Below are 230686 nucleotides of genomic sequence, written 5' to 3'. Positions count from 1 at the left end.
GCCTCGTGCGCGTCGGCGCCCGGTGAGCGGTCGAGCACCCCGTCGAGCACCGTGCGGGCGGGGTCGAGCACGTCGAGGCGCTGCGGCAGCAGCGCCGTCGGCACGTACGTCGACACCGCGCCGGCGGCGGGCGGCAGCAGCCCGGCCACGGTGTGCAGCAGGGTGGTCTTGCCGGCTCCGTTGGGCCCCACCACCGCGACCCGGTCGGGGCCGTGCACGGCGAGGTCGACCGCGGCGCCGGTGCGCAGCACCAGCCCGGCGGTGGCGAGCACGCGCCGCCCCCGCGGGACCGCGGTGGCGGGCAGGTCGACCCTGACCGCGGTGTCGTCGTGGACCCGGCGCGCGGCCTCCTCGAGCCGGGCACGGGCGTCCTCGAGGCGCCCCTCGTGGACCGTGCGGTAGCCCGCGGCCGAGCGCTCCGAGCGGTTCTGCTTGTAGTCGATCTCGGCGCGTCCCATGCCGCCGGCACGTGCGGCGCGCACGCCCTGGCGCCGGCGCTGGGCGATCACGCGCTCGGCCTCGACCCGGTCGGCCCGCTGGCGCCGCACCTCGGAGCGGGCCGAGGTGACGGCGGCCGCGGCGGCCTCCTGCTCGGCGCGCAGCTGCGCGGCGTAGGCCGACCAGCCGCCGCCGTACCACCGCACCCGCCCCGCGCGGAGGTCGCCGACGCGGTCGACCTGCTCGAGCAGCGCGCGGTCGTGGCTGACCACGACCAGGGTCCGGGTCCACGACGCCAGCACCTCGCCGAGACGTCGCCGCGCGGCGGCGTCGAGGTTGTTGGTGGGCTCGTCGAGCAGCAGCACGTCGGGTCGGCGCAGCAGCAGCCGCGCCAGCCCGAGCCGCACCACCTCGCCGCCCGAGAGCTCGCCGAGGCGGCGCCCGAGCACCCCGGCGGGCAGCCCGAGGCGGTCGAGCTCGGCCTCGGCGCGGTCGGGCAGGTCCCAGTCGTCGCCGACCTCGGTCACCAGCCGGGTCGCCCGCTCGTCGGAGGCGCCGGCCTCCAGCTCGCGCAGCGCTCGGCGCACCGACCCGACGCCGAGCACGTCGGCGACGGCCGCGCCGACGTCGAGGGTGAGGTCCTGCGGCAGCAGCCCGACCTCCCCGCGCACCGCGACGTGACCGGAGGTGGGCGTCAGCTCACCGGCCACCAGCCGCAGCAGGGTGGACTTGCCCGAGCCGTTGGCCCCGACCAGGCCGGAGCGGCCGGGGGGCACCGCGAGGTCGAGCGGCTCGCCGCCGCCGAGGGCGGGGGTGCCGTCGGCCCAGGTGTGGACGACCCCCGCCAGCCTGATCGCGGGCGCCGGGTCCGGGGGCGGGGAGGGGGTACGAGGGGTGGGTGCGGGCATGGGGCCTCCTGAGGACGTGACGGATCGCGGGCGAGCGGGGCTCGCCGACGCGGGGACGTGGGCCTCAGAGGAGCAACCGGACCTGCCGTGGGGGAGGGGATGGGACGGGTCCACGGTAAGTCGCCGCGTAGGCGCGGTGCCACCGCTTTCCCGTCGCCCGCGGCCGGTAGGGTGCGGGCCGCACAGCGTCGTGCACCGTCCCGTCCCCGCCGTCGTCCCGCGACCGCGCCGCGCACCGCCCCGGCGGCCCGCGTCTCTCGCGGCCACGCCCCGGGGAGCCCCGTCGAGGACCAGCGAGGTCACCGCTCGTGAGCAAGCCCGTCGTCCTGATCTGCGAGCCGCTGAGCCCGGCCACCCTCGAGGCCCTCGGCCCCGACGTCGAGGTCCGCACCTGCGACGGCACCGACCGCGCCCGCCTGCTCCGCGAGGTCGCCGACGCCTCCGCGCTCGTCGTGCGCTCCGCGACGCGGGTCGACGCCGAGGTCCTGGCGGCCGCGCCCCGCCTGCGGGTCGTCGCCCGGGCCGGGGTCGCCCTCGACACCATCGACGTGCGCGCCGCCACCCACGCGGGCGTGGTCGTCGTCAACGCGCCCACCTCCAACGCGGTCTCGGTGGCCGAGCTGGCCGTGGGCCTGCTGCTGGCCGCCGCCCGGTGCGTCGTACCGGCCCAGGAGGCGCTGCGGGAGGGGCGGTGGGAGCGGGAGAGCTTCACCGGCACCGAGCTCTACGACAAGACCGTCGGCGTGGTGGGGCTGGGCCGCATCGGCGTGCTCGTCGCGCAGCGCCTCGCGGCCTTCGGCATGAAGGTGCTGGCCTACGACCCCTACGTCCAGCCCGGCCGCGCCGCCCAGGTCGGCGTGCGCCTGGTCGACCTCGCCACCCTGCTGCGCGACTCCGACGTCGTCTCGGTGCACCTGCCCCGCACCCCCGAGACCACCGGGCTGATCGGGGAGGCCGAGCTGCGGCTGGTGCGGCCCTCGGTCATCGTCGTCAACGCCGCACGCAGCGGCGTCGTCGACGAGGCCGCGCTCCACGACGCCCTCGTCGAGGGCAGGGTGGCCGCCGCGGCCCTCGACGTCTTCGAGCACGAGCCGGCCACGGGCAGCCCGCTGCTGGGGCTGCCGGGTGTCGTGGCCACGCCGCACCTCGGCGCCTCCACCCACGAGGCCCAGGAGAAGGCGGGGCTGGCGGTCGCCCGGTCGGTGCGCCTGGCGCTGGCCGGCGAGCTGGTGCCCGACGCCGTCAACGTGCAGGGCGGCGTCATCGCCCACGACGTGCGCCCCGGCATCCCGCTGACCGAGCGGCTGGGCCGGATCTTCAGCGCGCTGGCCGGCGAGGCCGCCGCCAGCCTCGACGTGGAGGTGCGCGGCGAGATCACCGACCACGACGTCACCGTGCTCGAGCTCGCCGCCCTCAAGGGCGTGCTGGCCGACATCGCCGAGGAGACCGTCTCCTACGTCAACGCCCCGCTGCTGGCCGCCGAGCGCGGCACCGCCGTGCGCCTCGTGGTCGACCCCGAGAGCCCCGACCACCGCAACCTCGTCACCCTGCGCGGCACCCTCGCGGGCGGCGACACGGTCTCGGTCAGCGGCACCCTGGTCGGCATCGGCCAGCGCGAGCGGCTCGTGGAGGTCAACGGCTACGCCCTCGACATCGAGCCCACCGACCACCTGGCCTTCCTCACCTACGCCGACCGCCCCGGCGTCGTCGGCACCGTCGGGCGGGTGCTCGGCGACGCGGGCGTCAACATCGGCGGCATGCAGGTCTCCCGCGACGCCCCCGGGGGCCTGGCCCTCGTCGCCCTCTCGGTCGACTCCGCCGTGCCCGCCGACGTGCTCGCCGCCATGGGGCGCGCCATCGACGCGGTCTCCGTGCGCGCCGTCGACCTCACCTGAGGACGCCCGGGCGAGGTGGGTCTCAGGCGACGGTGACGCGGTCGCGGGCGGTGTGGGAGCGGCCGCGGCCGCGGGCGACGACGTCCCAGGCCTCGGCCAGGCGGGCCACGGCGTCGTCGAGCTCAGCGGCCGGGCGCGACCAGGGCAGCCGCACGAAGCGGTCGAGACCGCCGTCGGCGGCGAAGACCGGGCCGGGCGCGACGAGCACGCCGCGTCGCTCGGCCTCGTCGGCCAGGGCGCTGGCCCGCGCCGCCGGCAGCTCGCACCACAGCGCCAGCCCGCCGCCGGGCAGGCGGAAGCGCCACCCGGGCAGGCGCGAGCGCACCGACGCCGCGAGCGCGTCGCGCTGCGTGCGCAGCCGGGTGACGTGCTCGGGCAGCACCGGCCCGCCGGCCAGCAGCCGCGTCAGCACCAGCTGCTCCATGACCGGGGAGCCGAGGTCGAGCACGAGGCGGGCCTGGGTGAGGGCCTCCACGCGGTGGTGCGGTGCCCTGACCCAGCCCAGCCGCAACCCGCCCCAGAAGGACTTGCTGGCGCTGCCGAGCGTGATCGTGTCGGGGGAGTGCAGGGCGAAGGGCGCGGGCATCGCCTGGCCGTCGAGGGCCAGGGCCTGGTGGGCCTCGTCGACCACCGCGACCGTGCCCGCGGCGCGCAGGTAGGAGGCGTAGCGCTCGCGCTCCTCGTCGGCCATGAGCAGGCCGGTCGGGTTCTGGAAGTCGGGCACGAGGTAGGCCAGGGCCGGGCGGCTGCGCCGCAGGGTGCTCGCGACGGCGTCGAGGTCCCACCCGTCGGGGTCCACCGGGCAGGGCACCAGCCGGGCGCCGGCGTTGCGGATGGCGCCGGTCGCGTTGGGGTAGACCGGCGACTCCACCAGCACCCGTGAGCCCGGCCCGGCGAAGGCCCGGGCCACGATCGCGGCCGCGGAGAGCGCACCCGGGGTGACCAGCACCTGCGCGGGGTCGGTGGGCAGGCCCCGTGCGGCGTACGACGCGGCGATCGCGGCCTGCAGCGCCGGCATGCCGGCCGGGAAGTAGCCGTGACCGCCGAGGTGGGCCGGCAGCAGTGCTGCGGCCTCGGCGAAGGCGGCGGCCAGGCCCGGCGGCGCGCTGGCCGCGGCGCAGTTGAGGTCGATGGCCTCGGCGTCGTCGGGGCCGGGCAGCAGGGCGCGGTCGTGGGCCCGGCCGCGCCCGCCCGGCAGCCGGGCGAAGGTGCCGGCGCCCTGCCGGGCCTCGGCGAAGCCGGTCTCGCGCAGCGCGGCGTAGGCGCGGGTGACGGTGGTGCGCGAGACGGCCAGCGCCTCGGTGAGGTCTCGCTCGCTGGGCAGCCGGGTGCCGTAGCCGATGCGGCCGTCGCCGATGAGCAGGGTGAGGGCGTCGGCGAGGCCGAGGTAGGCCGGGGAGCGGTCGAAGCCGCCCACGAGCGCGGCCAGGCGCGGGGCCGACACCGTCGTGGCGCTCAGCGGCAGCGGGCCCGGGTCGGAGCGCCGCGCCCCGGCCGGGCGGTGGGGCGCGCTGCGGGCGGAGGTGGCCTGGGTCATGCAGACCACTGTCCCACGATTGGCTATTTGTTCCCAGGCCAATCGGGCGCAGGCTGGTGTGGTGCCCACGACCACCGCCACCCGACGCCCCCGACCCGCCCTGGCCGACCTCGGACCCGTCGCCCAGCTGCGGGCGGGGCGCCTGGGCCGCCGGCTGCCCCAGCTCGCCGTCGGCCTGGTGCTCTACGGCGTGTCGCTGGCCATGATGGTCCGCGGCGACCTGGGTCTGGCCCCCTGGGACGTGCTGCACTCGGGGCTGGCGGGCCTGGTGCCGCTCACCCTCGGCCAGGTGATCGTGGCGGTGAGCTTCCTGCTGCTGCTCGCCTGGGTGCCGCTGCGCGAGGTGCCGGGCCTCGCCACCGTCGCCAACGCCGTCGTGGTGGGCCTCTCCGCCGACGCCACGCTGGCCCTGCTCGAGGCGCCGCAGGGCTGGGCCGCCCGCGCCGCCCTCATGGTCGGCGGCGTCCTGCTGTGCGGCTTCGCCAGCGCGCTCTACATCGGCGCCCAGCTGGGTCGCGGCCCCCGCGACGGGCTGATGACCGGGCTGAGCCGGCGCACGGGGCTGTCGCTGCGGCTGGTGCGCACCGGGCTCGAGGTGAGCGTCGTGCTGCTCGGCCTGGCCCTCGGCGGGGTGCTCGGGCTCGGCACGGTGCTCTACGCGCTCGCGATCGGCCCGCTGACCCAGGCGATGCTGCCGTCCCTCACGGTCGACCTGCGCCTCGACCCCGCCCGCGGACCCGCCGCCGGCGGCTCCTGAGGTCCGGCGGGCCGGAGCCTCAGCGCCGGGTGGCGATGAGGGTGGAGGCGTCGGAGGCCACCATCACCTCGACGGTGGTGAAGCGGGGGTCGGTGAGCCACTGCTCGCGCAGGGTGTCGACGCGGCCGTAGCTGATCGGCGGCCAGACCTCGCAGGGGGTGAAGTCGTCGAGGACGACGATGCCGCCGGCCTCGACCAGGTCGGCCACGGCGTCGACACCGACCTCGGTGGGCTCCCCGGAGTCGAGGAAGAGCAGCGAGAAGGGGCCCTTGTCGAGCAGGGTCGACCAGTCGGCGGCCAGCACCTCGACCTGACCGTCGTCGACGAAGATCTCGGAGGCGGCGCCGGCCAGGCGGGGGTCGAGCTCGGCGGTGACGATCCGGGTGGCGTCGTCGCGCACCCCCGAGCGCAGCCAGGCCGTGCCCACCCCGCAGCCGGTCCCGAACTCCGCCATGGTGCCGGAGCGGGTGGCGGCGAGCGTCGCCAGCAGCCGGCCGGTCTCGTTGCGGCAGAACGACACGTACCCCGCGCGCCGTGAGACCGCGAACGCGCGGGCGACCACGTCGGGAAGGTCGGGAGGGGCGCTCATGCGCCGAGTCTCCCACTGCGGGACGGTCGTCTCGGATCGCGGACGGATTCCGGAAAGCGGTGGCCGGCGTCCGGAATGCGGGGCTACCGTGGTCGCACCATGCGGAGCATCCTCGTACTCATCGAGCGCCGCGGCGGGGCCCAGCAGTAGATCTGCTCAGAGAGGCCACCTCGCCGCGGTGGTCGTCGTACGTGGTCTCTTGGCACTGCTGGATCGATGACGTCCCTACCGGTCGGCCCGTGCGCCACGCGCGACCCGCCCCCCGCACGGCCCGTCCCTCGTGCGATCCGCGAGCCGACCCGCCCGCCCGTGTGGGGTGTCGTCGTTCCAGCCGTGCCGCGAGCCGCACGGCGCCACCGCCGTCGGCCGGCGCCCCGCCGGTCGGCGCGACCGACCGGGTCACGACCCGGGAACGAGCCCGGGAACGAACCCAGGACCGAAGGAGAGACCGATGTACGACATGTACCCCGAGTGGGGACCGGCCAGCCACGACCCCGAGAACCCCCGCAGCCGCGAGGCCCTCCAGCGCTCGCTCGACCAGCGGGACGACGGGGGCGAGCGGCCCGACGACAACTAGCCTTCCGCGCATGACCGACCCGAACGCCGCCCCCACCTCCGGAGCACCCTCCGGGCCCGCCACCGGCACCGTGCGCCTCGCCGTCATCCCCGGCGACGGCATCGGGCCGGAGGTGACCGCCGAGGCCCTCAAGGTCCTCGACGTGGTCGCCCCCGCGGGAGTGACGTTCGAGCAGACCCACTACGACCTCGGCGCCGAGCGCTACCTCGCCACCGGCGAGGTGCTGCCCGACTCCGTGCTCGGCGAGATCCGCCAGCACGACGCCATCCTCCTCGGCGCGGTCGGCGGCAAGCCCAACGACCCGAACCTGCCCCCGGGCATCCTGGAGCGCGGCCTGCTGCTGCGGCTGCGCTTCGAGCTCGACCACTACGTCAACCTGCGACCCTCCCGGATCTTCCCGGGCGTGACGTCGCCCCTCGCACACCCCGGCGAGGTCGACTTCGTGGTGGTCCGCGAGGGCACCGAGGGCCCCTACACCGGCAACGGCGGCGCCCTGCGCGTCGGCACCCCGGCGGAGGTCGCCACCGAGGTCTCGGTCAACACCGCCTTCGGCGTGGAGCGCGTCGTGCGCGACGCCTTCGCCCGCGCCCAGCGCCGGCCCCGCAAGAAGCTCACCCTGGTCCACAAGACCAACGTCCTCGTGCACGCGGGCGCGGTGTGGTGGCGCCTGACCCAGCAGGTCGCCCGGGAGTTCCCCGAGGTCACCGTCGACTACATGCACGTCGACGCGGCCATGATCTTCCTGACCACCGACCCCGCGCGCTTCGACGTGATCGTCACCGACAACCTCTTCGGCGACATCGTCACCGACCTGGCCGCCGCCATCACCGGTGGCATCGGCCTCGCGGCCTCCGGCAACGTCAACCCCGACCGGACCGCCCCCAGCATGTTCGAGCCCGTGCACGGCTCCGCGCCCGACATCGCGGGCCAGCAGAAGGCCGACCCCACCGCGGCGATCCTCTCCGCCTCGCTCCTGCTCGACCACCTCGGGCACCCGCAGGCGGCCGCCGTCATCGAGGCGGCGGTGATCGCCGACCTGGCCGAGCGCGCCGGCTCGCGCCCGACCGCCGAGGTCGGCGACGCGATCGCCGCACGCGTCGGCGGCTGACCGGCCCCACCGCTCACGGACGCCTCCTCCCGACCGGGGGGAGGCGTCCGCGCGTCACGGGGGCCGCACGACCGCGTCGTACGCCGCTCCGCCCCAGCCCGTCCCAGCCCAGCCCGTCCCAGCCCGCCCGCCCGCGGCCGCCCACACCGCGCCGGGCCCCACCACCGAGGTCGACTACCGTGAGCCCCATGCAGATCAGCACCACCCTGACGTCCACCCCCGTCGACGACGCGCGCCTCGCGGGCATCCTGGGCGACCCCGGGTTCGGCAACTTCTTCACCGACCACATGCTCACCGTGGAGTGGACCCCCGAGGCCGGCTGGCACGACGCCCGCATCGAGCCCTACGCGCCGCTGAGCATCGACCCGGCCTCGGCGGTGCTGCACTACGCGCAGGAGACCTTCGAGGGGATGAAGGCCTACCGTCACGCCGACGGCTCGGTCTGGTCCTTCCGCCCCGAGGAGAACGCGAAGCGCATGGCGCGCTCCAGCCACCGCCTCGCGCTGCCGGTGCTCGACCCCGCCGACTTCGTGCAGGCCGTCGACGCCCTCGTCGAGGTCGACCAGCGCTGGGTGCCCGACACCACCGCGCCCGGCGCGGGGGAGAAGAGCCTCTACCTGCGACCGTTCATGTTCGCCTCCGAGGTGTTCCTGGGCGTGCGCCCGGCCCAGCACGTCACCTTCATGGTCATCGCCAGCCCCGCCGGGGCCTACTTCAAGGGCGGCGTGAAGCCGGTCAGCCTGTGGCTGACCGAGGAGTACACCCGCGCCGGTCGCGGCGGCATGGGCGCGGCCAAGACCGGGGGCAACTACGCCAGCTCGCTGGTCGCCCAGCAGGAGGCGATCGCCCAGGGCTGCGACCAGGTCGTCTTCCTCGACGCCCAGGAGGGTCGCTACGTCGAGGAGCTCGGCGGCATGAACCTCTACTTCGTGCACCGCGACGGGCGCATCGTCACCCCCGCGACCGGCACGATCCTCGAGGGCATCACCCGCGCCAGCATCATCGAGCTGGCCCGGGAGATGGGCCACGTCGTGGAGGAGCGCAGGTTCTCCATCGACGAGTGGCGCGAGGGCGTCGCCAGCGGCGAGATCACCGAGATCTTCGCCTGCGGCACCGCCGCCGTGGTCACCCCCGTCGGAGCCCTGAAGTGGGACGGCGGGGAGGTGCCCTGCGCCGCCGAGGCCGGCGAGGTCACCACCGCCGTGCGGCAGGCCCTCGTCGACGTCCAGTTCGGTCGCGCCGAGGACACCTTCGGCTGGATGCACCGCATCGTCTGACGACCGGCCGACCGGCCGACCGGCCGACCGGCCGACCGCCGGCCGGCGGGCGACGCCGGGTGCGGCGTCCGCGACGCGGGCACCGCCCTGGCCGCGCGCTGCCGAGTGAGGTTACCCTTACCTAAGTCGCTCGCGCAGACGGTGCGGGCACCGGCGGAGGGTCGAGCCATCAGCGTCGTCGCGGAGACCGGCACAGCGCCCCACGCCCCCCAGGGACCGCCGCAGGGTCGAGGTGGCGGAGGCCGTCGCGAGGATGGCCCGCGGGCGCCTCGCACGACCCTGCGCGGCGTCGTGGCGCTGCTCGTCCTGCTGCTCCTGGTGGCCGTCGTGGCCCTCGCCAGCCTGGTGTGGGGCGCGCGCGACGTGGCCCCGGGCCAGGTGTGGCGCGCGCTGGTCGACCCGGTGACCGGCGACAACGACCACCTCGTCGTGCGCGACCTGCGGGTGCCGCGCACCCTGATCGGCCTCGCCGCCGGCGCCGCGCTCGGCGCGGCGGGAGCGCTCATGCAGGGCGTCACCCGCAACCCCATCGCCGACCCCGGCCTCCTCGGCATCAACGCCGGCGCCTCGCTCGCCGTGGTCGCGGCCATCGCCGGACTCGGGGTGGCCTCGACCGCCGCCTACCTCCCCTTCGCCTTCGGCGGTGCCGCCGTCGCCGCGCTCGTCGTCTACGGCGCCGCCTCGCTCGGCTGGGAGGGCGTCACCCCGGTCAAGCTCGCGCTGGTGGGCGCCGCCTTCACCGCCACGGCCACCTCGGTCATCACCGTCGTGCTGCTCACCGACCGCCGCACCCTCGACGAGTACCGCTTCTGGCAGGTCGGCTCGCTGGCCAACCGCCCGCTCGACGTGCTCACCACCGTCCTGCCCTTCGTGCTCGTCGGGCTCGCCCTGGCGCTGGCCGCCGGTCGGGTGCTCAACGCGCTCGCGCTCGGCGACGACGTGGCCCGCGGGCTGGGCCAGGACGTCACCCGGGGCCGCCTGCTGGTGGTCACCGCGGTCGTGCTGCTGTGCGGGTCCGCGGTCTCCCTGGTGGGCCCGATCGCCTTCGTGGGGCTCGTCGTGCCCCACGTCGCGCGCGCGGTGGTCGGTCCCGACTACCGGTGGATCGTGGTGCTCTCCACCGTGCTGGGCCCGGTCGTGCTGCTCCTCGCCGACGTGGTCGGCCGTCTCGTCGCCCGCCCCGGCGAGGTCGAGGCCGGTCTGGTCGTCGCGGTCATCGGCGCCCCCGTGCTCGTCGCGCTCGTGCGCCGCTCGAAGGCGGTGGCGGCATGAGCGCCCCGTCCTCCACCCGCCCCGGCCCCGCCTCCGCGTGCCGGCAGCAGGGCCCGTCCGGGGCTGCCGCGGGCCAGGTCGCGCCCGACGGGTCGACGCCGGGCCCGGTGGAGGTCGCGCGCCGCGGGCTGGCCGCGAGCCGTCGCCGTCGCCTGCGCCGTCGCGCCGTCGTGACCGTGGCCCTGGCCGCCGTCGCGCTCACCCTGTCGGCGCTCGCCCTCATGCTCGGCGACTTCCGCCTCTCGGTGGGCCAGGTCGTGGGCGCCCTCGTCGGCAGCGACGACGACCTCGCCGCCCGCTTCGTCGTGGTCGACCTGCGCGCCCCCCGCCTCGTGCTCGGGGTGCTGGTCGGGCTGGCCTTCGGCCTGGCCGGGGCGCTCTTCCAGTCGGTGCTGCGCAACCCGCTGGCCAGCCCCGACGTCATCGGCATCTCCCAGGGCGCCAGCGCCGGCGCCGTGGCCGCGCTGCTGCTCGGTGGAGCCACCGGCGCCGCGGTCTCCGCCTCCGCGCTGGTGGGCGGTGCCCTCGTCGGCCTCCTGCTCTACGCCGTGGCGTGGCGGCAGGGCATGACCGGCCACCGCTTCGTGCTCGCCGGCATCGGCGTGGCCTACGTCTGCAGCAGCGTGGTGGGCTACCTGCTGACGCGCAGCGAGGTCAACGAGGCGCAGGCCGCGCTGCTGTGGATGACCGGCAGCCTGGCCCAGGCCACCTGGGGCCTCGTCGTGACCCTGGGGGTGGCGCTCGCGGTGCTGGTGCCGCTCGTCGTGCTGGTGGCCCGGGGCCTCGACCTGCTGCTGCTCGGCGACGAGCAGGCCGCCGGGCTCGGCATCCGCCCCGAGGTGGTGCGCGCCCTGGTCATCGCCCTGGGGGTGGCCCTGGCCTGCGTGGCGACCGCCGCCGCCGGCCCCGTGGCCTTCGTCGCCTTCACCGCCGCCCCCGTCGCGCGTCGCCTCCTCGGCGATGGCTCGCTGGCCCTGCTCCAGGCGGCCCTCGTCGGGGTCGTGCTCGTCGTCGGCGCCGACGTCGTGGCCCAGCACCTCCTGCCCGCCGACCTCGCCGTCCCCGTCGGTGTCGTCACCGGCGCCGTCGGCGGCCCCTACCTGATCTGGCTGATGGCCAGCGGACGCACCCGGACCGCGTGAGCCGGACGTCGTGAGAAGGAGATCCCGCATGACCGCCACCACCGCATCCCCCCTCGACCGCCCGCTCGGCGGTGGTCCCGCGGGTCCCGCCCGACCCGACGAGGCCTCCGACGCCGGCCCGGGCCCGGCGAGCGGTGCCTTCCACGCGCCGGTCCGGCTCGTGGCCCGCGGGCTCGAGCTGGCCTACGACCAGCGCACGGTGGTGCACGGCGTCGACCTCGCCGTGCCGCCCGGCCGGGTCACCGTGATCGTCGGGGCCAACGGCTGCGGCAAGTCGACCCTGCTGCGCGGCCTCGGCCGGCTGCTGACCCCCGCGGCCGGCCGGGTCGAGCTCGACGGGCGCGACCTGCGCTCGGTGCGCCCGCGCGAGGTCGCCGCCGTGCTGGGGCTGCTGCCGCAGCAGCCCCTGGCACCGGAGGGGATCACGGTCGCCGACCTCGTCGGCCGCGGTCGCCACCCCCACCAGGGCGCCTTCCGACGCTGGAGCGCCGCCGACTCCGACGCGGTGGCCGAGGCGCTCGCCCTCACCGACACCCACGAGCTGGCCGCCCGCCGGGTCGAGGAGCTCTCGGGCGGGCAGCGCCAGCGCGTGTGGGTGGCGATGATGCTGGCCCAGGACCCCCGCATCATGCTGCTCGACGAGCCCACGACCTACCTCGACATCGCCCACCAGGTCGACGTGCTCGACCTGCTCGCCGAGCTCAACGAGCAGCGCGGCACGACGGTCGTCATGGTGCTGCACGAGCTCAACCTCGCGGCCCGCTACGCCGATCACCTCGTGGTCATGCACGAGGGGCGGCTGCTGTGCGAGGGGAGCCCCGCCGAGGTGCTCGACGCCGACTGCGTCGAGCAAGCCTTCGGGCTGCGCGCGCAGGTGGTGCCCGACCCGATCACGGGCTCGCCGATGGTCGTGCCGGTCGGTCGGCGCGCGGCCGCGCGGGCCGCGCGCCCCGCGATCCACCCGGGCGAGCGGTCCGAGGTCCGGGCCGCGGACCGGGCGTGACGCACCGCAGCTCCGATCATGTAAGGTGAGCCTTACCTAACTCAACGACCGGGCTCGGCCGGTCCCGCACACCTGAGGAGCGGACGTGACGTCCCTTCGTCCCCTGAACCGCCGCGGCTCCCGCCGGGGCCTGGCCCGCCGGGTCGCCCTGCCGCTCGGCGCCCTCCTGCTGGCCCTCCCGCTCGCGGCCTGCGGCGCCGAGGAGTCCGGCGGCAGCGCCTCCGACAGCGAGTCGACCGGTGGCGAGAGCTTCGAGCCCGTCACCATCGAGCACGCCTTCGGCGAGACCGAGATCGACGAGCAGCCCCAGCGCGTCGTCACCTGGGGCTGGGGCAGCTCCGACGCCGCCATCGCCCTGGGCACGATCCCGGTCGCCATGCCCAAGAACTCCTACGGCGCGACCGAGGAGGGCCTCATGCCGTGGCAGGAGGAGGCCCTCACGGCCGCCGGCGCCGAGACGCCGACCCTGCTGACCGAGGGCACCGAGGTGCCCTTCGAGGAGATCGCCGCCGCCGGCCCCGACCTGATCCTGGCCAACTACTCCGGCATCACCGAGGCCGACTACGAGAAGCTCTCGCAGATCGCCGACACCGTCGCCTACCCCGACGAGCCGTGGACCACCCCGTGGCGCGACGTCATCACCACCGTCGGCGAGGCCCTCGGCCAGTCCGACGAGGCCGAGCAGCTGCTCGAGGACATCGACGACGAGGTGGCCACCGCCGCCGAGGAGCACCCCGAGTTCGAGGGCAAGACCATCGCCGCGGTCGCCATCGACCCGACCGCCTTCTACGTCTACAAGGGCGCCGACCCGCGCGTGCAGTTCCTCGAGGACCTCGGCTTCGAGCTCGCGCCCAGCGTCGACGAGCTGAGCACCGACGAGTCGTCGTTCTACTACACGATCAGCACCGAGGAGGTCGACAAGCTCACCTCCGACGTCCTGCTGTCCTACGTCGCCGACGAGGCGACGCGCGACGAGCTCGCCGCCGACCCGGCCTACCAGGCCATGGAGCAGTTCCAGGACGACACCGTCGCCTCGGTGGTGGGGGAGTCCTACATCTCGGCGGTCTCGCCGCCGACCGCGCTGTCGCTCACCTGGGGTCTCGACGAGTTCGTCGCCTCCCTCGAGCCGGCCGTCCAGGCCGCGGGCTGACCGCCCGACCCCGCACCCCGGCCGCGGCCGGTCCCCCCGCTCCGGCGGGGCGACCGGCCGCGGCTGTCGCGGTTCCGGCGGCTCGCGACGGTAGATTGCCACGGTGACGACCTTCTCCCACGGGCGCTCCGGCGAGCACGCGACCTCGCCCCGCCCGCCCCAGCAGGCGGTCACGGTCGGCCCCTACACGCTGCTGACCAAGATCGGCGAGGGCGGCATGGGCGTGGTCCACCTCGCCCGTGCGCCCCACGGCGAGCGGGTCGCGCTCAAGGTGCTGCGCCCCCACATCGTGGGCGACGACGAGGCCCGCGCCCGGCTGGCCCGCGAGGTCGGGTCGCTCTCGCGCATCCGCAGCCGCTGGGTCGCCGAGATCAAGGACGCCGACCCGTGGGCCGTCGTGCCCTACGTCGCCACCCGCTACGTGCCCGGCCTCTCGCTGCACGACCACGTCGTGGAGGAGGGACGCATCGAGGGCGAGGACCTCGTGTGGTTCGCCGCCTGCCTGGCCGAGGGGCTCGACTCGGTCCACGCCGTGGGAGTCCTCCACCGCGACGTCAAGCCGTCCAACGTGCTGATGGAGGGGCGCACCCCGATCCTCATCGACTTCGGTCTGGCGCGCGTGGCCGACGACCCCAAGCTCACCCACACCGGGTGGCTGCTCGGCACCCCCGGCTACCTCGCCCCCGAGATCCTCTACGGCGACGACGCCACCACGGCCTCCGACGTGCACAGCTGGGGCGCCACCGTGGCCTACGCCGGGCTGGGCCGCGCGCCCTTCGGTCGCGGCCCGTCGATGGCGATCATGGACCGCGTGCGCCGCGGCGAGCACGACCTGTCGGGGCTGGACGGCGACCTCGCCCAGGTCGTGGCCGCGGCCCTCCACCCCGACCCGGCGCGCCGGCCCACCCTGGCCGAGCTGCTGGCGTGGCTGCGCCCGCAGACCACCCGACCCGAGGCCGCGCCCGCCCCGCTGCCGGCCCCCGCCCGCGAGGACCCGTTCACGCTGCCGCTGGCGCTGGCCGCCGAGGCCGTCGCCCAGCGCCTCGGCCACCCCGCCGGGCCGGGCGCCGACGCCGGTGCCGACCGCGCTGCCGACGCCGACGCCGCTGCCGACCCGGCCACCGACGTGCTCGCCGACCCCGCGTCCGTGCGCGACGACCCGGCCGCGGCCGACCCCTGGGCCGACCCCTGGGCCGGCCCCCCGGGCGACCGGCAGGGTGCGGCGTACGACGGGCGGGGACCCGACGGCACGCTCGTCGAGCGCGACCACCCGCCGACCCGCGTCTACGAGGAGGACCCCACCCGCCGCCTCGGCGACCCCGACCCCTGGTCGGCCCCCCGGCCCGAGGCCGGTCCCGGTGAGCCTCCGGGCGGACATCCCGGCGTGCGCCCGGAGGGGCACGACCCCGACGGTCCTGAGGGCTCCGGGGACCCCTGGGTCCACGAGCCCTGGGGCGCACCGGTCGAGGTGGCCCGGGCCCCGCTGGCCGAGCGGGCGCGACGGGCGACGCTGCTGCTCGCCGCGGCGGGCGCGGTCGGCACCGCGACGGCCGCCGCGCCGTGGGTGACCCTCGCCGTGCTGCTGGTCCTCGTCACCGTCCTGCGGGGCGGGTCGCTGGCCGGCAGCGTCGCCGCCGACCGGCGACGGGCCCGCGGGCCGAAGTGGTACGACGGCCCCCGCCTGCTGCTGGCCGCCCCCTGGACGCTGACCCGCTCGTTGCCGGCCACGGCGGTGCTCACCCTCTGGAGCGTCGGCCTCGGCCTGGCCGTGGCGCTGCTGTGCTACGCCGTCGCCGCCACCACCCCGACCATCCTCCTCGTCTCGGGCGCCACCGTCGCGGTGTCGCTGTGGGCCGGGCCGGGCGGCTCGCGGGTCCGCAGCCCCCTGGCCCGCGTGGTCGAGCCGGCCGCACGCTCGGGCGCGCGCTGGGTGGTGTCGCTCGTCGTGCTGGTCCTCCTCGCGGCCGCCGGCGCCTTCGCCCAGGCCCAGGGTGGCACCCGCTGGACCCCCGACGACAGCCCGCCCCTGGCCGACGTCAGCCTGCCCTCCTGGTGGGCGGCCGGCTGAGCGACGGGCGCCCGGAGCGGCCTGTCCGCACCGCGCGGCCGCCCGACCCCACGGTTCTGAGGACCCGAGACGTGCCGGCCCCGGTGGCGCGGCCGCGGTCCGCGACGGTGCCGTCGGGCCGCTGCCGGGCCATCGCCGGACCACCGCCCGCCGCTGCTAGGGGGAGGGGCACGACCGTGCCCCTCCCCCTAGCAGCCGCGAGGTGGATCCTCCTGGGCCGCCGCCCGGCACCGTACGGTCGCCGGGGCCTCTCGCCGGGCCGCATCGTGGGACTCCCTGTCGGGGGCCGGCCGCGCGTGGCAGCATGAGCGGCATGCAGCACCACGTCATCATTCGCTAGCGCGTCGAGCGCCCACTCGGGCCCCCGACGCGCCACCTCTCGCACGCGAGAGGTTTTTTTGTGCCCGGACCACGACGGAGACCACCGAGACCATGGACCTGCACGGCGACTTCCACGTCTACGACACCACCATGCGCGACGGCGCCCAGCAGGAGGGGCTCAACCTCTCCGTCGCCGACAAGCTGACCATCGCCACGCTCCTCGACGGCCTCGGCGTCGGCTACATCGAGGGCGGCTGGCCGGGAGCCAACCCCAAGGACACCGAGTTCTTCCGTCGTGCCGCCACCGAGCTCGACCTGCGCCACGCCCGGCTCGCGGCGTTCGGGGCGACCCGCCGGGCCGGCGTGCGTGCCGCCGACGACCCGGGCACGGCCGCCCTGCGCGACAGCGGCGCCGGCACCGTGACCCTGGTGGCCAAGGCGCACACCCGCCACGTGGAGCTGGCGCTGCGCACCACGCTGGAGGAGAACCTCGCGATGGTGCGCGACACCGTCACCCACCTGCGCGAGGAGGGCCAGCAGGTCTTCGTCGACGCCGAGCACTTCTTCGACGGCTACCGCCTCGACCGCGCCTACGCCCTCGAGGTCCTGCGCACCGCGGCCGAGGCCGGGGCCGAGGTCGTCGCGCTGTGCGACACCAACGGCGGGATGCTGCCGCCCTGGGTGGCCGACACCGTGCACGACGTCGTGGAGTCCCTCGGCGCCCGCGGGTCCGGCGCTGGGTCGGGCGGTCTCCACGTGGGCATCCACGCCCACAACGACACCGGCTGCGCGGTGGCCAGCTCGCTGGCGGCCGTCGAGGCCGGGGCGACCCACGTGCAGGGCTGCATCAACGGCTACGGCGAGCGCACCGGCAACGCCGACCTGGTCACCGTCGTGGCCAACCTCGAGCTCAAGACCGGTCGCGCCCTGCTGCCCGAGGGACGCCTGCGCGAGGCCACCCGCATCGCCCACGCGGTCGCCGAGGTGACCAACGTCCCGCCCGCCTCCCGCCAGCCCTACGTGGGCACCTCCGCCTTCGCCCACAAGGCGGGGCTGCACGCCAGCGCGATCAAGGTCGACCCGAACCTCTACCAGCACATGGACCCCGTCGGCGTCGGCAACGACATGCGGCTGCTGGTCTCCGACATGGCCGGTCGCGCCTCGATCGAGCTCAAGGGCCGCGAGCTGGGCTTCGACCTCTCCGGGGAGTCGCGCAAGGAGCTCGTGGGCCGCATCACCGAACGGGTCAAGGTGCTGGAGTCGCGCGGCTACACCTTCGAGGCCGCCGACGCCTCCTTCGAGCTGCTGCTCGTCGAGGAGGTCGAGGGCCGCCGCCCGTCGTACTTCGACGTCGAGTCCTGGCGCGTCATCACCGAGACCCGCGCGGGGGCGCCCGTGGGGGTGGAGGCGCTGTCGGAGGCCACGGTGAAGCTGCGTGCCGCCGACGTGCGCTACGTCGTGACCGGCGAGGGCAACGGTCCCGTCAACGCCCTCGACCAGGCCCTGCGCGCCGCCATCGGGCAGGCCTATCCCGAGGTCGCCCGCTTCGAGCTGATCGACTACAAGGTGCGCATCCTCGACCAGGGGCACGGCACCGACGCCATCACCCGGGTGCTCATCGAGACCACCGACGGGGAGTCGTCGTGGGTCACCGTCGGGGTCGGCGCCAACGTCATCGAGGCCTCCTGGGGCGCCCTCGTCGACGGCGTCACCTTCGGCCTGCGCCGCCACGCGGGCTGAGCCCGGGGCCGGCCGCTCCGGCCACGACGCGGTGGACCAGGTCGGCCCAGGCGGCGTAGACCCGCTCGACAGCGAAGCCCTCCACGCGCACCTGCTGCTCCAGCACCGGCACCTCGAGCGGGGCGAGCAGGGCGGTGGCCAGCAGGGGCAGGTCGCCGCTCACCCCGAGCTCGGTGAGCAGGTGGCGCACGTGCATGGCGACGAAGGAGTACGCCGCGTAGGACCGCGTGCCCGCCCGCCCGGCGGCGCGGATGAGGTCTGCGCTGAGCAGGGTGGCCTCGATCCGCGAGCGGCCGAAGGCCAGCAGCCGGTCGAGCGGGGGAGCGCCGGGCCCGAGGGGCGGCGGGCCGGAGATGACCGAGGCCTGCCAGGCGGTCTCGGAGTGGTCGAGCAGGGCCGCCATCAGACCCTCGCGGGAGTCGAAGCGGCGGAAGACGGTGCCCTTGCCGACGCCCGCCTCGGCGGCGACCGCCTCCATCGTGACCCGCTCCAGTCCGCCGCACCGCCCGATCAGCCGGCCCGCGGCCTCCAGCAGGGCCGCGCGGTTGCGGGCCGCGTCGGCGCGCTCGACCGGGGCGTCGTGGAGGAGGGGGAGGAGGGGCCGCTCGGTCATGGTGCGCCCAGTGTAGGGAGCCGGACCAGCCGGGTGACCGGTTCCACAGCAGTGCGGGAATGGAAACGGACTGTGGTCCGTTTAAGATCGCGACCGTCCGGTACCACCGGACCGCAGACCCGCCGGCCCGCCGCCGGCACCCCATGACCCGCCCGACGGCGGGACCGGCCGTCCTCCGAGGAGCACCCCATGTCTGAGACCACCACCGTCGAGACCACCACCACCGTCGCCGTCCTGGTCGGCAGCCTGCGCGCCGACTCCCTCAACCGTCGCCTCGCCGAGGTCCTGCGCGACCAGGCCCCCGAGGGCGTCGTGCTCGACATCGTCGACGGCCTCGCCGACCTGCCGTTCTACAACGAGGACCTCGACGCCGGCGACGCCCCCGCCGCCGCGGTCGCCCTGCGCGAGCGCGTCGCCGCGGCCGACCGGGTCCTGGCCGTGACCCCCGAGTACAACGGCACGATGCCGGCCGTGCTCAACAACGCCATCGACTGGCTCTCGCGCCCCTACGGCGCCGGCGCCATCGTGGGCAAGCCCTTCGGCGTCGTCGGTGCCACCCCCACCCCCTACGGCGGCAAGTGGGCCCACGCCGACACCGTGCGCTCCGCGGGCATCGCCGGCGCCACCGTCGTCGAGGACGTCCTCGTCTCGCAGTCGGCCCTCGAGGTCGACGTGCTCACCGACGCCGAGGTGCTCGGCCGCCTCACCGGCGCCGTGCAGACCCTCGCCGCCTACCAGCCCGCCACCTCCGCGGCCTGATACACGCGGGGGGACACGTCTTACTGACCGTTGAGACCACTGGCTGACCGTCGTGACGGTCAGGTAGTGGTCGCAACGGTCAGTAACATGCGGTGCGTGAGCGACCCCCGGCCCGACCCCGCCCCGCCGGTGCCCTACGCGCCGTACGGGCCGGCGGTGCCGCCGCCGGTGCGCCCTCCGGCGCCGCGCTCGCGCCCGCTCGACGTCACCGTGACGATCCTCGAGCTGCTGGTGCTGGCCATGGGCGCGCTCGTCGCGTCGTTCTTCGGCCTCTTCCTCGGGATGGTCTCCGACGGGTGCGGCGGCTCGGTGCAGTGCGACACCGGCCGCATCGGCGCCGGGGTCCTCGTCGCCGCCGGCTCGCCGTGGGTCGTGCTGCTCATCGCGGCCTGCTGGTCCACCGTGCGGATGGTCCGGCGGCGCGTGGCCTTCTGGGTGCCGCTGCTGGCGGTCCCGGTCTGGGCCGGTCTCCTCGCGCTGGGTGTCGCCCTGGCCGTCAGCGGCGTGCCGTCCTGAGGACGACCCCGAGGCGCTAGCGTCGGCGCATGGTCGACCTGCACGACATCCACGAGCTCACCGCCCTCGAGCAGGGCGACCTGGTCCGTCGCGGGGAGGTCTCCCCGCTGGAGCTCACCGAGCACTACCTCGACCGCGTGGCGCGCCTCGACGACGTCGGGGCCTTCGTCACCGTGACCGCCGAGCGCGCCCTCGAGCGCGCCGCCTCCCTGGGCCGGTGCGCCCCGGGGGAGGCGGGGCCGTCGGGGTCGGTCTCGCGGCTGTGGGGGGTGCCGACGGCGATCAAGGACCTCAACCTCACCGCCGGCGTCCCCACGACCTTCGGCTCGGCCGCCTTCGACGACTTCGTGCCCGAGGTCTCCGACGCGGTCGCCCTGGCCGTGGACGACGGTGGCCTGGTCAGCCTGGGCAAGACCAGCACCCCGGAGTTCGGGTCGCCCTGCTACACCGAGCCCGAGGGTCGACCGGCGGCCGTCACCCCGTGGGACCGCACCCGCATGGCCGGCGGCTCCTCCGGCGGCGCGGGCGCGGCCGTCGCGGCCGGTCTGGTGCCGGTGGCGCAGGGCTCCGACGGCGGTGGCTCGATCCGCATCCCGGCCTCCTGCTGCGGCCTGGTGGGCCTCAAGCCCTCGCGGGGTCGCGTGAGCGGCTTCCCGATGTACGGCGACCCCGTGGGCCTCGCGGTGGCCGGCCCGCTGGCGCGCACGGTGCGCGACGCCGCCGCGCTGCTCGACGTGCTCGAGGGGCACCGGGTGGGCGACCCCTTCTGGGCGGCGCCCCCGCAGACGACCTTCCTGGAGGCTTGCGACCGTCAGCCGGGGCGGCTGCGCATCGCCCGCTTCGTGGCGCCGGTGATCGCCGACGTGCCGGTCGTCGCCTCCAGCGTGAGCGCCTGGGAGGACGCCTCGCGGCTGCTGGAGTCACTGGGCCACGACGTCGTCGACGTGCCCGTGCCGCTGCCTCCCGAGGCGGTGCCGGTCTTCGAGACCTGCTGGGCCGTGCTCACCGCGCTGTCGGCCGCACCGGCCGGCCGCGAGGCGCTGCTGCGTCCGCTGACCCGGTGGCTCACCGAGCGCGGCCACGCGGTCAGCGGCCCCCAGCTCGGCCTGGCGATCGGCGCGATGCGCCGCTACGCCGCCAACGCCCTCGCCGCCCTGGCCCCCTACGACGCCGTGCTCACCCCGACGCTGGCGAGCCCGCCGCTGGCGGTCGGCGCGATCCGCGACGACGCCGACCCCGCCGCCGACTTCGCCGCGCAGAAGGCGTTCACGCCCTGGACCTCGGCGTGGAACGTCACCGGCATGCCGGCGGTCTCGCTGCCGCTGCACTGGACCGCCGAGGGTCTCCCGGTCGGCGTCATGCTGGCCGGGCGCCCGGCCGAGGACGAGCTGCTGCTGTCGCTGGCCGCGCAGGTCGAGGCGGCCGCACCGTGGCACCACCGGCGCCCGCCGGGCTGGTGAGACAGGAGCGGATGGGTCGGGCAGGTCGGGCCGGGTTCAGACCGCCCGCTCGTCGACGCCCCACTGCTCGCGGAACTCCTCGGGGCTGAGCTCGGCGAGCTCCGTGCGCAGGTGGTGCAGGGTGTGGCTGGCGACCTCGGGGTTCTCCACGTCGATGGCCAGCACCCGGCGCCCGGTGTGTCGCTCGTGCACCTCCACCGTGCCGGCCGAGGAGCACTCCAGGGTGCCGCCGCTCAGGGCGAACCAGACGTCGAGCGCCACCACGAGGGCCCGCCGCAGCGGCGGGCGCCGGTCGCCGGCCAGCGCGACGCGGTAGACCTCGTCGGCGGTCTGCGGGTCGAGGGTCAGCACCCCCCGATCCTACGGCGCCGCCGCGCACCGCCCGGCTCAGTCGTCGCCGAGCCCGCGGGCCGCGAGCGCGTCACCGGTCTCGTGGGCGCGGGCCACCACCCGCACCACGAAGGGCGTGAGGTAGGCGCGGGGGTGCCGGCCCAGGCCGCGGGCGCGGGCGGCGTCACGGGTCTCCAGCGCCAGGGCGACGGTGCCGGGCAGGGCCTGCACGGCCAGGCCGACGGTGAGGGCGACCCGCTCGGGCGGCACCCCGACGTGGCGCAGCGGGCCCGACCAGCGCACGAGCGCGTCGAGCATGGCGTTGACCGGCGTCGTGGCGGTGACCACGACCGCGGCGAGGGTGAGGGCGAGGAGGTCGACGAAGGTCTCGACGGCCTTGCCGGCGCCGTAGAAGAGGCCCTGCACGAGGGAGGCGACCAGCGCGATGAGCAGCACGCCGCGCGCGGCGGTGAGCAGCAGTGGCAGCCGCACCCGCGCGAGCAGGGCCAGGCCGAGCGCCACGGCGAGGAACAGCAGCGAGGCGGGGGCGCTGCGCACCAGCACGATGGTGAGGCTGAGCGCGCCGAGGCCGGCCAGCTTGGGGCCCACGGGCAGACGGTGCAGCAGCGTGTCGCCGGGCTGGTGGATCGCCACCATCGACGGCTGGCTCACGAGCGCTCCGCCACCGAGGCGACGTAGTCGGCGACCCCGGCCGCGGCCGGCCCGTCGTAGCGCACGCGGGCGTCCTCCACGACGAGCACGCGGTCGCAGCGGGCGGCCAGGTCGAGGTCGTGGGTCACGAGCACCAGCTGCTGGTCGAGGCCGAGGAGCAGGTCGCCGACGCGGCGGGTGTTGGCCAGGTCGAGCAGGGTCGTCGGCTCGTCGGCCACCAGCACGGCCGGCTCCGCGGCCAGCACCCCGGCCAGGGCCAGCAGCTGCTTCTGGCCCCCCGACAGGGCGTGGACCGACACATCGGCGTGCTGGCCGAGGCCGTAGCGCTCGAGCACCTCCAGGGCCCGGGCGCGGCGCCGTGCGCCGTTGCGCTCGTGGCGGCGCAGCGACAGCTCGACGTCCTCGACGCAGGTCGGCATCACCAGCTGGGCGGCGGGGTCGGTGAAGCAGAAGCCGACCCTGCGGCGCACGGCCCCGGCCTCGCGGGCCACGTCGAGACCGTCGACGACCACGCGGCCGGAGGTGGGCTCGACGAGGCCGTTGAAGAGCCGGGCCAGGGTCGACTTGCCGGAGCCGTTGGCGCCGATCACGGCCACGCGGCGCTCGGTCAGCCGCAGGGTCGTGGGGTGCAGCACCACGCGCTCGCCGTCGGTGGTGTCGACGGTGACCGCGGCGGCGTGGAGGTCGAGGACGGGCACGGGGCGGGGCGGCGCGAGGTCAGCGACGGCCGTGCAGCAGCTGGGGGAAGGCGCGGTGCACCTCGGCGGCCACCAGGGCGACCAGCGAGGTCTTGACGACGTCGCCGATCCAGAAGGGGGCGTCGTAGCTGATCGCCTCGCGCCACGACACGTCGAAGTAGAGCTTCATGCCGACGATGCCGGCGGTGTGCAGCACGAGCGCGCTCGCGACGAAGGAGCAGGCGAAGACGACGAGGGCGCGGGTCTTGCCGCGGCGCCCGGCGACGTACTTGACCAGCACGCCGGCGGCGAGCGCGGCGAGCGGGAAGCCGACGAGGTAGCCGGCGCTGGGGCCGGTGAAGACGCCGAGCCCCGAGGAGTGCTCGGCGAAGACGGGCAGGCCCACGGCGCCGAGCACGAGGTAGAGGGTGACGGCCAGGAAGCCGCGCACCGGTCCGAGCAGGCAACCGGCCAGCATCACGCCGAAGGTCTGCAGCGTGATCGGCACGCTGGCGCCGCCCACGGGGATCGCCCCGACGTAGGCGCAGGCCGAGATGAGCGCCGCGAAGGCGGCGACCAGCGCGATGCCGGTGGTCGTCGAGCGCAGCCGCGAGGAGGTCGAGCCGCCGCGTCCGTCGTACGCCGGGTCGGCGCCGGGGTGGTCGGCCGGGTGGCCGGTGGTGGTGTGGTCGGAGGCGGGAGCCGGCTGCTGCGTCGTCATGGGGTCCTCGTCGTGCGGGTGGGCCACGCCGGACGGTCGCCGGCTGAACGGCGTTCAGGTTAGGGTGGTGCGGCGTCCGTGGTCAACGCGTGCGCCGGCCGACCGAGGAGTGAGATGTCCTACCGCCGCCCCGACATCGTGGCCCGTGCCGTCGAGGTGCTCGACACCTACGGCCTCGCCGACCTCACGATGCGCCGGCTCGGCGGCGAGCTCGGGGTGCGCCCCAGCGCGCTCTACCACCACTTCGCCAGCAAGCAGACCCTGCTCGCCGCCGTGGCCGACGAGGTGCTCGCCCGCGGACGGGCCCCGCGCGACACCCCGCCTGACACCGTGCGCGACGGCTCCTGGGACGACCGTGTCGTCGCGGTCTGCACCGAGCTGCGCGAGGCGATGCTGGCCTACCGCGACGGGGCCGAGCTCGTGGCCACCGTGCACGCCTTCGGCCTCGGCGCCGCCGCCCCCGGGCGCGACCTGGCCGCCGCGCTGGCCGACAGCGGCCTCGACCCGGCCCTGGCCGGCACGGCGACGCGGACCCTGCTGCACTTCGTCTTCGGCCACACCCTCGACGAGCAGACCCACCTGCAGGCCGGCAGCGCCGGCGCCATCGAGGACCAGCCGCGGGAGCGCTCCGACTTCGCTGCGGGCCTGGGCATCGTCCTCGACGGCATCCGGCTGCGCTGTCGCGTCGCACCGCCCCCGCGGGGCTGAGGCGCCGGCTCGGGCGCCGGGCTCGGTCCGCCCTAGGGTGATCGCATGGCGGCGACGGCGGAGCACTACGCGGAGGTCCTCGAGGAGGTCGGGCTCGACACGGAGGCCACGTTCGTCGTGGTGACCGGCGCGACGCGCGAGGAGGTGGCCGAGGTGCTGGGGGTCGACCTGGGGCGCCGGGTCGCGCTGGGTGACGCCTTCGAGGAGGACCACTCCGCCTACGCCCTCCTCGAGGTCGCCGGTGGCGTGCTGGCCGCCGAGCCCACCGGCTACGCCGACCCGAGCCTCGAGGCGCTGCGACGGCTCTCGGCCGGAGGGCGCACCGCCGCGGTCGCGCGCTCCAACGTGCAGGCCCACGACCGCTTCGGCTTCGCCCGCGACGGGAGGGTGGTCTTCGACGCCGACGAGTACGTCTTCCTCGACGACCCCACCCAGGTGCCCGACGACCTCCGCCCGCTCTTCGACCGGGCCTGGATCGACCTCGACGCCGAGGACCCCGTCCCGGCGCCCGCGCCGGTCGCCCCCGCCGATGTCGCCGACGGGGAGGAGCCGACCGGTCCGCCCGACGCGCTGGCCGTGGCCCTGGCCATGGTCGAGCACGTCACCGGGGTCGAGCTGACCGTCGAGGACCTCGACCGGCTCCAGGACGTCGAGCGCTTCTGGGTGGCCTCGCTCACCTACGAGCCGGCGCAGCAGCCGGCGGACTGACCCGGTCCCCGGCGGGCCGAGGGGTCCGCCGCGACGCGGGCCGCGCGGGGCCCGGGTGCGGACTCTGGCGCGGGCCCGGGTGCGGGCCCGGGTGCACGGTTCCGCAGTGCGCCGTGTCGGCAGAACCAGGCACGTCCGTGGTGGGACAGGGCCTCGACGCGGAGCAAACAGTAGTAACTTGGTCGAGTTAAGTCTGTTTGCGGGTCGGTCCTCGGGCGACCACCGCACCGACCAGGAAGGCCCGTCATGAGCGCTCCCACCCACACCACCGCCCCGGCCGCCACCGGCCCGACGAGCACGCGTCGCGGCCCCGCCGTACGCCCCGGGTCGCCCGAGCTGCGCGACCTCCTCGACCGCATCCGGGCCGGCGCGGCCGAGCGCGAGCTCGAGGTCGACCCGCCCCACGAGCCGCTGGCGTGGTTCAAGGAGGCCGGCCTCGGCGGGCTGCGGGTGCCGGTCGCCGAGGGCGGCGGCGGCGCCACGATGCGGGAGTTCTTCGCCACGCTCATCGCGCTGGCCGAGGCCGACTCCAACCTGGCCCACATCGTGCGGGCCCACTACTGGTTCGTGGAGCAGCAGCTCCAGACCGACGACGCCGCCGCGCGGGAGCACGGCATCGACCTCATCACGTCCGGGGCGCTCGTCGGCAACGGCTTCAGCGAGCAGAGCGCCAAGCCGGTGGGGCTGCACTTCGACACCACGATCACCCCCGACCCCTCCGGTGACGGCGGCTTCCGGCTCGACGGCACCAAGTTCTACTCCACCGGGAGCATCTACTCCGACTACACCCAGATCTGGGCCGCGGCGCCCGAGGGCCGCATCGCCGGCGCCGTCATCCCGGTCGACCGCGCCGGGGTGACGATCGCCGACGACTGGGACGGCTTCGGCCAGCGCATGACCGGCACCGGCACCACCATCCTCGACGACGTGCGGGTCGAGCCCGGTGAGTTCTTCGACCTCGGCGAGCCCGACGGGCCCCAGGCCCCCAGCTACCAGGGCGCCTTCCTCCAGCTCTACCTGCAGGCCGTCACCGCCGGCGTGCTCCGCAGCGTGCGCAACGACGCGGTAGAGCGGGTGCGCAGCCGCACCCGCGGCTTCAGCCACGCCCACGTGCCCCAGCAGCCCCGCCACGACGCCCAGGTGCTGCAGGTGGTGGGGGAGATCTCGGCCGACGTGTTCGCCGCGGAGGCCATCGTGCTCGCCGCCGCCGACCGGCTCCAGGACGCGGTCGACTCGGTCGTCGACGGGCTGCCGACCCCCGAGGCCGCCGAGGCCGCGCAGCTGGCCGCCGCCCAGGCCAAGGTCGCCGTCGACCGGTTCTCCTACGCCACCGCCGCCCGCATCTTCGACGTCGGCGGCGCCTCGGCGACCCAGCGGGTGCACAACCTCGACCGCCACTGGCGCAACGTGCGCACCATCGCGACCCACAACCCGACCTACCTCAAGGCCTCCGCGATCGGCGACCACGAGGTCAACGGCAGCGGCTTCCCGGGCAACGCCTACTTCTGACCCGACCGACCCCGGCGCCGGACCCGGCACCGGACCCCGCACCGGACCCCGCACCGTCCTCCTCAGGACACCCCTCGAGAAAGGCCCCGCCATGTCCTCGGTCGGACTGACCTTCGTCGGCGCCGCCCTCTTCGTCAACGGCCTGCTGCTCCTCGGCAGGATCGACGCGAAGGGCGCCGGCGTCTTCAACCTCTTCGTGGGAGCGCTGCAGACGGCGATCCCGTTCTTCCTCATCGCCACCGCCGACACCCCCGACGAGATCCTCGGCGCCGCCGGGATCTTCCTGTTCGGGTTCACCTACCTCTACGTCGGCATCTGCAACCTGGCCGGCTACGCCAGCACCGGCGTCGGGTGGTACTCGCTGTGGGTCGCCGTCATGGCCCTCGGCTTCGGCGTCGTCAACATCGTCCGCTTCGACGACACCCCGACCGGCCTGCTCTGGCTGCAGTGGTCGGTGCTGTGGACGCTGTTCTTCCTCGTCCTGGCCCTCGGCCGCGAGCGGCTCACCGCCCTCACGGGTTGGTTCACCCTCATCCTGGCCTTCACCACCTGCACGGTGCCGGGCTTCCTGCTCCTGCTCGGCGAGTGGGGGCGGGTGCCGACCTGGGCCGTGCTCGCCTCGATCGCCGTCACGGCGCTCGCGCTCGTGCCGCTCTCGCGGGTCGACCTGGCCGACACGGCGGCGTCCACCTCGCAGCCCTCGGAACTCGCAGAGCTCGCAGAGGCCTCGGTGGAGCCCGGCACGGACACCACGGGTGGGACCCCGGGGCGCCGTCGCGCGGAGCCGGCCGCGGTCTGAGGAGTCGGCGGCGACCACCGTCCGCCTAGGTTCGGGGCACACGGTCGCCGCCGGCGGCCGCCGAGGGACGACCGGGAGACGCCGTGGCCAAGCAGGACCGAGACATCGAGCAGATCTACGCCACCGACGAGGTGGTCGCCAAGCTGCGCCGGCTCGCCGACGCGCTGGAGAAGGGCGAGTCGTTCCGGATCCAGATCGCCGGGGAGCGCTTCCGGGTGCCGCAGCGCGCGCAGTTCTCCATCGAGCACGAGCGCGGTGACGGCGAGGAGGAGATCGAGTTTCAGCTGACCTGGTCGGTCGACGACGCGCCGTCGTCGGACGAGGGCGACGAGGCCGGCGGCGACGTGGTCTGACCCGTCGGCGGCGCTCCGGTGCGGGTGCTCGCGGCGCCCGCCGGGGCCCCGACTCGACCACCGCTCGCCGGGTCGCCTCAGCCGGCGGTCTCGGGTCGGCCGACGTCGACGGTGGCGCCGTGCTGCTCGGCGAGCAGCACGGCGCCGGCGAGGTCGAGGCGCGTGCCGTCGAGTCTCGCCGAGGCCAGGTCGACGCCCGCGAGGTCGGCCCCGCGCAGGTCGGCGCCCGCGAGGTCGGCCTCGCGCAGGCTCGCCCCGCCCAGCCGCGCCTCGCGCAGGACCGTGCCGGTGAGGTCGGCCAGCGCGAGGTCGCTCTCGCGCAGGTCGAGCCCGGTGAGGTCGAGCCCGGCGAGCCGGGCGCCGCGCAGACCGACGGCGCGCCACTGCCCGCCGACGACCCGCATCGGCCGGGTCGTGCAGGAGGCGAAGGTCGAGCCCGTCGTCTTGCAGCCCTCGAAGGTCGCGTCGAAGAGGTTGCAGCCGCGCAGCTCGCAGCCCACGAAGGCCGTGGCCACGTGCACCGAGGAGTTGAGTCGGCAGGAGTCGAAGCGGCAGCGCTCGAACAGCGCGCCCCTCGTCGTGACCTCGGAGAGGTCGACGCCGACGAAGGCGCAGTCGACGAAGCGGGCGGCGGCGAGGTCCTCGGCGTACCAGTCCTCGCCGCGGAAGGTCCGCCCCTCCGCGCCGTCGGGCGCCTCACCCACGAGAGGTCCCGGGTGGCTGGGTGACCGGGGTCACCGGGGTCACGGGGCTCACCGGGCTCACCGTAGCCAGGGGCGCCGACGGCGGCCCCCTCGGCAGGGTCAGCCGAGCGGCCACCAGGTCAGCCGCCGGGTCGCGCCCTGCTCCCACCACGCGAGGTCGACCCGCTCGGCGCGGCAGCGGGCGGGCAGCAGGTCGCCGAGGTCGCGGCGCAGCGAGTCCTCGTCGACGCCGGGGCCGGCTAGGTCGAGGGTGAGGTGCGGGTGCAGCTCGGCGTACCGCCCCTCGTAGGGCGGGCACTGCGGGAAGGCCGCGGCCAGTCGCGCGGTGAGCTCGCGGAAGGGCCCGTCGGGCTCCGGCACGAGGTGGAGCGTGCCGTCGGGGAAGCGCGCCACCTGCTCCAGCACCACGTCGAAGGCCGCCACCGAGGCCACCACGCGCCGCACCCGCTCGGTCTCGGCGGCGTCGGGGGAGGCCAGGAACGGCCCGAGCACGGTGACGTGGGCGTGGGTGAAGCCGGGGTCGCGCGACAGGTACGCCGCGTCCTGGCGGCCGGTGAGCCCCCGCACGAACCCGTCCAGCGGCGCCACCGGCACCTGCAGCACGCTGTGACCCGGCCACCCCACGCCACCATCCTCCCCGCCCGCGCCGGACCCGCCCTCAGCGGGCCACGGGGTTGACCAGCTCCCCGGCGTAGAGCAGCGAGGAGGCCTGGTCGGCGAGGTCGACCATCTGCAGCGTGTTGCGCAGCTGGAGCCGGTTGAGGCAGGAGTGCCGGAAGGCGGGGCGACGCAGGTCGTAGGCAGCGACGGCGTCGGCGAGCTCCGGGTGCTCCTCGGCGTGCTGGTCGAGGCAGCGCGCGACCTCGGCCCAGAAGTCGTCCTGGTCGAGCACGCCGTCGACGTGCAGGATCGCGGCGAGGTGGCGCAGCACGCCGTCGAGGACGTCGGTGTGCAGCGCGAGCGCCTTGACGTCGGGCTCGACGTCGGCGCGCACCCGCTCCACCTCGGCCGGCAGCGGACGGTCGGGGTGCATGACCGCGACCTCCTCGCCGACGTCCTTCATCAGCGCCCGCACCGGCACGTGGTCGCGCAGCACGAGCACGAGGTTCTCCCCGTGCGGCATGAAGGCCAGGTCGTGGGCGAGCAGGCAGTGCACGAGCGGGCGCACGTAGGCGTGCAGGTAGCTGCGCAGCCACTCGCGCGCGTCCAGCGACGAGGCCTCGACCATCGCGGTGGCCAGCGCCCGCCCCTCGGCGTCGCGGTGCAGCAGCGAGGCCATGGTGGCCAGCCGCTCGCCGGGACCGGTCCGCGGCAGCGGGCTCTCGCGCCACAGCGCCGCGAGCATCTTGCGGTAGGGCGAGGTGGCGGTGTGGCGGTGGAAGGCGTCGCCGGTGTAGCCGACCGCCGCGCGCTCGCGCAGCACCGTGAAGCCGCAGCCGGCCAGCGTCGGGTCGCCGGCGACGAGGTCGGCCACCCAGTCGTTGACGGCGGGGGTGACGGCCATGTAGCCGGGGGAGAGCCCCCGCACGAAGCCCATGTTCTGGATGGCCAGGGCGGTCTTGACGTAGTGCCGCTCGGGGCGGTCGGTGTTGAAGAACGTGCGGATCGACTGCTGGGCCCGGTAGGTGTCGGGCCCCTCGCCGAGGTGCACGAGGTCGCGCCGGGCGAGGTCGGGGGCGAAGGTGACCGCGACCTTGCTGCGCCACTGCCAGGGGTGCAGCGGCAGGTAGGTGTAGTCGTCGGGGTCCAGGCCCAGCGCGAGCAGCCGCGCGGCGAAGCCCGCCCGCACCTCGGGGTCGAGCTCGCCGGCCCACAGCCGCTCCTCGCTGAGCCCGGCGCCCAGCGAGAGCCGGGTGGCGCTGCGCCGGGCGGCCAGCCACACCAGCCGCACCGCTCGCCCGGCCTCGGGGGCGTAGGCGGTGTAGTCGTCGAGGTCGAAGCCGATGCGCCCGTTGTTGGCCACGAAGCCGGGGTGGCCCTCGGTCATCGCCGCCTCGACCTCCTGGTAGTCGGCCCCGAGCAGCTCGGCCACCGGCACCCGGCGGTGCGCGAGCTTCCAGCAGGCCGCGGCCAGGGTGCTGGCGACCTCCTCGAGGTAGGTCGGCACCAGCGCGTCGGGGATGCCGAGCTCGGGGGCGAGCTCGACCACGAGCTCCTGGGCGTCGAGGGGCGCGGGCTCGCCGTCGACGCGCCGCTCGAGGCTCTCCTCCTCGATCGCCCAGTGCTCCAGGGCCAGCCGCCGCGCCCGGAAGCGGTACGCCGCCCCGCGCCCGGTCTCCAGCAGCCAGGCCGCCGGGTCGGACGCCGCGGCCGCGTCCGGCGCGACGCCGGGCCCGGCCCCGGGGTCGGGCACGGGGGCGATGATCCGCTCGTGGGCGTACTCCGCGATCGCCTTGGCCACCAGGTGTCGCTGCGCGACGGCGAGGTGCTCCGGGGCGAGGTGGTCGGCGGGGTCGACGGCCCGCGGGGCCGGGCCCGTCGGGTCGGCGGCGTGCCCGGTGGGGTGCTCGCTCGGACGCTCGGACGGGTGCTCGGTGGGGTGGGTCAGCGTCATCGGGTGGTCTCCAGTCGGGAGAGGCGGGAGGCGGCGTGGGCCTCGCGGGTGCAGAAGGACAGGGCGGCGGTCTTGCCGGGCAGGGCGACGTGGCGGGCCACGACGAAGCCGGCCTCGGCGTTGAGCGCGGCGATGGCGTCGTTGCGCACGTCGGGCTCCACCACGACGCGGCGCACCGCGGGGTCGGCGAGGCAGTGGGCCATCACCGCGGCGAGGACCGCGCGCGTCAGCCCGGGGCGCGGTGACCCGGTGGGCGGGGCGACGAGCACGTGCATGCCCAGGTCGCCGGGCTCGAGCTCGGGCAGGTCGCGCAGGTGCGGGTCGGCGGCGGGGTCGTAGGTCTCGGCGAGGAAGGTCGGCTCCCCGTCGACGCGGCCCAGCCAGGCGTCGTGGGTGGGGGAGGCGGCGATGCCGACGTACTCGACGGCCACGTCGTCGTAGGTGGCGCCCTGCATCTGCCAGAAGGCCGAGCGCGGGTGGGTGACCCAGGCGTGGAGGAGCCGCAGGGTGGCGGGGTCGAGGGGCAGCGGGCCCAGGGTCGCCCTCACCGCGTCGCCCCCTGCCCGGCGGGGGCCCGGCGCAGGTGCTCGGGCACGCCGAAGCTCTGCACGGCCACCCGCTTCTCCAGGGGGTAGACCTCGCGGCCGGTGACGGCGGCGAGGATCGCGGAGCTGCGGTAGGCGCCCATGCCGAGGTCGGGGGCGACGAACCCGTGGGTGTGCTCCTCGCCGTTCTGCACGAAGACCTCGCGGCCGGTCCGGTCGACGGCGTAGCGGGAGTCGGCGAGGTAGCGGCCGCGCTCGTCGAGACGCAGCCGGTGGCGCACGGGGTCGAGGAAGTCCGGCACCGAGGCCTCGTAGCCGGTGGCGAGCACGAGGCCCTCGGTGCGCAGCCCGAAGTCCTCGCCGGTCTCGTCGTGGTGCAGGTCGAGGTCGTAGGCCTCGCCGTCCCAGCGGGCGCCGGTGAGGGTGGTGGCGCTCACCAGCGTGGTCCGCGGTCCGGCGCCCTGCACCCGCAGCCGGTAGTGAAGGTCGGAGATCTCGTCGACCAGGTCGCCGCTGATGCCCTTGTAGAGCGAGCGCTGCTCGCGCAGCAGCCGCTCGCGGGTGCCGGCGTCGAGGCCCTGGAAGTAGGCGGAGTACTCCGGCGAGGTCAGCTCGAGGGTGAGCTTGGTGTACTCCATGGGGAAGAAGCGCGGGCTGCGGGTCAGCCAGGTCAGCTCGTAGTCGTGCTCCGGCGACTCGGCCAGCAGGTCGCGGTAGATCTCGGCCGCGCTCTGCCCGCTCCCCACGATCGTGATCGAGCGCTGCTGCTGCAGCCGCCGCTTGTGCGGCAGGTAGTCGGCGGAGTGCAGGGCGGGCCCGCCGGCCGCGCGCACGCTGTCGGGCACGCGCGGGCGGGTGCCGACCCCGAGCACGAGGCGGCGCCCCAGCACGGTCTCGCCCGAGGCCGTCGTCACGACGTACGCCGCGCCCGCGGCCCCGTGGGGGTCGAGCCCCTCGTGCAGCCGGTCCCTCAGCCCCGGGTGGGCGTCGAGGTCGAGGTCGTCGGTGTGCTCGACGCGCACGACGGGGCAGCCGAAGCGCACCGAGGCGAGACCCTCGGCGGCCCAGCGGCAGTAGTCGTCGTACTCGCGGCGCAGCGGGTAGAACGACTCGCGCACGTAGAAGGGGTAGAGGTGCCGCGTCTGCTTGAGGAAGTTGAGGAAGGACCACCGCGACGTCGGGTCGGCCATGGTGACCAGGTCGGCCAGGAACGGCACCTGGAGGGTCGCGTCGTCGAGCATCATGCCCGGGTGCCAGGCCAGCTCGTCGCGGGCCTCGAGGAAGACCGCGTCGAGGTCGTCGAGGGGGTCGGCGAGGCAGGCGAGGCCGAGGTTGAAGGGGCCCAGGCCGATGCCGACCAGGTCGTGCACCCGGCCGGTCGAGGGGGCGGCGGCGGTGGCGGAGGTGGAGGTGGAGGTGGAGGCGCTCACGCGGCGACCTCCCCGAGCAGCTCCTCGGCCAGGGCGACGCAGTGGTCCACGACGCCGAGCAGGTCCTCGGTGGTGGCCATCGGGTTGAGCAGGGTCAGCTTGAGCCAGCGCCGGCCCTCCAGGGTGGTGGCCGCGACCATGCCGAGGCCGCGCTCGTAGAGCGCCGAGCGCACCAGCGGCACCAGCCGGTCGGCGGAGTCCTCGCCGAGCCCCGGCGGGCGGTAGCGGAAGACCACCGTGCTCAGCTCCGGCACGGCCGCGAGCTCGACGCGGCGGTCGGCGGCCAGGTGCTCACCGACCTCGAGGGCCAGGCGGGTGACGGTGTCGACGTACTCCCCGATCACCTCCGGGCCCATCACGCGCAGCGTCAGCCACAGCTTGAGCGCGTCGAAGCGCCGGGTGGTCTGCAGGCTCTTGTCGACCTGGTTCGGGCTCGCCGCGCCGCCGGGGTCGCGGGGGTTGAGGTAGTCGGCGTGCCACGCGACGTGGCCCAGCGTGCGCGCGTCGCGCACGAGCACGGCGCTGGAGGAGACGGGCTGGAACCACGTCTTGTGGAAGTCGACGGTCACCGAGTCGGCCCGCTCGATCCCGTCGAGGCGCTCGCGCTGGGTGGGGGAGACCAGCAGCCCCCCGCCGTACGCCGCGTCCACGTGCAGCCAGCAGCCGTGCCGCTCGGTCAGGTCGGCCACCTGCGCCAGCGGGTCGATGGCGCCGAAGTCGGTCGTGCCGGCGGTGGCGACGACCGCCATCGCGGTGCGGCCCTCGGCCGCGACGGCGTCGAGGGCGTCCGCCAGGCGGGCGGGGTCGAGCCGGCGCCGGGCGTCGACCCCGACGGCCACGACCGCCTCGGCGGGCAGGCCGAGCAGACGGGCCGACTTCTGCACGCTGAAGTGCGCGTCGACCGAGGCCAGGACCCGCAGGTCGGCGAGCGCCGCCCCGGCGGCGAGGGCGCGGTCGCGGGCCAGGTGGAGGGCCTGGAGGTTGGACTGCGAGCCGCCGCTGGTGAAGATCCCGTCGGCGACCGTGCCGGCGCCGGGGCCGGCGTCGGGGCCGGTGGCCCAGCCGATGCGCCCCGCGGTCCACGCCACCAGGTGGCGCTCGACGAAGGTGCCGGCGACGCTCTGGTCGAAGGTGTCGAGACTGGCGTTGACCCCGGAGACGAAGACCTCGGCCAGCAGGGCGGGGATCACGACGGGGCAGTTGAGGTGGGCGGCGTAGGTCGGCTCGTGGAACCACACCGTGTCGTCGAGCCACAGCCGGCCCATCTCCTCCAGCGCCGCCGCCGGGTCCTCGAGGGGGGCGTCGAGGTCGACGTCGAGCACCGGCTTGGCCGCCTGCGCCGGGCCGACCCCGGTCGCCGGGCCGGACACCCGGGTCAGGGCGTCGGCGAGGTGGTCGACGCCGAGGCGCATCGAGGCGACGTAGGCGTCGGCGTGGTCGGGGTGGAACAGGTGCGCCAGGGCGCGAGGGGAGGGGGGCACCGGAGATCCTTCCGAGATCAGGTCAGGTAAGGCTCACCTTAGTTAGGTTTGCCTAAGTCTGCATCCGTGGTCTCGGAGGACGAACGTCACACCGTGGCCCGGTGGTGGGAAGGGGCCCTTCGAGACGTCGCTGCGCTCGCTCCCAGGGACCACGCCGGCGACCGACGCCCCTGCGTGCCGTCACGGTGGTTGAGGAGGGAGCGCCTCGAGACGCTCGCTCCGCAGGAGCCACGCCAGCGACCCGTCACGGTGGTTGAGGAGGGAGCGCCAGCGACCGTCTCGAAACCACCCACCCGCGCGGTGGTCGAGGAGGGAGGCCCTCGAGACGCTCGCTCCGCAGGAGCCACGCCAGCGACCCGTCACGGTGGTTGAGGAGGGAGCGCCAGCGACCGTCTCGAAACCACCCACGCACGCGGTGGTCGAGGAGGGAGGCCCTCGAGACGCCTGCTCCGCAGGAACCACGTCAGCGACCGTGTCGACAGCAGCCGCAGGTGTCGTCTCCCGCCACTCCCATGGTCGGTCACCGCGAGCGCTGCCGACCCCACCATGCGGGGGCGCTTCGCGTCGCCGGCCGGGTCGCCCGAGAAGTGGCGGCGAACGACCGGTCGAGGACCGCCGCAGGTGTCGTCTCCCGCCACTCACCGACACCGACCGCCGGGCCGACCCACGCGGCGGTCACCGGGCCGGTCACCGGGCCGGTCGCAGGGTCGGGGACCCCGGTGCACCGGGGCCGTGCACCGCCTCCCGCGCGAGACGGTGGTCGCTGACGCTCGTCCCTGCTCGACCACCGCCGCCCACGCCCACCCGGCGACCGTCGGAGACCTCAGTCCCCGACGGCCAGGAGTCGCTCGACCTCGCCGAGCAGTCGCGCCCGCAGCGGCGCACCGCGCTCGCTGAAGCTGCGCTGCGCGGCGACGTAGGCGGCCTTGCCCTCGGCGGTCTCGATGCGCACGGGCTCGAAGCCGAGGTCGGCCAGGTCGTAGGGCGCGGCCCGCATGTCGAGCTCGCGGATGTCGCGGGCCAGCTCGAAGCAGTCGGCGACGAGGTCGGAGCAGATCATCGGCGTGAGCCGGAAGGCGTGCTTGTAGAGGTCCATCCCGGCGTGCAGGCAGCCGGGCTGCTCGAAGTCGGGCCGGTCGGCGGCGCTCGGCGCGAGGGTGTTGAGCGGGGCCGCGGTGGGGGTGAAGAAGCGGAAGGCGTCGAAGTGGGTGCAGGTGATGCGGTGCGACTCCACCACCGCGTCGGTGCCCTCGCGGCCCAGCCGCAGCGGCCAGTCGTGGCGGGTCTCGTCGGCGCGGTGCACCATCGCCCACTCGTGCAGCCCGAAGCAGCCGAAGGCGGCCGGCCGCGCCGCGGTCGCGGCCAGCAGGCGGCGCAGCGCCTCGAGCAGCGGGCGCTGGGCCGCCACGTGCTCCACGCCGACGGCCGGCGGGTCCCCGGCGTACCCCTTGAGCCCGGCGTACGCCGTGGCGTCGCCCCCGAGCGAGGCTCCGAAGCCGGGGTGCCAGCGGCGCAGCTGGGCCGGGCGCTGGGAGTAGTAGGTGAAGAGGAAGTCGTGCACGGGGTGCTTGACGCTGGCCCCGCGCCGCGCGAGGTGAGGGGCGAGGAAGGCGTCGACCCGCTCGGCGTGGGCGGCGGCCCGTGCGCGCCAGGTGTCCTCGTCGAGCACGAGCGGCTGCGCGGTCGGGGTCACCGTGCCGATTATCCGCGGCTCGTCGTCGAGGGCCCAGTCGAGGAGGCCGGTCGAGGGGGCCAGTCGAGGAGGCCGGTCGAAGGGGCGCCTCGGGTTCGGCCCCGCACGGCCCGCCTCGCTAGGGTCGAGGGGTGCGCATCGCGAGATTCACCACCGGCGAAGACCCTCTCTACGGCGTCGTGACGGGGGAGGTGGACGAGTTCGGTCAGCCCGACGAGGACAGCGTCGTCGTGGCCCTCGCCGGCGACCCGCTCTACGTCGGCGTCAAGCTGCTCGACCAGGAGCACAGGCTCTCCGACGTGCGCCTGCTCGCGCCGGTGCTGCCGCGCAGCAAGGTCGTCGGCATCGGGCGCAACTACGCCGCCCACGCCGCCGAGCTGGGCCACGACCTGCCCGAGGAGCCGCTGATGTTCCTCAAGCCCAACACCAGCGTGGTGGGCCCGGGCGACCCGATCTTCTACCCCCGCCAGACCCGTGAGCTGCACTACGAGGGCGAGCTGGCCGTGGTCATCGGCCGCATCTGCCGCGACGTGCCGCCCGAGCAGGCCACCGACGTCATCCACGGCTACACCATCGCCAACGACGTGACCGCGCGCGACCTGCAGCGCTCCGACGTGCAGTTCACCCGCGCGAAGGGCTTCGACTCCTTCTGCCCGCTGGGGCCGTGGATCGAGACCGACCTCGACCCGCAGCACTTCAAGGACGGGGTGTCGGTGCAGACCTTCCTCAACGGCGAGACCGTCCAGGACGGCTCGACCGCCGACATGATCTTCGACATCCCCGCGCTGGTGGCCCACGTCTCCAGCGTCATGACGCTGCTCCCGGGCGACGTCATCCTCACCGGCACCCCCGAGGGCGTCGGTCCGATGGAGGTGGGCGACGAGGTGGAGATCTCGATCGCCGGCCTCGGCACCCTCACGAACAAGGTGGCACAGCGTTGAGCACCACGACCCCCGGCACCGACCGTCCCGTCCGCGTGCGGATGGCCCCGAGCCCCACCGGCAGCCCGCACGTCGGCCTGGTCCGCACCGCGCTCTACAACTGGGCCTTCGCGCGCCACCACGGCGGCACGTTCGTCTTCCGCATCGAGGACACCGACACCGCCCGCAACACCCAGGAGTCCTACGACGCCCTCGTGGACCTCTTCCACTGGCTCGGCCTGGGCTGGGACGAGGGGCCCGAGGTCGGCGGCGACCACGGGCCCTACCTGCAGTCGCAGCGCGGTCACCTCTACGTCGACGCCCTGGCCCGCCTGGCCGAGGCCGGGCACACCTACCGCTGCTTCTGCACCACCGAGGAGATCGACGCGCGCCGCAAGGCGTCGGGCTCGAAGATCCTGGGCTACGACCGCTTCTGCCGCGACCTGACCGCCGAGCAGGTCGCGGCCTTCGAGGCCGAGGGCCGCTCGGCCGTCGTGCGCTTCAAGATGCCCGACGGCGAGATCGCCTTCGACGACCTCGTGCGCGGCACGATCACCTTCCACTCCGACCACGTGCCCGACTACGCGCTGGCCCGCGCCAACGGCGACCCGCTCTACACGCTGGTCAACCCCGTCGACGACGCGCTCATGGAGATCACCCACGTGCTGCGCGGCGAGGACCTGCTCTCCAGCACCCCGCGCCAGATCGCGCTCTACGCCGCCCTGGCCGACGTCGGCATCGGCACGGGCGCGCCGTACTTCGGCCACCTGCCCTACGTCATGGGCCAGGGCAACAAGAAGCTCAGCAAGCGCGACCCCGAGGCCAACGCCCTGGGCTACCGCGAGGCCGGGTTCCTGCCCGAGGGCCTGCTCAACTACGTCGCCCTCCTCGGCTGGGCGATCGCCGCCGACCGTGACGTCTTCACGCTGGAGGAGATGGTCGAGGCCTTCGAGATCGGCGACGTCAACCCCAATCCCGCCCGCTTCGACCTCAAGAAGGCCGACGCGATCAACAGCTCCCACATGCGGCTGCTCTCCACCGAGGACATCGCCCACCGCGCGCTGCCCTTCCTCAAGGCCGCCGGCGTCGTGTCCGACCCGGTGGGCGACGCCGACGCGCAGCTGCTCGAGCTGGCGATGCCGCTGGTCGCCGAGCGGATCAACAAGCTCACCGAGGCCGTCGACATGCTCGGCTTCCTCTTCGTCGAGGAGGCCGAGTTCACCCGCGACCCCGCCGACGTCGAGAAGCTGGTGGCCACCGACGACGGCCGCGCGGTCGTGCAGGCCTCCCACGACGCCCTGGCCGGTCTGGAGCAGTGGTCGACGGCCGCCATCCAGGAGGCGCTGCAGACGCGCCTGGTCGACCAGATGGGCCTCAAGCCCCGCCACGCCTTCGGGCCGGTGCGCGTCGCGGTGACCGGCCGCAGGGTCTCCCCGCCGCTCTTCGAGAGCCTCGAGCTGCTCGGTCGCGAGCGCGGCCTGGCCCGCCTGGAGGGGGCGCTGGGCGCGTGAGCGACCACGCCCCCGCCCGTACGCCGGAGCCGTTGGAGTACCAGCGGCTGCTGCGCGCCGGCCGGCCGGGGGCGTGGCGCCCCCTCGTCGGCGTGGTGGCCCTGGTGGCCCTCGTGCTGCTGGCCCAGGTGGTCGTCGTCTCGGTGCTCAGCGTCTACCTGCTGCTCACCGGCGTCGACGGCGCCGAGGCCTCGCGACGGCTGTCGGGCGCCGACGAGGTCACCCCGGTCTTCCTCGCCGTGGTCAACCTCGGGTGGGCCGCGGCGATCCCCGCGGCCTGGCTGGTGCTGTGGAGCGTGCACCGGCTGCGGCCGGGCTGGCTGGCCTCGGTGCGACCGCGCATCCGGTGGCGCTGGTTCGCCACCTGCCTGGGGCTGGCGCTGCTGGCACTGGTGGCGACCCTGGTGGTCTCGGCCGTGCTGCCCGCCCAGGGCGAGAGCACGCAGGTCAGCGGGCAGGTCAACGACTTCTCGCGCACCACCCGCGACTTCCTGCTGGTGATCGTGCTGCTGACCCCGCTGCAGGCGGCGGGGGAGGAGTACGCGTTCCGCGGCTACCTCACCCAGGTCTGCGGCGGGCTCGTGCGCCAGCGCTGGGTCGCCGTCGTCGTGCCGGCGCTGCTGTTCGCCCTGGCCCACGGGCTGGGCCAGGACCTGCCGATCTTCTTCGACCGCTTCGCCTTCGGCCTGGTCGCGGGCGCCCTGGTGGTGCTCACCGGCGGGCTCGAGGCGGGCATCGCGATGCACGTGCTCAACAACTTCTTCGCCTACGGCCTGGCCCTGGCCTTCGGTGACATGACCTCCGCGCTCAACCCCACCGGTGGGAGCTGGTGGAGCATCCCCGTGACGCTCACGCAGTCGCTGGTCTTCCTCGCGCTGACCCTCGCCGCGGCCCGCCGGCAGGGCGTCGAGCGGGTCTCCGCGCGCCTCGACTTGGTCGGCTCCAGACGTCCCGTGTAATGTTTTGTCCGGCCCGGAGACGGGCCGAGCAGCAGGTCCGACGAGCTCGGGTCGACTGCGATTGGGATATGGTGTAATTGGCAACACGACTGGTTCTGGTCCAGTTATTCTAGGTTCGAGTCCTAGTATCCCAGCTGACAACCGGCAGGATCGCGGCCGCGAGGCCGCGATTTTGTGCGAGACGGGAGCTTCGGCTAACGTTCCGCGAGTTGTCAGGGAGACGCCGCGAGGCAGATCCCAGCAGCACCGCAAGGCCCCCGTTGTGTAGCGGCCTAGCACGCCGCCCTCTCACGGCGGTAGCGCCGGTTCGAATCCGGTCGGGGGTACAAGCAGACGAAGGCCCGGCTCCTCGGAGCTGGGCCTTCGTCGTTCTCGGACGGGTCCGTCCGAGGTGCCCTCAGGCGCAGAGCCCGGCGGCCGCGGCCTCCTCGGCGTCCTGCTCCGAGCCCCCGCCGCCGTCGACCGGGTCGGCGGCGGAGATGGCGCCTCCGCGGAACTCGCGGCCCAGCGACTCGTCGGCCTTGATCCGCTTCCACAGCGCGTCGGCCTCCGCGGTCCAGACCAGACGGTTGGGATCGGGCTCGTAGGCCTCGAACGGCACGCTGATGAAGCGGATCTTGGTCAGGCCGGTGTCGCGGAACTGGCGGGCCAGCTGGGTCAGGTCGCGCAGGCTGTCGATCTGGTCGTCGACCTCGATGGAGTCGGTGGCGGCCTTGAGGAACTGGTAGACCCGGTCGACGCGGGTGAGGGTGCCGGCGGAGAAGACCTTGTTGACCATGGAGGCGATGAAAGCCTGCTGCCGCTTCATCCGGCCGATGTCGCCGGTCGACGACAGCACCGTGCGCTCACGCACGTAGTTGAGGGCCTGCTGGCCCTCGAGCTCCTGGACGCCGGCGTCGAAGTAGATGTCGTGCTCGGGGTCGTCGACGTCCTTGGGGATGCAGACCTCCACCCCGTCGACGGCGTCGACCATGTCCTTGAAGCCGTTGAAGTCGAGGACCACGAAGTGGTCGACGTAGATGCCCGTGAGCTGCTCGACGGTCTGCACGGTGCACAGCGGGCCGCCCACGGCGAAGGCGGTGTTGAACATCGCCGCCTCGGCGCCGGGGATCTCCTCGCCGTCGACGCGGCACGCGGGGCGGTCCACGATCGCGTCGCGGGGCAGGCTCACGCCGTAGGCCTCCTGGCGGTCGGCCGAGACGTGCACCAGGATCGTGGTGTCGGCGCGCTGGCCGCCGCCGGTGAGCCCGTCGATGTCGTTGCCCTCGCCGTCGCGGTTGTCGGAGCCCATCACCAGGATGTTGAGCGGCTCCAGCGGGGCGTCGTCGGCGACGTCCTCCTTCTCCACGACGTGGGGGATGGCGCTGCCGGCCGCGATGTTGTCGTCGAGGCGCTGGTAGGCCAGGGTCACCGCGGCGGCGGTCAGCAGGGCCAGGCACAGCTGGGTGGTCAGCACGACCCGCAGGACCGTGCGCCGGTGGCGACGCGCCATCGTGCGGTGGCCCCCTCCAGCGGCTGCGGCGCCGGTGCGGGTGCGGCCCGGGCGGCGACGCCGCCCGCGACGCGGCGCCGTCTGGGAGGGCGCCTCGGCCGCGGGGTCGGAGCCCGCGGGCGGTGTCGTGTCGTGATTCACCCCACCATCGTCGCAGGCCCATGCACGGGCGGGCTCCCGCCGTGTCCGATTCCCGCCGGTCCGGCCACCGGGCATCGGCCATGATGAGCACGTGACCCCGCCCAGCGACCTCGACCCCGCGTCCTGCTACGGCGCGGTGAAGTCACGCGACCGCCGCTTCGACGGGATGTTCTGGACCGCGGTGCGCACCACCGGCATCTACTGCCGTCCCTCCTGCCCCGCCCGCACCCCGGCGCCGGGCAACGTCACCTTCCACCGCAGTGCGGCCTCGGCCCAGGCCGCCGGCTACCGCGCCTGCAAGCGGTGCCTGCCCGACGCGGTGCCGGGCAGCCCGCAGTGGGACGTCGCCGCCGACGTCGCCGGGCGGGCCATGCGGCTGATCTCCGACGGCGTCGTCGACAGGGAGGGCGTCGAGGGTCTCGCCGCCCGCCTGGGCTACACCCCGCGCCACCTGACCCGTCTGCTCACCGCCGAGCTCGGCGCCGGCCCGCTGGCCCTCGCCCGGGCACGGCGGGCGCAGACCGCGCGGGTGCTGGTGGAGACCACCGACCTCGGGCTGGCCGACGTCGCCTTCGCCGCCGGCTTCTCCAGCGTGCGGCAGTTCAACGACACGGTGCGCGCGGTCTACGCCGCGACCCCGTCGCAGCTGCGCGGTGCGGGCCGGCGTGCCGGCGGCGCGGGCGGTGCGGGCGGTGCGGGGGACACGGGAGACGTGGGCGGGGCGGGCGGCGTGGAGGGCGGGGACCCGTCCGGCTCGCGGGGCGCGGAGGACCCGGTGGCCCTCGCGGTGGTGGGGCTGCGGCTCGCCGTACGCACGCCCTTCGCGGGCCAGGCGCTGCTGGCCTTCCTGGCCTACCACCTCGTGCCGGGCGTCGAGGTCTCCGGGCCGGGGTGGTACGCCCGCACGCTCGACCTGCCCCACGGGCACGGCACGCTGCGCCTCGACCTCGACCCGGCCCTCGACGCCGCGCCGGCGGGGGAGACCGTGCTCGTGCCGGTGACCCTCGCCCTCAGCGACCTGCGCGACACGACCGCCGCCCTCGAGCGGGCCCGCCGGCTCGTCGACGCCGACTGCGACCCGCTGCCGGTCGCCGAGCACCTGGCCGAGGACCCCGTGCTGGGCCCCCTGGTGCGGGCCACGCCGGGTCTGCGGGTGCCCGGGCAGGTGGACGGCCCGGAGACCGCGATCCGCACCGTGATCGGCCAGCAGGTCAGCGTGACCGGCGCGCGCACCGTCACCGGCCGTGTCGTGGCCGAGCACGGACGCGTCGTGCGCACCTCGACCCCGGGGCTGACCCACCTCTTCCCCAGCTCCGCGGCGCTCGCCGCCGCCGACCCCGAGACGCTCCCGATGCCGCGCGCCCGCGGCCGGGCCCTCGTCGCCCTCGCCGGCGCCCTGGCCTCGGGCCACCTCGCGCTCGACCGCGGCACCGCGCGGGCCGAGGTCTGGAAGGCGATGGTGGCGCTGCCCGGCATCGGTCCCTGGACCGCCGACTACGTCGCCATGCGCGCCCTGGGCGACCCCGACGTCTTCCTGCCCACCGACCTCGGCGTCCGCAACGCGCTGCGGCGTCTGGGCCACGACCCGGTCGCCACGATCGAGGCGGCCGAGCGGTGGCGGCCCTGGCGCTCCTACGCGCTGATGTACCTGTGGGACACCCTCATGCCGCCGGCCGCATCCGCCCCTCCGGCGGACGCCCGCGCCGCCGCCGTCACCACGGGCGCCGCGAGCCGGGCCGCGAGCCCCGCCGCGAGCCCCGCCGCGAGTCCGGCCGCGAGTCCGGCCGCGAGTCCGGCCGCGAGCCCGGCCGCGAGCGAGGCCGCGAGTCGCGCCAGGAGCGCCGCCGCGACCACCCCCACGACCACCCCCACGAGCACCGCCACGAGCACCGCCACGAGCACCGCCACGAGCACCGCCACGAGCACCGCCACGACCACCGAGGAGCCCTGAGATGTGGACCGAGACCGACACCCCGGTCGGGCCGCTGCGCCTGGTCGAGACCGGGGGCGCGCTGAGCGCGATCGAGTTCGCCCCGTGGAGCGACGCCACCGGTCACGACCGCGGGGAGCGCGACGACGACCACCCGGTCCTCGCCGCGACCGTCGCGCAGCTCTCGGCGTACTTCGCCGGCCGGCTGACCGCCTTCGACCTCCCGCTCGCCCCGGTGGGCAGCGACTTCCAGCAGCGGGTGTGGGCCGCGCTGCGCGAGATCGGCTTCGGCGAGACCGCGTCGTACGGTCAGGTCGCCCACCGGCTGGGCATGACGAACGCCGCCTCGCGCGCCGTCGGACTGGCCAACGGGCGCAACCCGATCCCGATCGTCATCCCGTGCCACCGCGTGATCGGCGCCGACGGCAGCCTCACCGGCTACGCCGGCGGCCTCGAGCGCAAGCAGCTCCTCCTGGGCCTCGAGCGGCCCGGCCTGTTCTGAGCCGCTCGCGCCCGTCCCGCACGCCCCACCCGTCACACCGGTCGGCCCGGACCCGCACTCATCGGCCCACGCGCGGGCCGACAGGTGCGGGTTTCGCCAGCCGGCCGGTGAAACCCGCGAGCGGCGTGGGGAGCGGCGCGGCACGCCCCGCGTACCCCATGCGTCACACCGGTCGGCCCGGACCCGCACTTGTCGGCCGACGCGTGGGCCGACAGGTGCGGGTTTCGCCAGCCGGCTGGCGAAACCCGCAGCGGGTCAGGCCGACTCGGCCGCAGCCCGCCGCAGCGACTCGGAGAGCCGCTCGGCGGCGGCGAGGACGGCGGGGGCGTGCATGCGGCCGGGCTGGCGGGAGAGCCGCTCGAGGGGGCCGGAGACGGAGACGGCGGCGATGATCTTGCCGCTGGGGGAGCGCACCGGCGCGGAGACCGAGGCGACGCCCTGCTCGCGCTCGCCGACCGACTGGGCCCAGCCGCGGCGGCGGATGCCGGAGAGGGCGGCGGCGGAGTAGGCGGCGTTCTGCAGGCCGCGGTGCATCCGCTCGGGGTCCTCCCAGGCCAGCAGCACCTGGGCGGCCGAGCCGGCGCGCATCGTGAGCTGCGAGCCGACGGGGATGGTGTCGCGCAGGCCGGAGGGTCGCTCGGCGGCGGCCACGCACACGCGGTGCTCGCCCTGCCGGCGCCACAGCTGGGCCGACTCCCCGGTGATGTCGCGCAGCCGCGCGAGCACGGGGCCCGCGGTGGCCAGCAGGCGGTCCTCGCCGGCGGCGGCCGAGAGCTCGGCCAGACGCGGTCCCAGCACGAAGCGGCCCTGCATGTCGCGGGCCACCAGCCGGTGGTGCTCGAGCGCCACGGCGAGGCGGTGCGCCGTGGGCCGGGCCAGTCCTGTGGCCGTGACGAGGCCGGCCAGGGTGGCCGGCCCGGCCTCGAGAGCGGTCAGGACGATGGCGGCCTTGTCGAGCACGCCCACTCCGCTGGTGTCCATATGGCAATACTCGCGTCTCAGATCATGGGATGCAACCTCCCGGCACCAAGTCGGCGCTGTGACCTGGCCGACACCGTGGGTGGGCGTGTCGCGCCCCGGCGGACCCGACGCCGCCTGTGCCTCGCATGCCAAGACCCGAGTCTCACACAATGGGACGAGCGTCGTACGCTGGTCCTCCCGCCGGCGACGCCTGTCGCCGTGCCGCACCGCACTGCAGTCGTCACGAGGGAGTGAGCCATGGGTGCCACCCGCACCGCCAGGACGTTGGCCGAGAAGGTCTGGGACGAGCACGTCGTCCGCTCGACCGAGGGGGAGCCCGACCTCCTCTTCATCGACCTCCACCTCATCCACGAGGTGACCTCCCCGCAGGCCTTCGACGGGCTCCGCCTCGCCGGTCGCCAGGTGCGTCGCCCCGACCTGACCCTGGCCACCGAGGACCACAACGTCCCGACCGTCGACTGGGACAAGCCGATCGCCGACCCGGTCTCCAAGACCCAGGTCGACACGCTGCGCCGCAACGCCGAGGAGTTCGGGGTGCGGCTGCACCCCCTCGGTGACATCGAGCAGGGCATCGTGCACGTCGTGGGCCCGCAGCTGGGCCTGACCCAGCCCGGCATGACCATCGTGTGCGGCGACTCCCACACCAGCACCCACGGCGCCTTCGGAGCGATCGCCTTCGGCATCGGCACCTCGGAGGTCGAGCACGTGCTGGCCACCCAGACGCTCATGCAGGCCAAGCCCAAGACCATGGCGGTCACGATCAACGGCAGCCTCCCCGCGGGCGTCACCGCCAAGGACATGGTGCTGACCCTCATCGCGCACACCGGCACCGGCGGCGGCCAGGGCTACATCGTGGAGTACCGCGGCCAGGCCATCGAGGAGCTCTCGATGGAGGGCCGGATGACGGTGTGCAACATGAGCATCGAGTGGGGCGCCAAGGCCGGTCTCATCGCACCCGACCAGACCACGTTCGACTACATCGAGGGCCGTCCCGAGGCGCCGAAGGGCGAGGACTGGGACGCCGCGGTCGCCCACTGGAAGACCCTCGTCACCGACGACGACGCGGAGTACGACAAGGAGATCGTCCTCGACGCCGCGGAGATGACGCCCTTCGTCACCTGGGGGACCAACCCCGGCCAGGGCGTCCCGCTGGGCTCGGCGGTGCCCGACCCGGCGTCCTACGACGACGAGTCCGACCGCGTCGCGGCCCAGAAGGCCCTGGAGTACATGGGCCTCGTGGCCGGCACCCCGATGCGCGAGGTCAAGGTGGACACCGTCTTCGTCGGCTCCTGCACCAACGGCCGCATCGAGGACCTGCGCCTGGCCGCCGAGATCATCAAGGGCCGCACGGTCGACCCCGACACCCGGCTGCTGGTCGTGCCGGGCTCGGTGCGGGTGCGCCTGCAGGCCGAGCAGGAGGGCCTCGACGTCGTCTTCAAGGACGCCGGCGCCGAGTGGCGCGGCGCAGGCTGCTCGATGTGCCTGGGCATGAACCCCGACACCCTGCAGCCCGGCGAGCGCAGCGCGTCGACCTCCAACCGCAACTTCGAGGGCCGGCAGGGCAAGGGCGGGCGCACCCACCTGGTGTCGGTCCCCGTCGCCGCCGCGACCGCGGTGCGCGGCACCCTGTCCTCGCCCGCCGACCTCGCCTGACGCCGACCTCGCCCGACCTGAAAGGCCTCCGATGGACAAGTTCACCCAGCACACCGGCGTCGGCGTGCCGCTGCGCCGCAGCAACGTCGACACCGACCAGATCATCCCCGCGGTCTACCTCAAGCGCGTGACGCGCTCGGGCTTCGAGGACGGGCTGTTCTCCGCGTGGCGCAACGACCCCGACTTCGTGCTCAACGACCCGGCCTACGCCGGCTGCTCGGTGCTCGTCGCCGGCCCCGACTTCGGCACCGGCTCCTCGCGCGAGCACGCCGTCTGGGCGCTGCAGAACTACGGCTTCAAGGCCGTGGTCTCCTCCCGTTTCGCCGACATCTTCCGCGGCAACTCCGGCAAGGCGGGCCTGCTGGCCGCCCAGGTCGACGAGAAGGTCGTCCAGAAGCTCTGGGACCTGCTCGAGGCCCAGCCCGGCGCCACCGTCACCGTCGACCTCGAGTCGCGCACCGTGCGCGCCGGCGAGGGGCCCGACGCGATCGAGGACTCCTTCGACATCGACGACTACACCCGCTGGCGCCTGCTCGAGGGCCTCGACGACATCGGCATCACCCTCGGGCACGCCGACGACATCACGGCCTACGAGCAGACCCGCCCACGCTGGAAGCCCGCCACCCTCCACGCCTGAGCCCGACCGGGCACCACCCGGGCACCACCCAGGCACCACCGCCGCGACCCCGTCCGCACCCGCGGGCGGGGTCGCGCGCGTCAGGGGCGTACGGCGACCTGCGCGCACCAGGTCTCGAAGCCGATCCGGCGGGCCGTCGCCAGCGAGGCGGCGTTGTCGTCGCGGCTGCTCCACCGGGCGTGGCCGTGGTGGCGCACCGCCCACGACGCCGCGTGGCGCCCGACCCGCTCGGCGAGACCGCGCCCGCGGTGCGCCGGCGCCACCAGCACGCCGACGTCGAGCGGTGCGCCGTCCACGGGCCGGAGGTTGGCCGCGGCGACGACCCGGCCCTCGACGACGAGACCCCACGCCAGGGCGGGGCGGTCGGCCCAGCCGGCCTCCTCCCAGTCGGCGGCCGGCACCGTGGTGCGCAGCTGCTCGCGCTGCGCGGCGTCCAGCGCCACGACCCCGTCCCCGTCCCCGTCTCCAGCCCCGTCCCCGTCCGCCGGTCCGTCGCCGACCCGCCCACCCCGGGCGAGGGGGTCGGCGTCGAGGTAGGTGTGGGTCGCGGGCCCCACCAGCCGCAGACCACGCTCGTCGGCGAAGCAACGCCAGAAGGCGACGTCCTGCAGCTCGGGGATCTCGCAGCCGGCGAGCATGCCGGCGTCGACCGCCGGGGCGTCGACGGGGGAGGAGACGTGGACGCCCTCGCCGCGCCAGGCGACGTACCAGCCCGGGTAGTCGCCGAGCCGGCGGTGGGTGCGCACCGTGAGGTCGCACCACAGGTCCTCCTCGTCGACGCCGAAGACGCGGGCGTAGGAGCGGTCGACGGCGGCGGCGGTGGCGGGGTGCACCCGCCTCACCCTAGGCAGCGGTCACTCACCCCAGTGAGCGGGACCATTCGTCCGGGTCGCGACGAACCATGGAGGGGAGACAGACGTCACCCACGAAAGGCACACGTCGTGACCACGATCCCCAGCAACGGCATCACCCTCGAGTACACCGACACCGGCGGCACCGGCCGCCCGGTCGTCCTCATCCACGGGTGGCCCCTCAGCGGCGCCTCGTGGTCGGAGCAGCTGCCCGCGCTCACCGACGCGGGTTACCGCGTCGTCACCTACGACCGGCGCGGCTTCGGCGACTCCGACAAGCCCGGCGAGGGCTACGACTACGACACCTTCGCCGCCGACCTCAAGGGCCTGCTCGACGGTCTCGACCTCTCCGACGTCACCCTCGTCGGCTTCTCGATGGGCGGCGGCGAGATCGCCCGCTACCTCGGCACCTACGGCGACGAGCGCGTCCACTCGGCCGTCTTCGCCGCCGCGGTCCCGCCCTACCTGCTCAAGACCGACGACAACCCCGACGGCGGCCTGCCCGAGGAGGCCGTGCAGGAGATGCAGCAGGGGGCCCGCGACGACCGGGAGAGCTTCCTCGACGGCTTCACCACCGACTTCTTCTCCGTCGACGGCACCCTCAAGGTGACCGAGGAGCAGCGCCAGGAGGCGCTCGCCCTCGAGACCAAGGCCGAGGACAAGGCGCTGGTCGACTGCATCGGCGCCTTCGGCCGCACCGACTTCCGCGCCGACCTGGCCAAGGTGAAGGTGCCGACCCTGGTCATCCACGGCTCCGGTGACGCCACCGTGCCCTTCGAGGTCTCCGGCAAGCGCACCGCCGAGGCCGTCGACGGCGCCGAGCTGGTCGTCGTCGACGACGCCCCGCACGGCTTCAACGTCAGCCACGCCGCCGAGTTCAACAAGGCCGTGCTGGACTTCCTGGCCCGCTGAGCCTGCCCGCACCACGACGGCCCTCCCGCAGCTGCGGGAGGGCCGTCGTCGCGTGCGCCGACGGCGGCCGCGCGGCTCAGCCGGCGGCGAGGCCCCACCGGTGGGCCGCGACCGAGGTCGCCGGGCCGACGCCGAGGCCGAGCGCGACGGCGAGGTCGTCGAGGTCGTCGACGTCGCGGCGCAGGGTGGGCAGGTCGCCGCGCACCTCCAGCGCGCCTGCCGCGAGGTGGGCCTCGCGCGACCCCTCGCCGTAGGACGGGGAGAAGTCGGCGTGGGGGGCGGTGTAGAGGGTGGTGCCGACGCCGTCGGCGTCGGCCACGAACGACGCCCCGCCGGGCACGAGCGCTCCCAGCGCGGCGTCGAGGTCGCCGGGTCGCAGGGCGGGCAGGTCGGCGCACAGCGCCACGGGCTCGAGGGCTGGCCAGCGACGGCGCGCCTCGGCCGCCGTGAGGCGCAGCGTGGCGTTGAGGTCGCTGGTGGTGCCGTCGGGGATCGCCGCGCAGCCCAACCGCGCCAGCGCGTGGGAGAGCCGGACGTCGTCGGTGGCCACGAGCACCCTCGCGACCCGCGCCGCCGCCACGCACGCGCGGGCGGTGTCGAGCGCGAAGGCCTCCGCCAGCTCGCGGCGGCCCTCGTCGCCCACGCCGAGCAGGCGCGACTTGCCCACGGCCGGGGGCTTCACGGGCAGCAGGACGGCGTGGACCGCAGGAGGGACGGACATCGCCCCCATCCTCCCAGCAGCCGCGGCGCGTCCGGGGCGCACCTGCGGTGTGGCCGAGGTCACCGGCGAGTAATGTGCGCCTGTGAGTGTCGTCCGCAAGCACGCCCGTCCGCCGGGGGGAGCCTGGAGGTTCGCGGTGGCCGTCGTGAAGCCGGCCCTGCTCGCCACGACCCGCCGCGACTGGCGCGGCGGTGAGCGGATCCCCGCCGAGGGCGGCTGCCTGCTGGTGCTCAACCACATCTCCCACGTCGACCCGCTGACCGCGGCCCACCTGGTGCACGACCACGGCCGGGTCCCGCGCTACCTCGCCAAGTCGGGCCTCTTCCGGGCCCGCTTCGTCGGCCGGATCATGCGGGCCACGGGCCAGATCCCCGTCGAGCGGCTCAGCCGGGAGGCCGTCGGCGCCTACGCCGCGGCCGTCCGCGCGGTCGAGCAGGGCGAGGTCGTGGTCGTCTACCCCGAGGGCACGATCACCCGCGACCCCGGGCTGTGGCCGATGACCGGCAAGACCGGCGCGGCCCGGATCGCGCTGGCCACCGGGTGCCCGGTCGTGCCCGTGGGCCAGTGGGGGGCCCAGGAGATCCTGGCGCCCTACTCCCACCGGCCGCACCTCGTGCCGCGCAAGCAGGTCACCATGCTCGTCGGGGAGCCGGTCGACCTCGCCGACCTCGTCGCCCAGGGCCCCACCCCCGAGGCCGTCGCCCGCGCGACCGAGCGGATCATGGACGCCCTCACCCACCTCGTGGAGGAGGTCCGCGGCGAGCGGGCCCCCGACGTACGGTTCGACCTGCGCCGCGCCCGCGCGGACCACCCCCACCGGAAGGACTCCGCATGACCCTCGGCTCCAGCTCCGGCAAGGTCGCCGTGCTCGGCGCCGGCTCGTGGGGCACGTCGTTCTCCATCGTCCTCGCCGACGCCGGCAACGACGTCACGGTGTGGGCGCGTCGCGAGGAGGTCGCGGAGTCGATCAACGAGAGCCGGGAGAACGTCGACTACCTCCCCGGCGTGGAGCTGCCCGCGGGCATCGGCGCGACCCACGACGTCGAGAAGGCGCTCCACGGCGCCGACGTCGTCGTGCTGGCCACGCCCTCGCAGACCCTGCGGGCCAACCTCGCGACCTGGGCTCCCTACGTCGAGGACGACGCGGTGCTGGTGTCGCTGATGAAGGGCGTCGAGCTCGGCACCCTCAACCGGATGAGCGAGGTGATCGCGCAGGAGACCGGCGCCGGCCCCGAGCGGATCGCGGTGATCAGCGGGCCCAACCTGGCCAAGGAGATCGCGCGGCGCGAGCCGGCCGCCTCCGTGGTGGCCTGCGCCGACGAGTCGGTGGCCAAGCGGCTGCAGCAGCGCTGCCACTCACCGGCCTTCCGCCCCTACACCTCCGTCGACGTCGTCGGGTGCGAGCTGGGCGGGGCCTACAAGAACGTGATCGGCCTGGCCGTCGGGATGGCGGTCGGCCTCGGCTTCGGCGACAACACCACGGCCTCCCTCATCACCCGCGGGCTGGCCGAGACCGCGCGCCTGGCCACGCGCCTGGGCGCCAACCCGCTCACGCTCATGGGGCTGGCCGGCCTGGGCGACCTCGTCGCCACCTGCTCCTCGCCGCTCTCGCGCAACCGCACCTTCGGGGAGAAGCTCGGCCAGGGCATGACGGTGGAGGAGATCTACGCCTCCACCCGCCAGGTCGCCGAGGGCGCGAAGTCCTGCTCCTCGCTGCGCGCGCTGGCGGCCAGCCACGGCGTCGACGCCCCGATCGCCGAGCACGTCGACGACGTCGTGGCCGGCCGGCTGACCACGCAGGAGATGATGAACTCCTTCATCGCCCGCGACACCAAGGCCGAGACCGACTGACCCGCCCGGCGCGGGCGGTCCTGGCCCGGTCCCCGGCCCTGGCCTGGTCTCAGCCCAGGTCGTCCAGGGCCCGGCGCAGGTCGGCCCAGAGGTCCTCGACGTCCTCGATGCCGACGGAGAGCCGCACCAGGGCGTCGGGCACGCTGGCGGGCTCCGACTTCCAGCGACGACGGCGCTCGAAGGTCGACTCCACACCGCCGAGGCTGGTGGTGTGGACCCACAGCGAGGTCTTGCGGGTCAGCAGGTCGGCGGCGAGGGCTCCCTGGGCGAGCACGATGGACACGATGCCGCCGAAGCCGGGGTAGCGCACCTCGCCGACCGCGGGGTGCTCGCGCAGCCGTCGAGCCAGCTCCCCGGCGTTGGCCTGGGCCCGCTCCACGCGCAGGTGCAGGGTGCGCAGGCCGCGCAGGGCGAGGTAGGCCTCGAGGGTGCCGGGCACGGCGCCGAGCAGGTCGCGACGGCCCTTGAGCACGCCGAGGAGCTCGTCGTCGGCGGTGACGATCGCCCCCATGAGCGCGTCGCTGTGCCCGGCGAGGTACTTGGTCGCCGAGTGGACCACCAGGTCGGCGCCCAGGCTCAGCGGCCGCTGCAGCAGAGGAGTGGCGAAGGTGTTGTCGACCACGACGTAGGCGCCGGCCTCGTGGGCCGCTGCGGCGATCGTCTCGATGTCGGCGACCTCGAGCGAGGGGTTGGTCGGCGACTCCAGCCACACCAGTGCCGCGTCGTCGCAGGCGGCCACGCAGGCCGCGGTGTCGGTGACGTCGACCAGGTCGGTGACCACGCGACCGCGCGCCTCGAGGTCGGCCAGCTGGAGGATCGTGCCGTTGTAGGCGGTGCGGGGGGCCACGACCTTCGCGCCCTGCCCGACCAGGTCGAGCACGGTGGCGACGGCGGCCAGGCCCGAGGAGAACGACAGCGCCCGGCCGCCCTCGAGCGCGCCCAGGGCCTCCTCGAAGGCCTGCCAGGTCGGGTTGCCCCAGCGGCCGTACTCCCGGTCCCCGCCGGCGACGAAGGTCGACGCCATCGTGATCGGGGTGTTGAGCGGCTGGTCGGCCTCCCGCGGCGGGCGACCGGCCGTCACGGCGACGGTGGAGGGGCGGAGCTCGGCGGGCTGGGGGTGGTCGGCCATGACGTCCAGACTAGGGTCACGCGACATGACGTCGAAGGTCGGGACCGCGCCCGGAGCAGCCCTGTGATCGCCCTGTCGCTGGCCGAGGTGGCCGCGGTGGTCGGCGGGGAGGTCGTGCTCCCCGCCGGCGCCGGCGGCACGACCGGCGCCGAGCCGGGGGCGGTGGCCGGGGCGGGGACCACCGTGACCGGCCCCGTGGTCATCGACGGGCGCGAGGCCGGTCCGGGCAGCCTCTTCGTCGCCTTCGTGGGCGAGCGCTCCGACGGCCACGACCACGCCGCGCAGGCCGGCGAGGCCGGCGCCGTGGCGGTGCTGGGCAGCCGTCCGACCCCGCTGCCGACCGTGGTCGTGCCCGATGCGCGCGCGGCGCTGCAGCGCCTCGCCTCCCACGTCGTGGAGCAGGTCCGCCGCGCGGGCGGTCTCACCGTCGTCGGCATCACCGGCTCGCAGGGCAAGACCTCGACCAAGGACCTGCTCGGCGCCGTGCTGGCCCACGCCGCCCCGACGGTGGCCACGCGCGGGTCCTTCAACAACGAGCTCGGCATGCCCCTCACCGCGCTGCGCGTCGAGCCCGACACCCGCTACCTGGTGCTCGAGCTCGGCGCCCGCGGGCGCGGCCACATCGCCGAGCTCACCGCCCTGGTGCGCCCCGACGTCGCCGTCGTGCTCAACGTCGGCCAGGCCCACCTCGGCGAGTTCGGCTCGCGCGAGGCCATCGCCGAGGCCAAGGGCGAGCTGGTCGAGGCCCTCACCGCCGAGGGCACCGCCGTGCTCAACGCCGACGACCACCGCGTCGCCGCGATGGCCTCCCGCACGCGGGGCGCGGTGGTGAGCTTCGGCGAGGCCGAGGGCGCCGACGTACGGGTCGGGGGGCTGCGGCTCGACCGGCTCGGCCGGCCCTCCTTCACCCTGGCCACCGCGCAGGGCGACGTGCCCGTCACGCTGCGGCTCGTCGGCGCCCACCAGGCGCTCAACGCCGCCGCCGCGGCCGCGGCCGCGCTCGCGGCCGGCGTCAGCCCCGCCCTGGTCGGCGAGGCGCTCGACGCCGTCGAGGCCCTCTCGCAGTGGCGCATGGAGCTCACCGAGCGCGCCGACGGCGTCGTGGTGCTCAACGACTCCTACAACGCCAACCCCGAGTCGATGCGGGCCGCCGTCGACGCCCTGGTCTCCCTCGGCGCCGACCCGGCCGTGCGGCGCACCGTCGCGGTGCTGGGGGAGATGCGCGAGCTGGGGGAGGCCGCGCCCGAGGAGCACCGCGCCGTCGGCTCCTACGCCGCGCAGCGCGGCGTCGACGTCGTGGTCGTGGTGGGTGCTGCCGCGCAGGGCATCGCCGCCGGCGCCGGGCAGCGCGCGGTGCTGCTGCCCGACAACGCCGCGGCCGTCGCGTGGCTGCGCGAGCACGTCGCGGAAGGTGACGCCGTTCTCCTCAAGGCCTCCCGCGGGGCGCGCCTCGACGAGGTGGCCGCGAGCCTTCAGTAGGGTCGCGGACCATGACCGAGACCCCTTCCCGGAAGGTCCGGGTGGCCCTCGTCTTCGGCGGCCGCTCCGGCGAGCACGCGATCTCGGCGGCCACCGCCGCCGGGGTGATGAGGGCGATCGACCGCGACACCTACGACGTGCTGCCCGTCGGGATCACCCGCGAGGGGCAGTGGGTGCTGGCCCCCGACGACCCCGCCCGCTGGGAGCTGGCCGCCGACCGGCTGCCCGAGGTCACCACCGACGCCGGGCCCGCGCTGGCCAGCCTCGGCGAGGCCGGCCCGGTCGACGTGGTGTTCCCGCTGCTGCACGGGCCCTACGGCGAGGACGGCACCATCCAGGGCCTGCTCGAGCTCGCCGGCGTGCGCTACGTCGGGGCCGGTGTGCTGGCCTCCGCGGTGGGCATGGACAAGCACTACATGAAGCTGGTCTTCGCCGGCCACGGCCTGCCCGTGGGGCCCTACGTCGTGGTGCTGCCGCGTGCCTGGGAGCAGGACCCCTCCGCGGTGGTCGACCGGGTGCAGGCCGAGCTGCGGTTCCCGGTCTACGTCAAGCCCGCCCGGGCCGGCTCCTCGCTCGGCGTGACGCGCGTCGAGGACCTGACCGGGCTGGCCGACGCCATCGAGGAGGCGCGCGCCCACGACCCCAAGGTCCTGGTCGAGCAGGCGCTCGCCGGTCGCGAGATCGAGTGCGCGGTGCTCGGCGGACGCGCCGGGGGCCCGACCCGCGCGTCGGTGCCGGGGGAGATCGTGGTCGACCACGACGCCGCCGACTTCTACGACTTCGAGGCCAAGTACCTCTCCGACTCCCAGGCCCGCACCCAGGCCCCGGCCGACCTGCCCGACGACGTCGCCGAGCGGGTGCGCGCCCTGGCCGTGCAGGCCTTCGAGGCCATCGGGGGCGAGGGGCTCTCGCGCGTCGACGTCTTCGTGGCCCCCGACGGCGACGTCGTGATCAACGAGATCAACACGATGCCCGGCTTCACCCCCATCTCGATGTACTCCAAGATGTGGGAGGCCTCGGGCCTGGCCTACACCGACCTCGTCGGGGAGCTCATCCAGCTCGCCCTCGAGCGCCCGGTCGGCCTGCGCTGAGGCCCGGCCCGGGCGTCAGGGGCTCGAGGCTCGAGCCCGGCGTCCGGGCTCAGCCCGCGACGACGCCGCGCAGCAGGTCGCGGGCGACCTCGCCCAGCGAGGTGCCGCTGTGGGTGCAGGCGTAGGGCATCACCGAGGTCTCGGTCATGCCGGGGGTGATCGCGGTCTCGAGCACGACGAAGGAGCCGTCGGGCTCGACGATGAAGTCGGAGCGTGAGACGCCGCTGAGGCCGAGCACGCGGTGGGCCTCCACGGCGGTGCGGCCGATCTCGGCGACCTGCTCGTCGGTGAAGGGCGCGCGGGAGAGCGAGACGTACTCCGCGGTGTAGCGGGCGCTGAAGTCGAACTCGTGGCCCTTCTCGTACTCCACCCACACCGGCATGAGCGCCTCGAGACCGCCGGGGCGCTCCACGCAGACGACGCTCACGTCGACGCCGTGGTGGAAGCGCTCGATGAGCGCGTCGTCGCAGTAGGCGTAGCTGCCCACGAGGGCCGAGGGCAGCGCCCCCATGCCGTCGACGCCGGTGACGCCGAGCGCGCTGCCGCAGCGGGTGGGCTTGACCACCACACGGTCGCCGAGGCGGGTCATGACGTGCTCCATGAGCGCGTTGGCGCCGATGTCGCGGAAGGTCTGGGCCGAGAGGCCGACGCTCTGCGGCACCGGGATGCCGGCCCGGCGCATCAGCTCGCGGGCGGTGCCCTTGTCCCAGGCCACGCGGCAGGCGTTGCTGGAGGAGCCGACGTAGGGCAGGCCGAGGAGCTCCAGCAGGGTCTGGATCTCCCCGTCCTCCCCGAACTGCCCGTGGAGCACGGGGAAGGCGACCGCGACCTTGTCGCGCTCCAGGGCGTGCATCAGGTTGCGGTCGAAGTCGTAGGCGTGCGCCTCGACGCCCTGGGCGCGCAGCTCGCGCACCAGGTTGCGGCCGCTGGCCAGGGAGACGTCGCGCTCGTGGCTGAGGCCGCCGGCGATGACGGCGACGGGGCCCGGGAAGTCCTCGCTCATGGCACGAGGGTCCCACACCGTCCGGTCGCCGGCGGCGGGTGCCGCCGTCCCGGACACGACGGACGCCCCGTGCCGTCGGGGGCGCGGGGCGTCGGTCGTGCGGTCGGTGCCCCGTCGGTGCGGGGCGGGAGGCGGCTGCCTCAGATGTGCACGACGGGGCAGGTGAGGGTGCGGGTGATCCCCTCGAGGGTCTGCACCTTGGCCACCACGAGCTTGCCGAGCTCGTCGACGTTGCGCGCCTCGGCGCGGACGATGACGTCGTAGGGCCCGGTGACGTCCTCGGCGAGGGTCACACCCTTGACCTGCGCGATGGCCGTGGCCACCTCGGCGGCCTTGCCGACGTCGGTCTGGATGAGGATGTACGCCTGGACGACCATGGTGGTTCTCCCTCTACAGCGACTCTGCTGGTCGGTGGATCTGCTCACGCAGACGATTCGCGGTCAACCTACCGCCCCCACCGCCGCGCCGGGTACCCGACCGTCACCGGTCCGCGCCACGGTCCCCGCGTCTGCTGGGATGGGGCCATGACACCCCCGTCGTCCGTCCCCTCGTCCGGCCCGTCGTCCCAGCCGTCGTTCCCGCCCGGGGCCACGCTGGCCGACGCCGGCGAGTTCGGCCTGATCGAGGAGCTCGTACGCCGCTTCCCGCAGGGCGAGCACGTCCTGGTGGGCCCGGGCGACGACGCCGCCGTGCTGCGGGTGCGCACCGGGCACGTCGTGGTGTCGACCGACCTCATGGTCGAGGGACGTCACTTCCGCCGCGAGTGGGCCTCGGCCGCCGACATCGGCCACCGCGCCGCGGCGCAGAACATCTCCGACGTCAACGCCATGGGCGGGCGCGTCACCTCGCTCACGATCGGCCTGGCGGCCCCGGCCGACCTGGAGGTCGCCTGGGCGCTGGACTTCGCCCAGGGCTTCGCCGACGAGTGCGCGCTGGTCGGGGCCAGCGTCGTGGGCGGCGACCTGACCCGCGCCGACCAGGTCGTCGTGGCGGTCACCGTCATGGGGGTCTGCACGGTCGCGCCGGTGCTGCGCTCCGGCGCCCGTCCCGGCGACGTCCTGGCGCTCGCGGGACGCCAGGGCTGGGCCGCGGGGGGCCTGGCGGTGCTGGGTCGCGGCTTCCGCTCGCCGCGGGTGCTCGTGGAGGCCTACCGCCGCCCCGAGCCGCCCTACGACGCCGGTCCGGCCGCCGCCGACGCCGGGGCGACGGCGATGATCGACGTCTCCGACGGCCTGCTGGCCGAGGCCGGGCACCTGGCCCGGGCCTCCGGGGTGGCCGTCGACGTGCAGCGCGCCGCGCTCGACCTGGCCGAGCCGCTCCAGGCCGTCGGTGCCGCGCTGGGCGCCGACCCGCTCTCCTTCGTGCTCGGCGGCGGTGACGACCACGCGCTGCTGGCGACCTTCCCGGCGGGGGCGGACCTGCCGGAGGGCTTCACGCCCATCGGCACGGTGGGGGAGGGCTCCGGCGTCACCCTCGACGGCGCCGCCTACGACGGGCCGACCGGGTGGACCCACTTCTGAGGCCCCGGTCCTCTGAGGCCCCGGTGAACGACGAAGGGGCCGTCACCGCGAGGTGACGGCCCCTGTCGAGGCGTGGGTGCTGCGCTGGGTCAGCGGGAGACCTTGCCGGCCTTGAGGCACCCGGTGCAGACGTTGAGGCGCTTCGGGGTGCCGTTGACCTTGGCACGGACGCGCTGGATGTTGGGGTCGAAGCGTCGCTTCGTGATCTTGCGCGACCACGGCCGGTTGTTGCCGAAGCCAGGCTTCTTGGCGCAGATGTCGCAGACGGCAGCCACCGTGAACTCCTGTAGATCGATTGCTAGAGATGAGGTTCGAACGACGTTCGAGGGGCCCGGTCGAGCGGGCAACCGCACCAGAGTATCCGACGTCTCCGGGCACGGGCGAATCGAGCCGACCGAGCCGCGCGAGCGGCGTCGGTGCGTTGATCTAGCCTAAGCCCCGCACCCCCCGGGCGACGATCCGGTCCGGGCGCCCCGTCCGCTGCCCCGGCAGCCCGACCCGAGGTGAGTCGATGGAAGTCCCCGGCAGCGGCCACGTGCAGCTGGCCGTCGTGCTGCGCTTCGTCGACGTCGCGGTCGACGCCCTCGCGGCCGCGCGCGAGGAGGTCGACGCGCTCAACGTCTATCCCGTGCCCGACGGCGACACCGGCACCAACATGCACCTCACCGTCTCCGCGGCGCGCGAGGCGGTGCGGCAGGCGGTGGCCGACCGGTCCGACGCCGACGTGGTGGAGGCCCTCGAGGCGCTGCGGCGCGGCGCGCTGCTGGGGGCCCGCGGCAACTCGGGCGTCATCCTCAGCGAGATGCTGCGCGCGATCGTCGAGCGCCTGCTCGCCGCGACCTCCGAGGAGACCAACGCCGGCGTCGTCGCCGACGCCCTGCGCCGTGCGGCGGCCGCGAGCTACGCCGCCGTGGGGGAGCCCGTGGAGGGCACGATGCTCACCGTCGCCCGTGCCGCCGGTGACGCCGCGGTGCTCCGGGCCGAGGAGCCCCGCGCCCGTGCCCGCGACGTCTTCGCCGCGGCCGCGGCGGCGGCGCGTGCAGCGCTGGCCGCCACGCCCGACCAGCTGCCGCTGCTGCGCGAGGCGGGTGTGGTCGACGCGGGCGGTCGTGGCCTGAGCGTCGTGCTCGACGCCGCCGAGACCGTCCTCACCGGCCGGCGCCCGGTGCCGGTCGCGACCGGTCTGGGGGCCGCCCGCACCATCCCGGTGCCCCACCTCGCCCCCGGTGGTCACGCGCTGGCCGCCGACGGGCCGTCCTACGAGGTGATGTACCTCCTGGAGACCACGGCCGAGCGTGTGCCGGAGCTGCGGGCGCGGCTCGGCGGGCTGGGCGACTCCCTGGTCGTCGTGGGCGGCGACCCCCTGTGGAACGTCCACGTGCACGTCGACGACGTCGGCGCGGCGATCGAGGCGGGCATCGACGCCGGTCGCCCCCACCGGATCCGGGTCACCCACTTCGCCGAGCAGCGCGCGGGCGCGGCGGCCACCCCCGTCGGCGCGGCCTCGCGCAGCGGCAGGCGGGTCGTGACCGTCTCGGCCGGTGCGGGCCTGACGCGGCTCTTCGAGGAGGCCGGGGCCGTCGTCGTGGCCGGGGGGCCCGGTCGTCGGCCCTCCACCGGCGAGGTGCTCGCCGCGATCGAGGCCAGCGGCGCCGCCGAGGTCGTGCTGCTGCCCAACGACGAGGCGTCGGTGCGGGTGGCCGAGGTGGCGGCCTCCACCGCCGCCCAGGACCTCGGTCTGCGGGTCGCCGTGGTGCCCACGATCGCCCAGGTCGAGGGGCTGGCCGCCCTGGCGGTCCACGAGCCCGGGCGCGGCTTCGACCGCGACGTGCGCGAGATGACCGCGACCGCGCGCCACGTGCGCCAGGGTGCGGTCACGGTGGCGGCGCGCCAGGCCATGACCATGGCCGGGCCCTGCGAGCCCGGCGACGTGCTGGGCGTCGTCGCGGGCGACTTCGTGGTCGTCGGCTCCGACGCCTTCGACGTCGCCACGCAGGTGCTCGACCGGCTGCTGGCCAGCGGCGGCGAGCTGGTCACGGTGGTGGCGGGGGTCGACGACCCCGAGGGATCCCTGGCCACGCGGGTGGCCGGGTGGCTCGAGGAGCAGCACCCCACCGTCGAGGTCGTCGTCTACGACGGCGGCCAGGACCGCTACCCCCTCCTGGTGTCGGTCGAGTGAGGGCGGGGAGGCTCTTCTCGTGATCGGTCCTGACTCCCCGGTCGAGACGGTGCTCGGCAACGCCGACAAGGCCAAGCGCGACCTCGTCGTGGACAAGCTGGGCCTGCGCACCGTCGGCGACCTCGTGCACCACCTGCCGCGGCGCTACCTGCGCACGGCCGAGCTCACCCTCGTCGAGGACGTCGAGGAGGGCCAGGTGCTCGTCGTCGTGGGCCGGGTCGTCGCCACGAGGGTCATCCCCTACGAGGACCGCCGCACCGGCAAGCCGGCCTTCCGCGTCGAGGTGACGGTCGAGACCGACGGGCCGCCGCTGCGCATGACGTTCTTCTCCAAGCGCAAGGGCGTCGCCCAGTGGCACGCCGATCGCCTCGAGGTGGGACGGCGGGGGATCTTCCAGGGCAAGGCCACGATCTTCAACCGGCAGTGGCAGCTGACCAACCCGCAGATGGTGCTCTTCAGCGAGGAGGAGGGGCGCGACCTCGAGCGGAAGCGCCAGGAGGGTCGCCAGCCCCTCGAGCTCGAGGCGCTGCGTGCCCTCTACCCGCTCTACCCCGCGATCAAGGGCGTGGACTCCTGGGATCTCCAGCGCGCGATCACCTTCGCCCTCTCGGTGCTCGACGACCCGCCCGACGCGCTGCCCGAGCCGTTGCGCGCGGAGCACGGCGTGCTCGACCGCGCCACCGCCCTGCGCTGGATCCACCTGCCCGACGACTGGGGGCAGGTCACGCGCGCCCAGCACCGCCTGCGCTTCGAGGAGGCCCTGGTCACCCAGCTGGTGCTCGGCCGTCGCCGCCGGGCGCTGCAGGCGCAGGGGGCGCAGGTCCGCGCCGGCGGAGGAGGGCTGCTCGCCGCCTTCGACGCCCGCCTCCCCTTTGAGCTGACCGAGGGCCAGCGCGCCGTCGGGGCGGAGGTGGAGGCCGACCTGGCCCGTCCCGTGCCGATGCACCGCCTCCTGCAGGGCGAGGTCGGCTCGGGCAAGACCCTGGTGGCGCTGCGCGCGATGCTGCGGGTCGTCGACTCCGGCGGCCAGGCGGCGTTGCTGGCGCCCACCGAGGTGCTGGCCCAGCAGCACCACCGCTCGATCACCGCACTGCTCGGCGACCTCGCCGGCGGCGGCATGCTCGGCGGTGCCGCCGAGGCCACCGGCGTCGAGCTGCTCACCGGCTCGATGACCAAGCGGCAGCGCACCGCCCCGCTCTCGCGGCTGGCCAGCGGCGAGAGCGGCATCGTCATCGGCACCCACGCGCTGCTCGAGGACACCGTGCAGCTCGCCGACCTCGGGCTCGTCGTCGTCGACGAGCAGCACCGCTTCGGCGTCGAGCAGCGTGCGGCGCTCACCGACAAGGCCGGCAGCCCGCCGCACGTGCTCGTGATGACCGCGACCCCCATCCCGCGCACCGTGGCGATGACCGTCTTCGGCGACCTGGAGGTCTCGACGCTCGCCGAGCTGCCGGCCGGGCGCGCGGCCATCCAGACCACGGTCGTGCCGGTGGCCGAGGCGCCGCACTGGGTCGACCGGGTCTGGCAGCGCGTGCGCGAGGAGGTCGCCGCCGGCCACCAGGTCTACGTCGTGTGCCCGCGCATCAGCGGCGACGTCGTCGAGCAGGGCGGGCAGGACGCCGTCGACCTCGACGAGGACGGGCAGCCCCTGGCCCGCCCGCCGTCGCTCAGCGCGGTCGAGGAGGTGCTGGCCGAGCTGCGGGCGGGCCCCCTGGCCGATCTGCGGGTCGAGCCGCTGCACGGCCGGATGACACCGGAGGACAAGGACCGCACGATGACGGCCTTCGCGGCCGGCGAGGTGGACGTGCTCGTGGCCACCACCGTGGTCGAGGTCGGTGTCGACGTCGCCAACGCCACCACCATGGTGCTGCTCGACGCCGACCGGTTCGGGGTCTCCCAGCTCCACCAGCTGCGCGGGCGCGTCGGCCGCGGCGGCCTGCCCGGGCTGTGCCTGCTGGTCACCCACACGCTGCCCGGACCGGCGCGCGAGCGGCTCGACGCGGTCGCGGCCACCACCGACGGCTTCGAGCTGAGCCAGGTCGACCTGGAGACCCGACGCGAGGGCGACGTGCTGGGCCGCTCGCAGTCGGGTGGCCGCTCCAGCCTCGAGACGCTGCGGGTGCTGCGCGACGAGGACACCATCCTCGCCGCGCGCGCGGCGGCCGGGAGCCTGCTCGACGACGACCCCGACCTCGACGGGGTGCCGCAGGTGGCCGCCGCAGTGCGCGCGCTCGAGGACTCGGTGCGCGCCGACTGGATGGAGCGCTCGTGACCCGGATCATCGGGGGCAGCGCGGGTGGTCGTCGCCTGGCCACGCCCCGCGGGGCCGCCACCCGTCCCACCAGCGACCGGGTCCGCGAGGCGCTCTTCTCGGTCATGGAGTCGTGGTGCGGCTCGCTGCACGGCCTGCGCTTCCTCGACCTCTACGCCGGCTCCGGCGCGGTCGGGCTCGAGGCGTGGTCGCGCGGCGCCGGCTTCGTCACGCTGGTCGAGTCCGACCGCCGCACGGCCGCCCTGGTGACGGCCAACGCGCGGACGCTGGGGTTCCCCCGCGCCGACGTGCGGGCCGCCCCCGTGGCCAGCGTGCTGTCGCGGCCCGCGGTGGCGCCCTACGACCTGGTCTTCGCCGACCCGCCCTACCCCCTGCCCGAGGAGGCCGTGGCCGCCGACCTCGCCGCCCTGGTCGAGCACGAGTGGCTGGTGCCCGGCGCGCTCGTGCTCGTGGAGCGCTCCTCGCGCAGCCCCGAGCCGACGTGGCCCGACGGCTTCGACGACGTGCGGCGCCGCACGTACGGTGAGACCACCGTGTGGACGGCCCACGCCCCCGAGCCGGACTGACCCCACGACCCGAGCACGACCCCGATCCCCACCTCTGCCCCCCACCCGACCCGACCCGACCCCGAGGAGTGGCGCGTGCGCCGAGCCGTCTGTCCCGGATCCTTCGACCCCGTCACGCTGGGCCACCTCGACATCGTCGGGCGTGCCGCCTCGCTCTTCGACGAGGTCGTCGTGGCCGTCGGCGTCAACGCCTCGAAGAACCGGATGTTCACCGCCGAGGAGCGCATGGACATGCTGCGCGAGGCCTGCGCGCCCTGGTCCAACGTGCGCGTCGACGGCTTCAGCGGGCTGCTGACGACCTTCTGCTCCGAGCACGGGGTCCACGCCATCGTCAAGGGACTGCGCGCGGTGAGCGACTTCGACTACGAGCTGCAGATGGCCCAGATGAACGCCTCCCTCAGCGACGTCGAGACCGTCTTCGTGCCGACCAGCCCCGAGTTCTCCTTCCTGGCCTCGAGCCTGGTGAAGGAGGTCGCGACCTTCGGCGGCGACGTCTCCACGCTGGTGCCGGCCTTCGTCGACGAGCGGCTGCGGGCCCGGATCGCGGAGAACGCCGCTGCCCGGTGACCTGCCTGGTGACCTGCGGGGGAGGGCCGGAGCTGCGTTTTGGTCCGCCACCCCCGCGGCGGTTACGATTCCCGACGATCTGTTGTGCCTGGAACCGGAAGTGACACCCTGAAGAGCCTGGACCCGAGAGCGCCGCTCGTGCTCGACACCCGCGAGCTCGGCCGCCGCCCGGGGTCCCAGCGTCAGGTGTCCCGTCAGGTCCCAGCCCCAGCAGATCTCGGCATCGAAGTCCTCCATGTCCCCGAGGGTGCGCCGGTCGACCTCGACCTGCGCCTCGAGTCGGTCATGGAGGGGGTCCTGGTGACGGGCGAGGCGCGAGCCACGCTCGAGGGCGAGTGCGCGCGGTGCCTGGAGCCGATCTCCGACGAGATCGAGGTGACGTTCCAGGAGCTGTACGTCTACGAGCAGCACCAGACCCCGCACGACGAGGACGACGAGGTCAGTCGGCTCGAGGACGACCTGGTCGACCTGGAGCCCCAGCTGAGGGACGCGGTGGTGCTCGCACTGCCGTTCCAGCCGCTGTGCCGCGACGACTGTCCGGGGCTGTGCACCGAGTGCGGTGCCCGCCTCGCCGACGATCCGGACCACTCGCACGAGGAACCGATCGACCCCCGCTGGGCCGGCCTGGCCGCGCTCCAGCAGGACGAGGCTCCCCGGGGCGACTGACCCGGCGCCGAGGCAGTACGGTGCACCGATCGTGCACCAACCCCGCACCACCCACCGAACGACCGGAGTGCCCATCCCGGGTGCTCCACAGCGAGCCGGACCTGCCGGCCCTGGTAGAGGAGAGAACTGTGGCTGTCCCGAAGCGGAAGATGTCGCGGAGCAACACGCGTCACCGTCGCTCGGCCTGGAAGGCCGTCGCCCCCACCCTGGTGACCTGCGCCAACCCGGCCTGCGGTGCCAAGCACCTGCCCCACCGCGCCTGCGCCACCTGCGGTCAGTACGGCGCGCGCGCCGAGCGTCGTCAGGTCCTCTGATCTGAACGACTACGCCGAGCTCCGAGCAGCGCTCGGGGACCCTGAGCTGGCCCCCGAGCTGCTCGAGCGTGCCCTGACCCACCGGTCCTACGCGTACGAGAACGGCGGCCTGCCGACCAACGAGCGCCTGGAGTTCCTGGGCGACTCGGTGCTCGGCGTGGTCGTGACCGAGCAGCTCTACGTCACCCACCCCGACCTCTCGGAGGGCCGTCTGGCCAAGCTCCGGGCCGCGGTAGTCAACGCACGCGCCCTGGCCGAGGTCGGGCGCGCGATCGGGCTGGGCGAGCACGTCAAGCTCGGTCGGGGCGAGGAGTCGACCGGCGGTCGCGACAAGGCCTCGATCCTCTCCGACACCGTCGAGGCGGTCATCGGCGCGGTGCACATGTCACCCGGGGGCTTCGAGACCTCGGCGCGCGTCGTGCACCGTCTCTTCGACCCGCTCATCGAGGCGGCGTCGGCGATGGGTGCCGGGCTGGACTGGAAGACCTCGCTGCAGGAGCTCGCCGCCGAGCACACCCTCGGCGTGCCGGAGTACGTCATCGAGGACGACGGCCCCGACCACATGAAGACCTTCACCGCCCAGGTGCGCGTCGCCGACCGGCTCTACGGCAACGGCAACGGCCGGTCGAAGAAGGAGGCCGAGCAGGCGGCCGCCGAGACGGCGTACGGCGAGATCGCCAGTGCCCTCGGCGTCGTCGACCCCACGACCGTCGCCGTCACCGAGGCCGTCGGCGAGGTCGTCGCGCCCACCGACGCCGACGCCTGACCCGTGCCGGAGCTGCCCGAAGTCGAGGTCGTCCGCGCGGGCCTCGAGCGCCACGTCGTGGGCGCCACCGTCACCGACGTCGAGGTGCTCCACCCGCGCCCGGTGCGCCGGCACGCGGCCGGCCCCGCGGGCTTCGCCGCCGACCTGACCGGCCGCCGCATCGTCGGCGCCCGCCGACGCGGCAAGTACCTGTGGCTCCCCCTCGACGACGCCGACACCGGTGACGCCCTGGTGGCGCACCTCGGCATGAGCGGCCAGATGCTGGTGCAGCCGCCGCAGGCCCCGGCCGAGCGGCACCTGCGCGTGCGGCTGCGGCTCGCGGGGGCCGACGAGGGCCGTGAGCTGCGCTTCGTCGACCAGCGCATGTTCGGCGGGCTGTCGATCTCGGTCGGCGGCGCCGTCCTCCCGCCCGAGATCTCCCACATCGCGCGCGACCCGCTCGACCCGGCCTTCGACGACGACGCCTTCGTCGCCGCGGTGCGCCGCCGCCGCTCGGCGGTCAAGCGGCTGCTGCTCGACCAGGGGCTGGTCTCCGGGGTGGGCAACATCTACGCCGACGAGTCGCTGTGGCGGGCGCGCATCCACGGCGAGCGGCCGGGGGAGCGGCTCACGCGCGGCCAGGTCGTCGAGCTGCTCGCGCACGCCCGCGAGGTCATGGGCGACGCCCTCGCGCAGGGCGGCACGTCGTTCGACGCCCTCTACGTCAACGTCAACGGCGAGTCGGGCTACTTCGACCGCTCGCTGCACGCCTACGGACGCGAGGGCGAGCCGTGCGAGCGGTGCGGCACGCCGATCCGACGCGTGGCGTTCACCAACCGCTCCTCGTTCTTCTGCCCCGTCTGCCAGCCGGCGCCGCGGCGTCGGCGGGCGCCGGGGCCGCTCGCCGGGCCGGCGCTGCCCGCCCCCGACTGAGCTCGACCCCGACCAGGCCCGACCGGGCCCGGCCAGGCCCCGCCTGTGCGCTCGGATTGACCCTGCGGGGCACCGGTGGGACTCTTGTAGACGGCCCTCTCAGGGTCGTACCGCACGCACCCAGACCCACCTCCGGAAGGTAAGCCATGGCCAAGGCGCTGATCGGCTACATGAGCAGCGACCTGCGCGACCCGCGCCTCGCCTCCGACAACGCGCGACTGCGCGCGCGGGTGGCCGAGCTGGAGTCGCTCGTCGTCCGCCTCAGCGAGGAGAACGACCGCCTGGTCGCCTCGCGCGCCGCCGAGATCCTCGACGCCGCGCACACCCAGGAGATGCAGCCGGCCTGACCCGCCGCACCGGTCGGCGCACGCCGGCCGGAAACCCGCGTGCCGACCGCGGGGCGGAGCGCTAGCGTCCTGACCCCGTGAGCAGTCTGGTCGAGATCGTCGTGCCCCGTCGGCTGGGCCCGGGCTACCGGTGGCTCCTGGCCTCCTCGTGGACCAGCAACCTGGGCGACGGGATCGTGCTGGCCGCCGGGCCGCTCCTGGTCGCCTCGCAGACCGACCAGGAGTTCCTGGTCGCGCTGGCGGCGCTGGTGCAGTGGCTGCCGCCGCTGCTGCTCGGTCTCTACGCCGGGGCGCTGACCGACCGCGTCGACCGCCGGCGGCTGGTGATCGCCGTCGACCTCGTGCGCTGCGGCGTCCTGGCCCTGCTGACCACGGCGGTCCTCACCGGCGCCGTCTCGATCGGTCTCGTCCTCGTCGCGCTCTTCCTGCTCGGCACGGCGGAGATGTTCGCCGACAACGCCTCGAGCACGATCCTGCCGATGCTGGTCGACCGCGACGACCTCGCGGTCGGCAACGCCCGGCTGCAGACCGGCTTCATCACCGTCAACCAGCTCGCGGGCCCGCCGCTGGGCGCCGCGCTCTTCGCGGCGGGCGCGGCGTGGCCGTTCGCCGCGCAGGCGGTGCTCGTGGCCCTCGGGGCCCTGCTGCTCTCGCGTCTCGTGCTGCCGCACCGGCCGGCGCCGACCGACGTGCCGCGCGCCGACCGGCGGCTGCGGGCGGAGGTGGGCGAGGGCTTCCGGTGGGTGCGCCACCACGCGGCCGTGCGCACCCTCGTGCTGACCATCTTCGCCTTCAACGTCACCTTCGGCGCCGCCTGGTCGGTGCTGGTGCTCTACGCCACCGAGCGGCTGGGGCTGGGCGCGGTCGGCTTCGGCCTGGTCACGACGGTGGGTGCCGTCGGCGGGCTGCTCGGCACGCTGTCCTACGGCTGGATCACGCGCCGGGTCAGCCTGGGCGACCTCATGCGCGTGGGGCTGGTGGTCGAGACCCTCACCCACCTGGGGCTCGCCCTGACCACCGACCCTCGGGTGGCCCTGCCGATCTTCCTCGTCTTCGGCGCCCACGCCTTCATCTGGGGCACCACCTCCATCACCGTGCGCCAGCGGGCCGTACCCGCCCGCCTCCAGGGCCGCGTGGGCAGCGTCAACCTGGTCGGGGTCTACGGCGGCCTGGTGATCGGGTCGGCCCTCGGTGGGGCGCTGGCCCAGGGGTTCGGGGTCACCGCCCCCTTCTGGTTCGCCTTCGTCGGCTCGGCGGTGCTCGTGGTCGCGCTGTGGCGCCAGCTCAGCCACATCGCCCACGCCGACGCGCGCACCGCGCCGCTCGACGACGTCTGACCCGCCGGCCGGAGCCGGCGCCGGTAGGGTGACGGGCGCCGGGCTTCCCCCACGTGGCCGTCGAGACGGCCCCGTGCCCGTCCGGACGCGACGACCGAGGAGCCCGTGGTGTACCTCAAGAGCCTGACCCTGAAGGGCTTCAAGTCCTTCGCGTCCGCCACCACGCTCCAGCTCGAGCCGGGCATCACCTGCATCGTCGGGCCCAACGGCTCGGGCAAGTCCAACGTCGTGGACGCCCTCGCCTGGGTGATGGGCGAGGCCAGCGCGAAGTCGTTGCGCGGCGGCAAGATGGACGACGTCATCTTCGCCGGCACCTCGGGCCGCCCACCGCTGGGGCGTGCGGAGGTGCTCCTCACCATCGACAACTCCGACGGCGCGCTGCCGATCGAGTACGCCGAGGTGACGATCAGCCGCACCATGTTCCGCAGCGGCGGCTCGGAGTACGCCATCAACGGCAGCACCTGCCGCCTGCTCGACGTGCAGGAGCTCCTCAGCGACTCCGGCATCGGCCGCGAGATGCACGTCATCGTCGGGCAGGGCCAGCTCGACACCATCCTGCACGCGACACCGGAGGACCGGCGCGGCTTCATCGAGGAGGCCGCCGGGGTGCTCAAGCACCGCAAGCGCAAGGAGAAGGCGCTGCGCAAGCTCGACTCCACCGACGGCAACCTCACGCGGCTGACCGACCTGCTCAGCGAGATCCGTCGCCAGCTCAAGCCGCTGGGCCGCCAGGCCGAGGTGGCCCGCCGTGCGGCGACCGTGCAGGCCGACGTGCGCGACGCCCGGGCGCGGCTGCTGGCCGACGACCTGGTGGGCGCCCGCACGTCGCTGGAGCAGGAGCTGGCCGACGAGTCGGTGCTCCTGGAGCGCCGGACCCGGCTCGAGGCGGCCCTCGCCGAGACCCGCGAGGCCGAGGCGGCTCTCGAGGCGGCGCTGCGCGAGGACCTCCCGGCGCTGTCGGCGGCCCAGGAGACGTGGTTCGCCCTCTCGGGCCTGCGCGAGCGGCTGCGGGGCACCCAGTCGCTGGCTGCCGAGCGCGTGCGCAACGCCGCCGGTGCGGCGCCCGAGCAGCCCTCGGGCCGCGACCCCGAGGAGCTCGAGGAGCAGGCCGAGCGGGCCCGCGCGCGCGAGCAGGAGAGCGCGGCCGAGGTCGAGGAGCGACGCGCCGCGATGGACCGGGCCGTCGCCGACCGCACGGCGGCCGAGGAGGCCGCCGCCGCGGAGGACCGGCGCGTGGCGGGTCTGCAACGGGCTGCGGCCGACCGCCGCGAAGGCCTCGCGCGGCTGCACGGCCAGGTCAACGCGCTGCGCTCGCGCGCCGCGGCGGCCGCCGACGAGGTGGGCCGCCTCGGTGCCGCCCGCGAGGCCGCGGTGGCCCGCGCCGAGCGGGCCCAGCGCGACTTCACCGCCCTGGAGACCCGTGTCGCCGGCCTCGACGCGGGCGAGGAGGGCCTCGACGCCGAGCACGAGGCCGCCGTGGCCGCCCTCGACGACCTCGAGGAGCAGCTGGCCGCCACCCGCGAGGAGGCCGCCCGGGCCGACCGCGAGCGCTCGGCGCTGAGCGCGCGCAAGGAGGCCCTCGAGATGGGGCTGCAGCGCAAGGACGGCGCGGGCGCCCTGCTCGCCGCCTCCGACGGCGTCTCCGGCCTGCTGGGCTCGGTCGCGGCGCTGGTGTCGGTGCGCCCGGGCCACGAGACCGCCGTCGCCGCGGCGCTCGGCGCCGCCGCCGACGCCGTCGCGGTCACCGGCCCCGACGCCGCGCTCGCGGCCATCGGCCACCTCAAGGACCGCGAGCTCGGCCGGGCCGGGCTGCTGCTGGCGGCCGACCCGGCCGAGGCCGGCGGGGCGGCGGCCGACCGTGACTGGCCGGCCCTGCCGGCGACGGCGTCGTACGCCGTGGACTCGGTGGAGTGCCCCGCAGGGCTGCGGGCCGCCCTGGCCCGCCTGCTGCGCAAGGTCGCCGTGGTGGACGACCTCACCGCCGCGCGCGCCCTGGTCGCCGAGGCCCCCGACCTCGTCGCGGTCACCCGTGACGGCGACGTGCTCGGCGCCCACCTCGCAGCCGGCGGGTCGGGCGACCAGCCGAGCCTGATCGAGGTCCAGGCCGCCGTCGACGACGCGACGACCCAGCTGGCCGAGGCGGTCGCGACGGGGGAGCGGCTCGGCTTCGCGCTCTCCCGCCTGGAGCGGGAGCGCCTCGAGGCCCAGCAGCGCGTCGACGCCGCGCTGGCGAGCCTGCACGAGTCCGACGCGACGCTGGCCGCCGTCGCGGAGGAGCTGGGCCAGCACGGCTCGCAGGCGCGCGCGGCGCGGGGGGAGGCCGAGCGCCTGGAGCAGGCCATCGCGCAGGCCGAGGCCGCGCGCGACCGCGACGTCGCGGGCCTGGCCGATCTCGAGGCCCGCCTGGCCGGGGCGGAGGAGAGCCCCGACGAGGAGCCCGACACCGCCGAGCGCGAGCGCCTCGCCGCGGCGGCCCGCGAGGCGCGACAGGGCGAGATGGAGACCCGGCTGGCGTTGCGCACCGCCGAGGAGCGGGCGCGCGCGCTGCACGGGCGAGCCGACTCGCTGCTGCGCGCCGCGGCGCAGGAGCGCCAGGCCCGTGCCCGCGCCGCCGAGCGGCGCCGCCGGCTCGAGCGCGAGGCCCGCGCCGCCCGCGCCGTGGGCGCCGGTGTGGCCGCGGTGCTGGAGCGGCTCGAGGTGTCGGTGGGCCTGGCCGCCGAGGCCCGCACCGCGATCGAGGAGCAGCGGCGGGGCCGGGAGGGCGAGCTGCTCGCCGCCCGGGCACGGCTGCGCGACCTGGGCCGCGAGCACGACGAGCTGGTCAGCACCGTGCACCGCGACGAGCTGGCCCGCTCCCAGCAGCGGATGCGCATCGAGCAGCTCGAGCAGCGCGCCCTCGACGAGCTCGGCGTCGAGCCCGACGCCCTCGTCGCCGACTACGGCCCCGACCAGCCGGTGCCGGTCGCGCCCGCCCCGGACGCGGCCGAGGACGACCCCGCCCCGGAGCCGGTGGCCTACGTGCGCGAGGAGCAGCAGAAGCGGCTGCGCAGCGCCGAGCGCGCGCTGGCCCAGCTGGGCCGGGTCAACCCGCTGGCGCTGGAGGAGTTCACCGCGATGGAGGAGCGCCACCAGTTCCTCTCCGAGCAGCTCGACGACCTGCGGCGCACGCGCAAGGACCTCCTCGACATCGTCAAGGACGTCGACGTGCGCGTGGAGCAGGTCTTCACCGAGGCCTACGCCGACGTCGAGCGGGCCTTCGACGCCACCTTCGCCCGGCTCTTCCCCGGCGGCGAGGGCCGCCTCGTGCTCACCGACCCCTCCGACATGCTCACCACCGGCATCGAGGTCGAGGCACGCCCGCCGGGCAAGAAGGTCAAGCGGCTCTCGCTGCTCTCCGGCGGCGAGCGCTCGCTGGTGGCGGTGGCCTTCCTGGTCGCCCTCTTCAAGGCCCGGCCGTCGCCGTTCTACATCCTCGACGAGGTCGAGGCCGCGCTCGACGACACCAACCTGGGCCGGCTGCTGCAGATCTACGAGGAGCTGCGCGAGAGCTCGCAGCTGCTCGTCATCACCCACCAGAAGCGGACGATGGAGGTCGGCGACGCCCTCTACGGCGTGACGATGCGCGGCGACGGGGTCTCCACGGTCATCAGCCAGCGGCTGCGCGAGGCGGAGACGGCCTAACCCCGGCGGCCGACCCGGACGGTGCGCAGCGGGCCCTCGACGACGCGGTCAGCCCGCGGCGCCCCGTCGTCGGTCGGCGCGCCGGGCGTTGGCAGGATGGCCGCCGTGAGCGACCGCACCCGACCCACCCGAGCCGACTACGTCGCCTGGCGCACCATCACCACGCGCTGGCGCGACGACGACGCCTACGGGCACCTCAACAACGCGACCTACTACGAGATGTTCGACACCGCGGTCAACGCGCACCTCTACGAGCACACGGGCGTCGACGTGCGCCGCCTGCCCGCCATCGGCGTCGTGGCCGAGACCTCGTGCCGCTACTTCCGCGAGATCGGCTTCCCGGCCCCGGTGGAGTCGGGCCTGGTCGTCGACAAGGTCGGCACCTCCTCGATCGTCTACCGCATCGGTCTCTTCCAGGGCGACGCGGAGGAGGCGGCGGCCGAGGGCCGCTTCGTCCACGTCTACGTCGACGACACCGACCCGGCCCGGCCGGTGACCCCGATGCCCGACGTGATCCGTGTCGCAGTCGAGCCACTCCTGCGCGGGGGTGAGGCGGGCTGACCCCGCCTGTGCGACCGTGACGGTGCGGCCCCGACCGGGCGCCGCGCCTCACACGTCTCGGAAGGTCCGCGTGCTCGTCATCGCCGTCGCCATGCTCGTCATCCTCGTCCTCGCGGGCCTGGTCATCTTCTACGTCGCCTTCCCGCACCGCGGGCAGACGCCGCCGCAGGGCGAGTGGCTCGGCGGCGTGATGTCGCGCGCCGCCGACGCCGTCCCGACCCTCGAGCACGACGCCCGCGCCCGGGTGGGCGCGCAGCAGGACCGCTCCGCCTGAGCATCCGCCCGCGGCTGTGGGCCGGCTCGCGAGCAGCCCGGCGGCAGGTGCCGTGGGGCGAGCCGCCGAGTCACGCTCCTGCCCGACAGGCACGGCGGCCCGCTCTGGTTGGATGAGGCCATGGAAGCCATCGCCATCCTGATCCTCGTCATCGCGCTGGTCGGCGTGGCCCTCGTGGCCACCGTGACCGGCCTGGTGGTGACCCGCCGCCGCAAGCCGGCGCCCCTGCCCGACACCCACACCGACGTCCTCGGCACGCCCGTCGAGGACGGCGCCGAGCCGGTCGAGCTCAGCTCGCCGCCGGCCACCCTCGAGCCCGAGGCGCCGGTCGAGCCCGAGACCGCCCCCGCGCCGACCCTGGAGCGGCCGGAGAGCACGGCCTCGCGCCTGCAGCGGCTGCGTCAGCGGCTGGCCGGCTCCCAGGGAGCCCTGGGCCGCGGCCTGCTCGCGCTGCTCTCGCGCGACCGGCTCGACGAGGACACCTGGGAGTCCATCGAGGACACCCTGCTCACCGCCGACATCGGCGTCGGCCCCACCCAGGAGCTGGTCGACCGGCTGCGCACCCGCATGCGCGTCGACGGCGCCGACGCCTCCCAGGCCCGCGAGGTGCTGCGCGAGGAGCTGCTGGCCCTGGTCGACCCGAGCATGGACCGCCGGCTCCAGGTCAGCGGCGAGGACGGCCGGCCCGGCGTCGTGCTGGTGGTCGGCGTCAACGGCGCCGGCAAGACCACCACGGTGGGCAAGATCGCCCGCATCCTCGTGGCCGAGGACCGCTCGGTGGTGCTCGGCGCCGCCGACACCTTCCGCGCCGCCGCCGTCGAGCAGCTGGCCACCTGGGGCGAGCGCGTCGGGGTCGACGTCGTGCGCGGCCCCGAGGGCACCGACCCCGCCAGCGTCGCCTTCGAGGCGGTCAAGCAGGGCGCGAGCGAGGGCGCCGACACCGTCATCGTCGACACCGCGGGCCGGCTGCAGAACAAGGCCGGCCTCATGGACGAGCTGGGCAAGGTCAAGCGGGTCATCGAGAAGCAGGCCCCCGTCACCGAGGTGCTGCTGGTGCTCGACGCCACCACGGGTCAGAACGGCATGATCCAGGCCCGCGTCTTCAGCGAGGTCGTCGACGTCACCGGCATCGTGCTCACCAAGCTCGACGGCTCCGCCAAGGGCGGCATCGTCGTGGCCGTGCAGCGCGAGCTCGGCGTGCCGGTCAAGCTCGTGGGCCTGGGCGAGGGCCCCGACGACCTGGCGCCCTTCGACTCCGGCGCCTTCGTCGACGCGCTGCTGGGCTGAGCGCCCGGCGCACGCCGACCGGGCCGCACGGGCGCGGCCCCGCACCTCGGTGCGGGGCCGCGCCCGTCGTCACGTCATCGTGAAGTTACACAGCCACCGGGTCGTTTACGTGGCTGAAACACACCTCACGGGGAGAGGAAACCTGGCCCCACCAAGGTCTCCTGCAACAGCCGCTGGGCCGCCGACACCGGAGTCGCCGACGCCCCAGCGTCACCGCGCAATTCCCCTGGAGGTCCTGTGGACGGCTATTACGCCTTCATGCTCATCGCGACAGCGCTCGTGCTGATGATGACGGTGCCCGCGCTCGCCCTGTTCTACGGCGGCATGTCCCGCTCGAAGTCCGTGCTGAACATGATGATGATGTCCTACATCGCCGCCGCGATCGTGGGCATCCTCTACGTCGCGGTCGGCTGGTCGATGGGCTTCGGCGGCGAGGGCACCTTCTTCGCCAACCCCTTCGAGCTGTTCTGGCTCGACGGCGTCACGACCGACGGCTACATCTTCGTGATGTTCCAGATGACCTTCGCGATCATCACCTGCGCCCTCATCAGCGGCGCGGTCGAGGGCCGCATGAAGTTCGCCGCCTGGGTGACCTTCGTGCCGATCTGGGCCCTGGTCGTCTACTTCCCGCTGGCCCACATGGTCTTCAGCTGCACCGACGACTCCCTCATCTGCGGCCGCATCGGCGCGCAGGACTACGCCGGCGGCACGGCCGTCCACATCAACGCCGGCGTCGCGGCCCTCGTGCTCGTGCTGCTGCTCGGCAAGCGAGTCGGCTGGCCCCGCGACAAGATGCGCCCGCACAACCTGACGCTGACCATGCTCGGCGCCGGCCTGCTCTGGTTCGGCTGGTACGGCTTCAACGTCGGCTCGATCGTCTTCGGCGGTGAGAGCGAGGAGGCCGACATGGCCCAGTTCCTCTCCGAGACCGGCCGCACCTTCGCCAACACCACCCTGGCCACCATGGCCGCCATCCTCGGCTGGCTGGTCGTGGAGCGCGTCCTGCACAAGAAGGCCACCTCGCTCGGCGCGGCCTCCGGCATCGTCGCGGGCCTCGTCGCCATCACCCCGGCCGCCGGCGCGGTCGACATCGAGGGTGCGGTGGCCATCGGCGCCATCGCCGGCGCGGTCTGCGCCTGGGCCGTCGGCCTGAAGTTCAAGGCCGGCTTCGACGACTCCCTCGACGTCGTGGGCGTCCACCTCGTCGGCGGCATCGTCGGCACGGTGCTGATCGGCGTCTTCTCCACCAGCGACGGCGCCGGCGGCGTCGACGGCCTGCTCTACGGCGGCGGCGTCGACTCCCTGGTCGACCAGGTGCTCGGCGTGCTGGTCGCGGTCGCCTACTCCGGCGTGCTGACCGCGGTGATCGCGCTGGCCATCAAGTACACCATCGGGCTGCGCCTGGCCGAGGAGGACGAGGTCGGCGGGATCGACCTGGCCGCCCACGGCGAGTCGGCGTACGACCTGCACACCGGCGTCGGCGGCTCGGGCAACGCCACCAGCGTGCTCGCGCCGAAGACCCAGAAGGAAGGTGTCTGAGCCATGAAGCTCGTGACCGCGGTGATCAAGCCGCACAAGTGGGAGGACGTCCGCGAGGCCCTCGAGACCTTCGGCGTCACCGGCATGACCGTCAGCGAGGTCAGCGGCTACGGCCGGCAGAAGGGCCACACCGAGGTCTACCGCGGCGCGGAGTACGACATCGCGCTGGTGCCCAAGATCCGCATCGAGATCGTCGTCGAGGACGACGACGCCGAGGACGTCGTGGGCATCGTCGTCAAGACCGCCCAGACCGGGCGCATCGGCGACGGCAAGGTCTGGCTGAGCCCCGTCGAGAGCGTGGTGCGCGTGCGCACCGGCGACCGGGACGCAGCCGCACTGTGATCCATGGGACGGGACGGGCCCGGCCCCCCTCACGCAGGGGTGCCGGGCCCGTCCCGTCCCGGACCGACCGGCCGACCCGCGGCGCGGGGCCCTCCCCGCCGCCGGGGCCGTCCGGCATGATCGGCCCCACCTTCCCGGCTCCCGCCGGCCCGCCCGACCCAGGAGAGACCCATGAAGCTCGTCACCGCGGTCATCAAGCCGCACAAGTGGGAGGACGTCCGCGTCGCCCTCGAGAGCGTCGGCGTCACCGGCATGACCGTGAGCGAGGTCAGCGGCTACGGCCGGCAGAAGGGCCACACCGAGGTCTACCGCGGCGCGGAGTACGACATCGCGCTGGTGCCCAAGATCCGCCTGGAGATCGTCGTCAACGACACCGACGCCACGACCGTGGTCGACACCATCGTGGCCAGCGCCGCCTCGGGCCGCATCGGCGACGGCAAGGTCTGGGTCTCACCGGTCGAGTCGGTGGTGCGCGTGCGCACCGGTGACAAGGACGACGCAGCCCTCTGACCGTGCCTCCCCACCCCCACGCGCACCCCCAGCACGCCCATCACCCCCGGCACCTCCGCACGAGCCGGCAGCAGGCCCCCGCATGAGCGCCTCCGACCGCGCCCGCCGTACCGCCGAGGCCGACGCGCTCTGCACCAAGGCCTACGAGGCCGCGGGAGGCCAGGACACCGGCACGGCCCTGGTCGCCGTGGGCGGCTACGGCCGCGGCGAGCTCGCCCCGCACTCCGACCTCGACGTCGTGCTGGTCACCGAGGACGGCGTCGACCCCGGTGAGCTGGCCCACCAGCTGTGGTACCCGCTGTGGGACTCCGGCACCACCATCGACCACTCCGTGCGCTCGATGCCGCAGATGCTGGCCGCGGCCGAGGCCGACCTGCGGGTCGCGCTCGGGCTCGTCGACATCCGCCACCTGGCCGGCGACCCGAGCCTGACCCTGAGGCTGCGCACGACCATGCTGGCCCACTGGCGCCGCCGCTCGCGCGAGCGGCTGCCGGCCCTGCACGAGATGGTGCGCTCGCGCCACGAGCGGGTGGGGGAGCTGGCCCACCTGTCGGTGCCCGACCTCAAGGAGGCGGAGGGCGGGCTGCGCGACGCCACCGTGCTCAAGGCCCTGGTCGCGACCTGGCTGGTCGACGTGCCCCACGTCGAGCTCGAGCGCAGCCGCCAGCAGCTCCTCGACGTGCGCGACCTCGTGCAGGACGCCGCCGGACGCGCCACCGACCGGGTCAACCCCGAGACGTGGAGCGAGCTGGCCACCGGTCTCGACCTGCCCGACGCGCGCAGCGCGCAGGTGCACGTGCGCGAGCTCGGGCGGCGCATCACGCACCTCTCGCGCCTGACCTGGCGGCGCGTCGACGACGTGCTGGCACGTCCGGCCCAGGTCGGCGTACGACGCCCGTCGCTGACGCCGGTCGCGTCCGGGGTGGCGCTGGCCGGTCGCGAGATCGTGCTCGACGCCCGCGCCAAGCCCGCCCAGGACCCCGTGCTCCTGCTGCGCGCCGCCGCAGCCGCCGCCGAGATGGACGTCGTGCTGGCCCCGCCCACCGCGGCGCGGCTGGCGCGCGAGTGCCCGCCGCTGCCCGACCCGTGGCCGGCCGAGGCCCGCCAGCAACTGGTGCGGCTGCTGGCCTCGGGCCGGGGTCTGCTGCCGGTGTGGGAGACCCTCGAGGAGACCGGGGCGCTCACCCGGCTGCTGCCCGAGTGGGAACGCATCCGGCTGCTGCCGCACGCCTCGGCCATCCACCGCTTCACCGTCGACCGCCACGTGGTCGAGACCTGCATCGAGGCCTCGGCGCTCATCCGTCACGTCGGACGACCCGACGTGCTGATGGTGGCCGCCCTGCTGCACGACATCGGCAAGGGCTCGCTGACCGAGCACAGCGTCGCCGGCGAGCCCCTCGCCCGGACGATCGCGACCCGCATGGGCTTCGCCCCCGACGCCGTCGACCTCATCGCCTCGCTGGTGCGCTGGCACCTGCTGCTCTCGGAGACCGCGACCACCCGCGACCCCGACGACCCGGCCACCGTCGACCGGGTCGCCAGCCACATCCGCACCACCGAGGCGCTGGCCCTGCTGACCTCGCTCACCGAGGCCGACGCCAAGGCCGCCTCGGCCCCGGCGTGGTCGAGCTGGCGCGCGGGCCTGGTGCTCGACCTGTCGCGCCGGGTGCGCACCGCGATCGACACCGGCCAGAGCCTGCCGGTCGTGGAGACCGACGAGGTCGACATCCCGGAGGCCGTGCGCCGCGGGGCGGTGTCGGTGAGCGTCGAGGCCACCCCCGACGGCTCGCGCGTGACCGTCATCGCCCCCGACCGGGTCGGCCTGCTGGCCGACTTCGCCGCGATGTTCGCCCTGCAGCGCATCGCCGTGCGCGCGGCACGGGTCTGGGCCCAGGACGTCTACGGCGTCTCGGTATGGGAGGTCGCGCAGAGCGACCTGACCGGGGCCTTCCTGCTGGAGAAGTACGACGCGATCGTCGAGGGCCGGGTCGACCCCGCGGCGCGGCTGACCCCGCCCGACGCCACCACGCTGGCGCCCACGGTGGAGGTGCGGGCCGACGCGTCGGCCTCGGCCACGGTGCTCGAGGTGCGCACCGCCGACCGCCCGGGGGTCGTCTACCTCGTGTGCTCCGCCCTGGCCCGCCTCGACGTCGCGGTGCGCTCGGCCCACGTCGACACCCTCGGGCCGCAGGCGGTCGACGTCTTCTACCTCCAGGAGGCGGGCGCCGGTCAGCTGGCCGAGACCCGTGCCGCGGCGGCGGCGCACGCGGTCAGGGCGACCTTGTCGGGGGAGTCGCGTTAGGCTCGACGCCGACTGCTCGCCCGTTCGACGCCCCCGAGGACACCCTTGTTCGCCACACTCTCCGACCGTCTCGCCGACACCTTCAAGAACCTGCGGGGCAAGGGTCGGCTCTCCGAGGCCGACATCGACGCCACCGCGCGCGAGATCCGCATCGCGCTGCTGGAGGCCGACGTCGCGCTGCCCGTGGTCAAGGAGTTCGTGGGGGCGGTCAAGGACCGTGCCCGCAGCGAGGAGGTCAGCGGTGCGCTGAACCCCGCCCAGCAGATCATCAAGATCGTCAACGAGGAGCTCGTCGCGATCCTGGGCGGCGAGACCCGCCGGCTGCGCTACGCCAAGTCGGGCCCGACCGTCATCATGCTCGCGGGCCTCCAGGGCGCCGGCAAGACGACCCTGGCCGCCAAGCTCGCGCTGTGGCTCAAGGACCAGGGCAAGACCCCGATGCTCGCGGCCTGCGACCTCCAGCGGCCCAACGCCGTCAAGCAGCTGCAGGTCAACGGCGAGCGCGTCGGCGTGCCGGTCTTCGCCCCCGAGCCCGGCAACGGCGTCGGCGACCCCGTGTCGGTGGCCCGGGCCTCGATCGCCGAGGCCCGGCGCACCCTGCACGACGTGGTCATCGTCGACACCGCCGGCCGCCTCGGCATCGACGCCGAGCTGATGCAGCAGGCCTCCGACATCCGCGACGCCGTGCAGCCCGACGAGGTGCTCTTCGTCGTCGACGCGATGATCGGCCAGGACGCCGTGGTCACGGCCCAGGCCTTCCTCCAGGGCGTCGGCTACGACGGCGTCGTGCTCACCAAGCTCGACGGCGACGCCCGCGGTGGCGCGGCCCTGTCGATCGCCTCGATCACCGGCAAGCCGGTCATGTTCGCCTCCAACGGCGAGAAGCTCACCGACTTCGACCTCTTCCACCCCGACCGCATGGCGTCGCGCATCCTCGACATGGGCGACATGATGACCCTGATCGAGCAGGCCGAGAAGACCTTCGACGCCGAGCAGGCGATGAAGGCGGCCGAGAAGCTCTCGGGCCGGGGCGGGCAGTTCACCCTCGACGACTTCCTCCAGCAGATGCAGCAGGTGCGCAAGCTGGGCTCGATGTCGAAGATCATGGGGATGCTGCCCGGGATGGGCCAGTTCCGCGAGCAGCTGGAGAACTTCGACGAGCGCGAGATCGACCGCATCGAGGCGATCATCCGCTCCATGACGCCCGGCGAGCGGGAGAACCCCAAGCTCATCGACGGCTCGCGTCGCGCCCGCATCGCCAAGGGATCGGGGCGCCAGGTCTCCGACGTCAACCAGCTCGTCGACCGCTTCTTCGAGGCGCGCAAGATGATGGAGCAGATGGCGCGCGGTGGCGGCATGCCCGGGATGCCCGGCATGCCGGGGATGCCGGGGATGGGCGGGCCCAAGCGCGGCAAGGCCAAGGCCCAGCCCAAGAAGGGCAAGGGCGCCAAGCGCTCCGGCAACCCCGCGAAGGCCGCCCAGGAGGCCGCGGCCGCCAAGGACAAGGCGGGTGCGGTCAACCCGTTCGCCACCCCGGGCGAGGACGTCGACTACGAGCAGGCGGCCGCGGCCCTCGACCTGCCGAAGGACTTCTCGAAGTTCCTGAAGTGACCGGTCGCGACGTGGTCGGGCCCGCTCCGACCGGCCCCGGGGACGGTCGGCGGCCGTGACCTCCGTGCTCGTCGTCGACGCCGCCAACGTCGTCGGCTCGCGACCCGACGGCTGGTGGAGGGACCGCGCGGGCGCCGCGCGCCGGCTCCACGAGCGGCTGCTGGTGGCCGACACCCCCTACGACCGGATCGTGCTGGTGCTCGAGGGGGCGGCCAAGGGCGGGGTGCGGGCCGGTCGCGACCAGCACGTCACCACCGTGCACGCCCCGCGCGACGGCGACACGACCATCATCGAGCAGACCCGGGTGGCCTGCGAGCGAGGCGACCAGGTCGTCCTCGTCAGCGCCGACCACGTGCTGCGCGGGCGCTGCGAGGGCCTGGGCGCCCGGGCGATGAGCCCGTCGTGGCTCCTGGACCAGATCGAGCGCTGAGCCCGGGCGGCCCAGCGGCCCGGCGGCCCGGGCGGGCGGGCCGAGACCCTCAGCCGGCCGGTCCCGCGGCCGCCGTGCGCAGCACCGCCGATCAACGTCGGCGACGCCGACCACGACCCGCTCTACGCCTTCGGCCACGGCCTCACGACCCGTCGCTGAGCGCCGACGCCGGGACGACCTGCGCACCCGCGACCGGGCGCGCAGGTCCTCGTCGGGGCCCGGTGGGCGCGGTAGCGTCCGGGCATGGCCGCCCCCAGCGCTCGCCCCCGCTCCTCTGGCTCCGCCCGACCGCCCGTCCTGCGCGTGCGCGGGCCGGTGCTGCCCGGCGACGACGTCTCCCGCGACCTCTACGTCGTCGACGGGCACGTGACCTACGAGCCGCAGCCGGGCGCGGAGACCGTCGCCACCGGCTGGGTGCTCCCCGGCCTGGTCGACGCCCACAATCACCTCGGCATGGAGGACCACGGGGCCGTCGACGCGGACGAGGTGGAGCGCCAGGCCCTGCAGGACCGCGACGCCGGGGCGCTCCTGCTGCGCGACTGCGGCTCGCCCGCCGACACCCGCTGGGTGCACGAGCGCGAGGACCTCCCGCGGCTGCTGCGCGCCGGTCGCCACGTGGCACGCACCCGCCGCTACATCCGCCACTACGCCGACGAGGTGGAGCCCGTCGACCTCGTGCCGACCGTCGTGGAGCAGGCCCGCTCCGGCGACGGCTGGGTCAAGCTCGTCGGCGACTGGATCTCGCGCGAGCAGGGCGACCTCGCGCCGTCCTTCCCCGCCTCCGACTTCGCGGCGGCGATCGCCGCCGCCCACGCCGAGGGCGCACGGGTCACCGCCCACTGCTTCGGTCGCGACGTGCTCGACGGCCTCCTCGACGCCGGCATCGACTGCATCGAGCACGGCACCGGGCTGTCGACCGCCCACCTCGAGCGCATGGTCGCCGCGGGCACCGCGCTGGTGCCGACGGTGATGCAGACCGACAAGTTCCCGGAGTTCGCCGACGCGGGGCGGGAGAGGTTCCCGGCGTACGCCGCCACGATGGAGGACCTCCACGCCCGCCGACGCGAGACGCTGCTGAGCGCGCACGAGGCGGGCGTGGCCCTCTTCGTCGGCAGCGACGGGGGCGGGGCGCAGCGCCACGGTCACCTCGCGGGCGAGGTGATGGCCATGGTCGAGATGGGGCTGCCCGCCCCCGACGTCGTCGCGGCGGCCTCCTGGTCGGCCCGTGCCTGGCTCGGGCACCCCTCGGGGCTCGAGGAGGGCACGCCCGCCGACCTCGTCGTCGTCGAGCGCGACCCCCGCCGCGACCCGTCGGTGCTCTGGGAGCCGAGCCGGGTGGTGCTGCGCGGTCGCGTCGTCGCCTGATCCCGGGGTCGCGCCGGTCCGGCCTACTCCCGCGCGCGGGCCCGGTCGGTGGCCGCCTGCTCCGTCATCGCGCCGGCCGCCTCGTCGATGATGGCGCGCATCGCGTGCTCGGCGCCGGCGCCGTCGCCCGTGCGCACGCAGCGCGCGACCTCGTCGTGCAGCGCGATCGCGGTCGGGTTGGGCCGCGCCGGCATGAGGTCGTGGTGGGTGCGCCCGGCGAGCACCTCCTCGACCAGGCCCGCGAGTGCACGCACCATGTCGTTGCCGCTCGCGTCGAGCAGGGTGCGGTGGAAGGCCACGTCGGCCAGCAGGTAGGCCTCGAGGTCGCCGGTGCGGCCGTGCACCGCCATGTCGGTCGTCGCCTCCGCCATGGCGCGGCACTGCTCCGGGGTGGCGCGGTCGGCGGCCAGGCGCGCCGCGACGGGCTCGAAGCCCTGGCGCAGCTCGCTGATGGCCAGCAGCTGCTCGGTGCGCCCGGAGCCCTCGAGGCGCCAGCGCACCAGCCGGGGGTCGAAGACGTTCCAGTCCGAGGGGTCCTGCACGGTCACGCCCACGCGGCGGCGCGAGACGACCATGCCCATCGACTCCAGGACCCGGACGGCCTCGCGGGCCACCGGGAGCGAGACGCCGTGCTCGCGCCGGATCGCATCGAGCGTGAGGACCTCGCCCGGTGCCACCTCGCCCGACGCCAGCCGGGACCCCAGGGCGTCGAGGGTGTCGACGTGGAGCGCCCCGTGCGGGCGCGCGTCGGCGGCGGGGGCCTCGGCGGGCGGGTCGAGGGGGCTCATGGCGCCCATCCTCCCAGGCGGGCCGGGAGAGGCGGACCCGCGTGTCGGAGAAAAGAACGCATCTTTGAACCTTCCAATTGCCAATGATCAGATCATTGGCCATAGTGTGCGTGCAGTCACACGATGTGTCGACGGTCACGGCCGTCGCGACGACGGGAGCACGATGCCGGACACGAGCCGCCCCCCGGGACCTCCGGGACCCGCGAGACCCCTGGCCCTGGTGATGGGGGTGTCCGGCTCCGGCAAGTCGACGGTCGGGGCCGCCCTGGCCCGGTGCGCCGGGGTGCCCTTCGCCGACGCCGACGACTTCCACCCGGCGGCCAACATCGCCAAGATGGCCGCGGGGATCGCGCTGGACGACGCCGACCGCGCCCCGTGGCTGGACCTGCTGGCCTCGTGGCTGCGCGAGCACGAGGTCGGCGGGGGAGTGCTGAGCTGCTCCGCCCTGAAGCGGTCCTACCGCGACCGGCTGCGCGACGGGGCCGGTCGTCTGCTCGTCGTCCACCTCGCGGGCAGTCCGGCCGTCATCGCGCGCCGCCAGGCCGCCCGCCCGGGGCACTTCATGCCCGCGTCGCTGCTGGCCTCCCAGTTCGCCACCCTCGAGCCGCTGGCCCCCGGTGAGCCGGGCGCCGTGCTCGACGTGGACCGACCGGTCGACGTGCTGGTCGAGCAGGCACTCGCCCTGCTCGCCGGGCCCGTCGCCACCCCGTCCGACCCCACCACCCCCTGGCCCGCCCGGGCCGACAGGAGCTGACCCCATGACCCTCCCGCAGATCCTGCCGCTCGCCGCGGCCGAGCTGGCCGAGCCCGTCGCGGGCGGCGGTCAGCTCGTGCTGGCGGCCCTGGCGGCCATCGCCCTCATCGTCGTCTCGATCACCTGGCTCAAGCTCCACCCGTTCCTCGCCCTGATCGTCGGTGCGCTGGCCGTCGGCATCCTGGCCGGGCAGAACGTCAACGGCGTCATCACGAGCTTCTCCACGGGCTTCGGGTCCACCGCGGCCGGCGTGGGGGCGCTCATCGCCCTGGGAGCGATGTTCGCCAAGCTCCTCGCCGACTCCGGCGGCGCCGACCAGATCGTCGACACGATCGTCGGCAAGGCCTCGCCCCGGGCGCTGCCCTGGGCCATGGCCGGTGTCGGTGCGCTCATCGGGCTGCCGATGTTCTTCGAGATCGGGCTCGTGCTGCTGATGCCGGTGATCTACCTGGTGGCCCGCCGCGCGCAGCTGTCGGTGATCACGATCGGCATCCCCACCCTGGCCGGGCTCTCGGCCATGCACGGCCTGGTGCCGCCGCACCCCGGCCCGCTGGTGGCCATCGACTCCCTCGGCGCCGACCTCGGCACGACGCTGGCGCTCGGCGTGCTCGTGGCCGTGCCGACCGTGGTCGTCGCGGGCCCGCTCTTCGGCAGGCTCGCCGGGCGCTGGGTCGACGTACCGGCCCCGGACCTCTTCGAGGCCGAGGAGCGCACCGACGCCGCCGCCCGGCCGGCCTTCGGCCTGACGGTCGCGACCGTGCTGCTCCCGGTGGTGCTGATGATGGCCAAGGCCCTGGTCGACATCGGCATCGAGGACGAGACCGACACGGTGCGGCAGGTCTTCGACGTCGTCGGCAACCCCTTCGCCGCCCTGCTGATCGCCGTGGTCGTGGCGATGTTCACCCTCGGGCGGGGCTCGGGCATGGACCGCGCCGCCATCACCTCCTCGGTCGAGAGCTCGCTGCCGGCCATCGCCGGCATCCTGCTCATCGTGGCCGCCGGCGGTGGGTTCAAGCAGGTGCTCGTCGACACCGGCATCGGCACGCTGCTGGCCGACTGGGCCGGCGACGCCAACGTGTCGGTGCTGCTCCTCGCCTGGGTCCTGGCCGTGCTCATCCGCCTCGCGACCGGCTCGGCCACGGTCGCCACCATCACCGCCTCGGCGCTCATGCTCGGCCTGGTCGAGGGGCTCAGCCAGGGCGAGGTCTCGCTGGTCGTGCTGGCCATCGGCGCGGGCTCGGTGTTCTTCTCCCACGTCAACGACGCCGGCTTCTGGCTGGTCAAGGAGTACTTCGGCCTGAGCGTCGGGCAGACCATCAAGTCGTGGTCGCTGATGGAGACCGTGCTGTCGGTGAGCGGGCTCGTCTTCGTGCTGCTGCTCGGCCTCGTGATCTGACGGGGAGGCCTGCGGGGCGATTTAGCCCACCCGGGGGTCTCTGGCATCATTGCTCGTCGAGTCCTGCGTGCCCGGTCCCTCTCACCCGGTCGCGCGGTGCCCTCGAGGCGATCGGGCCCGGTGTTTCCCCACCTGGTGCACGCTCCCTCACCCACCACGATAAACGAGGAGACACCACAAACGTGGCCGTCAAGATCCGCTTGAAGCGCCTGGGCAAGGTCCGGGTGCCGCAGTACCGCATCGTCGTCGTCGACTCGCGCAAGAAGCGTGACGGTCGAGTGATCGAGGAGATCGGCAAGTACCACCCCAAGGAGGACCCGTCGTACATCGACGTCGTCTCCGACCGGGCGCAGTACTGGCTGGGCGTCGGCGCGCAGCCGACCGAGGCCGTCGAGGCCATCCTCAAGGTCACCGGTGACTGGCAGACCTACAAGGGTCTCCCCGGCACCGAGGGCACGCTGAAGACGAAGGCCGCCAAGCGCGACAAGCTCGACATCTTCAACGAGGCCCTCGCCGAGGCGCACAGCAGCCCCAAGGGCGACGCCGTGACCAAGAAGGCCAGCAAGAAGGCCGACGAGAAGCCCGCCGAGGACAAGCCCGCCGAGGACAAGCCGGCCGAGGTCCCCGCCGACGAGACCCCCGCGGTCGCCGCCGAGCAGGCCGAGGCCGCCGAGACCCCGGCCGCTGACGCCGAGGCCGAGAAGACCGAGGCCTGAGCGTCGTGCTGGCCGAGGCGCTCGAGCACCTGGTCCGCGGCGTCGTCGACAACCCCGACGACGTCTCGGTCCGCGACAAGCAGCTGCGACGCGGCTCGATCCTCGAGGTCCGGGTCCACCCCGACGACCTCGGCAAGGTGATCGGTCGCGGCGGGCGCACGGCGTCGGCCTTCCGCACCGTCGTGTCGGCCCTGGCCGGTCGCGAGGGTGCACGCGTCGACTTCGTCGACGTCGACCGCCGCCGCTGAGCCCTCCGGGCCAGCAGCGCCGACCGGCAACCGCGTGAACGGGTGCCGCCCCCCGGGGCGGCACCCGTTCGGCATTTCGCACCACCCGCCACCACCGAGAGGACCCGCCGTGCCCCCGTCACCTCCGAGCGCCCCCGGCACGCCCCCGGGCGAGCCCACCATCGAGCTGGTCGTCGGCCGCATCGGCAAGCCCCACGGCATCCGCGGCGAGGTGACCGTCGACGTCCGCACCGACGAGCCCGAGCGCCGCTTCGGCGACGGCGCGGTGCTGCGCGCCGAGGCGCCCCGCGGCTCCTCCTCGCCGCTGCGCTCCGTGAGCGTCGTCCGGACCCGCTGGCACCAGGGCGTGCTCCTCGCGACCTTCGCCGAGCTGCCCGACCGCAACGCCGCCGAGGCCGCCCGCGGACTGCTGCTGCACGCCACGGTGCCGGCCGACGCGACACCCGACGACCCCGACGAGTACTACGACCACCAGCTGGTCGGCCTCGCGGTGCACGACCTCGACGGCACCGAGCTCGGCACGGTCACCGCCCTGGTCCACGGTGGCGCCCAGGACCTGCTGACCGTGCGCACCCCGTCGGGTCGCGAGGGTCTCGTGCCCTTCGTCAAGGCGCTCGTGCCCGTGGTCGACCTCGTCGCGCGACGCGTCGTCGTGGCCGACCGACCGGGGCTCGTCACCCCGCTGCCCGAGGACGCCTGAGCCCGTCGTGCGCCTCGACTACCTCACGATCTTCCCCGACTACCTCGCGCCGCTGTCGCTCTCGCTGCCCGGCAAGGCGGTGGCCAAGGGTCTGATCGAGCTCCACGTGCACGACCTGCGCTCGTGGGCCCACGACCGCCACCGCACCGTCGACGACACGCCGTACGGCGGGGGCGCCGGCATGGTCATGAAGCCCGAGCCCTGGGGTGAGGCGCTCGACGAGGTGCTGGGTGCCGGCGGGCCCGGGCAGGCGCCGGCCACGGTGGTGTTCACGACGCCGTCGGGGGAGCCGATGACCCAGGCCCTGGCCCGCGAGCTGGCCGGTCGCAAGCGCCTGGTGTTCGCCTGCGGACGCTACGAGGGCATCGACCAGCGGGTGCTCGACCACGCCCGCACGGTCGCCGAGGTGCGGGAGGTCTCGCTCGGCGACTACGTGCTCAACGGTGGCGAGGTGGCGGCGCTCGCCATCACCGAGGCGGTCGTGCGACTGCTGCCGGGCTTCATGGGCAACGCCGCCTCGCTGGTCGAGGAGTCGCACGAGGACGGCCTGCTGGAGTACCCCGTCTACACCAAGCCCGCGTCGTGGCGAGGCCTCGACGTGCCGCCCGTGCTCCTCGGCGGCAACCACGGCGCGATCGCGGCCTGGCGCCACGACCAGGCCGTGCGCCGCACGGCCGAGCGGCGCCCCGACCTGCTGCACGCCAGCGCCGCGGTGAGCGGGGAGTGGGCCGTCGTGCCGGCCGTGCGCGGCGACGCGGCCGAGCTCCTCACCCTCCAGCTGGCGTGCTGGGTGGGCGAGGCGCTGGTCAACGGCGACCTCACCCTCCCTCCGCTGCAGGAGGGCCTCGACGACGTCACGGCCTCGCTGTCGTCGTGGGACACCTACGTCGTGCGCTCGGCCGGGCGTCTCGTCGGGTCGGTGCGGGGAAGGCTCGACGGGCGCACCTGGGAGATCGGGCGTCTGATGGTGGCCCCCGACCTGCGCGGGCGCGGGCTGGGACGCCACCTGCTCGAGCACGCCGAGCGTGTCGCGGCGCCGGAGGCCACGGCGTACCGGCTCTTCACGGGGGCCGCGAGCACCGCCAACCTGCGCCGCTACAAGCGCGCGGGCTACTCGGTGCGCGAGGTGCTCGACGGTCCCTCGGGGCCCGCGGTGCTGACCAAGCCCCGCCGCGGCTGACGCGGGCCGGCCGCTCAGGCTGATTCACCCCCGCCCGCCCGGCTGTGGCAGACTTGCGCACCGGCCAGTCGGCCAAATCCGGATCACCCCGAGGCGCTGCCCAGCAGCCGCCGGCAGGGGGGTCTGCGTCGGGCACCTGCCACAGGGGGAGCACGACGCCGCCGGCCACTCGCACTGCGCCCGACACCTGAACACGCACGACCATCCGACACCGCGGCTGACCTGTGGCACCCGCGAGGAGAACCATGACCAACGCGATTGCCGAGCTCGGCAACTCCCTCAAGCGCGACGACGTCCCGGCCTTCCGCGCCGGCGACACCATCAAGGTCCACGTCAAGGTCGTCGAGGGCAACCGCTCCCGCGTCCAGGTGTTCCAGGGCGTCGTCATCCGCGTCCAGGGCTCCGGCATCGGCCGCACCTTCACCGTGCGCAAGGTGTCCTTCGGCGTCGGCGTCGAGCGCACCTTCCCCCTGAACTCCCCGATCTTCGAGGAGATCGAGATCGTGACCCGCGGTGACGTGCGTCGCGCCAAGCTCTACTACCTGCGCAACCTGCGCGGCAAGAAGGCGAAGATCAAGGAGCGCCGCGAGGCCTGAGCGGTTCTGCTCCCCGCAGCACCACCGGCTTCCTAGACTCACCCGCGTGACCTCACCCGACCGCGACCCCGTGCCCGTCGAGAGCGACGGCACCGCGCACCCGACCGAGACCGGTCGGGGCGCGGAGCCCGACCCGGCCGTCACGGAGTCGCGGTCGCGGTCGTTCCCGGGCGCGCGCGGACCGCGCCGGGAGCGCTCGCTGCCGTTCGGGGTCGAGACGCTGGTGCTGCTCGCCGTCGCGGTGGGCCTGGCGGTGCTGGTGAAGACCTTCCTCCTGCAGGTCTTCTACATCCCCTCGGAGTCGATGGAGCCCGGCCTGGTCGAGAACGACCGGATCGTCGTGCAGAAGGTCTCCTACTGGGGCGGTGGCACCCCCGAGCGCGGTGACGTCGTGGTCTTCCAGGACCCCGGCGACTGGCTGGGCGAGGAGGAGACGCGCACCGCGAGCAACCCGGTCACCAAGGGCCTCGACGCGCTCGGCCTCTACCCCGGTGGCGGCCACCTCGTGAAGCGCGTCGTCGGCGTCGCGGGCGACACCATCGTGTGCTGCGACGAGGCCGGGCGGATCAGCGTCAACGGCCTGCCCATGGAGGAGGACGCCTACGTCCTCGACGAGAAGAACATCAAGTGCCGCGGGCCGATGCTCGGCGACTGCGACTGGCAGGCGGGACCCGTGCCGGAGGGCACCGTCTTCGTGATGGGCGACAACCGCGGCCACTCCGCCGACTCCAGCTTCCAGATGTGCGCCGAGGGCGACACCGCCTGCGTGCCGGGCGACGAGTTCGTGCCGGTCGACGACATCGTCGGCAAGGTGATGGCCGTCTTCTGGCCCGTCGGGCACGCCGGGCTGCTCGATCGCCCCGACGTCTTCGCGGACGTGCCCGACCCGTCGTGAGCCTGCTCCCGCGCGGTGCCACGGTCCGGCGCGACGCCGGGCTCTACGGCTACGAGCGCGCCCTGCGACGCCACGGCATCGAGACCGTGGCCGGGGTCGACGAGGCCGGGCGCGGCGCCTGCGCCGGCCCGCTCGTGGCCGGGGCCTGCATCCTGCCCGCCGGTCGGGCGGGGATCGTGCCGGGTCTGGCCGACTCCAAGCTGCTGACCGAGCGGGCCCGCGAGCGGTGCTACGCCCAGGTCGTGCGGCGTGCCCTCGCCTGGTCGGTCGTCGTGGTCCCGCAGGAGGAGTGCGACCGCCTCGGCATGCACGTCGCCAACATCGAGGCGCTGCGCCGTGCGGTGGCCCTGCTCGACGTGGCCCCCGACTACGTGCTGACCGACGGCTTCCCCGTCGACGGCCTCGGCGCGCCGGGGCTGGCGGTCTGGAAGGGCGACCGGGTGGCCGCCTGCATCTCCGCGGCCTCGGTGCTGGCCAAGGTGACCCGCGACCGGATCATGACCGAGCTGCACGAGCAGTGGCCGGCCTACGACTTCGCCACCCACAAGGGCTACATCACCGAGACCCACACCGCGGCGCTGCGCGAGCACGGCCCCTCGCCGGTGCACCGGATGCGCTTCGTCAACGTCCGCCGCGCCGCGGGTCTGGAGCCTCCCGCGGGCTCAGAGCCGCTCGGGCAGCCCGAAGCGGGTCTGCACCCCGGTCGAGAACAGCACCGAGTCGGGCGCTGACCCGCTCACCCCGGGGAGCCCGGCCGCGGCGACCAGCTCGTCGTCGAGGGCGCTCACCCGGGCGCGGCGCAAGGGCCACGGGCCGTGGGTGTTGGGCACCCACAGCGTGCGCCCCAGCACGCTGGTGTGCAGCCCGAAGCGGGCGGTGAGGAAGAGGTCGAGGGGGTCGGGCTCGGCGACCGGCTCGCCCACCTCGATCTCGAGGCGACTGCGCGCGCGGCCGCGGGCGCGGCGTACGGAGTCGTAGCGGACGCGGGCGCCGGTGACGTCGGCGTCGTGGGGGAGCGCGGCCGGGTCCATCCTCATGCCGGCCCAGCGGTAGGGCACGTTGAAGGTGAGGTTGGCGCCGGCCACCACCGCGAGCCGCTCGGCCTCGAGGGAGCGGAAGACCACGCCGTGACGGCCGCGGTCGTCGGTGGAGTAGAGCCTGACGTTGGTCTCGAGGAACGTGCCGAACCACGGCGCCGTGCTGCGCCGCCCGAAGCCCGCCCCGACCATCCGGAAGGGGATGAGGCCGACCCAGGCGCTGCCGTCGTGCAGGTCGGGGCGCACCCCCGGCGGGAGCAGCGGTGCCACCCGGTCGGGATCGACGCGCCAGTGGACGAAGGTGATGTCGCGCCACCACTGGTTCATGATCGGGCGGCCCGGCAGCGGGGGCCCCTGGGCCTCGACGGGCCGCCCCGGGCCTGGGGGCACTCGGGTGTCGCTCACGTGTCTACGATGCCAGTGCGCACGGCCCGCGACCCCACCCCTCGGGCCCGCCCGCGCCGACGACGAGGAGAGCGATGAGCGCCGAGGATCTCGAGAAGTACGAGACCGAGATGGAGCTGACCCTCTACCGCGAGTACCGCGACGTCGTGGGCATCTTCAAGTACGTCGTCGAGACCGACCGGCGCTTCTACCTGTGCAACCAGGTCGACGTGAAGGCGCGCACCGAGGCCGGCGACGTCTTCTTCGAGGTGTCGATGAGCGACGCCTGGGTCTGGGACATGTACCGCCCCGCCCGCTTCGCCAAGAACGTGAAGGTGCTGACGTTCAAGGACGTCAACGTCGAGGAGCTCAGTCCTTCGGACATGGATCTGCCCGAGAAGTAGTCCTTTCGGGCCATCTGCCCCCAGCTGGCCGCGCGCCCCTGAGCGCCTTCCCTAGCCTCGCTCGTGGAGCTCGGGGGCTGCTGTGCGGGGTGAGGGAGACATGGGTCTGCGACAGGGACGCGACCGCGAACGGGGCGCGGCCGCGGTCGAGTTCGCCCTCGTGGCACCGCTGCTGCTGCTGCTCGTCTTCGGCATCATCACCTACGGCTACATGCTGAGCTTCCGCCAGGCGATCAGCCAGGGGGCGGCCGAGGGCGCCCGCGCGGCCGCCGTGGGCGCCCAGGCCTTCAACACCACCCAGGAGGCCTCGCGCCGCACGGCGGCCCTGGCGAGCGTGAACGAGGCGCTCCAGAGCTACGGCGTCTCCTGCAGCTCCGGTGCCACCTGCACGGTCACCTTCACCACCTGCGGCAGCGCCCGCTGCGTGCAGGTGCTGGTGTCCTACCCCTACGCCGCCCAGCCGCTGACCCCCAAGCTCCCGCTCGTGCCGCTGCCGCAGACGCTGAGCTACACCGCGACGGCGAGGGTGAGCTGATGCTGCGGGGCACCTGGTGCGTGCACCGTGACGAGCGCGGCCAGCGCGGCGCCGTCGCGGTCTTCCTCGCGGTCACCATCGCCCTGCTGCTCGCCGTGGCCGCGCTCGCCGTCGACCTCGGCACCCAGCGCGTCGTGCGCCGTGACATGCAGGCCATCGCCGACGTCGTCGCGCTCGACATGGCCCGTGAGATCGACGGCCGCTCCCAGGCCCAGCTGGCCGCGCTGGTGACCACCTCGTCCACCTCGCTGCTGAGCCAGAGCGTCGCCCGCAACAGCACCACCCTCGGCGACGACCTCGTCGTGACCGCCGACTGGGGATCGTGGAACGGCACGACCTGGAACACGACCGCCGAGCCGCCCACCGCCGTCAAGGTCGTGGCCAGCGCGAGCACCGACTTCGCCTTCGCCGCCGGCTCGGGCAGCGCGACGCGCACGGCGTACGCCACCTCGACGACGACCGCCTGCCACGCCCTGGGGTCCTACGCCGCAGCGGTGCGCAGCAACGACTCGGCCCTGCTCGCCCCGCTCAACAGCCTGCTGGGGGTCAACCTCACGCTGGTCGGCTACCAGGGCATCGCCAACACCGAGGTGAGCCTGGCCCAGCTGGCCGCGACCGCCGTGCTCGGCACCGAGACCGAGCTGCTCACCGCGCCGGTGGCCTTCGGCGACCTGGTCAAGGGCACCATCGACGTGCTCAACAAGGAGAAGCCGGCCGGCTACAGCGCGGCCGTCAGCGCCCTCGGCTCCTTCCTGGCCGTCGCCGGCAGCGTGCCGGCGGTGCGGCTGGGCTCGCTGCTCAACATCTCCCCGACCGACAGCGCCGCCCTGGAGACCGGGCTCAACGTGCTCGACCTGATCGCGGGCTCGGTCGGCGTCGCCACCGGCCAGCACGCCGTGGCCATCCCCAACCTCCAGGCCCAGGTGCCCGGCCTCGGCAGCCAGGTGACCGGCGGGATCTTCGTGCAGCAGGGCAGGCAGACCGCCTGCGGCGCGCCCAACTCGGTCGAGGCGCGTGCGGCCACCAGCCAGATCTCCGGCGACCTGGGCCTGACCTTCGTCAACCTCCCGAGCATGAACCTCAACCTCGGCCTGGTGAAGGGCACCCTGCAGACCCCCAAGGCCACCGGGAGCGTGCACCTCAAGCTCGGCAACGCCACCTCCCAGCTCGTCGACCCACCCCAGGTCCACTGCGGCAACGGCACCACGACCGACCCCTCGACCTTCTCCGTGGCCGTGGCCAGCGGGCTCGCGGAGTACAGCCTCACCGTCGACCTCGAGGTCAAGGGCACCCTCAAGCTCGAGCTGCTGCTGACCTCGGTCGACGTGGCGGTCGACGTGGGGGTCAGGCTGACCATGAGCAGCCCCGCCCCGGCCGCGACCAGCACCGTCTCACTGGCGCTGCCTCCCAACGACGTCACGCCGAAGTCGACCGGCGGCACCGTCAACGTGCTCAGCTCGGTGGTGCCCACCATCACCTCCTCCTCCATCACCGCCGCCGGCCTGACCCTCAACGCCAGCCAGATCACCTCCGTCACCATGGCGGTGCTCGACGGGCTCACCAACGGGCCCAACGCCTTCGTCAACAAGACCCTCACCCCGCTGGCCGGCAACCTCGACAGCCAGCTCGTCGGCCCGGTCGCCAGGCTCCTGGGCGTGCGGGTGGGTGGCGCCGACGTGTTCGCCCTCGAGGCGGTGTGCAGCCTCCCCGCGCTGCGCGGCTGAGCCGGTCGCCGTCCTCCGGCGGGACGCGGGCCGTGGTGGATCTGTTACCGATCTGAGGATCTCGCGTTGATTTTACCGAGCGAGCGCTCAGCACGGGTTCAGCCCGACCGATGCTCCTTGTCGCTGACGCGCGTCCACCGGGGGACCTGAGCAGCGCTCCCGAGAGGTGACCGGCTGTGGGCACGAGGCGAGCGGCACCGCAACGCTCCGAGCGGGGCGCGACCGTCGTCGAGTTCGCCCTGCTCATGCCGGTGCTCTTCCTGCTGCTCTTCGGGATCATCCAGTACGGCCTGTACTTCTGGGCCATGCAGGGCGGCAGCGACATCGCCCGCAACGCCGCCCGGATGGCGGCCGTCGGCGACCCCGCGACCTGCGCCGCCTACCGCACCGCCGTCGCCGCCGACATCCAGGGCCTCACCGGGTCGGGCTCCACCGCGACCGTGCGGCGCAGCTACGCCACCGCGCTGCCGAGCCAGGTGCAGGTGGGCGACGTGGTCACGGTGACGGTGCAGTTCGACAGCTTCGACCTGCAGCTGCCGATCCTGCCCTTCGTCGACGACGGGGAGGTCAACGCCACCGCCGAGGCGCGCGTCGAGTTCGTGCCGCGCCAGCCCGAGGCGTGCCCGTGACCGGGTGGTGCGCCCGCCCGGCCGCTCCCCGGGCGGCGGGGCGCTGCCGGCGTACGCGGGACGAGGGCGGGGCCATGGCGGTGATGATCGCCGTGATGGCCGTCGTGCTCTTCGGGGTGTCCGCGCTCGCGGTCGACCTCGGCAACGCCTGGTCCCGGGGGCGCGCGGTGCAGAAGCAGGCCGACGTCACGGCGACCAGCGCCGGGTGGCGCCTGCCGATGAGGGTGTCGGTGCCGGCGGCCGCGCCCGCGGCGATCGCGGCCGACGCGGCCCGTTACCTCAACGCCAACCGCGCCCCCGGCCAGCCGGTCGCCACCGGGTCGGCCCTGCTCGACGGCCAGCGCGCCAACGGAGAGGTGTCCTTCGAGCACGCCGACGGCACGGCCTGCACCGACGTCTGCGTGCAGATGGAGGTGGTGGCGCCGGCCGCCCACGTCGAGTTCGGCCTCGCCGGCGTGCTCGGCCGGACGGCCGTCGACGTGCAGCGGGTCGCGACGGTCAGGGTGGTCTCGCCGCTGCCGTCGCCCGCCGACATGGTGCCCTTCTGGCTGCCCGACGGGTGCGCCCTCGGCCCGGCCGCCGCCGACACCACCGGCGGCAACTCGCTCGCCGCGACCACGACCACGACCGTCGCCCCCAGCCCGACGCCCAGCCCGACGCCCAGCCCGACGCCCACAGCCACGGCAGGCGCCACGGGCAGCCCGACCGCGACGGCGAGCCCGAGCGCCACGACCACGACCGCGACCACGACCGCGACCACGACCACGACCACGACCACGGTGGCCTCACCCGGCATCCCGGTGGGGTCCCACCGGATCACCAGCCCCCGCACCCTGAGCGTCACGGTCGGGCAGCAGCTCAGCGTCTCCCAGCTCCAGGTCGACTCCATCCCCAGCAACACCGACCGTGCCTCGATCCGGTTCTACTCACCCGACGGCTCCACCTACGTCGACTACGCCGCCCAGGACGTCGGCAAGACCAACCCGCTGGTCGTGCCGACCTTCACCGTGGGCGGCGAGGTGTCGGCCACCCCGGGCACGTGGCGGGTCTACGCCCTGATCCAGGCGAAGGGCAACGCCCGGCTGGAGATCTCCGCCAACCACCTCGACTACGTGGTGGTCGGCCCGTCGCCCTCGCCGACCCCCACCCCCAGCCCGACCCCGACGGCGAGCTCGAGCCCGTCCCCGAGCGCCGGGCCCTCGCCCACCCAGAGCTCGTCCCCGACGGCGACGCCGACCCCGACACCCGAGCCGGCGCCGTCGCCGACCGGGGTGCCCGTGGGCTGCGTGGGTCAGGACCGCGGCAACTTCGGCCAGCTCGACAGCCCCCGGCGCGACGGCCTCACCGGGCAGCGACGGCTCGCGGCCAACATCGCCGGCGGGCTCGACCACCAGCTGGTGCCCTACTCCTTCGCCGTGGGCCAGACCGTCACCAAGGAGTGCGGCAGCGGCTCCTCCTGGATCAGCGGAGCCGTGCCGGACAACCAGCCCCTCGACGGCCGCAACTGCATCCTCGGCGACACCGGCAACGACGGCCCGGCCCTCTACGACGGCTTCGTCAGCGGCACGGGGTCGAGGCCGGGGCGCCTCGACGTGCGCAACGGCGCCACCACCTGCCCGGGTCGCGGCGACCTCGTCGTCGGCAGCGTGCGGCTCAACAACGACGTGCTCTCCTGTTTCCTGCGCAACGGCGCCACGCTCGACTCGCTGACCCGCACGGGGGTGTCGGCCACGATGCTGGCGCCGGAGGTCGTCGACTCGCCCCGGCTCGTGTGGCTCCCGGTGGTCTACGCCACCGACCGGGCCCAGAAGCGCTTCCAGCCGATCCTGGACTTCGTGCCCGGCTTCCTCACCGACGAGACCCAGAGCAGCGCCGCCTCGGCCTCCAACGGCCTGGCGATCAACGGCAACTCGGTCAAGGCGCTCCAGGTCTTCGTCTTCGACAAGGCGGCCCTCCCGGTCGACGCGCAGGCGCCCACGGTGGCCTACGACGCCGACCTCGGGCCCAGCATCGTGCGCCTCGTCGGCTGAGCCGACGCGACGTCCGGCCCGGGCCGGACCACGAGTCGTCCACAGACGCGCGCGACCGGAACGTCCTCCACACCCTCCTGCAGCGGCACCCCACGCACCGGCGATCCGGGGGAGCCTCCTTCCCAGGAGGTCCCATGACGACGACGGCAGGATCACGACAGGCCCTGGGTGCCTACGGCGAGGCGCTCGCCGAGCGTCACCTCGTGGCGCAGGGGATGACGGTGCTCGCACGCAACTGGCGCTGCCCGGCAGGAGAGATCGACCTCGTCCTGCGCGACGTCGACGTCCTGGTGGTCTGCGAGGTCAAGACCCGCAGCAGCCTGGGCCGTGGCACGCCGCACGAGGCGGTCACCGACGCCAAGCTCGACCGGTTGCTGCGCCTCGGCGAGGCGTGGCGGGTGGAGCAGGGGTTGGGGCGCGTCGAGCTCCGCATCGACCTGGTGGCGGTGCTGCGGCCCCGCCAGGGCGCCTCGACGATCGACCACGTGCGGGGGCTGGTCTGATGAGCACGGCGACCGCGCGGTCGGTGTCCTTGCACGGCGCCCTGGGGCACCTCATCGACGTCCAGACCGACGTGTCACCCGGCCAGGTGGGGCTCACGCTCGTCGGCCGACCCGACGCCTCGCTCAACGAGTCGCGCGACCGCTGCCGCATGGCCGTCATCAACGGCGGCTTCGAGTGGCCCTCCACCAAGCGCATCACGATCCTGCTGTCCCCGGCCGACCTGCTCAAGCGCGGGACGCACTTCGACCTGGCCATCGCCGTGTCGGTGCTCGCCGCCGACGGCACGGTGCCGAAGGCCGCACTCGACGGGGTCGTGCTCATCGGCGAGCTCACCCTCGACGGCAACCTGCGCGGCGTGCACGGGGTCCTCCCGATGGTGCTGGCGGCCGCGGCACGGGGGGTGCGCCGGGTCTTCGTGCCCGAGCCGCAGGCGCACGAGGCCGCGATGGTGCCCGACATGGAGGTCCTCGGGGTGCGGTCGCTGGGTCAGGTGGTCGCCGAGCTCCGCGGTGACGAGGTGCCCTGGGCGCCTCCGGTGGCCTCGGCGAGCGGGAGCCGTCTGCTCGCCTGGCGCGGCGACGAGCGCCGCGAGGAGGGCGACTTCGCCGACCTGCTGGGTCTCGAGGACACCCGCTTCGCCGTCGAGGTCGCCGCCGCGGGTGGCCACCACCTGATGCTGGAGGGGCCCAAGGGGGCCGGCAAGACCAGCATCGCCGAGCGCATCCCGACCATCCTCCCCGACCTCACCGGCTCGGAGTCCCTCGAGCTCACCGCGATCCACTCCCTGGCCGGGGTGCTGGAGCCGGGCGCGGGCATGGTGGTCCGGCCTCCCTTCAGCGCCCCCCACCACGACGCCAGCAAGGCCAGCCTGATCGGCGGCGGCAGCGGCGCGGTGCGGCCCGGCGAGCTGAGCCGGACCCACCTCGGGGTCCTGTTCCTCGACGAGTTCCCGCTCTTCCACAGCGACGTCATCGACGCGCTACGGCAGCCGCTCGAGAGCGGCGACGTCACCGTGGCGCGCCGCGAGGAGTCGGTCACGCTGCCGGCGCGGGCCATGGTGGTGCTCGCCTGCAACCCCTGCCCCTGCGGCGAGTACGCCCCGCGGTCGGGCTCGATGAGCTGCGGGTGCACCGAGCGCAAGCGTCGCGACTACCGCGCCCGCATCACCGGTCCCATCGCCGACCGCATCGACGTCGTGCGCTACGTCGAGCCCCTGGCCCCGCACGACCAGCGCGACGTGTTCAGCCGTGCCGAGCCCTCCGAGGTGGTGCGGCGCCGGGTGTCCCTGGCCCGTCGCCGCCAGGCCGACCGCTACGCCGGGTGCAGCTGGCGGCTCAACGCCCACACCCCGGGCCCGCAGCTGCGTGACCGGTGGCGGTTGGACGCCGACGCCCAGCGGGTGGTCGACGATCAGGTCTACGCCGGCCAGCTGACCGGGCGCGGTGCGGTGAGGGTCAACCGCCTCGCCTGGACCGTCCTCGACCTCCTGCCCGACGAGCGGGCCCGACCGGGGCTCGACGAGGTCGAGGTGGCGCTGCGGCTGCGTCGGGGCGAGCCGCTGCTGTCCTCGACGCTCCGGCGCGCCGGATGAGCCGGCGACCCACCGGGTCGGCGCCACGGGTCGGGCTCGACGACCGGCTGGCCCGCGTCGCGCTGAGCAGGCTCGCCGAGCCGGGCGACCTGCGGATGAACACCCTGGTCACCGATCTCGGACCCGTCGCCGTCCACGAGCACCTCACCTCCCAGCACGACCTGCACGGCCTGCTCGACGACGTCGGGCAGCGGCTGGAGGCCCTCGATCCCGAGCGGGAGCTCGTGCAGGCCGAGGAGCGGGGGATCCGCTTCGTCGTGCCGGGCGACCCCGAGTGGCCCGCGGGCCTCGACGACCTGCGGTCGGCCGACCCGCTCCACGACCGCGGCGGCGTGCCGATCGGACTGTGGGTGCGCGGGCCCCTGCGTCTCGACGAGCTCGCCGGGGGAGTGGCGGTGGTGGGCTCGCGCTCGTCGACGACCTACGGCGAGAGCGTCGCGCGTGACATCGCCGCCCGGGTGTCGCTCACCGGGCTCACCGCGGTCTCGGGGGCGGCCTTCGGCATCGACCAGGCGGCCCACCGCGGGGCGCTCGCCTCGGGTGCGCCGACCGCGGCGGTCCTCGCGTGCGGTGCCGACCGGAGCTACCCGGCCGCCCACTCGACCCTGCTGGACCACATCGCCGCCGTCGGCGCGGTGGTCTCGGAGACGGCACCGGGATTGCCGCCCACCCGCATCCGCTTCCTTAGCCGCAACCGGCTCATCGCCGCGCTGACCTGCGGCACCGTCGTCGTCGAGGCGGCCGCCCGCAGCGGCGCCCTCAACACCGCCAACTGGGCCGGCCGGCTCCACCGGGTCGTGATGGGGGTGCCGGGACCCGTGACCAGCGCGCCGTCGCAGGGCGTCCACCAGCTCCTGCGCTCCGGTGCCGCGGCACTGGTGACGGGCGGGGCCGACGTCCTCGAGCTCGTGGGAGCCAGCGGCGAGCACCTGGTCGAGGAGCCCCGCGGCCCGGTGCGCCGTCGCGACCGCCTCAGCCGGCGCGACCAGCAGGTCCTCGACGGTGTGCCGGTCGCGCGCGCCGCGCCCGCCGACTCCGTGGCCCGGGCCGCGGGGCTCGGGCTCCTCGAGGTGCAGTCGGCCCTGAGCCGCCTGCACCGCGCGGGGCTCGTGGAGCACGGTGAGGAGGGCTGGCGGCTCGCCGCCCTGGCTCACGACTGAGCAGGCCCGCCCGGCCTAGCATCGCCGGATGAGCACCCCGGCGCCGGACGACAGGGCAGCCGCCGTCGCCGCGTCGCCGGGCACGGGTGGGCCGGCTGACGACGGGCGGTCGGCCGAGCCCACCGAGCCCACCGAGCCCACCGAGCCCACCGACACGCTGCCGCCGGAGATGAGCCGCGTCCTGGCCGACTACGAGCGGCACCTCGCCGTCGAGCGCGACCTGAGCCCCCACAGCGTCCGCGCCTACCTCGCCGACGTCGCCGGCCTCCTCGAGCACGCCCGTCGCCTCGGCCACACCGACGTCGGCACCCTTGACCTCCGCACGCTGCGCAGCTGGCTGGCCAAGCAGCAGACGATGGGACTCTCCCGCACGACCCTCGCCCGCCGGGCGACCGCTGCGCGCGTGCTCACCGCCTGGCTCGCCCGCACCGGGCGGGCCCCCCAGGACGTCGGCGCCAGCCTCGCCAGCCCCCGGGCCCACCGGACCCTGCCCCCGGTCCTGCGCGCCGACGAGGCGGCCGACCTGATCCGGGCCGCGAGCGAGCTGGCCGACGACGGCAGCCCCGTGGGCCTGCGCGACGTCGCGATGCTCGAGCTGCTCTACGCCACGGGCGTCCGGGTCGGCGAGCTCGTCGGCCTCGACGTCGACGACGTCGACCGCGAGCGCAACGTCGTGCGGGTGCTCGGCAAGGGCCGCAAGGAGCGCACGGTCCCCTTCGGCCGGCCCGCCGCCCGCGCGGTCGACTTCTGGGTCCGGCACGGGCGACCGGCCCTCGTGCGCGCCGGGTCGGGCCCTGCGCTGTTCGTCGGCGTCAGGGGTGGTCGCATCGACCAGCGCGCCGTGCGGACCCTCGTGCACCGACGCATCGGGGACGTGCCCGGAGCCCCCGACATCGGACCCCACGGCCTGCGTCACACCGCGGCGACCCACCTGCTCGAGGGTGGCGCCGACCTGCGCTCGGTGCAGGAGCTGCTGGGCCACGCCTCCCTGGCCACGACGCAGCTCTACACGCACGTCACGACCGACCGCCTGCGCCGGGCCTACCAGCAGGCCCACCCCCGCGCCTAGGCCCACCGGGTGGCGCCTGCGCCGTGAGCCACCCGGGCCGTGAGCACCACTGCCCGCGCGGCGTCACGGGTCGTCGAGCCGTCCGGGGCGACAGCACCGGTCGTGCGTCAGCCCCTCGGCTCCTCGGCCCCTCGGTCCACCAGCCCCAGCCACGGAGCCCACGGGACCCAGGCCACCCATGCGCCCCGGGGGAGCGGGGGCGCCCACGGCACCGGCGACGTCGCCGCCGGACCGGCCGGGCGCGGCCGGACCGCTCCCGCCGCCCCGCCCGACCCCAGGGGGAGGAGGCGCACGGGCCCGGCCCCCACCAGGCGCAGGGGGTCGAGGTAGGTGTCGGGATCCGCGATCCACCCCCAGTGCAGGCAGGAGCGGGGCGCGCAGTGCGAGCCGCCGACCTGCAGGGCCCCGATCTCCTCACCGCCGGAGACGGTCGAGCCCACCGCGGCGGTCCCGGCCACCGGCTCGTAGGTGGTGCGGGTGGCGCCGTGGTCGACCACGACCACGCCGCGGCCCGCGATGATGCCGGCGAAGGAGACCGTGCCCGGGAGGGCCGCCCTCACCGCCTGGCCCGGCCGGCCGAGCAGGTCGACCCCTCGGTGGCCCGGCGCCCAGGGTGAGGCCGGCGCGTCGAAGCGCGCCGTCACCTCCGGAGGCGGGAGCAGGGGCCAGGTGCCCACCGGGTCGTCCCCGGCGCTGGCCGGCGCGACGACGCCGAGCAGCGACGCCAGCGTGAGTCCCGCGCCCGCCAGGAGCCGCCTCCGTGCCCGAGCGGAACCCGGCGGGCCGGCCGAGCCGGTCCCGGTGGTCCGGGGCGGCACGGCACGGACGGGGAGGGTCGGCGGGTGACGGCGCATGACCCCAGGCTCGAGGACCGTCGGGTGGACCGGGGAGAAGCGGGCGCACGGTGTGGAGGGAGCGCGGCGTCGCGCCGCCTGGGGGCGACTCGTGGGTCGTCGGATTGGGCTGCTGCGGCGGCCAGCGCGTAGGCTGGAGAGTGCGATCAGTGCGGCATGTCCGCAGTGGTCGACTTCGCACGTCGGCAGACCGCGTCGACCGCCCTCACCGGGGTGGTCGGTCTCCCGTGGGCGACGACCCTCGGTCCTGTGGCTCCCACTGCGCAGGTCGGGTCGCGCGCCGGCGTCAGGGCTCCCAGCACCCGCTGGGGGCGAACAACCGAGAACACGACCGGCCTCGAGCGCCGGTGCGTCCTCCCCGCCCCCGGGCGGAGGGCAAGGACGCACGCACGGGCTCGCGGCCACACAGGAGAAACCACACCATGGCAGTCGTCACCATGCGCCAGCTCCTCGAGAGCGGCGTCCACTTCGGGCACCAGACCCGTCGCTGGAACCCCAAGATGAAGCGCTTCATCATGACCGAGCGCAACGGCATCTACATCATCGACCTGCAGCAGTCGCTGGCCTACATCGACCGCTCCTACGCCTTCATCAAGGAGACCGTCTCGAAGGGCGGCACCGTGATGTTCGTGGGCACCAAGAAGCAGGCCCAGGAGGCGATCGCCGAGCAGGCGACCCGCGTCGGGATGCCCTACGTCAACCAGCGGTGGCTGGGCGGCATGCTCACCAACTTCCAGACGGTGCACCAGCGGATCAACCGTCTCAAGGAGCTCGACGAGCTCGACTTCGACAACGTCGCGGGCTCCGGTCGCACCAAGAAGGAGCTCCTGCAGATGAAGCGGGAGCGCGACAAGCTCGAGAAGACCCTGGGCGGCATCCGCGAGATGGGTCGCACCCCGTCGGCCGTGTGGATCGTCGACACCAAGAAGGAGCACCTCGCCGTCGAGGAGGCCCGCAAGCTCCGGATCCCGATCATCGGCATCCTGGACACCAACTGCGACCCCGACGAGGTCGACTTCCCGATCCCGGGCAACGACGACGCCATCCGCGCCGTCGGTCTGCTGACCCGCGTGGTCGCCGACGCCGTGGCCGAGGGCCTCATCGCCCGCTCCGGCGCCAAGACCGGGTCCGAGAGCGCCACCGCCGAGGAGCCGCTGGCCGAGTGGGAGCGCGAGCTCCTGGCCGGCGACGCCGAGAAGGCCGCCGAGACCGCCACCGCCTCCGACGCCACCGCGGAGGCCCCGGCCTCCGAGGCGACCGGTGCGTCCTCCGAGGGCGCCGAGTCCGCCGAGGTCGCCGCGTCGGCCGAGCCGGCCGCCGAGGCCCCCGCCGAGACCGAGACCGCCGAGGCCCCCGCGGCCGACGAGGCCAAGGCCTGATCCTGCTCCAGCCGTGACCACCGTCCGCGAGCGACGCTCGCGGACGGTGGCACGCCCGGACACCTCCCACTCACACAGAACCGAGGGACGAAGCACATGGCGAACATCTCCGCCGCGGACGTCAAGAAGCTCCGCGAGACCAGCGGCGCCGGCATGATGGACTGCAAGAAGGCGCTGACCGAGGCCGAGGGCGACTTCGACAAGGCCGTCGAGATCCTGCGCATCAAGGGTGGCAAGAAGATGGCCGAGCGCGCCGCCGAGCGCGAGGCCACCGCCGGCCTGGTCGCCACCTCCGGTGGTGCCCTCGTCGAGCTGCGCTGCGAGACCGACTTCGTCGCCAAGGGCGACGCCTTCGTCTCCGCCGCCCAGCGCATCGCCGACGCCGCCGACCAGGCCAAGGCCGTCGACGCCGAGGCGCTCAAGGCCGTCCCGCTCGACGGCAAGACCGTCGGCGAGGTCGTGGACGACCTGGCCGTCTCCATCGGCGAGAAGATCGAGCTGGGTCGTGTGGCCTACTTCGAGGGCCCCGTCGTGGTCTACATGCACAAGCGTGCCGCCGACCTCCCGCCGGCCGTGGGCGTCCTCGTCGAGTACGACGGTGACGAGACCGCCGCCAAGGGTGCCGCCATGCAGGTCGCCGCCATGCGCCCGCAGTACCTCACCCGCGACGAGGTCCCCGCCGACGTCGTCGCCAAGGAGCGCGAGATCGCCGAGGCGACCTCGCGCGAGGAGGGCAAGCCGGAGCAGGCCATCGCCAAGATCACCGAGGGTCGCCTCAACGGCTTCTTCAAGGACGTCGTGCTGCTCGAGCAGCCCTCGGTCACCGAGAACAAGAAGTCGGTCAAGGCCGTCCTGGACGAGGCCGGCACCACGCTGAAGCGCTTCGCCCGCTTCGAGGTCGGGGCCTGATCGCCACGACCCGTTCCGGCGTCATCCACTAGGTTGGCGCCACACGCTCGACGAGGAGGCCGGCCGACGATGACTCAGACCCTGATCATCGCCGCCGGCCTCCTCGCTGTGCACCCCCCGACCCGCTCTCGAAGGGACCGTCCGTGACCGGATACAAGCGTGTGCTCCTCAAGCTCTCCGGCGAGGTGTTCGGCGGCGGCAACGTCGGCATCGACCCCGACGTGGTGCAGGGCATCGCCAAGGAGATCGCCGCCGTGGCCGAGGCGGGCGTGCAGATCGCCGTCGTCACCGGCGGCGGCAACTTCTTCCGCGGCGCCGAGCTCCAGCAGCGGGGCATGGACCGTGTGCGGGCCGACTACATGGGCATGCTCGGGATCGTCATGAACTGCCTGGCGCTGCAGGACTTCCTGGAGAAGATCGGCGTCGAGACCCGGGTGCAGACCGCCATCACCATGGGTCAGGTCGCCGAGCCCTACGTGCCGCGCCGCGCGATCCGCCACATGGAGAAGGGCCGCGTCGTCATCTTCGGCGCCGGCATGGGCATGCCCTTCTTCTCCACCGACACCGTGGCCGTGCAGCGCGCGCTGGAGAGCCGCTGCGACGTGGTGCTGGTGGCCAAGAGCGGGGTCGACGGCGTCTACTCCGCCGACCCCCACCTCGACCCCACCGCGACCAAGTACGACGAGCTGACCTACGACGAGGCCATCTCGCAGGGCCTGCGGATCATGGACCAGACGGCGTTCGCCCTGTGCGGGGAGAACAAGCTGCCCATGATCGTCTTCGGCATGGAGCCCGAGGGCAACATCCTGCGCGTCGTGCAGGGTGAGAAGATCGGCACGCGGGTGAGCGCGGGCTGAGCGCCCGCCCCGCCCGCAGCAGTCCGCGACGACACAAGGAGCCCCTTCGGTGATCAACGACATCCTCAACGAGGCCGACAGCAAGATGAGCAAGTCGGTGGAGTCGACGCGCGAGGAGTTCGCCGCGATCCGCGCCGGCCGGGCCCACCCCAGCATGTTCAACAAGATCGTGGTCGACTACTACGGCTCGCCGACCCCGCTGCAGCAGCTGGCCAGCTTCACCGCCCCCGAGGCGCGGGTCATCCTGATCCAGCCCTACGACATGGGTGCGATGAACAACGTCGAGCGCGCGATCCGCGACTCCGACCTGGGCGTCAACCCCTCCAACGACGGCAAGGTGCTGCGCTGCGTGTTCCCCGAGCTCACCGAGGAGCGCCGCAAGGAGTACATCAAGGTCGCGCGCGGCAAGGCCGAGGACGGCCGGGTCGCGGTGCGCAACCTGCGTCGCACCGCGAAGCAGAACCTCGAGAAGCTCGAGAAGGACGGCGAGGTCGGCAAGGACGACGTCACCGGGGCCGAGAAGCGCCTCGACGGCACCACCAAGAAGCACACCGACGCGATCGACGAGATGCTCAAGAACAAGGAAGCGGAGCTGCTGGAGGTCTGAGACCTCCCACCACCGACTCGATGACAGACACCTCCCCGGACACCACCCCCGGCGCGACCCCACCGGTCAAGGACCACGGTCGCGCCGGGCGTGACCTGCCTGCCGCGTTCGCCTCGGCCTTCGTCCTGCTCGCGGCGATCGCCGCGTCGCTGCTGTTCTACAAGGCGGCCTTCATGGTCATCGTGGTCGCCGCCGTCGTGGTGGCGATCTGGGAGCTGCACCGTGGCTTCGGCGCCAAGGGCATCGACCTGCCCGAGCAGCCGCTCATGGTGGGTGGCGCCACGATGGTGGCCGTCGCCTACTTCTTCGGCGCCTCGGCCCTCGTCACCGCCACCGCGGTCGCCGCGCTGGTGATCATGCTGTGGCTGCTGCGCCGGGGCATCGACGGCTACGTCATGAACGCCACGGCGTCGGTCTTCACCCTGGTCTACGTGCCGTTCCTCGGCTCGTTCGTCGCGCTGCTGCTCGCCGAGGGCGGCTCGAGCGGCGCCGGCCTCGACAACGACGGCGTGCTGGCGGTCATCGTCTTCATCCTGGTCACCATCGCCTCCGACACCGGTGGCTACGTCGGCGGTGTGCTCTTCGGGCGACACCCGATGGCGCCGGTCATCTCCCCGAAGAAGTCCTGGGAGGGCTTCGCGGGGTCGGCGGTCGCCACCGTCGCCGGCGGCACGGCCCTCGTGGTGTGGCTGCTCGACGGCGACTGGTGGGTCGGCGTGGCCCTCGGCCTGATCACCGTCGTGATGGCCACCCTCGGTGACCTGTGCGAGTCGGTCATCAAGCGCGACCTCGGCATCAAGGACATGAGCCAGGTCATCCCGGGGCACGGCGGCCTCATGGACCGTCTCGACTCCCTGCTCGCCACGGCCGCGCCGATCTGGCTGCTGCTGCACTACGCCGTCTTCTGAGCCGGACCCTGCCGTGGCCGTCCACCTCGTGCGTCACGCGCGCCCGCTGGTCGAGCCGGGACGCCCGCCCCACACGTGGGGCCTGGACCCGGCGGGCTTCGACGAGGTCTGGGCGCTGCGCGAGTCGGGTCGGCTGCCGCGGCGGGCGGCATGGCTCAGCTCGCCCGAGCCGAAGGCGGTCGGGACCGCCCAGCTGTTGACCGACGGCGAGGTCTCCGTGCTCGACGGGCTGCGCGAGCACGTGCGGGAGTCGACGCAGTGGCTCGAGGACTTCCCGGCGGTCGTACGTCGTGCCTTCGCCGCCCCCGACGAGTCGGCCCACCCGGGCTGGGAGCCGCTCGCGGCCTGCCGGGAGCGGGTCGTGCGGGCCGTCGACGCCGTGCTCGCCGACCACGACGGGGACGAGGTCGTGCTCGTGGGCCACGGCACGGCGTGGACCCTGGTCGCGGCGCACCTGCGCGGCGAGGCGCCCGACCTCGACCGGTGGGAGCGGCTGGGCATGCCCGACGTGATCCGTGTCGACGACCCGCGCCGGGGCCCGCGGGCGCGGTGAGCGGCCCGCGCGGGCCCGCAGGTGAGATATTGCCTCCCATGGACACGACCCCCGACCGGCCCGTCGCGACGACGCCGGACCCGTCGCACGAGCCCGCGACCGCGGAGGCGAGCCGCGCCCGGACCTCGGAGGTCGAACCGCCCGAGCCGGGCGGGAGCAGCAGGGCCGACGAGGCCGCCCAGGAGGACGAGGGCGCCGGCGGGGGCCCGAGCTGGTGGCACCGTGACCACCCGACGTTCACCGCGCTGTCCGGCTTCTTCACCGGGCTGCTCTTCCTCATCCTGGTGCCGGGCGTCTACGGCGCGGTGCTCAACGCGATGGTCGCCTACGACACCGCGGAGCGGCTCTTCCCCTACGTGCTCGTGGCGCTGCTCGTGCCCGCGGTGCTGCTCGTCGTGCCGCGCACCCGGCGGTTCGGCCGCTACATGGCGCTCGGCCTGGTCTCGACGGCCGTGGTCGTGCTGGGCGTCGGCGGCCTCGTGCTCTGGATCCTGGTGGCCCGCGGCTGACCGGGCTGGCCGGGCGACCCGCTCAGCCGGGCGCCGCGGCGTCGGGGTCCTCGTCGACGACCCAGTGCAGGGTGCGCTGCACCGCGCGGTCCCAGGCGGCCCGCTCCCGACGGCGCACGACCGGGCTCATCGACGGCTCCCACAGCGCCGCGCGGCGCCACGTGCCGCGCAGGACGTCGAGGTCGGGCCAGAAGCCGACGGCCAGGCCGGCGGCGTAGGCCGCCCCGAGCGAGACCGACTCGGCCACCAGCGGCCGCTCGACCGGCACGTCGAGCACGTCGGCGACCGTCTGCATCAGCAGGTGGTTGGCGGTCATGCCGCCGTCGACCCGCAGCCGCGACAGGGTCAGCGAGGTGTCGAGGTCGACGGCCTCCACCACCTCGCAGGTCTGCCAGGCGGTGGCCTCGAGCACGGCCCGGGCGAGGTGACCGCGGGTGACGTAGGACGTGAGGCCCACGACGACGCCGCGAGCGTCGGCCTGCCAGCGGGGGGCGAAGAGGCCGGCGAAGGCCGGCACGATGTAGCACCCGCCGTTGTCCTCCACGCGACGTGCGAGGGTCTCGATCTCGGGGGCCGAGGAGATCATCTCCAGCGAGTCGCGGAACCACTGCACCAGCGCCCCGGCCACGGCGATCGAACCCTCGGTGGCGTAGACGGGCCTCTCTCCCTCGAGGGCGTAGGCGACCGTCGAGAGCAGGCCGTGCGTGGAGGGCGTGACGCTGGCGCCGGTGTTCATCAGCAGGAAGGCGCCGGTGCCGTAGGTGCACTTGGCCTCGCCCTCGTCGAAGCAGGTCTGCCCGAAGAGCGCGGCCTGCTGGTCGCCGAAGGCGCCGCCGATGACGACACCCGGCAGCCCGACCGTGCAGGTGCCGTAGACCTGGGCGTTGGGGCGGATCTCGGGCAGCATCGCCGCCGGCACGTCGAGGGCGTCGAGCAGGCGCTGGTCCCACTGCAGGGTGTGGATGTCCATCAGCATGGTGCGGCTGGCGTTGGTGACGTCGGTGACGTGGACGCCCCCGTCGGGGCCGCCGGTGAGGTTCCAGATCAGCCAGGACTCCATGGTGCCGAAGGCGACCTCGCCGAGCCGGGCCCGGCGCTGCAGGCCCGGCACGTGGTCGAGCAGCCACCGCAGCCGGGGTGCGGCGAAGTAGCCGGCCGGTGTCAGCCCGCAGACCTCCTCGAAGAGCGGCGCGGCGGCGCTGCGGCCGAGCTCGGCGACCAGGTCGGCGGTGCGGGTGTCCTGCCAGGTGATGGCGGGTGCGACCGGTCGACCGGTGGCGCGGTCCCAGACCACCGTGGTCTCGCGCTGGTTGGCGATGCCCACCGCGGCCACGTCGGAGGGCTGGAGCCCTGCGAGCGCCAGGGCCTCGGGCAGCACCCGCAGCGTGTTGGCCCAGATCTCGGCCGCGTCGTGCTCGGCCCAGCCGGGCCGGGGGTAGTGCTGGTGGTGCTCGTGCTGCGCGACCGAGACCATCCGCCCCGCGTGGTCGAAGAGCAGGCACCGCGTGGAGGTGGTGCCCTGGTCGATCGAGGCGACGTACGACGCGCTCACAGCCGCTCCTGCAGGGTCGAGGAGACGGCGTGGGCGGCGGCGACGACCTGCGTGACCAGGTCGTCGCGGGGCTCGCCGGACGGCCCGAGGACGCGGTCGCGCGGTCCGCTGACGCCGAGCGCGCCCACCCCCACCCCGAGCCTGTGCCCCAGGTGGCGGCGCAGGGGAGCCGCGAGGGTGGCGACACCGGGGCGCAGCGTGCTGTCGACGCAGGCCCATCCCTGGCGGCGGGCCAGCTGCACCGCGCGGGCGAGCGAGACCCGGGGGGTCGGGTCGCCGGCCTCGCGGGCCGCGGAGGCGCTCACCGCGGGGGAGAAGGCGAGCAGCACGAGTCCGAGGGCGCTGGTGGCCAGCGGCTGCAGCTCACCGACGCGCAGGCGCTGGGGCGAGCCGTCGGGGCGGAAGACGTGGTGCACGAGCTCGACGGTGCGCCCGGTCAGCACGCCCAGCTCGACCTCCATGCCGGTGCGGGCCGCGAGCCCGTCGGCCCAGTTGACGGCGCGCGAGCGCAGCAGGTGGGGATCGAGCCCCTCGCCCAGGGTGGCCAGGCCCGAGCCCAGGGCGTAGCGGCCGGTGTCGGGCTCCTGGGTCACGAAGCCGACCTCGCACAGGGTGCGCACGATCCCGTGCACCGTGGGCTTGGGCAGGTCGAGCAGCCGGGAGAGCTCCCCGAGAGCCACCGGCTCGTGCACCGCGCCGAGCACGTGGAGCACGGCCGCGGCCCGCTCGATGGACTGGATGGTGGCCATCGGTCGATCGTAGGTGTTCGACATCGACGAACGCACGTTCGACGATGTCGAACGACGGGCCTCGCCTGTGACGCGCGTCTCGTGTTGGCTGTGACCGGCGCCACCCCCGAGTCCCGGAGGAGCACGGCGCGTCCGGGAGGAGAGACAGTTGCGGTCCACGAAGAACCCCCTGGTCGGCGAGCTCTGTGCAGAGTTCGCCGGCACGATGATCCTGATCCTGTTCGGCACGGGCGTGGTCGCCCAGGTGTCGACCAGCGCCGACGGCAGCCTCGGCGACCACGACTCGATCGCCTGGGCCTGGGGCCTCGGCGTCACGCTGGGCGTCTACGTCGCCGCCCGCCTGTCGGGCGCCCACCTCAACCCCGCGGTCACCATCGCGCTCGCGGCGTTCAAGGGCTTCTCCTGGCGCAAGGTGCTGCCCTACTCCCTCGCCCAGCTCCTCGGCGCCTTCGTCGCGGCACTCATCGTGCGCGCCACCTACGCCGACCTCATCGCGACCGTCGACCCCGACCACACCATCAAGACCCAGGGCATCTTCTCCACGCTGCCCGGCAACGGCGGCGCGGGCGTCAGCATCCCCACGGCCTTCCTCGACCAGGTCGTCGGCACCGCGATCCTCGTCTTCGTGATCTTCGCCCTCACCACGGCGTGGAACAACCCGCCCCTGGCCAACCTCGGACCGGTCGTGGTCGGCCTGCTCGTGGTCGCCATCGGCATGGCCTTCGGCGCCAATGCCGGCTACGCCATCAACCCCGCCCGCGACCTCGGGCCGCGTTTGGCCTCGCTCATGACCGGCTACGGCGGGGCGCTCAACGACCAGAACGGCGACCTCTACTTCTGGTTGCCGATCATCGCCCCGATCATCGGCGGCCTCATCGGCGGCGCGCTCTTCAAGCTGCTCATCGAGAACCACCTCACCGAGGACCCCGCCGACGGCGCCCAGGACGAGGCGGTCAGCGAGCCCCGGCCCAACCAGTGACCGGGCCCGTCACCGGCCCCGGCACCACCCCCGGCACCACCCCCAGCACCACCCCCAGCACCACCCCCAGCACCAGCAGCACCCACCCACACCAGGAGGCACGCATGGCCGAGTACGTCGGAGCCGTCGACCAGGGCACCACCAGCACCCGCTTCATGATCTTCGACCACGGCGGCAACGAGGTGGCCCGCCACCAGCTCGAGCACGAGCAGATCCTGCCGCAGGCCGGCTGGGTGGAGCACGACCCGGTGGAGATCTGGGAGCGCACCCGCTCGGTCATCGAGACCGGGCTCGGCAAGGCCAAGCTCACCGCCGAGGACCTCTGCGCGCTCGGCATCACCAACCAGCGCGAGACCACCGTGGTGTGGAACCGCAGGACCGGGCGGCCCTACTACAACGCCATCGTGTGGCAGGACACCCGCACCGACCGGATCGCCAGCAAGCTCGAGCGCGACGGCCACGGCGACCTGATCCGCGAGCGGGCGGGCCTGCCGCCCGCGACGTACTTCTCCGGCGGCAAGATCCAGTGGATCCTGGAGAACGTCGACGGGGTCCGCGAGGCCGCGGAGGCCGGCGACGCGATCTTCGGCAACACCGACTCCTGGCTGATCTGGAACCTCACCGGCGGCACCGACGGCGGCGTGCACGTCACCGAGCCGACGAACGCCAGCCGCACCATGCTGATGGACCTCGAGACCCTGCAGTGGGACGACGAGCTGCTGGCCCTCTTCGACATCCCGCGCCAGATGCTGCCCGAGATCCGCTCCTCCTCCGAGCCCGGCGGCTACGGCACCACCCGGGCCAACGGCCCGCTGCGCGGCGAGGTGCCCCTCACCGGCATCCTCGGCGACCAGCAGGCCGCCACGGTGGGCCAGGTCTGCTTCGCCCCCGGCGAGGCCAAGAACACCTACGGCACCGGCAACTTCATGCTCCTCAACACCGGCACCGAGCTGGTGCGGTCGAAGTCGGGCCTGCTCACCACGGTCTGCTACAAGTTCGGCGACCAGGACACCGTCTACGCCCTCGAGGGCTCCATCGCGGTGACCGGCTCGGCGGTGCAGTGGCTGCGCGACCAGCTCGGGATCATCTCCGGCGCCGCCCAGAGCGAGTCGCTGGCCCGCCAGGTCGACGACAACGGCGGGGTCTACTTCGTGCCGGCCTTCTCGGGTCTCTTCGCGCCCTACTGGCGCTCCGACGCGCGCGGCGCCATCGTGGGGCTCTCGCGCTTCAACACCAACGCCCACCTGGCGCGCGCCACGCTGGAGTCGATCTGCTACCAGTCGCGCGACGTCGCGGAGGCCATGGAGAAGGACTCCGGCGTCACCCTGGAGGTGCTCAAGGTCGACGGCGGGGTGACCGCCAACGAGCTGTGCATGCAGATCCAGGCCGACGTGCTCGGCGTCGAGGTCAGCCGACCGGTCGTGGCCGAGACCACGGCGCTCGGTGCCGCCTACGCCGCCGGTCTGGCCGTCGGGTTCTGGAACAACACCGACGAGCTGCGCGAGAACTGGAACGAGGCGAGGAGATGGTCGCCACAGTGGGATGAGGAGCGTCGCCAGGCGGGTTACACCCAGTGGAAGAAGGCGGTCGAGCGCACGCTGGACTGGGTCGACGTGGAGTGACGTCGACCCCGGCCCGGCCGGTCGCCGCCTGACCGGCCGGCCCGGGCCCGCTCCACCCCGGCACCACGCAGCCCAGGCACCGCCGGCACCACCCGTCGTACCGCACCCGCCCCACCGTCGAGAGGACACCCTGATGAGGTCCGTCGCCCTGTCACCCGAGCTGCGCGAGCAGTCCCTGGAGGCCATGGCCTCCGAGGAGCTGGACATCCTGGTCATCGGCGGTGGGGTGGTCGGCGCGGGCAGCGCGCTCGACGCCGCCACCCGCGGGCTGAAGGTGGGACTGGTCGAGGCCCGCGACTTCGCCTCCGGCACCTCGAGCCGCTCCAGCAAGCTGGTCCACGGTGGCCTGCGCTACCTGGAGATGCTCGACTTCCGCCTCGTCGCCGAGGCGCTCAAGGAGCGCGGCCTGCTGCTGCAGGAGCTCGCCCCGCACCTCGTGCACCCCGTGGCCTTCCTCTACCCGCTCCAGCACCGCGGCTGGGAGCGGCTCTACGCCGGCTCCGGCGTCGCGCTCTACGACGCCATGAGCCGCATCTCCGGGCGGGCGGGCGTGCCGCTGCACCAGCACCTCACCCGACGCGGCGCCCGCAAGCTGGTGCCGTCGCTGCGCAAGGACGCCCTGGTCGGCGCGCTGAAGTACTACGACGCCCAGGTCGACGACGCCCGCCACACCATGTTCATCGCCCGCACCGCGGCGGCCTACGGCGCCCACGTGGCCTCCCGCGCCCGCGTCGTGGAGCTGCTGCGCGAGGGGGAGCGGGTCACCGGCGCCGTGGTGCGCGACCTCGAGAACGACCGCACCGTCACGATCCGCGCCAAGCAGGTCGTCAACGCCACCGGCGTGTGGACCGACGAGACCCAGTCGCTGGGCGGCCAGCGCGGCCAGTTCCACGTGCGCGCCAGCAAGGGCATCCACCTCGTCGTGCCCAAGGACCGCATCCGCTCCGAGGTCGGGATGATCCTGCGCACCGAGAAGTCGGTGCTCTTCGTCATCCCGTGGGGCCGCCACTGGATCATCGGCACCACCGACACCGACTGGGCCCTCGACAAGGCCCACCCCGCGGCCAGCGAGGCCGACATCGACTACCTGCTCGAGCACGTCAACGCCGTGCTCGAGACCCCGCTGACCCGCTCCGACGTCGAGGGCGTCTACGCCGGGCTGCGCCCGCTGCTGGAGGGGGAGTCGGAGGCCACCTCCAAGCTCTCCCGCGAGCACGCCGTCGGCCACCCGGCCCCCGGCCTGGTCGTGGTCGCGGGCGGCAAGTACACGACGTACCGGATCATGGCCCAGGACGCCGTCGACGAGGCCGTCTTCGGGCTGTCCTCGCAGTTCGACCGCGTGGTGGGGAAGTCGGTCACCGACAAGATCCCGCTCCTGGGCGCGGAGGGTTACCACGCGCTGCTCAACTCCCGTCACGTGCTGGCCCAGCGCTCGGGTCTGCACGAGGTCTGGATCGAGCACCTGCTCAAGCGCTACGGCTCGCTGGTCCACGAGCTGCTCGACCTGGTCGCGGCCGACCCGGGCCTCGGCGAGCCGCTGGCCGCGGCGCCCGATTACCTGCGCGTGGAGGCGGTCTACGCCGCCAGCCACGAGGGGGCCCGCCACCTCGACGACGTGCTCACCCGCCGCATCCGGCTCTCGATCGAGACCTTCGACCGCGGCGTCGGGGCGGCCGAGGAGGTCGCCGACCTCGTCGGCGGCGTGCTCGGCTGGAGCGAGGAGCAGCGCTCCCTGGAGATCGAGCACTACCGCAAGCGGGTCGAGGCCGAGCGAGAGAGCCAGCAGATGCCCGACGACGCCACGGCCGACGCCGCCCGCCTCGGCGCGCCCGACGTGGTGCCGCTGAGCTGACCTGCCGGCCCGGCCGCCGTCCGCGGACTCGCCGCGGGCGGGGCCGGGGTGGGAGAATCGGTGCCCTGATGTCCCAGAACCCTGACCCGACCCCCGCCACCGCACCGTCCGCCGGCACCACCGGGGCCCCTGCGGCCGCCGGTGCCTCCGCCGGCGCCGTCGCGGCCGGCGCTCCCGAGGGTGCCCTCACCCTGCCGCTGGTCTTCGAGGAGCCGCGGGGCCGCAAGAAGCCGCCGCGCCACCTCGCCGACCTGACCTCCGCGGAGCGCAAGACGCTGCTGGAGGACAACGGGCTGCCCGGCTTCCGGGCCAAGCAGCTCTCGACGCACTACTTCGCGCGCCTGGCCGACGACCCCGAGCAGATGACCGACCTGCCGGCCGCCCAGCGCGCCGAGCTCGTCTCCACGCTGCTGCCGAGCCTCATGACGCCGCTGCGCACGATGGAGGCCGACAAGGGCACCACGCGCAAGACGCTGTGGAAGCTCTTCGACGGCGCCCTGGTCGAGTCGGTGCTCATGCGCTACCCCGACCGCGCCACGGTGTGCGTCTCGAGCCAGGCCGGCTGCGGCATGGCCTGCCCCTTCTGCGCGACCGGGCAGGGCGGCCTGCAGCGCAACATGAGCACCGCCGAGATCGTCGAGCAGGTCGTCGCGGGAGCGCGCTCGATGGCCCGCGGCGAGGTGCCCGGCGGCCCCGGCCGCGTCTCAAACGTGGTCTTCATGGGCATGGGCGAGCCGCTGGCCAACTACAAGGCCGTCATCGGCGCCGTGCGGCGCCTCACCGACCCCGCGCCCGACGGCCTCGGCATGTCGGCGCGCGGCGTGACGGTCTCCACCGTCGGCCTGGTGCCCCGCATCCGTCAGCTCACCACCGAGGGCATCCCGGTGACCCTCGCGCTGAGCCTGCACGCCCCCGACGACGAGCTGCGCAACGAGCTGGTGCCGATCAACACCCGCTACTCGGTCGCCGAGACCGTCGAGGCGGCGTGGGACTACGCCCGCCAGACCAAGCGCCGCGTCTCCATCGAGTACGCCATGATGCGCGGCATCAACGACCAGGCCTGGCGCGCCGACCTGCTCGGCGACGTGCTCGGCTCCTACGGCGACTGGGGCTGGGTGCACGTCAACCTCATCCCGCTCAACCCCACGCCGGGATCGAAGTGGACCGCGTCCGACCCCGCCGACGAGCGGGAGTTCGTGCGTCGCCTTGAGGCCAAGGGCATCCCGACCACGGTGCGCGACACCCGCGGGCGCGAGATCGACGGCGCCTGCGGTCAGCTGGCCGCCGCCGAGTGACCCTCCGAGGCCCGGGAGCAGCATGACGCTGACGCACGAGGACGTGGCCGCGGCGGCGGCGGCGTGGGTGTGGGTGCCCGACAACGCCCGGCGCATCCGGGGCGAGGGATGGCAGCTCGTGCGCTTCCCCGACTGGTTCGAGCACCCCCTGGAGCTGGTGTCGCTGGACCCGGACCGGGACGTCGCGGCGCTCGTCGACGACGCGCTCGTCGCGGCGCGGGCCGAGGCGGTGCCCGGTGTCGTCGAGCAGGTGGTCTGCTGGGCCAGGCTCGGCGCGGCCGACGCTGTGGCCGACGTGCTGCTCGCACGCGGCGGTGTGCTCGAGGAGACCCTCGACGTCATGGCCCTCGACCTCGCCGGTCCGCCTCCCGACCTGGGTCAGCCCCCGTCGGCGGAGGTCGAGCTCCGCTGGACCGTCGACGTCGCCACCGCCCAGGACTCCTTCGCCGTCGGCGCCGAGGTGTTCGGCGGCAGCACCCCCTCGCTGCCCGAGGTCGAGGCCTACGTCGCGCGCGCGGGCGACGACCTGGCCGCCGGTGCCGGCGGCGCCGTCGTCGCCTACCTCGGCGACCGACCGGTCGCCAGCGCCGGCCTCACCGTCGTCGACGGCGTGGCCCGCCTCTGGGGCGGCGCGGTCGTCGCCTCCGAGCGCGGCCGTGGGCTCTACCGCACCCTCCTCGCCGAGCGGCTCGTCTACGCGCTGGCCCACGACGCCCGCATGGCCCTGGTCAAGGGACGCGTCGAGACCTCCGGCCCGATCCTGCGGCGCGTCGGCTTCGTGCCCCACGGCCAGGAGCGCTCCTACGCCGTGCCCCTGACGGCACCGCCGGGGCCGCCGGGCGCCGCGGGTGCGCCGGGAGCGCGCGCGTAGGAGACCGACGGGCACGCACGGTTCACGTGCCGGTCACCCCGTCGGCCCGGGCCGTTGCCCGGCGCTCCCTAGCGTCCGAGGCGTGACGAGGCTCCTGCAGCTGCGACCCGCCCCGACCTCCCGGACCGCCCAGGGTGGTCGCGACCACGCGGCGGTCCCCCTGCGACCCGGGTCCCTGCGACCCGGGTCCCTGCCACCCGGCGGTGCCACCGACCGCCCTCTGCGGGTGCTCGTGGTGGCGGAGTCGTTCCTGCCGCAGGTCAACGGCGTCACCAACTCCGTGCGGCGGGTGCTGGAGCACCTCGCGGCGGAGGGCCACGAGGCCGAGCTGGTCGCCCCGACCGGCCCGTCGTCCTACGCCGGCTTCCCGGTGACGCTGGCGCGGGGCGCGACCCTGCCCTTCTACCGCGACTTCCGGATCGGCCTCGAGACCCGGCGCCGGCTGCGTGCGGTGATGCTGCGCTTCCGGCCCGACGTCGTCCACGTCGCCTCGCCCGCGACCCTGGGCCACCAGGCCGTGCGGGCCGCCGACGAGCTGGGCGTGCCGACGGTGGCGATCTACCAGACCGACCTGGTCGGCTTCGCCGAGCGCTACGGCATCGCCGGCGGCACGCGCGCGATGGCCCGCCTGACCCGCCGCATCCACACCCGGGCCGACCGGACCCTGGCGCCGTCGCGGGCCAGCCTGGCGCAGCTCGAGGCCCTCGCCGTGCCCCGCACCGCCCTGTGGCCGCGCGGTGTCGACCTCGACGCCTTCCACCCGCGGTGGCGCTCGGCCGACCTGCGGCGGGGGCTCAGCCCCGACGGGCGGCTCGTGGTCGGCTACGTCGGCCGGCTGGCCCCGGAGAAGGAGCTGCACCTGCTCGCCCGCCTGGCCGACGACCCGCGCTACGCCCTCGTGGTCGTCGGCGGGGGGCCCGAGGAGGGCCGCCTGCGCGAGCTGCTGCCCGGCGCGCACTTCCTCGGCGTGCTGCACGGCGACGACCTCAGCCGTCTCTACGCCTCGCTCGACGTCTTCGTGCACACCGGGCGTCACGAGACCTACTGCCAGTCGGCGCAGGAGGCCCTCGCCGCCGGGGTGCCCGTGGTCGCGCCCCGCTCGGGGGGACCCGTCGACGTGGTCACCGACGTGGTCTCGGGGTTCCTCTACGTGCCGGGCGACGCCGACGACCTGGCCGCCTACGTCGAGCGCCTCACCGACGCCGCCCTGCGCCAGCAGATGGCCCGCGCGGCGCGCGAGAGCGTCGCCGGCCGGTCGTGGCGCGCCGTCAACGAGTCGCTGCTGACCCACTACCGCGAGGTGGTGGCCCACCGCTCCGGGGCCGCGCCGGCGGCTCCCCGGCAGGTCGGGCTCAGCGGCGACCGGATGGCCGGCTGAGCACCACGGCTGCCGCCTCCTCGACGCTGTCGACCAGCGCCACCGGCATCGTGCGGCCCCGGGCCAGCGACTCCAGCAGCGGCCACGCGGGCAGCTCCTCGGTCCAGTGGTGCCGACCCACGAGCACCATGGGGGCCACCGACGACTCGTCGGCGTAGTAGTTCTCGCAGGCGTCCTGGAAGACCTCCTGCACCGTGCCCGCGGCGCCGGGCAGGAAGACGATGCCCCCGTCGCAGACCTCCAGCAGCACCGCCTCGCGGGTGGCGTTGCGCACGTACTTCGCGATCGCGGTGGCCAGCACGTTGGGCGGCTCGTGGCCGTAGTGCCAGGTCGGGATGCCGAGGGTCTCCACCGGGTCGGGGCCGGCCGCGACCTCGAGGGCGGCCTCGGCCCACGCCTGCACCGAGGGCCGGTACGACGCCACGCCGGCCAGCCGCGCGAGCGCCGCGTCGAGCTCGGCCTCCGGGCGCCCCGACAGCCGCGCGCCGAGGTTGGCCGCCTCCATCGCGCCCGGCCCGCCCCCGGTGGCCACGGTCAGGCCTCCCGCGCCGAGCAGCCGACCCAGCCGCGCGGCGTCGGCGTACCCGGCCTGGCCGCGCTGCAGCGCGTGGCCGCCCATGACCCCGACGAGGCGCCGGCCGGCGACCCACGAGGTGAGGGCCTCGTCGATCGCGTGGTCGTGCAGGGCCTTGGCCAGCGAGTCGTCGGGCCCGCCGCGCTGCTGCGACCACGCGTAGGCGCGGGCGTCGAGGCTGTCGGCGTAGCGCGCGGCGTCGTAGAGGTCGGCGGCGGTGTAGAGCCCGGCGCGGTAGACGTCGAGCGGCACGTCGGCCAGCGCGGGCAGCACCAGCGCGCCCGCCGCGCCGAGGCGCTCGGCGTCGCCGGGGGCGAAGGTGCACCCCAGGAAGAGCGCGCCGGCGACGCGGCAGCCCAGCACGGCCTCCCCGCGCTCGCTCAGGTCGATGCCGCGCACGCGCCAGCCCGACAGCGAGGTGGTGCCGGCGGCCAGGCGCGCGTCGAGCTCGTCGAGGCTGCCGAGGTCGACGACCCGCCCGCGGTGGCGCCTCACGCGGTGCCCGACCCGGTGCCCGGTCCGGGGGTGCCCGGACCCGCGGCGTCCGGTCGTGGGGTCCAGCGCTCGTCGTGGAGCACCGAGGCGAGGGGGGAGCGGTGGCGCCAGCCGTGGCGCTCGAGGTCGGGCACGTCGGGTAGGTCCTCGACCCGACCCACGCAGAGCCAGGCCACCGGCCTGACGTGGGCGGGGAAGCCGACCAGCTCGCCCAGGACCTCCTCGCGGTAGAAGCTCACCCAGCCGACGCCGAGCCCCTCCGCGGTGGCGGCCAGCCAGAGGTTCTCGATGGCCAGGCACACCGAGTAGAGCCCGGTGTCGGCGATGGTGTGGCGGCCCAGCACCGAGGGCCCCGCGCGGCGCGGGTCGTAGCCGACGACGACGCCCAGCCCCGACTCCACCACGCCCTCGACCGTGATCGCGGCGAACGTCTCGGCCCGCTCGCCCTCGAGCGTGGCCGCGAACCGCGCCCGCTCGGCGCGGACGTGGTCGCGGAAGGTCGCCAGCGTCGCCGGCTCCCGCACGAGCACGAAGTCCCACGGCTGCGACATCCCCACGCTGGGGGCGCAGTGCGCCGCCGAGAGCACCCGCTCCAGCACCTCGGGATCCACCGGCTCGCCGGTGAACTCGCGTCGGGTGTCGCGGCGGCGCCGGACGGCGTCGTAGAGCAGCAAGGCCGGGCTCCTCGGTGCGGTGAGGGGGCGGAGGTGGGACGGAGGGGGAGGGGCCCGGCCACGCTACTGCCGGCTCAGAAGGCGTGGGCCACGAGGTCGCCGAAGAGGTCCTGGGCGTCGACGTCGAGACCGCGCGCCCGGAACCACGTGCACATGTTCGTGCAGTCGCGCAGCAGGAAGTCGAAGCCCTGGGCGTTGCCGACGAGGTCGACGACCTGCGGCAGGTCGATCACGACGAGACGCTCCGCGGCGGCCAGGACGTTGTAGGGCGACAGGTCGCCGTGCACCAGGCCGTCCTGGACCATCGTGGCCATCGCCTCGCGCAGCTGCTCGAAGTAGGCCGCCAGCAGGCCGGGCGCGGGACGGGTGGCGGCCAGCCGGGGCGCGGTCTCCGGCCCGTCGGGCCCCTCGACGGTGATCCACTCCATGAGCAGCTCGGTGCCGTCGACCTGCACGGGGTAGGGCACCGGCAGGCCGAGGCGCCAGCAGCGCACGAGGGCGCTCCACTCCGAGACCGCCCACTCGGCTGCGGCGACCTGGCGGCCCCAGGTGCTCTTGCGCTTGAGCGCCCGCTGGTCGCGCGAGCGCCTGGTGCTGCGGCCCTCGGTGTAGGTCGCCGCGCGGTGGAAGGTGCGGTGCTCGCTGCCGCGGTAGCGCTTCGCGGCCATCACCACCCCGTCGTCGGGGAAGGCGGGGTCGGTGCGGTCGAGCAGGAAGACGTCGGCCTCCTTGCCGGTCTTCACGATGCCCAGGTCGGTGTCGACCGCGCCCTGGGAGGTCACGACCCAGGGCGGGCGGGGCTCGGGGCCCCGCGAGAGCGGCTCGACGCTCGACCAGGTCGACCAGCGCCGGCCGGGGTCGTCGGGGTCGGGCTCGTCGTAGGCGCGGAAGGCGAACGTGAACGCCGGGTCGGGGGCGGCATCGGACGGCCGGTGGTCAGGCGCGTCGTGGGACGCGGCGAGCGGTGCGTCAGAGGGCGCAGAGGAGGCGGGGGAGGAGGTGTCGGGCTGGTGGGGCATGGGTGGTGGGTGCTCCGTCGTGAGGAGGGATCTGGTCTGCGGGCAGGCCGGCGACAGTCATCGACATGTCACGCTCCTCTCGACGGTGGGCGGCGCTCGACGCGCGACGCCCGGGTCCGACCATGGTGGTGGTCGGACCCGGGCGTCGGCAACGGGTTATCCCCGGGCTGGCAGCCGGACGGGCGGCCGGGCTAGCAGACGGAGTCGGTGGGGCGGGGGTTCGTCAGCCCGAAGAGCGGGCGCAGGGCGAGCCCGGCGACGGTGCCGACCACGGCCATGACCCCCCACAGCCAGCCGTGCAGGCTGAAGGAGGCGATCCCGCCGAAGTAGGCGCCGATGTTGCAGCCGAAGGCGATCCGGGCGCCGTAGCCCATGATGACGCCGCCGAGCACGGCACCGAGGGCGAGCCTGCCGGGGATGCGGCGGTGCAGCACCCACGACCCGGCCGCGGCCGAGGCGATGAGCGCTCCGACGATGATGCCGAGGTCCATGACCGAGGTCTTCTCGGCCAGCACACCGGCCTGGTACTTCGCGAGGTTGGCCGGGTCGCTCCAGAAGGGCCAGCCGAGCACGTCGACGCCGAGGGCGTCGAGGATCTTGGAGCCCCACAGGCCGAAGGCGAAGGTGATGCCCCAGGCGCCGCCGGAGACCAGCAGCGTGAGCGCGTTGAGACCGGCCAGCAGCAGGGCCCCGACCCACAACGGCCACGAGCCGCGCACGGCGCGGGCGGCGCCGTGGGCCACCGGCGGCGGCTCGACCGGGGGCACGACGCGGCCCCGGCCGAGGACGAAGGTGAGCCCGACGATCGCGGCCATCACCGCCAGGGAGATGGCCCAGGCGCCCAGGTAGCCCGCGCCGGTGTCGGCCAGGGAGACCGGCTCGAAGCTGGGCAGGCCGGTCCAGAAGGAGAAGGTGCGGGCGGCGAGGACCGAGCCGACGACGAAGCCGACCAGGGTGAGCACGATGGCGCTCTGGCCCGACCCGATCGCGAAGAGGGTGCCGGAGGCGCAGGAGCCGCCCAGCTGCATGCCGACCCCGAAGAGGAAGGAGCCGACGAAGAGCCCGAAGCCGATGGGGGCCAGCGTGGGCGCGGGCGCCGCGTCACCGAAGGAGACCCCGGTGGCGAGGATCGGGGCGAAGAGCGTGCAGGCCACCGCGAGCATCAGCATGTGGGCGCGCAGCGCCTTGCCCTGCCTGACCGCGACCAGCTGGCGCCAGGCCGAGGTGAAGCCGAAGCGGGAGTGGAAGAGCACGAAGCCGAGGGACAGCCCCAGGCCGAAAAGGACGGCGGGGGTCTGCCCGGAGCGGGCGAAGATGACGGCGCCGAGCACCCCGGCGGCCACGAGACCGCCGAGCACGATGCCGGCCTGGGGTGCGGGGGCGTCCTGGGCGGGAGGTCCCGGCGGTGCGGAGCGGCCCACCTGGGGGCGTTGGAGGATCGACATGGTGGTGTCCAATCTAGGTCCCGGCCCCGGCGGAGCGCCGGGGCCGGGTCGGGGCGGGGTGGTGCGGGAGGGAGGAGGGCTCAGCGCGCTGCCGACGGCTCGAGCGGGAGCCCGACCGGGGTGACGGTGCCGCCGGGGAACCACGCGACCTGCGTCTCGTGGCCCTCGTGACCGGGCTGGCTGGGCATGTACGCCGCACGCGACGCGGCGTAGAGCGCCAGGGGGAGCGGGTCCTGGGCGTGCTGGCTGCGCCAGGCCGCGTAGCCGCTGGACGTCGGCGACTGGCCCGGCAGGTAGGTCGCCAGGGTGGCGCTGAAGTCGCGGGCCTCCGGGGTGCGGATGTCGAAGTCCAGCGGCACCATGGCGCCGGCGGTCGAGTCGACGACCCCCGGGGAGAGGAGCCAGGGCGCCAGCCAGGTGCCGTCGGAGCGGATCGGCTGCCGGCGCAGGGGGGTGGCGCTGACCTGCGCCAACGACCGGGCGGCGTCGGCCCACCCGCTCACGACGAGCAGCGCGTTGCGCTCGCCGGGGGCGGTCGCGGGGTCGACCACCTCGACGCCGAGGTCCTCGGCGCGGGTGGTCACGGCCGCGAGGGCCTGCTGGCTGCGGGCCGACGGGTCGTGCTCGACGGCCAGCTCCTCCACGCCGCGGGCCGCCAGGGTGTCGACCACCGCGAGCAGCGCCTCCTCGTCGGGCTGCTTCAGCCCGGCGGCGGGGCACGCCGAGGGCAGCGCCCCGGTGAGCACCTCGGCGGTCGCGGCCGCGACGCACTCGGGGCCGTCGTCGCCGGTCCACAGGGCGGTGTCGGGGGTGTCGGTGCCCGTCTCGACGGCGAAGGGCACGCGGTGCCAGCGACCGTGGGTCACCAGCACGGTGCCACTGCCCTCGGGGAGGTCGACGGTCGCCCACAGGCCGTCGGTGCCGGGTCGCGGCACCGCCTTGACCAGGGACTCCTCGCTGGTGCCGACCCAGGCCGGCTTGGTGGCGTGACCGGCGGCGCCGGGGCGTCCCGCGGCGGGGCGCTTCACGTGGAGCGCGTCGATGCGCACCAGGTTGGGACCCGGGCGGGCCGGTGCGACGGTCACGGTGAACTGCACGTCGTCGTGCCGGATCCGCTGGATCGTGGGGACGCCGGGCTCCCGCTCGCCGCCGAGGACCTGCTGGCCGTCGGTGCGGGCGGTCCAGTCCGTCACGAGGGCGCTGCCCTCGCGGGGGTCGGAGCCCGTGGGTCCCGCTCCGGCGCTGACGGCGCCGGCGACCACGAGGGCCGCCACGGCTCCGGCCGCGCCGAGGGTCAGGACCGCCCGGAGGCGGGACCGGTCGGACCGGTCCCGCCCCGGGGTGGTGTCGTCGTACGACGTCATCGTCGAGTCCTCGTCGCGTCTCAGCGGATGTCGTCGTCGGCGGTGACGAAGAGCATCGAGTGCGGCTTGGCCGGGCCCCACACGCCGTGCGGCCACTCCTCGCGGTCGAAGTCGAGGCACGGCTCGCCGGTGTTCTCGTCGGCGAACTCCTCGTCGATCGCCATGGTGGCGTCTTCGGCGATGTCGACCATGCAGACGCGGTGGTCGCCGTCGAGGCCCGTGCGGGCCACGAAGTAGTTCGAGTAGGCGATCCGCTTCACGTCGGTGGTCTCGTGGTAGTAGCCGTCCTCACCGAGCTCGAGGTTGTCCAGGGTGCCCCAGTGGGGGCCGCCGGGCGCCTCGAGTATGTCGACGACCGCGGGGCAGTCGCTCTCGGCGCCGCCGTTGACGGTCTCCTCGATGGTGTCGATGCTGCACTCGGGGTCGCCCCCGGAGGCCACCAGCTGCTGGATGTCCAGCTTGAGGATGAAGGGCTTGCTGCCCTGGTCGGTGCCGCTGGCCGAGCGTCCCGCGACGGCGTTGTACAGGTACTTGTCGTCGAGGCTGGTCTGGATCCAGGCGCCGTTCACGCCGCCGCCGTAGGGGTTCTGGTCGGGGGCGATCTGCTTGTTGGCGGTCGAGAGGTCGAAGACCTCGCGCCACTCGGGCTGGGCCGCCGTGATGTCGGGGCTGTAGAAGATCGCACCGCCCTGCATGGTGGAGGCGAAGGCGCCCTTGTGGCCCGGCTGGTTGGTCACCGTGGTCTCCATGACCGCGCGGTTCTCCTCGTGGTGGGCGACCTTGCCCACGCGGGGCCCGTCGGGCAGGAAGGAGACCGCCTTGAGCTTCGGCGCGTCGGGGTCGGAGATGTCCCAGGTGCGCACGGTGGGCCGGCGCAGGTACGACGAGGGCGCGGCCACCGGGGTGAGGATGATGTTGCGGGGCTCGTTGTAGTCGCTGGTGATCAGCGTGTCGAGGTCCTCGCGCACCTGGATGCCGTGCGGGTTGGCGCAGGTGGCGGCGGGCAGCTGCGGGATGTTGTCGCAGCGCTCCTTCGTCTCCGCGGTGAGCGGGGTCGCCGGCGCCTCGTAGACGGTCTCGCCGTTCTCGTTCAGCCGGACCAGCTCGCCGGGCGAGCCGGCGAAGCCGTTGCCGATGCGTGTCGTGCCGTCGCTGTAGGTGCAGGGACCGGGCACGTCCGGGCCACCCATGTAGGTGCCGTAGGCGCCGCCGTCCTTGGTCACCCAGTAGGCGTCGGGCACCGAGCCGCACAGGGTGTCGGTGGGCAGGTTGACGTGCTTGAGCTCGAGGGCGGGGAGCTGGGAGGTGTCGATGACGTAGGTGACGTCGGTGAACAGCCCGCCGGCGAAGATGTTGTTGCCCTTGTGCCAGATGTACTGCATGTGGTGGGGCTCGTTCTCGACCAGCGGGCCGACCGTGGCGGTGTTGACCACCTTGCCGTAGCTGGGGGATCCCTGGGTGGCGTCGACGACCGCGAAGAAGTCGGGGCCGATGAGGTCCTGGGTGCCGAGGAGGTCGGAGTTGACGACCTCCGGCAGCGAGGTGAGCTCCTTGCCGGTGCGGTCGAGGATGTTGTTGTCGCCGGCCCAGACCACGAGGTACTCGCGGCGCAGCCCGTCGTCGGGCACCGTGCCGCCGGAGTCCCCGCCGCCCAGACCGAGGTCGGGGATGACCTCGCCGAGGCCGAGGTCCTGCAGGACCGTGGTCGGGATGAGGTCGGACTTGAGGTTGTTGGTGAGCCAGTAGGCACGGTCGTCGGCCCCGACGATCTTCGAGGTCTGGCTGACGATCTCGGAGTTGAACAGCGACTGGATCAGGCCGTTGAGCGTCGCGATCGCCGGGGTGGCGATGTCGACGGGCTGGCCGGAGTCGCTGCCCGGCTCGTTGGTCTCGTTGGCCGAGGCGGGGGCCTGGGCGACGAGACCGGAGGACGCCAGGCCGAGGGCGGCCAGGCTCGCGCCGGCGGCGAGTCGCCACCGGCTCTGGGCCCGCTGGGTGCGGGGGCGCGTCGAGCGCGCGGGGTGGGATGTTGACACGGGGTGGAGCACCTCCCGAGAGGGGCGGCCGGGGGGCCGCCTCTGAACAATGTCCTTGCGGTGTTGCGGGGTCCCGCTCGGGGATCTGGTCGGGTCACCTCCGAGGTCGTGGTGGGGCGGGGTGCCGTCGCGGGGAGCCCGGACGGCTGGTCGTGGGGTGGGCGGTCCGTGGTGGCCGCCGGGTCGGGGGCCTAGGCGGCGAGACCGGCGACGGTGGGGATGGCGAGCTCCTCGACCCGCTCCCAGCCGTCGTCGACGTGCACCACCGAGCGGCCGGTGCGGTGCAGCAGGCTGGCGGCGATGCCGGCGCGGTAGCCCGAGCGGCAGTGCACCCACAGCTCGCCGGCGGGCAGGCGGTGCGCGGCCCGCTCGACGTCCTGCACCGGCAGGTGCAGGGCCCCGGGCAGGTGCCCCGACTGCCACTCGTCACGCTGGCGCACGTCGACGACGACGCGGCGCACCCCGGCGGGGGCGGTGCGGTAGCCCGCCCAGTCGGTGCGGCGGTAGCGGGCCCCCATGGCCTCGCTGCCGTCGAGCACGTGGGTGCCGACCCCCTCGATGCCGATGGCCGCGAGGTCGCTCACGGCCTCACCGAGACGGGTGGGGTCGTCGGTCAGCAGGACGATGTCGTCGCCCCACGGCACCAGCCAGCCGACGTACGTCGCGAGCTGCGGCCCCTGCTCCACGCTCACCGACCCGGTCAGGTGGCCCTCGGCGAAGCGGTCGCGTCCGCGCAGGTCGACGACCCAGGCCCCGGCGAGCACCGCGTCGGAGACCTGGGCCGCGGTCACCGGCCGCGCCGCCCGCCCGACGCTGCGTCCTGCCCCGGCCCGGTTGAGCGGGGCCATGTGGCCGTAGTGGCGCGGGACCGGGCCGAAGCCCGCGACGAGGTCGGACACGAACGTCTCCTCGGCGGTGGTCAGCACGGGGTTGGTGCCCCGCTGGGAACCGAGCGTGACGTCACCGTCGCCGGCCTCGGCGGGCCGGCCGGCGCAGAACGAGCCGAAGCCGTGGGTGGGGTGGAGCAGGGTGGCGGGGTCGAGCGCGGCGAGGCGCCGGGCGCTGCGCCACTGGGCGCGGGCGAGGTCGGTGGCCAGGCGCGGGTCGACCAGGTCGGTGCGACCGACGGTGCCGTGCAGGAGGCTGCCGCCGCTGAACACGGCGCCGGCGGTGGGGCTGCCGGACGCCCCGGTGGCCCCGGTGACCAGGAAGGCCTGGTGGTGGCGGGTGTGGCCGGGCGTGGCGAGCACCTCGAGGCTCATCCGGCCGACGGCGACGCGGTCGCCGTCGCGCACGCCGACCCGCTCGAAGTCCACCGCCTCGTCGGCCGAGAGCAGGTAGTCGGCTCCGTGGCGACGGGCGAGCCCGAGGGCGCCGGAGACGTAGTCGTTGTGCACGTGGGTGTCGGCCACGACGCGGATGTCCACGCCGGCCTGCTCGGCGGCCCGCTCGACCGGGCGCAGGTCGCGCGGCGGGTCGACGACCAGCGCCGAGGCGCCGTCGTGCACCAGGTGGCACCGGTTGCCCTGGGCGGGCAGGGGGATGGTGATGACGTGCACGGGGGCCTCCAGGTGCTTAAGTCGAGTAAAGCACTAGAGATATATCAGTACAGACGTGCGCGGGTCGACCGAGCCGACGGCAGGAGTTGCCTGTCACCCCCGCCAGGGGTGCGGCTGTGCGGGGGGACCGGCCGCAGGAGGAGGCCCGGCTCAGCCCAGGAAGGGGGCCGTGGCGCGCGCCAGCAGCGAGGGGCGGCGGGTGAGCCGCTCCTCGGCGTCGGCCCAGGTCGTCGCGGTCAGGCCGGCGTTGATGCCGAGCCAGCGCAGCGGCTCCGGCTCCCACGCGGGGGAGCGGTGGCCGACCCACGGCAGCGCGGTGAGGTCGGTGTCGTGGCCCAGCACCAGGTCGCGCAGGGTGCGTCCGGCGAGGTTGGTCGTGCTCAGGCCGTCACCGACGTACCCCCCGGCCCAGGCCACGCCGCTGCGGCGGTCGAGGCCGACCGAGGCGCACCAGTCGCGGGGGATGCCGAGCGCCCCGCCCCAGGCGTGGGTGAAGCGGGTGCCGCGCAGCACCGGGAAGAGGTCGAGGAGGGCGGCGTGGAGGCCGGCGAAGACCCGGTCGTCGCGGTCGAACGACGGGTGGGTGCGCGAGCCGAGGTGGTAGGGCGCGCCGCGGCCGCCGAAGACGATCCGGTCGTCGGCGGTGCGCTGGCCGTAGACCACGAGGTGGCGGTGGTCGCTGAAGGTCTCGCGGCGCGCCAGTCCGATCTCGTCCCAGACCTCGGGGGGCAGGGGCTCGCTGGCGATCATGAGCGAGTAGACCGGGGCCAGCGTGCGTGCGTGACCCGGCAGGCGGGCGGTGTAGCCCTCGGTGGCGCGCACGACGACGTCGGCCCGCACCGTGCCGTGGGTGGTCTCGACCCGGCCGGGCCCGATCGACGTGGCCCGCGTGCGCTCGTGGATCAGCACCCCGCGACGCTCGACCGCCTCGGCCAGGCCCCGCACGAGGCGTGCCGGGTGGAGCGCTGCGCAGTCGGGGGTGTAGGTCGCGGCGAGGGTCCCGCGACCCCGCAGCACGGCGTCGGCCTCGGTGGCGCCGAGCAGGCGCAGGTCGTCCTCCTCGCGCCCCCAGGCGCGCGCGGCGTCGACCTCGTCGCGGGCCCGGGCGAGCTGGGGCCGGCTGCGCGCGAGCACGATGGTGCCGCCCTTGGCCAGCTGGGCGTCGACGCCCTCCTCGACGCAGGCCCGGGCGACCTCGTCGACGCTCGCGCGCATCGCGGCGTGCTGGGCCAGGGCGGCCCGCCGCGAGGACGCCGCCGCGAGCGTGGGCAGCGAGGCCGGGAAGAGCGCCGAGCACCAGCCGCCGTTGCGTCCCGAGGCGCCGAAGCCGGCGGTCTCGGCCTCCAGCACCACGATCCGCAGCGTGGGGTCGGCGCGGGCGAGGTAGAGCGCGGTCCACAGACCCGTGAGCCCGGCGCCGACGACGGCCACGTCGGCCTCGCGGTCGCCGGGGAGCGCGGGCCGCGGGGCCCACGACCCGCCCGCGGTGGCGTGCCACAGCGACAGGTGGCGCGGGTCCGCGCTCAGCGCACACCCCAGGAGTAGGTCTGCTTGCGCAGCTCGAGGTACATGAAGGTCTCCGTGGCGACGACGCCGGGAATCGTGCGGATGCGCGTCGACAGCAGCTCCAGCAGGTGCTCGTCGGACTCGCAGACGGCCTCCACCAGCAGGTCGTAGGAGCCGGCCGTGATGACGACGTAGTCGACCTCGGGCATCTCGGCCAGGGTGTCGGCCAGCGGCTCGAGCGGACCCGTGGCCTTGATGCCGATCATCGCCTGGCGCGCGAAGCCCAGCTGCAGCGGATCGGTGACCGCGACGACCTGGATGACGCCGCTCTCGGTGAGTCGCTGGACCCGCTGGCGCACGGCGGCCTCCGAGAGGCCGACGACCTTGCCGATCGCGGCGTAGGAGCGCCGGCCGTCCTGCTGCAGCTGCTCGATGATGGCCTTGGAGACGTCGTCGAGGTGGGTCGTGGGACGACCGGGCTTGCGACTCATGCCCGCAAGGTACCGCCTCAGGGGGTGCTCTCGGACGCATGGCGGGGGGTTTGACGAACGATTTCGTTGCGAGGAGGTTTCGTCTCGACCGGATCGCTTGTCGACCCGGGGTGATCGTGGCACGATCCGAGCACTTGCTCTCGTGCCAGCCCGTGCCCCGGAAGGAGTGTCGTGAGCGTCCCGTCCCACCGACCCACCGGCCTCAGTCGCCGCTCCCTCCTGCGCGGCGGCGGCGCGCTCGCCCTCGGCGGAGCCAGCCTCGCCGCCCTCAAGCTGCCCGTCTTCGAGGTCGCGGGCGCCGCCCAGGATCCCGCCAGCTGCCGCGCCGCCGACCGCTCCGGGAGCGACCGCTCGCTCGTCATCTCCAACTGGCCGCAGTACATCGACCCCCGCAACAACAAGAACGGCACGTTCCAGGGGTTCAGCGAGCGCACCGGGATCACGGTCGACTACACCGACGACGTCAACGACAACGCCGAGTTCTACGCCAAGGTGCGCAACCAGCTCGGCACCTGCGAGCCCATCGACCGCGACATGATCATGCTGACCGACTGGATGGCGGCGCGCATGATCGGTCTGGGCTGGATCCAGCCCCTCGACCCCGAGCGGGTGCCCAACCTGCACGCCAACCTCATCGAGCCCCTGCGCGGCGTGCAGTGGGACCCCGACCTGCGCTACCACGCGCCGTGGCAGACCGGCCTGACCGGCATCGCCTACGACGCGAGCAGGACCGACGCCGTCGGCAGCTTCGAGGAGCTCCTCACCCGTCCCGACCTCAAGGGCCGCATCAGCCTGCTCTCGGAGATGCGCGACACGATGGCCTTCATGCTCAAGGTCACCGGAGCCGACCCGGGCGACTTCGACGACGACGAGTGGGCCGACGCCATCGACCGGCTGCGCCAGGTCGTGGCCGACGGCCACGTGCGCTCCTTCACCGGCAACGAGTACGTCCAGGACCTCGCCGCGGGCAACGTCGTGGCCTGCGAGGCCTGGTCGGGCGACATCATCCAGCTGCAGTTCGACAACCCCGACATCAGGTTCGTGACGCCGGAGGAGGGGCTGGCGCTGTGGAGCGACAACATGATCGTGCCCAACCTCGCCACCCACACCGCCAACGCCGAGGCGTGGATCGACTACTACTACGAGCCGGCCGTGGCGGCGAAGCTCGCCTCCTGGGTCAACTACATCTGCCCCGTCGAGGGCGCCCGCGAGGAGATGGAGAAGATCGATCCCAGCCTCGTCGACAACGCGCTGATCTTTCCCGACGACGAGGCGCTCGCCGCGACCTTCGACTTCATGCCGCTCGACGACCAGCAGACCGCGCAGTACGAAGGGGAGTGGGCCGATGTCACAGGTGGCTGAGGGAGCAGGACCGGCGAGCGCTCCGGGCGTCGCACCCGGCGCCGACCCGGGCGGTGCGCGCAGCGCGGCGTACGACGGGCTGCGGCTGCGCAGCGTGACCAAGCGGTTCGCGACCTTCACGGCGGTCGACGACCTCGACCTCGACGTGCCGGCCGGGTCGTTCTTCGCGCTGCTGGGCCCGTCGGGCTGCGGCAAGACCACCACCCTGCGCATGGTCGCGGGCTTGGAGACGCCGACCTCGGGCAGCATCACCCTGGGCGAGCAGGACATCACCTGGGCCAAGCCCTACCGGCGTCCGGTCAACACCGTCTTCCAGAGCTACGCCCTCTTCCCCCACCTCGACATCTTCGAGAACGTCGCCTTCGGCCTGCGTCGGCGCAAGCGCAAGGACGTCAAGGAGAAGGTCGCCGAGATGCTCGACCTCGTCGAGCTGGGCAGCCAGGCCCGCAAGAAGCCGGCCCAGCTCTCCGGCGGCCAGCAGCAGCGCGTGGCCCTGGCCCGGGCGCTGATCAACGAGCCGGAGGTGCTCCTGCTCGACGAGCCGCTCGGGGCGCTCGACCTCAAGCTGCGCCGCGGCATGCAGATCGAGCTCAAGCGGATCCAGACCGAGGTCGGTCTCACCTTCGTCCACGTCACCCACGACCAGGAGGAGGCCATGACCATGGCCGACACGGTCGCGGTGATGAACGCCGGCGTCATCGAGCAGATGGGTGCGCCGGCCGAGCTCTACGAGAACCCCCGCAGCACCTTCGTCGCCAACTTCCTCGGCCAGTCCAACCTCGTCGCCGGCACCGTCGTCTCGCGCTCGGCCGACCTGACCACGGTCGACATGCACGGCATCCAGGTCTCGGTGCCGACCGCGCGCACCCACACCGATGGCGACGCCGGCTGGGTCGGCATCCGCCCCGAGAAGGTGCTGATCGGGGAGGAGGGCGCCGAGCTCGACGCGCCGGGCAACACCATCCCCGGCGGCGTCGTCACCGACGTCAGCTTCGTCGGGGTGAGCACGCAGTACCTCGTGCGGATGCCCTGGGGCCAGGAGCTCCAGGTCTTCGCCCAGAACACCGGCCGCCAGCGCCTCTTCACCACGGGTGAGCGGGTGGAGCTGTCGTGGCGCCCCGAGTACGCCTTCCTCCTCGACGCCGCCCAGGACGCCTCGGCCGGGGCGCAGCGGGACGGCGTGTGATGGCGCCCCCGACCACCCCGACCCTGGCGCCGCCCGACGCGCCGCCACCGCAGGCCGAGCTCGCCGACGCCGAGCCCGACACCGGGCGCAAGCGGGGCCTCACGGGCTACCTGCTGCTCCTGCCGGCCGCCGTCTGGCTGGCCCTCTTCTTCGTCGTGCCGTTCTACTCGCTGGCCGCCACCAGCCTCTACGACCCCAGCGGGTCGGACTTCCGCGGCTACGAGATGACCTACGCCTTCGGCAACTACGTCGACGCCGTCCAGGAGTACTGGACGCCCCTGCTGCGCGCCCTGGCGTACGGCGCCGCCGCCACGCTGATCTGCCTGGTGCTGGGCTACGTGCTCGCCTACGCGATCGCGTTCAAGGCCGGGCGGTGGAAGAACCTCATGCTGGTGCTGGTCATCGCGCCCTTCTTCACCAGCTTCCTGCTGCGCACCCTGTCGTGGAAGCTGATCCTCGCCGACGACGGCTACGTCGTCGACACGCTGCAGTTCCTCCACCTCCTCGGCGAGGACGGCCGGCTGCTGGCCACGCCGGTCGCGGTGGTGGCGGGCCTGGCCTACAACTTCCTGCCCTTCATGGTGCTGCCGCTCTACGCCAGCATCGACAAGATCGACCCCCGGCTGATCGAGGCCTCCTCCGACCTTTACGCCCACCCGGCGGTCGGCTTCCTCAAGGTCACCTGGCCGCTGTCGCTGCCCGGCGTCGTGTCGGGCACGCTGCTCACCTTCATCCCGGCCGCCGGCGACTACATCAACGCGCAGCTGCTGGGCAGCCCCAACCAGCGCGTCATCGGCAGCGTCATCCAGAGCCAGTTCACCGACGCGGGCGACTACCCCTCGGCGGCCGCGCTGTCGATGGTGCTGATGGTGCTGATCGTGGCGCTGGTGCTGGTCTACGTGCGCCGCGCCGGCACGGAGGAGCTGCTGTGAGCGCCACCCGCTCCACCACCCGCCCCGACCGCACGTCCGGCCGGAGCGCCGGCGCGGCCCGGGCGGCGCGGCCCCCGGCCGGTCGCTGGCTGCGCGAGCACCTCGTGCTGGTGCTCGGCTTGCTGGTGCTGCTCTACACCTTCGTGCCGATCGCGGTCGTCGTGCTGATGAGCTTCAACGAGGGCACCCGCAACGTCTACGCCTTCCAGTCCTTCACCCTCGACAACTGGGCGAACGTCTGCGAGGACCAGTCGATGTGCGACGCCCTGTGGGTGTCCATCCGGATCGGGGTGCTCGCCACCCTCGGCGCCACCCTGCTCGGCACGCTGGCGGCCTTCGCGCTCGTGCGCCACGACTTCCGGGGCCGCTCGGCCTCGAACCTGTTGATCTTCCTGCCGATGGCCGCACCCGAGATCGTGCTCGGCTCCTCGCTGCTGGCCCTCTTCGTGGCCGCCGGCTTCTCGGGACAGCTGGGCTTCTGGACGATCCTGATCGCCCACGTCATGTTCTGCCTGTCCTTCGTGGTCGTCACCGTGCGCTCCCGGCTGGCCGGCATGGACGACTCGCTGGAGCAGGCGGCCATGGACCTCTACGCCACCCCGGCCCAGACCTTCTGGCGGGTCACCCTGCCCCTCGTCTTCCCCGGCATCCTCGGGGCGGCGCTGCTGAGCTTCTCGCTGTCCTTCGACGACTTCATCGTCACCAACCTCAACGCCGGCACCGAGCTGACCTTCCCGATGTACGTGTGGGGTGCCAGCCAGCGCGGTGTGCCCATGCAGGTCAACGTCATCGGCACCGTGATGTTCGTGCTGTCCATCGCCGTCGTGCTGGTCGGCGAGCTCGGCAGCCGCCGCCGCTCGCGGGCGCTGTCGCGGTGAGCGCCCCCTCCGTGCCGGGCCGCAGCCGCGACCCGGGAGCGGGCGCCGCGGCCTCCCTGGCGTACGCCGAGCCGCGCACCTACTGGCTCGACGACCCAGCGCGCCCCAGCCCGACGGCGTCGCTGACCGGCGAGCGCCAGGCCGACCTGGTCGTGGTGGGCGGCGGCTACACCGGGCTGTGGACCGCCCTGCTGGCCCGCCACCGCGATCCCTCCCGCTCGGTGCTCCTGCTTGAGGCCGGCACCTGCGGCGACCAGGCCAGCGGGCGCAACGGCGGCTTCGCCGCGGCCAGCCTCACCCACGGCTTCGGCAACGGCCTGGAGCGCTGGCCCGAGGAGCTGGCGCAGCTCGACCGGCTCGGGGCGGCCAACCTCGAGGAGATGGGCGCGACCATCGCCGACCTCGGCATCGACTGCGACTGGCGCCGCAGCGGGGAGCTGACCGTGGCCACCGCGCCGCACCAGGTCGAGGAGCTGCGGGAGGTGGCCGCCGAGGTCGCGGCCCATGGCGGAGACGCACGCTGGCTCGACGCGGCGCAGACCCGGGCGCTCGTCGACTCGCCGACCTACCTCGGGGCGCTGCACGACCCCACCTCGACCGCCCTCGTCGAGCCCGCGCGGCTGGCCTGGGGCCTGCGGCAGGCCTGCCTGGACGCCGGTGTCGAGGTCTGCGAGCAGAGCCGCGTCACCGGTCTCGCGCGCGACGGCGCCGGGGTGCGCCTGACGGTGCGCGGCGCCGACGGGCCCGGCGCGGTGCGTGCGGGACGGGTGGCCCTGGCCACCAACGCCTTCCCGCCCCTGCTGCGGCGGCTGCGGCTGATGAGCGTGCCGGTCTACGACCACGTGCTGATGACCGAGCCGCTCTCGCCGGCCCAGAAGGCCGCGATCGGCTGGGAGGGCCGGCAGGGGGTCGGCGACGGGGCCAACCTCTTCCACTACTACCGCCTCACCCGCGACGACCGGATCCTGTGGGGCGGCTACGACGCCGTCTACCACTGGGGCAGCCGCATCGACGCCGCCCTGGAGCAGCGCGAGCGCACCCACGGGCTCCTGGCCGAGCACTTCTTCACGACCTTCCCGCAGCTGGAGGGGCTGCGCTTCACCCACCGCTGGGGCGGGGTGATCGACACCTGCACCCGCTTCGCGGCCTTCTACGGCACGGCCGTGTCGGGTCGCGTCGGCTACGCGCTGGGCTACACCGGTCTCGGGGTCGGCGCCAGCCGCTTCGGCGCCCAGGTCGTGCTCGACCTGCTGGAGGGGGCCGACACCGAGCGCACCCGGCTGCGCATGGTGCGCGAGCAGCCGCTGCCCTTCCCGCCCGAGCCGGCCCGCTCGGTGGGCATCAACCTCACCCGCTGGTCGCTGGCGCGCGCCGACGCCCGCGGCGGGCGGCGCAACCTGTGGCTGCGCGGCCTCGACCGCGCCGGTCTCGGCTTCGACTCCTGAGGCCCGCCGCCCCGCGCGGGTCGGCGGCGGGCCGCCGCCTCAGATCTGGGCCCAGGCCTTGTCGAGCACGGAGCGCAGGATCTGCTCCATCTCGTCGAAGTGCTCCTGGGTCGCGACGAGCGGGGGCGCGAGCTGGATGACGGGGTCGCCGCGGTCGTCGGCGCGGCAGTAGAGACCCTCGGCGTAGAGCGACTTGGAGACGAAGCCGTAGAGCAGGCGCTCGCTCTCGTCGTCGTCGAAGGACTCCTTGGTGGCCTGGTCCTTGACCAGCTCGATGCCGTAGAAGTAGCCGTCGCCGCGCACGTCGCCGACGATGGGCAGGTCCTTGAGCCGCTCCAGCGTGGCGCGGAAGCCGGGCTCGTTGGCGCGCACGTGCTCGAGCACCCCCTCCTCCTCGAAGGCGTCGAGGTTGGCCAGCGCGACCGCGCAGGAGACCGGGTGGCCGCCGAAGGTGTAGCCGTGGGCGAACCACTCGCTGCCGTGCAGGAAGGGCTCCATCAGCCGGTCGGAGGCGATCATCGCGCCGAGCGGGGAGTAGCCCGACGTCAGGCCCTTGGCGCAGGTGATGATGTCGGGCTGGTAGCCGTAGCGCTCGGCGCCGAACATGTGGCCGAGGCGGCCGAAGGCGCAGATGACCTCGTCGGAGACCAGGAGCACGTCGTACCGGTCGCAGATCTCGCGCACGCGCTGGAAGTAGCCGGGCGGCGGCGGGAAGCAGCCGCCCGCGTTCTGCACCGGCTCGAGGAAGACCGCGGCCACCGTGTCGGGGCCCTCGTTCTCGATCGCGACCGCGATCTGGTCCGCGGCCCAGCGGCCGTAGGCCTCGAGGTCGTCGCCGCCGGGGCCCAGGGCGTGGGCGGGGGCGCGGTAGGCGTTGGTGTTGGGCACGCGGAAGGTCGAGGGCACCAGCGGCTCGAACTGCTGCTTGAGCAGCGGCAGGCCGGTGATCGACAGCGCCCCCTGCGTGGTGCCGTGGTAGGCGATCGAGCGGCTGATGACCTTGTGCTTCATCGGGCGGCCGGTGAGCTTGAAGTAGTTCTTGGCCAGCTTCCAGGCGCTCTCGACCGCCTCGCCGCCGCCGGTGGTGAAGAAGACCCGGTTGAGGTCGCCGGGGGCGTAGGACGCCACCCGCTCGGCCAGCCGGATCGCGGTGGGGTGGGCGTAGGACCACAGCGGGTGGAAGGCCAGCTCGCCGGCCTGCGTGGCCGCGGCCTCGGCCAGGTCGCGGCGGCCGTGACCGAGCTGGCTGACGAAGAGCCCGGCCAGGCCGTCGAGGTAGCGCTTGCCGTGGGCGTCGTAGAGGTGCACGCCTTCCCCGCGCACGATCACCGGCACGTCGGCGGCCTCGTAGGACCCGTGGCGCGTGAAGTGCATCCAGAGGTGGTCCTTGGCGGCCTTCTGGAGGTGGTCGTAGTCAGGGAGCATGCGCTCATCGTGCGCGCTCCGAGGCGAGGTGTGCAAGCGGAATCGACGGTGCAAGCGGCTTTTCGTGACGGAATCCGTCGAATCCCGCCCGTCGGGCGTCAGGGCGCGACCGGCCCGGCGCTCTGGTTCACTGCAGCCATGACCTCGACGGTGTTCACCGGTGGGAGCCTCTTCGACGGCCACGAGCATGTGGGCGCCGTCGACGCGGTGGTGGTGCGCGACGGCGTCGTGACCGACGTACGCCGCGCCGGGCAGGGCCGCCCGCGCCCGGAGCCCGGTCAGCAGGTGGTGGACCTCGCCGGCGGGATGCTGGCCCCGGGGTTCGTCGACGCCCACGTGCACGCCGTGCAGGGCGGTCTCGAGCGGGTGCGCTGCGACCTCTCCGACGTCGGCACGCGCGAGGGCTACGTCGCGGCGGTGGCCGCCTACGCCGACGCGCACCCCGAGCGCGCGTGGGTGCTCGGCGGGGGCTGGGCGATGGCCGCCTTCCCCGGCGGCACGCCGACCGCGGCCGACCTCGACGCGGTCGTGCCCGACCGGCCGGTGCTGCTGCCCAACCGCGACCACCACGGCGCCTGGGTCAACACCCGCGCCCTCGAGCTGGCCGGGATCACCGCGGAGACGCCCGACCCGCCCCACGGGCGCATCGAGCGCGACGCCGACGGCCGGCCCACCGGCACCCTCCACGAGGCGGCCATGGCGCTGGTCGCCGACCTCGCCCCGGCGACCACCGAGGCGGAGTACGACGCGGCGCTCCTCGCGGGGCAGTCCTACCTGCACTCGGTGGGCGTCACCGGGTGGCAGGACGCGATCGTCGGGGCCTACGCCGGCATGGACGACCCGGGGCCGGCGTACCTGAGGGCGGCGCAGCGCGGGGTGCTCACCGCCCACGTCGTGGGCGCGCTGTGGTGGGAGCGCGACCGCGGCCCCGAGCAGGTCGCCGACCTGGTCGCCCGCCGCGCCGCCTACAGCCACGGCCGCTTCCGCGCCACGAGCGTCAAGGTCATGCAGGACGGCGTGGCGGAGAACGGCTCGGCCTCCCTCACCGCGCCCTACCTCGACCGGTGCGGCCACCCCACCGACAACGCCGGGCACTCCTTCCTCGACCCCGCCGCCCTCACCGCGGCGGTCGCGGCCCTCGCGGCGGAGGGCTTCCAGGTGCACGTGCACGGCATCGGCGACCGCGGGGTGCGCGAGGCGCTCGACGCCTTCGAGGCCCTCGACGACGACCTGCGTCGCGCCGGACGGCACCACGTGGCGCACCTGCAGCTCGTGCACCCCGACGACGTGCCGCGCTTCGGCGCCCTGGGCGTCGCCGCCAACCTGCAGACGCTGTGGGCCTGCCTCGACGAGCAGATGGTCGAGCTGACGCTGCCGTTCCTCGGCCTGGAGCGGGCCGGGTGGCAGTACCCCTTCGGCTCCCTGCACCGCACGGGTGCGCGGCTCGTGGCCGGCAGCGACTGGCCGGTCTCGACGCCGCACCCGCTCGAGGCGGTGCACGTCGCGGTCAACCGCTGGGCGCGCGACGAGGCGGGCCGCGGCGGCACCGAGGCCTTCCTGCCCGAGCAGGCGCTCGACCTCGCGACCTCGCTGGCGGCCTACACCTCGGGCAGCGCGTGGGTGAACCGCCGCGACGACGTCGGCGCCGGCACGGTGGCGCCCGGCGCGGTGGCCGACCTGGTCGTGCTCGACCGCGACCCGTTCCTCGGGCCCGCCGAGGAGGTCGGGGCGACCCAGGTCAGCTCGACCTGGGTCGACGGAGCGTGCGTCTTCGCGGTCTGAGGTCGCGGTCACGACCGATTTCGCATCGGATCGGGCGGAGGTCTACAGATTCCGTTGTCTTCTGACTAGGCTCCGGTCATGGCCGACCAGACCTTCCAGAACGTTGTCAACGGCGAGCTCGTCGCCGCCGCCTCCGGCGCCACCTACGACGTGGAGGACCCCACGACGGGGGAGGTCTACGCCGCCGCGCCGCTCTCGGACGCCGAGGACGTCGACCGCGCCTACGCCGCCGCCGACCGGGCCTTCGAGACCTGGGGCGAGACCACCCCGCAGGAGCGGATGACCGCGCTGCTGGGCATCGCCGACGCCCTCGACCGGCGCAGCGAGGAGTTCGTGCGCGTGGAGTCGCGCGACACCGGCAAGCCGCTGGGCCTGACCGCCACCGAGGAGCTCCCGGTCGGCGTCGACCACTTCCGCTTCTTCGCCGGGGCGGCGCGGCTGCTGGAGGGCAAGTCGGCGGGGGAGTACATGGCCGACCACACCTCGTGGATCCGCCGTGAGCCGATCGGCGTCATCGGCCAGGTGACGCCGTGGAACTACCCGCTGATGATGATGATCTGGAAGATCGCCCCGGCGCTGGCCGCCGGCAACACCATCGTGCTCAAGCCCAGCGACACCACCCCGGCGACCTCGGTGCTGCTCGCCGAGCTGGCCCAGGAGTTCCTGCCGCCCGGGGTGCTCAACGTCGTGTGCGGCGACCGTGACACCGGCCGGCGCCTGGTCGAGCACCCGACACCGCAGATGGTCTCGATCACGGGATCGGTGCGCGCCGGCATGGAGGTCGCGGGAGCCGCGGCCGCCGACCTCAAGAAGGTGCACCTCGAGCTCGGCGGCAAGGCCCCGGTCGTGGTCTTCGACGACGCCGACGTCGAGCGTGCCGCCGCGGCCATCGCCGAGGCCGGCTACTTCAACGCCGGTCAGGACTGCACCGCCGCCACCCGCGTGCTGGTCGCCCCCGGGGTGCACGACGAGTTCGTCGCCGCGCTCACCGAGGCCGCCCGCGGCACCCGCACCGGACTGCCCGACGACGAGGACGTGCTCTACGGCGCGCTCAACAACGCCGACCAGCTGGCCCGCGTCAGCGGCATGGTCGACCGGCTGCCCGACCACGCCACGCTCCAGACCGGCGGTGCCCGCCAGGGCGAGCGGGGCTACTTCTACGAGCCGACCGTGGTCTCCGGGCTGCGCCAGGACGACGAGCAGGTGCAGACCGAGATCTTCGGCCCGGTCATCACCGTGCAGCGCTTCTCCGACGAGGCCGAGGCCCTGCGCTGGGCCAACGGCACGAAGTACGGGCTGTCGTCCTCGGTGTGGACCGCCGACCACGCCCGGGCCCTGCGCATGTCCAAGCGCCTCGACTTCGGCGTGGTGTGGATCAACACCCACATCCCCTTCGTCTCCGAGATGCCCCACGGCGGCTTCAAGCACTCCGGCTACGGCAAGGACCTCTCGGCCTACAGCCTCGAGGACTACACCCGGGTCAAGCACGTCATGAGCTACCACGGTGAGTGACCCGGTGAGTGACCCGGTGAGCGACCGCACGGGCGAGCCGACGAGCAGCCCCATGCGCATCCTCCTGGTCGGTGCCGGCGGCGTCGGCTCGGCCTTCGCGGCCATCGCCGCGCGCCGCGACTTCTTCGAGGCCCTGGTCGTCGCCGACTACGACGAGGCCAAGGCGCAGAGCGCCGCCGCGATCGACGAGCGGTACGCCGCCGCGCGCGTCGACGCCTCCGACGCGGGCTCGGTGAGCGCGCTGTGCCGCGAGCACCGGATCACCCACGTGATGAACGCGGTCGACCCGGTCTTCGACATGCCGGTCTTCGAGGGCGCCTGCGCCGCGGGGGCCGACTACCTCGACATGGCGATGTCGCTCTCGCGGCCGCACCCGGAGGCGCCGTACGAGCAGTGCGGGGTGAAGCTGGGCGACGAGCAGTTCGCGGTCGCGGGGGAGTGGGAGGCCGCCGGACGGCTGGCCCTGGTCGGCATCGGCGTCGAGCCGGGCCTGTCCGACGTCTTCGCCCGCTACGCCGCCGACCACCTCTTCAGCGAGATCGACGAGCTCGGCACGCGCGACGGCGCCAACCTCGTGGTCACCGACGACGACGGCAACGAGGTCTTCGCGCCGTCGTTCTCGATGTGGACCACGATCGAGGAGTGCCTCAACCCGCCCGTCGTCTGGCAGGACGGGCAGTGGTCGACCACCGCGCCCTTCAGCGAGCCCGAGGTCTTCGACTTCCCCGAGGGCATCGGGCCGGTCGAGTGCGTCAACGTCGAGCACGAGGAGGTGCTCCTCATGCCGCGCTGGATCGACTGCCGGCGCGCGACCTTCAAGTACGGCCTGGGCGAGGAGTTCATCTCCATCCTCAAGGCCCTGCACACCCTGGGGCTCGACCGCACCGAGAAGGTGCGCGTCAAGGGCGTCGAGGTCAGCCCGCGCGACGTCGTCGCCGCGGTGCTGCCCGACCCGGCCACGGTGGGCCCGCGGATGCGCGGCAAGACCTGCGCGGGGCTGTGGGTCACCGGCCTCGGCAAGGACGGCGCGCCCCGCTCGACCTACCTCTACCACGTGGTCGACAACGCCTGGACGATGCAGGAGTACGGCCACCAGTGCGTGGTGTGGCAGACCGCGGTCAACCCCGTGGTCGCCCTCGAGCTGCTCGCCACCGGCGTGTGGCGCGGGGCCGGTGTGTTGGGCCCCGAGGCCTTCGACGCCGTACCCTTCCTCGACCTGCTCACGGCCTACGGCAGCCCGTGGGGAATGAAGGAGATGGACTCGTGACCGACACCCAGCAGCACGCCCCGACCACCCCGACCGACCCCGCCACCAACGTGGGCCTGCCCCAGGAGCGGCGCCTGGTCACCGCGATCCCCGGCCCGGCCTCGCTCGAGCGCCTCGAGCGCAAGAAGGCCTACGTCGCCGACGGCGTGGGCACGACCCTGCCCGTCTTCGTCGTCGCCGCGGGCGGCGGCGTCCTCGTCGACGTCGACGGCAACTCCCTCATCGACCTCGGCTCGGGCATCGCGGTCACCACGGTCGGCAACGCCGCCCCCGCGGTGGTCCGCAACGTCACCGAGCAGGTCCAGGCCTTCACCCACACCTGCTTCATGGTCACGCCCTACGACGGCTACGTCGACGTCGCGCAGGCCCTCGCCGAGCTCACCCCGGGCTCGCACGCCAAGAAGTCGGCCCTGTTCAACTCCGGCGCCGAGGCCGTCGAGAACGCCGTGAAGATCGCCCGCGTCGCCACCGGCAAGGACGCCGTGGCCGTCTTCGACCACGCCTACCACGGCCGCACCAACCTCACGATGGCCATGACGGCCAAGAACATGCCCTACAAGCACGGCTTCGGGCCCTTCGCCGGCGAGGTCTACCGCGCCCCGATGTCCTACCCCTTCCGCGACGGGCTCTCGGGCCCCGAGGCGGCCGCGCGCGCCATCGACGTCATCGAGAAGCAGGTGGGCGCCACCAACCTGGCCTGCGTCGTCATCGAGCCCGTGCAGGGCGAGGGCGGCTTCGTCGTGCCGGCCCCGGGCTTCCTGCCGGCGCTCTCGCAGTGGTGCACCGACAACGACGTCGTGCTCATCGCCGACGAGATCCAGTCCGGCTTCTGCCGCACCGGCGACTGGTTCGCCAGCGACCACGAGGGCGTCGTGCCCGACCTGGTCACCACGGCCAAGGGCATCGCCGGCGGGCTGCCGCTGGCCGCCGTCACCGGCCGTGCCGAGCTGATGGACTCCGTGCACGGCGGCGGCCTCGGCGGCACCTACGGCGGCAACCCGCTGGCCTGCGCCGCCGCGCTGGGCGCCATCGAGGAGATGAGAGAGCACGACCTCGTGGGTCGCGCCCGCGACCTCGGCGCGCTCATGACCGAGCGCCTCACCGCGCTGGCCGCCGAGCACCCCGTCGTCGCCGACGTCCGCGGTCGCGGCGCCATGATGGCCATCGAGCTGTGCGAGCCCGGCACGACCACCCCCGACGCCGCCCGCACCGCCGCCGTCGCCGCGCACTGCCACCGCAACGGCGTCGTGGTGCTCACCTGCGGCACCTGGGGCAACGTCTTCCGCTTCCTGCCGCCGCTGTCGATCCCCGACGCGCTGCTGCACGAGGCCTTCGACGTCGTCGCCGAGGCCTTCGCCGCCACCGCCCCCGACGCCGAGCCCGTCACCCCGGTCGCCCCCTGACGGCGACCCCGGCCGGGCCGGTCGTGGGGCCGGTCGCGGGGTCCCGCGGCCGGCCCGGGCGCGACGGGGGAGACTGGCGCGCGTGAGTGAGCGTCGCGACATCGTCATCCTCGGCTCCACCGGCTCGATCGGCACCCAGGCCCTCGACCTCGTGCGGGCCCACCCCGACCGCTTCCGCGTGGTCGGGCTGAGCGCCGGGGGAGGCCAGCCCGAGCTGTTCGCGCAGCAGGTGGCCGAGCTGCGCCCGGCGTACAGCGGGCTGGGGGAGGAGGCCTCGGTCGAGGCCGCCGGTCTCGGGGCCGACGTCGTGCTCAACGGCATCACCGGCGCGGTCGGGCTGCGCCCGACCCTCGCCGCGCTCGAGTCGGGCTCGACGCTGGCCCTCGCCAACAAGGAGTCGCTGATCATGGCCGGCCCGCTGGTGCTGGCCGCGGCGGCCCCCGGCCAGGTGGTGCCGGTCGACTCCGAGCACTCCGCCGTCGCGCAGTGCCTGCGCGGAGGGGCGCGCGAGGAGGTGCGCCGCCTCGTGCTCACCGCCAGCGGCGGGCCCTTCCGCGGGCGCAGCCGCGAGCAGCTCGCCGAGGTCACCCCGGCCGAGGCGCTCGACCACCCGACCTGGTCGATGGGGCCGGTCATCACGATCAACTCCGCGACCCTGGTCAACAAGGGCCTCGAGGTGATCGAGGCCCACCTGCTCTTCGGCGTGCCCTACGACGACATCGAGGTCGTGGTGCACCCCACCAGCGTCGTGCACTCGATGGTGGAGTTCACCGACGGCTCCACGCTGGTGCAGGCCAGCCCGCCCACGATGATGATCCCGATCGCGCTCGGCCTGGCCTGGCCCGACCGGGTGCCCGGCGCCGCGGCGCCCGTCGACTGGTCGACGGCGCAGACGTGGCGCTTCGACCCGCTCGACGACGAGGCCTTCCCCGCCGTCGCCCTGGCCCGCGAGGCCGGTCGGCGTGGCGGCACGGCCCCCGCGGTCTACAACGCCGCCAACGAGGAGTGCGTCGCGGCCTTCCGCGACGGCCGGCTGGGCTTCACCGGGATCGTCGACGTGATCGCTGCGGTGCTGCGCGGTCACGACGTACCCTCGGACGAGCAGCTCACCCTCGACGGCGTGCTCGCTGCCGACACCTGGGCCCGTGAGACGGCCCGCGCCACGATCCGCTCCACGAGCCGAGGAAGCCGATGACCACCGCCCTGCTCTACCTCCTCGGCGTGCTCGTCTTCGTCGTCGCGATCCTGGTCTCGATCGGTCTGCACGAGCTCGGCCACATGATCCCGGCCAAGCGCTTCGGCGGGAAGGTGACGCAGTACTTCATCGGCTTCGGCCCCACCGTGTGGAGCAAGCAGGTCGGCGAGACCGAGTACGGCGTCAAGGCCATCCCGCTCGGCGGCTACGTCAAGATCGTCGGCATGCTGCCGCCCGGCGCCGCGCAGCTGGCCGACGAGACCACCGTCGACGCCGACGGCAACACCGTCACCCGCGTGCGCAAGTCCAACACCGGCATGTTCACCCAGCTCATCTCCGACGCCCGCGCGGCGGAGTGGGAGCTGGTGCGCCCCGAGGACAGCGACCGTCTGTTCTACAAGATGGCCTCCTGGAAGAAGATCGTGGTGATGGCCGGCGGCCCCACGGTCAACATCCTCATCGCCTTCTTCCTGTTCTGGATCGTCTTCGGCACCTACGGCACCCGCACCATCGAGCCCGAGGCCGGTGCGCCGGTCGTCGACACGGTGTCGCGGTGCGTCATCCCCTACTCCGACGAGGGTCGCGAGTGCGCCGCCGACGACCCGGCCAGCCCGGCCAGCGACGCCGGCCTGCGACCCGGTGACACCATCACCTCCTTCAACGGCACGGCCGTCACCGGCTGGGACCAGCTGCGCGAGCTGATCCGCGACAACGCCGACGGCGAGGCCGTCATCGGCTACGAGCGCGACGGCCAGGAGCTCACCGGCACGACCAGCACCACGGTCGAGACCCGGCCGACGTCGGCGACCGACGAGACCCTGCGCCAGGTCGGCTTCCTGGGTGTGACGCCCACCGTCGAGCTCGTCGTCACCCGGGGCGGCCCGCTCTACACCCTCGAGCAGATGGGGGTCATGGCCAAGGACACCGTGCAGGCGCTGGTCACCCTCCCGGTCAAGGTCTACGAGGTCGGCCAGGCCATCGTCGGGGTCGAGGAGCGCGCGGCCGACAGCCCGGTCAGCATCGTCGGCGGCGGCCGGATCGCGGGCGAGGTCAGCTCGGCCGAGCAGATCCCCGGCGGTGACAAGGTCGCCTTCCTGCTCTCGCTGATCGCTGGCTTCAACTTCTTCATCGGCGTCTTCAACTTCGTGCCGCTGCTGCCCCTCGACGGCGGCCACATCGCCAGCGCCACCTGGGAGTGGATCCGTCGCGGCGCCGCCCGCCTGCGCGGTCGACCCGACCCCGGCTACGTCGACGCGGCCAAGCTCCTCCCGGTCGCCTACGTCGTCGCCTCCGCGCTGCTGGTCATGGGCGTCGTGCTCATCGTCGGCGACCTCGTCGCCCCCGTCGCCACGCCGTTCTGAGGCCGCCCTCCCGCCCACGCGGGGCCACACGGGACGCGGTCGGGGCGCGCGCGTCCTGGGAGCGGCGTGCGCGTGGCGCGGGCTGTGCGTCATACGGAGGGTGGATGCGCATCCACGTCGCGCATGACGTCCGGTGTGTCGTGTGGGTGGTTGCTCGGGGCGTGGGCGGGGCGTCATACGGAGGGTGGATGCGCATCCACGTCGCGCATGACGYCCGGTGTGTCGTGTGGGTGGTTGCTCGGGGCGTGGGCGGGGCGTCATACGGAGGGTGGATGCGCATCCACGTCGCGCATGACGTCGCCACCTGAGCTCGGCGTGCGGCGCGGCCCGCGAGTCGTCCACCGCGCCGCTCCTGCGACGGCTCGTCCACAGGTCGGTGACGGCCGGCCCCGCCGACCGGCTCGACGGCCGAGGCTGGCGGCATGCCCAAGCCCCTCCCTGACGACTCCCTCGCTGCTCGCCGGGTCCGACGCCTCGCCCGACAGCAGCACGGCGTGGTCTCGCGCCGCCAGCTCTACGCCGCGGGCGTGACCCGGTGGCAGGTGACCGGCCAGCTGCGGGCCCGCCGGTGGCAGCGCGTCGGCGACCAGTCGGTGTGCCTGCACACCGGCGAGCTGTCGCAGCAGGCCCATCACTGGGCTGCGGTCTTCCAGGGAGGCCCGCGCGCCGTGCTCGACGCATCGAGCGCGCTGGTGGCCGGCGGACTGGAGCGCTTCGAGCCCTCGCGCGTCCGGGTCTCGGTGCCGCGCGGCGCACGCGTGCGGCGCACGCCGTCCTACGACATCCGCCAGACCCGTCGCTGGGCCGCCGACGACACCGTCGTCGCCTCCGGCCCTCCGCGCGTGAGACCGGAGGTCGCCGCCATCCGTGCCGCTCTCTGGGCGGCCAGCGAGAAGCAGGCCGTCCACCTGCTCAGCGCGACGGTCCAGCAGGGTCTGGCCACGCCCGAGATGCTGGCCGCGCAAGCGCTGCGCGTACGTCGCGACCGCCGACGACTGCTCGTGCACGAGGTGGTCAACGAGCTGCTCGACGGGGCACGGTCGCTGGGCGAGATGGACGTCGCCCGCGAGCTGGCGCGCCGGGGCATGCCCGCTCCGCAGCGCCAGGTCCTGCGTCGCGGCCCGTCCGGCCGCTTCTACCTCGACCTCTACTGGCCCGACTGGCGGCTCGTGGTCGAGGTCGACGGCATCCACCACACCTGGGCCGAGGAGGTGGTAGGTGACGCCCTCCGGCAGAACGCGCTCGCGCTCGGCGACGCCACCGTCCTGCGGCTGCCGCTGCTGGGCCTGCGCCTGCGGCCGGACGAGTTCTTCGAGCAGATCCGGGCCGCTCTCGTGCACGCCGGCTGGGGGGCTCCCGCGGCCTGAACAGGACCAGGACGCCTCCGCGCCTCGGCGCGGCCCGATCGGGGGCCCGTGTGCCCCGGGTGTCATGCGCTGGGTGGATGCGCATCCACGTTTCGCATGACGTCTCGACGGGCCTAGGCGCCCGCGCCGGGACGTCATGCGTTGGGTGGATGCGCATCCACGTCTCGTATGACGTGCCGACCGGGCCCGTCGACCCGCGCCGGGACGTCATGCGTTGGGTGGATGCGCATCCACGTCTCGTATGACGTGCCGACCGGGCCCGTCGACCCGCGCCCGGACGTCATGCGCTCGGTGGATGCGCATCCACGATGCGCATGACGCGCCGACCGGCTCGTGACGACACCCTCCCGGCACCCCTCACCGCGGCCCGCCACGCCGTACTGGGCCCCTGCGGGGTGCGCAGTAGCCTGGGGGCATGACCGAGATCAACCTGGGGATGCCGTCGGCCCCGCCGCCCGTGCTCGCCCCGCGCCGCCCCACCCGCCAGATCAAGGTCGGCTCGGTGGGGGTCGGCAGCGACTCGCCGGTCTCGGTGCAGTCGATGACCACGACGCTGACGTCCGACATCAACTCCACGCTGCAGCAGATCGCCGAGCTCACCGCGACCGGCTGCGACATCGTGCGGGTGGCCTGCCCGAGCCAGGACGACGCCGAGGCCCTGCCCGCGATCGCGCAGAAGTCGCAGATCCCGGTCATCGCCGACATCCACTTCCAGCCCAAGTACGTCTTCGCCGCGATCGACGCCGGCTGCGCCGCGGTGCGCGTCAACCCCGGCAACATCCGCAAGTTCGACGACCAGGTCAAGGAGATCGCCCGGGCCGCCAAGGACCGCGGCACGAGCATCCGCATCGGCGTCAACGCGGGCTCCCTCGACAAGCGGATCATGGACAAGTACGGCAAGGCCACGCCCGAGGCCCTCGTGGAGTCGGCGGTGTGGGAGGCCAGCCTCTTCGAGGAGCACGACTTCCACGACTTCAAGATCTCGGTGAAGCACAACGACCCCGTCGTGATGGTCCGTGCCTACGAGCTGCTCGCCGAGGCCGGGGACTGGCCCCTGCACCTCGGTGTCACCGAGGCCGGCCCGGCCTTCCAGGGCACCATCAAGTCGGCCACCGCCTTCGGGGCCCTGCTGAGCCAGGGCATCGGCGACACGATCCGCGTCTCGCTCTCGGCCCCGCCGGTCGAGGAGGTCAAGGTCGGCATCCAGATCCTGCAGTCGCTCAACCTGCGCCCGCGCAAGCTCGAGATCGTCTCGTGCCCCAGCTGTGGCCGCGCCCAGGTCGACGTCTACAAGCTCGCCGAGGAGGTCACCGCCGGTCTCGAGGGCATGGAGGTGCCGCTGCGCGTCGCCGTCATGGGCTGTGTCGTCAACGGTCCGGGCGAGGCGCGCGAGGCCGACCTCGGCGTCGCCTCCGGCAACGGCAAGGGCCAGATCTTCGTCAAGGGCGAGGTCATCAAGACCGTGCCGGAGTCGCAGATCGTGGAGACCCTCATCGAGGAGGCCATGCGCATCGCCGAGGGCATGGAGGCCGTCGACGGCGCCGCCGCCGAGGTCAGCGTCGGCTGAGCGCACCTGCCGGTGCCGGCTCACCCGGACCCTCCTGCGGCGGGGTGACTCGGTGACGGCCTCGGGGCCGTAGGCTCCAGGAGTGCTGACGACCCGCCACGGCGTGCGCCCCCTGGGGGCGTCCGACCTCCACGAGTTCCTCGCGCTCGTCGAGCTCGACCCCGTGGTCAACGTCTTCGCCGACTACCGGGCGCGCACGACCAACCTGGAGCCGCGCTGGCTGGGCGGGGAGGTGTGGGGCCGCTTCGTCGACGGTCGCCTCGTCGCCGCGTGCCACGTCGGCGCCAACCTGGTGCCGATCGGCGCCACCGCCGACGACGCCCGCGCCTTCGCGGAGCGCGCGCTGACGCGCGGCCGCAGCGTGTCGACCATCGTGGGCCCCCACGAGGCCGTCGAGGTGCTGTGGGGTCACCTCGCCTCGTCGTGGGGCCGACCCCGCGAGACCCGGTGGCGCCAGCCCCACCTCGAGCTCGCCCGCACCCCCGACGTCGCCCCCGACCCGGGCGTACGGCGCACGACGCGCGCCGACATGGGCGAGCTCTACCCCGCGTGCGTGGCGATGTACACCGAGGAGGTGGGCGTCTCCCCCGAGCAGGGCGGCGGTGCGGAGCTCTACCGCGCCCGGGTCACGCAGCTGGTGAGCCGGGGCTGGTCCTTCGCCCGCTTCGACGACGGCCGGCTCGTCTTCAAGGCCGAGGTCGCCTGCGCCTCGCCCCACGCCGCGCAGGTGCAGGGCGTCTGGGTGCCCGCCGACCGTCGCGGCGAGGGGCTGGCCGTCGCGGGCATGGCGGCGGTCGCCGAGCTGGTGCGCGCCGAGATCGCCCCGACGGTCTCGCTCTACGTCAACGAGTGGAACGAGCCCGCCCGGAGGACCTACGCCGCGGTCGGCTTCGAGGAGACCGCGCGCTTCTCGACCGTCATGTTCTGAGCCGGCCCGCTCCCCGCCCCCGCGGCCCACTAGCCTCGGGCCGTGCCCGCACCCACCGCCGCTCCGCTGCCCCTCGCCGCCAAGCTCCTCGCCGGGGCCTTCGTCACCAGCGGTGTGGTCCACCTCGTGCGACCGCAGACCTTCGAGCCGCTGATGCCCGCGTGGGTGCCGGCCCACCGCGAGGTCATCCGGGGCAGTGGCGTCGCCGAGCTGGCGTGCGCCGCGGGCATGGCGGTGCCGTCGACGCGCCGCGCCGCCGGCTGGGCCAGCGCCGCGCTCCTGGTCGGGGTCTTCCCGGGCAACGTGAAGATGGCCGCCGACGCGCGCCGCAGCCGCAGCGCGGTGCTGCGCGCCGGCACGCTGGCCCGGCTGCCGCTGCAGGCCGAGCTGGTGCGGGTGGCGCTCAAGGTCGCCCGCGGCGCCTGAGCCGCGCGGCCCGACCGGACCGGCCGGATCGACGTACGTCAGTGCCCTGCGGTCACCGCTCTCAGGTCCCCGGCCCGCTCGCACCCTGCGTCGGTGGCGCCGGCTGTGGCGTCGGTGTCGCAGCGCACGAGAGCCGCTCGGCGCACCCCGTGGCTGTCGAGCAGCAGCCCGGTCGCGTCCTCCCACTGCACGAGCCCGAACCAGCCGGCCACGGTGTAGTGCTGCAGCAGGGTGCCGTCGGTGCCCCGCGCCCACACGTCCTGGGGGCCGCGGCCGTCGGCCAGCAGACCGACCGTGGCGAGACGCTCACCGCCCGGGGCGAAGGCCGTCACCCGCTCCTCGCACGAGCGCCACAGCGTCCTCGAGGGGTCCTGCAGCCGCACGACGCGGCTGCACCCACCCCGGTAGGGGTCGCCGGTGTAGACCGCGAGCCGGTCGTCGGCGAGCGAGGCGGCGTAGCCCGGCTGCCGGCCGACGAGCTCGACCCGGTCCGCGGCCAGGTCCCAGAGCATCGTGGCGCGTGGAGGGAAGGTCGAGACAACGACCCGGGTCTCGTCGGCGTCGAGCACGTCAGCGAAGCCCTCGAACCCTCGACGCTGCCCGATCGACGCGGTGGCGACGTCGAGGACCCGCACCCGTGACCTCTGCGCGGCGAACCGGTAGCGGGTGAGGACGACGACGGAGCCGTCGGAGGCCAGCCGCGCGTCGTCGGTGCCGAGGTCGTCGACGAGGGTGCGGCGCCCCGACCCGTCGAGCAGCAGCACCGGCCGGCGACCGTCGAGCTCGGTGGTGACGACGTACCCGTCGCCGGAGGCGCCGAGCAGGGAGGGGGAGCGGCCGGGCACGCGGACGGTGCGCTCACCGTCGGTGATCGTGCGTCCCGTGAGTACGGGCACCGCCGGGTCGGCGCCACGGGTCAGCGAGCCGGGCGCGACCGGCGTCGCCGCCTCGGCGCTCGCCGCGCCGGCGCCCGGCCCGACGAGGGTCGAGCACGACAGGGCGGCCAGGGCGGCCACCGCGGCTGCCGCGGCGAGCGCGGAGGGGAGTCGTCGGGTGCGGGTGCGGGTGCGGTCCATGGGTGGTCGGTCCTCCCGGGCTGGTGGCCCGGCGGGTCCGGGCTCCTGGGGGAGACGCGCGCCCGGCGTGATCGGTTGTGCCCGCTCCCGCGGGGAGCGGGTAACTGGTTCGTGCCGTCGGCGGCACCACCCCTACGCTGAGCCCATGATCCTGCGGATGTCGACCCTGTTCGTGCGCACCCTGAGGGACGATCCCGCCGACGCGGAGGTGCCCAGCCACCGCCTGCTGGTGCGCGCGGGCTACATCCGTCGCGCCGCGCCCGGCATCTACTCCTGGCTGCCGCTGGGCCTGAAGGTGCTGCGCAAGGTCGAGGCCATCGTGCGCGAGGAGATGGACGCCATCGGCGCCCAGGAGCTCAGCTTCCCCGCACTGCTGCCCCGGGAGCCCTACGAGGCCACCAACCGCTGGACCGAGTACGGCGACGGCATCTTCCGCCTGAAGGACCGCAAGGGCGCCGACTACCTGCTCGGCCCGACGCACGAGGAGATGTTCACCCTCGTCGTCAAGGACCTGTACTCCTCCTACAAGGACCTGCCCCTCTCGATCTACCAGATCCAGACCAAGTACCGCGACGAGGCCCGTCCCCGCGCCGGCCTCCTGCGCGGACGTGAGTTCACGATGAAGGACTCCTACTCCTTCGACGTCGACGACGCCGGCCTCGACGCCAGCTACCAGGCCCACCGCGACGCCTACGTGCGCATCTTCGACCGTCTCGGCTTCGAGTACGTCGTGGTCAAGGCCACCTCGGGCGCGATGGGCGGCTCCCGCTCGGAGGAGTTCCTGGCCAAGGCCGACGTGGGGGAGGACACCTACGTGCGCTGCACCCGCTGCGACTACGCCGCCAACGTGGAGGCCGTCGAGGTCCTGACCCCGCCCGCCTCCGGCTGGGAGGACGCGCCCGCCGCGCACGCCGAGGCCACCCCCGGCACCCCCACCATCGACTCGCTGGTGGCCCACCTCGACGAGGCGTTCCCCCGCGAGGACCGCCCCTGGCACGCCGCCGACACCCTGAAGAACGTGCTGGTGGTGCTCAAGCACCCCGACGGCACGCGCGAGCCGCTCGCCATCGGCCTGCCCGGCGACCGCGAGGTCGACCAGAAGCGGCTCGAGGGCCAGCTCGAGCCGATCGAGGTCGAGCCCTTCGGCGAGGCCGAGTTCGCCGCCCACCCCGCGCTGGTCAAGGGCTACATCGGCCCCGGCGTGCTGGGCGAGGAGAGCGCCTCCGGCATCCGCTACGTCCTCGACCCCCGCGTCGTCGACGGCACCCGCTGGGTCACCGGCGCCGACGTCGACGGCAGCCACGTGCTCGACCTCGTGGCCGGCCGCGACTTCACCGCCGACGGCACCATCGAGGCCGCCGAGGTGCGCGACGGCGACCTGTGCCCCGCCTGCGGCGGCACCGACGGCGGCGTGCTGGAGACCGCGCGCGGCATCGAGATGGGCCACATCTTCCAGCTCGGTCGCAAGTACGCCGACGCGCTCGACCTCAAGGTGCTCGACGAGAACGGCAAGCTGGTCACGGTCACGATGGGCTCCTACGGCATCGGGTGCACCCGCGCGGTGGCCGCGATCGCCGAGGGCACCCTCGACGGGAGCGGGCTGTCCTGGCCGCGCAACGTCGCGCCCGCCGACGTCCACCTGGTCGCGGCCGGCAAGGACGAGGCGGTCCTCGCCGCGGCCGAGCGCATCGCCCACGAGCTGTCGGGCCAGGGGCTCGACGTGCTCTACGACGACCGCACCGGCAAGGTCAGCCCCGGCGTGAAGTTCAAGGACGCCGAGCTGATCGGCGTGCCGACCGTCGTGGTCGTCGGCAAGAGCCTGGCCGAGACCGGCACGGTGGAGGTGCGCGACCGCGCCTCCGGCGAGCGGGAGGACGTCGTCGCCGACCACGTCGTCGACCACCTCGTGCGGCTCGTCCGCGCCTGAGGGGAGCAGGCGCGATGGGCGGGGCAGGCGGCGTCGAGGCGGTCCTCTTCGACTGGGGCGGCACTCTGACGCGGTGGCACGACGTCGACTTCCACGCCGAGTCGCTGGCCCTCGCGCGGGCGGTGGTGGAGTCGGAGCACGGCGACGACGTCCACGCAGCGCGCCTGCACGAGGCCGGCGGCGTGGTGTGGGGCCGCAGCCGCGACCACCAGCGCAGCGCCACCGTGGCCGACCTCTTCGACGAGGCCGGCCTGGCCCACGACCCCGAGCTCCTCGAGGCCTACCGCGCCTTCTGGGAGCCCCACACCGCCACCGACCCCGAGGTCCGACCGCTGCTCGAGGCGCTGCGCGCCGACGGGATCCTCGTCGGGGTGCTCTCCAACACGATCTGGCCGCGCGCCTGGCACCGCGGCTTCTTCGAGCGCGACGGCGTGCTCGACCTGCTCGACGGCGACGTCTACACCTCGGAGATCGCCTGGACCAAGCCGTCCCGCCACGCCTTCCGGGCCGCGATGGACGCCGTCGGGGCCAGCGACCCCGCCCGGTGCGTCTACGTCGGCGACCGGCTCTTCGACGACGTGTGGGGCGCCCAGCAGGCCGGTCTGCGCGCCGTCCACGTGCCGCACAGCACCATCCCCGACGAGCAGCGCGGCCACACCGAGGGCGTGCCCGACGCGGTGGTGTCGAGCATCGGCGGGGTGCTCGACGTCGTGCGCGGCTGGGCCTGACCCCGGCGCCACCGCGTCGTGCGCCGGGGCGACGCGCTGCACGATCTCCTGCACGTTCCTGCATTGCACGAACGTGCAGCGTCGTTAGGCCTCTGCGCCCGGTCGTTCTGTTGCAGGATCAGCCCACCTGGCCGCGACGAACGGCGGCCCGCACGAAGGATCCCCACTCCATGGGCATGACGCTCCAGCTCCGCCGCTCCGCCGCCGTCCTCGGCCCGGGCGCGCTCCTCCTCACCACCCTGGCCCTCGGCTCGCTCGCGCCGGCCCAGGCCATGACCACCGGCGACGTCTCGCGCGACTGCGTCGTCGCCGACGCCCACGCCCACGACGAGGCGGCCGCCGCCCGCGGCGGCAAGCACGTGCGCGACCACCGGGCGATCGACACCCTCGAGCAGGAGCGGATCGAGCGCGACTTCCAGCGCCGCCTGGAGCAGGAGAGCCTCGAGCAGGAGCGCCGCCCCGGCATCCGCGCGGTCGGTGCGACCGTGCCCGTCTACGTCCACGTCATGCGCGACGCCAACGGCGGGGGCGACGTCACCGACAGCCAGATCGCCCAGCAGATCGCGGTCATGAACACCAGCTTCAGCGGCGGCAAGTCCACCGAGGCCGCCGACACCGGCTTCCAGTTCACCCTCGCCGGAGTCGACCGCTTCAACAACACCCAGTGGCACCAGGACAAGCAGAGCGCCACCTACCGCAAGCAGACCCGCCAGGGCGGGGCCAACGCGCTGAACATCTGGCTGGTCGACTTCGACTACCTCGGCATCGCGACCTTCCCGTGGGACTACAAGCGCAACCCCGGCATCGACGGCATCCGCGTGCAGTACACCTCGCTGCCGGGCGGTGCGGCCGCCAACTACAACCTCGGCGAGACCGCCACCCACGAGGCCGGTCACTGGTTCGGGCTCTACCACACCTTCCAGGGCGGCTGCACGAGCACCAACGACGAGGTGGGCGACACCCCCGCGCAGTCGAGCTCGACCACGGGCTGCCCCGAGGGTCGCGACTCCTGCACGCTGCCGGGCCTCGACCCCATCCACAACTTCATGGACTACAGCTACGACTCCTGCTACACCATGTTCACCGCGGGCCAGGCGACCCGCAGCCAGCAGATGTGGACCGCCTACCGCGGCTGATCCACACCGGTCCGCCGGGGCCCGCCCTCGGCCCCACACGCACGGCCCCACACGCACGGCCTCACGCACGGCCCGTCCCGCACCGCGGGACGGGCCGTGCGTGCGTGCGTGTGGCAGGTAGGTGCCGCTTGCACGGACCTGCCGTTCTGCAGGTTTGTGCAATGCAACTTCCTGAGGAACCGCGCGGCTCGCGGCGCTCCGGCGGGGCGTTGCATGATTCTGCACGTAGCGCGGGACGGACCCACACCGATCCGCGTGAGCACCGGCCACGTCCCCGGCCACGACGGTCCGCGGACTCGCGTCCTCGGGGGAGATCTCGGGACTTCCTCGACGACGCGAGTTCGCGGATCGTCGCATTTCCGGGGGCTGTCGACGGGGCGGCAGGCTCCGCCGGGCGGTCAGCAGAGGCGGCCTGCGCGTGGTCCGCGCGTGGTCCTGCGGCCGGCGGCTCAGGCGGTGCCGGGCAGCGCCTCCGGCGAGCCCCCCAGGTCCAGCAGCCCCACCGCCGTGACGCGCAGCGCGTCGACGGCCCACCGGCGTCGCGCCCCGGTGCTGCTCCCGACGAGCACGGCGTAGGCCCGCGCGCACCGTGCCTCGACGCCGCGGGCGGTGTCGACGACCGGGCCGGCCCCCTGCGCGGCCACCCCGGCGGCCGGCCCGGGCACGTCGTAGGCGACCGCGGCCCCGACCGGGTCCTCGCCGAGGGAGAGCAGGGTGCCGCTGAGGTCGTCGCGACGCGCACGGTGTGCGGCGTAGAGCCCCTGGAGGCGCGCGTAGAGCTCGGGGGAGGCCGACGCGGAGGTGCGGGCGCCGAGCACTCCGAGGACGTAGAGGGCCGCGTGCTCGCCCTCGAGCGTGGTCTGCAGCGCCGTGACGAGCGCGGCGCGGCCGGTGCCGTCCTGCGCCGTGGTGTCGGACGTCGCGGAGCCGCTCATGCCGCACCCCCGCGAGGCGGCGTCGCCGGGAGGACGGCCAGGCGCTGCGCGGTGCCCGCCGCCATCGCGGCCAGCGCCTGGGCCAGCTCGCCGCTCTCGGCCGCCACGGCCCAGGTCGTCAGCCGCCGCACCAGCCGCTCCTCGCCCCGTCGTACGCCGAGCAGCGCCGCACCGGCCCCGGGGGCCACGGGGGAGTCGTCCCGGGGCCCGTCGTCGGCGGGTGCACCTCCGAGCAGGTCGAGGTGGGTCGTGTGCAGTCCCGCCACGGGGCGCAGCGCCGAGCGCAGGCCCGGGTGGCGGCGCACGGTCCTCTCCGCGAGGGCGCGGGCGGCGGCGAGGTCGGCGACGACCGTCGTCACGAGGTCGCCGTCGGCGCCGGGGGCGGACCCGTCCTGCTCCCCGGCGGTGCCGGGTGGGCGTGAGTCGGCCGGGGACGGGGCGGTGCGGGCCGGCTCGCCGCCGCTGCACCCGCCGACCGCCGGCAGGACCACGGCGGCGCCGGCGAGGCCGGTCAGCACCGAGCGCCGCGACGCACCGGCCGACGCGGCCGGTCCGGTGGTGGTTCGACGGAGCGGCGCAGGCACCGCACGACCCTAGCGCGACCGGGTGCCGGGCCGTGGCCGCGCGGTCGCCCGCGATGGGCGAAGGGGTCGGTCCACGGGCTATCGTGGACCGCCCGACCCGGTGGGTCTCCACCGTGGGCCGGACGGCAGTGCACACAAGAGAAGAGGGAGGCTGCGACCCGTGAGCAGCACACGACAGGACAGCGAGCGGATCGAGGCGGAGCTCACCGGCCCCCTCGCCGCTCTCGGGCTCGACGTGGAGGCGGTGGAGATCACCCCCGCCGGCAAGCGTCGGGTCCTGCGGGTCGCGGTCGACCAGGACGGCGGGGTCACCCTCGACGACGTCGCCGAGGCCACCCGTGAGGTCAACCGGGTGCTCGACGAGTCCGACGTGATGGGCGAGCACCCCTACACCCTCGAGGTCACCTCCCGCGGCGTCGACCGCCCGCTCACGCTCCCGCGCCACTGGCGCCGCAACACCGACCGCCTGGTCAAGGTCACCCTCGCCGACGGCACGAGCATGACCGGTCGCATCACCGACACCGGCCAGGAGACCGCGACGCTCGACGTCGCGGGCCAGCAGCAGCTGGTCACCTACGCCGAGGTGGCCAAGGCGCTGGTGCAGGTGGAGTTCAACCGCCCGGGCGGCGGCCGGGCCGGCTCCGAGGAGCCCGACGGGGCCGGGGATGCCGAGGACGGCACCGGGCACGACACCGAGCACGGGGACGACGAGGGGGAGGACACCTGATGGACATCGACATGAGCATCCTGCGGATGCTGGAGCGCGAGAAGGAGATCTCCTTCGAGGTGCTGGTGGAGGCGATCGAGCAGGCCCTGCTCACGGCCTACCACAAGTCCCCGGGGGCCAGCGAGCAGGCGCGGGTCGAGCTCGACCGCAAGAGCGGCCACGTCACGGTGCTCGCCGCCGAGCTCGACGACGACGGCGTCAAGGTCGGGGAGTTCGAGGACACCCCGGCCGGCTTCGGCCGGATCGCGGCGACGACCGCCAAGCAGATCATGCTCCAGCGGCTGCGTGACGCCGAGGACGACATCCGCTTCGGGGAGTTCGCCGGCAAGGAGGGCGACATCATCTCCGGGGTCGTCCAGCAGGGGCGCAACCCCGACGACGTGATGGTCGACCTGGGCAAGCTCGAGGCCCTGCTGCCGGTGGGCGAGCGGGTCCCGGGTGAGCAGTACACCCACGGCAGCCGCATCAAGTGCCTGGTGGTGTCGGTGCGCAAGGGCATGCGCGGCCCGCAGATCACGCTCTCGCGCAGCCACCCCAACCTGGTCAAGAAGCTCTTCGCCCTCGAGGTGCCCGAGATCGCCAGCGGTCAGGTCGAGATCGCCGCGATCGCGCGCGAGGCCGGTCACCGCACGAAGATGGCCGTGCACGCCCGCCCCGGCACCACCGGCATCAACCCCAAGGGGGCGTGCATCGGGCCCATGGGCCAGCGCGTGCGCAGCGTGATGGCCGAGCTGAACGGCGAGAAGATCGACATCGTCGACTGGTCGGAGGACCCCGCGACCCTCGTCGCGAGCGCCCTGTCCCCGGCCCGGGTCACCTCGGTGGAGATCGTCGACCTCGCCGCCCGCTCGGCCCGCGTGGTCGTGCCCGACTTCCAGCTCTCCCTGGCCATCGGCAAGGAGGGGCAGAACGCCCGCCTGGCCGCCCGCCTGACGGGGTGGCGCATCGACATCCGCTCCGACGAGGCGCCGACCGAGCGACCGGGCGACTGACCGGTCGGGCGACCGGCCGGACCCGGTGCCGTCGGGGGCTGCGGCGGCGCGGCACCGTGGCGCCGGTTCGGAAAGGTCGGGCGTGTCGGGCTAGGATCGTCACAGTGGCTCGACCAGACAGCTCCCGCAGTTCCCCGGACGACCGGCCCCTCGAGGGCCCCGTCCGGACCTGCGTGGGTTGTCGGACCCGGGCCGCGAAGCGCGAGTTGTTGCGGGTCACCGCCGGCTCGGACGCGCACGGCCGCTCGGTCGTCGTGCCCGATCCCGACGGCACCGCGCCCGGCCGGGGAGCACACCTGCACCCCACCACCGGTTGCTACGACCTCGCGGTGCGACGCAAGGCGTTCGGGCGGGCCCTCCGGCTCACCGACGGCCCGGGCAGTGCGCCGGTGGGGGAGTGGGTCGCAGCCCGCGAGCACGACGACCGATCACGATCGACCAGCAGATCCACTTCCGGATCGAACGACCAGGACTGGAGCAGCAGCTCATGAGCACTCGATGAGTTCTTTCCGATGAGTTTGCACCACCACCACCGCCTCTCGTAGACACCCGACCGGGTCGAGGGGCCGATTAGGAGAATTGTGGCCAAGACCCGCGTTCACGAGCTCGCCAAGGAGTTCGGTGTCGAGAGCAAGTTCGTTCTCGAGAAGTTCAAGGAGATGGGGGAGTTCGTCAAGTCGGCGAGCTCGACCGTCGAGCTCCCTGCGGAGATGCGTTTCCGCAAGGAGGTCGGACCCCAGCTGAAGAGCGACGGCCCCGCCGCCGCCCCCGCGCCCAGCGCCCCCGCCGCCAAGCCCGGCCCCGCCGCTGCGGCGAAGCCCGCCGCCCCGGCGCCCGCCGCTCCGGCCCAGCCGGCCGCGTCGACGCCCCCGGCCGCTGCGCCGGCCGCCGCCGCCCCGAGCGCGCCCGCCCCGTCGGGCCCGCGCCCGGGCCCCAAGCCGGCCCCGCGCAAGCAGGCGCCCGCGGCTCCGGAGGCTCCGGCCGCCCCCGCGGCGCCGGCTGCACCCGCGGCCAAGGCCACCCCCGCTGCGCCAGCTGCTCCCGCCGCGAAGGCGGCCCCCGCTCCGGGTGCCCCCAAGTCGCCGGCACCCCGGCCGGTCGGCCGCCCCGGTGCGCCGCGCCCGGGCAACAACCCCTTCTCGTCCAACCAGGGCATGGGCCGTCGGCCCTCCGCCCCGGCCCCGGGCGGCGACCGCGGTCCCGCCGCGCCCGCTCCCGGCAGTGCCGGTGGCGGCGCGAGTGCCGGTGACCAGCGTCCCCCGCGTCCGCCGGCCGGTCGCGACGGCGGTGCGCCGGGTCGCTCGGGCATGCCCCGTCCCAACCCCGCGATGATGCCCAAGTCCCCGGCCGCGTTCGGCCAGGGTCCGGGCGGTCGTCCCGGCGCTCCGGGTCGCCCGGGTGCCCCCGGTCGCGGCGGTGCTCCGGGTCGTCCCGGCGCCCCCGGTCGCGGTGGTCCCGGCGGCGGCGGTGCTCCGGGTCGTCCCGGCGGCTTCGGCCCCACCGGCGGCGGTCGTCCCGGCGGCGGTCGTCCCGGCCAGCGCGGTCAGACGCAGGGTGCCTTCGGTCGCCCCGGCGGCCCCTCGCGTCGTGGTCGCAAGTCGAAGCGGGCGCGTCGCCAGGAGTTCGAGGCGATGCAGGCGCCGACCATCGGCGGCGTGCGCGTCCGCAAGGGCGACGGCGAGACCGTCAAGCTGCCCCGAGGCGCCTCGCTGACCGACTTCGCCGAGCGCATCGGCGTCGACGTGTCCTCCCTCGTGCAGATGCTCTTCAGCCTCGGCGAGATGGTCACGGCCACCGAGTCGGTCAACGACGAGACCTTCGAGCTGCTCGGCGAGGAGCTCAACTACGTCGTCCAGGTCGTCTCCCCCGAGGACGAGGACCGCGAGCTGCTCGAGTCCTTCGACCTGGAGTTCGGCGAGGACGAGGGCGACGAGAGCGACCTGGTCATCCGGCCGCCGGTCGTGACCGTCATGGGTCACGTCGACCACGGAAAGACCAAGCTGCTCGACGCGCTGCGCAACGCCAACGTCGTGGCCAAGGAAGCCGGCGGCATCACGCAGCACATCGGTGCCTACCAGGTCGCGGCGGAGGTCGACGGCGACGAGCGTCGCATCACCTTCATCGACACCCCCGGTCACGAGGCGTTCACCGCCATGCGTGCCCGTGGTGCCCAGGCGACCGACATCGCGATCCTCGTGGTCGCGGCCGACGACGGCGTCATGCCGCAGACGGTCGAGGCGCTCAACCACGCCAAGGCCGCCGGTGTGCCGATCGTGGTCGCGGTCAACAAGATCGACAAGCCCGACGCCGACCCGACCAAGGTCCGCGGCCAGCTCACCGAGTACGGCCTCGTGCCCGAGGAGTACGGCGGCGACTCGATGTTCGTCGACGTCTCGGCCAAGTCCGAGCTCAACCTCGACAAGCTCCTCGAGGCCGTCGTCCTCACCGCCGACGCCTCGCTCGACCTGCGGGCCAACCCCACGCAGGACGCGCAGGGCCTCGTGGTCGAGGCGCACCTGGACCGCGGTCGCGGCCCGGTCGCCACGGTGCTGGTCCAGCGCGGCACGCTGCGCGTGGGCGACTCGATCGTCGCCGGCGCCGGCTACGGCCGCGTGCGGGCAATGCTCGACGAGCACGGCGAGAACATCACCGAGGCCGACCCGTCGCGCCCCGCGATGGTGCTGGGTCTGACCGCCGTCCCCGGCGCGGGTCAGAACTTCATCGTCGTCGAGGACGACCGGATGGCCCGCCAGATCGCCGAGAAGCGCGAGTCGCGTGAGCGGGCGGCCATGCAGGCCAAGCGCCGCGTGCGTCGCACCCTCGAGGACTTCATGGCCTCCATGGAGAAGGGCGAGAGCCAGGAGCTCAACCTCATCCTCAAGGGCGACGTGTCCGGCTCGGTCGAGGCGCTCGAGGACGCCCTGTCGCACATCGACGTGGGCGACGAGGTCAGCCTGCGGGTCATCGACCGCGGTGTCGGTGCGATCACCGAGACCAACGTCGACCTGGCCGCCGCCTCCGACGCCATCATCATCGGCTTCAACGTCCGGCCCCAGGGCAAGGCGACCGAGATGGCGGACAAGGAAGGCGTCGAGATCCGCTACTACTCGATCATCTACCAGGCGATCGAGGAGATCGAGGCGGCCCTCAAGGGCATGCTCAAGCCGGTCTACGAGGAGTCGGTGCTCGGCCAGGCGGAGATCCGCGAGATCTTCCGCTCGTCGAAGATCGGCAACATCGCGGGCTGCATGATCACCAGCGGTGTCGTGCGACGCAACGCCAAGGCGCGCGTGCTGCGCGACAACGCCGTGGTCGCCGACAACCTCGACCTGTCCTCCCTGCGCCGGGAGAAGGACGACGCCTCCGAGGTCCGCGAGGGCTTCGAGTGCGGTCTGGTGCTGCGCAACTTCCAGGACATCAAGATCGGCGATGTCGTGGAGTCCTTCGAGATGCGTGAGATCCCGCGCTCCTGATCGACCCTCCGAGCCRGCGCCCCAGCCGGGCGTGCGAGAGAGTGAGAACATGAGCAGCCCCCGAGTCCGCAAGATCGCCGACCGGATCCAGGTCATCGTCGCCGAGATGCTCGAGCGTCGCGTCAAGGACCCGCGCCTCGGCTTCGTCACCGTCACCGACGTGCGCGTCACCGGCGACACCCAGCAGGCCACGGTCTTCTACACCGTGCTCGGCGCCGACGGCGACGACGAGGCCGCCCGGGCCGGCACCGCCGCCGCGCTGGAGTCGGCCAAGGGCCTGATCCGCTCGGAGGTCGGCAAGCAGCTCGGCATGCGCCACGTGCCCACGCTGACCTTCGTCGCCGACGCGCTCCCCGACACCGCCCGGCAGCTCGACGAGGTCCTCGCGCGTGCCAGGGCCCAGGACGAGGCCGTGGCCGCTGCGCGCGGTGCGACGTACGCCGGCGGGGAGGATCCGTACAAGAAGCCCCGCGAGGCCGACGACGAGGCCGACGACGAGGCCGACGACGAGCCCGGGGCCGTCGCGGACGGACCCTCGGCGGCGGAGCCCGACACCGGGGGCGACGAGCTCCGGTGACCGACCTCGCCGGCCTGCTGGTCGTCGACAAGCCCGGCGGCATCACGTCGCACGACGTGGTGTCCCGGGCGCGCCGGGCGCTCGGCACGCGCAAGGTCGGCCACGCCGGCACGCTCGACCCGATGGCCACCGGCGTGCTCGTGCTGGGCGTCAACCGGGCGACCCGGCTGCTGGGCCACCTCATGCTCACCGAGAAGGCCTACGCCGCCACCGTGCGCCTCGGGGTCGCCACGACCACCGACGACGCCGAGGGCGAGGTCGTCGCGACCACGCCGGCCGGTCACCTCGACGAGGCGGCGGTGCGCGAGAGCCTCGCGGGCTTCGTGGGCGACATCGAGCAGGTGCCGACCGCGGTCTCGGCCATCAAGGTGGACGGCAAGCGCGCCTACCAGCGCGTGCGCGACGGCGAGGACGTGCAGCTCGCCGCCCGGCCGGTCACGGTCCACGAGCTCACGGTCCTCGACGTGCGCCGGGTGCCCGGCGGTGCGGTGACGGGGGACGGCGCCGGCGGGTCCCCGACCACGGACGTGGTCGACGTCGACGTCGCGCTGCGCTGCTCCAGCGGCACCTACGTGCGCGCCATCGCCCGCGACGCGGGTCGCGTGCTCGGCGTGGGCGGCCACCTCACCGCGCTGCGCCGCACGGCCGTCGGGCCCTACGACCTCACGGTCGCCACCACCCTGGAGCAGCTGGCCGAGCAGGGTCCCGGCGCACTGCTGCCGGTCGCCGCCGCCGCACGCGCGGCGTTCGCGTCCCTCGACCTCGACGCGCGTCAGGCCGGCGACGTGCGCATCGGGCGGCCGCTCGACCTGGCGCTCGACGGCCTCACCGCGCTCTTCGACCCGGCGGGGGAGTTCCTGGCCCTCTACGAGCCCCGCGACGACCGGGCCCGGGCGGTCGCCGTCTTCGTCTGAGGGCCCGGGTCTAGGGTTTGACCGTGCAGATCTGGCGCTCCCTCGACGACGTCCCCCCGGACCAGCCGCGCTCAGTCGTGGTGGTCGGCAACTTCGACGGCGTCCACCTCGGTCACCGTCGCGTGCTGGCGAGGGCGCGCTCGCTCGCCGGCGACCGCCCCGTCGTCGCGGTCACCTTCGACCCGCACCCGATGGCCGTGCTGCGTCCCGAGCACGCGCCGACGACGCTCACCACGATGGAGGCGCGCGCCGCGCTGCTCGACGAGGCCGGCGCCGACGCCGTGCTGGCCCTGCCCTTCGACCGCGCCGTGGCGGCCTGGACGCCGGAGGAGTTCGTGGTCAAGGTCCTCGTCGACGCGCTGCACGCCGCGAGCGTCGTGGTCGGGGCCAACTTCCGCTTCGGCCACAAGGCCGCCGGCGACGTGACCACGCTGGTCGAGGAGGGTCTGCGCCACGACTTCGCCGCCGAGGGCATCCCGCTCGACGGCGGCCCGATGGTGTGGTCGTCGACCTACGTCCGCACGTGCCTGGCCGCCGGCGACGTGGCCGGCGCAGCCGAGGCTCTCGGTCGGCCCTACGCCGTGCGCGGCCTCGTGGTGCAGGGCGACCAGCGCGGACGCGAGCTCGGCTACCCCACGGCCAACGTGCCGATCGACGCGAGCGTCGCGGCCCCGGCCGACGGCGTCTACGCCGGCTGGCTGCGCCGCGTCGGCGCGACGGGCGACCCGCTGCCCGCCGCGATCAGCGTCGGCACCAACCCGACCTTCGCCGGGGAGCGCGACCGGCGCGTGGAGAGCTACGTGCTCGACCACACCGACCTCGAGCTCTACGGCGTCGAGGTCGAGGTCTCCTTCGTCGAGCGCCTGCGCGGCATGACCGCCTTCGCCTCGGTCGAGGAGCTGCTGGTGCAGATGGCCGACGACGTCGCGCGGGCCCGCGACCTGCTCCGCGGCTGATGGGGGAGTCGTCGACCCCGACCGACCTCGCGGCCGCGGAGACGTGGTTCGCCCGCAACGGCCTGACCTACTTCGTGCCCTCCGAGCGGGCCGCGGCGCGCCAGGCCCTCAAGCCCGGGCGCACCGCACCGCTGCTGCTGGTCGTCGCGGTCGTGGCCGGCACCCTGGGCGGGCTGCTGGCCTGGTGGGTGGGTGAGCTCAGCGCGGCGCCGGCGCTGCTCGTCTCGCTCGGGCTGGCGGCCCTCGGCTGGTACGCCCTCACGGCGCTGCGGCTGCGCCCGATCCTCGCCTGGGCGCTGGGCCGGACGTTCGGCAGCCTGCGGCTGCTGCTGCCGATGGCCACCCGGGCGCTGCCGCTGCTGCTGCTCTTCATGACCTTCCTCTTCATCAACGCCGAGGTGTGGCAGCTCTCGGCCAGCCTCGCCCCCGGCGTGCTGTGGCTGCTGGTGCTGCTGCTCGGCGGCCTGGCCGTGGCCTTCCTGCTGGTGCGGCTGCCCGAGGAGGTCGACCGCGCCGACGACGCGGTCGACGACGCGTTCCTGCGACGCGCCTGCCGGGGCACACCGCTGGAGGCCGCCTGCGAGGAGCTGCTCGCCGACGCGACGGCCGATCCTGCGTCCCGCGCCGAGGTCACCGGCTTCGAGCGGTGGAACCTCGTGCTCGTCCTCCTGGTCATCCAGGCCGTGCAGGTGCTGCTGCTGGTGGCGATGGTCTTCGCCTTCTTCCTGCTCTTCGGCTCCCTGGCCATGGGGGAGCAGGTGCAGCTGGCCTGGACCGCCCGCGAGAGCATCACGAGCCTCACCTGGCTGCCGAGCGTCTCGGTGGAGCTGGTGAAGGTCGCGCTCTTCCTCGCCGCCTTCTCCGGTCTCTACTTCACGGTCTCGGCGGTCACCGACGAGACCTACCGCGAGCAGTTCTTCTCCGGCGTGACCCGCCACGTCGAGCGGGCGGTGGGGATGCGCGCGGTCTACCTCACGCTGCGCGCCCGCGCGGCGGACTGAGGGTCGACGGGCGGCGTCGCCGCGACGCCTCCGGACGCGCCGCGGCCCGGCACCCTGGAGGGTGCCGGGCCGCTGCGTCCGCGCGGGTGGGACGACGTCAGGCGTCGAGGTCCTTCTCGACGAGGGCCGCGATGGCCTCGACGTCGGCCTCGGAGTCACCGGAGACGGTGACCGAGTCGCCCTTGCCGGCGCCCAGGGTCATGATCAGCAGCGCGGAGCTGGCCTCGACCGGCTCCTCGCCCTCGACGGCGAGCATGACCTCGGAGTCGAGCTCACCGGCCGCCTCGGAGATGATCGCGGCGGGGCGGGCGTGCAGGCCGACGGCGGAGCCGACGGTGACGGTCTTGCTGGGCATGGTGCTCCTTCGGAGGGGGTGGGTGCGGGCGGGTGTGGCGGGGTCAGGCGATGGGGGCGACGACAGGCGTCTTGGCCGTGGACTTCAGGGCAATGACGGCGGCCGCGGCGACGAGCACCCCGGCGACCAGGGCGATGATGAAGCCCAGCACCCCGTCGACGGCGAAGAGCACGAAGATGCCGCCGTGCGGTGCCCGGAGCGTGACGTCGAAGGCCTGCGACAGGCCGCCGGTGACGGCGCTGCCGAGCATGATCGAGGGGATCACGCGCAGCGGGTCGGCCGCGGCGAACGGGATGGCGCCCTCGGTGATGAAGGAGGCGCCCAAGAGCCAGCCGGCCTTGCCGTTCTCCCGCTCGGGCTGGGTGAAGAGCTTCGGCCGCACGACGGTGGCCAGGGCCAGGGCGATCGGGGGCACCATGCCGGCGAGCATGACCGCGGCCATGATCTTGAGCTCGGGGGCGTCGGTCGAGGTGGCGGCGGCGGCCAGCCCGGTGGTCGCGAAGGCGTAGGCGGTCTTGTTGAGCGGGCCGCCCATGTCGAAGGCCATCATCAGACCGAGGATCGCGCCGAGCAGGATCGCCAGGCCGGGGCGGTCGCCCATGTAGGTCAGGCCGTCGCTGAGCGAGCCCATCAGGCTGGCAAGCGGGCGGGCGAGCACGACGACCATGATCAGGCCGGCGATGAGCGTGGCGCCCAGCGGGATGACCAGCACCGGCATCAGGCCGCGCGCCCAGGTCGGGATCTTCCACGAGGCGATCCAGTGCGCGACGACGCCGGCGAGAACACCGCCGATGATGCCGCCGATGAAGCCGGACTGCGTGGTCCCAGCGATCGCGCCCATCACGAATCCGGGGGCGATGCCGGGACGGTCGGCGATGGCGTAGGCGATGTAGCCCGCGAGGGCAGGGACGAGGAAGCCGAAGGCGGCTCCACCGAGGACGAAGAGGAGGGCTCCGATGTAGGCGAGGAAGGCGGACCCGAAGAGTGCGTGGTCGAGGCCCAGCGCGTCGACGTCGGGCAGGTTGAAGAGGGTGTTGTCGGTGGCGATCTCGGGGTGGTTCACGATCTCGTAGCCGCCGAAGAGGAACGACAGGGCGATCAGCAGACCGCCGGCGGCCACGAACGGGATCATGTAGGACACGCCGGTCATGAGGATTCGGCGGATGCGGCCGCCCCAAGTCTCCTGGCCTGCGGTGTCGGTGTCTCCCGCGTCGGAGCCGGAGCCCTCGACGCGCGGAGCGGCCGGGTCGTCGGCGTTGCGCAGCGCCTCGGCGATCATGGCGTCGGCGGCGTCGATCGGCCGCTTGACGCCCGAGGAGACCAGCGGCTTGCCGGCGAAGCGGGCCCGGTCGCGCACCCCCACGTCGACGGCGAAGATGACGGCCTCGGCCTGGCGGATCACGTCGGCGCCCAGCGGCGTCGAGCCGGCCGAGCCCTGGGTCTCGACGGCGAGGTCGACCCCGGCCCGCTCGGCGGCGGCCTCGAGGGCCTCCGCGGCCATGTAGGTGTGGGCGATGCCGGTGGGGCACGCCGTGACCGCGACCAGGCGGCGTCGGGTGGCGGTGGCGGCGGCCGGGGCGGCCGGGGCGGCGGCGGGCGCGGTGGCGGCAGCACCGCCGGCGGACGCCGACGCGCTCGCGGCGGCCGGGGCCGCGGCGGCGGCCGGCTTGGCCGCGGGGGCTGTGCCGAGCACGTCGGCGACGATCTCCACGACCTCCTCGCGCGTCTCGGCGGCGCGCAGCGCGTCGGTGAAGGCCGGCTTCACCAGGGCGCGGGCCAGCTTGGTCAGCAGCTGCAGGTGGGTGGCGTCACCGCCCGCGGGAGCGCTGATGAGGAAGGCGAGGTCGGCCGGCCCGTCCTTGGCGCCGAAGTCGACCGGCGGCGAGAGCCGGGCGAAGGCGAGCGTCGGCTCCTCCACGCCGGCGGTGCGGCAGTGGGGGATGGCGATGCCGCCGGGCAGGCCGGTGGGCGACGTGCCCTCGCGGGCGATCGCGTCGTCGGCGAGCTGCGCGACGTCGGTGGCGCGGCCGGCCTCACCGACCGTCGCCGCCAGCGCACGGATCACGTCGTGCTTCTCCGAGCCGAGGTCCGCGTCGAGGCGGACCAGGTCGGCAGTGATGAGGTCAGACACGTTCACCCTCCTGGGTGTCGAGCAGGTCGCGGACCGCGACCAGGTCCGGGCGGACCTGGGCGGGCAGCGGGATGGTGGTGCCGGGGAGTCCGGCGGCCGCGCTGCCGTAGGCGACGGCGAGCGCGAGTCGTTGGGCGGGCGAGTGCTTGCGCAGGTCGCCCAGCAGGTAGCCGAAGAGGCTGGAGTCGCCCGCACCGACCGTGGAGACCACGGTGGTGGGCGGGGGAGTGGCGTGCCACGCGCCGTCGGCGGTCACGAGCACGGCGCCGTTGCCGCCGAGGGTGGCGAGCACCGTGGAGACACCGCGGTCGACCAGCAGCCGGGCGGCGCGGGCCGCGGCGTGCGGGTCGCGCTCGAGCTCCTCGGCGTCGCCGCCGGTGAAGGAGGCCAGCTCGTCGCCGTTGGGCTTCATCAGGTACGGCGCCGCCCCGGGCAGGGCGTCGACGAGGGCGCGCAGCGGGGCGTCGCTGGTGTCGACCGCCACCCGGGCGGGGGTGTCGCGCAGCGCGGTGACGACCTCGGCGTACCAGGAGCTGGGCGCGCCGGGGGGCAGCGATCCGGCCAGGACGATCCAGTCGGCGCTGCCCGCCCGGCGGCGCAGCGAGTCGACCAGCGCCCGCAGCACCTCGGGGGTCACGTCGGGCCCGGGGCTGTTCAGCTTGGTCGTCGTGCCGTCGGGCTCGGTGATCGTGATGTTGACCCGCGGGCTGCCCGTGCCGTCGACGGGGCGGCAGTCGATCCCGGCGGCCAGCAGCTCGAGCACGAAGGGGTCGTCGGAGGGCGCGGGCAGCACCGCGATCGACGGCACTCCTGCGGCCACGGAGGCGCGCGAGATGTTCACGCCCTTGCCCCCGGCCTGCGAGAGCACCGAGGCCGCGCGCTGCACGGCGCCGCGCTCGAGCGGGGCGTCGAGCGTGACCGTCCGGTCGTGGCTGGGGTTGGGCGTCAGGGTGACGATCATGCGATGACGACCTCCACGTCGTGGTCCTTGAGCTCGACGGCGTGCTCGGGGTCGATGGCGTCGTCGGTGACGAGCAGGTCGACGTCCTCCAGCGACGCGAACCGCACGAGGGCCTCCTGCCCCACCTTGGCGGCGTCGGCGAGCACGACGACCTGGCGTGCGGCGGCGACCATGGCCCGCTTGGTGGCGGCCTCGTCGTGGTCGGGGGTGCTGAGGCCGTGGCCCACGGTGATGCCGTTGGTGCCGACGAAGGCGACGTCGGCGCGCACCAGCTCGAGGGCGGCCACCGTGTCGGCGCCGACGGCGGCCTGCGTCGTCGTGCGCACGCGTCCGGGCAGCAGGTGGAGCTCGATGTGGGGCACGGTCGCGAGGCGGGCCGCGATCGGCACCGAGTGGGTGAGCACGATCAGCTGGTGGTCGCGGGGCAGCAGGCTGGCGAGGCGGGCGGTGGTGGTGCCGGCGTCGAAGAGCACGACCGAGCCGGGCGCGGGCAGCAGGTCGAGCGCGGCCTGGGCGATGCGGTCCTTCTGCGCGACGTTGGCCTGGTCGCGCTCGAGCAGGCCGGACTCGATGGCGGCGAGGGTGTGGGCCGGGATCGCCCCGCCGTGGACACGCCGCACGAGGCCCATCCGCTCGAGGGCCGACAGGTCGCGGCGCACGGTCTCCGTGGTGACCTCGAAGGTCTCGGCGAGCGCGGTCACCGACAGTCGGCCGCGGTCGGCGACGAGCTGGGCCATGGCCTGCTGGCGTTCCTCTGCGTACATTGCCCTCGTCCCCCCTCTCGGTTGCCGGCTCCTGCCGGTCTGGTCGGTCACCGGCTCGGCCGGTGCGGTTCTGCGTTCATGTTGTTTTATCCCCGTTTCTGTTTGACTGTCAAGTGATTCCGGGGATAAGTTGTGGCCATGGTCACCCAGACGTCCACCGACCAGCTCCTCGGCACCCCGGTGGTGCCCGGGCTGGCGACCGGGCCCGCGCTCGTGGTCCGCTCCGAGATCAGCCCCGCCGCGATCGAGGCCTTCGACGGCGCCTCCCTCGACGAGGAGGCCGCCCTGCGGGCCTACGACGACGCCGCGGGCGCGGTCGCGGCCGGCTTCGAGCGCCGCGCGGGCAGCGCCCACGGCGCGGCCGCGGAGGTGCTCACCGCCAGCGCGGGCCTGGCCCGTGACAAGGGCCTGCGCATCGCCGTGCGCAAGCACCTGCGCTCCGGTGAGGACCTGCTGAGCGCCCTCGCCGCCGGCGTCGAGCAGTTCGTGGGCGTCTTCACGCAGATGGGCGGGCTGATGGCCGAGCGGGTCACCGACCTGCGCGACATCGAGCGCCGGGTGCTGGCGCACCTCGTAGGCGAGCCTGAGCCGGGCGTGCCCACACCGCAGGAGCCCTCGGTGCTGGTGGCCGAGGACCTCGCGCCCTCCGACACCGCGGGGCTCGACCCCACGGTGGTCGTCGCGCTGGTGACCGAGCGCGGCGGGCCCACGAGCCACACCGCGATCATCGCGCGCCAGCTCGGCATCCCCTGCGTGGTCGGCACGGCGGGCGCCATGGGCCTGCGCTCGGGCACCCGCCTGCTCGTCGACGGGTCCACCGGCGTCGTCGAGCTCGACCCCGACGAGGCCGACACGGCCCGCCGGGTCGCGGCCGACCGCGAGGTCCGCGCGGCGGTCGAGGGCTGGACCGGCCCGGGGCGCACCACCGACGGCACGAGCGTGAAGATCCTGGCCAACGTCGCCGACGGCGAGAGCGCCGCGGGGGCGGCCACCGGCCCCGTCGAGGGCGTCGGGCTCTTCCGCACCGAGCTGTGCTTCCTCAACCGCACCGAGGAGCCCTCGGTCGAGGAGCAGGCCGACATCTACTCCGACGTCCTGTCGCCCTTCTCCGGTGAGCGCTACGTCGTCGTGCGCACCCTCGACGCCGGCTCCGACAAGCCGGTCGCCTTCGCCACCCACGACGGGGAGGAGAACCCCGCCCTGGGCGTGCGCGGGCTGCGGCTCTCCTTCGACAACCCCGGCCTCCTGGAGCGTCAGCTCGACGGCATCGCCGCTGCCGCGGAGCGCACCGGCACCGAGACCTGGGTGATGGCGCCCATGGTCGCCACGGTCGCCGAGGCGGCCGGGTTCGCGGAGGCGGTGCGCTCCCGCGGGCTCAAGGCCGGTGTCATGGTCGAGGTGCCCTCCGCCGCCCTGCTCGCCCACCGGATGCTCGAGGTGGTCGACTTCCTCTCGATCGGCACCAACGACCTCACGCAGTACGCCATGGCGGCCGACCGCATGGCCACCGACCTGGCGCACCTCACCGACCCGTGGCAGCCCGCGGTGCTGCAGCTGATCGCCATCACCGCCCACGCGGGCCAGGAGGCCGGCAAGCCCGTGGGCGTGTGCGGCGAGGCCGCGGCCGACCCGCTGCTGGCCTGCGCGCTGGTCGGCATGGGGGTCACCTCGCTGTCGATGGCCTCGGCCGCCGTGCGGTCGGTCGGCGCCCGCCTCGGCACCGTGTCGATGGCCACGTGCGAGGAGGCCGCGGAGGCCGCGCTGTCGGCGCCCGACCCGCAGGCCGCGCGGGCCGCGGTGCTCGCGCTGCTGGAGGGCTGAGCGGGTCCGGGCCGGGGGAGCCCGGCCCGGACCGGCTCCCCACAATGGGGGTCGCGGGTGCGGCGGTGCGCTCGCAGACTCGCTGGGTGAAGCCTGTTGCGCGCCGTGCGGTGACCGGGGCGCTCGTCGCGCTCCTCGCCCTCGCCCTGCCCCTCCTCCCGCTCCTCCCGGCGCCGGGCCCGCACCGGGCCGGGGTCGGCCCCGGCGCGGCGGCGGCCGAGCCGTGGAAGCCCCCCGCGATGGTGCGCACCATCGGCGGCACCGGGCGCGCCAGCCTCTTCCCCTGGGGCCTGGCGTGGAACCCCGTCTCGCAGCGCTGGATCGTCGGCGACTACTTCAACTACCAGGTGCGCACCTTCGACGCTGACTGGCGCTCCACCGGCGTGCTCCCGCAGCCCAGCGCGGCCTCGGGCGACCCCGAGTCGGTCCTGGCCTCGGTGGCCGTCGACCCGCGCACCGGCGAGACCTACGTCGGCAAGCCCAAGCCCGACACCCTGGCCCACTACGCCGCCGACGGCACGCGACTGCCCGACGTGGTGGTCGACCCGACGTCCGGCTCCCAGACCTACACCGCGTGGGTCACCGTCGACGACGAGGGCTACGTGTGGGTGCTCGACAGCCACCTGTGGAACACCGACGCCGACCCCTCGCGGCTGATCCGCCTGGCCCCCGGCGGGGGCGCCCAGGTCTCCTCGTGGGACCTGTCCTTCCCGGGCCAGAAGCCGGGCCAGTTCTACGGCATCGACGTGGGCTCCGACGGACGCGTCTACCTCGCCGACGCCGTCAACCGCCGGGTCCAGGTGCTCTCGCCCGACGGCACCCTGATCCGCTCGATCGGCACCTCCGGCGAGGCCGACGTGCCCGGCGCGCTCTCGGGCGACCTGCGCAGCGTGGTGGTCGACGACGAGGCCGGGCGCCTCTACGTCGTCGACGCGGTGCAGGACCAGGTCGAGGTCTTCGACCTCGAGGGCCGACCGCTGCTGCAGATCGGCGGCCACGGCACCGAGCCGGGGCGCCTCGTCGCCCCGCGCCAGCTCGCCTTCGGGCCCGAGGGCGACCTGTGGGTCAGCGAGTACGGCAACTACCGCATCCAGGCCTTCGACCCCCTGACCGGCGTCTCGCGCGGGGTCGAGCCGACCCCGCTGCCCGAGCGCCCCGGCGGGCAGCTCGGCCAGCCGCGCGACGTCGGCGTCGACCCCGCGACCGGCGAGGTCTGGGTGGCGGACTCCTGGAACCAGCGCTTCTGCCGCTACGCCGCCGACGGCACGTGGACCGGCTGCTGGGGCGGGCGCGGCAACACCCCGCCCTACGGCGTGAAGTACCCCCGCGGCATCGCCGTCGACGCCGCGCGCGACCGCGTCTGGGTGAGCAACAACGCCGGCGGCACCATCTTCGTCTACGACGACGAGGCCGGCTTCCTCTTCCAGGTCGGCGAGGAGGGCAACCGGCGCAACAACGAGCCCGGCATGCTCGAGAAGCCCTTCGGGATGGCCTTCGGCAGCGGCTACGCCTACGTCGCGGACCCCGGGTCGACCTACGAGAACAGCAGCGCCCAGGTCAAGGTGCTCGACGCCGACACCGGCGCGCAGGTCGCCACCATCGCGCGCAACGCCCGGACCGTGGCCGTCGACGAGGCCACCGGTCTGGTCTACGTCGCCGACACGGGCACCAACCAGCAGAAGATCTACGTCTACGGCCCCACCGGCGGTCCGGCGCTGCGCAGCTTCGGCGGCAGGGGCACCGCGGCCGGCAAGTTCACCGGCCTGTGGGGCGTCACCGTCTCCGACGGCGTCGTCTACGCCACCGACGAGGCGCAGTCGAGGGTGCAGGCCTTCACGACCGGCGGGGCCTTCCTGGGGCGCTGGGGCTCGGTGGGCTCGGGTCCGCTGCAGCTGCGCAACCCCGCCGGCATCACCCACGACGCGGCGGGCCTGCTCTACGTCGCGGACTCCTCCAACGACCGGGTCGTCGTGCTCGACCCGGGCCGCGCGCGCCCGGCGTACCTCTTCTCACGGCCCACGCTGACCCTGACCTCGCCGACCACGGGCTCGGTCACGCCCGGCCCGGTGGTGGTCGAGGGCCTGGCGGGCGACGACCGGTCGCTGGCCTCGGTCGAGGTGTCGGTGCGCGACCGGGCCACGGGCCTGTGGTGGGACCCGACCACGGCGACCTGGGCGACCGCGCAGACCTGGGGTCTCGCCCCGTGGGCGGGCAGCCCCACCTCGGCCCGGTGGCGGTGGGTCTTCCCCGGCGCCGAGACCGACCACGACTACCACCTCGAGGCCCGGGCCCGCGACGCCGACGGCACGCTGTCGGCGCCGGTGCGCAGCACCGAGGTCTCGGTGCGCGAGCCCGACCCGGTGGCGCCGAGCACCACCGTGACCCCGCCCGCCACCACGCTCCTGCCCGGCATGGTCGCCCTGTCCGGCGACGCGGCCGACGACCGTGGCGTCGCGGCGGTGCGCTGGGCGGTGCAGCACGCGCGCAGCGGGCTGTGGTGGACCGGCAGCGCCTGGTCGGCCGACCCGACCTGGTCGACCGCCACGCTCACGGCGCCCGGCGCGACGGCGACCGGCTGGAGCGCGACCTGGACCCCGCCGGCCGCCGAGCGGTACGTCGTGGTCGCCCGCGCCGTCGACACCGGTGGGGGAGAGGACCCCGTCGGCGCCTCGGCGGGCTTCGTGGTCGGCCTCGCCGAGCCCGACCAGACCGGCGCGGAGACCCGGGTGACGGCACCGACCGCGGGCCAGGTGCTCGCGCCGGGCGACGTGGTCCTCGCCGGCCGCGCCACCGACCTCTCGGGGGTGGGCTGGGTCGACGTGGCGCTGCAGGACCGGACCACGGGCCTGTGGTGGAATGCCGCGACCGGGAGCTGGGGACCCTTCACCTGGAACGACGGCGCCTCGACCCCCGCCGCGCGCTTCGCCAGCCCGACCACGTGGTCCTGGACCTGGTCGGCCCTCGCGCCGGGGTCCTACCGGATGGGAGCACGGGCGCGCGACGGCGGCGGGCGCGTCGACGCCACCCCGGCGTGGGTCGACGTCAGCGTCGGCTGACGCCCTTTTGGGGGCCCCGGCGTGCGCGCGGTAGTCTCCACCGGTTGCCCGCAGCACGTCGTACGCCGTCGCCGCGGGCAGCGGCACCACCTCGCACGACCCTCACACGAACACCGCCGTCCAACGGCCGCGGAACCAGAGTGCCCGGGAGAACAGGCCCCGGCGCGCCGCGCAGCGAACGCCCACCTCGGGCACGGAAGGAGACCGCATGTCGATCGGTACCGACGCGGAGACCAAGAAGAAGATCATCGCCGAGTACGCCACGACCGAGGGCGACACCGGCTCGCCCGAGGTGCAGATCGCGCTGCTGAGCCACCGCATCAGCCACCTCACCGAGCACCTCAAGCAGCACAAGCACGACCACCACAGCCGTCGTGGTCTGCTGCTGCTCGTCGGCCAGCGCCGTCGCCTGCTGAACTACCTGCAGAAGACGGAGATCGCCCGCTACCGCTCGATCGTCGAGCGTCTCGGCCTGCGTCGCTGACACCGCGTTGACGGGCGGAGCGGCTGCCCCTCGTGGGCAGCCGCTCCCTCGCATTTACGGCTCCGGGCACTACGCTCGGAGACGGAACAACTGAATCTCCACACCATCTCCACCCACCAGGAGCGACCCGCATCGTCGGCCCGGTCCTCGGTAGTGGCCCTCAGACCCGCCAGGAGGCGGACGCGCTGCGGGCCTCGATCGAAGACCGGCCCCCTCCCAGCAGCTATCGGGAGGGTCACCCACGCGGGATCCTCGTCGCAAGACGCCCGCCACCTCGAGCGGGGACGCCGCGGTCCGCTCCGCGAGCACAGAACAAGGACACCCCTTGACCGAGAACACCACGGCTGAGCCCGTGATCTCCGCCGTCGAGACCGTCATCGACAACGGTCCCTTCGGCACCCGCACCGTCAAGTTCGAGACCGGGCTGCTGGCCCGCCAGGCCGCCGGCTCCGTCACGGCCTACCTCGACGACGACACGATGCTGCTGTCCGCGACCACCGCGGGCAAGCACCCCAAGGACCACTTCGACTTCTTCCCCCTGACGATCGACGTCGAGGAGCGGATGTACGCCGCGGGCCAGATCCCCGGCTCCTTCTTCCGCTCCGAGGGTCGTCCGGGCGAGGACGCCATCCTCACCTGCCGCCTCATCGACCGCCCGCTGCGCCCGACCTTCAAGAAGGGTCTGCGCAACGAGGTCCAGGTCGTCATCACGGTGATGGCGCTCAACCCCGACACCCCCTACGACGTGCTGGCCATCAACGCCGCGTCGATCTCCACCCAGCTCTCGGGCCTTCCCTTCTCGGGCCCGGTCGGCGGCGTGCGCGTCGCCCTCATCGACGGGCGCTGGGTCGCCTTCCCGAAGCACTCCGAGCTCGAGCGCGCCGTCTTCGACATGGTCGTCGCCGGCCGCGTGACCGAGACCGGCGACGTCGCCATCATGATGGTCGAGGCCGAGGCCACCGAGCAGACCTGGACCCTGGTCCAGGGCGGCGTGCAGGCCCCGACCGAGGAGATCGTCGCCGGCGGTCTCGACGCGGCCAAGCCCTTCATCAAGCAGCTGGTCGAGGCGCAGGTCGAGCTGGCCAACGTGGCCGCCAAGCCCGTGCAGGAGTTCCCGATCTTCCTCGACTACGAGGACGACGTCTACGCCGCCGTCGAGGCCGCCGCGCAGTCCGACGTAGCAGCCGCGATGACCATCGGCGACAAGCAGGAGCGCGAGGCCAAGACCGACGAGGTCAAGGCCGCCGTCCTGGAGAAGCTCGCCGGCCAGTTCGAGGGTCGCGAGAAGGAGCTCGGCGCCGCCTTCCGCTCGCTGACCAAGTCGCTAGTGCGCGAGCGCGTCCTGCGCGACAAGGTCCGCATCGACGGTCGCGGCCTGGCCGACATCCGCCCGCTGCACGCCGAGGTCGGCGTGATCCCGCGCGTGCACGGCTCCTCGCTCTTCGAGCGCGGCGAGACCCAGATCCTGGGTGTCACCACCCTCGACATGCTCAAGATGGAGCAGCAGCTCGACACCCTCTCCCCGGAGAAGTCGCGCCGCTACATGCACAAGTACGTCTTCCCGCCGTTCTCCACCGGCGAGACCGGCCGCGTGGGCTCGCCCAAGCGCCGCGAGGTCGGCCACGGTGCGCTCGCGCGCCGCGCCCTGCTGCCCGTGCTGCCCACCCGCGAGGAGTTCCCCTACGCGATCCGCCAGCTCTCCGAGGCCATGGGCTCCAACGGCTCCACCTCGATGGGCTCGGTCTGCGCCTCGACGATGTCGCTGCTCCAGGCCGGCGTGCCGCTGCGCGCCGCCGTCGCCGGCATCGCGATGGGCCTCATCTCCGGCGAGGTCGACGGCTCGACGCAGTACGTCGCGCTGACCGACATCCTCGGCGCCGAGGACGCCTTCGGCGACATGGACTTCAAGGTCGCCGGCACGCGCGAGTTCGTCACCGCCCTGCAGCTCGACACCAAGCTCGACGGCATCCCCGCCGAGGTGCTCGCCGCGGCCCTGACCCAGGCCCGCGACGCGCGCCTGGCCATCCTCGACGTCATGGCCGAGGCCATCGACGAGCCCGAGGAGATGGCCGAGACCGCGCCGCGCATCATCACCGTGCGCGTGCCCGTCGACAAGATCGGCGAGGTCATCGGCCCGAAGGGCAAGATGATCAACCAGATCCAAGACGACACCGGCGCCTCGATCTCCATCGAGGACGACGGCACCGTCTACATCGGCGCCACCAGCGGTGCCGCCGCCGACGCCGCGAAGGCCGCGATCAACGCGATCGGCAACCCGACGATGCCCGAGGTCGGCGAGCGCTACCTCGGCACCGTCGTGAAGACGACGAACTTCGGCGCCTTCGTGTCGCTGATGCCGGGCAAGGACGGGCTGCTGCACATCAGCAAGCTGCGCGGCCTGGCCGGCGGCAAGCGCGTCGACGCCGTCGAGGACGTCGTCGCGGTGGGCCAGAAGGTCCAGGTCCAGATCGCCGAGATCGACGACCGCGGCAAGCTCTCCCTGATCCCCGTGGTCGAGGAGACCGAGGGCGGCGGCGACGACGCCGCCGCGGAGACCGCCCCCGAGGAGGCCTGACCCTTCGTGGTTGCTGCACCCCGGTCGACCCGCCCGAGCACCTCGGGCGGGTCGACCGCTTCCCAGGCCGGTGCGCCCGGCCCCCTCGCCCCGTCCGACCGCGGGCTCGCCGCCCGCGGCACGGGCACGGCCCACACGCTGCAGACCGTCACCGACGCCGCGGGCGCCGTGGTGTCGCTGGTGCGGCGTACGGTCCTGCCCGGGGGTCTGCGGGTCATCACCGAGCACATGGCCGGGGTCCGCTCGGCCAGCATCGGGGTGTGGGTCGGCGTCGGCTCCCGCGACGAGGACGACACCCTGCACGGCTGCTCACACTTCCTCGAGCACCTGCTCTTCAAGGGCACCGCGGAGCGCTCGGCGCTGGACATCTCCATCGCGCTCGACGCGGTGGGCGGTGAGTTCAACGCCTTCACCGCCAAGGAGTACACCTGCTTCCACGCCCGGGTGCTCGACGACGACCTGCCCCTGGCCGTCGACGTGCTCGGCGACATGATCACCGCCAGCCGGATCGACGGGGACGACGTCGAGGCCGAGCGCGACGTCATCCTCGACGAGATCGCCATGCACGACGACGACCCCGACGACGTGGTGCACAACCTCTTCGCCGAGCAGGCGTGGGGCTCCACCTCACCGCTGGGCCGCTCGATCGCGGGCACGGAGGAGTCGATCACCGCGATGACGCGCGAGCGCATCGTGGCCTTCTACCGGCGCCACTACCGCCCCGCCACCATGGTGGTCGCGGTGGCCGGCAACGTCGACCACGACGTGGTCGTGGCGCAGGTCGGGGCCGCCTTCGGCCGCGGGGGGTTCCTCGACGGCGACGAGGAGCCGGTGACCCTGGCACCGGGCGGCGCGGACGACGCGGCCGGCGGGCGGGCCCTGCTGCCCGTGCGCCCCGGCACGGTGGCCACGACCCGCCCCTTCGAGCAGGTCAACGTCGTGCTCGGCATGGAGGGCATCACCCGCAACGACCCCCGCCGCTTCGCGCTCGGGGTCATCAACACCGCCCTGGGCGGCGGCACCTCCAGCCGGCTCTTCCAGGAGGTGCGGGAGCGTCGCGGACTGGCCTACTCGGTCTACTCCTTCGAGAGCCACCACCTCGACTCCGGCCTGGTCGGGGTCTCGGTGGGCTGCCTGCCGGCCAAGCTCGACGACGTGCTCGCCGTGGTGCGCGCCGAGCTGGCCCGGGTGGCCGCCGAGGGCATCACCGCCGAGGAGCTCGAGCGCGGCAAGGGCATGCTCCGCGGCGGCCTCGTGCTGGGCCTGGAGGACTCCGGCTCGCGGATGTCACGGCTGGGCAAGGCCGAGCTGGTCTACGACGAGCTGCTCGGCATCGACGAGGTCATCGAGCGCATCGACGCGGTGACCCTGGAGGAGACCCGGCAGATCGCGGCCGAGATCTTCGCCCGCCCCGAGATCCTCGCGGTCGTCGGGCCGGCCTGAGCCGGCCCCGCCTCGCGCGCCGCGTGTCGGGCGGCGCGTCTCGGGCGGCGTTGTCGGCCGGCGTCGGGCGTCGCGCTCAGCGCCGTCCGACGATGCCGACCACCGAGGGCACCTTGCGCTGCACGACCTGCACGCGGAAGCCGCCCTCGGCGAGCGCGGCGGAGCACTTCTCGACGATGGTCGGGACCTCCTCGGGGCGCGTGGCCTCGAAGAAGAGGTAGACCGCGCCGCCCGGCACGACCCGCTCGTGCAGCAGCGCGATCTCGTCGGCGCAGTCGCGCACCCAGAAGAGGTTGACGTTGAAGGCGTAGACCTTGTTCAGGCGCTTGACCGGCACCCGCAGGGTGGCCAGGTCGATCTGGCGCACGGTGAGGCGCCCCGACTCGACGTAGCGCGCGCAGCGGCGCTTGGTGCGGTCGACGCCGGACTCCGAGCGGTCGATCGCGAAGAGCTTGCCGGTCTCCAGCCGGCTGCAGATCAGCTCCGCGCCCGCGCCGGGACCGCACCCGATCTCGAGCACGTGGTCTCCCGGCTGGACGTCCATGAGGTCGACCGACCAGCGGATCCGGGCCGGGATCGTCTGCAGCACCATGGGGGCAAGACTGCCAGAAGTCCGCGAGCGCGTGGCCGGTAGGTTGGCGCTGTGGAAGCAGCGCAGTCGCAGGACGGTCGGCAGGGGCACGCCCCGGGAGCCCTGAGGGTCGGTGTGCTCGGCGCGCGCGGCAAGGTCGGCAGCGCCGTCTGCGCCGCGGTGCGCGGGGCCGAGGGCCTCGAGCTCGTCGCGCAGGTCGACGCCGGCGACTCCCTCGACGTGCTGGCCGAGCAGCGGGTCGAGGCCGTCGTCGACTTCACCCACCCCGACGTCGTCATGGGCAACCTCGAGCGCTGCGTCGCCGAGGGCGTCCACGCCGTCGTCGGCACCACCGGCTTCGACGAGGAGCGCCTGGCCACGCTGCGCGGCTGGCTGGAGGACTCCCCGGGCACCGGGGTGCTCATCGCCCCCAACTTCTCCATCGGCGCGGTGCTGATGATGCGCTTCGCGGCGCTGGCGGCGCCTCACTACGAGTCGGTGGAGATCGTCGAGCTGCACCACCCCGACAAGGCCGACGCCCCCTCCGGCACGGCTCGTCGTACGGCGGAGCTCGTCGCCGCCGCCCGCCGCGAGGCGGGGCTGGGCCCTGCGCCCGACGCGACGTCGACCGCCCTCGACGGGGCCCGCGGGGCCGACGTCGACGGCGTGCCGGTCCACTCCCTGCGGGTGCGCGGTCTCGTGGCCCACCAGGAGGTCGTGCTCGGCGGCGTGGGGGAGACCCTCACCATCCGCCACGACTCCCTCGACCGGGCCTCCTTCACCCCCGGGGTGCTGGCCTCCCTGCGCGTGATCGGGTCGCGACCGGGCCTCACGGTGGGGCTGGAGCACCTGCTCGACCTGGGCTGAGGGTCGACCGGGGGGGTCGACCGGTCCCGGGGCCGGACCGGAGCCCGAGGGGTCGGGCGCCGCTGGCCGCCGGTCCGTCGTCGCGCCCTGCGCCGACGCGACGTCGCGGACATCTGCAGGTTCGTGCGATGCACGAACCTGAGGTGCGGCGCCGGTTCCGCGCGCGCCCCCCGCTTGGCAGGGTCGTCCCCGACGCCGTCCCTCCGGACGGCGCGGGCGAGAGGGATGCACGCATGAGAAGGACCACGGGGATCGCGGCGGCCGCAGTGCTGGCGCTGGGGGCGCTCGGCGCCCAGACCACCGGCGCGCTCGCGGGCCCCGGGGAGGGTCCGTCCGCCGGCCCCGCCGCGGGCGGCACGGTGCAGCAGCTCGACGGCGCCACCGGCGCGGCGCGCGACGCGGTCGCGGCGCTCGCCGCCCACCCCCGCGCCGCGCTCGCCGCCCCGGGCCAGCAGGTGCGCGCCACCCAGACGATGCTCGACCCCAGCGGCGCCACCCACGTGCGCATGGAGCGCACCTACCGCGGCCTGCCCGTGCTGGGCGGTGACCTGGTGGTCCACCAGGGCGCCTCCGACGCCTGGCGCGGGGTGAGCCAGTCCCTCGACACCCCCCTCGACCTGTCGGTCACGCCCACCGTCACGGCCTCCCGTGCCGCCGCGCGGACCACCGCGCCGACGGCGCAGACCCGTGCGATCGAGGACATGGAGGTGTCCGCCGACCAGGCCCCCCGCCTGGTCGTCGACGCCCTCGCCGGCGCTCCCCGGCTCGCGTGGGAGGTCGTCACGACGGGCCGTCAGGACGACGGCACCCCCAGCCGTCTGGCCAGCTACGTCGACGCCCGCACCGGCCAGGTGCTGCGCCGCGAGGAGCAGATCCAGACCGTCGACGGCTCCGGCCAGTCGCTCTACGGCGGCACGGTGCCGCTGCAGGTCGCGCCCGCGGGATCGGCGTACGAGCTGCGCGACGTGACCCGCGGCGGCACCTACACCGTCGACCTCGCGGGCAAGCAGGACTCCGCCCTGTGCGGTGTGCTCGGCGTCGGCTGCGCCACCGGCAAGGTCGTCTCCAGCCCCACGACGAGCTTCGGCAACGGCACGACCAGCGACCCCGACTCCGCCGGCGTCGACGCGCAGTACGGCACCGACGTCACGTGGGACTACTACTCCGACGTGCACGGTCGCGAGGGCATCTTCGGTGACGGCTCCGGCTCCTACAACCGGGTCCACTACGGCAAGAACTACGTCAACGCCTTCTGGGACGGCGAGAAGATGACCTACGGCGACGGTGACGGCACCAACTTCGGTCCGCTCGTCTCCCTCGACGTCGCGGGCCACGAGATGTCCCACGGCGTCACCGAGAACACCGCCGGCCTGACCTACTCGGGGGAGTCGGGCGGTCTCAACGAGGCCACCTCCGACATCTTCGGCACCATGGTCGAGTTCTACGCCGCCAACCCCGCCGACCCGGGCGACTACCTGATCGGCGAGGAGTTCGACCTGAAGGAGAAGGTCGGCTTCCGGCGCATGGACGACCCGATCGCCGACGGCAGCTCGCCGAACTGCTACTCCGCCGACACCAAGAACCTCGACGTCCACTACTCCTCGGGCGTGGGCAACCACTTCTTCTACCTGCTCGCCGAGGGCTCGGGTGCGAAGACGATCGGCGGGGTCGCGCACCGCTCGACGACCTGCGACGGCTCCACGGTCACCGGCATCGGCCGCGACCAGGCCGACGCGATCTGGTTCCGCGCGCTGACGGTCTACATGACCTCCGGCACCACCTACTCGCAGGCCCGGGCGGCGACCCTGTCCGCCGCCCGCGACCTCTACGGCGCCGGGAGCGCCCAGGAGTCGGCGGTGGCCGCGGCCTGGACCGCCGTGAGCGTGGCCTGACCCGGCACGCCCCTGACCGTGGGCTCGTGCCGGACGGAAACGGCACGGTCCCACCTGGTCGCGGACCCGGTCCTCCGTGGGGGAGGGACCGGACGCGACGAAGGCCCGCACCCCTCGGGGTGCGGGCCTTCATCTGTCCCTGTGTCGCTGTCCCTGTGCCGCTGTCCGGGCGCGTCGCTGTCCGTGGGCCCGCTCAGGGCTCGACGGTGACCTTGATGGCCTCGCCGGCCTTGACGATCGCGAAGGCGTCGAGGGCGCGCTCGAGCGGCACGTGCTCGGTGATGAGGTCCTTGACCGGCACCTGGCCGGTGGAGATGTACTCCAGCGCGCGCTTGTTGTGCTCGGGGGCCGATCCGTTGGCGCCGTGGATGTGCAGCTGGCGGTAGTGCACGACGTTGGAGTCGCAGGTGATGGTCGGGTCGGTCTTGGGCAGCCCGCCGAAGAAGGAGATGCGGCCGTTGCGCGCGGCCATGGCGATGGCCTGCTCCTGGGTGACGTTGGCCGCGGTGGCGGTGATGATGACGTCGGCGCCGCGACCGTCGGTGAGCTCCATGACCCGCTCCACGACGTCGACCTCGGCGCCGTTGATGACCTCGTCGGGCTGCACCGCGTCGGCCGACATCGCCAGGCGGGCGGCGTTGACGTCGACGAGGAAGACCTTGCCGACCTTGTGCACGCCGCGGGCGATGCGGATGTGCATGCAGCCGATCGGGCCGGCGCCGAAGACCACGAGGGTGTCGCCCTCCTCGATGTCGAGCAGCTCCTGGGCGTTGATCGCGCAGGCGAAGGGCTCGGCGGCCGAGGCCTCGTCGTAGCCGACGTTGTCGGGGATCCGGTTGAGCCCGTCGACCTTGAGCACCTGCTGCGGCACGATCATGTACTCGGCGAAGCCGCCGTCGTACTGGTAGCCGACCGAGGTCTGGTTCTGGCAGACCGCCATCCACCCCTTGCGGCACTCGTGGCACTCCCCGCACGGCACGGCGGCGATGACCTGGGCCCGGTCACCGACGGCCCAGCTGCTGCCGTAGGTGGCGTTGACGTCGGCACCGACCTCCACGACCTCGCCGGCGATCTCGTGGCCGATGGTGCGCGGGGGAGTGAGGTTCTGGTGGCCGTTGTGGAAGATCTTGACGTCGGTGCCGCAGGTGGAGCAGTTCTTCACCTTGAGCTTGACCTCGCCGGGCCCGCACTCGGGCTCGGGCACGTCCTCGAGCCGGACGTCCTCGGGGGCGTAGAACCGCAGGGCCTTCATGTGTCTCCTCCAGGGGTGCTGTCGACGGGAGTGACCGCGGTCACCCACGGATCACCCTAGACCTCGGCCGCGGGCCGGGGCTCGCGCCGACCCTACCCGCGTTTGTGTGGAAACGCACCCGCTTGTGTTGGTTTGTTGCTTGACGGGCCTCAGGGGTCGGGGTATAAACAACGAAACGAAGGTGGGTGACCGCGGTCACAGATCGCCCGACCCGCCTCGACACGGGATCCCGGCTCGGCCGGGCTGTTCGAGAGAAGGCGCCATGGCCAGCACCACCCACGCGGCACCCGGCGGAGCGAGCGTCCGGGTCCGGGTCCAGAAGTTCGGCACGGCGATGTCGAACATGATCATGCCCAACATCCCCGCCCTGATCGCCTGGGGGATCCTCACCGCCCTGTTCATCCCCGACGGGTGGCTCCCCAACGCCGACCTCGCCACGCTGGTCGGCCCGACGATCCACTACCTGCTGCCGCTGGTCATCGCCTACACCGGTGGCCGGATGGTCTACGACGCCCGTGGCGGGGTGGTGGGAGCCTTCGCGACGATGGGGGCGATCGCAGGCTCCGACCTGCTGATCGCCAACTTCAACGCCACGCTGCCCGAGGGCTCCAGCGAGCTCGGCCAGGTCCACATGTTCCTCGGCGCCATGATCCTCGGGCCGCTCTCGGCCTGGGTGATGAAGCGGCTCGACGCCCTCTGGGACGGCAAGGTCAAGCCGGGCTTCGAGATGCTGGTCAACCAGTTCTCCGCCGGCATCACGGCCTTCCTGATGGCGCTCGTCGGCTTCTACGGCGTGGCGCGGCTGGTCAACGCGGTCATGGACGCGGCGAGCAGCATCGTGGAGACCCTCGTCGACAACAACCTGCTGCCGCTCACCTCGGTGCTCATCGAGCCGGCCAAGGTCTTCTTCCTCAACAACGCCATCAACCACGGGGCACTGACCCCGCTCGGCATCTCGGAGGCGGCGGAGAACGGGAAGTCGGTGCTCTTCCTCCTGGAGGCCAACCCCGGCCCCGGACTCGGCATCCTGCTGGCCTACACCTTCTTCGGCAAGGGCCTGGCCAAAGCCTCGGCCCCCGGCGCCGCGGTCATCCACTTCCTCGGCGGCATCCACGAGATCTACTTCCCCTACGTGCTGATGAAGCCGAAGCTCATCCTCGCCGTCATCGCCGGGGGCGCCACCGGCGTCGGCGTCAACGTCCTCTTCGACACCGGGCTGCGCGCCCCGGCCTCACCCGGCTCGATCATCGCCGTCTACGCGCAGACCGCCCGCGACAGCTACGTCGGCGTCACCCTCGCCGTGGCCGCCTCGGCCGCCGTCACCTTCGCGGTCGCGGCCTTCCTGCTCAAGCTCGACAAGTCCGACGACGAGGGCGACCTCGCCGCGGCGACCGCCAAGATGGAGCAGCACAAGGGCAAGAAGTCGTCGGTGGCCTCCGCGCTGACCGGTGCGGGTGCGGGCACCGGGGCGATCCACTCGATCGTCTTCGCCTGCGACGCCGGCATGGGCTCCTCCGCGATGGGCGCCTCGGTGCTGCGCAAGAAGGTCCAGGCCGCCGGCTTCTCCGACGTCAGCGTCACCAACAAGGCGATCTCCAACCTGCGCGACGACGTCGACCTCGTGGTCTCCCACCAGGACCTCACCGACCGGGCCCGGCAGCGCAGCGGCTCGGCCCTCCACGTGTCGGTCGACAACTTCATGCAGAGCCCCGCCTACGACGAGATCGTCGACCTGCTGCGCCAGCGCAACGGCGCGGGCGGTGCCCCGACCCCGGCGGCGGCAGAGGAGGGCGCCCTCGGCGGCGCGCTCCTGGCGCGCGAGTCGATCGTGCTCGACGGCACGGCCCGCTCCCGCGACGACGCCATCACCGAGGCCGGCCGGCTGCTCGTCGCCGCCGGGGCCGCGGAGCCGGCGTACGTGGAGGCGATGCACGAGCGCGAGGCGTCGGTGTCCACCTTCATGGGCAACGGCCTGGCCATCCCGCACGGCACCAACGAGGCCAAGTCCTCGGTGCACCGCACCGCGATCTCGCTCGTGCGCTACTCCGACGGGCTGGACTGGAAGGGCAAGCAGGTGCGCTTCGTCGTGGGCATCGCCGCGGTCGGCAAGGACCACCTCAAGCTGCTGGGGCGCATCGCCGAGGTGTTCCTCGACGACGACCAGGTCGCGCGGCTGGAGCGGGCCTCCACCACCGACGAGGTGCTCGAGGTGCTCGGCCAGGTCCAGCCCGCCTGACCCGGCCCGCTCGCGCCTCTGCCCGACCACGCACGGCCCCCGGCTCCGGCCGGGGGCCGTCGTGCGTCGCGGCGCCCGGCGACCAGGTGTGGCCGGGCGGTCAGACGGACAGGCGCAGGAGTGCTGCGGTCGCCGCGGCCCCGACCACGACGACGAGGAAGGGCGCCCGGGCCAGGAGCAGCAGCACCGCCGCGCCCAGACCGGCCAGGCGGGCGTCGACCTCGAGCCGCCGGTCGCCGGCCAGCACCTGCACGGCGACGAGCGCGGCGAGCAGCGCCACCGGCAGCAGGTCGGCCACCCGCCGCACGACCGGACGCTCCAGCACCCGCTCGGGCACCGAGAGCCCGGCCAGCTTGAGCAGGTAGCAGCCCACGCCCGCGCCCAGCACGGCGACCCAGGTCGCGCTCACGACGCCGCCCCCGCTGCCGCCCCCGGGGCCGTCCCCGGGTCGGGCCGGTCGCGGCGCAGCACGCCGACCAGCAGTGCCACCCCGCCCGCGACGAGCACGGGCACGCCCGCGGCCGTCAGGGGTACGGCACCCAGCGCCACACCGGCCGCGGCGAGCGCCACCAGGCGGGTCGGCAGGTCGCGCAGCCGCGGCCAGAGCAGGGCCAGGAACGCCGCACCCACCGCGGCGTCGAGGCCGAGGGCGCGGGGGTCGCCGAGCGACTCACCGGCGAGGGCACCGAGGAGGGTGGCGAGGTTCCACAGCGCGAAGACGGACAGGCCGGTCGACAGGAACCCCAGACGGGCCAGCGCGGTCGTGGGGCGCGCCACCGCCATCGCGGTCGACTCGTCGATCAGCAGGTGGGCGGCCAGCGCCCGGCGACGCCCGCGCCAGGCCAGCAGCGGGGCGAGGCGCAGCCCGTAGAGGGTGTTGCGGGTGCCGAGCAGCAGCGCGGTGACCGCACCCGAGACGGGGCTGCCGCCGACGGCGAGCACGCCGACGAGCGCGAACTGCGAGGCCCCGGTGAACATCAGCAGCGACAGGACGCAGGTCTGGGCCACGTCCAGCCCCGACGAGACCGACACCGCGCCGAAGGAGAGGCCGTAGGCGCCGGTGGCGAGCCCGATGCCGAGGCCGTCGCGCACGATCGCGCGCCGCTGGGCACGCTCACGGCCCGGCTCCTGGCCCGGTCCTCCGACCGGCTCCCCGGTGGGCTCGTGGGCCGCGGGAGGCTGCCCGCCGTCGCCGGGTGGGGTGGTCACGGGCGCCGCGTCAGACCAGCGAGGTGTGCAGCCGCACCTGCGAGACCACGGTGGTGCCGTCGCCGGTGAGGTCGAGGCGGCGGTGGGCGCCGTCGGCGGCCCAGCCCGCGCCCACCAGGAAGGCCCGCAGGGCGTCGTCGGCCGCCACCGACCACAGCACGGCGCGGGTGAAGCGGTCGGCCTGCAGGGTCTCGGCCGCCGCCTGCAGCAGCCGCGACCCGTGGCCACGCCCGCGGTCGGCCGCGGCCACGACGAGCTCGACGACCTCCGCGTCGGCCACCGGGTCGCAGTCGGGGTCGGCGGCGGGGGTGAGCACCACGAAGCCGGTGGGCCGGTTGCGCTCGAGGGCGACGAGCACGCGGTTGCGGGCGTCGGCGGGGCGGGCCAGCGACCGGGCCCAGGTGTCGGCCGCGGCCGCCTCCGCCTCGGGGCCGCTCGGCAGCGCATCGACCGGCACGGCCCCGGCGTACAGGTCGGGCCAGGCGCGCAGCTGGAGGGCGGCGATGGCGGCGGCGTCGTCGGCCCACGCCACCCGCACGGACACGTCGGGGCCGGCAGAGGTCATGGCGCGATCCTCGCAGCACCCGGCGGCCCCGGGCCGTTGCCCCCCGGGTCTAGGGTCGGAGCCATGGAGATTCGTAACCTCGGAAAGAGCGGCCTGAAGATCTCGGCCATCTCGTACGGCAACTGGCTCACCCACGGCTCGCAGGTCGAGGAGGACGCCGCCCTGGCCTGTGTGCGGCAGGCGCTGGAGGAGGGCATCACGACCTTCGACACCGCCGACGTCTACGCCAACACCGCCGCGGAGAGCGTGCTCGGCCGGGCGCTCGCCGGCGAGCGGCGCGAGGGCCTGGAGATCTTCACCAAGGTCTACTGGCCCACCGGCCCCGGCGCCCACAACGACCACGGCCTGTCGCGCAAGCACATCATGGAGTCGATCGACGGCTCGCTCTCGCGCCTCGGCACCGACTACGTCGACCTCTACCAGGCCCACCGCTACGACTACGAGACCCCGCTCGAGGAGACGATGGAGGCCTTCGCCGACGTCGTCCACTCCGGCAAGGCGCTCTACATCGGCGTCTCGGAGTGGCGCGCGGAGGAGATCCGGGCCGCCCACGCGCTGGCCCGCGAGCTGCGCATCCCCTTCGTCTCCAACCAGCCGCAGTACAACATGCTGTGGCGCGTCATCGAGTCGGAGGTCGTGCCGACCTCGGAGGAGCTCGGCATCGGCCAGGTCGTCTGGTCGCCGATCGCGCAGGGCGTGCTCACCGGCAAGTACAAGCCCGGCCAGGACGCCCCCGCCGGCTCGCGCGCCACCGACAGCAAGGGCGGCGCGGACATGATCAGCCGCTGGATGAAGGACGACGTGCTCGAGCGCGTGCAGCAGCTGCAGCCCATCGCCGACGAGGCCGGCCTGACCCTGGCCCAGCTGGCGATCGCCTGGGTGCTGCACAACCCCAACGTGTCCTCCGCGATCATCGGGGCCAGCCGCCCCGAGCAGGTCACCGACAACGTCAAGGCCGCCGGCGTGAGGCTGGAGGACGAGGCGCTGCGCCGCATCGACGAGGTGCTCGACCCCGTCGTCGAGCGCGACCCCGCCAAGACCCAGTCGCCGAGGACCCGGGACTTCTCCGACCGCTGAGCCCCGACCGCCCTGGGCGTCGCCGCCCCGGACGCGCACCGCCCCCCGACCGGCTCGGTCGGGGGGCGGTGTCGTGCCGGGGTGTCGTGCCGGGGCTGCCGGGTCAGCGGTAGTGCTCGGGCAGGCTCTGGCCGAGCTTCACCTTCGCCTTGGGCAGCCGCATGAACTTCATCTGCAGCGCGCGGGTGAGCGCGTAGTACGTCGTGCCCTTGAGCGCGGTGTCGGGAAAGCGTCGCTTGAGCTCGCGTCGCATCTTGAAGCGCAGGAAGACCATGTCGAGCACGACGAGCAGCAGCGTGCCGAAGAGGATGGTGTTGCCGATGCCGGCCAGCGTCGCGTTGCCCGAGTAGGTGAGGATCATCGTGATGATCAGCAGCGGGATCATCAGCTCGATGAAGGAGAAGCGCACGTCGACGAAGTCGCGGATGAAGCTGCGCACCGGCCCCCGGTCGCGGGCCAGGAAGTAGCGCTCGTCGCCCTCCTTCATCGCCTTGCGGACCTTCTGGCTCGACTCCACGCGCGCGGCGCGCTGGGCCTGGGCCTGCTCGCGTCGCGTGCGCGGCACCTTGGCGCGGGCACGGGCGGCGGCCTCGGCCTCCTTGCGGGTGGGCGTCGGGCGTCCCTTGCCGCCGGGCTTGACGACCGGCGGCGCCTCGGTGGTGGTGTCGGACTTGCTGCGACCAAACAACGCGGTGACCTCGTGACGGGCGGGGAGCGGACGGAGAGGGTGCTGAGCGTGAGGGCGGCCCCGCGCACCTGCCCGGTGCCAGCCTACCGGCGTCGTGGCGCCGTCGGCGGTGCGGTGGCAGTGCGGTGACGGCGTGCCGGAGGTGCCGCCCGGCCGCCCGTGCGTGCCCGTGCCCCGGTGGCCGTGGCCGGTGTTGCCGCGCGGCCGTAGGGTGAGCACCACAGCCGCACCCGTCCGGAAGAGGGACCAGCACCCCATGAGCCTCATGAAGCGCATCAGCCTGATCTTCAGGTCGAAGGCCAACACCGCCCTCGACCGTGCGGAGGACCCCCGCGAGACGCTGGACTACAGCTACCAGCGCCAGCTCGACCTGCTCTCCAAGGTCCGCCGCGGCGTGGCCGACGTCGCCACCAGCCGCAAGCGGGTCGAGCTGCAGGTCAACCAGCTCGAGCAGCAGGGCGCCAAGCTCCAGGGCCAGGCCCAGAAGGCCATCGACATGGGCCGCGAGGACCTCGCCCGCGAGGCGCTCACGCGCAAGTCGGCCCTCAACGGCCAGATCGACGACCTCAAGGCCCAGCACGCGCAGCTCCAGGGTGAGGAGGAGAAGCTGACCCTCGCCCAGCAGCGCCTGCAGGCCAAGGTCGAGTCCTTCCGCACCCGCAAGGAGACGATCAAGGCCACCTACACCGCCGCCGAGGCCCAGACCCGCATCAACGAGGCGATGTCGGGCATCGGCGAGGAGATGGGCGACATCGGCCTGGCCATGCAGCGCGCCGAGGACAAGACCGCGCAGATGCAGGCCCGCGCCGGCGCCATCGACGAGCTGATCGCCTCCGGTGCGCTCGACGACGCCAGCTCCCTCAACCGCGGCGACGACATCAGCCGCGAGCTCGACGCGATGAGCTCGCAGTCCGACGTCGAGGCCGAGCTCGCCCGGCTCAAGGGCGTCTCCGCCCCCGCGCAGCCGCAGGCCATCGAGGGCGGCGACGGCGGCGACATCCTCGCCGCCGAGCCGCAGAGGGCCGAGCAGCCGCGGGACGGCCAGGCATGATCGTCCGCATCCTCGGCGAGGGGCAGTACGACGTCGCCGACAACGCCCTCGACCGTCTCAACGCGCTCGACGCCGCGGTGGAGACCGCCGTCGAGGCCGGCGACGAGGACGCCTTCGCGCCGGCGCTGCACGCCCTGCTCGAGGGCGTGCGCACCGTCGGCGTGGCCCACGCCCTCGACAGCCTCGACGAGTCCGACCTCATCCTCCCGCCCGCCGACGCCAGCCTGGCCGAGGTGCGCGAGATGCTGGCCGACGACGGGCTCATCCCCGGCTGACCCTCCGTCGGGACCCGTCCGCGCCGGCCCAGGCCGCTCACAGGGTCCTCTTGGGCAGGTCGGGGACACTGGGTCCATGGCCCACTCCCGCTTCGTCAAGGACCGCGGCCTCACCGCGCGGATGACCCTCGTGATGTTCCTGCTCGGGCTGCTCTTCGTGGTGCTCGTCGTCGGGCTGATGGCGGTCTTCCGCAGCCCGGGTCTCGGTCTGCTCATCGGCGTGGCCGGCCTCGGGCTGGTGTGGTGGCAGTGGTACTCCTCCGACACCGTGGCGATGAAGGCCATGCGTGCGCGCGAGGTGACCCCGCAGCAGGCCCCCGAGCTGCACGGCATGATCGACCGGCTGTGCGCCTTGGCCGACATGCCCAAGCCGCGGGTCGGCATCGCCGACCACCGGCTGCCCAACGCCTTCGCCACCGGGCGCTCCCCGGAGCGCGCCGTCGTCGTCGTCACCACCGGCATCATGCAGACCCTGAACGCCGAGGAGCTGGAGGGCGTGCTCGCCCACGAGCTCTCCCACGTCGCGCACCGCGACGTGCTGGTGATGACCGCGGCCTCCTCGGCCGGCATCCTCGCCGGCACGCTCACCCAGGGTGCGCAGTACGGCGCGATCTTCGGCGGCGGGCGCCGCGACAACAACAACGGGCTCCCGGTGTGGCTGCTCGTGCTGCTGGTCAGCGTGGTCACCTACGCCGTGAGCTTCGTGCTCATCAAGGTCCTCTCGCGCTACCGCGAGCTCTCTGCCGACCGCTCGGGGGCCTACCTCACGATGAACCCCCAGGGACTGGCCTCCGCGCTGCAGAAGATCACCGGCGAGATCAACACGATCCCGCAGAAGGACCTGCGCGCCTCGCAGTCGATGAACGCCTTCTTCATCGCCCCCGCCGTGCGCGGCGCCTCGCTGAAGAGCCTCACCAGCACGCACCCCTCGCTCGAGCAGCGCCTCGAGCAGCTGGCCCGCATCCAGGCCGAGCTCGGTCGGCCGGCGCTCTGATGGGCTTCCTCGACGCGATCCTGGGGCGCACCACCCCCAAGCAGGCCAACCTCGACGCGCTCTTCCTCGTGCCCAGCGCGGCGATCACCCTGCAGGCCTCGGCCGGTCTGCGGCCCACCGGCTCCGGGGCGGTGTGCTACCGCGCCGCCGGCGGCGCCGCCTTCGGGCAGGTCGAGGCCGACATCCTCGCGCTGCTGCGCGACGCCCCCGACGCGCCCGAGGTGCGCACCAGCCGCGACGAGTTCGGCTTCACCTGGCTGGTGGTCGACGACGACCCCGACGACGTCGCGGGACTGTGCACCGACCTCCACGCGGTCAACACGACCCTGGAGGCCCACGGGTTCGGTCCCGGGCTGCTGTGCTCCCTGGTGCCCTTCCAGGACGCCTCCGGGCGTCGGGTGGGGCTGGTCTACCTCTACAAGCAGGGCACCTTCTACCCCTTCGCCCCGTCGGGTCCGCAGCAGCGCGACAACCTCACCGAGATCTCCCTGCGCGAGACCCTGGCCGGCGAGCTGCCCGTGGAGAAGGACATGTCGCGCTGGCTCGCGGTCTGGGGCGCACCGGGCCTGTGACCCCGCGGCCCCGACCCGGCCGGACGCCGCACCCGCGTGCTCCCAGGCACTAGGGTCTGCCCCAGGACCCATCCACCGCGCCCACGTCCCCCCGCGGGGGCCGCGGTCTCACCCCCCCAGGAGCGTCGTGTCCCTCTCGGAGCAGTCCCGGCCCCACCCCGCGCCGCCGGTGGCGCCGGACGGCGACGGCTCGGCCCTCGACCGCCAGCGCGTGGTGGAGATCGACCGCTACCAGGTGCTCGTCGACCCGCCGCGCGACGACCTGGTCGCCCTGGTCGAGGTGGCCGCCCAGGTCGCCGACGTGCCGATGGCCACCATCAACCTCATCTCCGACACCTCCCAGCACCAGATCGCCACCAAGGGCTTCGACGCCTCGGTGTGCAGCCGGGAGGACTCGATGTGCGCCGCGGTCCTCCACGAGGACGAGCCGGTCGTCGTGGCCGACGCCTCCCAGGACGAGCGCTTCAGGGACAACCCGTTCGTCACCGGGGTGCTCGGCGACGTGCGCTTCTACGCCACCCACCAGCTGACCACACCGGGCGGGGTGGTCATCGGCACGCTGTGCGTCTTCGACACGGTGCCGCGGCAGCTCTCCGCCTCGCAGGAAGACTCCCTGCAGAAGCTGGCCGACCGTGTGGTCGACCTCCTGGAGCTCGAGCTGCGCAGCCGTGAGCTCGCGGCCTCCGTCGTCGAGCTCGAGGGTGCGCGGGTCGAGCTGGAGCGCTCCAACCAGCAGCTGGCCGCCTTCGCCGGCCAGGTCAGCCACGACCTGCGCAACCCGCTCACCGCCGTCGCCATGTCGCTGAGCATGATCGAGGAGGAGGTCGACCCGGAGTCCGACGACCTCCAGTTCCTCGTGCGCCGTGCCCGCGGCGGCGCGACGCGCATGCAGTCGATGATCGACGACCTGCTCGCCTTCGCGCGCGTGGGGGCCGAGCTGACACGAGAGCCGGTGGACCTCGACGAGGTCGCCGCCGAGGTCCACGAGGACCTCGAGACCGCGTTGGTCGGCGCCGAGCTGACCATCGACCCGCTGCCCACCGTGCCGGGCGACCACGTGCAGCTGCGTGCCGTCCTGCAGAACCTCGTGGCCAACGCCGCGAAGTTCACCCGACCCGGGCAGCCGGCCCGCATCGAGGTCCGCGCCCGACCGACCGTGGTCCTCGGCCCCGGGGTGGCCGACCCGCTCGACCCCGAGGCGGGCCAGGGCGTCGACGGCTGGCGCGTGGAGGTCGTCGACCACGGCATCGGCATCCCCGCCGAGCAGCGCGACCGCGTCTTCGAGCCCCTGGCCCGCGTCGCGACGGAGGTGCCGGGCTTCGGCATCGGCCTGGCCACGGTGCGCCGCATCGTCGAGGCCCACGGCGGCGACGTCGGCGTCACGGAGACCGCCGGCGGCGGGGCCACCGTCTGGTTCGCCCTGCCGCTCTGACCTGCCGACCAGGCCCGGCCCGCGAGGCGGCCCCGGCGTACGGGCCGGGTCAGTCCTTGGCGGTGCGTCCGGGCAGAGCGAGCATCCGCTCGAGCGCCACGAGCGCCCACTTCTCGGTCTCGGGGTCGACCTCGATGCGGTTGACCACGGTGCCCGCCACGAGCGACTCCATGGCCCACACGAAGTGGGGCAGGTCGATGCGGTTCATCGTGGAGCAGTAGCACACGGTCTTGTCGAGGAACGTGATGCGCTTGTCGGGGTGGGCGGCGGCCAGCCGCTTGACGAGGTTGAGCTCGGTGCCGATGGCCCAGCTCGAGCCGGCCGGTGCGGCCTCGATGGTCGTGATGATGAACTCGGTGGAGCCCACCAGGTCGGCCTTCAGCACGACCTCGTGGGTGCACTCGGGGTGCACGAGGATCTGCACGTCGGGGATCGTGGCGCGCAGCTGGTCGACGACCTCGGCGGAGAAGCGGCCGTGCACCGAGCAGTGGCCCTTCCACAGGATCATGGTCGCGTCGGAGAGCTGCTCGGGGCTCAGGCCGCCGTCGGGGCGGTGGGGGTCGTAGACGACGCAGTCGTCGAGGCCCAGGCCCATCTGCAGCACGGCGGTGTTGCGGCCGAGGTGCTGGTCGGGCAGGAAGAGGACCTTCGCGCCGCCGGCGACGCCGCCCTTCTGCTCGAAGGCCCACTCGAGGGCGACCTCGGCGTTGCTCGAGGTGCACACCACCCCGCCGTGGCGACCGCAGAAGGCCTTGATGTCGGCCGAGGAGTTCATGTAGGTCACCGGCACGACCGAGTCGGCGACGCCGGCGGCCTCGAGGGCGGCCCACGCGGCCTCGACCTGGGTCAGGCGCGCCATGTCGGCCATGGAGCAGCCGGCGGCGAGGTCGGGGAGGATGACCTGCTGGTCGGGGCCGGTGAGGATGTCGGCCGACTCGGCCATGAAGTGCACGCCGCAGAAGACGATGTACTCCGCGTCGGGGCGGGCCGCGGCGTCGCGGGCCAGCTTGAAGGAGTCGCCGGTGACGTCGGCGAAGGCGATGACCTCGTCGCGCTGGTAGTGGTGGCCGAGCACGAAGACCTTGTCGCCCAGCGCCTCCTTGGCCGCCCGGGCGCGTGCGACCAGGTCGGGGTCGGAGGCCGGGGGGAGGTCGCCCGGGCACTCGACGCCGCGCTCGGCGGACAGGTCGGTGCCGCGGCCCAGCGGCAGCAGCGGGAGGTCGACGGTCGTCATGCCCCGATCGTATTCCTGCCACCCGCGCGCCGGCGCATCCCCTGCGCGGCGCTGGACGCCCCGCGGCGTGCCCCGGCCCCGCCCGGCGGCCTCAGAGCAGGGCGCCGTTGTGGACGTACGGCGCGGGCGGCGCCATGCCGCGCACCGCCAGGTGGCCCTGCGTGTCGAGCGCGAGCCGCAGCCCGAGGGCCACGTCGACGGCCCAGGCGTTGAGGCTCGTGACGTGGCCGACCTGCACCGAGGAGCCCGCGCGGTCGTCCACCCGGGCCAGGCACTCCACCAGCAGGTCGCGGGCGGTGGCCTCGTCTCGAGCGGCGAGCAGGGCGGGGCCCGCGGGGCCGGCGTAGGCGTAGCCGGAGCGGTCGCCGGCCACGACCAGCGGCGCCATCTCCGAGAGGGAGACGTGGTCGGGCCCGTGCGGTCCGCCGCGCAGCGCGCGGTCGAGGTCGTCCATCCACGTGCGGTCGGCCGCGGTGCCCTCCCGCAGCCCCCTCACCGACGGCAGCAGGGACCGGTCGAGGCGCCCGTGGAGCAGCAGCTGGGGGTGCAGGCTGAAGCCCGCAGCCCAGTAGCGCCGCAGTGCACCCTGGTCCTCCGAGGCCGACAGCATCGCGCGGTCGCACCCGGCTCCGTGCGCCCCGGCGCGGGCGAGCAGGGCCGCACCGACGCCGCGACCCTGCGCTCCCGGGCGCACCGCGAAGGTGACCAGCACCCACAGCCGCTCCCGCCTCACCGAGGTGGCGAACCCCACCAGCCCCGCGGCGTCCTCGGCCACCCAGCAGCCGCCCGGGTCGGTGTCGAGGAAGCGTGCGGTGCGGGTGACCCATCGTGCGACCCGCTCGGGCCCACGGCGGCCCGGCTCGGGCCGACCGGGCCGCCGGGTGGCGGTGTCGACGGCCTCGAAGGCCGCGCCGCTGAGCGCCTCGGCCGCCGCCACGTCACCGGGCTCCATCGGCCTCAGCACCCAGCCGTCCACGTCTGCGCCCATGACCGGGACCCTAGGTCCCCTGGCCGCCCGGCGCGGGGTGTGAGGATGGTCGCATGCGCATCCTCGTGGCTCCCGACAAGTTCGCCGGCACGCTCTCCGCGGTCGAGGCCGCCGAGGCGGTCGCGCTCGGCTGGCGCCGGCAGGCGCCCGACGACGAGGTCGACCTGGCGCCCATGTCCGACGGCGGACCCGGCTTCGTCGACGTCCTCCACGCCGCGCGGGGCGGCGAGCTGCTGGCGGTGACCGTCACCGGCCCGACCGGTGCGCCCACGCCGGCCACGGTGCTGGTGCTCGACGGCACGGCGTACGTCGAGACCGCGCAGGCCTGCGGACTGCACCTCACCGGCGCCTCCGGGGCCGAGGGCGCCACCACGCGCGGGGTGGGGGAGCTGCTCGAGGCCGCGCTGGGCACCGGTGTCCGGACCGTGGTCCTCGGCCTGGGCGGCAGTGGCACCAACGACGGGGGAGCCGGCCTCCTCGCCGCCCTGGGGGCCACCGCCGACGTCGCCCTCGACGCCGGGCCCGCGGGCCTGGCCGGCGTCACGCAGGTCGACCTGGACGCTGCCCGCGAGCGGGTCGGCGACGTGCGGCTGGTCGCCGCCTCCGACGTCGACAACCCGCTGACCGGCCTCTTCGGGGCCACCAAGGTCTTCGGTCCGCAGAAGGGCGTCGGCGAGGACCGGCTGCCGGTCCTCGACGGCTGGCTCGAGGAATGGGCGGGGGCCACCGACCGGCGCACGTCGCTGGAGAAGGGCGCCGGGGCGGCGGGGGGCCTCGGTCACGCGCTGCTGCTGCTCGGGGCCACCCGGGAGCCCGGCATCGCCCTCGTCGTCGACGCCGTGGGGCTGGCCGAGCGGGCCCGCGCCGCCGACCTCGTGCTCACCGGCGAGGGCGCCTTCGACTTCTCCAGCCGCGCGGGCAAGGTGCCCTCCGGGGTGGCCGACGTCGCCCAGCAGGCGCTGCGGCCCTGCGTCGCGCTTGCCGGGCAGGTGCTGGTCGGCTCGCGCGAGATGCGGGCCCTCGGCGTGGAGTCGGCGTACTCCCTGGTCGACCTGGTGGGCGAGGAGCGCGCCTTCGCCGACCCCGCCGGGGCCCTGGCGGAGCTCGCCGAGCGGGTCGCCCGCACCTGGTCGCGCTGAGGTGCCGACCGGCGGGGGAATAGCCGCAGGTGTGCGACCATTGAGGAGAACGTAGACGTCGCTCCTCCCCGGGGCGACACCCTCGCACCCTCGACGATCGGGAGCCACAGACATGACCGAGCAGGTGGAGACCACCACGGAGCGCCGCACCGACAGCATCAACCTCAGCCCGGTGGCGGCTGCGAAGGTGAACAGCCTCCTCGAGCAGGAGGGCCGCGACGACCTCGCGCTGCGCATCTCCGTGCAGCCCGGTGGCTGCTCGGGCCTGCGCTACCAGCTGTTCTTCGACGAGCGCAGCCTCGACGGCGACGTCGTCACCGACTTCGACGGCGTGTCCGTCGTGGTCGACCGGATGAGCGTGCCCTACCTCAACGGCGCGATGATCGACTTCGTCGACAGCATCGAGAAGCAGGGCTTCACCATCGACAACCCCAACGCGACGGGTTCGTGCGCCTGCGGCGACTCCTTCCACTGAGCCGCACCGCGGCGGCAGACGCGCCGGACGGCCCCTGAGGCCGCCACCGGCTGCGGGACGACGAACGCCCCCGACCTCTGGTCGGGGGCGTTCGTCGTCGGACCAGCCCCGGTCAGGCCCCGGGCCCGTGGTCGCGGTCTCCGTCGTGGGGCCCGTCGAGGCGGGCAGCCCTGCGCGAGACGGCGCCCGACAGGCCACCGCACCGCCGATCGCCCCGACCCGAGGGACGGTCCCGGGGCCTTCGACGTCGCCCCGTCGGGCCGGCTGAATGCGGGCTCCGGGGCCTCGGACCTCAGTCGTAGGGCCGGTGGTGCCGCTCGGCCGCGCGACGTGGCGGCAGACGGCAGGTCGACGGACCGCCGGCGTGTCGTTCGCCGCCACTCCGGCCCGGGCCGCCGTTGCAGCACCCGCGCCAGCGCTGCCGGCGGGGGTGGCCCCGGCCCGCGGGCGGCCCACCGCCGGAGGTCCGACGGCACCGCCGGCGAGCGGACCCGGTCCGACGACGGGGCCGGGCGAGCCGCCCGCAGGTCAGTCGAGGTGCAGGTGCAGCGCGTTGGCCAGCCGTTGCGCGGCCTCGGAGATCGCGATCTCGCGCTTGGGGAGATCGGTGGGGTAGCGGTCGTAGGTGAGGCCCGGGGCGGGGGTGCCGACCCGGTCGAGGGCGTCGGCCAGGCCCAGGTTGCGGCCGACCTCGACACAGTCGCGGCGCATGTCGACGGGGCTGGCGAGGTCGGCGTGGGCGAGCCGGTCGGTGCGGGCGTCAGCAGTCATGCGTTCGACGCTAGGGGCTACCAACGGGTACTCCCAGGAGTACCCGCGGGTAGTGTTCGCCGACGTGCCTCCCACCTCTGCCGACGCCCCCGTCGACGCTCCCGCCGCGCTCCTCATCGCCGGCTCGATCGCCACCGACCACCTGATGGGCTTCGGCGGCCGGTTCGCCGACTCGCTGGTCGTGGACCAGCTCGACAAGCTCTCGGTGTCCTTCCTGGTCGACGACCTCGAGATCCGTCGCGGGGGAGTGGCGGCCAACATGAGCTTCGGCCTGGGCCGCCTCGGCCTGCGCCCGGTGCTGGTCGGAGCGGCCGGCGAGGACTTCGCGGGCTACCGCTCCTGGCTGGAGCGCCACGGCGTCGACTGCGACCACGTGCGCATCTCCGAGAGCAAGCACACCGCCCGCTTCGTCTGCACCACCGACACGACCGGCGCCCAGTTCGCGTCGTTCTACCCCGGCGCGATGAGCGAGGCCCGCCTGCTGGAGCTCGCCCCGATCGTGGCGAAGGTCGGCGCCCCGGCCTACGTCCTCATCGGCGCCGACGACCCCGACGGGATGCTGCGCCACACCGAGGAGTGCCGTCAGCGGGGCTACCCCTTCATCGCCGACCCCAGCCAGCAGCTGGCCTTCGCCGAGGGGGCGGTCATCCGCGACCTCATCGACGGCGCGACCATCCTGTTCTCCAACGAGTACGAGTCGGCGATGATCGAGCAGAAGACCGGCTGGTCGGGCGCCGAGGTGCTCGACCGCGTCGGCACCCAGGTCACCACGCTGGGCGCCGAGGGCGTGCGGATCCTGCGGGCGGGCGAGGAGCCGATCGAGCTCCACGCGGCCCGTGGCGTGACCGCCGTCGAGCCCACGGGGGTCGGCGACGCCTTCCGTGCGGGCTACCTCGCCGCCGCGGCCTGGGGGCTCGGCCTCGAGCGCTCCGCGCAGGTCGGCTGCGTGCTCGCGGCCTACGTCGTCGAGACCGTCGGCACCCAGGAGTACTCCTTCACCTCCGAGCAGTTCCTGGGCCGCCTCGAGGACTCCTACGGCGCGGAGGCGGCCGCCGACGTCGCTCCGCACCTGGCCCGCCTGGCCTGAGGTGCCGGCGGGCCCGCCCGCCGTCGGCCGGGCTCAGGCCCGGCGCACCCGCAGCCGCACCGCGCCGTCGCCGAGGTCGTCGGCGCCGACGTAGTGGTGCCCGCGCATGCGGCACCACGCCGGCACGTCGACGCGGGCCGCGACGTCGGTGGCGACCACCGCGACCACCTCCCCGGGCGCCACGTCGCCGACGTGGCGGGCCAGCTCGATCACCGGCGCGGGGCAGACCATGCCGCGGCAGTCGAGCTCGAGGGCGACCGCGGTCGGGTCCTCGCCCGCCACCTGGGCCGGCACCTGGCCCGGCCCTTGGCCGGGCGCCTCGTCCGGGTCGGCGCCCCGGGTCACAGGCCGACCTCGGCCCGCAGGTCGGCGACGACCTCGGGCAGCGCGCTCACGAAGCGCTCGACCTCGTCCTCGGTGGTCGCGGTGGTCAGCGACACCCGGACGTTGCCGTGGGTCAGGGCGCCCATCGCGGCCAGCACGTGGCTCGGCTCGAGGGTCGAGGCGGTGCAGGCCGAGCCGCTGGCCACCCCGAAGCCCCGTCGGTCGAGCGCGGTGACCAGCGCCTCGCCGTCGAGGTAGAGGCAGGAGAACGTCACCAGGTGGGCCAGCCGGTCGTCGGGGTCGCCGACGACCTCGGTGTCGGGCACCGCCGCCGCGGCAGCCCGGATGCGGTCGACGAGCCGGCGCTGCCGCGCATCGACCTCGGCCCTCTCGGCGACCACGGCGCGCAGTGCGGCGGCAGCGGCCAGTGCCGCCGGCACGTTCTCGAAGCCGGAGGTGCGCTCGTCGACGCGGTCGTCGGCGGGGAAGGGGCTGACCCAGCCCGTGCCGTGGCGCACCAGCAGCACGCCCACGCCCGCGGGACCGCCCCACAGGTGGGCCGAGGCGGCGGCGACGTCCCAGCCGGGCGGCAGGTCCTCGCGACCAGCCGAGGCCCGGGCGTCGACGAAGACGGGCACGTCGCTGCCGCCCGCGCGCAGGGCCGCGACGAGACCGGCCACGGGCTGGCGGGTGCCGACCTCGTGGTTGGCCGACTGCAGCGCCACCAGCGCGGTCCCGGGCGCCGAGGCCGCCGCGGCGAGCGAGGCCGGGTCGGCACGGCCGAGCCGGTCGACCTCGAGGGTCTCGGCGCTCGCGCCGGCCCACTCCAGGGCGTGCAGGACGGCGGAGTGCTCGACCCTCGGCAGCACGACCCGGTCGCCACTGCGGGCGCGGGCCCGCAGCAGGCCCAGCAGCCCGCGGTGCACCGCGTCGGTGCCCGAGGCGGTGAAGCTGACCTCGTCGGCACGGACCCCGAGGCACTCGGCCACCACGGCGCGGGCGTTGTCGAGCAGCAGTCGGGCGTCGCGGGCGGGCCCGTGCAGGCGGCGCGGGTCGGCGTAGCCCCGCTCGAGCGCGGCGAGCACGACCTCGCGCGCGGCAGGATGGAGGGGCTCGCCGGACGCGGCGTCGAGGTAGGTCGCGGCCGGTCGCGGCGCGGAGTCGGTCACGGTGGCAACCGTAGGCCACCCTGCTCCCCCCGTGAGGGGGCGGTGAAGTACTCTGAGAACTACCCAAGATGGCTTGAGAGGAAGGCTCTTTCGTGAGTCTGTGGCTTCCCCAGCGCTCAGCTGTGAGTCGAGGCGGTGCACGCCGCCTCGGCCTGTCTGCCGCGCTCGGCCTCGGCGTGCTGCTGATGTCCGGTTGTTCCTCGGAGGCGCGGCGTCTGGCGATGCCCGAGCCCGTCACCGAGCAGGGTGAGCACACCCTCGACCTGTGGCAGGGCGCGTGGATCGCGGCCCTCGTCACCGGTGTCGTGGTGTGGGGGCTCATCTTCTGGGTCGTGGTGCGCTACCGCCGGCGCAGCGACGACGAGATCCCCGTGCAGACGCGCTACAACCTGCCGCTGGAGATCTTCTACACCGTCGCGCCGATCATGATGGTGATCGTGTTCTTCGCCCAGACCGTGCGTGTGCAGAACATCGTCCTCGACGAGGACACCCCGCCCGACCAGACCATCGGCGTCGTGGGCTTCCAGTGGTCGTGGGCGTTCAACTACGCCCTCGACGACGAGAACGGCGACGGCGTCTCCGAGACCGACCGCTACGTGTGGGAGGCCGGCACCGCCGGCTACATCCCGACGCTCTACGTGCCGGAGGGCTCCACCACGCGCTTCGAGCTCAGCTCGCCCGACGTCATCCACGACTTCGGTGTGCCGGGCTTCCTGATCAAGATGGACGTCATCCCCGGTCGCGACAACTCCTTCCAGGTGACGCCCAAGCGCCTCGGTGAGTTCGCCGGCAAGTGCTACGAGCTCTGCGGCACCTACCACTCGCGGATGCTCTTCAACGTCCAGGTGGTCCCGCAGGAGAAGTACGACGCCTACCTGCAGACCCTGGTCGACGCCGGTCGTGAGACCGACGCACCCATCACCGGCGGCGAGTTCGTCCGGACGCAGGCCGGAGCCCCCACCGACGAGACCGAGGGAGCAGCAGAGTGACCGCCACCGCAGCACAGCCGACCACGTCGGCGCCGCAGGGCCAGCCGCGCAAGCAGCTGGGCCAGCAGCTGGTCACGATCATGACCACGACCGATCACAAGCTGATCGGCAAGCTGTACCTCATCACGTCGTTCGCGTGGTTCCTGATCGGTGGCGTCATGGCGCTGCTGATCCGCTCCGAGCTGGCCTACCCCGGCCAGCAGGTCGTCAACGACGAGCTCTACAACCAGCTCTTCACCATGCACGGCACGATCATGCTGCTGCTCTTCGCGACCCCGCTGTTCTTCGGCTTCGCCAACGTGATCATGCCGCTGCAGATCGGTGCGCCCGACGTGGCGTTCCCGCGCCTGAACATGTTCAGCTACTGGCTGTTCCTCTTCGGCAGCCTCATCACCGCCTCCGGGTTCCTGACGCCCTCGGGCGCCGCCTCCTTCGGCTGGTTCGCCTACACCCCGCTCTCCGACGCGGTCCGCTCGCCCGGCGTGGGTGGCGACCTGTGGATCATGGGTCTGTGGATGGCCGGTCTCGGCACGATCCTCGGTGCGGTCAACTTCATCACCACGATCATCTGCATGCGCGCTCCGGGCATGACGATGTTCCGGATGCCGCTGTTCGTCTGGAACACCCTGATCACCAGCCTGCTGGTGCTCATCGCCTTCCCGGTGCTCGCCGGCGCGCTGCTCTCCCTCGAGGCCGACCGGCAGCTGGGCGCCCACGTCTTCGACACCGCCCACGGCGGTGCGATCCTGTGGCAGCACCTGTTCTGGTTCTTCGGCCACCCCGAGGTCTACATCATCGCGCTGCCGTTCTTCGGCATCGTGACCGAGATCCTGCCGGTCTTCAGCCGCAAGCCGCTCTTCGGCTACGTCGGCCTGGTCGGCGCCACGCTCGGCATCGCGATCCTCTCGGTCGCGGTGTGGGCGCACCACATGTTCGTGACCGGCGCGGTCGACCTGCCGTTCTTCTCCGGCATGACCTTCCTCATCGCCGTGCCGACCGGGGTGAAGTTCTTCAACTGGATCGGCACGATGTGGGGCGGCTCGCTGTCCTTCGACACCCCGATGCTGTGGTCGATCGGCTTCCTGACGACCTTCCTCTTCGGTGGTCTCACCGGCATCATCCTGGCCAGCCCGCCGCTGGACTTCCACGTCTCCGACTCCTACTTCGTGGTCGCGCACTTCCACTACGTCGTCTTCGGCACCGTGGTCTTCGCGATGTTCGCCGGCTTCTACTACTGGTGGCCCAAGATGACCGGCCGCATGCTCGACGAGCGGCTCGGCAAGCTCCACTTCTGGATCCTCTTCGTGGGCTTCCACCTCACCTTCCTCGTGCAGCACTGGCTCGGTGTCGAGGGCATGCCCCGTCGCTACGCCGACTACCTCCCCGAGGACGGCTTCACCACGCTGAACCAGATCTCGACCGTGGGCGCCTTCCTGCTCAGCGCCTCGATGATCCCCTTCTTCTACAACGTCTACGTCTCCCGCAACGCCCCGCTCGTCGAGACCGACGACCCGTGGGGCTGGGGCCGGTCGCTGGAGTGGGCCACCTCGTGCCCGCCGCCGCGCCACAACTTCGTGACGCTGCCGCGGATCCGCTCGGAGTCGCCGGCCTTCGACCTGCACCACCCGGAGATCGCGGCGATGGAGATGGAGCAGAACGCCGCCGCCGCCGACAGCGGCTCGTTCGCCGACGCACCCGACATGGAGGGCCGTGCCGACCTGCTGCGTGAGCGGCGCGGTCAGACCGGCACCGACGACCACGGCACCGACGGAGGTACCCAGCGATGAAGGCCGAGGCCTGGATCTTCGCGATCTGCACGATCTTCCTGGTGCTGGTCACCCCGGCCTACTGGTTCATCACCGAGGCCGGCAGCACCGGTGGCGACTGGACGGGCACCTCGGCGCTCACCATGACCACCCTGCTGACCCTCATGGTCACCATCTACCTCGGCTTCCACGCCAAGAAGATGGACGACCGGCCCGAGGACCGCAAAGACGGCGAGATCGCCGACGGCGCCGGCGAGCTGGGCTTCTTCCCGCCGTACTCGTGGTGGCCGCTGTGGGCCGCGCTGACCCTGGGCGTGATGGTGTTCGCGATCGCCATGGGCGCGTGGTGGCTCTTCATCATCGGCACCGTGCTCGGCGCCGTGGCCACCTGCGGCCTGATCTTCGAGTTCTACCGCGGGGAGCACGCCCACTGAGGCAGGCCCCGTCGTGAGGTCCCGCACGGACCGCACCGCGCAGTGACCGACTCCGCACGCCGTCCGGCGTGCGGAGTCGGTCTTTTTACTCTGCGCGGTTACCCTGGAGGAGCGGCCCTGCTGGGCCGACGCCACCACCTGTCCCGGGGGACCCGGGACGTCGTCCTCCTGGAGTCGCCCGCATGTCGCTCAGCCTGCCCCGTCGCGCCCGCCGGTCGAGCGCGGCCGTCATGACCTCCCTGGCCCTGGCGGCCTGCGTGGGCCTGACCGCCTGCGACGCGGGACAGACCGACGCGGACGCCGGCAGCGACACCGCGCCGGGACGGTCGGGCACCGACGAGACCTCGCAGGCGGCCCCCGCCTCAGTCTCGGCCAACGTGCGCAAGGCCGCCCAGGACGTGCCGGTCGACACCCTCGTCGCCGTGACCGTCGCCCACGCCGAGCTCGACTCGGTGAAGGTGACCTCCCCGGCCGGGCCGGTCGCCGGCGCCATGGCCGACGACGCCTCGTCCTGGAAGGCCTCCGAGCGGCTGGAGCCCGGGACCCCCTACACCGTCACCACGCTCGCCCACGACGGGGCGGGGGAGCCGGTCCGCGACGTCACGCGCTTCACGACCGCGGACCTCACCCTCGACCAGCAGACGTTCCCCTCCGTCGCACCGCTCGACGGCGAGACCGTCGGCGTCGGCATGCCCGTCGTGGTGACCTTCGACCTGCCCGTGACCGACCGTGCAGCCATCGAGCGGGCGATGTCGGTGACGGCGACCCCCGCGCAGCCGGGCACGTGGCACTGGCTCAGCGACTCCGAGGTCCACTACCGGCCGAAGACCTACTGGAAGGCCGGCACGCAGGTCAGCGTCGACGTCGACGTCAACGGCGTCGACGCCGGCGGCGGCATCTACGGCCAGGAGGACCGCGACATCGACTTCACGGTCGGTGACGCCCACGTCTACAAGGTCGACGCCAGGACCCACCAGATGCAGGTCTTCAGCAACGGCGAGCTGCTGCGCACCATCCCGATCACCACGGGCAAGGCCGGGTTCACCACCCGGTCGGGCACGAAGGTGATCATGGAGAAGTTCGAGAGCCGCCGCATGAACTCCGAGACCGTCGGCATCGCCGCGGGCAGCGCGGAGGCCTACGACATCGCCGACGTCCAGTACGCCATGCGGTTGACCTACTCGGGGGAGTTCATCCACGCCGCCCCGTGGTCGGTGTCGTCCCAGGGCTCGGCCAACGTCAGCCACGGCTGCACGGGCATGAGCACCGAGGACGCCGCCTGGCTCTACGCGATGACGCTGCGCGGCGACGTCGTCGAGTACACCGGCACCGACCGCCCGATGACGCTCGACAACGGCTACGGCGACTGGAACGCCTCCTACGCCGACTACCGGGCCGCCTCCGCCCTCTGAGGTCGCTCTGCGGCACCCCGGGCGCCCTCTCCGGTGTCCTGTGGCGCGGCGCGGTTGACTCACGCCGCTCGCCCCTCTGAGGCCGGTGCCGCCCGCTAGGCGCCGCCAGAGGCGTCCTCGGGGGTCGCTCGCGCACGAGGGAGGGCCTGGCCGCCACGCGCGCGGCGGGCGCGGCGGGGGAGGGGAGAGCGGGTACGACGAAGGCCCCGGACCGATAGGTCCGGGGCCTTCGTCGTGGTGGTGCGGGTGGATCAGTGGTCGCCGCGGAGCGTCTCGCCCTCGACGGAGTGGTGACCGTCGAACTGGTGACCGTCGGCGGAGCGACCCTCCATCGCACCCTGGAGCTGGTGCTCGTGCTCCGCGTGGTGGTGGGCCTCCTCGAGCTCGGCCGCCGTCGGCTTCTGCACGTTGTCGGCGTACCACAGCGTGGAGAGCCGTCCGCGCAGCTTGGCCAGGCGACCGCCGGGGGCGGGCACACCGTTGGCGTCGGTCTGCGCCTCGGGGTCGTAGACCTCCTCGCGGGAGCGGGCGGTGAGGGTGTAGGCCGCGCTCTCCGAGATGGGCAGGTGACGCTCGCTGTAGCCGCCCTCGGGGGAGCGCATGATGATGCCGGTCTCGTAGCCGTGCAGGAGCTTCTGCTCGTCGTGACGCTGCAGCGAGATGCACCAGCGACGCGTGATGAAGAAGGCCAGCACCGGACCGACGAAGACGGCCACCCGCATGAAGTAGCTGATCTGGTTGATGCTCAGGTTCAGCTTGATCGCGATGATGTCGTTGCCGCCCGCGGCCCACATGAGGCCGTAGAAAGTCATCAGCGCCACCATGATCGCGGTGCGCGTCGGGGCGTTGCGCGGGCGCTCCAGCAGGTGGTGGTCCCGCTTGTCGCCGGTGATCCACGACTCGATGAAGGGCAGCATGAGCAGGATCGTGAACATCAGGCCCGGCAGCACGATGATCGGGAGGAACACGTTCCACGCGATCGTGTAGCCGAAGATGTGCGACTCGATGCCCGGCATGATGCGCAGCGCGCCGTCGGGCCAGCCCATGTACCAGTCGGGCTGGGAGCCCGCGGTCACCTTCGTCGGGTCGTAGGGGCCGTACTTCCACACCGGGTTGATGGTCAGCAGGCCGCCCATCATGGCGCAGACGCCGAACACGATGAAGAAGAAGCCGCCGGCCTTCGCGGCGTAGACCGGGAGCATCGGGAAGCCGACGACGTTCTCCTCGGTGCGTCCGGGACCGGGCCACTGGGTGTGCTTGTGGTAGACGAGCAGCAGCATGTGGGCCGCGATCAGGGCCAGCAGCAGACCGGGGATGAGCAGCACGTGGATGGTGTAGAGCCGCGGGATGATCGACTCACCCGGGAACTCGCCGCCGAAGAGGAAGAACGACAGGTAGGTGCCGACCACCGGGATGGACTTCATGAAGCCGTCCGCGGCCCGGATGCCGGTGCCGGAGAGCAGGTCGTCGGGCAGCGAGTAGCCGGTGAAGCCCTCGAGCGTGCCCAGGAGCAGCAGCAGCGAGCCGATGACCCAGTTGAGCTCGCGGGGCTTGCGGAACGCACCCGTGAAGTAGACGCGCAGCAGGTGGATCATCATCGACGCGATGAAGAGCATCGCGGCCCAGTGGTGCATCTGGCGCATCAGCAGGCCGCCGCGCACGTCGAAGGAGATGTGCAGCGTGGAGGCCAGGGCCTCCGACATCGCGATCCCGCGCAGCTGGTTGTAGGAGCCCTCGTAGTGGACCTCGCCCATGCTCGGGACGTACCAGAGCGTCAGGAAGACACCACTGAGAAGGAGGACCACGAAGCTCCACAGGGCGATCTCGCCCAGCATGAAGGACCAGTGGTCGGGGAAGACCTTGCGCAGGTTCTTCTTCGCGAGCGTGCCGAGGCCGAGGCGCTCGTCCGCCCAGTTCGCGACGGCGCCGGCCCGGTTGGGCTTGGCCGTCGCCGCGGCGCCGGAGGTGGTCGTCGCGACCTTGCTGGTGTCGATGCTCATAGGTCAGCCTCGCCTTGATCGCCGATGTCTTCGTGGGATCGCTCCCAATAGCTGGGCCCGACGGGCTCAGTGAAGTCGCTCTGCGCCACCAGGTAGCCCTCGTCGTCGACCATGATCGGCAGCTGCGGCAGGTGCCGGGCGGCCGGGCCGAAGATGACGCGGCCGGAGTCGGCCAGGTCGAAGGTGGACTGGTGGCAGGGGCACAGCAGGTGGTGCGTGGTGCGCTCGTTCAGCGAGATCGGGCACCCGACGTGGGTGCAGATCTTGGAGTAGCAGGTGATGCCGTCGACGGTCCAGTTGTCCCGGCCCTCGCCGGGGATGATCTCGTCGGGGTCCATGCGGAGCAGGATGACCGCGGCCTTCGACTTCGCGACGTTGAGCTCGACGCCCTCGATCTCGGGGTAGCCGTTCTCCTCGGTCGGGAAGATGGCCTCGGGCTCGGCGTTGACGAGGTCGCCGATCTCCAGGTCGGAGGCACGGATCGGGGTGCCGACGACGTCGCGCACGATGCGCATGCCGGGCGCCCAGATGGTGCGCTCGAGGCCACCGCTCTCGGGGTCGGCGGCGGCCGCCTGGCTCGGGGTGGGGCCGAGGTCGCGCAGCAGCACGATCGCCGGCGCGCCCAGGAGGCCGACGGCGCCGAGCAGCGAGTTGCGCACGAGGGGGCGTCGGGCGATGCCCGACTCCTCGAGGCCGTCGTTGAGGGCCTTGAGGGTGACCTCGCGGTCCTCGTCGGAGGAGCGGGCGGGGTGGCGCATCTCGACCATCTCGTGGTCGGCCATGAGCTTGCGGGCCCACTGGATGATGCCGATCCCGATCAGCAGGAGCGCGCCGCCCAGCGTGGTGCCGAGCACCACGGTCGAGGCGCCGTAGTTGAGCACCGTGTCGTGGTTGTCACCGATGCCGAGGGCGATGTAGCCGACGACGAAGAGCACGGTGCACACGGCCGACAGGCCGAACAGCACCGCGACCTGGCGCTCGGCGCGCTTCTCGGCCTTGGGGTCGACGTCGGTGGGACGCCAGGTGTGCTCCGGGAGCCCGGGGTTGGCCAGCGGCTCCTCGGGCGGGAGCGCGGGGAGGTGGTGGCCGTCGGAGCTCTGCTCGAGTCCGGCGCCGCCTCCCTGGGAGTCGTGCGTCGTGGTCACGCGCTCACCTTCTTCTTGCTCGAGCGGGTCGTGTGGGCTGCGATCCAGATGGCGAAGCCGACCAGGGCGCCGATGCCGACGACCCAGGCGAAGAGGCCCTCGGCCACGGGGCCGAGGCCGCCGAGACCGAAGCCGCCGTACTGCGGGGACTCCTCGAGCGAGCCGAGGTAGGCGATGACGTCGCGCTTCTCGTCGGGGGTGATGTTGCCGTTGGAGAAGCTGTCCATCGCCTGCGGGCCGGTCAGCATCGCCTCGTAGATGTACTTCGGCTCGACGCCCCGCAGGGTGGGGGCGTAGCCGCCGCGGGGCATGGCCCCGCCGGCGCCCTCGAAGTTGTGGCAGGCGGTGCAGTTGGTGAGGAAGATCTGGCCACCGCGGACGATGGCGGCCTCCTGCTCTTCGGCGGTGAGGCCCTCGAGGCTGTAGTCGCTCTCGTCGGGGATGCCCGGGCCGGGAGCGAGGGAGGCGACGTAGGCCGCCAGCTGGGCGGTCTCCTCGTCGCTGTAGGACTCCGGCTTGCGGGGGGCCTGCTGGCCGGGCTGGGCCATCGGCATCCGGCCGGTGCCGACCTGGAAGTCGACCGCCGCGGCGCCGACGCCCACGAGGCTCGGGCCGATCTGGTCGCCGTTGACGGTGTACTGGCCCTCGCCGTTCTGCCCGTGGCAGAAGGCGCAGCCGATGAGGAACAGCTCGCGGCCGGCCTCGACGTCGGCGGCCTGCGTGTCGGTGCTCTCCGCCTGGGCCGGCGCGAAGGCGGCGTACATGCTGCCGGTGAGCAGCAGACCCACGACCAGCATCATCAGGCCCGCGAGGCGGCCACGACGGTGCCGGGAGAGTCGTCCGGCGGAGCGGTTCAGGAAGCGCACAGTAGATCCTCTGTCGTCTGTTGAGAAAACTCTACATCTGTTGTGTAGGAATCGGTCACTTCACCAGGTAGATCGTGGCGAACAGACCGATCCAGACCACGTCGACGAAGTGCCAGTAGTAGGAGACGACGATCGCGCTGACCGCCTGCTCGTGGGTGAACCGCCTGGCCAGGTAGGTGCGACCGAGGACGAGGAGGAACGCGATCAGGCCGCCGGTCACGTGGATCCCGTGGAAGCCGGTGGTGAGGTAGAACATCGAGCCGTACGCCGAGTCCTGGATGGTGATGCCCTCCTGGACCAGGTTGGCGTACTCCACCGCCTGCCCGCCGACGAAGATCGCGCCCATCACGTAGGTGAGGAAGAACCACTCGCGCAGACCCCACGTGCGGAACTGGAGCAGGGAGCCGGCACGGCCCACCTGGCCCCGCTCCGCGGCGAAGACGCCGAGCTGGCAGGTCAGCGAGGAGAGGACCAGGATCGTGGTGTTCACCGAGGCGAACGGCACGTCGAGGACCGCCGTGTTCTCGGCCCACAGTTCCGGGCTCACCGCGCGGATCGTGAAGTACGACGCGAACAGGGCCGCGAAGAACATCAGCTCGCTCGAAAGCCAGATGATTGTCCCGACGCTGACCATGCTCGGTCGGTCATGGTGCCCGTGCAGACGGGATGCAGGGATAGTTGCTGCTGTCGCCACCTGAGCATTATGTCCTGAGCCCGGGCTGAGGCCACCCCGACCCCCTCATGAGAGTCGTCCTATCGTGGAGCGCGTGGATCCTGCCGCGCTGTCGTCGCTCCTGCCCGCCTCCAGCGGAGGTCTTCCGGCGGTGTCCGCGGGCACGGCCTGGACCTCCGACCTGACCCTGCCGCCCTTCGACCTCGGCGCCTTCTTCAGCCAGTGGTCGCTGGCCCCGGTGCCCACGATCGGCACCGTGTGGGTCGTCGGGCTCTACCTGCTCGGCGTGCGCGCGATGCACCGCCGGGGGGACCACTGGCCGGTCGGCCGGACCGTCTCCTTCGTGGTGCTCGGCATGGGCACCTTCTACGTCGCGACGGCCTCGGGGCTGGCGGCCTACGACACCACGCTGCTGAGCGTGCACATGGTGCAGCACATGGCGCTGTCGATGCTCGTGCCGCTGGCGCTCGCCCTGGGGGCGCCGGTCACGCTCGCGCTGCGCACGCTCCCCGCGGCCCCCCGCCGCTGGCTCCTGGCCGTGCTCCACTCGCGGGTCGGGCGGGTGCTGTCCTTCCCCCCGCTCACCTTCACCCTCTACATCGTCTCGCCGTGGGCGCTCTACTTCTCCGGGTGGTACCGCGCCTCGCTGGAGTCGGTGTGGGTCCACGAGATGATGCACGTGCACCTGGTGATGGTCGGCGCCCTCTTCTTCTGGCCCCTCATGGGCATCGACCCGGTGCCGGGACGGGTGGGCTACCCCTTCCGGGTGCTGCTCACGGTGCTGACGCTGCCGTTCCACGCCTTCCTCGGGGTCACGATCATGGGCCAGGAGACCCTGCTCGGCGGCGACTGGTACCCCCGGCTCTCCGAGGGCCCGATGGGCGCCTGGCTCCCCGACCCGATGGACGACCAGCACCTCGCGGGCGGGATCCTGTGGGGCACCGGCGACCTCATCGCCCTGGTCTTCTTCGGCGTGCTCTTCACCCAGTGGGTGCGCTCGTCGATGAAGGAGGCCACGCGCGAGGACCGTCGCCTCGACCTGATGGAGGCACGCGAGGCCCGCTCGGCGGCCGTCGCCGGCGCGGGGAGCGCCGCCACCCCGCCGCCCGGCCGCGATCCCGAGAGGTAGCATCGCGCCCGTGACCAGCCCGAAGACCGCCCTGAAGGTGCTCGTCTACAGCGACGACGTGCACACGCGCCAGCAGGTGATTCTGGCCCTCGGCCGGCGCCCCCACCCCGACCTCCCCGAGCTGGAGTACGTCGAGGTCGCCACCGAGCCGGTCGTCGTGCAGCACATGGACTCCGGGCTGATCGACCTCGCGGTGCTCGACGGCGAGGCCGTGCCCGCCGGCGGCATGGGCATCGCCAAGCAGCTCAAGGACGAGATCTACCACTGCCCGCCCGTGATCGTGCTCACCGGCCGCCCGCAGGACGCGTGGCTGGCCACCTGGTCACGGGCCGAGGCGGCCGTGCCCCACCCCATCGACCCCCTCCAGCTCGCCGAGACCGTCGTCACGCTGCTGCGCGACCGCGCGCCCGCGGCGACCTGAGCGCCGTGGTCACCTGGCCCGACGTCCTCGGCGACCTCGTCGCGCGCCGCGACCTGAGCGCGGAGCAGACCGCCTGGGCGATGGCGGAGATCCTCGAGGGCAACGCCACGCCGGTGCAGATCGCGGGCTTCGCCGTGGCGCTGCGCGCCAAGGGCGAGACGATCGAGGAGATGCTCGGCCTCGTCGAGGCGATGAGCGCGCGCGCCACCCCCATCTCGGTCGAGGGTCGCCTGCTCGACATCGTCGGCACCGGCGGCGACCGCTCGATGTCGGTCAACATCTCCACGATGTCGGCGATCGTCGCCGCGGGCGCCGGCGCCCGCGTGGTCAAGCACGGCAACCGCTCGGCCTCCTCCAAGTCCGGCTCCGCCGACGTGCTGGAGGCGCTCGGGGTGCGCCTCGACCTCTCCGCGGCTCGGGTGGCGGAGCTGGCCGGCAGCGTCGGCATCACCTTCTGCTTCTCGGCCGCCTTCCACCCGGCCATGCGTCACGCCGCCGTGGCTCGTCGCGAGCTGGGGGTCGGCACCACCTTCAACTTCCTCGGCCCCCTCACCAACCCCACGCGCCCCGCGGCCCAGGCCGTCGGGTGCGCCGACGCCGCCGTCGCGCCGGTCATGGCCGGCGTGTTCGCCGCCCGCGGGGTCGACGCCTGGGTGTTCCGCGGTGACGACGGCCTCGACGAGCTCACCACCACCACCACGTCCTCGCTGTGGGTCGTGCACGCCGGGGAGGTCACCCGCACCTCGGTCGACCCGCGGGCCCACGGTCTCGCGGCGGCGACGACCGCCGATCTCGCCGGGGGCGATCCCGCCTACAACGCCGAGGTGGTGCGGCGGCTGCTCGCCGGTGAGCGCGGGCCGGTGCGCGACGCCGTGCTGCTCAACGCCGGCGCCGCCCTCGCGGTGCACGCAGCGCCGGGGGAGCCCGTCGACGAGGCCCTGGCCGCCGGCATCGCGCGTGCCGCCGAGGCCGTCGACACCGGGGCCGCCCAGGACCTGCTCGCCCGCTGGGTGGCCGCCTCCGCCTGAGGGGCCCGCCCGCGGCTCAGTCGAGGCCGAGGGAGAACGCCGACTCCAGGTCGTGGCGGGAGTAGGCGCGGAAGGCGATGTGGGTCTCCGTGGACTGCACGCCCGGGACCTTGTTGAGCCGGTCGGCCACCACCGCGGCGACCTCGTCGTGGTGGCGCACCCGGATGAGCGCGATCAGGTCGATCTGACCGGTGACGGAGTAGACCTCCGAGACGCCCTCGAGAGCGGCGATGCCCTCGGCGACCTCGGGGATCCGGGCCACGTCGGCCTTGACGAAGACGATCGCAGTCAGCATGCGGGCCAGCCTAGACCCGGCGGGCCGCGAGCCCGCGCGACCGGACCCGGGCCGGGGTGGGGGCGCCGGGGTCGGCGCGCCGGGGTGGGCGGGGCCGTGGGCCGGGGGTGGGCTCAGCGCGCCGGGCGGTGGACGGGCGCGAGGTCGCGGCGGTCCTCGAAGGGCACGAGGGTGCGGCGCGACTCGGCGACCGCGTCGTGGACGGCCAGGTGGCGGGTCGCCCCGGCCACCGGGCAGACCCACTCGCCCTCGACGTCGACCAGGCGCACGCCGGGGGACTCCAGCCACCGCAGGATCTTCTCGCTCTCCTCGGCGGTGGCCGCGGGCACCGGCCCCGGCGCGGCGGCCACGGTCTCGGCGCTCGCGCGCAGCTCCGCGACGTACTGGTGGGCGTCGGCGCCGGTGGGGATCACCCCGGCGGCGGCCAGGCGCCCCCGGCGCACGACGTGCACCGCCCAGCGGCCGTCGTCCTCGCGGCGGCAGGCCACCAGCTCGGGGCAGCCACTGAGCGCGGAGAGGCGCTGGGTGCGTGACGCGGCGCGCACGAAGGCGGCCAGGCGGTCGCGGTGCACCCCTGCCTCCTCGAACCGGTCGCCGGAGGCCAGCGCCTCCATGCGGTGGTTGATCGACTCCACGACCTCGTCGGGGCGGCGCAGCAGGGTGTCGCTGAGCCGGCGCACCATCGCGGCGTAGGTCTGCTCGTCGACGCTGCCGTCGCAGGGGGAGAGGCAGCGGCCCATCTCGGCCAGCACGCAGGCGCTGCGGGAGGGGCGCCGCGGCAGGCGGCCCGAGCACTGGCGCACCGGGAAGGTGTCGTGCAGCGCGGCGAGGGCCTTGTCGGCGGCGCGGCGCGAGCCGAAGGGGCCGAGGTAGTCGGCGTCGTCGTCGAGCACCCGGGTCACCAGCGACAGCCGCGGCCAGGTCTCGCGGGTGAGCTTGACGAAGTGCACCTTGCGCGAGTTGCGCGAGCGGCGGTTGTAGCGCGGCTCGTGCTCGGCGATGAGCCGCAGCTCGCGCACCTGGGCCTCCAGCGGCGTCGCGCACTCGATGCCGGTGACCGTGGCGGCCAGCCCGACCATCTCGCCCATGCGTGAGCGGGTCTCGGAGGCCGTGAAGTACGACCGGACGCGGGTGCGCAGGTCCTGCGAGGTGCCGACGTAGAGCACCCGCGAGCGGTCGTCGCGGAAGAGGTAGACCCCCGGGGCGTGGGGGAGGCCCTCGGCGAGGTGGCGCTTCTTGCGCTGGGCGGTGCTCACCCGGGCCGAGAAGGTCTGCAGCTCCTCCAGGGTGTGCACGCCGAGGCCCCCCAGCCGCTCCATCAGGCCGTGCAGCACGTCGACGGTGGCGCGGGCGTCGGACAGGGCGCGGTGGTTGGGGGTCGTGGTGGCGCCGAAGAGGGCCGCCAGCGAGGAGAGCTTGCAGTTGGGAGCGTCGTCGCGGGTGATGACACGGCGGGCCAGCCGCGCGGTGTCGAGCACCTCGAAGCGGGGCCACGGCCGCTGCTGCTGCTCGGCGAAGTGCTTGAGGAAGCCGACGTCGAAGGGCGCGTTGTGGGCGACGAGCACGCAGCCCGCGGCGAACTCCAGGAAGGCCGGGAGCGCCGACTCGATCGGCGGTGCGCCCGCGACCATGCCGTTGGTGATGCCGGTGAGCACGGCGATGAACGGCGGGATCTCGCCGCGGGGGTCGACCAGGGTCTGGAACTCGCCGAGGACCTCGCCGCCGCGGACCTTGACCGCGCCGATCTCGGTGATCATCGAGCCACCCGCGGCCGAGCCCCCGGTGGTCTCGAGGTCGACCACGCAGAAGGTCAGGTCGCGCAGGGGGCGCCCGAGCTCGTCGAAGCTGCGCTGGGCCTCCCAGGGCGAGGGCGCCTCTCGCGTGCTGCTGCTCATGGTGGGCGACGCTAGAGCGGCGCACCGACAGTCCGGTGGCGACGCGCGGCATAGGCTGGCGGTCCGCAGGGGCGCGGTCCGGGTCGTGCCCCGGGTGCCGTGGGCCCACCGCGCGGTGCCCGCCCCGAGCCGCCCGTCCCGACCCGCCCGACCCGACTTCCCCGCGAGGTGCCCCTCCATGTCCGACCCGGCCGCCCCCTCCGACCTCGGGGACCTCCCCGAGCCGGTGCGCGCCCGGGTGGTGGCGCTGAGCGCCGAGGTGCTGCCCGACGTGGCCGCGCTGCCGCCGTCGCTGCGACGGGTCGCGGCCTTCACGCCGTCCCGGCGCGCGCGCCTCGGTGCGACCGCCCTCGCCGCAGCGCTGACAGACCAGCGCCTGCGCGAGCGGGTGGCGGTGCAGGTCGCCGCGCGACGGTCGTCGACCCTCGCCGACCTGGCGCGGCTGGACGACCCGGTCGAGGCGGCCGCGCTGGCCTGGCTGGTGCGCCCCGACGGCTGGCAGGAGCCGGTCGCCGCCGCGGTCGACCTGACCGCGGCCCGGGCCGCACAGCAGGAGGCCGAGCAGGAGTCGCGGTGGCGACGCCGCGCCGAGGCGGCCGAGCAGGCCCTGCGCGAGCAACGCGCCCTGCACCGCCAGCAGGTCGAGGACTACAAGGCCGAGGTGGCGGGCCTGCGGCGCCGGCTGGCCGAGGCGCGCCGCGGCGACCAGGCGGTCGACGACGCGGTCCTCGACGGGCTCCGAGGCGAGCTCGACGAGCAGACCCGGGCCCGCCGGGCCGCCGAGGACGCACTGGCGGCCGAGCGGAGCGGCGTACGACGGCTGCAGGCGCAGGTCGAGCGGCTCGAGGCGACCAGCCGCACCGAGCGCCGCGCGGCCCGCAGCGAGCGCGACGAGGTCAGCCTGCGCGCCCGTCTGCTGCTCGACTCGGTCATCGACGCCGCCGCGGGGCTGCGCCGCGAGCTGGCCCTGCCGCCGGTGAGCGGCAGCCCGGCCGACCGGGTCGAGGCCGAGGTGGCGGCGGAGCGCGGACCCCGCGCCCCCGGCGGCGTCGCCGACACGGTGAGCCCGGCGGTGCTCGAGCAGCTGCTCGCCCTGCCCCACGGACGGCTGCTCGTCGACGGCTACAACGTCAGCAAGGGCGTGTGGGGCGGCTCGTCGCTCGAGGCCCAGCGGATCCGGCTGCTGGCCGCCCTGGCGCCGCTGGTCGCGCGCACGGGGGCCGAGACCACGGTGGTCTTCGACGCCGCCGACTCCGAGCACCGGCCCCCCGTCAGCCCGCCCCGCGGGGTCAAGGTGCTCTTCAGCCCGCCCGGGGTGATCGCCGACGACGTGCTGCGCGACCTCGTGGCGGCCGAGCCCGCCGGCCGCACAGTGCTCGTGGTCACCGACGACCGCAGCCTGCGCGCCGACGTCACCCGCTCCGGAGCGCGCGTCGTCGGCGTCCACGCGCTCGCGGGGCTGCTGGGCCGGGTCTGACGCCGGGTCCGACGCCGAGCGGACACCGGGCCGACGCCGGGCCGACCAACCGCCCACCGCGCCGCCGGCCCACGGATCCGGCCCTGCGACACGCGCTCCCGCCCGGTGCGGCGCGGGACTGTCGGTGGCGCCTGCGAGCGTCTCGCCCATGACGACGAGAATCGACTGCGACAGCTGCGTGGTCCGGGGCCTGGCCTGCCACGACTGCGTGGTCACCGTGCTGCTCGGGCCGCCGCCCGAGCTGACCTTCGACGACGACGAGGCGGCCGCGCTGGAGGTGCTCGCCGCCGGCGGCCTGGTGCCGCCGCTGCGGCTGGTGCGGGCGGTCGACACCCCGGGCGCCGAGTCCGCGTGACGCACCCCCGCGCCCGGTGTGACTCCTGTGGTCACTGGGACCCGAGGGGCTGGCGGGGGTAAAGATTGCGTGAAGGCGCCCGACGCGCCGGGGCGATCCGGCGGGCGGGTTTTGTCCGCCGGGGTGAGGCGACTAACCTCGCGTGCTCAGGTGCCCGTGGCAGTGGACCATCCGGTTCGCGCGGGCACCACGCTGAGTCCGACGCCGCCTGGCGGCGCCGGAGCCGGGGAACCAACTCTTCTGGGGTGAATCTCCCGCGAGGCGCACCCACCGGTGCGAGGAGCGGGCGTAGGGCGAGTCGTGCCCGAATCCGTCAGCTCACCCGGTAGGCGTACGACAGCAAGGGAGACCGTCCGCTCGTGCAGCACGGCCGGAAACGACTCAGCACCGCCCTCGTCGGACTCACCCTCGTGGGTGCGATCGGGCTCATCCCCACCTCGCCGGCCCAGGCCGAGCCCGACATCGACGACGTCGAGGCACGCGTCGACCGTCTCTACCACGAGGCCGAGCAGGCCTCGGAGCGCTTCAACGACGCCCGCATCGAGCTGGCCGACCTGCAGAAGGACCTGGCGGCGCTCAACGCCGACGAGGACCGCCAGGACGCCCGACTCGACGCCGTGCGCGAGCAGGTCCGCGACTCCGTCGTGCGCCAGTACGAGGGCGAGAGCATCTCCGCCGTCGGCCAGGTCGTCGTCTCCGACGACCCCAGCGCCTTCCTGGCCCAGATGACCACGATGTCGTCGTTCGACTCCGTGCAGGACGAGCTCTTCGACAGCTACACCCTCGAGACCAAGGCCCTCGACATCCGGGCGCAGGCCGTCGCGCAGCGCGCCGCCGACGTCGCGGAGACCAAGGAGCAGCTCGCCGAGGAGAAGGCGACCATCGACGACAAGCTCGCCGAGGCCGAGTCGCTGCTCGACCGCCTCGAGACCGAGGCCCGCGAAGCCGTCGTCTCGCGCGACAGCTCGGCCCGCACGGCCGCACCCGCGCCCACCAGCGTGCCGGCCTCGGGCCGCGCCGCCGCCGCGGTGCAGTACGCCCTCGCCCAGGTCGGCGACGCCTACGTCTACGGCGCCGCCGGTCCGTCGGCCTTCGACTGCTCGGGCCTCACCATGATGGCCTGGGCCCAGGCGGGCGTCTCCCTGCCGCACAGCTCGAGCGCCCAGTTCTCCTCCGGTCCGCAGGTCAGCTCCAGCGACCTCCAGCCCGGCGACCTGGTCTTCTACTACAGCCCCATCAGCCACGTGGGCATGTACATCGGCAACGGCATGATCGTGCACGCCGCCAACCCCGGCAGCGGTGTCACCACCGCCCCGGTGATGTCGATGCCCTACGTCGGCGCCGTCCGCCCGGGCTGAGCCCTGACCGACGCCCCGACCTCGAAGGCCGGTCGCCCACGCACGTGGGTGGCCGGCCTTTCGCTGTGCGTGCTGGTGCTCGCCGGGCTCGTGGTGTGGCGGGTCGTCGACTCGCCCTACGTCGCACCGGCCGGCCCCGACCCGGCCGCGGCGGGGGAGGCCGAGCCGGGCCTGGCCACGGCCGCGCTGCAGCGGCTGCAGCAGGCGATCGCGAGCGGTGACGCCGCGGCGGCGGCCGCCCTCGCCCCCGAGGACGACCCGGCCGCGGCGGAGCGCCTGCGGGCCGCGGTCGAGAACGCGGCCGACCTGCGGCTCGCCGGCGTGACGCTGCGCTACGTCGAGCAGGCGAGCGCCGTCGACGCGGCCGGCACCTGGTCGGCTGCGGTCGAGGTGACCTGGCGCCTGCGCGGCTTCGACCCGGCGCCCGCCCGCACCGAGGTGGCGTTCACGCTGCGGGCCGAGCCCGACCGCGTCGCCCTCGTCTCGGCCGGGGGAGGGGGCCTGCGCACACCGCTGTGGCTCGCCGAGCCGCTGCGGGTGGCCCGCACCCCCGACACGCTGGTGATGGTCGCCGGCGACGCCGCCGAGCTGCGCGAGTACGCCGCCCTGGCCCGCCGCGCCGTGCCGGTGGTTGCGCGCGTGGTGCCCGCCGACCGCCCCCGTCTGGTCGTCGAGGTGCCCGCCGGCGCCGACCAGCTCGACGCGCTGCTCGACGTGCCCGCCGGCACCTACGCCGGTGTCGCCGCGGTGACCGCCCCCGTCGACGGCCGTGACGAGCCGGGCGGTCCGCTGCACGTCTTCGTCAACCCCGAGGAGATGTCGAGGCTGCGCCCGACCGGCGCCCAGGTGGTGATGAGCCACGAGGCCACCCACGCGGTCACCGACGCCCCCACCAGCCGGGCGCCGCTCTGGCTGGTGGAGGGCTTCGCCGACTACGTCGCCCTGCGCGACGTCGACCTCCCCCTCGCCACGACCGCGGCACAGGCCATCGCCCGGGTACGGCGCGAGGGTCTGCCGGCGGCCCTGCCCGGCACCGACGACTTCGACGTCGCGCAGACCCACCTGGGGGCGACCTACGAGAGCGCCTGGCTGGCCTGCCGGGTCGTCGCCGAGCAGGCTGGCCAGCAGGCGCTCGTGCGGCTCTACGAGGCCACCAGCCGCGGCGAGGACCTCGGCGCGACCCTGAGGCGGGTGTCGGGCCTCGACGTCGGGAGCCTCACGCAGGACTGGCGGCGCGAGCTGCGGGCCCTCGCCGACGGCCCCCGTTGAGACCGGTACGTCGTCGGACGCGGAGCAGCCCCCGTCGACCACCGCTGTGGTCGCCGGGGGCTGCTAGTCCCTCCCCTGACGGGGTCGTGCTGTGCTGGGGTGCCGGTCTCAGCAGCCGTCGGTGGCGGTGCTGGCGCTGACGGTGTCGCAGGTGTCCCCGAAGAGTCCGTCGACACCGCCGCCGAAGGCGAAGACCGCGGCGGCCACGAGGGCGGCGATGCCGGAGATCAGCAGGCCGTACTCGACCGCTGAGGCGCCGAGGTCAGCGAGACCGTCGGTGCCCCGGGTCTCGAGCACCTGTTACTCGCCAGCGGGGGCCGCAGGCGCGTCGCAAGTGGTGGCTCCGCCGCTCACGCTGTCGCACGTCTCGTTGAAGATGTCGCTGATGGTGCCGCCGAAGGCGAAGACGACCACGACGATGAGGGCCGCGATACCGGCGATGAGCAGGCCATACTCCACGGCGGAGGCGCCGCGCTCGTCGTCGCGGTCGGTGCGGAGGGCGTTGAGCAGGATGCTCAGGTAGGTGATCATGTTCGGGCTCCCATGTGGTCCGTGGATCTGCGGTCGAGGTCGGGGGACCTCACACCACTGATCCTGCTAGGGATCGCCCGCCGTCGGATCGGCCCACCGCTCCGACCCGGGTAGTCCCTTCGGACTACCTCTCCGCACCGCCCGCCGCGGGCCCATGGCCCGGTCGGCGGAGCCTCAGGACCGTCCGCCCGGGGCGATGCTCGACAGCAGGCCGATCCGCATGGCGGTGACGAGGGCCTGGGCGCGGTTGGCGGCGCCGAGCTTCTGGTAGATCCGCGCGATGTGGGACTTCGCGGTCGACTCGCTGAGGTAGAGCTTGTCGCCGATGGCGGCGGCGCCCAGGCCGTCGGCGAGCAGCAGCAGCACCTCGTGCTCGCGGTCGGTGAGGCGGGTCGACTCCGCGGCCGTGCGGCGCATCATGGCGCCGACCAGACCGGTGCAGACGAAGGACCGCGGGGAGACCTTGGCGTGCCGCGCGGCGCGGATGACCTCGGCCGACGGGGCGTCCTTGCCGACGAAGCCCGAGGCGCCGGCCTCCATGGCGGCGAAGATCTGGTCGTCGCCGGAGTGCATGGTCAGCACGACCAGCCCGACGGTGGTGCTCTGCTTGCGCACGGCGCGTACGACGTCGAGGCCGGTGCCGTCCTGCAGCTGAAGGTCGGTGACCACCACGTCGGGCGCCAGGGTGTCGAAGGAGGCGATGGCCTCGCTGACCGTGGCGGCCACCCCGGCGATGGTCATGTCGGCCTCGAGCTCGAAGACGCCGGAGAGTCCGGTGCGGATGAGCTCGTGGTCGTCCACCAGCAGGACACGGATCGGCTGGTCGGTCATGCCCTCACTGTAGTGGTGCTCACGGGCTCGCTGTCTGCCGCCGGGCCCGAGGGCTGGGACGAGTCCTGGAGCGCCGGCCGGTCGCCGAGGCTCACCCGCACGCCGACGCCGCCGCCGGGGAGGTCCTCGACGGTGAGGTCGGCCCCCACCAGGCGGGCGCGCTCGCGCATGATGCCGAGGCCGAAGGAGTCGGTGCGGGGCTCGCCGAGGCCGCGGCCGTCGTCGACCACGCTGATCGACGCGCGTGGCGGGTGGACCTGGCAGTGCACCCGCACGGTGGTGCAGCGGGCGTGCTTGACCGCGTTGTTGACGGCCTCCTGGGTGATCCGGAAGAGCTCGGCCTCGACCTCCGGGCGCAGCCGGCCGGTGTGCTCGTCGAGGGTGACCTCGATGGCCAGGCCCGAGACCTCGCTGAGGTTGCGGGCGATGGCCCCGATCGCGGCGCCGAGGCTCTCGCTCTCGCCGACCGTGGTGCGCAGGTTGATGACCGAGCGGCGCACGTCGGCGACGATCGCGCTGATCCGCTCGCGCAGCATCTCGATCCGCTCGGCCTGCTGGGGGTCGGCGGGCCGGGCGGCCAGGGCGTCGACGACGTAGCCCAGGGAGGCGATCTCCTGGGCCACCCCGTCGTGCATCTCGCGGGAGAGCCGGCGGCGCTCGTCGGCGGTGGCGGCGTCGCGGAAGGAGGCGAAGAGCAGGGCGGTGTCGAGGTGCACCGCGCTGGGGCCGAGCCCGCGGGCCAGGCCCACGAGGCGGTCGCGCAGGTCGAGCGGCACCGGGTCGAGCCGCTCCGAGAGCGTGCCGGCGACGATGCCGGCGACGCCCGCGCCGGTGGAGAGCGGGAAGGCGAAGGAGCGGCCCTCCACCAGGATCGCCGCCCCCGCCCAGGAGCGCTCGGCGCGCAGCTCGCTGTCGCCGAGGTCCTCGCCCTCGAGCGAGCGGGTGAGCAGCGGGGTGAGGCCGTCGCCGCGGGGCACGTAGAGCACCAGGGTCGAGGTGGGGATCTCGTCGCGCACCCCGCTGAGGATGGCCCCGCCCAGGGCGTTGGGGTCGAGGCCGGAGCTGAAGCCGCCACTGAGGTCGATGAGCTGGCGCAGCAGCTCCTGGGCGAAGCGGTAGGGCTCCAAGGGGTCGTTGGTGCGGGCGATGGAGGAGCGCAGGAAGGTCGCGATCAGGCCGAGCCCGAGGCCGGTGATGGTCCAGGTGACGATGCTGAAGGCCTCGTCGCCACTCGCGCCGCCGTGGAGCAGCTGCACCGCGGCCAGCAGGGCCGCCAGCTCGACGCCCAGGGCCACCGCGGTGCCGACCAGCCCGCGGCTCAGCCCGGCGACGAAGGGCGGCACGGCGAGGATGCCGAGGATCGCGATGGTGCCCGGCAGGCCGTAGCCGGCGGCCACGCCCACCGCCAGCGCCTCGACCACCATCAGCGGCGGCGACGACCCGGCGCTGCGCCGCTCGGCCAGGCTCGCCAGGAGCCAGGCCAGTCCCGCCACGACCAGGGCGTAGGCGGCAGCCGACCCTCGCCCCTGGGAGACGGGGACCAGCAGGGCCACCAGCACGAAGGCTCGTGCGGCGGCGCTGATGGAGAGCGGCTGGAGGTCCTTCACCGGGGGCGGCCCACTAGAAGTTGTCCATGATGCTGATGACGGCCGGGCCCATGACGGCGATGAAGAGGCAGGGCAGGATGCAGAAGATCAGCGGCACCGTGATCTTCACCGGCACCTGCTGGGCCTTCTCCTCCGCGCGCTGGCGGCGCTTCACGCGCATCTCGCTGGACTGCACGCGCAGCACCTGGGCGACGGGGATGCCGAACGAGTCGGCCTGGACCATGGCACTGACGAAGGATTGCAGATCGTCGACGTCGGTGCGCTCCGACAGGCCGCGCAGGGCCGCCGAGCGCCCCTGGCCGATCTGCATCTCCTTGAGCACGCGGGCGAACTCGTCGGCCAGCGGACCCTCGGTGTTGCGGGCGACCTGCTGGAGCGCGGCGTCGAAGCCAAGGCCCGACTCGACGCTGATCGTCATCAGGTCGATGGCGTCGGGCAGCTCGCGCAGGATCTGCGCCGAGCGGTCGTAGGTCTTCTGGTAGAGGTAGAGGTTGGGGCCGAGGAAGCCGAGCACCAGAGCGCCGAGACCGACGCCGAGCAGCACCCCCAGCGAGGCGCCGAGGAGCAGGGCGACCAGCACGCCCACCACGAGCCCGGCCACGGCGCCGAGCACCTTGGCCGAGACGACCTTGTCGACGGTGAGACCGGCGGGGTTGCCGGCGAGGTCGAGCTTGCGCCGGATCCGCTCGGCGGCGTCGGCGCCGGTGATCCTGCGGCCGACCACGAGGGCCCGGGCCCGCAGCGGGTCGAGGACCCGCTCGGCGAAGGGCCGATCGATCTCCTCGGTGAGGACCTTCGGAGCATCGGTCATGGCCTCGAGCACGGCGAGGGAGCGGGTGACCCCGGCCGACTCGGCGTCGGTGCGCAGGGCGGCACCGACGAGGACGAGGGAGACCGCCACCAGCACGACCCCGAGCAGGAAGACCATGGTCATCTCACACCTCCACCTTGATCAGCCGGCTCATCCAGAACACGCCCAGACCCAGGATGAGCCCGGCGCCGCCCAACATCAACCAGCCCAGGGGCTCGGTGAACATCGGAGCGACGTACTCGCGGTTGGTGAGCACGAGGTAGACCATGAACAGCGGGGGGAGCAGCCCGAGCACCCACGCGGAGAGCTTGCCCTCGGCGGCGAGCGCGGCGACCTGGCGGCGCATGTACTCCCGCTCGCGCATCGTGCCGGCGACGGTGTCGAGCAGCTCGGCGAGGTTGCCGCCGACCTGGCGCTGGATGCGGATGGCCATGACGACCCACTCGAAGTCCTTGCTCTCGAAGCGCTCGGCGACGCTCTCGAGCGCCTCCTCCAGGCTCACCCCGAGGCGCACCTCGACCAGCACGCGGCGGAACTCCGAGGCGACGGGGTCGACGCCCTCGCGCACGATGGTGTCGACCGACTGCGCCAGCGAGAGCCCCGCCGACAGCGAGCCCGACATGAGCTGCAGCGTGTCGGGCAGCGCGCTGTTGAAGGCCTTGCGGCGCCGCGAGCGCCGGACGCCGAGGTAGATCCAGGGCCCGAGCACGCCCAGGGCGAGGAAGAGCAGGCCGACGACGAGGCTGCCCTGGCCGAGCAGCAGCCCCATCAGGCCGGCCGCGAGCACGATGCCGGTGTGCACCAGCAGCCACTCGGCGGCCTTGAGGTCGCTGCCGGCCCCGTCGAGGCGCACGGCGATGCGGGCCTCCAGCCCCTTGTTGCGGCGCAGCACCTTGCCGGCGGCGTCCTTGGCCTGCTGGAGGGCCTGGTCGGGGTCGACCTTGGGCACCGTCGGCAGCCGGGACCCGCCGGAGGCGCTCGCGGTGTAGGACTCGACCCGCTCGGCGGCGGTCATCGGCGCGGCCGGTCGCGGCACCAGCAGGACGACGAGACCGACCAGGCCGACGCCGAGGGCGCCGACCCCGGCGTACATGGTCCAGGCCGGGGCGACCCAGCCGCTGTCGTCGACGACGGACGCGTCGAGGCCGGCGCTCCCGGGCGCGGCCGCGCTGGCGGCGCTGACGGTGGTGAAGGCCTCGGCGACGACCTCGCCCTGCGGTGTCGGCAGGGCGATCCGCAGCTCGGCCTCGGTGGCGGCGAGGTCGGCCGGTGCGGTGAGGCTGACCAGCACCTGGCGGTCGAGGGCGTCGGCCTCCTCGGCGAAGGCGGCGCGCAGCGCGTCGCTGTCGGCGGCCACGACCCGGCCCTGCCCGGCCCGCGAGAGGGTCTGGAGCACCTTCTCCTGGGCGGAGCCCTGCTCGAGGGCGATGACGTCGACCAGCACGCCGGAGTCCTCGACGGCGGCGGCGACGTCGTCGATGTCGGTCTCGGAGGTGTCGGCGCCGTCGGAGAGCACGAGCAGCTTGCGCTGGCCCTCGTCGCCGGCCATGGCGACCCCGCCGAGGACGCCGTCGTAGAGCAGGGTCCGGCGCGAGAGGGAGAGGCCCTCGACGACGGCGCGGGCGGCGTCGCGGTCGAGGGTCGGCTCGAGCGCCGCGGTGACCTCGCCGGAGAAGGCGACGACCCCCACCAGGACGTCGTCGGGTGCGCTGTCGAGGAAGGTGAGCGCGGCCTGCCGGGCCGCGGCGAACCGCTCCCCGGCCATCGAGTTGCTGGTGTCGACCACGAGGACCGCCGTGCGCCGCACCGCGCCGGAGCTGCCCGCGGGCTGGGCGGTGGCCTCGACCGCGGTGCCGTCGACGGTCACCGAGACGCCGCCGAGGTCGACGTCGCTGTCGGGCGGCACCGAGACGAGCACCTCGGCGCCGTCGTCGCGGGGCTCGACGTGCGAGATCGTGGCCTCGGACGCGTCGGGGGAGCCTTCGATGGAACCGGGGGCGGAGCCGGCGGCCAGGGCCGGGCCGGCGGCGCCCAGGCCCAGGGTCGCCGCGACCGCGAGCAGGGCGGCGGCGCGCAGCAGGCGCCGGCTCCGTGACCGCGGCGCGGTGAGGCACCGCCCGGCCGGGGAGTGCGGGCGCATCAGATCCGGTCCGTCGCGAAGAGCACCGGGTCGACGGTGACGTTGGCGTAGGCCATCTTGTCGAGGAACTTGGGGCGCAGCCCGGTGGGACGCATCCGGCCCAGGGTGCGGCCGTCGTGGTCGAAGCCCATGGCGTTGTCGAAGACGAAGATGTCCTGCAGCGTGATGACGTCGCCCTCCATGCGCTCCACCTCGGTGATGTGGGTGATGCGGCGGGTGCCGTCCTTGAAGCGGGTCTGGTGCACGATCAGGTCCACCGCCGAGGCGACCTGCTCGCGGATGGCGCGCACGGGCAGGTCCATGCCGGCCATCAGCACCATGGTCTCCATGCGGGCCAGCGTGTCGCGCGGTCCGTTGGAGTGCAGGGTGCAGATCGAGCCGTCGTGGCCGGTGTTCATGGCCTGGAGCATGTCGAGGGCGGAGGCGTCGCGGACCTCGCCGACGATGATGCGGTCGGGGCGCATGCGCAGGCTGTTCTTGACCAGGTCGCGGATCGTGACCGCGCCCTTGCCCTCGATGTTGGCCGGGCGCGACTCCAGCCGCACGACGTGGTCCTGCTTGAGCTGGAGCTCGGCGGCGTCCTCGATGGTGACGATGCGCTCGTCGTCGGGGATGAAGGACGACAGCACGTTGAGCGTGGTCGTCTTGCCGGCGCCGGTGCTGCCGGAGACGATGACGTTGAGCCGACCGCGCACGCAGGCGTCGAGGAAGTCGGCGGTGTGGGGGCTCAGCGAGCCGAAGCGGATGAGGTCGTCGACCGTGAGCGGGTCGGCGGCGAACTTGCGGATGGTCAGCGCCGAGCCGTCGACGGCCAGGGGCGGCACCACGGCGTTGACGCGGCTGCCGTCGGGCAGACGGGCGTCGACCATGGGGCTCGACTCGTCGACGCGCCGGCCGATGCGGGAGACGATCTTGTCGATGGTGCGGCGCAGGTGGTCCTCGTCGGCGAACTGGGCCGTGGCCGGCACCAGCCGGCCGCCCTTCTCCAGCCAGATCGAGTCGTGGCCGTTGACCATGACCTCCGAGACGTCGGGGTCGCGCAGGTAGGGCTCGATCGGTCCGTAGCCCAGGATGTCGTCGCTGATCTCCTGGGTGACGCGGGCGCGGTCGCTGCTGCTGAGCGGGCGGTCCTGGGCCCCCAGCACCTCGGCGAGCACGGCGCGCACGCGCTGGTCGAGCTCGTCCTGGTCCATGTCGGAGGCGTAGAGGTGGGGCCCCAGCTGCTTGAGCAGCTCGACGTGGACGTTGCTCTTGAGCTCCTCGATCCGGTCGCCCTGCTGCGAGGCGAGCGTACGCCGGGCAGCGGCGCCCACCGAGGGCTGCTCGGCGGGCGCGGGTCGCCGGGTGGTGAGGGCCGAGCCGGCCGTGGCGGACGACGCCGCGGCCGCGGCGGCCGCCTGCACGCTGGCCTCGGGCGTCACCGCGCCGACCGGGCCGCGGTGGCGGGCCGGCTGCGGCGCGCCGGACTCCTCGGCGGTCCGCCCCGGTGCGGCCTCGGTGGTCGTGGTGGACGTCGTGGTGCTGGATCCGGCGGGGGACCCGGACGCGCGGCGGGCCGCGGCGAGACGGTCGGCGAGGGTGCTCATCGCGTCATCTCCTGATCCGGAAGCGGGCCTTCGCGGCGGTGGGCTCGGCGGGGGCACCCGTCGACGCGGTAACCGGGGTGGCGGCCCGGTCGTCGGCGTCGCCGACGAGCTCCGCGGCGAGGGCGAGGATCGCGGTGCTGGACTGGTGGTCGGGGGAGCCGACCACGATCGGGGTGCCGGCGTTGGTGGCCGCCGCGATGTCCATCGAGGTGGCGATCTGCGCCGCGACCGGCATGCCAAGGATGGTCTCCACCTTCTCGGCGCTGATGCCGACGGCGTCGTCGGCGCGGTTGAGCAGCAGGTGGCGGTGGCCCGGAGCGATGTCGAGCATCTCGAGGGTCTCCAGGGCGACCTTGACGTTCTTCAGCGTCGGCACGTCGAGGGTGGCCACGATGACGCACTCGTCGGTCTCGTCGAGCGCGGTGAGGACCTGCTCGTCGAAGGACGGCGCGGTGTCGACGACGACGTAGTCGAAGCCCTCGCGCAGGGTGCGCAGGATGCGGGCCACCAGCAGCGGCGTGACCCGCTCGCGCACGTCGGGGTGGGCGGGCGCGGCGAGCACCATGAGCGAGTCGCGGTGGCGGGTGAGCAGCCCGTCGAGCAGGGTGAGATCGAGGCTGTCCTCGGAGCCGATGGCGTGCTCGAGGGAGTGGCTGGGGAAGAGCTGCATGGTGATCGCCACGTCGCCGAAGGCGAGGTCGAGGTCGACCAGGCAGACGCGGCGGGCGCCGCCGTCGTTGAGCGCCAGGGCGAGGTTGACCGCCATGGTCGTCTTGCCGACGCCGCCCTTGGGGGAGAAGACGGTGACGACCTTGCCCACCTGCGTGGCCCCGGCGGGGCCACGCAGGGCGACGAAGAGCTGGTGGGCGCGGGCGACGGCCGAGGTGAGCGACTCCAGGTCGCCCTCGGGCACCACGTCGCGCGCGCCGGCCTTCATGGCCTGGGTGAGCATCGTGGTGTCGAGCTCGCCGAGCACGAGCACCACGCTGACGGTGGGGCGGGAGGTGCGCAGCTGCTCGCACACGTCGAGGGCGTCGACCAGCTTGAGGCCGGGGCCGAGCACGACGACGTACTCGTCGTGGTGCTGGGCCAGCCAGGCCGCCATGCGGTCGGTGGTGTCGAGGGCCTGGCTGCCCGCGGGCAGTGCCGGGAGCAGGGCGGCCAGGACGGCGGGGTCGGGGTCGACGACTACGGGCACGTCGTCACCCGAAGAGGTTCTCGGCGGTGACGCCCGGGTCGGCCTTGAGGTTGGCCTCGGGGGTCAGCAGCGCGAAGGTCAGCTCCCCGGAGCCCTGGGCGAACAGGATGCGCTGGGCCTGCGCCTGGTCGACGGCGAGGGTGAGCAGCGTGTTGGGCACCTGCTCCGCCGGCGCGGGGGCCTCCTGTCCGTCGGCGGCGGCGGCCACGCTGACCGGGGTCGTGGAGCCGACGCCCAGGACGGTGGCACGCGTCATCAGCGTGCGGGTGAACTGCTGGCCGGCCGGGTCGGTGCCGTTGTAGATGATGGCCACCTCCGAGCCGGGGGTGATGAAGCCGGCGACCCGGGCGGGGTCGGTGAGGTTGACCGAGACCGCGATCTTGCCCGGCGGGATGGTGAGCGGCGACTCGCCGGCCGCGGTGGCCCCGAGCTTCTGCGGCACGATCTGCTCACCGGGGTAGATCGTGGTGAGGGCGACCAGGTCGGCGACGTCGGTGGCCTCGCTCAGCGCCCCGGGCAGGATCTGCCCCTCGGCGACGGCCTCGCGCGACAGCTTCCCGCTGTCGAGGGCCTGGCGCACGGTCTCGCCGCGCTCGATCTGGGTGTTGGCGACCAGGACCTCCTGGGTGGCGAACTGCGCCTCGGCCCGGTTGTCGGCTCCCTGCACGTAGAGGAACACCAGCACCGTGCCCAGGGCGGCCACCACGGCCGCGACCACCAGGAGCACCCTGCGTCGGTCCATCGTCGGTGACCTCTCCTCGGCTCAGACGGGACCGCCCTCGGGCCCCGTGCACCGGCGCCCGGGCCGATCCGGCCCTGGCGCCCCTCCGCGACTCATGCTAGGGACGCGCCGGCGGTGCATCTGGCTTTTCGGTCAATCGCCACCGCTGCTGAGCAAAAGGTCCCGCCGTCTCGTGGGGTGGGACCCCGGGTGCTCGTGGGGCGTCTGGGACGCCTCGGACGCCTCGGACACCCGTGGGCTCGGCTGACGGGTGCGTGGATCGCGCAATTGCGCGGGGTGGGGAGCGCGGTGGGGTAGTGGGTGTCGGGCTTTGCGTGGCTGGTGCGGGGTGGGGGCCGGGCTGGTGGTCGAAGTGGCGCAATGCTCGTCGTGCGTCAGCCGTGCCGTCGGTACGGCGCACGTGCGTGATCCGGGTGCGTGGATCGCGCAATTGCGTAGAGGGCGAGGCGGCACGGGCCAGGCCACGCGTCCTGCGTCCGATGGCCCGCTGCCGAGGGGGGGGCGAGACCCGGGGAAGGAGGGAACCCCGGCCCTGAGCCGCGCTGCTCGGATGCGTCAGGAGTAGAGCGCCTCCACCTCGGCGCGCAGCTCGCGCATGACGACGTTGCGCTTGAGCTTGAGGCTCGGGGTGAGCTGGCCGCCCTCCTCGGTCCACTCCTCGGTGAGCACGCGGAACTTGCGGATCGACTCCGCCTTCGAGACCGCCTTGTTGGCCTCCTCGACGCCGGCCTCGATCTCCGCCTGGAGGTCGGGGTCGTCGACGAGCGCCCCGACACCGCCGGACTTGCCGTGGGTCTGGGCCCAGGCGGCCAGCGACTCGGGGTCGAGGGTGACGAGGGCGCCGATGAAGGGCTGGCCGTCGCCGACCACGATGCACTGGTCGACCAGGGGGTGGGCCCGCAGCCGGTCCTCCAGCACCGCGGGAGCGACGTTCTTGCCGCCGGCGGTCACCAGGATCTCCTTCTTGCGCCCGGTGATCCGCACGAAGCCCTCGTCGTCGACCTCGCCGACGTCGCCGGTGTGGAACCAGCCGTCGCGCTCGAGCGACTCGGCGGTGGCGGCCTCGTTGCGCCAGTAGCCGGCGAACACCTGGCCGCCCCGGAAGAGCAGCTCGCCGTCGTCGGCCACGCGCACGGCCGTGCCGGGCAGCGGGCGACCCACCGTGCCGATCTTGGCGGCGTCGGGCAGGTTGACGGTGAGCGCCGCGGTGGTCTCGGTGAGGCCGTAGCCCTCGAGCACGGTGAGGCCGATCCCGCGGTAGAAGTGGCCCAGCCGCTCGCCCAGCGGCGCCCCGCCCGACACGGCGTGGGTGCACTCCCCGCCGAGGGCGGCCCGCAGCTTGGCGTAGACGAGCCGGGAGAAGACGGCGTGGCGGGCCTTGACCGCCAGCGACGGGCGGCCCCTGTCGAGGCCGCGGGAGTAGGCGATGGCGGTCTCGGCGGCCTTGTCGAAGATCGCGCCGCGGCCGTCGGCGGCCGCCTTCTGCGAGGCGGTGTTGAAGACCTTCTCGAAGACGCGGGGCACGGCGAGGATGAAGGTGGGGCGGAAGACCTGGAGGTCGTCGAGCAGGTGCGTGATGTCGGCGCTGTGGCCCAGCCGGGTGCGCGACTTGACCGCGCCGACCTGGATGATCCGGGCGAAGACGTGGGCCAGCGGCAGGAACAGCAGGGTCGAGGCGCCCTCGGCCTCGAAGAGCCGCTCCAGCTCGTCGACGGCCACGCCCAGCTCGAACATGAAGTTGCCGTGGGTGAGCATGCAGCCCTTGGGCCGCCCGGTGGTGCCGGAGGTGTAGATCAGGGTGGCCAGGTCCAGCGGCGTCGCCGCCGTACGTCGTGCCTCCAGCTCGGCGTCGGTGACGTCGCCGCCGAGGCGGGTGAGCACGTCGACGGCGTTGTCGGTGATCGACCAGACGTGGACGAGGTCCTCCAGGTCGCGGCGCACGGCGCTCACGCGGGCGACGTGGGCGCTGGTCTCCGCCACGACCGCGCGGGCCCCGGAGTCGTGCAGGATCCAGGCGACCTGCTCCTCGGAGGAGGTCTCGTAGACCGGCACGGTGACGGCGCCGGCGAACCAGATCGCGTAGTCGAGCAGGGTCCACTCGTAGCGGGTCTTGGAGATCAGCGCGACGCGGTCGCCGGCCTCGATCCCGGCGGCGACCAGGCCCTTGGCGACGCCGCGCACCTCGGCGAGGAACGTGGCCGCGGTGACGTCGGCCCACCCCGACCCGTCGGGGGCGGGCCGGCTGAAGACGACCGCGTCGGGGGCCTCGGCGGCGTTGCGCACGACGTCGTCGGTGAGGTTGCCGGTCGCGGGGACCTCGATGGTCAGGGGCGTGGAGAACTCACGCACGGTGCCTCCTGTGGGGTGCTGGCGGGGGTCCGGAGCGGATCCGGAGCGGGCGGTCGTCGGCCGTCCGGGCGCGACCGCGAGGAGGTCGGTCCCGGCGCAGGTTACCGCTGGGGGCGGCAGGCGCGGCATCCGGTACGCTCGCGAATCGACCTGCCCCCGTCACTGGCGTGCGCCGCGGCGGACCTGCCAGGTCGACGTGCGGCCGCCGGGTCGCCCGGATCCCACCCGGCCGAGGCGCCCGCCACCGGCCGAGCCCCAGACCAAGCCGCAAGAACGCCGTAGGAACAAGGAGGCTCGCGTGGCCGAGCAGACCACGTCGTCGATCGTGATCGACGCCGCGCCGGCCGACGTCATGGCGGTGATCGCCGACTTCCCGTCGTACCCCGCCTGGGCCAAGGGCGTGAAGACGGTCGAGGTCGTCGAGCCCGGCAGCGGCGACCGGGCCGCGCAGGTCTTCTTCGTCCTCGACGTCGCCCCGATCAAGGACGAGTACACCCTGGCCTACACCTGGTCGGGCGACCGCGAGGTCACCTGGACCCTGGTCGAGGGCAAGATGCTGCGCTCCCTCGACGGTGCCTACACCCTGCGTGCCCTGCCCGGCGGATCCACCGAGGTCACCTACCGCCTCGCGCTCGACGTCACCATCCCGCTCATCGGCATGCTCAAGCGCCGCGGCGAGAAGATCCTCATCGACACGGCGCTGAAGGGCTTGAAGAAGCGCGTCGAGTCGATCGCCTGACCGGGACGCACCAGTGCGCATCGTGCTGTTCACCGGCAAGGGCGGCGTGGGCAAGTCGACCGTCGCCGCCGGCACGGCCGCCCGTGCCGCGGCCGAGGGTCACCGCACCCTGCTGCTCTCCACCGACGGCGCCCACTCGCTGGCCGACGCCTTCGGTGTGGCGGTGGGCAGCGAGCCGACCGAGGTCGCGCCGCACCTGAGCGTGCAGCAGGTCGACGCGCAGCTGCGCTTCCAGCAGTCCTGGGTGGAGGTGCAGGGCTACCTGCTCTCCGTGCTCGACCGCGCCGGCGTCGACGCGGTCACCGCCGAGGAGCTCACCGTGGTGCCCGGCGCGGAGGAGGTCCTGGCGCTGCTCGAGCTGCGCACCCAGGCCCTCACCGGCGAGTGGGACGTCGTGGTCGTCGACTGCGCGCCCACCGCCGAGACCCTGCGGCTGCTGGCCCTGCCGGAGGCGCTGGGGTGGTACGTCGAGCGCGCGCTGCCCGCCGACCGGCGCCTGGTGCGCGCGCTGCGCCCCGTGCTGACCCGCGCGGCGGGCGTGCCGCTGCCCGCCGACTCCGTGCTGGGCGCGCTGGAGCGGCTGCACGCCGACCTGGTCGAGGTGCAGGCGCTGCTCTCGGGGCCCGAGGCCAGCGTGCGCCTCGTGCTGACCCCCGAGCAGGTGGTCGTCGCCGAGGCCCGTCGCCTCCACACCACCCTGTCGCTCTTCGGCTACCGCGTCGACGGCGTCGTGGCCAACCGCGTCTTCCCGGCCGGCGGCTCCGACGACTGGCGTGCCGGCTGGGTGCTCGCCCAGGACGACGTGCTGGCCGGCGTCCAGGAGTCCTTCGCGGGCCTCCCGGTGTGGCGCGCGGCTTACCGCGCGCAGGAGCCGGTCGGCCTCGAGGCGCTGCGCGGCCTGGCCGAGGAGCTCTACGCCGGGGACGACCCGCTCGCCGCGCCCACGGGGGCCGGCCCCTTCCGCATCACCCGCAGCAGCGACGGCGCCGTCCTGCGCCTGGCCCTGCCCGGCGCCACCCGCTCGGAGGTCGACCTGGCCCGCACCGCCGACGACCTGGTCGTGACCGTGGGGTCCTACCGCCGCCTGCTCACCCTGCCCACCGCCCTCGCGCGCCTCGACCTCGTCGGCGCCGGTGTGGTCGACGGGGAGCTGCAGGTGCGCTTCGCCGGGGCTCCCGCCGCGGCCGTGGACGTGCCCCCGCGACGGGAGCGCACGTCGTGACCGGGCCGGAGGAGCAGCCGCCGGGCGCTGCGGGCGAGCCGGACGCGCGCAGCGGGTCCGGTGAGGACGTGGGCGACGTGGGCGACGTGGCCGAGGAGGCCGCGAAGCTCATGGGCGCCCTCGCCGACTGGGCCCGCGACCAGGGCCCCGGCCTCGGCGCGGGCCTGGGCGCAGGACTGGGCGCAGGGCTGGGGTCGGGCCTCGGCGCCGGCCTCTCGGGGCTGGCCGAGCAGGTGGCCGAGCAGGCCGCCCGCGTCGGCGAGCACGTGCACCGCGGTCTCCAGGACAACCTCGCCACGGGCGCCCCCGAGTGCGCCTGGTGCCCGGTCTGCCGTGCCGTCGCCGCGGTGCGCCAGCTCAGCCCGGAAGTGCGTGCCCACCTCACCTCCGCGGCCT

General features: G+C 74.0%; 213 protein-coding genes, 2 tRNA genes, 1 pseudogene and 1 riboswitch (2 of these 217 cut by a window edge). Of the genes and pseudogenes, 144 read left to right on the top strand and 72 right to left on the bottom strand.

The window, feature by feature from the left end; all coding sequences use genetic code 11:
* On the bottom strand, positions 1-1346 hold the 5' portion of the coding sequence (locus ASF50_RS12470) for an ABC-F family ATP-binding cassette domain-containing protein (protein WP_082503147.1). The gene continues 313 nt to the left of window position 1, outside the view; 1346 of the gene's 1659 nt are visible here — the first part of the coding sequence; it begins with the start codon at positions 1344-1346; the stop codon falls past the left edge of the window.
* Positions 1347-1654: 308 nt separating this feature from the next.
* Here ASF50_RS12470 and serA point away from each other — a divergent pair, with 308 nt between their 5' ends.
* A complete protein-coding gene (gene serA / locus ASF50_RS12465) occupies positions 1655-3241 on the top strand; it encodes a phosphoglycerate dehydrogenase (RefSeq protein WP_056904645.1) in 1587 nt (528 codons plus the stop codon).
* Between the two features lie 22 nt (positions 3242-3263).
* On the opposite strand, the gene ASF50_RS12460 is transcribed toward serA, so the two are convergent.
* Complete coding sequence (locus tag ASF50_RS12460; protein ID WP_082503146.1) at positions 3264-4778, bottom strand: PLP-dependent aminotransferase family protein; 1515 nt, start codon at positions 4776-4778, stop codon at positions 3264-3266.
* A gap of 61 nt (positions 4779-4839) precedes the next feature.
* Between ASF50_RS12460 and ASF50_RS12455 the strand changes: the two genes are divergently transcribed.
* Positions 4840-5535 (top strand): YczE/YyaS/YitT family protein, encoded by a 696-nt coding sequence (locus ASF50_RS12455; protein ID WP_056905001.1) that lies wholly within the window; start codon positions 4840-4842, stop codon positions 5533-5535.
* A gap of 19 nt (positions 5536-5554) precedes the next feature.
* Here ASF50_RS12455 and ASF50_RS12450 read toward each other — a convergent pair whose 3' ends face one another.
* On the bottom strand, positions 5555-6124 hold the full coding sequence (locus ASF50_RS12450; protein ID WP_056904644.1) for an O-methyltransferase: 570 nt from the start codon (positions 6122-6124) through the stop codon (positions 5555-5557).
* 451 nt (positions 6125-6575) lie between these two features.
* Here ASF50_RS12450 and ASF50_RS19910 point away from each other — a divergent pair, with 451 nt between their 5' ends.
* The 9 genes from ASF50_RS19910 (at position 6576) to cimA (ending at position 17782) form a co-directional block, all read left to right on the top strand.
* Positions 6576-6701, top strand: a complete 126-nt coding sequence (locus ASF50_RS19910; RefSeq protein WP_264674828.1) for a hypothetical protein — start codon at positions 6576-6578, stop codon at positions 6699-6701.
* Positions 6702-6711: 10 nt separating this feature from the next.
* Positions 6712-7809, top strand: a complete 1098-nt coding sequence (locus ASF50_RS12445; protein WP_056904643.1) for a 3-isopropylmalate dehydrogenase — start codon at positions 6712-6714, stop codon at positions 7807-7809.
* A gap of 188 nt (positions 7810-7997) precedes the next feature.
* The gene (locus tag ASF50_RS12440; protein WP_056862313.1) at positions 7998-9086 is read left to right on the top strand and encodes a branched-chain amino acid aminotransferase; all 1089 of its coding nucleotides are present in this window, start codon (positions 7998-8000) and stop codon (positions 9084-9086) included.
* A gap of 291 nt (positions 9087-9377) precedes the next feature.
* Positions 9378-10358 carry a FecCD family ABC transporter permease gene (locus tag ASF50_RS12435; RefSeq protein WP_235558578.1) on the top strand — a complete coding sequence of 327 codons (981 nt, stop codon included), beginning with the start codon at positions 9378-9380 and terminating at the stop codon, positions 10356-10358.
* A complete protein-coding gene (locus ASF50_RS12430; RefSeq protein ID WP_082503145.1) occupies positions 10355-11500 on the top strand; it encodes a FecCD family ABC transporter permease in 1146 nt (381 codons plus the stop codon). The genes ASF50_RS12435 and ASF50_RS12430 overlap by 4 nt, the downstream gene beginning before the upstream one ends.
* A gap of 28 nt (positions 11501-11528) precedes the next feature.
* Positions 11529-12503 (top strand): ABC transporter ATP-binding protein, encoded by a 975-nt coding sequence (locus ASF50_RS12425; RefSeq protein ID WP_082503144.1) that lies wholly within the window; start codon positions 11529-11531, stop codon positions 12501-12503.
* An 85-nt stretch (positions 12504-12588) separates the two neighbouring features.
* Complete coding sequence (locus tag ASF50_RS12420) at positions 12589-13653, top strand: iron-siderophore ABC transporter substrate-binding protein (protein WP_200920132.1); 1065 nt, start codon at positions 12589-12591, stop codon at positions 13651-13653.
* Between the two features lie 103 nt (positions 13654-13756).
* Positions 13757-15721 (top strand): serine/threonine-protein kinase, encoded by a 1965-nt coding sequence (locus tag ASF50_RS12415; protein WP_056904642.1) that lies wholly within the window; start codon positions 13757-13759, stop codon positions 15719-15721.
* A gap of 432 nt (positions 15722-16153) precedes the next feature.
* Positions 16154-17782 (top strand): citramalate synthase, encoded by a 1629-nt coding sequence (cimA, locus tag ASF50_RS12410; RefSeq protein ID WP_056904641.1) that lies wholly within the window; start codon positions 16154-16156, stop codon positions 17780-17782.
* Here cimA and ASF50_RS12405 read toward each other — a convergent pair.
* Positions 17751-18395 (bottom strand): TetR/AcrR family transcriptional regulator, encoded by a 645-nt coding sequence (locus ASF50_RS12405; RefSeq protein ID WP_056904640.1) that lies wholly within the window; start codon positions 18393-18395, stop codon positions 17751-17753. The genes cimA and ASF50_RS12405 overlap by 32 nt on opposite strands.
* A 189-nt stretch (positions 18396-18584) precedes the next feature.
* Here ASF50_RS12405 and ASF50_RS12400 point away from each other — a divergent pair, with 189 nt between their 5' ends.
* From ASF50_RS12400 to ASF50_RS12390, 3 genes are all read left to right on the top strand, one after another.
* On the top strand, positions 18585-19154 hold the full coding sequence (locus ASF50_RS12400) for an NAD(P)H-dependent oxidoreductase (RefSeq protein ID WP_056904639.1): 570 nt from the start codon (positions 18585-18587) through the stop codon (positions 19152-19154).
* Between the two features lie 96 nt (positions 19155-19250).
* Positions 19251-19670, top strand: a complete 420-nt coding sequence (locus ASF50_RS18510; protein ID WP_156718259.1) for a hypothetical protein — start codon at positions 19251-19253, stop codon at positions 19668-19670.
* A 29-nt stretch (positions 19671-19699) separates the two neighbouring features.
* A complete protein-coding gene (locus ASF50_RS12390; protein WP_056904638.1) occupies positions 19700-21130 on the top strand; it encodes an amidase in 1431 nt (476 codons plus the stop codon).
* A 36-nt stretch (positions 21131-21166) separates the two neighbouring features.
* Here ASF50_RS12390 and ASF50_RS12385 read toward each other — a convergent pair whose 3' ends face one another.
* Genes ASF50_RS12385 through ASF50_RS12370 form a run of 4 tightly spaced genes read right to left on the bottom strand, consistent with a single transcriptional unit; the run spans position 21167 to position 23530 of the window.
* Positions 21167-21481: a hypothetical protein gene (locus ASF50_RS12385; RefSeq protein WP_056862320.1), complete on the bottom strand. Its 315-nt coding sequence runs from the start codon at positions 21479-21481 to the stop codon at positions 21167-21169.
* Positions 21482-21517: 36 nt separating this feature from the next.
* Positions 21518-22132, bottom strand: a complete 615-nt coding sequence (locus ASF50_RS12380) for an energy-coupling factor transporter transmembrane component T family protein (protein WP_082499906.1) — start codon at positions 22130-22132, stop codon at positions 21518-21520.
* Positions 22129-22830 (bottom strand): energy-coupling factor ABC transporter ATP-binding protein, encoded by a 702-nt coding sequence (locus ASF50_RS12375; RefSeq protein ID WP_056904637.1) that lies wholly within the window; start codon positions 22828-22830, stop codon positions 22129-22131. Before ASF50_RS12375 ends, ASF50_RS12380 begins: the two co-directional genes overlap by 4 nt.
* Before the next feature lie 19 nt (positions 22831-22849).
* Complete coding sequence (locus ASF50_RS12370; RefSeq protein WP_082503230.1) at positions 22850-23530, bottom strand: biotin transporter BioY; 681 nt, start codon at positions 23528-23530, stop codon at positions 22850-22852.
* A 114-nt stretch (positions 23531-23644) separates the two neighbouring features.
* Here ASF50_RS12370 and ASF50_RS12365 point away from each other — a divergent pair, with 114 nt between their 5' ends.
* The 5 genes from ASF50_RS12365 to ASF50_RS12345 all read left to right on the top strand — a co-directional run bounded on the left by ASF50_RS12365 (position 23645) and on the right by ASF50_RS12345 (position 27607).
* Positions 23645-24238 (top strand): TetR/AcrR family transcriptional regulator C-terminal domain-containing protein, encoded by a 594-nt coding sequence (locus ASF50_RS12365; RefSeq protein ID WP_056862323.1) that lies wholly within the window; start codon positions 23645-23647, stop codon positions 24236-24238.
* 45 nt (positions 24239-24283) lie between these two features.
* On the top strand, positions 24284-24946 hold the full coding sequence (locus ASF50_RS12360) for a DUF6461 domain-containing protein (protein WP_056904636.1): 663 nt from the start codon (positions 24284-24286) through the stop codon (positions 24944-24946).
* A gap of 246 nt (positions 24947-25192) precedes the next feature.
* Entirely contained in the window at positions 25193-26455 is a 1263-nt protein-coding gene (locus ASF50_RS12355; protein WP_056904635.1) for a hypothetical protein, read from the top strand.
* A 91-nt stretch (positions 26456-26546) separates the two neighbouring features.
* Positions 26547-27254, top strand: a complete 708-nt coding sequence (locus ASF50_RS12350) for an AmiS/UreI family transporter (RefSeq protein ID WP_082503142.1) — start codon at positions 26547-26549, stop codon at positions 27252-27254.
* 83 nt (positions 27255-27337) lie between these two features.
* On the top strand, positions 27338-27607 hold the full coding sequence (locus ASF50_RS12345; protein ID WP_056904634.1) for an amphi-Trp domain-containing protein: 270 nt from the start codon (positions 27338-27340) through the stop codon (positions 27605-27607).
* Positions 27608-27684: 77 nt separating this feature from the next.
* Here the strand turns inward: ASF50_RS12345 and ASF50_RS12340 are convergent, their stop codons facing one another.
* The 7 genes from ASF50_RS12340 to ASF50_RS12310 all read right to left on the bottom strand — a co-directional run bounded on the left by ASF50_RS12340 (position 27685) and on the right by ASF50_RS12310 (position 36014).
* Positions 27685-28311, bottom strand: coding sequence for a pentapeptide repeat-containing protein (locus ASF50_RS12340; RefSeq protein WP_056904633.1), 627 nt, complete (start codon positions 28309-28311; stop codon positions 27685-27687).
* 99 nt (positions 28312-28410) lie between these two features.
* Positions 28411-28935 carry a 2'-5' RNA ligase family protein gene (locus ASF50_RS12335; protein ID WP_056904632.1) on the bottom strand — a complete coding sequence of 175 codons (525 nt, stop codon included), beginning with the start codon at positions 28933-28935 and terminating at the stop codon, positions 28411-28413.
* Between the two features lie 34 nt (positions 28936-28969).
* Entirely contained in the window at positions 28970-30865 is a 1896-nt protein-coding gene (locus ASF50_RS12330; protein WP_082503141.1) for an IucA/IucC family protein, read from the bottom strand.
* Positions 30862-31413, bottom strand: coding sequence for a GNAT family N-acetyltransferase (locus ASF50_RS12325; protein ID WP_082499909.1), 552 nt, complete (start codon positions 31411-31413; stop codon positions 30862-30864). Before ASF50_RS12325 ends, ASF50_RS12330 begins: the two co-directional genes overlap by 4 nt.
* Entirely contained in the window at positions 31410-32840 is a 1431-nt protein-coding gene (locus ASF50_RS12320) for a lysine N(6)-hydroxylase/L-ornithine N(5)-oxygenase family protein (protein WP_056904631.1), read from the bottom strand. The genes ASF50_RS12325 and ASF50_RS12320 overlap by 4 nt, the downstream gene beginning before the upstream one ends.
* The gene (locus tag ASF50_RS12315) at positions 32837-34321 is read right to left on the bottom strand and encodes a pyridoxal phosphate-dependent decarboxylase family protein (protein ID WP_235557660.1); all 1485 of its coding nucleotides are present in this window, start codon (positions 34319-34321) and stop codon (positions 32837-32839) included. Before ASF50_RS12315 ends, ASF50_RS12320 begins: the two co-directional genes overlap by 4 nt.
* Before the next feature lie 823 nt (positions 34322-35144).
* Positions 35145-36014 (bottom strand): hypothetical protein, encoded by an 870-nt coding sequence (locus ASF50_RS12310; RefSeq protein ID WP_056904630.1) that lies wholly within the window; start codon positions 36012-36014, stop codon positions 35145-35147.
* Between the two features lie 131 nt (positions 36015-36145).
* Between ASF50_RS12310 and ASF50_RS12305 the strand changes: the two genes are divergently transcribed.
* The 5 genes from ASF50_RS12305 (at position 36146) to ASF50_RS12285 (ending at position 39730) form a co-directional block, all read left to right on the top strand.
* The gene (locus ASF50_RS12305; protein WP_056862331.1) at positions 36146-36955 is read left to right on the top strand and encodes a fumarylacetoacetate hydrolase family protein; all 810 of its coding nucleotides are present in this window, start codon (positions 36146-36148) and stop codon (positions 36953-36955) included.
* 41 nt (positions 36956-36996) lie between these two features.
* Positions 36997-38445, top strand: coding sequence for a glutamate--tRNA ligase (gene gltX, locus ASF50_RS12300; protein ID WP_056904994.1), 1449 nt, complete (start codon positions 36997-36999; stop codon positions 38443-38445).
* Positions 38442-39404: a CPBP family intramembrane glutamic endopeptidase gene (locus ASF50_RS12295; protein WP_056904629.1), complete on the top strand. Its 963-nt coding sequence runs from the start codon at positions 38442-38444 to the stop codon at positions 39402-39404. The genes gltX and ASF50_RS12295 overlap by 4 nt, the downstream gene beginning before the upstream one ends.
* A gap of 62 nt (positions 39405-39466) precedes the next feature.
* Positions 39467-39538 (top strand) — tRNA-Gln (locus ASF50_RS12290).
* Between the two features lie 119 nt (positions 39539-39657).
* A tRNA-Glu gene (locus ASF50_RS12285) sits at positions 39658-39730 on the top strand.
* A 71-nt stretch (positions 39731-39801) separates the two neighbouring features.
* Here the strand turns inward: ASF50_RS12285 and ASF50_RS12280 are convergent.
* Positions 39802-41037, bottom strand: a complete 1236-nt coding sequence (locus ASF50_RS12280) for an LCP family protein (protein ID WP_156718258.1) — start codon at positions 41035-41037, stop codon at positions 39802-39804.
* A gap of 91 nt (positions 41038-41128) precedes the next feature.
* Between ASF50_RS12280 and ASF50_RS12275 the strand changes: the two genes are divergently transcribed.
* Positions 41129-42988 (top strand): AlkA N-terminal domain-containing protein, encoded by a 1860-nt coding sequence (locus ASF50_RS12275; protein WP_235557659.1) that lies wholly within the window; start codon positions 41129-41131, stop codon positions 42986-42988.
* 1 nt (position 42989) lies between these two features.
* Positions 42990-43469 carry a methylated-DNA--[protein]-cysteine S-methyltransferase gene (locus ASF50_RS12270; RefSeq protein WP_056862334.1) on the top strand — a complete coding sequence of 160 codons (480 nt, stop codon included), beginning with the start codon at positions 42990-42992 and terminating at the stop codon, positions 43467-43469.
* A gap of 255 nt (positions 43470-43724) precedes the next feature.
* On the opposite strand, the gene ASF50_RS12265 is transcribed toward ASF50_RS12270, so the two are convergent.
* Positions 43725-44450: an IclR family transcriptional regulator gene (locus tag ASF50_RS12265; protein ID WP_056862335.1), complete on the bottom strand. Its 726-nt coding sequence runs from the start codon at positions 44448-44450 to the stop codon at positions 43725-43727.
* 237 nt (positions 44451-44687) lie between these two features.
* On the opposite strand from ASF50_RS12265, the gene leuC reads away from it, so the two are divergent.
* Together leuC and leuD are read left to right on the top strand one after the other, a co-directional pair.
* Positions 44688-46103 (top strand): 3-isopropylmalate dehydratase large subunit, encoded by a 1416-nt coding sequence (leuC, locus tag ASF50_RS12260; RefSeq protein ID WP_056904627.1) that lies wholly within the window; start codon positions 44688-44690, stop codon positions 46101-46103.
* Between the two features lie 31 nt (positions 46104-46134).
* On the top strand, positions 46135-46740 hold the full coding sequence (gene leuD, locus ASF50_RS12255) for a 3-isopropylmalate dehydratase small subunit (protein ID WP_056862337.1): 606 nt from the start codon (positions 46135-46137) through the stop codon (positions 46738-46740).
* A gap of 80 nt (positions 46741-46820) precedes the next feature.
* On the opposite strand, the gene ASF50_RS12250 is transcribed toward leuD, so the two are convergent.
* Positions 46821-47573 (bottom strand): GNAT family N-acetyltransferase, encoded by a 753-nt coding sequence (locus ASF50_RS12250; RefSeq protein ID WP_056904626.1) that lies wholly within the window; start codon positions 47571-47573, stop codon positions 46821-46823.
* Positions 47574-47681: 108 nt separating this feature from the next.
* On the opposite strand from ASF50_RS12250, the gene ASF50_RS12245 reads away from it, so the two are divergent.
* Positions 47682-48503, top strand: a complete 822-nt coding sequence (locus tag ASF50_RS12245) for an alpha/beta fold hydrolase (RefSeq protein ID WP_200920130.1) — start codon at positions 47682-47684, stop codon at positions 48501-48503.
* 76 nt (positions 48504-48579) lie between these two features.
* Here ASF50_RS12245 and cofC read toward each other — a convergent pair whose 3' ends face one another.
* A complete protein-coding gene (gene cofC, locus ASF50_RS12240; protein WP_056904625.1) occupies positions 48580-49224 on the bottom strand; it encodes a 2-phospho-L-lactate guanylyltransferase in 645 nt (214 codons plus the stop codon).
* Between the two features lie 82 nt (positions 49225-49306).
* Here cofC and ASF50_RS12235 point away from each other — a divergent pair, with 82 nt between their 5' ends.
* A complete protein-coding gene (locus tag ASF50_RS12235) occupies positions 49307-50059 on the top strand; it encodes a lysophospholipid acyltransferase family protein (protein ID WP_056904624.1) in 753 nt (250 codons plus the stop codon).
* Complete coding sequence (locus ASF50_RS12230) at positions 50056-51075, top strand: NAD(P)H-dependent glycerol-3-phosphate dehydrogenase (protein ID WP_056862341.1); 1020 nt, start codon at positions 50056-50058, stop codon at positions 51073-51075. The genes ASF50_RS12235 and ASF50_RS12230 overlap by 4 nt, the downstream gene beginning before the upstream one ends.
* Before the next feature lie 49 nt (positions 51076-51124).
* Here the strand turns inward: ASF50_RS12230 and ASF50_RS12225 are convergent, their stop codons facing one another.
* Positions 51125-52204: a trans-sulfuration enzyme family protein gene (locus ASF50_RS12225; RefSeq protein WP_056904623.1), complete on the bottom strand. Its 1080-nt coding sequence runs from the start codon at positions 52202-52204 to the stop codon at positions 51125-51127.
* A 63-nt stretch (positions 52205-52267) separates the two neighbouring features.
* On the opposite strand from ASF50_RS12225, the gene ASF50_RS12220 reads away from it, so the two are divergent.
* A complete protein-coding gene (locus tag ASF50_RS12220; RefSeq protein ID WP_056904622.1) occupies positions 52268-53683 on the top strand; it encodes a UDP-N-acetylmuramoyl-tripeptide--D-alanyl-D-alanine ligase in 1416 nt (471 codons plus the stop codon).
* A gap of 11 nt (positions 53684-53694) precedes the next feature.
* Entirely contained in the window at positions 53695-54774 is a 1080-nt protein-coding gene (locus ASF50_RS12215; protein WP_056904621.1) for a D-alanine--D-alanine ligase family protein, read from the top strand.
* A gap of 49 nt (positions 54775-54823) precedes the next feature.
* On the opposite strand, the gene ASF50_RS12210 is transcribed toward ASF50_RS12215, so the two are convergent.
* Together ASF50_RS12210 and ASF50_RS12205 are read right to left on the bottom strand one after the other, a co-directional pair.
* On the bottom strand, positions 54824-55777 hold the full coding sequence (locus ASF50_RS12210; RefSeq protein WP_056862345.1) for a D-alanine--D-alanine ligase: 954 nt from the start codon (positions 55775-55777) through the stop codon (positions 54824-54826).
* Between the two features lie 140 nt (positions 55778-55917).
* Positions 55918-56154, bottom strand: a complete 237-nt coding sequence (locus tag ASF50_RS12205; protein WP_056862346.1) for an Lrp/AsnC family transcriptional regulator — start codon at positions 56152-56154, stop codon at positions 55918-55920.
* Between the two features lie 147 nt (positions 56155-56301).
* On the opposite strand from ASF50_RS12205, the gene ASF50_RS12200 reads away from it, so the two are divergent.
* Positions 56302-57297: a thiamine-phosphate kinase gene (locus ASF50_RS12200; protein WP_056904620.1), complete on the top strand. Its 996-nt coding sequence runs from the start codon at positions 56302-56304 to the stop codon at positions 57295-57297.
* 89 nt (positions 57298-57386) lie between these two features.
* Here ASF50_RS12200 and rpmB read toward each other — a convergent pair whose 3' ends face one another.
* A complete protein-coding gene (gene rpmB / locus ASF50_RS12195; RefSeq protein ID WP_056862348.1) occupies positions 57387-57572 on the bottom strand; it encodes a 50S ribosomal protein L28 in 186 nt (61 codons plus the stop codon).
* Positions 57573-57808: 236 nt separating this feature from the next.
* Here rpmB and ASF50_RS12190 point away from each other — a divergent pair, with 236 nt between their 5' ends.
* From ASF50_RS12190 to ASF50_RS12090, 21 genes are all read left to right on the top strand, one after another.
* A complete protein-coding gene (locus ASF50_RS12190; RefSeq protein WP_056904619.1) occupies positions 57809-59476 on the top strand; it encodes a DAK2 domain-containing protein in 1668 nt (555 codons plus the stop codon).
* A 19-nt stretch (positions 59477-59495) separates the two neighbouring features.
* Positions 59496-61748: an ATP-dependent DNA helicase RecG gene (locus ASF50_RS12185; protein ID WP_056904618.1), complete on the top strand. Its 2253-nt coding sequence runs from the start codon at positions 59496-59498 to the stop codon at positions 61746-61748.
* The gene (gene rsmD / locus ASF50_RS12180) at positions 61745-62314 is read left to right on the top strand and encodes a 16S rRNA (guanine(966)-N(2))-methyltransferase RsmD (RefSeq protein WP_056904617.1); all 570 of its coding nucleotides are present in this window, start codon (positions 61745-61747) and stop codon (positions 62312-62314) included. The genes ASF50_RS12185 and rsmD overlap by 4 nt, the downstream gene beginning before the upstream one ends.
* Positions 62315-62389: 75 nt before the next feature.
* Positions 62390-62881, top strand: coding sequence for a pantetheine-phosphate adenylyltransferase (coaD, locus tag ASF50_RS12175; protein ID WP_056904616.1), 492 nt, complete (start codon positions 62390-62392; stop codon positions 62879-62881).
* A 108-nt stretch (positions 62882-62989) separates the two neighbouring features.
* A complete protein-coding gene (locus tag ASF50_RS12170; RefSeq protein ID WP_056862897.1) occupies positions 62990-63547 on the top strand; it encodes a YceD family protein in 558 nt (185 codons plus the stop codon).
* Positions 63548-63675: 128 nt separating this feature from the next.
* On the top strand, positions 63676-63861 hold the full coding sequence (rpmF, locus tag ASF50_RS12165) for a 50S ribosomal protein L32 (RefSeq protein ID WP_056862353.1): 186 nt from the start codon (positions 63676-63678) through the stop codon (positions 63859-63861).
* A 1-nt stretch (position 63862) separates the two neighbouring features.
* Positions 63863-64627 (top strand): ribonuclease III, encoded by a 765-nt coding sequence (rnc, locus tag ASF50_RS12160; RefSeq protein ID WP_082503227.1) that lies wholly within the window; start codon positions 63863-63865, stop codon positions 64625-64627.
* Positions 64628-64630: 3 nt separating this feature from the next.
* On the top strand, positions 64631-65539 hold the full coding sequence (gene mutM, locus ASF50_RS12155; protein ID WP_056862354.1) for a bifunctional DNA-formamidopyrimidine glycosylase/DNA-(apurinic or apyrimidinic site) lyase: 909 nt from the start codon (positions 64631-64633) through the stop codon (positions 65537-65539).
* Positions 65540-65685: 146 nt separating this feature from the next.
* Positions 65686-65886: a hypothetical protein gene (locus ASF50_RS12150; protein ID WP_056862355.1), complete on the top strand. Its 201-nt coding sequence runs from the start codon at positions 65686-65688 to the stop codon at positions 65884-65886.
* Between the two features lie 77 nt (positions 65887-65963).
* Positions 65964-67223, top strand: coding sequence for an MFS transporter (locus ASF50_RS12145; protein WP_056904615.1), 1260 nt, complete (start codon positions 65964-65966; stop codon positions 67221-67223).
* Positions 67224-67331: 108 nt separating this feature from the next.
* On the top strand, positions 67332-70904 hold the full coding sequence (gene smc / locus ASF50_RS12140) for a chromosome segregation protein SMC (RefSeq protein ID WP_056904614.1): 3573 nt from the start codon (positions 67332-67334) through the stop codon (positions 70902-70904).
* Between the two features lie 105 nt (positions 70905-71009).
* Positions 71010-71465 (top strand): acyl-CoA thioesterase, encoded by a 456-nt coding sequence (locus ASF50_RS12135; RefSeq protein ID WP_228941880.1) that lies wholly within the window; start codon positions 71010-71012, stop codon positions 71463-71465.
* Positions 71466-71535: 70 nt separating this feature from the next.
* Positions 71536-71739 carry a hypothetical protein gene (locus ASF50_RS12130; protein ID WP_056862359.1) on the top strand — a complete coding sequence of 68 codons (204 nt, stop codon included), beginning with the start codon at positions 71536-71538 and terminating at the stop codon, positions 71737-71739.
* Between the two features lie 120 nt (positions 71740-71859).
* Positions 71860-73026 carry a signal recognition particle-docking protein FtsY gene (ftsY, locus tag ASF50_RS12125; RefSeq protein WP_056904613.1) on the top strand — a complete coding sequence of 389 codons (1167 nt, stop codon included), beginning with the start codon at positions 71860-71862 and terminating at the stop codon, positions 73024-73026.
* Between the two features lie 258 nt (positions 73027-73284).
* A complete protein-coding gene (locus ASF50_RS12120) occupies positions 73285-74565 on the top strand; it encodes an ammonium transporter (protein WP_056862899.1) in 1281 nt (426 codons plus the stop codon).
* A gap of 3 nt (positions 74566-74568) precedes the next feature.
* A complete protein-coding gene (locus ASF50_RS12115; RefSeq protein ID WP_056862361.1) occupies positions 74569-74907 on the top strand; it encodes a P-II family nitrogen regulator in 339 nt (112 codons plus the stop codon).
* A 171-nt stretch (positions 74908-75078) separates the two neighbouring features.
* Positions 75079-75417 (top strand): P-II family nitrogen regulator, encoded by a 339-nt coding sequence (locus tag ASF50_RS12110; RefSeq protein ID WP_056862362.1) that lies wholly within the window; start codon positions 75079-75081, stop codon positions 75415-75417.
* An 82-nt stretch (positions 75418-75499) separates the two neighbouring features.
* A complete protein-coding gene (locus ASF50_RS12105) occupies positions 75500-77719 on the top strand; it encodes a [protein-PII] uridylyltransferase (RefSeq protein WP_056904612.1) in 2220 nt (739 codons plus the stop codon).
* Between the two features lie 45 nt (positions 77720-77764).
* Positions 77765-79330: a signal recognition particle protein gene (gene ffh, locus ASF50_RS12100; protein ID WP_056862364.1), complete on the top strand. Its 1566-nt coding sequence runs from the start codon at positions 77765-77767 to the stop codon at positions 79328-79330.
* 55 nt (positions 79331-79385) lie between these two features.
* A complete protein-coding gene (locus tag ASF50_RS12095; protein WP_056904611.1) occupies positions 79386-79760 on the top strand; it encodes a hypothetical protein in 375 nt (124 codons plus the stop codon).
* Positions 79761-80003: 243 nt separating this feature from the next.
* Positions 80004-81125: an amidohydrolase family protein gene (locus ASF50_RS12090; RefSeq protein WP_056904610.1), complete on the top strand. Its 1122-nt coding sequence runs from the start codon at positions 80004-80006 to the stop codon at positions 81123-81125.
* Positions 81126-81148: 23 nt separating this feature from the next.
* On the opposite strand, the gene ASF50_RS12085 is transcribed toward ASF50_RS12090, so the two are convergent.
* Positions 81149-81913 (bottom strand): FadR/GntR family transcriptional regulator, encoded by a 765-nt coding sequence (locus ASF50_RS12085; protein WP_056904609.1) that lies wholly within the window; start codon positions 81911-81913, stop codon positions 81149-81151.
* Positions 81914-82136: 223 nt separating this feature from the next.
* Here ASF50_RS12085 and ASF50_RS12080 point away from each other — a divergent pair, with 223 nt between their 5' ends.
* From ASF50_RS12080 to ASF50_RS12040, 10 genes and pseudogenes are all read left to right on the top strand, one after another.
* Positions 82137-82667 carry a gluconokinase gene (locus tag ASF50_RS12080; RefSeq protein ID WP_082503139.1) on the top strand — a complete coding sequence of 177 codons (531 nt, stop codon included), beginning with the start codon at positions 82137-82139 and terminating at the stop codon, positions 82665-82667.
* Between the two features lie 4 nt (positions 82668-82671).
* On the top strand, positions 82672-84063 hold the full coding sequence (locus tag ASF50_RS12075) for a GntP family permease (protein ID WP_056862368.1): 1392 nt from the start codon (positions 82672-82674) through the stop codon (positions 84061-84063).
* 182 nt (positions 84064-84245) lie between these two features.
* Positions 84246-84779, top strand: a complete 534-nt coding sequence (rpsP, locus tag ASF50_RS12070; RefSeq protein ID WP_056904608.1) for a 30S ribosomal protein S16 — start codon at positions 84246-84248, stop codon at positions 84777-84779.
* Between the two features lie 5 nt (positions 84780-84784).
* Positions 84785-85027 carry an RNA-binding protein gene (locus ASF50_RS12065; protein WP_056862370.1) on the top strand — a complete coding sequence of 81 codons (243 nt, stop codon included), beginning with the start codon at positions 84785-84787 and terminating at the stop codon, positions 85025-85027.
* A 109-nt stretch (positions 85028-85136) separates the two neighbouring features.
* Positions 85137-85727 carry a ribosome maturation factor RimM gene (gene rimM, locus ASF50_RS12060; protein WP_235557658.1) on the top strand — a complete coding sequence of 197 codons (591 nt, stop codon included), beginning with the start codon at positions 85137-85139 and terminating at the stop codon, positions 85725-85727.
* A 7-nt stretch (positions 85728-85734) separates the two neighbouring features.
* Positions 85735-86442: pseudogene (gene trmD / locus ASF50_RS19675) on the top strand (tRNA (guanosine(37)-N1)-methyltransferase TrmD); the annotation flags it as partial.
* A complete protein-coding gene (locus tag ASF50_RS19670; RefSeq protein ID WP_228941884.1) occupies positions 86440-86907 on the top strand; it encodes a GNAT family N-acetyltransferase in 468 nt (155 codons plus the stop codon). The pseudogene trmD and the gene ASF50_RS19670, both read left to right, overlap by 3 nt.
* A 245-nt stretch (positions 86908-87152) precedes the next feature.
* Positions 87153-87503: a 50S ribosomal protein L19 gene (gene rplS, locus ASF50_RS12050; RefSeq protein ID WP_056904606.1), complete on the top strand. Its 351-nt coding sequence runs from the start codon at positions 87153-87155 to the stop codon at positions 87501-87503.
* Positions 87504-87549: 46 nt separating this feature from the next.
* Positions 87550-88398, top strand: a complete 849-nt coding sequence (gene lepB / locus ASF50_RS12045) for a signal peptidase I (protein WP_082499912.1) — start codon at positions 87550-87552, stop codon at positions 88396-88398.
* A complete protein-coding gene (locus ASF50_RS12040; protein WP_056904605.1) occupies positions 88395-89129 on the top strand; it encodes a ribonuclease HII in 735 nt (244 codons plus the stop codon). Before lepB ends, ASF50_RS12040 begins: the two co-directional genes overlap by 4 nt.
* On the opposite strand, the gene ASF50_RS12035 is transcribed toward ASF50_RS12040, so the two are convergent.
* Positions 89061-89840: a YqjF family protein gene (locus ASF50_RS12035; protein WP_235557657.1), complete on the bottom strand. Its 780-nt coding sequence runs from the start codon at positions 89838-89840 to the stop codon at positions 89061-89063. The genes ASF50_RS12040 and ASF50_RS12035 overlap by 69 nt on opposite strands.
* Positions 89841-89914: 74 nt before the next feature.
* Here ASF50_RS12035 and ASF50_RS12030 point away from each other — a divergent pair, with 74 nt between their 5' ends.
* The 9 genes from ASF50_RS12030 to ASF50_RS11990 all read left to right on the top strand — a co-directional run bounded on the left by ASF50_RS12030 (position 89915) and on the right by ASF50_RS11990 (position 99465).
* Positions 89915-90223: a DUF2469 domain-containing protein gene (locus ASF50_RS12030; RefSeq protein ID WP_056862375.1), complete on the top strand. Its 309-nt coding sequence runs from the start codon at positions 89915-89917 to the stop codon at positions 90221-90223.
* A 100-nt stretch (positions 90224-90323) separates the two neighbouring features.
* A complete protein-coding gene (locus ASF50_RS12025; RefSeq protein ID WP_056862376.1) occupies positions 90324-90758 on the top strand; it encodes a TadE/TadG family type IV pilus assembly protein in 435 nt (144 codons plus the stop codon).
* On the top strand, positions 90758-92482 hold the full coding sequence (locus ASF50_RS12020) for a pilus assembly protein TadG-related protein (RefSeq protein WP_056904604.1): 1725 nt from the start codon (positions 90758-90760) through the stop codon (positions 92480-92482). Before ASF50_RS12025 ends, ASF50_RS12020 begins: the two co-directional genes overlap by 1 nt.
* A 176-nt stretch (positions 92483-92658) precedes the next feature.
* On the top strand, positions 92659-93111 hold the full coding sequence (locus tag ASF50_RS12015; protein ID WP_056862378.1) for a TadE/TadG family type IV pilus assembly protein: 453 nt from the start codon (positions 92659-92661) through the stop codon (positions 93109-93111).
* Between the two features lie 74 nt (positions 93112-93185).
* Positions 93186-95141, top strand: a complete 1956-nt coding sequence (locus ASF50_RS12010; protein ID WP_056904603.1) for a hypothetical protein — start codon at positions 93186-93188, stop codon at positions 95139-95141.
* 134 nt (positions 95142-95275) lie between these two features.
* Positions 95276-95644 carry a YraN family protein gene (locus tag ASF50_RS12005; protein ID WP_056904602.1) on the top strand — a complete coding sequence of 123 codons (369 nt, stop codon included), beginning with the start codon at positions 95276-95278 and terminating at the stop codon, positions 95642-95644.
* Entirely contained in the window at positions 95644-97236 is a 1593-nt protein-coding gene (locus ASF50_RS12000) for a YifB family Mg chelatase-like AAA ATPase (RefSeq protein WP_056862381.1), read from the top strand. The genes ASF50_RS12005 and ASF50_RS12000 overlap by 1 nt, the downstream gene beginning before the upstream one ends.
* Positions 97233-98396 carry a DNA-processing protein DprA gene (gene dprA / locus ASF50_RS11995; protein ID WP_056904601.1) on the top strand — a complete coding sequence of 388 codons (1164 nt, stop codon included), beginning with the start codon at positions 97233-97235 and terminating at the stop codon, positions 98394-98396. The genes ASF50_RS12000 and dprA overlap by 4 nt, the downstream gene beginning before the upstream one ends.
* Before the next feature lie 169 nt (positions 98397-98565).
* Entirely contained in the window at positions 98566-99465 is a 900-nt protein-coding gene (locus ASF50_RS11990; protein WP_056904991.1) for a tyrosine recombinase XerC, read from the top strand.
* A 107-nt stretch (positions 99466-99572) separates the two neighbouring features.
* On the opposite strand, the gene ASF50_RS18505 is transcribed toward ASF50_RS11990, so the two are convergent.
* Positions 99573-100142 carry a M23 family metallopeptidase gene (locus ASF50_RS18505; RefSeq protein WP_235557656.1) on the bottom strand — a complete coding sequence of 190 codons (570 nt, stop codon included), beginning with the start codon at positions 100140-100142 and terminating at the stop codon, positions 99573-99575.
* Positions 100143-100741: 599 nt separating this feature from the next.
* Between ASF50_RS18505 and rpsB the strand changes: the two genes are divergently transcribed.
* From rpsB to ASF50_RS19480, 7 genes are all read left to right on the top strand, one after another.
* A complete protein-coding gene (gene rpsB / locus ASF50_RS11980; RefSeq protein WP_056862383.1) occupies positions 100742-101698 on the top strand; it encodes a 30S ribosomal protein S2 in 957 nt (318 codons plus the stop codon).
* A 96-nt stretch (positions 101699-101794) separates the two neighbouring features.
* Positions 101795-102607: a translation elongation factor Ts gene (gene tsf / locus ASF50_RS11975; protein ID WP_056862384.1), complete on the top strand. Its 813-nt coding sequence runs from the start codon at positions 101795-101797 to the stop codon at positions 102605-102607.
* A 143-nt stretch (positions 102608-102750) separates the two neighbouring features.
* The gene (pyrH, locus tag ASF50_RS11970) at positions 102751-103464 is read left to right on the top strand and encodes a UMP kinase (RefSeq protein WP_056904600.1); all 714 of its coding nucleotides are present in this window, start codon (positions 102751-102753) and stop codon (positions 103462-103464) included.
* A gap of 52 nt (positions 103465-103516) precedes the next feature.
* Positions 103517-104071 (top strand): ribosome recycling factor, encoded by a 555-nt coding sequence (frr, locus tag ASF50_RS11965; protein ID WP_200918953.1) that lies wholly within the window; start codon positions 103517-103519, stop codon positions 104069-104071.
* Between the two features lie 20 nt (positions 104072-104091).
* Positions 104092-104979: a phosphatidate cytidylyltransferase gene (locus ASF50_RS11960; RefSeq protein WP_056862387.1), complete on the top strand. Its 888-nt coding sequence runs from the start codon at positions 104092-104094 to the stop codon at positions 104977-104979.
* Positions 104980-104992: 13 nt separating this feature from the next.
* Positions 104993-105532, top strand: a complete 540-nt coding sequence (locus tag ASF50_RS11955) for a histidine phosphatase family protein (protein ID WP_056904599.1) — start codon at positions 104993-104995, stop codon at positions 105530-105532.
* Positions 105533-105570: 38 nt separating this feature from the next.
* The gene (locus tag ASF50_RS19480; protein ID WP_200920126.1) at positions 105571-106041 is read left to right on the top strand and encodes a hypothetical protein; all 471 of its coding nucleotides are present in this window, start codon (positions 105571-105573) and stop codon (positions 106039-106041) included.
* 22 nt (positions 106042-106063) lie between these two features.
* Here the strand turns inward: ASF50_RS19480 and glpK (ASF50_RS11945) are convergent, their stop codons facing one another.
* Together glpK (ASF50_RS11945) and ASF50_RS11940 are read right to left on the bottom strand one after the other, a co-directional pair.
* Positions 106064-107593: a glycerol kinase GlpK gene (glpK, locus tag ASF50_RS11945; RefSeq protein ID WP_056904598.1), complete on the bottom strand. Its 1530-nt coding sequence runs from the start codon at positions 107591-107593 to the stop codon at positions 106064-106066.
* Positions 107590-108342 carry an IclR family transcriptional regulator gene (locus ASF50_RS11940; protein ID WP_056904597.1) on the bottom strand — a complete coding sequence of 251 codons (753 nt, stop codon included), beginning with the start codon at positions 108340-108342 and terminating at the stop codon, positions 107590-107592. The genes glpK (ASF50_RS11945) and ASF50_RS11940 overlap by 4 nt, the downstream gene beginning before the upstream one ends.
* A gap of 148 nt (positions 108343-108490) precedes the next feature.
* Here ASF50_RS11940 and ASF50_RS11935 point away from each other — a divergent pair, with 148 nt between their 5' ends.
* The 6 genes from ASF50_RS11935 (at position 108491) to ASF50_RS11910 (ending at position 116339) form a co-directional block, all read left to right on the top strand.
* Positions 108491-109321, top strand: a complete 831-nt coding sequence (locus ASF50_RS11935; protein ID WP_227489291.1) for an MIP/aquaporin family protein — start codon at positions 108491-108493, stop codon at positions 109319-109321.
* Positions 109322-109425: 104 nt separating this feature from the next.
* Positions 109426-110943, top strand: a complete 1518-nt coding sequence (gene glpK / locus ASF50_RS11930; RefSeq protein ID WP_056904990.1) for a glycerol kinase GlpK — start codon at positions 109426-109428, stop codon at positions 110941-110943.
* A 133-nt stretch (positions 110944-111076) separates the two neighbouring features.
* Complete coding sequence (locus tag ASF50_RS11925) at positions 111077-112795, top strand: glycerol-3-phosphate dehydrogenase/oxidase (protein WP_056904596.1); 1719 nt, start codon at positions 111077-111079, stop codon at positions 112793-112795.
* A 68-nt stretch (positions 112796-112863) separates the two neighbouring features.
* Positions 112864-114090, top strand: a complete 1227-nt coding sequence (gene rlmN / locus ASF50_RS11920) for a 23S rRNA (adenine(2503)-C(2))-methyltransferase RlmN (RefSeq protein ID WP_235557655.1) — start codon at positions 112864-112866, stop codon at positions 114088-114090.
* A gap of 22 nt (positions 114091-114112) precedes the next feature.
* A complete protein-coding gene (locus ASF50_RS11915; RefSeq protein ID WP_056904595.1) occupies positions 114113-114961 on the top strand; it encodes a hypothetical protein in 849 nt (282 codons plus the stop codon).
* Positions 114962-115043: 82 nt separating this feature from the next.
* Positions 115044-116339: a glycosyltransferase family 4 protein gene (locus tag ASF50_RS11910; RefSeq protein WP_235557654.1), complete on the top strand. Its 1296-nt coding sequence runs from the start codon at positions 115044-115046 to the stop codon at positions 116337-116339.
* Here ASF50_RS11910 and ASF50_RS11905 read toward each other — a convergent pair.
* The 9 genes from ASF50_RS11905 to ASF50_RS11865 all read right to left on the bottom strand — a co-directional run bounded on the left by ASF50_RS11905 (position 116314) and on the right by ASF50_RS11865 (position 127502).
* The gene (locus ASF50_RS11905; RefSeq protein WP_056904594.1) at positions 116314-117408 is read right to left on the bottom strand and encodes a hypothetical protein; all 1095 of its coding nucleotides are present in this window, start codon (positions 117406-117408) and stop codon (positions 116314-116316) included. The two genes, ASF50_RS11910 and ASF50_RS11905, sit on opposite strands and share 26 nt — an antisense overlap.
* Positions 117405-118082: a 5,6-dimethylbenzimidazole synthase gene (bluB, locus tag ASF50_RS11900; RefSeq protein ID WP_056904593.1), complete on the bottom strand. Its 678-nt coding sequence runs from the start codon at positions 118080-118082 to the stop codon at positions 117405-117407. The genes ASF50_RS11905 and bluB overlap by 4 nt, the downstream gene beginning before the upstream one ends.
* Positions 118083-118156: 74 nt before the next feature.
* Positions 118157-119101: a serine protein kinase RIO gene (locus ASF50_RS11895; RefSeq protein WP_082503137.1), complete on the bottom strand. Its 945-nt coding sequence runs from the start codon at positions 119099-119101 to the stop codon at positions 118157-118159.
* 191 nt (positions 119102-119292) lie between these two features.
* Positions 119293-120546, bottom strand: coding sequence for a YeeE/YedE family protein (locus ASF50_RS11890; RefSeq protein WP_056904592.1), 1254 nt, complete (start codon positions 120544-120546; stop codon positions 119293-119295).
* Between the two features lie 80 nt (positions 120547-120626).
* Positions 120627-121910 (bottom strand): hypothetical protein, encoded by a 1284-nt coding sequence (locus tag ASF50_RS11885; RefSeq protein ID WP_056904591.1) that lies wholly within the window; start codon positions 121908-121910, stop codon positions 120627-120629.
* Between the two features lie 20 nt (positions 121911-121930).
* The gene (locus ASF50_RS11880) at positions 121931-123946 is read right to left on the bottom strand and encodes a hypothetical protein (protein WP_056904590.1); all 2016 of its coding nucleotides are present in this window, start codon (positions 123944-123946) and stop codon (positions 121931-121933) included.
* Positions 123947-124137: 191 nt separating this feature from the next.
* Positions 124138-125505, bottom strand: coding sequence for a rhodanese-like domain-containing protein (locus ASF50_RS11875; RefSeq protein ID WP_056904589.1), 1368 nt, complete (start codon positions 125503-125505; stop codon positions 124138-124140).
* A 150-nt stretch (positions 125506-125655) separates the two neighbouring features.
* The gene (locus ASF50_RS11870) at positions 125656-126936 is read right to left on the bottom strand and encodes an NAD(P)/FAD-dependent oxidoreductase (RefSeq protein ID WP_235557653.1); all 1281 of its coding nucleotides are present in this window, start codon (positions 126934-126936) and stop codon (positions 125656-125658) included.
* 92 nt (positions 126937-127028) lie between these two features.
* The gene (locus tag ASF50_RS11865) at positions 127029-127502 is read right to left on the bottom strand and encodes an Lrp/AsnC family transcriptional regulator (RefSeq protein ID WP_056904588.1); all 474 of its coding nucleotides are present in this window, start codon (positions 127500-127502) and stop codon (positions 127029-127031) included.
* A 171-nt stretch (positions 127503-127673) separates the two neighbouring features.
* Between ASF50_RS11865 and ASF50_RS11860 the strand changes: the two genes are divergently transcribed.
* From ASF50_RS11860 to ASF50_RS11840, 5 genes are read left to right on the top strand one after another with little or no spacing between them, the layout of a single operon-like run.
* Complete coding sequence (locus tag ASF50_RS11860) at positions 127674-128864, top strand: spermidine/putrescine ABC transporter substrate-binding protein (RefSeq protein WP_056904587.1); 1191 nt, start codon at positions 127674-127676, stop codon at positions 128862-128864.
* Positions 128857-130050, top strand: a complete 1194-nt coding sequence (locus tag ASF50_RS11855) for an ABC transporter ATP-binding protein (protein ID WP_228941795.1) — start codon at positions 128857-128859, stop codon at positions 130048-130050. Before ASF50_RS11860 ends, ASF50_RS11855 begins: the two co-directional genes overlap by 8 nt.
* On the top strand, positions 130050-130982 hold the full coding sequence (locus tag ASF50_RS11850; RefSeq protein WP_056862400.1) for an ABC transporter permease: 933 nt from the start codon (positions 130050-130052) through the stop codon (positions 130980-130982). The genes ASF50_RS11855 and ASF50_RS11850 overlap by 1 nt, the downstream gene beginning before the upstream one ends.
* Positions 130979-131860 (top strand): ABC transporter permease, encoded by an 882-nt coding sequence (locus ASF50_RS11845; protein WP_228941793.1) that lies wholly within the window; start codon positions 130979-130981, stop codon positions 131858-131860. Before ASF50_RS11850 ends, ASF50_RS11845 begins: the two co-directional genes overlap by 4 nt.
* The gene (locus ASF50_RS11840) at positions 131857-133305 is read left to right on the top strand and encodes an NAD(P)/FAD-dependent oxidoreductase (RefSeq protein ID WP_235557652.1); all 1449 of its coding nucleotides are present in this window, start codon (positions 131857-131859) and stop codon (positions 133303-133305) included. The genes ASF50_RS11845 and ASF50_RS11840 overlap by 4 nt, the downstream gene beginning before the upstream one ends.
* A 39-nt stretch (positions 133306-133344) precedes the next feature.
* Here the strand turns inward: ASF50_RS11840 and ASF50_RS11835 are convergent, their stop codons facing one another.
* A complete protein-coding gene (locus ASF50_RS11835) occupies positions 133345-134730 on the bottom strand; it encodes an aspartate aminotransferase family protein (protein ID WP_056862401.1) in 1386 nt (461 codons plus the stop codon).
* A 138-nt stretch (positions 134731-134868) separates the two neighbouring features.
* Between ASF50_RS11835 and ASF50_RS11830 the strand changes: the two genes are divergently transcribed.
* From ASF50_RS11830 to ASF50_RS11780, 10 genes are all read left to right on the top strand, one after another.
* On the top strand, positions 134869-136512 hold the full coding sequence (locus ASF50_RS11830; protein WP_056904586.1) for an amidohydrolase: 1644 nt from the start codon (positions 134869-134871) through the stop codon (positions 136510-136512).
* Between the two features lie 78 nt (positions 136513-136590).
* Positions 136591-138024, top strand: coding sequence for a gamma-aminobutyraldehyde dehydrogenase (locus ASF50_RS11825; RefSeq protein WP_056862403.1), 1434 nt, complete (start codon positions 136591-136593; stop codon positions 138022-138024).
* 16 nt (positions 138025-138040) lie between these two features.
* Complete coding sequence (locus ASF50_RS11820) at positions 138041-139291, top strand: saccharopine dehydrogenase C-terminal domain-containing protein (RefSeq protein WP_235557651.1); 1251 nt, start codon at positions 138041-138043, stop codon at positions 139289-139291.
* Positions 139288-140694 (top strand): 4-aminobutyrate--2-oxoglutarate transaminase, encoded by a 1407-nt coding sequence (gabT, locus tag ASF50_RS11815; RefSeq protein ID WP_235557650.1) that lies wholly within the window; start codon positions 139288-139290, stop codon positions 140692-140694. The genes ASF50_RS11820 and gabT overlap by 4 nt, the downstream gene beginning before the upstream one ends.
* 82 nt (positions 140695-140776) lie before the next feature.
* Complete coding sequence (dxr, locus tag ASF50_RS11810) at positions 140777-141889, top strand: 1-deoxy-D-xylulose-5-phosphate reductoisomerase (protein WP_235557649.1); 1113 nt, start codon at positions 140777-140779, stop codon at positions 141887-141889.
* Complete coding sequence (locus tag ASF50_RS11805) at positions 141886-143250, top strand: M50 family metallopeptidase (RefSeq protein WP_056904585.1); 1365 nt, start codon at positions 141886-141888, stop codon at positions 143248-143250. The genes dxr and ASF50_RS11805 overlap by 4 nt, the downstream gene beginning before the upstream one ends.
* 422 nt (positions 143251-143672) lie before the next feature.
* On the top strand, positions 143673-144617 hold the full coding sequence (locus ASF50_RS11795) for a DUF559 domain-containing protein (RefSeq protein WP_156718257.1): 945 nt from the start codon (positions 143673-143675) through the stop codon (positions 144615-144617).
* Between the two features lie 415 nt (positions 144618-145032).
* Entirely contained in the window at positions 145033-146184 is a 1152-nt protein-coding gene (gene ispG, locus ASF50_RS11790; protein ID WP_056862409.1) for a flavodoxin-dependent (E)-4-hydroxy-3-methylbut-2-enyl-diphosphate synthase, read from the top strand.
* 82 nt (positions 146185-146266) lie between these two features.
* Complete coding sequence (locus ASF50_RS11785; protein WP_156718255.1) at positions 146267-147112, top strand: GNAT family N-acetyltransferase; 846 nt, start codon at positions 146267-146269, stop codon at positions 147110-147112.
* Positions 147113-147154: 42 nt separating this feature from the next.
* Positions 147155-147538 carry a DoxX family protein gene (locus ASF50_RS11780; RefSeq protein ID WP_082503136.1) on the top strand — a complete coding sequence of 128 codons (384 nt, stop codon included), beginning with the start codon at positions 147155-147157 and terminating at the stop codon, positions 147536-147538.
* A gap of 38 nt (positions 147539-147576) precedes the next feature.
* Here the strand turns inward: ASF50_RS11780 and ASF50_RS11775 are convergent, their stop codons facing one another.
* Positions 147577-148614: a hypothetical protein gene (locus ASF50_RS11775; RefSeq protein WP_056904582.1), complete on the bottom strand. Its 1038-nt coding sequence runs from the start codon at positions 148612-148614 to the stop codon at positions 147577-147579.
* A 145-nt stretch (positions 148615-148759) separates the two neighbouring features.
* On the opposite strand from ASF50_RS11775, the gene ASF50_RS11770 reads away from it, so the two are divergent.
* The 3 genes from ASF50_RS11770 to ASF50_RS11760 all read left to right on the top strand — a co-directional run bounded on the left by ASF50_RS11770 (position 148760) and on the right by ASF50_RS11760 (position 152405).
* Positions 148760-150541 carry a proline--tRNA ligase gene (locus ASF50_RS11770; protein ID WP_056862412.1) on the top strand — a complete coding sequence of 594 codons (1782 nt, stop codon included), beginning with the start codon at positions 148760-148762 and terminating at the stop codon, positions 150539-150541.
* Between the two features lie 14 nt (positions 150542-150555).
* A complete protein-coding gene (locus tag ASF50_RS11765) occupies positions 150556-151269 on the top strand; it encodes an HAD family hydrolase (RefSeq protein ID WP_056904581.1) in 714 nt (237 codons plus the stop codon).
* 176 nt (positions 151270-151445) lie between these two features.
* Entirely contained in the window at positions 151446-152405 is a 960-nt protein-coding gene (locus ASF50_RS11760; RefSeq protein WP_235557648.1) for a zinc metalloprotease, read from the top strand.
* A gap of 449 nt (positions 152406-152854) precedes the next feature.
* Here the strand turns inward: ASF50_RS11760 and ASF50_RS11755 are convergent, their stop codons facing one another.
* Together ASF50_RS11755 and ASF50_RS11750 are read right to left on the bottom strand one after the other, a co-directional pair.
* Positions 152855-153340, bottom strand: a complete 486-nt coding sequence (locus ASF50_RS11755; protein WP_056904579.1) for a DUF4439 domain-containing protein — start codon at positions 153338-153340, stop codon at positions 152855-152857.
* Positions 153337-153924 (bottom strand): hypothetical protein, encoded by a 588-nt coding sequence (locus ASF50_RS11750; RefSeq protein WP_156718254.1) that lies wholly within the window; start codon positions 153922-153924, stop codon positions 153337-153339. The genes ASF50_RS11755 and ASF50_RS11750 overlap by 4 nt, the downstream gene beginning before the upstream one ends.
* 160 nt (positions 153925-154084) lie before the next feature.
* Between ASF50_RS11750 and rimP the strand changes: the two genes are divergently transcribed.
* From rimP to ASF50_RS11715, 8 genes are all read left to right on the top strand, one after another.
* On the top strand, positions 154085-154651 hold the full coding sequence (gene rimP, locus ASF50_RS11745) for a ribosome maturation factor RimP (RefSeq protein ID WP_056904577.1): 567 nt from the start codon (positions 154085-154087) through the stop codon (positions 154649-154651).
* A complete protein-coding gene (gene nusA, locus ASF50_RS11740) occupies positions 154651-155643 on the top strand; it encodes a transcription termination factor NusA (RefSeq protein ID WP_056904576.1) in 993 nt (330 codons plus the stop codon). Before rimP ends, nusA begins: the two co-directional genes overlap by 1 nt.
* Positions 155589-156134 (top strand): YlxR family protein, encoded by a 546-nt coding sequence (locus tag ASF50_RS20015; RefSeq protein ID WP_321163141.1) that lies wholly within the window; start codon positions 155589-155591, stop codon positions 156132-156134. Before nusA ends, ASF50_RS20015 begins: the two co-directional genes overlap by 55 nt.
* A gap of 90 nt (positions 156135-156224) precedes the next feature.
* Positions 156225-159116, top strand: coding sequence for a translation initiation factor IF-2 (gene infB / locus ASF50_RS11735; RefSeq protein ID WP_056904575.1), 2892 nt, complete (start codon positions 156225-156227; stop codon positions 159114-159116).
* 49 nt (positions 159117-159165) lie between these two features.
* Positions 159166-159693, top strand: a complete 528-nt coding sequence (rbfA, locus tag ASF50_RS11730) for a 30S ribosome-binding factor RbfA (protein ID WP_056904574.1) — start codon at positions 159166-159168, stop codon at positions 159691-159693.
* Entirely contained in the window at positions 159690-160607 is a 918-nt protein-coding gene (truB, locus tag ASF50_RS11725) for a tRNA pseudouridine(55) synthase TruB (protein WP_056862419.1), read from the top strand. The genes rbfA and truB overlap by 4 nt, the downstream gene beginning before the upstream one ends.
* Before the next feature lie 23 nt (positions 160608-160630).
* A complete protein-coding gene (locus ASF50_RS11720; RefSeq protein ID WP_056904573.1) occupies positions 160631-161563 on the top strand; it encodes a bifunctional riboflavin kinase/FAD synthetase in 933 nt (310 codons plus the stop codon).
* Positions 161563-162564: a hypothetical protein gene (locus tag ASF50_RS11715; RefSeq protein ID WP_056904572.1), complete on the top strand. Its 1002-nt coding sequence runs from the start codon at positions 161563-161565 to the stop codon at positions 162562-162564. The genes ASF50_RS11720 and ASF50_RS11715 overlap by 1 nt, the downstream gene beginning before the upstream one ends.
* 97 nt (positions 162565-162661) lie before the next feature.
* Here ASF50_RS11715 and ASF50_RS11710 read toward each other — a convergent pair whose 3' ends face one another.
* The 4 genes from ASF50_RS11710 to ASF50_RS11695 are packed head-to-tail and all read right to left on the bottom strand — an operon-like array spanning position 162662 to position 166775.
* The gene (locus ASF50_RS11710) at positions 162662-162919 is read right to left on the bottom strand and encodes an HPr family phosphocarrier protein (RefSeq protein WP_056862421.1); all 258 of its coding nucleotides are present in this window, start codon (positions 162917-162919) and stop codon (positions 162662-162664) included.
* Between the two features lie 43 nt (positions 162920-162962).
* A complete protein-coding gene (locus ASF50_RS11705) occupies positions 162963-165050 on the bottom strand; it encodes a fructose-specific PTS transporter subunit EIIC (protein WP_056904571.1) in 2088 nt (695 codons plus the stop codon).
* Complete coding sequence (locus ASF50_RS11700) at positions 165043-166011, bottom strand: 1-phosphofructokinase family hexose kinase (protein ID WP_056862423.1); 969 nt, start codon at positions 166009-166011, stop codon at positions 165043-165045. The genes ASF50_RS11705 and ASF50_RS11700 overlap by 8 nt, the downstream gene beginning before the upstream one ends.
* On the bottom strand, positions 166008-166775 hold the full coding sequence (locus tag ASF50_RS11695; RefSeq protein WP_056862424.1) for a DeoR/GlpR family DNA-binding transcription regulator: 768 nt from the start codon (positions 166773-166775) through the stop codon (positions 166008-166010). The genes ASF50_RS11700 and ASF50_RS11695 overlap by 4 nt, the downstream gene beginning before the upstream one ends.
* Positions 166776-166913: 138 nt before the next feature.
* Between ASF50_RS11695 and ptsP the strand changes: the two genes are divergently transcribed.
* The 5 genes from ptsP (at position 166914) to ASF50_RS11670 (ending at position 176154) form a co-directional block, all read left to right on the top strand.
* A complete protein-coding gene (gene ptsP, locus ASF50_RS11690) occupies positions 166914-168596 on the top strand; it encodes a phosphoenolpyruvate--protein phosphotransferase (RefSeq protein WP_056862916.1) in 1683 nt (560 codons plus the stop codon).
* Between the two features lie 86 nt (positions 168597-168682).
* Positions 168683-171652 carry an NHL repeat-containing protein gene (locus ASF50_RS11685; protein ID WP_156718252.1) on the top strand — a complete coding sequence of 990 codons (2970 nt, stop codon included), beginning with the start codon at positions 168683-168685 and terminating at the stop codon, positions 171650-171652.
* A gap of 208 nt (positions 171653-171860) precedes the next feature.
* The gene (gene rpsO, locus ASF50_RS11680) at positions 171861-172136 is read left to right on the top strand and encodes a 30S ribosomal protein S15 (protein WP_056862426.1); all 276 of its coding nucleotides are present in this window, start codon (positions 171861-171863) and stop codon (positions 172134-172136) included.
* Positions 172137-172461: 325 nt separating this feature from the next.
* Positions 172462-174711: a polyribonucleotide nucleotidyltransferase gene (locus tag ASF50_RS11675; protein WP_321163140.1), complete on the top strand. Its 2250-nt coding sequence runs from the start codon at positions 172462-172464 to the stop codon at positions 174709-174711.
* Between the two features lie 6 nt (positions 174712-174717).
* A complete protein-coding gene (locus ASF50_RS11670; RefSeq protein WP_082503134.1) occupies positions 174718-176154 on the top strand; it encodes a M16 family metallopeptidase in 1437 nt (478 codons plus the stop codon).
* Positions 176155-176230: 76 nt separating this feature from the next.
* On the opposite strand, the gene ASF50_RS11665 is transcribed toward ASF50_RS11670, so the two are convergent.
* Positions 176231-176746 (bottom strand): class I SAM-dependent methyltransferase, encoded by a 516-nt coding sequence (locus ASF50_RS11665; RefSeq protein WP_056862428.1) that lies wholly within the window; start codon positions 176744-176746, stop codon positions 176231-176233.
* Between the two features lie 102 nt (positions 176747-176848).
* On the opposite strand from ASF50_RS11665, the gene dapB reads away from it, so the two are divergent.
* Complete coding sequence (dapB, locus tag ASF50_RS11660) at positions 176849-177592, top strand: 4-hydroxy-tetrahydrodipicolinate reductase (protein ID WP_056904978.1); 744 nt, start codon at positions 176849-176851, stop codon at positions 177590-177592.
* A gap of 233 nt (positions 177593-177825) precedes the next feature.
* A complete protein-coding gene (locus ASF50_RS11655; protein WP_056904569.1) occupies positions 177826-179484 on the top strand; it encodes a M4 family metallopeptidase in 1659 nt (552 codons plus the stop codon).
* A 193-nt stretch (positions 179485-179677) separates the two neighbouring features.
* Here ASF50_RS11655 and ASF50_RS11650 read toward each other — a convergent pair whose 3' ends face one another.
* The gene (locus ASF50_RS11650) at positions 179678-180736 is read right to left on the bottom strand and encodes a zinc-dependent dehydrogenase (protein ID WP_056862430.1); all 1059 of its coding nucleotides are present in this window, start codon (positions 180734-180736) and stop codon (positions 179678-179680) included.
* A gap of 262 nt (positions 180737-180998) precedes the next feature.
* On the opposite strand from ASF50_RS11650, the gene ASF50_RS11645 reads away from it, so the two are divergent.
* Positions 180999-182972 (top strand): PTS mannitol transporter subunit IICBA, encoded by a 1974-nt coding sequence (locus ASF50_RS11645; RefSeq protein ID WP_056904568.1) that lies wholly within the window; start codon positions 180999-181001, stop codon positions 182970-182972.
* A 100-nt stretch (positions 182973-183072) separates the two neighbouring features.
* Here ASF50_RS11645 and ASF50_RS11640 read toward each other — a convergent pair whose 3' ends face one another.
* From ASF50_RS11640 to ASF50_RS11630, 3 genes are read right to left on the bottom strand one after another with little or no spacing between them, the layout of a single operon-like run.
* Entirely contained in the window at positions 183073-183381 is a 309-nt protein-coding gene (locus tag ASF50_RS11640; RefSeq protein ID WP_056904567.1) for an AzlD domain-containing protein, read from the bottom strand.
* Positions 183378-184181: an AzlC family ABC transporter permease gene (locus tag ASF50_RS11635; protein WP_082503133.1), complete on the bottom strand. Its 804-nt coding sequence runs from the start codon at positions 184179-184181 to the stop codon at positions 183378-183380. Before ASF50_RS11635 ends, ASF50_RS11640 begins: the two co-directional genes overlap by 4 nt.
* Positions 184182-184191: 10 nt before the next feature.
* Entirely contained in the window at positions 184192-184746 is a 555-nt protein-coding gene (locus ASF50_RS11630) for a GNAT family N-acetyltransferase (RefSeq protein ID WP_056904566.1), read from the bottom strand.
* A gap of 63 nt (positions 184747-184809) precedes the next feature.
* Between ASF50_RS11630 and ASF50_RS11625 the strand changes: the two genes are divergently transcribed.
* Positions 184810-185823: an aldo/keto reductase family protein gene (locus tag ASF50_RS11625; protein ID WP_056862434.1), complete on the top strand. Its 1014-nt coding sequence runs from the start codon at positions 184810-184812 to the stop codon at positions 185821-185823.
* A 103-nt stretch (positions 185824-185926) separates the two neighbouring features.
* Here ASF50_RS11625 and ASF50_RS11620 read toward each other — a convergent pair whose 3' ends face one another.
* The gene (locus ASF50_RS11620) at positions 185927-186511 is read right to left on the bottom strand and encodes a DUF3043 domain-containing protein (RefSeq protein ID WP_056862435.1); all 585 of its coding nucleotides are present in this window, start codon (positions 186509-186511) and stop codon (positions 185927-185929) included.
* Positions 186512-186767: 256 nt separating this feature from the next.
* Here ASF50_RS11620 and ASF50_RS11615 point away from each other — a divergent pair, with 256 nt between their 5' ends.
* The 5 genes from ASF50_RS11615 (at position 186768) to ASF50_RS11595 (ending at position 190835) form a co-directional block, all read left to right on the top strand.
* Complete coding sequence (locus ASF50_RS11615) at positions 186768-187562, top strand: PspA/IM30 family protein (RefSeq protein WP_200918922.1); 795 nt, start codon at positions 186768-186770, stop codon at positions 187560-187562.
* Positions 187559-187837, top strand: coding sequence for a PspA-associated protein PspAA (gene pspAA, locus ASF50_RS11610; protein ID WP_056862437.1), 279 nt, complete (start codon positions 187559-187561; stop codon positions 187835-187837). Before ASF50_RS11615 ends, pspAA begins: the two co-directional genes overlap by 4 nt.
* Before the next feature lie 76 nt (positions 187838-187913).
* Entirely contained in the window at positions 187914-188831 is a 918-nt protein-coding gene (htpX, locus tag ASF50_RS11605; protein WP_056904565.1) for a zinc metalloprotease HtpX, read from the top strand.
* On the top strand, positions 188831-189403 hold the full coding sequence (pspAB, locus tag ASF50_RS11600) for a PspA-associated protein PspAB (RefSeq protein WP_056862439.1): 573 nt from the start codon (positions 188831-188833) through the stop codon (positions 189401-189403). The genes htpX and pspAB overlap by 1 nt, the downstream gene beginning before the upstream one ends.
* Positions 189404-189530: 127 nt before the next feature.
* A complete protein-coding gene (locus ASF50_RS11595; protein WP_056904564.1) occupies positions 189531-190835 on the top strand; it encodes a sensor histidine kinase in 1305 nt (434 codons plus the stop codon).
* A 49-nt stretch (positions 190836-190884) separates the two neighbouring features.
* On the opposite strand, the gene nadA is transcribed toward ASF50_RS11595, so the two are convergent.
* Together nadA and ASF50_RS11585 are read right to left on the bottom strand one after the other, a co-directional pair.
* Positions 190885-192069 (bottom strand): quinolinate synthase NadA, encoded by a 1185-nt coding sequence (gene nadA / locus ASF50_RS11590; protein WP_056904563.1) that lies wholly within the window; start codon positions 192067-192069, stop codon positions 190885-190887.
* A 91-nt stretch (positions 192070-192160) separates the two neighbouring features.
* On the bottom strand, positions 192161-193057 hold the full coding sequence (locus ASF50_RS11585; protein WP_056904562.1) for a GNAT family N-acetyltransferase: 897 nt from the start codon (positions 193055-193057) through the stop codon (positions 192161-192163).
* Positions 193058-193110: 53 nt separating this feature from the next.
* On the opposite strand from ASF50_RS11585, the gene ASF50_RS11580 reads away from it, so the two are divergent.
* Together ASF50_RS11580 and erpA are read left to right on the top strand one after the other, a co-directional pair.
* Positions 193111-194196, top strand: coding sequence for a glycerate kinase (locus ASF50_RS11580; protein ID WP_056904561.1), 1086 nt, complete (start codon positions 193111-193113; stop codon positions 194194-194196).
* A gap of 112 nt (positions 194197-194308) precedes the next feature.
* Complete coding sequence (gene erpA / locus ASF50_RS11575) at positions 194309-194671, top strand: iron-sulfur cluster insertion protein ErpA (RefSeq protein ID WP_056862443.1); 363 nt, start codon at positions 194309-194311, stop codon at positions 194669-194671.
* Between the two features lie 528 nt (positions 194672-195199).
* Here erpA and ASF50_RS11570 read toward each other — a convergent pair.
* Complete coding sequence (locus ASF50_RS11570; protein WP_056862444.1) at positions 195200-195442, bottom strand: hypothetical protein; 243 nt, start codon at positions 195440-195442, stop codon at positions 195200-195202.
* Positions 195443-195587: 145 nt separating this feature from the next.
* Between ASF50_RS11570 and ASF50_RS11565 the strand changes: the two genes are divergently transcribed.
* A complete protein-coding gene (locus ASF50_RS11565; protein WP_056904976.1) occupies positions 195588-196529 on the top strand; it encodes a carbohydrate kinase family protein in 942 nt (313 codons plus the stop codon).
* Positions 196530-196562: 33 nt separating this feature from the next.
* Here the strand turns inward: ASF50_RS11565 and ASF50_RS11560 are convergent, their stop codons facing one another.
* Both ASF50_RS11560 and ASF50_RS11555 read right to left on the bottom strand, forming a co-directional pair.
* Entirely contained in the window at positions 196563-196823 is a 261-nt protein-coding gene (locus ASF50_RS11560) for a sulfurtransferase TusA family protein (RefSeq protein WP_235557647.1), read from the bottom strand.
* A 47-nt stretch (positions 196824-196870) separates the two neighbouring features.
* The gene (locus ASF50_RS11555) at positions 196871-198022 is read right to left on the bottom strand and encodes a cysteine desulfurase family protein (protein ID WP_056904560.1); all 1152 of its coding nucleotides are present in this window, start codon (positions 198020-198022) and stop codon (positions 196871-196873) included.
* Between the two features lie 221 nt (positions 198023-198243).
* On the opposite strand from ASF50_RS11555, the gene coxB reads away from it, so the two are divergent.
* From coxB to ASF50_RS11535, 4 genes are all read left to right on the top strand, one after another.
* On the top strand, positions 198244-199011 hold the full coding sequence (gene coxB, locus ASF50_RS11550) for a cytochrome c oxidase subunit II (protein WP_227489287.1): 768 nt from the start codon (positions 198244-198246) through the stop codon (positions 199009-199011).
* Between the two features lie 56 nt (positions 199012-199067).
* The gene (gene ctaD / locus ASF50_RS11545; RefSeq protein ID WP_374108185.1) at positions 199068-200798 is read left to right on the top strand and encodes a cytochrome c oxidase subunit I; all 1731 of its coding nucleotides are present in this window, start codon (positions 199068-199070) and stop codon (positions 200796-200798) included.
* Positions 200795-201211 carry a cytochrome c oxidase subunit 4 gene (locus tag ASF50_RS11540; RefSeq protein ID WP_056862448.1) on the top strand — a complete coding sequence of 139 codons (417 nt, stop codon included), beginning with the start codon at positions 200795-200797 and terminating at the stop codon, positions 201209-201211. The genes ctaD and ASF50_RS11540 overlap by 4 nt, the downstream gene beginning before the upstream one ends.
* A gap of 182 nt (positions 201212-201393) precedes the next feature.
* Positions 201394-202623, top strand: a complete 1230-nt coding sequence (locus tag ASF50_RS11535; RefSeq protein WP_056904558.1) for a L,D-transpeptidase — start codon at positions 201394-201396, stop codon at positions 202621-202623.
* A 251-nt stretch (positions 202624-202874) separates the two neighbouring features.
* Here ASF50_RS11535 and ASF50_RS11530 read toward each other — a convergent pair whose 3' ends face one another.
* The 4 genes from ASF50_RS11530 to ASF50_RS11515 all read right to left on the bottom strand — a co-directional run bounded on the left by ASF50_RS11530 (position 202875) and on the right by ASF50_RS11515 (position 207295).
* Positions 202875-204623 carry a cytochrome b gene (locus ASF50_RS11530; protein WP_056862450.1) on the bottom strand — a complete coding sequence of 583 codons (1749 nt, stop codon included), beginning with the start codon at positions 204621-204623 and terminating at the stop codon, positions 202875-202877.
* The gene (locus ASF50_RS11525) at positions 204620-205768 is read right to left on the bottom strand and encodes a ubiquinol-cytochrome c reductase iron-sulfur subunit (RefSeq protein ID WP_056862451.1); all 1149 of its coding nucleotides are present in this window, start codon (positions 205766-205768) and stop codon (positions 204620-204622) included. Before ASF50_RS11525 ends, ASF50_RS11530 begins: the two co-directional genes overlap by 4 nt.
* Positions 205765-206568 carry a cytochrome c gene (locus tag ASF50_RS11520; RefSeq protein WP_056862923.1) on the bottom strand — a complete coding sequence of 268 codons (804 nt, stop codon included), beginning with the start codon at positions 206566-206568 and terminating at the stop codon, positions 205765-205767. The genes ASF50_RS11525 and ASF50_RS11520 overlap by 4 nt, the downstream gene beginning before the upstream one ends.
* Before the next feature lie 121 nt (positions 206569-206689).
* Positions 206690-207295 (bottom strand): heme-copper oxidase subunit III, encoded by a 606-nt coding sequence (locus tag ASF50_RS11515; protein ID WP_268778304.1) that lies wholly within the window; start codon positions 207293-207295, stop codon positions 206690-206692.
* 106 nt (positions 207296-207401) lie between these two features.
* Between ASF50_RS11515 and ASF50_RS11510 the strand changes: the two genes are divergently transcribed.
* The 3 genes from ASF50_RS11510 to trpD are packed head-to-tail and all read left to right on the top strand — an operon-like array spanning position 207402 to position 209885.
* On the top strand, positions 207402-208436 hold the full coding sequence (locus tag ASF50_RS11510; protein ID WP_235557646.1) for a cytochrome c oxidase assembly protein: 1035 nt from the start codon (positions 207402-207404) through the stop codon (positions 208434-208436).
* 10 nt (positions 208437-208446) lie between these two features.
* Positions 208447-208857 (top strand): response regulator transcription factor, encoded by a 411-nt coding sequence (locus ASF50_RS11505; protein WP_056862454.1) that lies wholly within the window; start codon positions 208447-208449, stop codon positions 208855-208857.
* 5 nt (positions 208858-208862) lie between these two features.
* Entirely contained in the window at positions 208863-209885 is a 1023-nt protein-coding gene (gene trpD / locus ASF50_RS11500) for an anthranilate phosphoribosyltransferase (protein WP_056904557.1), read from the top strand.
* Between the two features lie 16 nt (positions 209886-209901).
* Here trpD and ASF50_RS11495 read toward each other — a convergent pair whose 3' ends face one another.
* Both ASF50_RS11495 and ASF50_RS11490 read right to left on the bottom strand, forming a co-directional pair.
* Complete coding sequence (locus tag ASF50_RS11495) at positions 209902-210180, bottom strand: Lrp/AsnC family transcriptional regulator (RefSeq protein WP_056862456.1); 279 nt, start codon at positions 210178-210180, stop codon at positions 209902-209904.
* A gap of 113 nt (positions 210181-210293) precedes the next feature.
* Positions 210294-212075: a DEDD exonuclease domain-containing protein gene (locus ASF50_RS11490; protein WP_056904556.1), complete on the bottom strand. Its 1782-nt coding sequence runs from the start codon at positions 212073-212075 to the stop codon at positions 210294-210296.
* Positions 212076-212253: 178 nt separating this feature from the next.
* Between ASF50_RS11490 and ASF50_RS11485 the strand changes: the two genes are divergently transcribed.
* The 4 genes from ASF50_RS11485 to ASF50_RS11470 all read left to right on the top strand — a co-directional run bounded on the left by ASF50_RS11485 (position 212254) and on the right by ASF50_RS11470 (position 216534).
* On the top strand, positions 212254-213552 hold the full coding sequence (locus ASF50_RS11485) for an NYN domain-containing protein (RefSeq protein WP_056904555.1): 1299 nt from the start codon (positions 212254-212256) through the stop codon (positions 213550-213552).
* Between the two features lie 148 nt (positions 213553-213700).
* Positions 213701-213907: a hypothetical protein gene (locus ASF50_RS11480; RefSeq protein WP_056862459.1), complete on the top strand. Its 207-nt coding sequence runs from the start codon at positions 213701-213703 to the stop codon at positions 213905-213907.
* A 180-nt stretch (positions 213908-214087) separates the two neighbouring features.
* A riboswitch (cyclic di-AMP (ydaO/yuaA leader) is annotated at positions 214088-214254 on the top strand.
* 12 nt (positions 214255-214266) lie between these two features.
* Complete coding sequence (locus ASF50_RS11475; protein ID WP_056904554.1) at positions 214267-215265, top strand: C40 family peptidase; 999 nt, start codon at positions 214267-214269, stop codon at positions 215263-215265.
* Between the two features lie 48 nt (positions 215266-215313).
* Positions 215314-216534 (top strand): hypothetical protein, encoded by a 1221-nt coding sequence (locus ASF50_RS11470; protein ID WP_156718251.1) that lies wholly within the window; start codon positions 215314-215316, stop codon positions 216532-216534.
* Between the two features lie 108 nt (positions 216535-216642).
* Here the strand turns inward: ASF50_RS11470 and ASF50_RS11465 are convergent, their stop codons facing one another.
* The 10 genes from ASF50_RS11465 to ASF50_RS11420 form a co-directional block, all read right to left on the bottom strand.
* Positions 216643-216831, bottom strand: a complete 189-nt coding sequence (locus ASF50_RS11465; protein ID WP_056904552.1) for a Flp family type IVb pilin — start codon at positions 216829-216831, stop codon at positions 216643-216645.
* A 3-nt stretch (positions 216832-216834) separates the two neighbouring features.
* Positions 216835-217065 (bottom strand): Flp family type IVb pilin, encoded by a 231-nt coding sequence (locus tag ASF50_RS11460; RefSeq protein ID WP_056904551.1) that lies wholly within the window; start codon positions 217063-217065, stop codon positions 216835-216837.
* 174 nt (positions 217066-217239) lie between these two features.
* Entirely contained in the window at positions 217240-217896 is a 657-nt protein-coding gene (locus ASF50_RS11455) for a response regulator transcription factor (RefSeq protein ID WP_056862464.1), read from the bottom strand.
* Positions 217893-219503 (bottom strand): sensor histidine kinase, encoded by a 1611-nt coding sequence (locus tag ASF50_RS11450; RefSeq protein WP_056904550.1) that lies wholly within the window; start codon positions 219501-219503, stop codon positions 217893-217895. The genes ASF50_RS11455 and ASF50_RS11450 overlap by 4 nt, the downstream gene beginning before the upstream one ends.
* Positions 219504-219516: 13 nt before the next feature.
* Complete coding sequence (locus ASF50_RS11445) at positions 219517-220437, bottom strand: type II secretion system F family protein (protein ID WP_056904549.1); 921 nt, start codon at positions 220435-220437, stop codon at positions 219517-219519.
* 1 nt (position 220438) lies between these two features.
* A complete protein-coding gene (locus ASF50_RS11440) occupies positions 220439-222454 on the bottom strand; it encodes a type II secretion system F family protein (protein WP_056904548.1) in 2016 nt (671 codons plus the stop codon).
* A complete protein-coding gene (locus ASF50_RS11435) occupies positions 222454-224040 on the bottom strand; it encodes a CpaF family protein (RefSeq protein WP_082503130.1) in 1587 nt (528 codons plus the stop codon). Before ASF50_RS11435 ends, ASF50_RS11440 begins: the two co-directional genes overlap by 1 nt.
* A gap of 4 nt (positions 224041-224044) precedes the next feature.
* Positions 224045-225238 carry an AAA family ATPase gene (locus ASF50_RS11430; RefSeq protein WP_056904547.1) on the bottom strand — a complete coding sequence of 398 codons (1194 nt, stop codon included), beginning with the start codon at positions 225236-225238 and terminating at the stop codon, positions 224045-224047.
* A gap of 4 nt (positions 225239-225242) precedes the next feature.
* On the bottom strand, positions 225243-225980 hold the full coding sequence (cpaB, locus tag ASF50_RS11425; RefSeq protein ID WP_056862469.1) for a Flp pilus assembly protein CpaB: 738 nt from the start codon (positions 225978-225980) through the stop codon (positions 225243-225245).
* Positions 225981-226535: 555 nt separating this feature from the next.
* The gene (locus ASF50_RS11420; RefSeq protein WP_056904546.1) at positions 226536-228329 is read right to left on the bottom strand and encodes an AMP-dependent synthetase/ligase; all 1794 of its coding nucleotides are present in this window, start codon (positions 228327-228329) and stop codon (positions 226536-226538) included.
* Positions 228330-228627: 298 nt separating this feature from the next.
* Here ASF50_RS11420 and ASF50_RS11415 point away from each other — a divergent pair, with 298 nt between their 5' ends.
* The 3 genes in view from ASF50_RS11415 to ASF50_RS11405 are tightly spaced (at most 13 nt apart) and all read left to right on the top strand, a layout consistent with a single transcriptional unit that may run on beyond the window.
* A complete protein-coding gene (locus ASF50_RS11415) occupies positions 228628-229068 on the top strand; it encodes an SRPBCC family protein (RefSeq protein ID WP_056862471.1) in 441 nt (146 codons plus the stop codon).
* A gap of 13 nt (positions 229069-229081) precedes the next feature.
* Positions 229082-230290: an ArsA family ATPase gene (locus ASF50_RS11410; RefSeq protein WP_056904545.1), complete on the top strand. Its 1209-nt coding sequence runs from the start codon at positions 229082-229084 to the stop codon at positions 230288-230290.
* Positions 230287-230686 carry the 5' portion of a hypothetical protein gene (locus tag ASF50_RS11405; protein ID WP_056904544.1) on the top strand. The gene runs 314 nt beyond the window's last position, so the window shows 400 of its 714 coding nt (coding positions 1-400); it begins with the start codon at positions 230287-230289; the stop codon falls past the right edge of the window. The genes ASF50_RS11410 and ASF50_RS11405 overlap by 4 nt, the downstream gene beginning before the upstream one ends.

The sequence above is a fragment of the Nocardioides sp. Leaf307 genome (genome assembly GCF_001423135.1).
Classification (GTDB): Bacteria; Actinomycetota; Actinomycetes; order Propionibacteriales; family Nocardioidaceae; genus Nocardioides; species Nocardioides kribbensis.
This window is presented reverse-complemented; position numbering and strand designations above follow the sequence as displayed.

Coding starts and splice junctions, on each gene's coding strand:
- ASF50_RS12075 (WP_056862368.1), top strand. CDS start 82,672: ATGACCCTCCCGCAGATCCTGCCGCTCGCCGCGGCCGAGCTGGCCGAG.
- pspAA (WP_056862437.1), top strand. CDS start 187,559: ATGATCGTCCGCATCCTCGGCGAGGGGCAGTACGACGTCGCCGACAAC.
- ASF50_RS11520 (WP_056862923.1), bottom strand. CDS start 206,568: ATGATGCTGGTCGTGGGTCTGCTGCTCACCGGCAGCATGTACGCCGCC.
- ispG (WP_056862409.1), top strand. CDS start 145,033: ATGACCGAGATCAACCTGGGGATGCCGTCGGCCCCGCCGCCCGTGCTC.
- ASF50_RS12020 (WP_056904604.1), top strand. CDS start 90,758: ATGCTGCGGGGCACCTGGTGCGTGCACCGTGACGAGCGCGGCCAGCGC.
- ASF50_RS11795 (WP_156718257.1), top strand. CDS start 143,673: ATGCCCAAGCCCCTCCCTGACGACTCCCTCGCTGCTCGCCGGGTCCGA.
- ASF50_RS12350 (WP_082503142.1), top strand. CDS start 26,547: ATGTCCTCGGTCGGACTGACCTTCGTCGGCGCCGCCCTCTTCGTCAAC.
- ASF50_RS11455 (WP_056862464.1), bottom strand. CDS start 217,896: ATGACCGACCAGCCGATCCGTGTCCTGCTGGTGGACGACCACGAGCTC.
- ASF50_RS11835 (WP_056862401.1), bottom strand. CDS start 134,730: ATGCTCCCTGACTACGACCACCTCCAGAAGGCCGCCAAGGACCACCTC.
- rpsO (WP_056862426.1), top strand. CDS start 171,861: ATGTCGATCGGTACCGACGCGGAGACCAAGAAGAAGATCATCGCCGAG.
- ASF50_RS11765 (WP_056904581.1), top strand. CDS start 150,556: ATGGGCGGGGCAGGCGGCGTCGAGGCGGTCCTCTTCGACTGGGGCGGC.
- ASF50_RS11760 (WP_235557648.1), top strand. CDS start 151,446: ATGACGCTCCAGCTCCGCCGCTCCGCCGCCGTCCTCGGCCCGGGCGCG.
- cofC (WP_056904625.1), bottom strand. CDS start 49,224: ATGTCCGTCCCTCCTGCGGTCCACGCCGTCCTGCTGCCCGTGAAGCCC.
- ASF50_RS11895 (WP_082503137.1), bottom strand. CDS start 119,101: ATGCCCCACCAGCCCGACACCTCCTCCCCCGCCTCCTCTGCGCCCTCT.
- ASF50_RS11850 (WP_056862400.1), top strand. CDS start 130,050: ATGGCGCCCCCGACCACCCCGACCCTGGCGCCGCCCGACGCGCCGCCA.
- ASF50_RS11960 (WP_056862387.1), top strand. CDS start 104,092: ATGACAGACACCTCCCCGGACACCACCCCCGGCGCGACCCCACCGGTC.
- ASF50_RS11830 (WP_056904586.1), top strand. CDS start 134,869: ATGACCTCGACGGTGTTCACCGGTGGGAGCCTCTTCGACGGCCACGAG.
- ASF50_RS12205 (WP_056862346.1), bottom strand. CDS start 56,154: ATGGTCGTCCAGGCGTACATCCTCATCCAGACCGACGTCGGCAAGGCC.
- ASF50_RS12215 (WP_056904621.1), top strand. CDS start 53,695: ATGACCGAGACCCCTTCCCGGAAGGTCCGGGTGGCCCTCGTCTTCGGC.
- ASF50_RS11625 (WP_056862434.1), top strand. CDS start 184,810: ATGGAGATTCGTAACCTCGGAAAGAGCGGCCTGAAGATCTCGGCCATC.
- ASF50_RS11865 (WP_056904588.1), bottom strand. CDS start 127,502: ATGAGTCGCAAGCCCGGTCGTCCCACGACCCACCTCGACGACGTCTCC.
- rpsB (WP_056862383.1), top strand. CDS start 100,742: ATGGCAGTCGTCACCATGCGCCAGCTCCTCGAGAGCGGCGTCCACTTC.
- erpA (WP_056862443.1), top strand. CDS start 194,309: ATGACCGAGCAGGTGGAGACCACCACGGAGCGCCGCACCGACAGCATC.
- ASF50_RS12190 (WP_056904619.1), top strand. CDS start 57,809: ATGGAAGTCCCCGGCAGCGGCCACGTGCAGCTGGCCGTCGTGCTGCGC.
- ASF50_RS11755 (WP_056904579.1), bottom strand. CDS start 153,340: ATGAGCGGCTCCGCGACGTCCGACACCACGGCGCAGGACGGCACCGGC.
- tsf (WP_056862384.1), top strand. CDS start 101,795: ATGGCGAACATCTCCGCCGCGGACGTCAAGAAGCTCCGCGAGACCAGC.
- ASF50_RS11825 (WP_056862403.1), top strand. CDS start 136,591: ATGGCCGACCAGACCTTCCAGAACGTTGTCAACGGCGAGCTCGTCGCC.
- ASF50_RS11710 (WP_056862421.1), bottom strand. CDS start 162,919: ATGCCCAGCAAGACCGTCACCGTCGGCTCCGCCGTCGGCCTGCACGCC.
- ASF50_RS11540 (WP_056862448.1), top strand. CDS start 200,795: ATGAAGGCCGAGGCCTGGATCTTCGCGATCTGCACGATCTTCCTGGTG.
- ASF50_RS12000 (WP_056862381.1), top strand. CDS start 95,644: ATGAGCACGGCGACCGCGCGGTCGGTGTCCTTGCACGGCGCCCTGGGG.
- ASF50_RS12230 (WP_056862341.1), top strand. CDS start 50,056: ATGACCCTCGGCTCCAGCTCCGGCAAGGTCGCCGTGCTCGGCGCCGGC.
- ASF50_RS11655 (WP_056904569.1), top strand. CDS start 177,826: ATGAGAAGGACCACGGGGATCGCGGCGGCCGCAGTGCTGGCGCTGGGG.
- gltX (WP_056904994.1), top strand. CDS start 36,997: ATGGCCCCGAGCCCCACCGGCAGCCCGCACGTCGGCCTGGTCCGCACC.
- ASF50_RS12270 (WP_056862334.1), top strand. CDS start 42,990: ATGTGGACCGAGACCGACACCCCGGTCGGGCCGCTGCGCCTGGTCGAG.
- ASF50_RS12120 (WP_056862899.1), top strand. CDS start 73,285: ATGCTCATCGCGACAGCGCTCGTGCTGATGATGACGGTGCCCGCGCTC.
- pspAB (WP_056862439.1), top strand. CDS start 188,831: ATGGGCTTCCTCGACGCGATCCTGGGGCGCACCACCCCCAAGCAGGCC.
- ASF50_RS11695 (WP_056862424.1), bottom strand. CDS start 166,775: ATGTACGCAGAGGAACGCCAGCAGGCCATGGCCCAGCTCGTCGCCGAC.
- ASF50_RS12085 (WP_056904609.1), bottom strand. CDS start 81,913: ATGAGCCCCCTCGACCCGCCCGCCGAGGCCCCCGCCGCCGACGCGCGC.
- ASF50_RS11925 (WP_056904596.1), top strand. CDS start 111,077: ATGAGGTCCGTCGCCCTGTCACCCGAGCTGCGCGAGCAGTCCCTGGAG.
- ASF50_RS11435 (WP_082503130.1), bottom strand. CDS start 224,040: ATGAGCACCCTCGCCGACCGTCTCGCCGCGGCCCGCCGCGCGTCCGGG.
- leuC (WP_056904627.1), top strand. CDS start 44,688: ATGGGTGCCACCCGCACCGCCAGGACGTTGGCCGAGAAGGTCTGGGAC.
- ASF50_RS11580 (WP_056904561.1), top strand. CDS start 193,111: ATGCGCATCCTCGTGGCTCCCGACAAGTTCGCCGGCACGCTCTCCGCG.
- ASF50_RS11480 (WP_056862459.1), top strand. CDS start 213,701: ATGACGACGAGAATCGACTGCGACAGCTGCGTGGTCCGGGGCCTGGCC.
- ftsY (WP_056904613.1), top strand. CDS start 71,860: ATGGAAGCCATCGCCATCCTGATCCTCGTCATCGCGCTGGTCGGCGTG.
- ASF50_RS11990 (WP_056904991.1), top strand. CDS start 98,566: ATGAGCCGCGTCCTGGCCGACTACGAGCGGCACCTCGCCGTCGAGCGC.
- ASF50_RS11530 (WP_056862450.1), bottom strand. CDS start 204,623: ATGAGCATCGACACCAGCAAGGTCGCGACGACCACCTCCGGCGCCGCG.
- ASF50_RS12425 (WP_082503144.1), top strand. CDS start 11,529: ATGACCGCCACCACCGCATCCCCCCTCGACCGCCCGCTCGGCGGTGGT.
- ASF50_RS11495 (WP_056862456.1), bottom strand. CDS start 210,180: ATGCTGACTGCGATCGTCTTCGTCAAGGCCGACGTGGCCCGGATCCCC.
- ASF50_RS12440 (WP_056862313.1), top strand. CDS start 7,998: ATGCAGATCAGCACCACCCTGACGTCCACCCCCGTCGACGACGCGCGC.
- ASF50_RS12430 (WP_082503145.1), top strand. CDS start 10,355: ATGAGCGCCCCGTCCTCCACCCGCCCCGGCCCCGCCTCCGCGTGCCGG.
- ASF50_RS12110 (WP_056862362.1), top strand. CDS start 75,079: ATGAAGCTCGTCACCGCGGTCATCAAGCCGCACAAGTGGGAGGACGTC.
- ASF50_RS12105 (WP_056904612.1), top strand. CDS start 75,500: ATGAGCGCCTCCGACCGCGCCCGCCGTACCGCCGAGGCCGACGCGCTC.
- nusA (WP_056904576.1), top strand. CDS start 154,651: ATGGACATCGACATGAGCATCCTGCGGATGCTGGAGCGCGAGAAGGAG.
- ASF50_RS11885 (WP_056904591.1), bottom strand. CDS start 121,910: ATGACGTCGTACGACGACACCACCCCGGGGCGGGACCGGTCCGACCGG.
- ASF50_RS12365 (WP_056862323.1), top strand. CDS start 23,645: ATGTCCTACCGCCGCCCCGACATCGTGGCCCGTGCCGTCGAGGTGCTC.
- ASF50_RS12225 (WP_056904623.1), bottom strand. CDS start 52,204: ATGGCCGACCACCCCCAGCCCGCCGAGCTCCGCCCCTCCACCGTCGCC.
- ASF50_RS12090 (WP_056904610.1), top strand. CDS start 80,004: ATGGCCGCCCCCAGCGCTCGCCCCCGCTCCTCTGGCTCCGCCCGACCG.
- ASF50_RS19480 (WP_200920126.1), top strand. CDS start 105,571: ATGGACACGACCCCCGACCGGCCCGTCGCGACGACGCCGGACCCGTCG.
- coxB (WP_227489287.1), top strand. CDS start 198,244: ATGCCCGAGCCCGTCACCGAGCAGGGTGAGCACACCCTCGACCTGTGG.
- ASF50_RS19910 (WP_264674828.1), top strand. CDS start 6,576: ATGTACGACATGTACCCCGAGTGGGGACCGGCCAGCCACGACCCCGAG.
- ASF50_RS12390 (WP_056904638.1), top strand. CDS start 19,700: ATGGTCGACCTGCACGACATCCACGAGCTCACCGCCCTCGAGCAGGGC.
- ASF50_RS11805 (WP_056904585.1), top strand. CDS start 141,886: ATGACCACCGCCCTGCTCTACCTCCTCGGCGTGCTCGTCTTCGTCGTC.
- cimA (WP_056904641.1), top strand. CDS start 16,154: ATGGACCTGCACGGCGACTTCCACGTCTACGACACCACCATGCGCGAC.
- ASF50_RS11565 (WP_056904976.1), top strand. CDS start 195,588: ATGGGCTTCGGCGGCCGGTTCGCCGACTCGCTGGTCGTGGACCAGCTC.
- ASF50_RS12265 (WP_056862335.1), bottom strand. CDS start 44,450: ATGGACACCAGCGGAGTGGGCGTGCTCGACAAGGCCGCCATCGTCCTG.
- ASF50_RS11650 (WP_056862430.1), bottom strand. CDS start 180,736: ATGAAGGCCCTGCGGTTCTACGCCCCCGAGGACGTCCGGCTCGAGGAC.
- ASF50_RS11940 (WP_056904597.1), bottom strand. CDS start 108,342: ATGGCCACCATCCAGTCCATCGAGCGGGCCGCGGCCGTGCTCCACGTG.
- ASF50_RS12080 (WP_082503139.1), top strand. CDS start 82,137: ATGGGGGTGTCCGGCTCCGGCAAGTCGACGGTCGGGGCCGCCCTGGCC.
- ASF50_RS12005 (WP_056904602.1), top strand. CDS start 95,276: ATGACGACGACGGCAGGATCACGACAGGCCCTGGGTGCCTACGGCGAG.
- ASF50_RS11490 (WP_056904556.1), bottom strand. CDS start 212,075: ATGAGCAGCAGCACGCGAGAGGCGCCCTCGCCCTGGGAGGCCCAGCGC.
- ASF50_RS12210 (WP_056862345.1), bottom strand. CDS start 55,777: ATGAGCGAGGACTTCCCGGGCCCCGTCGCCGTCATCGCCGGCGGCCTC.
- ASF50_RS12330 (WP_082503141.1), bottom strand. CDS start 30,865: ATGACGCTGACCCACCCCACCGAGCACCCGTCCGAGCGTCCGAGCGAG.
- ASF50_RS12150 (WP_056862355.1), top strand. CDS start 65,686: ATGGCCAAGGCGCTGATCGGCTACATGAGCAGCGACCTGCGCGACCCG.
- ASF50_RS11485 (WP_056904555.1), top strand. CDS start 212,254: ATGTCCGACCCGGCCGCCCCCTCCGACCTCGGGGACCTCCCCGAGCCG.
- ASF50_RS12355 (WP_056904635.1), top strand. CDS start 25,193: ATGAGCGCTCCCACCCACACCACCGCCCCGGCCGCCACCGGCCCGACG.
- ASF50_RS12405 (WP_056904640.1), bottom strand. CDS start 18,395: ATGACCGAGCGGCCCCTCCTCCCCCTCCTCCACGACGCCCCGGTCGAG.
- ASF50_RS11585 (WP_056904562.1), bottom strand. CDS start 193,057: ATGGGCGCAGACGTGGACGGCTGGGTGCTGAGGCCGATGGAGCCCGGT.
- ASF50_RS11535 (WP_056904558.1), top strand. CDS start 201,394: ATGTCGCTCAGCCTGCCCCGTCGCGCCCGCCGGTCGAGCGCGGCCGTC.
- ASF50_RS12460 (WP_082503146.1), bottom strand. CDS start 4,778: ATGACCCAGGCCACCTCCGCCCGCAGCGCGCCCCACCGCCCGGCCGGG.
- ASF50_RS12445 (WP_056904643.1), top strand. CDS start 6,712: ATGACCGACCCGAACGCCGCCCCCACCTCCGGAGCACCCTCCGGGCCC.
- ASF50_RS11665 (WP_056862428.1), bottom strand. CDS start 176,746: ATGGTGCTGCAGACGATCCCGGCCCGGATCCGCTGGTCGGTCGACCTC.
- ASF50_RS11770 (WP_056862412.1), top strand. CDS start 148,760: ATGATCCTGCGGATGTCGACCCTGTTCGTGCGCACCCTGAGGGACGAT.
- ASF50_RS12360 (WP_056904636.1), top strand. CDS start 24,284: ATGGCGGCGACGGCGGAGCACTACGCGGAGGTCCTCGAGGAGGTCGGG.
- ASF50_RS12450 (WP_056904644.1), bottom strand. CDS start 6,124: ATGAGCGCCCCTCCCGACCTTCCCGACGTGGTCGCCCGCGCGTTCGCG.
- ASF50_RS11700 (WP_056862423.1), bottom strand. CDS start 166,011: ATGATCGTCACCCTGACGCCCAACCCCAGCCACGACCGGACGGTCACG.
- ptsP (WP_056862916.1), top strand. CDS start 166,914: ATGGTCACCCAGACGTCCACCGACCAGCTCCTCGGCACCCCGGTGGTG.
- ASF50_RS11715 (WP_056904572.1), top strand. CDS start 161,563: ATGGGGGAGTCGTCGACCCCGACCGACCTCGCGGCCGCGGAGACGTGG.
- dprA (WP_056904601.1), top strand. CDS start 97,233: ATGAGCCGGCGACCCACCGGGTCGGCGCCACGGGTCGGGCTCGACGAC.
- ASF50_RS12200 (WP_056904620.1), top strand. CDS start 56,302: ATGACACCCCCGTCGTCCGTCCCCTCGTCCGGCCCGTCGTCCCAGCCG.
- rbfA (WP_056904574.1), top strand. CDS start 159,166: ATGAGCAGCCCCCGAGTCCGCAAGATCGCCGACCGGATCCAGGTCATC.
- ASF50_RS12030 (WP_056862375.1), top strand. CDS start 89,915: ATGAGCGCCGAGGATCTCGAGAAGTACGAGACCGAGATGGAGCTGACC.
- ASF50_RS11775 (WP_056904582.1), bottom strand. CDS start 148,614: ATGGACCGCACCCGCACCCGCACCCGACGACTCCCCTCCGCGCTCGCC.
- ASF50_RS11890 (WP_056904592.1), bottom strand. CDS start 120,546: ATGTCGATCCTCCAACGCCCCCAGGTGGGCCGCTCCGCACCGCCGGGA.
- ASF50_RS12010 (WP_056904603.1), top strand. CDS start 93,186: ATGGCGGTGATGATCGCCGTGATGGCCGTCGTGCTCTTCGGGGTGTCC.
- leuD (WP_056862337.1), top strand. CDS start 46,135: ATGGACAAGTTCACCCAGCACACCGGCGTCGGCGTGCCGCTGCGCCGC.
- ASF50_RS11915 (WP_056904595.1), top strand. CDS start 114,113: ATGACGCTGACGCACGAGGACGTGGCCGCGGCGGCGGCGGCGTGGGTG.
- ASF50_RS11630 (WP_056904566.1), bottom strand. CDS start 184,746: ATGACCTCTGCCGGCCCCGACGTGTCCGTGCGGGTGGCGTGGGCCGAC.
- rplS (WP_056904606.1), top strand. CDS start 87,153: ATGACCAACGCGATTGCCGAGCTCGGCAACTCCCTCAAGCGCGACGAC.
- ASF50_RS11440 (WP_056904548.1), bottom strand. CDS start 222,454: ATGCGCCCGCACTCCCCGGCCGGGCGGTGCCTCACCGCGCCGCGGTCA.
- ASF50_RS12370 (WP_082503230.1), bottom strand. CDS start 23,530: ATGACGACGCAGCAGCCGGCTCCCGCCTCCGACCACACCACCACCGGC.
- ASF50_RS12400 (WP_056904639.1), top strand. CDS start 18,585: ATGTCTGAGACCACCACCGTCGAGACCACCACCACCGTCGCCGTCCTG.
- ASF50_RS11570 (WP_056862444.1), bottom strand. CDS start 195,442: ATGACTGCTGACGCCCGCACCGACCGGCTCGCCCACGCCGACCTCGCC.
- cpaB (WP_056862469.1), bottom strand. CDS start 225,980: ATGGACCGACGCAGGGTGCTCCTGGTGGTCGCGGCCGTGGTGGCCGCC.
- glpK (WP_056904990.1), top strand. CDS start 109,426: ATGGCCGAGTACGTCGGAGCCGTCGACCAGGGCACCACCAGCACCCGC.
- nadA (WP_056904563.1), bottom strand. CDS start 192,069: ATGACGACCGTCGACCTCCCGCTGCTGCCGCTGGGCCGCGGCACCGAC.
- ASF50_RS12025 (WP_056862376.1), top strand. CDS start 90,324: ATGGGTCTGCGACAGGGACGCGACCGCGAACGGGGCGCGGCCGCGGTC.
- rlmN (WP_235557655.1), top strand. CDS start 112,864: ATGTCCCAGAACCCTGACCCGACCCCCGCCACCGCACCGTCCGCCGGC.
- ASF50_RS12115 (WP_056862361.1), top strand. CDS start 74,569: ATGAAGCTCGTGACCGCGGTGATCAAGCCGCACAAGTGGGAGGACGTC.
- ASF50_RS11460 (WP_056904551.1), bottom strand. CDS start 217,065: ATGATCACCTACCTGAGCATCCTGCTCAACGCCCTCCGCACCGACCGC.
- ASF50_RS11445 (WP_056904549.1), bottom strand. CDS start 220,437: ATGACCATGGTCTTCCTGCTCGGGGTCGTGCTGGTGGCGGTCTCCCTC.
- ASF50_RS11615 (WP_200918922.1), top strand. CDS start 186,768: ATGAGCCTCATGAAGCGCATCAGCCTGATCTTCAGGTCGAAGGCCAAC.
- htpX (WP_056904565.1), top strand. CDS start 187,914: ATGGCCCACTCCCGCTTCGTCAAGGACCGCGGCCTCACCGCGCGGATG.
- ASF50_RS11645 (WP_056904568.1), top strand. CDS start 180,999: ATGGCCAGCACCACCCACGCGGCACCCGGCGGAGCGAGCGTCCGGGTC.